The sequence below is a fragment of the Corynebacterium pseudotuberculosis genome (assembly GCF_002155265.1).
Classification (GTDB): Bacteria; Actinomycetota; Actinomycetes; order Mycobacteriales; family Mycobacteriaceae; genus Corynebacterium; species Corynebacterium pseudotuberculosis.
On the sequence record NZ_CP021251.1, the window covers coordinates 1,207,523 to 1,438,208 of the forward strand.

204 protein-coding genes, 1 tRNA gene, 1 other RNA gene and 3 pseudogenes (2 of these 209 cut by a window edge) are annotated in these 230,686 nt (G+C 51.4%); 147 read left to right on the forward strand and 62 right to left on the reverse strand.

All coding sequences use genetic code 11. The features are described 5' to 3' along the window. Positions 1 to 1,531, reverse strand: the 5' portion of a protein-coding gene (gene aceE, locus CpATCC19410_RS05675) for a pyruvate dehydrogenase (acetyl-transferring), homodimeric type (RefSeq protein WP_014300842.1). Its footprint begins 1,205 nt before the window's first position; only the first 1,531 of its 2,736 coding nucleotides appear in the window; it begins with the start codon at positions 1,529 to 1,531; its stop codon lies beyond the left edge, outside the window. A gap of 172 nt (positions 1,532 to 1,703) precedes the next feature. Here aceE and CpATCC19410_RS05680 point away from each other — a divergent pair, with 172 nt between their 5' ends. The 3 genes from CpATCC19410_RS05680 to cbiB all read left to right on the forward strand — a co-directional run bounded on the left by CpATCC19410_RS05680 (position 1,704) and on the right by cbiB (position 3,388). Continuing rightward, positions 1,704 to 2,141 carry a DUF3052 domain-containing protein gene (locus tag CpATCC19410_RS05680; RefSeq protein WP_013242359.1) on the forward strand — a complete coding sequence of 146 codons (438 nt, stop codon included), beginning with the start codon at positions 1,704 to 1,706 and terminating at the stop codon, positions 2,139 to 2,141. A 73-nt stretch (positions 2,142 to 2,214) separates the two neighbouring features. Then, positions 2,215 to 2,287, forward strand: a tRNA-Val gene (locus CpATCC19410_RS05685). Positions 2,288 to 2,407: 120 nt separating this feature from the next. After that, positions 2,408 to 3,388, forward strand: a complete 981-nt coding sequence (gene cbiB, locus CpATCC19410_RS05690; protein ID WP_013242358.1) for an adenosylcobinamide-phosphate synthase CbiB — start codon at positions 2,408 to 2,410, stop codon at positions 3,386 to 3,388. Between the two features lie 15 nt (positions 3,389 to 3,403). Here cbiB and CpATCC19410_RS05695 read toward each other — a convergent pair whose 3' ends face one another. Genes CpATCC19410_RS05695 through CpATCC19410_RS05705 form a run of 3 tightly spaced genes read right to left on the reverse strand, consistent with a single transcriptional unit; the run spans position 3,404 to position 5,489 of the window. Further along, a complete protein-coding gene (locus CpATCC19410_RS05695; protein ID WP_013242357.1) occupies positions 3,404 to 4,348 on the reverse strand; it encodes an SURF1 family cytochrome oxidase biogenesis protein in 945 nt (314 codons plus the stop codon). A 6-nt stretch (positions 4,349 to 4,354) separates the two neighbouring features. Continuing rightward, the gene (locus CpATCC19410_RS05700; protein ID WP_440132327.1) at positions 4,355 to 4,858 is read right to left on the reverse strand and encodes a low molecular weight protein-tyrosine-phosphatase; all 504 of its coding nucleotides are present in this window, start codon (positions 4,856 to 4,858) and stop codon (positions 4,355 to 4,357) included. Then, positions 4,845 to 5,489 (reverse strand): HAD-IA family hydrolase, encoded by a 645-nt coding sequence (locus tag CpATCC19410_RS05705; protein WP_013242355.1) that lies wholly within the window; start codon positions 5,487 to 5,489, stop codon positions 4,845 to 4,847. The genes CpATCC19410_RS05700 and CpATCC19410_RS05705 overlap by 14 nt, the downstream gene beginning before the upstream one ends. Before the next feature lie 30 nt (positions 5,490 to 5,519). Between CpATCC19410_RS05705 and cobC the strand changes: the two genes are divergently transcribed. The 6 genes from cobC (at position 5,520) to CpATCC19410_RS05735 (ending at position 11,821) form a co-directional block, all read left to right on the forward strand. After that, positions 5,520 to 6,662, forward strand: coding sequence for an Rv2231c family histidinol phosphate aminotransferase CobC (gene cobC, locus CpATCC19410_RS05710; protein WP_014401299.1), 1,143 nt, complete (start codon positions 5,520 to 5,522; stop codon positions 6,660 to 6,662). Further along, a complete protein-coding gene (locus CpATCC19410_RS05715; RefSeq protein ID WP_013242353.1) occupies positions 6,659 to 7,816 on the forward strand; it encodes a Nif3-like dinuclear metal center hexameric protein in 1,158 nt (385 codons plus the stop codon). Before cobC ends, CpATCC19410_RS05715 begins: the two co-directional genes overlap by 4 nt. Positions 7,817 to 7,994: 178 nt before the next feature. Further along, positions 7,995 to 8,711, forward strand: a complete 717-nt coding sequence (locus tag CpATCC19410_RS05720; protein WP_013242352.1) for a zinc ribbon domain-containing protein — start codon at positions 7,995 to 7,997, stop codon at positions 8,709 to 8,711. Further along, entirely contained in the window at positions 8,711 to 9,868 is a 1,158-nt protein-coding gene (locus CpATCC19410_RS05725; RefSeq protein WP_013242351.1) for a bifunctional RNase H/acid phosphatase, read from the forward strand. Before CpATCC19410_RS05720 ends, CpATCC19410_RS05725 begins: the two co-directional genes overlap by 1 nt. 65 nt (positions 9,869 to 9,933) lie before the next feature. After that, positions 9,934 to 10,346: RNase P RNA component class A (gene rnpB / locus CpATCC19410_RS05730), an RNA gene on the forward strand. Positions 10,347 to 10,435: 89 nt separating this feature from the next. Beyond that, the gene (locus tag CpATCC19410_RS05735; RefSeq protein WP_013242349.1) at positions 10,436 to 11,821 is read left to right on the forward strand and encodes an RNB domain-containing ribonuclease; all 1,386 of its coding nucleotides are present in this window, start codon (positions 10,436 to 10,438) and stop codon (positions 11,819 to 11,821) included. Here the strand turns inward: CpATCC19410_RS05735 and CpATCC19410_RS05740 are convergent. Then, entirely contained in the window at positions 11,818 to 13,107 is a 1,290-nt protein-coding gene (locus tag CpATCC19410_RS05740; protein ID WP_013242348.1) for a galactokinase family protein, read from the reverse strand. The two genes, CpATCC19410_RS05735 and CpATCC19410_RS05740, sit on opposite strands and share 4 nt — an antisense overlap. Before the next feature lie 224 nt (positions 13,108 to 13,331). Between CpATCC19410_RS05740 and CpATCC19410_RS05745 the strand changes: the two genes are divergently transcribed. After that, entirely contained in the window at positions 13,332 to 13,517 is a 186-nt protein-coding gene (locus CpATCC19410_RS05745) for a hypothetical protein (RefSeq protein ID WP_013242347.1), read from the forward strand. Positions 13,518 to 13,582: 65 nt separating this feature from the next. On the opposite strand, the gene CpATCC19410_RS05750 is transcribed toward CpATCC19410_RS05745, so the two are convergent. Both CpATCC19410_RS05750 and CpATCC19410_RS05755 read right to left on the reverse strand, forming a co-directional pair. Then, positions 13,583 to 15,238, reverse strand: a complete 1,656-nt coding sequence (locus CpATCC19410_RS05750) for a CYTH and CHAD domain-containing protein (protein WP_013242346.1) — start codon at positions 15,236 to 15,238, stop codon at positions 13,583 to 13,585. Positions 15,239 to 15,323: 85 nt separating this feature from the next. Next, positions 15,324 to 16,268 carry a hypothetical protein gene (locus CpATCC19410_RS05755; protein ID WP_013242345.1) on the reverse strand — a complete coding sequence of 315 codons (945 nt, stop codon included), beginning with the start codon at positions 16,266 to 16,268 and terminating at the stop codon, positions 15,324 to 15,326. 167 nt (positions 16,269 to 16,435) lie between these two features. Here CpATCC19410_RS05755 and CpATCC19410_RS05760 point away from each other — a divergent pair, with 167 nt between their 5' ends. From CpATCC19410_RS05760 to CpATCC19410_RS05775, 4 genes are all read left to right on the forward strand, one after another. Next, a complete protein-coding gene (locus CpATCC19410_RS05760) occupies positions 16,436 to 17,776 on the forward strand; it encodes a glutamine synthetase family protein (RefSeq protein WP_014522447.1) in 1,341 nt (446 codons plus the stop codon). Positions 17,777 to 17,859: 83 nt separating this feature from the next. Next, the gene (locus tag CpATCC19410_RS05765) at positions 17,860 to 21,006 is read left to right on the forward strand and encodes a bifunctional [glutamine synthetase] adenylyltransferase/[glutamine synthetase]-adenylyl-L-tyrosine phosphorylase (RefSeq protein WP_014522746.1); all 3,147 of its coding nucleotides are present in this window, start codon (positions 17,860 to 17,862) and stop codon (positions 21,004 to 21,006) included. 150 nt (positions 21,007 to 21,156) lie between these two features. After that, entirely contained in the window at positions 21,157 to 21,795 is a 639-nt protein-coding gene (locus tag CpATCC19410_RS05770) for a biliverdin-producing heme oxygenase (protein WP_013242342.1), read from the forward strand. A gap of 89 nt (positions 21,796 to 21,884) precedes the next feature. Then, positions 21,885 to 22,145, forward strand: a complete 261-nt coding sequence (locus tag CpATCC19410_RS05775; protein WP_014300838.1) for a Cgl2226 family protein — start codon at positions 21,885 to 21,887, stop codon at positions 22,143 to 22,145. A 49-nt stretch (positions 22,146 to 22,194) separates the two neighbouring features. Here CpATCC19410_RS05775 and CpATCC19410_RS05780 read toward each other — a convergent pair whose 3' ends face one another. Continuing rightward, positions 22,195 to 22,995, reverse strand: a complete 801-nt coding sequence (locus tag CpATCC19410_RS05780) for a sortase family protein (RefSeq protein ID WP_013242340.1) — start codon at positions 22,993 to 22,995, stop codon at positions 22,195 to 22,197. Between the two features lie 224 nt (positions 22,996 to 23,219). On the opposite strand from CpATCC19410_RS05780, the gene thrC reads away from it, so the two are divergent. The 6 genes from thrC (at position 23,220) to CpATCC19410_RS05805 (ending at position 29,209) form a co-directional block, all read left to right on the forward strand. Continuing rightward, positions 23,220 to 24,662 (forward strand): threonine synthase, encoded by a 1,443-nt coding sequence (gene thrC, locus CpATCC19410_RS05785; RefSeq protein WP_013242339.1) that lies wholly within the window; start codon positions 23,220 to 23,222, stop codon positions 24,660 to 24,662. Positions 24,663 to 24,776: 114 nt separating this feature from the next. Continuing rightward, on the forward strand, positions 24,777 to 24,917 hold the full coding sequence (locus CpATCC19410_RS10840) for a hypothetical protein (protein WP_013242338.1): 141 nt from the start codon (positions 24,777 to 24,779) through the stop codon (positions 24,915 to 24,917). Positions 24,918 to 24,961: 44 nt separating this feature from the next. Continuing rightward, positions 24,962 to 25,498, forward strand: coding sequence for an NUDIX hydrolase (locus tag CpATCC19410_RS05790; protein WP_013242337.1), 537 nt, complete (start codon positions 24,962 to 24,964; stop codon positions 25,496 to 25,498). Between the two features lie 64 nt (positions 25,499 to 25,562). Beyond that, positions 25,563 to 26,933 carry a Na+/H+ antiporter family protein gene (locus tag CpATCC19410_RS05795; RefSeq protein ID WP_014401295.1) on the forward strand — a complete coding sequence of 457 codons (1,371 nt, stop codon included), beginning with the start codon at positions 25,563 to 25,565 and terminating at the stop codon, positions 26,931 to 26,933. Between the two features lie 361 nt (positions 26,934 to 27,294). Continuing rightward, complete coding sequence (locus CpATCC19410_RS05800) at positions 27,295 to 27,504, forward strand: CsbD family protein (RefSeq protein ID WP_013242335.1); 210 nt, start codon at positions 27,295 to 27,297, stop codon at positions 27,502 to 27,504. Between the two features lie 271 nt (positions 27,505 to 27,775). Beyond that, complete coding sequence (locus tag CpATCC19410_RS05805) at positions 27,776 to 29,209, forward strand: GuaB1 family IMP dehydrogenase-related protein (protein ID WP_014401293.1); 1,434 nt, start codon at positions 27,776 to 27,778, stop codon at positions 29,207 to 29,209. Between the two features lie 74 nt (positions 29,210 to 29,283). Here the strand turns inward: CpATCC19410_RS05805 and CpATCC19410_RS05810 are convergent, their stop codons facing one another. Continuing rightward, entirely contained in the window at positions 29,284 to 30,354 is a 1,071-nt protein-coding gene (locus CpATCC19410_RS05810) for a PTS sugar transporter subunit IIC (protein WP_013242333.1), read from the reverse strand. Positions 30,355 to 30,854: 500 nt separating this feature from the next. Between CpATCC19410_RS05810 and CpATCC19410_RS05815 the strand changes: the two genes are divergently transcribed. From CpATCC19410_RS05815 to CpATCC19410_RS05830, 4 genes are all read left to right on the forward strand, one after another. Next, the gene (locus CpATCC19410_RS05815; protein ID WP_014401292.1) at positions 30,855 to 33,161 is read left to right on the forward strand and encodes an HtaA domain-containing protein; all 2,307 of its coding nucleotides are present in this window, start codon (positions 30,855 to 30,857) and stop codon (positions 33,159 to 33,161) included. Positions 33,162 to 33,357: 196 nt separating this feature from the next. Continuing rightward, positions 33,358 to 34,257, forward strand: a complete 900-nt coding sequence (locus tag CpATCC19410_RS05820) for an HtaA domain-containing protein (protein ID WP_013242331.1) — start codon at positions 33,358 to 33,360, stop codon at positions 34,255 to 34,257. Positions 34,258 to 34,698: 441 nt separating this feature from the next. After that, on the forward strand, positions 34,699 to 36,153 hold the full coding sequence (locus CpATCC19410_RS05825) for an FtsX-like permease family protein (RefSeq protein ID WP_013242329.1): 1,455 nt from the start codon (positions 34,699 to 34,701) through the stop codon (positions 36,151 to 36,153). Continuing rightward, the gene (locus CpATCC19410_RS05830) at positions 36,153 to 36,863 is read left to right on the forward strand and encodes an ABC transporter ATP-binding protein (RefSeq protein ID WP_013242328.1); all 711 of its coding nucleotides are present in this window, start codon (positions 36,153 to 36,155) and stop codon (positions 36,861 to 36,863) included. The genes CpATCC19410_RS05825 and CpATCC19410_RS05830 overlap by 1 nt, the downstream gene beginning before the upstream one ends. 878 nt (positions 36,864 to 37,741) lie before the next feature. On the opposite strand, the gene CpATCC19410_RS10845 is transcribed toward CpATCC19410_RS05830, so the two are convergent. After that, positions 37,742 to 37,915: a hypothetical protein gene (locus tag CpATCC19410_RS10845; RefSeq protein ID WP_014300834.1), complete on the reverse strand. Its 174-nt coding sequence runs from the start codon at positions 37,913 to 37,915 to the stop codon at positions 37,742 to 37,744. Between the two features lie 321 nt (positions 37,916 to 38,236). On the opposite strand from CpATCC19410_RS10845, the gene CpATCC19410_RS05840 reads away from it, so the two are divergent. The 4 genes from CpATCC19410_RS05840 to CpATCC19410_RS05855 all read left to right on the forward strand — a co-directional run bounded on the left by CpATCC19410_RS05840 (position 38,237) and on the right by CpATCC19410_RS05855 (position 39,181). Beyond that, positions 38,237 to 38,425 carry a type I restriction-modification system subunit M N-terminal domain-containing protein gene (locus CpATCC19410_RS05840; protein ID WP_013242326.1) on the forward strand — a complete coding sequence of 63 codons (189 nt, stop codon included), beginning with the start codon at positions 38,237 to 38,239 and terminating at the stop codon, positions 38,423 to 38,425. An 87-nt stretch (positions 38,426 to 38,512) separates the two neighbouring features. Next, on the forward strand, positions 38,513 to 38,713 hold the full coding sequence (locus CpATCC19410_RS05845; RefSeq protein ID WP_013242325.1) for a hypothetical protein: 201 nt from the start codon (positions 38,513 to 38,515) through the stop codon (positions 38,711 to 38,713). A gap of 36 nt (positions 38,714 to 38,749) precedes the next feature. Then, the gene (locus CpATCC19410_RS05850) at positions 38,750 to 38,968 is read left to right on the forward strand and encodes an HsdM family class I SAM-dependent methyltransferase (RefSeq protein WP_013242324.1); all 219 of its coding nucleotides are present in this window, start codon (positions 38,750 to 38,752) and stop codon (positions 38,966 to 38,968) included. Between the two features lie 39 nt (positions 38,969 to 39,007). Next, positions 39,008 to 39,181, forward strand: a complete 174-nt coding sequence (locus CpATCC19410_RS05855; RefSeq protein ID WP_014300833.1) for a hypothetical protein — start codon at positions 39,008 to 39,010, stop codon at positions 39,179 to 39,181. Between the two features lie 432 nt (positions 39,182 to 39,613). On the opposite strand, the gene CpATCC19410_RS05860 is transcribed toward CpATCC19410_RS05855, so the two are convergent. From CpATCC19410_RS05860 to CpATCC19410_RS10990, 3 genes are read right to left on the reverse strand one after another with little or no spacing between them, the layout of a single operon-like run. Next, on the reverse strand, positions 39,614 to 40,507 hold the full coding sequence (locus CpATCC19410_RS05860; RefSeq protein ID WP_014300832.1) for a UvrD-helicase domain-containing protein: 894 nt from the start codon (positions 40,505 to 40,507) through the stop codon (positions 39,614 to 39,616). Further along, positions 40,504 to 42,135, reverse strand: a complete 1,632-nt coding sequence (locus CpATCC19410_RS05865; protein ID WP_013242321.1) for an ATP-dependent nuclease — start codon at positions 42,133 to 42,135, stop codon at positions 40,504 to 40,506. The genes CpATCC19410_RS05860 and CpATCC19410_RS05865 overlap by 4 nt, the downstream gene beginning before the upstream one ends. Continuing rightward, positions 42,132 to 42,749 (reverse strand): restriction endonuclease, encoded by a 618-nt coding sequence (locus CpATCC19410_RS10990; protein ID WP_223201515.1) that lies wholly within the window; start codon positions 42,747 to 42,749, stop codon positions 42,132 to 42,134. The genes CpATCC19410_RS05865 and CpATCC19410_RS10990 overlap by 4 nt, the downstream gene beginning before the upstream one ends. Positions 42,750 to 42,785: 36 nt before the next feature. On the opposite strand from CpATCC19410_RS10990, the gene CpATCC19410_RS10995 reads away from it, so the two are divergent. Continuing rightward, positions 42,786 to 43,172 (forward strand): hypothetical protein, encoded by a 387-nt coding sequence (locus tag CpATCC19410_RS10995; protein WP_223201514.1) that lies wholly within the window; start codon positions 42,786 to 42,788, stop codon positions 43,170 to 43,172. A gap of 17 nt (positions 43,173 to 43,189) precedes the next feature. Here the strand turns inward: CpATCC19410_RS10995 and CpATCC19410_RS11000 are convergent, their stop codons facing one another. Genes CpATCC19410_RS11000 through CpATCC19410_RS05895 form a run of 8 tightly spaced genes read right to left on the reverse strand, consistent with a single transcriptional unit; the run spans position 43,190 to position 50,374 of the window. Then, on the reverse strand, positions 43,190 to 44,548 hold the full coding sequence (locus CpATCC19410_RS11000) for a type III restriction-modification system endonuclease (protein ID WP_230455508.1): 1,359 nt from the start codon (positions 44,546 to 44,548) through the stop codon (positions 43,190 to 43,192). Positions 44,549 to 44,574: 26 nt separating this feature from the next. Beyond that, entirely contained in the window at positions 44,575 to 45,102 is a 528-nt protein-coding gene (locus tag CpATCC19410_RS11005) for a DEAD/DEAH box helicase family protein (RefSeq protein WP_013242318.1), read from the reverse strand. A 4-nt stretch (positions 45,103 to 45,106) separates the two neighbouring features. Then, positions 45,107 to 47,077: a site-specific DNA-methyltransferase gene (locus CpATCC19410_RS05875; RefSeq protein WP_014401289.1), complete on the reverse strand. Its 1,971-nt coding sequence runs from the start codon at positions 47,075 to 47,077 to the stop codon at positions 45,107 to 45,109. Beyond that, positions 47,074 to 47,286 carry a helix-turn-helix domain-containing protein gene (locus CpATCC19410_RS05880; protein ID WP_014401288.1) on the reverse strand — a complete coding sequence of 71 codons (213 nt, stop codon included), beginning with the start codon at positions 47,284 to 47,286 and terminating at the stop codon, positions 47,074 to 47,076. Before CpATCC19410_RS05880 ends, CpATCC19410_RS05875 begins: the two co-directional genes overlap by 4 nt. After that, positions 47,283 to 48,371, reverse strand: coding sequence for a DUF2326 domain-containing protein (locus CpATCC19410_RS11010; RefSeq protein ID WP_014300831.1), 1,089 nt, complete (start codon positions 48,369 to 48,371; stop codon positions 47,283 to 47,285). The genes CpATCC19410_RS05880 and CpATCC19410_RS11010 overlap by 4 nt, the downstream gene beginning before the upstream one ends. After that, positions 48,368 to 48,973 carry a hypothetical protein gene (locus CpATCC19410_RS11015; protein ID WP_014300830.1) on the reverse strand — a complete coding sequence of 202 codons (606 nt, stop codon included), beginning with the start codon at positions 48,971 to 48,973 and terminating at the stop codon, positions 48,368 to 48,370. The genes CpATCC19410_RS11010 and CpATCC19410_RS11015 overlap by 4 nt, the downstream gene beginning before the upstream one ends. Before the next feature lie 43 nt (positions 48,974 to 49,016). After that, entirely contained in the window at positions 49,017 to 49,244 is a 228-nt protein-coding gene (locus CpATCC19410_RS05890; RefSeq protein ID WP_013242313.1) for an ABC-three component system middle component 7, read from the reverse strand. Continuing rightward, on the reverse strand, positions 49,241 to 50,374 hold the full coding sequence (locus CpATCC19410_RS05895) for an ABC-three component system protein (RefSeq protein WP_014522443.1): 1,134 nt from the start codon (positions 50,372 to 50,374) through the stop codon (positions 49,241 to 49,243). The genes CpATCC19410_RS05890 and CpATCC19410_RS05895 overlap by 4 nt, the downstream gene beginning before the upstream one ends. Before the next feature lie 873 nt (positions 50,375 to 51,247). Here CpATCC19410_RS05895 and CpATCC19410_RS11020 point away from each other — a divergent pair. The 8 genes from CpATCC19410_RS11020 to CpATCC19410_RS10860 all read left to right on the forward strand — a co-directional run bounded on the left by CpATCC19410_RS11020 (position 51,248) and on the right by CpATCC19410_RS10860 (position 54,568). Then, complete coding sequence (locus CpATCC19410_RS11020) at positions 51,248 to 51,373, forward strand: winged helix-turn-helix transcriptional regulator (RefSeq protein ID WP_230455526.1); 126 nt, start codon at positions 51,248 to 51,250, stop codon at positions 51,371 to 51,373. Positions 51,374 to 51,445: 72 nt separating this feature from the next. Next, a complete protein-coding gene (locus tag CpATCC19410_RS05905; RefSeq protein WP_223201509.1) occupies positions 51,446 to 51,709 on the forward strand; it encodes a hypothetical protein in 264 nt (87 codons plus the stop codon). Continuing rightward, entirely contained in the window at positions 51,706 to 52,128 is a 423-nt protein-coding gene (locus CpATCC19410_RS05910; protein ID WP_013242309.1) for a hypothetical protein, read from the forward strand. The genes CpATCC19410_RS05905 and CpATCC19410_RS05910 overlap by 4 nt, the downstream gene beginning before the upstream one ends. Beyond that, positions 52,121 to 53,134, forward strand: a complete 1,014-nt coding sequence (locus CpATCC19410_RS05915; RefSeq protein ID WP_014522442.1) for a DUF2800 domain-containing protein — start codon at positions 52,121 to 52,123, stop codon at positions 53,132 to 53,134. The genes CpATCC19410_RS05910 and CpATCC19410_RS05915 overlap by 8 nt, the downstream gene beginning before the upstream one ends. A gap of 64 nt (positions 53,135 to 53,198) precedes the next feature. After that, positions 53,199 to 53,591, forward strand: a complete 393-nt coding sequence (locus CpATCC19410_RS05920; RefSeq protein ID WP_013242306.1) for an ssDNA-binding protein — start codon at positions 53,199 to 53,201, stop codon at positions 53,589 to 53,591. A 17-nt stretch (positions 53,592 to 53,608) separates the two neighbouring features. After that, a complete protein-coding gene (locus CpATCC19410_RS05925) occupies positions 53,609 to 53,818 on the forward strand; it encodes a LapA family protein (protein ID WP_013242305.1) in 210 nt (69 codons plus the stop codon). Between the two features lie 123 nt (positions 53,819 to 53,941). After that, positions 53,942 to 54,295, forward strand: coding sequence for a DUF7768 domain-containing protein (locus CpATCC19410_RS10875; RefSeq protein ID WP_013242304.1), 354 nt, complete (start codon positions 53,942 to 53,944; stop codon positions 54,293 to 54,295). 42 nt (positions 54,296 to 54,337) lie between these two features. Next, entirely contained in the window at positions 54,338 to 54,568 is a 231-nt protein-coding gene (locus CpATCC19410_RS10860; RefSeq protein ID WP_041477852.1) for a hypothetical protein, read from the forward strand. Positions 54,569 to 54,751: 183 nt separating this feature from the next. Here CpATCC19410_RS10860 and glnA read toward each other — a convergent pair whose 3' ends face one another. Beyond that, positions 54,752 to 56,188, reverse strand: a complete 1,437-nt coding sequence (gene glnA / locus CpATCC19410_RS05940) for a type I glutamate--ammonia ligase (protein ID WP_013242302.1) — start codon at positions 56,186 to 56,188, stop codon at positions 54,752 to 54,754. Between the two features lie 204 nt (positions 56,189 to 56,392). Between glnA and CpATCC19410_RS05945 the strand changes: the two genes are divergently transcribed. Then, positions 56,393 to 56,866 carry an RDD family protein gene (locus tag CpATCC19410_RS05945; RefSeq protein WP_013242301.1) on the forward strand — a complete coding sequence of 158 codons (474 nt, stop codon included), beginning with the start codon at positions 56,393 to 56,395 and terminating at the stop codon, positions 56,864 to 56,866. Between the two features lie 70 nt (positions 56,867 to 56,936). On the opposite strand, the gene CpATCC19410_RS05950 is transcribed toward CpATCC19410_RS05945, so the two are convergent. From CpATCC19410_RS05950 to lipB, 3 genes are all read right to left on the reverse strand, one after another. Continuing rightward, positions 56,937 to 57,707: a DUF4191 domain-containing protein gene (locus CpATCC19410_RS05950; protein ID WP_014300824.1), complete on the reverse strand. Its 771-nt coding sequence runs from the start codon at positions 57,705 to 57,707 to the stop codon at positions 56,937 to 56,939. 303 nt (positions 57,708 to 58,010) lie between these two features. Next, the gene (gene lipA, locus CpATCC19410_RS05955) at positions 58,011 to 59,057 is read right to left on the reverse strand and encodes a lipoyl synthase (RefSeq protein WP_014401283.1); all 1,047 of its coding nucleotides are present in this window, start codon (positions 59,055 to 59,057) and stop codon (positions 58,011 to 58,013) included. Positions 59,058 to 59,169: 112 nt separating this feature from the next. Further along, positions 59,170 to 59,925: a lipoyl(octanoyl) transferase LipB gene (lipB, locus tag CpATCC19410_RS05960; protein ID WP_013242298.1), complete on the reverse strand. Its 756-nt coding sequence runs from the start codon at positions 59,923 to 59,925 to the stop codon at positions 59,170 to 59,172. A gap of 95 nt (positions 59,926 to 60,020) precedes the next feature. Here lipB and CpATCC19410_RS05965 point away from each other — a divergent pair, with 95 nt between their 5' ends. Next, positions 60,021 to 60,482 carry a VOC family protein gene (locus CpATCC19410_RS05965; protein ID WP_014522847.1) on the forward strand — a complete coding sequence of 154 codons (462 nt, stop codon included), beginning with the start codon at positions 60,021 to 60,023 and terminating at the stop codon, positions 60,480 to 60,482. An 85-nt stretch (positions 60,483 to 60,567) separates the two neighbouring features. Here CpATCC19410_RS05965 and gcvH read toward each other — a convergent pair whose 3' ends face one another. The 4 genes from gcvH to sucB all read right to left on the reverse strand — a co-directional run bounded on the left by gcvH (position 60,568) and on the right by sucB (position 66,747). Continuing rightward, on the reverse strand, positions 60,568 to 60,954 hold the full coding sequence (gene gcvH / locus CpATCC19410_RS05970) for a glycine cleavage system protein GcvH (protein WP_013242296.1): 387 nt from the start codon (positions 60,952 to 60,954) through the stop codon (positions 60,568 to 60,570). 64 nt (positions 60,955 to 61,018) lie between these two features. Continuing rightward, complete coding sequence (gcvT, locus tag CpATCC19410_RS05975) at positions 61,019 to 62,152, reverse strand: glycine cleavage system aminomethyltransferase GcvT (protein ID WP_013242295.1); 1,134 nt, start codon at positions 62,150 to 62,152, stop codon at positions 61,019 to 61,021. Between the two features lie 105 nt (positions 62,153 to 62,257). Continuing rightward, positions 62,258 to 65,113: an aminomethyl-transferring glycine dehydrogenase gene (gene gcvP, locus CpATCC19410_RS05980; protein WP_014401282.1), complete on the reverse strand. Its 2,856-nt coding sequence runs from the start codon at positions 65,111 to 65,113 to the stop codon at positions 62,258 to 62,260. A 320-nt stretch (positions 65,114 to 65,433) separates the two neighbouring features. Then, a complete protein-coding gene (sucB, locus tag CpATCC19410_RS05985) occupies positions 65,434 to 66,747 on the reverse strand; it encodes a 2-oxoglutarate dehydrogenase, E2 component, dihydrolipoamide succinyltransferase (protein WP_054250997.1) in 1,314 nt (437 codons plus the stop codon). A 127-nt stretch (positions 66,748 to 66,874) separates the two neighbouring features. Between sucB and CpATCC19410_RS05990 the strand changes: the two genes are divergently transcribed. Beyond that, positions 66,875 to 67,270, forward strand: coding sequence for a hypothetical protein (locus CpATCC19410_RS05990; protein ID WP_013242292.1), 396 nt, complete (start codon positions 66,875 to 66,877; stop codon positions 67,268 to 67,270). Positions 67,271 to 67,380: 110 nt separating this feature from the next. Here the strand turns inward: CpATCC19410_RS05990 and CpATCC19410_RS05995 are convergent, their stop codons facing one another. Further along, on the reverse strand, positions 67,381 to 68,898 hold the full coding sequence (locus CpATCC19410_RS05995) for a leucyl aminopeptidase (RefSeq protein ID WP_013242291.1): 1,518 nt from the start codon (positions 68,896 to 68,898) through the stop codon (positions 67,381 to 67,383). A gap of 107 nt (positions 68,899 to 69,005) precedes the next feature. Between CpATCC19410_RS05995 and CpATCC19410_RS06000 the strand changes: the two genes are divergently transcribed. Continuing rightward, positions 69,006 to 70,106, forward strand: coding sequence for a branched-chain amino acid aminotransferase (locus CpATCC19410_RS06000; RefSeq protein ID WP_013242290.1), 1,101 nt, complete (start codon positions 69,006 to 69,008; stop codon positions 70,104 to 70,106). A 114-nt stretch (positions 70,107 to 70,220) separates the two neighbouring features. Here CpATCC19410_RS06000 and CpATCC19410_RS06005 read toward each other — a convergent pair whose 3' ends face one another. The 4 genes from CpATCC19410_RS06005 to CpATCC19410_RS06020 all read right to left on the reverse strand — a co-directional run bounded on the left by CpATCC19410_RS06005 (position 70,221) and on the right by CpATCC19410_RS06020 (position 73,536). Next, entirely contained in the window at positions 70,221 to 71,042 is an 822-nt protein-coding gene (locus tag CpATCC19410_RS06005) for an adenosylcobinamide-GDP ribazoletransferase (RefSeq protein WP_013242289.1), read from the reverse strand. Between the two features lie 91 nt (positions 71,043 to 71,133). Continuing rightward, complete coding sequence (gene cobT / locus CpATCC19410_RS06010; RefSeq protein ID WP_013242288.1) at positions 71,134 to 72,198, reverse strand: nicotinate-nucleotide--dimethylbenzimidazole phosphoribosyltransferase; 1,065 nt, start codon at positions 72,196 to 72,198, stop codon at positions 71,134 to 71,136. A gap of 47 nt (positions 72,199 to 72,245) precedes the next feature. Continuing rightward, positions 72,246 to 72,800 carry a bifunctional adenosylcobinamide kinase/adenosylcobinamide-phosphate guanylyltransferase gene (locus CpATCC19410_RS06015; protein WP_014300820.1) on the reverse strand — a complete coding sequence of 185 codons (555 nt, stop codon included), beginning with the start codon at positions 72,798 to 72,800 and terminating at the stop codon, positions 72,246 to 72,248. 4 nt (positions 72,801 to 72,804) lie between these two features. Beyond that, entirely contained in the window at positions 72,805 to 73,536 is a 732-nt protein-coding gene (locus tag CpATCC19410_RS06020) for a DUF3043 domain-containing protein (protein WP_014300819.1), read from the reverse strand. Between the two features lie 462 nt (positions 73,537 to 73,998). Between CpATCC19410_RS06020 and CpATCC19410_RS06025 the strand changes: the two genes are divergently transcribed. After that, a complete protein-coding gene (locus CpATCC19410_RS06025) occupies positions 73,999 to 74,346 on the forward strand; it encodes a HesB/IscA family protein (RefSeq protein ID WP_013242285.1) in 348 nt (115 codons plus the stop codon). Between the two features lie 233 nt (positions 74,347 to 74,579). Here the strand turns inward: CpATCC19410_RS06025 and asnB are convergent, their stop codons facing one another. Further along, complete coding sequence (asnB, locus tag CpATCC19410_RS06030) at positions 74,580 to 76,502, reverse strand: asparagine synthase (glutamine-hydrolyzing) (protein ID WP_013242284.1); 1,923 nt, start codon at positions 76,500 to 76,502, stop codon at positions 74,580 to 74,582. Positions 76,503 to 77,015: 513 nt separating this feature from the next. On the opposite strand from asnB, the gene ctaC reads away from it, so the two are divergent. From ctaC to CpATCC19410_RS06100, 14 genes are all read left to right on the forward strand, one after another. Continuing rightward, on the forward strand, positions 77,016 to 78,101 hold the full coding sequence (gene ctaC, locus CpATCC19410_RS06035) for an aa3-type cytochrome oxidase subunit II (RefSeq protein ID WP_013242283.1): 1,086 nt from the start codon (positions 77,016 to 77,018) through the stop codon (positions 78,099 to 78,101). A 21-nt stretch (positions 78,102 to 78,122) separates the two neighbouring features. After that, the gene (ctaF, locus tag CpATCC19410_RS06040) at positions 78,123 to 78,554 is read left to right on the forward strand and encodes an aa3-type cytochrome oxidase subunit IV (protein WP_013242282.1); all 432 of its coding nucleotides are present in this window, start codon (positions 78,123 to 78,125) and stop codon (positions 78,552 to 78,554) included. 552 nt (positions 78,555 to 79,106) lie between these two features. Next, the gene (gene ctaE / locus CpATCC19410_RS06045; protein WP_086591956.1) at positions 79,107 to 79,724 is read left to right on the forward strand and encodes an aa3-type cytochrome oxidase subunit III; all 618 of its coding nucleotides are present in this window, start codon (positions 79,107 to 79,109) and stop codon (positions 79,722 to 79,724) included. A gap of 88 nt (positions 79,725 to 79,812) precedes the next feature. After that, positions 79,813 to 80,709, forward strand: a complete 897-nt coding sequence (gene qcrC, locus CpATCC19410_RS06050; RefSeq protein WP_013242280.1) for a cytochrome bc1 complex diheme cytochrome c subunit — start codon at positions 79,813 to 79,815, stop codon at positions 80,707 to 80,709. Then, entirely contained in the window at positions 80,706 to 81,926 is a 1,221-nt protein-coding gene (gene qcrA / locus CpATCC19410_RS06055) for a cytochrome bc1 complex Rieske iron-sulfur subunit (protein WP_014300818.1), read from the forward strand. The genes qcrC and qcrA overlap by 4 nt, the downstream gene beginning before the upstream one ends. Then, entirely contained in the window at positions 81,923 to 83,545 is a 1,623-nt protein-coding gene (gene qcrB, locus CpATCC19410_RS06060) for a cytochrome bc1 complex cytochrome b subunit (protein ID WP_014401280.1), read from the forward strand. Before qcrA ends, qcrB begins: the two co-directional genes overlap by 4 nt. A 769-nt stretch (positions 83,546 to 84,314) precedes the next feature. Next, positions 84,315 to 84,944: a C40 family peptidase gene (locus CpATCC19410_RS06065; RefSeq protein ID WP_013242277.1), complete on the forward strand. Its 630-nt coding sequence runs from the start codon at positions 84,315 to 84,317 to the stop codon at positions 84,942 to 84,944. A gap of 171 nt (positions 84,945 to 85,115) precedes the next feature. Continuing rightward, positions 85,116 to 86,120, forward strand: a complete 1,005-nt coding sequence (locus CpATCC19410_RS06070; protein WP_014401277.1) for a C40 family peptidase — start codon at positions 85,116 to 85,118, stop codon at positions 86,118 to 86,120. 60 nt (positions 86,121 to 86,180) lie between these two features. Further along, entirely contained in the window at positions 86,181 to 87,311 is a 1,131-nt protein-coding gene (locus CpATCC19410_RS06075) for a glycosyltransferase family 4 protein (protein ID WP_013242275.1), read from the forward strand. A 124-nt stretch (positions 87,312 to 87,435) separates the two neighbouring features. Next, the gene (locus tag CpATCC19410_RS06080; RefSeq protein WP_014401276.1) at positions 87,436 to 88,389 is read left to right on the forward strand and encodes an ROK family protein; all 954 of its coding nucleotides are present in this window, start codon (positions 87,436 to 87,438) and stop codon (positions 88,387 to 88,389) included. Positions 88,390 to 88,423: 34 nt separating this feature from the next. Then, the gene (locus CpATCC19410_RS06085; RefSeq protein ID WP_013242273.1) at positions 88,424 to 89,152 is read left to right on the forward strand and encodes a lysophospholipid acyltransferase family protein; all 729 of its coding nucleotides are present in this window, start codon (positions 88,424 to 88,426) and stop codon (positions 89,150 to 89,152) included. Between the two features lie 207 nt (positions 89,153 to 89,359). Next, on the forward strand, positions 89,360 to 90,670 hold the full coding sequence (locus CpATCC19410_RS06090; RefSeq protein ID WP_014300815.1) for an acyltransferase family protein: 1,311 nt from the start codon (positions 89,360 to 89,362) through the stop codon (positions 90,668 to 90,670). 127 nt (positions 90,671 to 90,797) lie between these two features. Further along, positions 90,798 to 91,301, forward strand: a complete 504-nt coding sequence (locus tag CpATCC19410_RS06095) for a polyadenylate-specific 3'-exoribonuclease AS (RefSeq protein ID WP_014401275.1) — start codon at positions 90,798 to 90,800, stop codon at positions 91,299 to 91,301. Positions 91,302 to 91,426: 125 nt separating this feature from the next. Further along, positions 91,427 to 92,815, forward strand: coding sequence for a class II 3-deoxy-7-phosphoheptulonate synthase (locus CpATCC19410_RS06100; protein WP_014401274.1), 1,389 nt, complete (start codon positions 91,427 to 91,429; stop codon positions 92,813 to 92,815). A 98-nt stretch (positions 92,816 to 92,913) separates the two neighbouring features. On the opposite strand, the pseudogene pknB reads toward CpATCC19410_RS06100, so the two are convergent. Beyond that, positions 92,914 to 95,180: pseudogene (gene pknB, locus CpATCC19410_RS06105) on the reverse strand (Stk1 family PASTA domain-containing Ser/Thr kinase). Positions 95,181 to 95,270: 90 nt separating this feature from the next. Here pknB and CpATCC19410_RS06110 point away from each other — a divergent pair. After that, positions 95,271 to 95,639 carry an Rv2175c family DNA-binding protein gene (locus tag CpATCC19410_RS06110; protein WP_014522439.1) on the forward strand — a complete coding sequence of 123 codons (369 nt, stop codon included), beginning with the start codon at positions 95,271 to 95,273 and terminating at the stop codon, positions 95,637 to 95,639. Here CpATCC19410_RS06110 and CpATCC19410_RS06115 read toward each other — a convergent pair. Both CpATCC19410_RS06115 and CpATCC19410_RS06120 read right to left on the reverse strand, forming a co-directional pair. Continuing rightward, on the reverse strand, positions 95,636 to 97,108 hold the full coding sequence (locus CpATCC19410_RS06115; protein ID WP_014300813.1) for an alpha-(1->6)-mannopyranosyltransferase A: 1,473 nt from the start codon (positions 97,106 to 97,108) through the stop codon (positions 95,636 to 95,638). The two genes, CpATCC19410_RS06110 and CpATCC19410_RS06115, sit on opposite strands and share 4 nt — an antisense overlap. A 15-nt stretch (positions 97,109 to 97,123) precedes the next feature. Then, the gene (locus CpATCC19410_RS06120) at positions 97,124 to 98,305 is read right to left on the reverse strand and encodes a polyprenyl synthetase family protein (RefSeq protein WP_013242266.1); all 1,182 of its coding nucleotides are present in this window, start codon (positions 98,303 to 98,305) and stop codon (positions 97,124 to 97,126) included. A gap of 171 nt (positions 98,306 to 98,476) precedes the next feature. Here CpATCC19410_RS06120 and CpATCC19410_RS06125 point away from each other — a divergent pair, with 171 nt between their 5' ends. Further along, positions 98,477 to 99,460: a methylenetetrahydrofolate reductase gene (locus CpATCC19410_RS06125; protein WP_014300811.1), complete on the forward strand. Its 984-nt coding sequence runs from the start codon at positions 98,477 to 98,479 to the stop codon at positions 99,458 to 99,460. Here CpATCC19410_RS06125 and CpATCC19410_RS06130 read toward each other — a convergent pair. Continuing rightward, complete coding sequence (locus tag CpATCC19410_RS06130; RefSeq protein ID WP_014522438.1) at positions 99,457 to 100,065, reverse strand: GNAT family N-acetyltransferase; 609 nt, start codon at positions 100,063 to 100,065, stop codon at positions 99,457 to 99,459. The genes CpATCC19410_RS06125 and CpATCC19410_RS06130 overlap by 4 nt on opposite strands. A 189-nt stretch (positions 100,066 to 100,254) precedes the next feature. Here CpATCC19410_RS06130 and CpATCC19410_RS06135 point away from each other — a divergent pair, with 189 nt between their 5' ends. The 22 genes from CpATCC19410_RS06135 (at position 100,255) to CpATCC19410_RS06250 (ending at position 127,079) form a co-directional block, all read left to right on the forward strand. Then, positions 100,255 to 100,677 carry an SAV_6107 family HEPN domain-containing protein gene (locus CpATCC19410_RS06135; RefSeq protein ID WP_013242263.1) on the forward strand — a complete coding sequence of 141 codons (423 nt, stop codon included), beginning with the start codon at positions 100,255 to 100,257 and terminating at the stop codon, positions 100,675 to 100,677. A gap of 136 nt (positions 100,678 to 100,813) precedes the next feature. After that, positions 100,814 to 101,209 (forward strand): DUF3040 domain-containing protein, encoded by a 396-nt coding sequence (locus CpATCC19410_RS06140; protein ID WP_013242262.1) that lies wholly within the window; start codon positions 100,814 to 100,816, stop codon positions 101,207 to 101,209. Positions 101,210 to 101,713: 504 nt separating this feature from the next. Continuing rightward, a complete protein-coding gene (gene mraZ / locus CpATCC19410_RS06150) occupies positions 101,714 to 102,145 on the forward strand; it encodes a division/cell wall cluster transcriptional repressor MraZ (protein WP_013242261.1) in 432 nt (143 codons plus the stop codon). Positions 102,146 to 102,329: 184 nt separating this feature from the next. Further along, on the forward strand, positions 102,330 to 103,385 hold the full coding sequence (gene rsmH, locus CpATCC19410_RS06155; protein WP_013242260.1) for a 16S rRNA (cytosine(1402)-N(4))-methyltransferase RsmH: 1,056 nt from the start codon (positions 102,330 to 102,332) through the stop codon (positions 103,383 to 103,385). Further along, complete coding sequence (ftsL, locus tag CpATCC19410_RS06160; protein ID WP_013242259.1) at positions 103,386 to 104,093, forward strand: cell division protein FtsL; 708 nt, start codon at positions 103,386 to 103,388, stop codon at positions 104,091 to 104,093. A gap of 177 nt (positions 104,094 to 104,270) precedes the next feature. Then, positions 104,271 to 106,154, forward strand: coding sequence for a peptidoglycan D,D-transpeptidase FtsI family protein (locus tag CpATCC19410_RS06165; RefSeq protein ID WP_014401269.1), 1,884 nt, complete (start codon positions 104,271 to 104,273; stop codon positions 106,152 to 106,154). A gap of 89 nt (positions 106,155 to 106,243) precedes the next feature. Further along, positions 106,244 to 107,755, forward strand: a complete 1,512-nt coding sequence (locus tag CpATCC19410_RS06170) for a UDP-N-acetylmuramoyl-L-alanyl-D-glutamate--2,6-diaminopimelate ligase (protein WP_013242257.1) — start codon at positions 106,244 to 106,246, stop codon at positions 107,753 to 107,755. Between the two features lie 85 nt (positions 107,756 to 107,840). After that, entirely contained in the window at positions 107,841 to 109,391 is a 1,551-nt protein-coding gene (locus tag CpATCC19410_RS06175; protein ID WP_013242256.1) for a UDP-N-acetylmuramoyl-tripeptide--D-alanyl-D-alanine ligase, read from the forward strand. Positions 109,392 to 109,394: 3 nt separating this feature from the next. Next, positions 109,395 to 110,495 (forward strand): phospho-N-acetylmuramoyl-pentapeptide-transferase, encoded by a 1,101-nt coding sequence (gene mraY, locus CpATCC19410_RS06180; protein WP_014401268.1) that lies wholly within the window; start codon positions 109,395 to 109,397, stop codon positions 110,493 to 110,495. Between the two features lie 3 nt (positions 110,496 to 110,498). Beyond that, positions 110,499 to 111,884 (forward strand): UDP-N-acetylmuramoyl-L-alanine--D-glutamate ligase, encoded by a 1,386-nt coding sequence (gene murD, locus CpATCC19410_RS06185; RefSeq protein WP_013242254.1) that lies wholly within the window; start codon positions 110,499 to 110,501, stop codon positions 111,882 to 111,884. Positions 111,885 to 111,936: 52 nt separating this feature from the next. Then, positions 111,937 to 113,571: an FtsW/RodA/SpoVE family cell cycle protein gene (locus CpATCC19410_RS06190; RefSeq protein ID WP_013242253.1), complete on the forward strand. Its 1,635-nt coding sequence runs from the start codon at positions 111,937 to 111,939 to the stop codon at positions 113,569 to 113,571. Then, positions 113,571 to 114,656, forward strand: a complete 1,086-nt coding sequence (gene murG, locus CpATCC19410_RS06195) for an undecaprenyldiphospho-muramoylpentapeptide beta-N-acetylglucosaminyltransferase (RefSeq protein WP_013242252.1) — start codon at positions 113,571 to 113,573, stop codon at positions 114,654 to 114,656. The genes CpATCC19410_RS06190 and murG overlap by 1 nt, the downstream gene beginning before the upstream one ends. Positions 114,657 to 114,783: 127 nt before the next feature. Next, entirely contained in the window at positions 114,784 to 116,241 is a 1,458-nt protein-coding gene (gene murC, locus CpATCC19410_RS06200) for a UDP-N-acetylmuramate--L-alanine ligase (RefSeq protein ID WP_014401267.1), read from the forward strand. A 15-nt stretch (positions 116,242 to 116,256) separates the two neighbouring features. Beyond that, entirely contained in the window at positions 116,257 to 116,913 is a 657-nt protein-coding gene (locus tag CpATCC19410_RS06205; protein WP_014401266.1) for a cell division protein FtsQ/DivIB, read from the forward strand. Between the two features lie 316 nt (positions 116,914 to 117,229). Continuing rightward, the gene (gene ftsZ / locus CpATCC19410_RS06210) at positions 117,230 to 118,459 is read left to right on the forward strand and encodes a cell division protein FtsZ (protein WP_014522437.1); all 1,230 of its coding nucleotides are present in this window, start codon (positions 117,230 to 117,232) and stop codon (positions 118,457 to 118,459) included. 2 nt (positions 118,460 to 118,461) lie between these two features. After that, positions 118,462 to 119,181, forward strand: a complete 720-nt coding sequence (gene pgeF / locus CpATCC19410_RS06215; protein ID WP_013242248.1) for a peptidoglycan editing factor PgeF — start codon at positions 118,462 to 118,464, stop codon at positions 119,179 to 119,181. A gap of 177 nt (positions 119,182 to 119,358) precedes the next feature. After that, positions 119,359 to 119,808, forward strand: a complete 450-nt coding sequence (locus CpATCC19410_RS06225; protein WP_013242247.1) for a cell division protein SepF — start codon at positions 119,359 to 119,361, stop codon at positions 119,806 to 119,808. Between the two features lie 257 nt (positions 119,809 to 120,065). Further along, positions 120,066 to 120,362 carry a YggT family protein gene (locus CpATCC19410_RS06230; RefSeq protein ID WP_014367315.1) on the forward strand — a complete coding sequence of 99 codons (297 nt, stop codon included), beginning with the start codon at positions 120,066 to 120,068 and terminating at the stop codon, positions 120,360 to 120,362. Between the two features lie 308 nt (positions 120,363 to 120,670). Continuing rightward, a complete protein-coding gene (locus CpATCC19410_RS06235) occupies positions 120,671 to 121,687 on the forward strand; it encodes a DivIVA domain-containing protein (protein ID WP_013242245.1) in 1,017 nt (338 codons plus the stop codon). A gap of 98 nt (positions 121,688 to 121,785) precedes the next feature. Beyond that, positions 121,786 to 121,974, forward strand: coding sequence for a hypothetical protein (locus CpATCC19410_RS06240; RefSeq protein WP_014300799.1), 189 nt, complete (start codon positions 121,786 to 121,788; stop codon positions 121,972 to 121,974). A gap of 415 nt (positions 121,975 to 122,389) precedes the next feature. Then, positions 122,390 to 125,548, forward strand: a complete 3,159-nt coding sequence (gene ileS, locus CpATCC19410_RS06245; protein WP_014401264.1) for an isoleucine--tRNA ligase — start codon at positions 122,390 to 122,392, stop codon at positions 125,546 to 125,548. 136 nt (positions 125,549 to 125,684) lie between these two features. Further along, on the forward strand, positions 125,685 to 127,079 hold the full coding sequence (locus CpATCC19410_RS06250; RefSeq protein WP_014522436.1) for a DNA polymerase IV: 1,395 nt from the start codon (positions 125,685 to 125,687) through the stop codon (positions 127,077 to 127,079). Here CpATCC19410_RS06250 and CpATCC19410_RS06255 read toward each other — a convergent pair. Further along, complete coding sequence (locus CpATCC19410_RS06255) at positions 127,026 to 128,018, reverse strand: asparaginase (RefSeq protein WP_042437326.1); 993 nt, start codon at positions 128,016 to 128,018, stop codon at positions 127,026 to 127,028. The genes CpATCC19410_RS06250 and CpATCC19410_RS06255 overlap by 54 nt on opposite strands. Positions 128,019 to 128,401: 383 nt before the next feature. Here CpATCC19410_RS06255 and CpATCC19410_RS06260 point away from each other — a divergent pair, with 383 nt between their 5' ends. Then, a complete protein-coding gene (locus tag CpATCC19410_RS06260; protein ID WP_014522435.1) occupies positions 128,402 to 128,995 on the forward strand; it encodes a WKL family lipoprotein in 594 nt (197 codons plus the stop codon). 90 nt (positions 128,996 to 129,085) lie between these two features. Here the strand turns inward: CpATCC19410_RS06260 and CpATCC19410_RS06265 are convergent, their stop codons facing one another. Continuing rightward, positions 129,086 to 130,084, reverse strand: a complete 999-nt coding sequence (locus tag CpATCC19410_RS06265) for a hypothetical protein (RefSeq protein WP_013242239.1) — start codon at positions 130,082 to 130,084, stop codon at positions 129,086 to 129,088. Between the two features lie 137 nt (positions 130,085 to 130,221). Between CpATCC19410_RS06265 and lspA the strand changes: the two genes are divergently transcribed. The 3 genes from lspA to CpATCC19410_RS06280 all read left to right on the forward strand — a co-directional run bounded on the left by lspA (position 130,222) and on the right by CpATCC19410_RS06280 (position 132,239). Beyond that, positions 130,222 to 130,713: a signal peptidase II gene (gene lspA, locus CpATCC19410_RS06270; RefSeq protein ID WP_014300797.1), complete on the forward strand. Its 492-nt coding sequence runs from the start codon at positions 130,222 to 130,224 to the stop codon at positions 130,711 to 130,713. Next, positions 130,706 to 131,629 carry an RluA family pseudouridine synthase gene (locus CpATCC19410_RS06275; RefSeq protein ID WP_014401263.1) on the forward strand — a complete coding sequence of 308 codons (924 nt, stop codon included), beginning with the start codon at positions 130,706 to 130,708 and terminating at the stop codon, positions 131,627 to 131,629. Before lspA ends, CpATCC19410_RS06275 begins: the two co-directional genes overlap by 8 nt. Before the next feature lie 70 nt (positions 131,630 to 131,699). Further along, positions 131,700 to 132,239 carry a hypothetical protein gene (locus tag CpATCC19410_RS06280; protein WP_013242236.1) on the forward strand — a complete coding sequence of 180 codons (540 nt, stop codon included), beginning with the start codon at positions 131,700 to 131,702 and terminating at the stop codon, positions 132,237 to 132,239. On the opposite strand, the gene rarD is transcribed toward CpATCC19410_RS06280, so the two are convergent. Beyond that, positions 132,236 to 133,120, reverse strand: coding sequence for an EamA family transporter RarD (gene rarD / locus CpATCC19410_RS06285; RefSeq protein ID WP_013242235.1), 885 nt, complete (start codon positions 133,118 to 133,120; stop codon positions 132,236 to 132,238). The genes CpATCC19410_RS06280 and rarD overlap by 4 nt on opposite strands. A 193-nt stretch (positions 133,121 to 133,313) precedes the next feature. On the opposite strand from rarD, the gene dnaE reads away from it, so the two are divergent. The 5 genes from dnaE to CpATCC19410_RS06310 all read left to right on the forward strand — a co-directional run bounded on the left by dnaE (position 133,314) and on the right by CpATCC19410_RS06310 (position 139,662). Next, positions 133,314 to 136,874 carry a DNA polymerase III subunit alpha gene (gene dnaE / locus CpATCC19410_RS06290; RefSeq protein ID WP_013242234.1) on the forward strand — a complete coding sequence of 1,187 codons (3,561 nt, stop codon included), beginning with the start codon at positions 133,314 to 133,316 and terminating at the stop codon, positions 136,872 to 136,874. A 102-nt stretch (positions 136,875 to 136,976) separates the two neighbouring features. Continuing rightward, on the forward strand, positions 136,977 to 138,281 hold the full coding sequence (ilvA, locus tag CpATCC19410_RS06295) for a threonine ammonia-lyase IlvA (protein ID WP_013242233.1): 1,305 nt from the start codon (positions 136,977 to 136,979) through the stop codon (positions 138,279 to 138,281). A 61-nt stretch (positions 138,282 to 138,342) separates the two neighbouring features. Beyond that, positions 138,343 to 138,978 (forward strand): YigZ family protein, encoded by a 636-nt coding sequence (locus tag CpATCC19410_RS06300; protein ID WP_013242232.1) that lies wholly within the window; start codon positions 138,343 to 138,345, stop codon positions 138,976 to 138,978. Positions 138,979 to 139,015: 37 nt separating this feature from the next. Then, entirely contained in the window at positions 139,016 to 139,249 is a 234-nt protein-coding gene (locus CpATCC19410_RS06305; protein WP_013242231.1) for a hypothetical protein, read from the forward strand. Between the two features lie 38 nt (positions 139,250 to 139,287). Next, the gene (locus CpATCC19410_RS06310) at positions 139,288 to 139,662 is read left to right on the forward strand and encodes an RNA-binding S4 domain-containing protein (RefSeq protein ID WP_013242230.1); all 375 of its coding nucleotides are present in this window, start codon (positions 139,288 to 139,290) and stop codon (positions 139,660 to 139,662) included. Positions 139,663 to 139,722: 60 nt separating this feature from the next. Here CpATCC19410_RS06310 and CpATCC19410_RS11030 read toward each other — a convergent pair whose 3' ends face one another. The 6 genes from CpATCC19410_RS11030 to CpATCC19410_RS06335 form a co-directional block, all read right to left on the reverse strand. After that, positions 139,723 to 139,848, reverse strand: a complete 126-nt coding sequence (locus CpATCC19410_RS11030; protein WP_013242229.1) for a hypothetical protein — start codon at positions 139,846 to 139,848, stop codon at positions 139,723 to 139,725. A gap of 113 nt (positions 139,849 to 139,961) precedes the next feature. Further along, a complete protein-coding gene (locus CpATCC19410_RS06315) occupies positions 139,962 to 140,978 on the reverse strand; it encodes a GTP pyrophosphokinase (protein WP_013242228.1) in 1,017 nt (338 codons plus the stop codon). 145 nt (positions 140,979 to 141,123) lie between these two features. Then, a complete protein-coding gene (locus CpATCC19410_RS06320; RefSeq protein ID WP_014300795.1) occupies positions 141,124 to 141,747 on the reverse strand; it encodes a hypothetical protein in 624 nt (207 codons plus the stop codon). A 163-nt stretch (positions 141,748 to 141,910) separates the two neighbouring features. Next, entirely contained in the window at positions 141,911 to 143,272 is a 1,362-nt protein-coding gene (locus tag CpATCC19410_RS06325; RefSeq protein ID WP_013242226.1) for a 3'-5' exonuclease, read from the reverse strand. Between the two features lie 265 nt (positions 143,273 to 143,537). Further along, positions 143,538 to 145,775 carry a glycogen debranching protein GlgX gene (gene glgX, locus CpATCC19410_RS06330; protein WP_013242225.1) on the reverse strand — a complete coding sequence of 746 codons (2,238 nt, stop codon included), beginning with the start codon at positions 145,773 to 145,775 and terminating at the stop codon, positions 143,538 to 143,540. A gap of 10 nt (positions 145,776 to 145,785) precedes the next feature. Further along, positions 145,786 to 146,403 (reverse strand): TetR/AcrR family transcriptional regulator, encoded by a 618-nt coding sequence (locus CpATCC19410_RS06335; RefSeq protein ID WP_014300794.1) that lies wholly within the window; start codon positions 146,401 to 146,403, stop codon positions 145,786 to 145,788. A gap of 380 nt (positions 146,404 to 146,783) precedes the next feature. On the opposite strand from CpATCC19410_RS06335, the gene CpATCC19410_RS06340 reads away from it, so the two are divergent. Both CpATCC19410_RS06340 and CpATCC19410_RS06345 read left to right on the forward strand, forming a co-directional pair. Then, complete coding sequence (locus CpATCC19410_RS06340) at positions 146,784 to 147,443, forward strand: Rv0361 family membrane protein (protein ID WP_013242223.1); 660 nt, start codon at positions 146,784 to 146,786, stop codon at positions 147,441 to 147,443. A 111-nt stretch (positions 147,444 to 147,554) separates the two neighbouring features. Next, positions 147,555 to 148,232, forward strand: coding sequence for a hypothetical protein (locus CpATCC19410_RS06345; RefSeq protein ID WP_013242222.1), 678 nt, complete (start codon positions 147,555 to 147,557; stop codon positions 148,230 to 148,232). Positions 148,233 to 148,244: 12 nt separating this feature from the next. Here CpATCC19410_RS06345 and CpATCC19410_RS06350 read toward each other — a convergent pair whose 3' ends face one another. Then, positions 148,245 to 149,450, reverse strand: a complete 1,206-nt coding sequence (locus CpATCC19410_RS06350) for a YbjN domain-containing protein (RefSeq protein WP_013242221.1) — start codon at positions 149,448 to 149,450, stop codon at positions 148,245 to 148,247. 196 nt (positions 149,451 to 149,646) lie between these two features. On the opposite strand from CpATCC19410_RS06350, the gene hisD reads away from it, so the two are divergent. From hisD to pyk, 14 genes are all read left to right on the forward strand, one after another. After that, positions 149,647 to 150,972 carry a histidinol dehydrogenase gene (gene hisD / locus CpATCC19410_RS06355; protein ID WP_013242220.1) on the forward strand — a complete coding sequence of 442 codons (1,326 nt, stop codon included), beginning with the start codon at positions 149,647 to 149,649 and terminating at the stop codon, positions 150,970 to 150,972. Positions 150,973 to 151,045: 73 nt separating this feature from the next. Further along, positions 151,046 to 152,161, forward strand: a complete 1,116-nt coding sequence (locus tag CpATCC19410_RS06360; RefSeq protein ID WP_013242219.1) for a histidinol-phosphate transaminase — start codon at positions 151,046 to 151,048, stop codon at positions 152,159 to 152,161. Positions 152,162 to 152,276: 115 nt separating this feature from the next. Beyond that, positions 152,277 to 152,885 (forward strand): imidazoleglycerol-phosphate dehydratase HisB, encoded by a 609-nt coding sequence (gene hisB / locus CpATCC19410_RS06365; RefSeq protein WP_013242218.1) that lies wholly within the window; start codon positions 152,277 to 152,279, stop codon positions 152,883 to 152,885. A gap of 2 nt (positions 152,886 to 152,887) precedes the next feature. Next, positions 152,888 to 153,091: a CG2302 family histidine operon protein gene (locus CpATCC19410_RS06370; protein ID WP_013242217.1), complete on the forward strand. Its 204-nt coding sequence runs from the start codon at positions 152,888 to 152,890 to the stop codon at positions 153,089 to 153,091. 252 nt (positions 153,092 to 153,343) lie between these two features. Next, positions 153,344 to 154,675: an MFS transporter gene (locus CpATCC19410_RS06375; protein ID WP_496350285.1), complete on the forward strand. Its 1,332-nt coding sequence runs from the start codon at positions 153,344 to 153,346 to the stop codon at positions 154,673 to 154,675. A gap of 33 nt (positions 154,676 to 154,708) precedes the next feature. After that, positions 154,709 to 155,341: an imidazole glycerol phosphate synthase subunit HisH gene (hisH, locus tag CpATCC19410_RS06380; RefSeq protein ID WP_014300792.1), complete on the forward strand. Its 633-nt coding sequence runs from the start codon at positions 154,709 to 154,711 to the stop codon at positions 155,339 to 155,341. 72 nt (positions 155,342 to 155,413) lie between these two features. Continuing rightward, a complete protein-coding gene (gene priA / locus CpATCC19410_RS06385) occupies positions 155,414 to 156,142 on the forward strand; it encodes a bifunctional 1-(5-phosphoribosyl)-5-((5-phosphoribosylamino)methylideneamino)imidazole-4-carboxamide isomerase/phosphoribosylanthranilate isomerase PriA (protein WP_014300791.1) in 729 nt (242 codons plus the stop codon). After that, positions 156,139 to 156,921, forward strand: coding sequence for an inositol monophosphatase family protein (locus CpATCC19410_RS06390; protein WP_013242213.1), 783 nt, complete (start codon positions 156,139 to 156,141; stop codon positions 156,919 to 156,921). The genes priA and CpATCC19410_RS06390 overlap by 4 nt, the downstream gene beginning before the upstream one ends. Positions 156,922 to 157,062: 141 nt before the next feature. Next, the gene (gene hisF, locus CpATCC19410_RS06395; protein WP_014401262.1) at positions 157,063 to 157,857 is read left to right on the forward strand and encodes an imidazole glycerol phosphate synthase subunit HisF; all 795 of its coding nucleotides are present in this window, start codon (positions 157,063 to 157,065) and stop codon (positions 157,855 to 157,857) included. Positions 157,858 to 157,935: 78 nt separating this feature from the next. Continuing rightward, the gene (gene hisI, locus CpATCC19410_RS06400; protein WP_013242211.1) at positions 157,936 to 158,292 is read left to right on the forward strand and encodes a phosphoribosyl-AMP cyclohydrolase; all 357 of its coding nucleotides are present in this window, start codon (positions 157,936 to 157,938) and stop codon (positions 158,290 to 158,292) included. A 61-nt stretch (positions 158,293 to 158,353) separates the two neighbouring features. Next, a complete protein-coding gene (locus tag CpATCC19410_RS06405) occupies positions 158,354 to 158,995 on the forward strand; it encodes a TIGR02234 family membrane protein (protein WP_013242210.1) in 642 nt (213 codons plus the stop codon). Between the two features lie 123 nt (positions 158,996 to 159,118). Continuing rightward, positions 159,119 to 159,928: an indole-3-glycerol phosphate synthase TrpC gene (gene trpC / locus CpATCC19410_RS06410; RefSeq protein ID WP_013242209.1), complete on the forward strand. Its 810-nt coding sequence runs from the start codon at positions 159,119 to 159,121 to the stop codon at positions 159,926 to 159,928. A gap of 155 nt (positions 159,929 to 160,083) precedes the next feature. After that, a complete protein-coding gene (lgt, locus tag CpATCC19410_RS06415; protein ID WP_013242208.1) occupies positions 160,084 to 160,935 on the forward strand; it encodes a prolipoprotein diacylglyceryl transferase in 852 nt (283 codons plus the stop codon). A 246-nt stretch (positions 160,936 to 161,181) separates the two neighbouring features. Next, the gene (gene pyk / locus CpATCC19410_RS06420; protein ID WP_013242207.1) at positions 161,182 to 162,600 is read left to right on the forward strand and encodes a pyruvate kinase; all 1,419 of its coding nucleotides are present in this window, start codon (positions 161,182 to 161,184) and stop codon (positions 162,598 to 162,600) included. A gap of 64 nt (positions 162,601 to 162,664) precedes the next feature. Here pyk and CpATCC19410_RS06425 read toward each other — a convergent pair whose 3' ends face one another. Then, a complete protein-coding gene (locus CpATCC19410_RS06425; RefSeq protein WP_013242206.1) occupies positions 162,665 to 163,240 on the reverse strand; it encodes a DM13 domain-containing protein in 576 nt (191 codons plus the stop codon). A 443-nt stretch (positions 163,241 to 163,683) separates the two neighbouring features. Continuing rightward, positions 163,684 to 166,092: a glycogen/starch/alpha-glucan phosphorylase gene (locus CpATCC19410_RS06430; protein WP_014522432.1), complete on the reverse strand. Its 2,409-nt coding sequence runs from the start codon at positions 166,090 to 166,092 to the stop codon at positions 163,684 to 163,686. A gap of 252 nt (positions 166,093 to 166,344) precedes the next feature. On the opposite strand from CpATCC19410_RS06430, the gene CpATCC19410_RS11115 reads away from it, so the two are divergent. Next, positions 166,345 to 166,704 carry a DCC1-like thiol-disulfide oxidoreductase family protein gene (locus CpATCC19410_RS11115; protein ID WP_157262034.1) on the forward strand — a complete coding sequence of 120 codons (360 nt, stop codon included), beginning with the start codon at positions 166,345 to 166,347 and terminating at the stop codon, positions 166,702 to 166,704. On the opposite strand, the gene CpATCC19410_RS06440 is transcribed toward CpATCC19410_RS11115, so the two are convergent. Both CpATCC19410_RS06440 and CpATCC19410_RS06445 read right to left on the reverse strand, forming a co-directional pair. Continuing rightward, positions 166,698 to 167,960 (reverse strand): amidohydrolase, encoded by a 1,263-nt coding sequence (locus tag CpATCC19410_RS06440; protein ID WP_013242204.1) that lies wholly within the window; start codon positions 167,958 to 167,960, stop codon positions 166,698 to 166,700. The two genes, CpATCC19410_RS11115 and CpATCC19410_RS06440, sit on opposite strands and share 7 nt — an antisense overlap. 108 nt (positions 167,961 to 168,068) lie before the next feature. Then, complete coding sequence (locus tag CpATCC19410_RS06445; protein ID WP_013242203.1) at positions 168,069 to 169,412, reverse strand: DUF4921 family protein; 1,344 nt, start codon at positions 169,410 to 169,412, stop codon at positions 168,069 to 168,071. A gap of 31 nt (positions 169,413 to 169,443) precedes the next feature. Between CpATCC19410_RS06445 and CpATCC19410_RS06450 the strand changes: the two genes are divergently transcribed. Beyond that, the gene (locus CpATCC19410_RS06450; RefSeq protein WP_013242202.1) at positions 169,444 to 169,875 is read left to right on the forward strand and encodes a hypothetical protein; all 432 of its coding nucleotides are present in this window, start codon (positions 169,444 to 169,446) and stop codon (positions 169,873 to 169,875) included. On the opposite strand, the gene CpATCC19410_RS06455 is transcribed toward CpATCC19410_RS06450, so the two are convergent. Beyond that, positions 169,845 to 171,035 carry a glycerate kinase gene (locus CpATCC19410_RS06455; RefSeq protein ID WP_014401256.1) on the reverse strand — a complete coding sequence of 397 codons (1,191 nt, stop codon included), beginning with the start codon at positions 171,033 to 171,035 and terminating at the stop codon, positions 169,845 to 169,847. The genes CpATCC19410_RS06450 and CpATCC19410_RS06455 overlap by 31 nt on opposite strands. 482 nt (positions 171,036 to 171,517) lie before the next feature. Here CpATCC19410_RS06455 and gdhA point away from each other — a divergent pair, with 482 nt between their 5' ends. Further along, entirely contained in the window at positions 171,518 to 172,864 is a 1,347-nt protein-coding gene (gdhA, locus tag CpATCC19410_RS06460; RefSeq protein ID WP_013242200.1) for an NADP-specific glutamate dehydrogenase, read from the forward strand. 221 nt (positions 172,865 to 173,085) lie between these two features. Continuing rightward, a complete protein-coding gene (gene ald, locus CpATCC19410_RS06465; RefSeq protein WP_013242199.1) occupies positions 173,086 to 174,195 on the forward strand; it encodes an alanine dehydrogenase in 1,110 nt (369 codons plus the stop codon). Between the two features lie 59 nt (positions 174,196 to 174,254). Here the strand turns inward: ald and CpATCC19410_RS11035 are convergent, their stop codons facing one another. Beyond that, the gene (locus CpATCC19410_RS11035) at positions 174,255 to 174,578 is read right to left on the reverse strand and encodes a dihydrofolate reductase family protein (RefSeq protein WP_013242198.1); all 324 of its coding nucleotides are present in this window, start codon (positions 174,576 to 174,578) and stop codon (positions 174,255 to 174,257) included. Positions 174,579 to 175,226: 648 nt separating this feature from the next. Between CpATCC19410_RS11035 and CpATCC19410_RS06475 the strand changes: the two genes are divergently transcribed. The 13 genes and pseudogenes from CpATCC19410_RS06475 to rpsP all read left to right on the forward strand — a co-directional run bounded on the left by CpATCC19410_RS06475 (position 175,227) and on the right by rpsP (position 194,964). After that, positions 175,227 to 175,961: a DivIVA domain-containing protein gene (locus CpATCC19410_RS06475; RefSeq protein WP_013242197.1), complete on the forward strand. Its 735-nt coding sequence runs from the start codon at positions 175,227 to 175,229 to the stop codon at positions 175,959 to 175,961. A gap of 56 nt (positions 175,962 to 176,017) precedes the next feature. Then, positions 176,018 to 176,548, forward strand: coding sequence for a YceD family protein (locus CpATCC19410_RS06480; protein ID WP_014401255.1), 531 nt, complete (start codon positions 176,018 to 176,020; stop codon positions 176,546 to 176,548). Next, complete coding sequence (gene rnc, locus CpATCC19410_RS06485; protein WP_013242195.1) at positions 176,545 to 177,294, forward strand: ribonuclease III; 750 nt, start codon at positions 176,545 to 176,547, stop codon at positions 177,292 to 177,294. Before CpATCC19410_RS06480 ends, rnc begins: the two co-directional genes overlap by 4 nt. A 22-nt stretch (positions 177,295 to 177,316) precedes the next feature. Then, positions 177,317 to 178,174: a bifunctional DNA-formamidopyrimidine glycosylase/DNA-(apurinic or apyrimidinic site) lyase gene (gene mutM / locus CpATCC19410_RS06490; protein ID WP_013242194.1), complete on the forward strand. Its 858-nt coding sequence runs from the start codon at positions 177,317 to 177,319 to the stop codon at positions 178,172 to 178,174. Between the two features lie 303 nt (positions 178,175 to 178,477). Then, positions 178,478 to 179,944 (forward strand): alanine/glycine:cation symporter family protein, encoded by a 1,467-nt coding sequence (locus tag CpATCC19410_RS06495; protein WP_013242193.1) that lies wholly within the window; start codon positions 178,478 to 178,480, stop codon positions 179,942 to 179,944. Between the two features lie 165 nt (positions 179,945 to 180,109). After that, entirely contained in the window at positions 180,110 to 180,427 is a 318-nt protein-coding gene (locus tag CpATCC19410_RS06500) for an acylphosphatase (RefSeq protein ID WP_013242192.1), read from the forward strand. Positions 180,428 to 180,489: 62 nt separating this feature from the next. Next, positions 180,490 to 183,972, forward strand: a pseudogene (gene smc / locus CpATCC19410_RS06505) (chromosome segregation protein SMC). Positions 183,973 to 184,166: 194 nt separating this feature from the next. Beyond that, complete coding sequence (locus CpATCC19410_RS06510; protein ID WP_014522431.1) at positions 184,167 to 187,772, forward strand: hypothetical protein; 3,606 nt, start codon at positions 184,167 to 184,169, stop codon at positions 187,770 to 187,772. A gap of 163 nt (positions 187,773 to 187,935) precedes the next feature. Next, entirely contained in the window at positions 187,936 to 189,582 is a 1,647-nt protein-coding gene (gene ftsY, locus CpATCC19410_RS06515) for a signal recognition particle-docking protein FtsY (protein WP_013242188.1), read from the forward strand. A gap of 320 nt (positions 189,583 to 189,902) precedes the next feature. Continuing rightward, on the forward strand, positions 189,903 to 190,241 hold the full coding sequence (locus CpATCC19410_RS06520) for a P-II family nitrogen regulator (RefSeq protein ID WP_013242187.1): 339 nt from the start codon (positions 189,903 to 189,905) through the stop codon (positions 190,239 to 190,241). Between the two features lie 85 nt (positions 190,242 to 190,326). Then, positions 190,327 to 192,564, forward strand: coding sequence for a [protein-PII] uridylyltransferase (locus tag CpATCC19410_RS06525; protein WP_013242186.1), 2,238 nt, complete (start codon positions 190,327 to 190,329; stop codon positions 192,562 to 192,564). Between the two features lie 92 nt (positions 192,565 to 192,656). Then, positions 192,657 to 194,264: a signal recognition particle protein gene (gene ffh, locus CpATCC19410_RS06530; RefSeq protein ID WP_013242185.1), complete on the forward strand. Its 1,608-nt coding sequence runs from the start codon at positions 192,657 to 192,659 to the stop codon at positions 194,262 to 194,264. Positions 194,265 to 194,499: 235 nt separating this feature from the next. Then, on the forward strand, positions 194,500 to 194,964 hold the full coding sequence (gene rpsP, locus CpATCC19410_RS06535; protein WP_013242184.1) for a 30S ribosomal protein S16: 465 nt from the start codon (positions 194,500 to 194,502) through the stop codon (positions 194,962 to 194,964). An 81-nt stretch (positions 194,965 to 195,045) separates the two neighbouring features. On the opposite strand, the gene CpATCC19410_RS06540 is transcribed toward rpsP, so the two are convergent. Beyond that, positions 195,046 to 195,444 carry a cupin domain-containing protein gene (locus CpATCC19410_RS06540; protein ID WP_014300786.1) on the reverse strand — a complete coding sequence of 133 codons (399 nt, stop codon included), beginning with the start codon at positions 195,442 to 195,444 and terminating at the stop codon, positions 195,046 to 195,048. 181 nt (positions 195,445 to 195,625) lie between these two features. Between CpATCC19410_RS06540 and rimM the strand changes: the two genes are divergently transcribed. The 12 genes from rimM to CpATCC19410_RS06600 all read left to right on the forward strand — a co-directional run bounded on the left by rimM (position 195,626) and on the right by CpATCC19410_RS06600 (position 209,313). After that, positions 195,626 to 196,129 (forward strand): ribosome maturation factor RimM, encoded by a 504-nt coding sequence (rimM, locus tag CpATCC19410_RS06545; RefSeq protein ID WP_013242182.1) that lies wholly within the window; start codon positions 195,626 to 195,628, stop codon positions 196,127 to 196,129. Next, positions 196,129 to 196,998 carry a tRNA (guanosine(37)-N1)-methyltransferase TrmD gene (gene trmD, locus CpATCC19410_RS06550; protein WP_013242181.1) on the forward strand — a complete coding sequence of 290 codons (870 nt, stop codon included), beginning with the start codon at positions 196,129 to 196,131 and terminating at the stop codon, positions 196,996 to 196,998. The genes rimM and trmD overlap by 1 nt, the downstream gene beginning before the upstream one ends. 66 nt (positions 196,999 to 197,064) lie before the next feature. Next, a complete protein-coding gene (locus tag CpATCC19410_RS06555; RefSeq protein WP_014401251.1) occupies positions 197,065 to 197,442 on the forward strand; it encodes a hypothetical protein in 378 nt (125 codons plus the stop codon). A 79-nt stretch (positions 197,443 to 197,521) separates the two neighbouring features. Continuing rightward, a complete protein-coding gene (locus CpATCC19410_RS06560) occupies positions 197,522 to 199,555 on the forward strand; it encodes a fructose-specific PTS transporter subunit EIIC (protein WP_014300784.1) in 2,034 nt (677 codons plus the stop codon). A gap of 61 nt (positions 199,556 to 199,616) precedes the next feature. Beyond that, positions 199,617 to 201,920 (forward strand): Tex family protein, encoded by a 2,304-nt coding sequence (locus CpATCC19410_RS06565; RefSeq protein WP_014401250.1) that lies wholly within the window; start codon positions 199,617 to 199,619, stop codon positions 201,918 to 201,920. Between the two features lie 210 nt (positions 201,921 to 202,130). Further along, positions 202,131 to 202,472 (forward strand): 50S ribosomal protein L19, encoded by a 342-nt coding sequence (gene rplS / locus CpATCC19410_RS06570; RefSeq protein WP_013242177.1) that lies wholly within the window; start codon positions 202,131 to 202,133, stop codon positions 202,470 to 202,472. Positions 202,473 to 202,743: 271 nt separating this feature from the next. Next, the gene (gene lepB / locus CpATCC19410_RS06575; RefSeq protein WP_013242176.1) at positions 202,744 to 203,505 is read left to right on the forward strand and encodes a signal peptidase I; all 762 of its coding nucleotides are present in this window, start codon (positions 202,744 to 202,746) and stop codon (positions 203,503 to 203,505) included. A 34-nt stretch (positions 203,506 to 203,539) separates the two neighbouring features. Continuing rightward, positions 203,540 to 204,229, forward strand: coding sequence for a ribonuclease HII (locus tag CpATCC19410_RS06580; RefSeq protein ID WP_038616480.1), 690 nt, complete (start codon positions 203,540 to 203,542; stop codon positions 204,227 to 204,229). Positions 204,230 to 204,233: 4 nt separating this feature from the next. Continuing rightward, a complete protein-coding gene (locus CpATCC19410_RS06585) occupies positions 204,234 to 204,539 on the forward strand; it encodes a DUF2469 domain-containing protein (RefSeq protein WP_013242174.1) in 306 nt (101 codons plus the stop codon). A gap of 474 nt (positions 204,540 to 205,013) precedes the next feature. Then, positions 205,014 to 206,951, forward strand: a complete 1,938-nt coding sequence (locus CpATCC19410_RS06590) for a YifB family Mg chelatase-like AAA ATPase (protein ID WP_014401248.1) — start codon at positions 205,014 to 205,016, stop codon at positions 206,949 to 206,951. Continuing rightward, positions 206,948 to 208,123, forward strand: a complete 1,176-nt coding sequence (locus tag CpATCC19410_RS06595; protein ID WP_013242172.1) for a DNA-processing protein DprA — start codon at positions 206,948 to 206,950, stop codon at positions 208,121 to 208,123. The genes CpATCC19410_RS06590 and CpATCC19410_RS06595 overlap by 4 nt, the downstream gene beginning before the upstream one ends. Before the next feature lie 308 nt (positions 208,124 to 208,431). Further along, complete coding sequence (locus CpATCC19410_RS06600) at positions 208,432 to 209,313, forward strand: tyrosine recombinase XerC (RefSeq protein ID WP_013242171.1); 882 nt, start codon at positions 208,432 to 208,434, stop codon at positions 209,311 to 209,313. Here CpATCC19410_RS06600 and CpATCC19410_RS06605 read toward each other — a convergent pair. Beyond that, positions 209,288 to 209,851 carry a M23 family metallopeptidase gene (locus tag CpATCC19410_RS06605; protein WP_014300781.1) on the reverse strand — a complete coding sequence of 188 codons (564 nt, stop codon included), beginning with the start codon at positions 209,849 to 209,851 and terminating at the stop codon, positions 209,288 to 209,290. The genes CpATCC19410_RS06600 and CpATCC19410_RS06605 overlap by 26 nt on opposite strands. Before the next feature lie 367 nt (positions 209,852 to 210,218). Between CpATCC19410_RS06605 and rpsB the strand changes: the two genes are divergently transcribed. From rpsB to CpATCC19410_RS06630, 5 genes are all read left to right on the forward strand, one after another. Then, complete coding sequence (rpsB, locus tag CpATCC19410_RS06610; protein WP_013242169.1) at positions 210,219 to 211,049, forward strand: 30S ribosomal protein S2; 831 nt, start codon at positions 210,219 to 210,221, stop codon at positions 211,047 to 211,049. A gap of 219 nt (positions 211,050 to 211,268) precedes the next feature. Further along, positions 211,269 to 212,096 (forward strand): translation elongation factor Ts, encoded by an 828-nt coding sequence (gene tsf / locus CpATCC19410_RS06615; protein ID WP_013242168.1) that lies wholly within the window; start codon positions 211,269 to 211,271, stop codon positions 212,094 to 212,096. A gap of 401 nt (positions 212,097 to 212,497) precedes the next feature. Further along, complete coding sequence (gene pyrH, locus CpATCC19410_RS06620) at positions 212,498 to 213,229, forward strand: UMP kinase (RefSeq protein ID WP_013242167.1); 732 nt, start codon at positions 212,498 to 212,500, stop codon at positions 213,227 to 213,229. Between the two features lie 129 nt (positions 213,230 to 213,358). Further along, positions 213,359 to 213,916, forward strand: a complete 558-nt coding sequence (frr, locus tag CpATCC19410_RS06625) for a ribosome recycling factor (RefSeq protein WP_013242166.1) — start codon at positions 213,359 to 213,361, stop codon at positions 213,914 to 213,916. Between the two features lie 187 nt (positions 213,917 to 214,103). Further along, on the forward strand, positions 214,104 to 214,982 hold the full coding sequence (locus CpATCC19410_RS06630) for a phosphatidate cytidylyltransferase (protein ID WP_013242165.1): 879 nt from the start codon (positions 214,104 to 214,106) through the stop codon (positions 214,980 to 214,982). Positions 214,983 to 215,040: 58 nt separating this feature from the next. Here the strand turns inward: CpATCC19410_RS06630 and CpATCC19410_RS06635 are convergent, their stop codons facing one another. Beyond that, a complete protein-coding gene (locus CpATCC19410_RS06635) occupies positions 215,041 to 215,466 on the reverse strand; it encodes a LapA family protein (protein ID WP_014300779.1) in 426 nt (141 codons plus the stop codon). Between the two features lie 292 nt (positions 215,467 to 215,758). Between CpATCC19410_RS06635 and rlmN the strand changes: the two are divergent. Beyond that, positions 215,759 to 216,812 (forward strand): annotated as a pseudogene (gene rlmN, locus CpATCC19410_RS06640) (dual-specificity RNA methyltransferase RlmN). 109 nt (positions 216,813 to 216,921) lie between these two features. Here rlmN and CpATCC19410_RS06645 read toward each other — a convergent pair. Next, the gene (locus tag CpATCC19410_RS06645) at positions 216,922 to 217,347 is read right to left on the reverse strand and encodes a DUF2631 domain-containing protein (protein ID WP_013242161.1); all 426 of its coding nucleotides are present in this window, start codon (positions 217,345 to 217,347) and stop codon (positions 216,922 to 216,924) included. Between the two features lie 551 nt (positions 217,348 to 217,898). Between CpATCC19410_RS06645 and dxr the strand changes: the two genes are divergently transcribed. The 6 genes from dxr to CpATCC19410_RS06680 all read left to right on the forward strand — a co-directional run bounded on the left by dxr (position 217,899) and on the right by CpATCC19410_RS06680 (position 226,169). After that, positions 217,899 to 219,065: a 1-deoxy-D-xylulose-5-phosphate reductoisomerase gene (dxr, locus tag CpATCC19410_RS06655; RefSeq protein WP_013242160.1), complete on the forward strand. Its 1,167-nt coding sequence runs from the start codon at positions 217,899 to 217,901 to the stop codon at positions 219,063 to 219,065. 54 nt (positions 219,066 to 219,119) lie between these two features. Further along, positions 219,120 to 220,334 carry a M50 family metallopeptidase gene (locus tag CpATCC19410_RS06660; RefSeq protein ID WP_013242159.1) on the forward strand — a complete coding sequence of 405 codons (1,215 nt, stop codon included), beginning with the start codon at positions 219,120 to 219,122 and terminating at the stop codon, positions 220,332 to 220,334. A gap of 158 nt (positions 220,335 to 220,492) precedes the next feature. Continuing rightward, positions 220,493 to 221,668 carry a flavodoxin-dependent (E)-4-hydroxy-3-methylbut-2-enyl-diphosphate synthase gene (gene ispG, locus CpATCC19410_RS06665; RefSeq protein ID WP_013242158.1) on the forward strand — a complete coding sequence of 392 codons (1,176 nt, stop codon included), beginning with the start codon at positions 220,493 to 220,495 and terminating at the stop codon, positions 221,666 to 221,668. A 155-nt stretch (positions 221,669 to 221,823) separates the two neighbouring features. Next, positions 221,824 to 223,665, forward strand: a complete 1,842-nt coding sequence (locus CpATCC19410_RS06670; protein ID WP_013242157.1) for a penicillin-binding transpeptidase domain-containing protein — start codon at positions 221,824 to 221,826, stop codon at positions 223,663 to 223,665. Between the two features lie 69 nt (positions 223,666 to 223,734). Beyond that, complete coding sequence (gene map / locus CpATCC19410_RS06675) at positions 223,735 to 224,628, forward strand: type I methionyl aminopeptidase (protein WP_013242156.1); 894 nt, start codon at positions 223,735 to 223,737, stop codon at positions 224,626 to 224,628. A 95-nt stretch (positions 224,629 to 224,723) separates the two neighbouring features. Then, the gene (locus CpATCC19410_RS06680) at positions 224,724 to 226,169 is read left to right on the forward strand and encodes a cobyric acid synthase (protein WP_013242155.1); all 1,446 of its coding nucleotides are present in this window, start codon (positions 224,724 to 224,726) and stop codon (positions 226,167 to 226,169) included. A gap of 46 nt (positions 226,170 to 226,215) precedes the next feature. Here the strand turns inward: CpATCC19410_RS06680 and CpATCC19410_RS06685 are convergent, their stop codons facing one another. The 3 genes from CpATCC19410_RS06685 to CpATCC19410_RS06695 form a co-directional block, all read right to left on the reverse strand. Further along, the gene (locus CpATCC19410_RS06685; RefSeq protein WP_013242154.1) at positions 226,216 to 227,151 is read right to left on the reverse strand and encodes a hypothetical protein; all 936 of its coding nucleotides are present in this window, start codon (positions 227,149 to 227,151) and stop codon (positions 226,216 to 226,218) included. A 288-nt stretch (positions 227,152 to 227,439) separates the two neighbouring features. Beyond that, entirely contained in the window at positions 227,440 to 228,831 is a 1,392-nt protein-coding gene (gene mtr, locus CpATCC19410_RS06690) for a mycothione reductase (protein ID WP_013242153.1), read from the reverse strand. A 298-nt stretch (positions 228,832 to 229,129) separates the two neighbouring features. Further along, positions 229,130 to 230,128, reverse strand: a complete 999-nt coding sequence (locus tag CpATCC19410_RS06695; protein ID WP_014522430.1) for an alpha/beta hydrolase — start codon at positions 230,126 to 230,128, stop codon at positions 229,130 to 229,132. Positions 230,129 to 230,637: 509 nt separating this feature from the next. Here CpATCC19410_RS06695 and mqo point away from each other — a divergent pair. Next, positions 230,638 to 230,686, forward strand: partial view of a malate dehydrogenase (quinone) gene (gene mqo, locus CpATCC19410_RS06700; RefSeq protein ID WP_014401245.1) — the 5' end (the start) only. 1,451 nt of this gene lie beyond the right edge of the window; only the first 49 of its 1,500 coding nucleotides appear in the window; its start codon is at positions 230,638 to 230,640; its stop codon lies off the right edge, out of view.

Below are 230,686 nucleotides of genomic sequence, written 5' to 3' on the forward strand. Positions count from 1 at the left end.
TACGCAAGCTGCGAAGCTTGTCTAGTGGTGGGACCTCCACAGGGGTGTAGGACTCACGACGCTCAGGAACAAAGCCCCCAAGCTTCTTGCGCTGCTCGAGCATGTACTTGATTTCCGGAGCATCCTCACCGGGGTGGTAGTACGGCGGGAGGTATGGATCCTTTTCCAACTGCTCGTCGGTGATAGGAACGCCTTGCTTATCGCGGAACTTCTTCAAGTCGTCGAGGGTGAGCTTCTTCATCTGGTGGGTCGCGTTGCGGCCCTCGAAGTTGTGTCCAAGACCATAGCCCTTAATCGTGTGGGCGAGGATCACCGTAGGACGATCCTTGGTCTCCATTGCTCGCTTATAAGCGGCATAAATCTTGCGGTAATCGTGGCCGCCGCGGCGGAGATTCCAGATTTCCTCGTCTGTCCAGTCTTCAACAAGCTTGGCAGTACGTGGGTCACGGTTGAAGAAGTGCTCGCGGACGTATGCGCCGTCGTTAGCCTTGAAGGTCTGGAAATCGCCGTCGGAGGTAGTGTTCATCAGATCGACGAGGGCACCCTCTTTGTCAGCCTCGAAAAGCTGATCCCATTCGCGACCCCAGACAACCTTGATCACTGACCAGCCAGCGCCGCGGAAGAAGGACTCAAGCTCCTGGATGATCTTGGTGTTACCACGGACGGGGCCGTCGAGACGCTGCAGGTTGCAGTTGATAACAAAGGTGAGGTTATCCAGGTTGTTCAGCGCGGCCATCTGGATGAGGCCACGAGACTCTGGCTCGTCCATCTCACCGTCGCCGAGGAAGGCCCAGACGTGTTGTTCAGAAGTGTCCTTGATGCCACGGTTATGCAAGTAGCGGTTGAAGCGCGCTTGATAGATGGCATCCATGGGGCCGAGGCCCATCGACACGGTGGGGAACTCCCAGAAGTCTTTCATCCCGTGTGGGTGGGGGTAGGAAGGCAGTCCCCCCTGTGGGCGAGAGACTTCCTGGCGGAAGCCGTCAAGATCGTCTTCTGTGAGGCGACCTTCCATGAATGCGCGGGCGTAGACACCCGGTGACGCATGGCCCTGGAAGAAAATATGGTCTCCTCCGCCGGGGTGATCCTTGCCACGGAAGAAGTGGTTCATACCGACTTCATAGAGCGGTGCAGCGCCTGCATAGGTGGAAATATGTCCGCCTACGCCGATCCCTGGACGCTGTGCGCGGTGCACCATGATCGCAGCGTTCCATCGGATCCAACGACGGTAGCGTTTCTCGATTTCCTCATCGCCTGGGAATTCTGGTTCCATGGTGGTGGGAATCGTATTGACGTAATCCGTCGAGGTCATTGGGGGTAAAGGAACGCGGCGAGCAGATGCTCGCTCAAGTAAACGGAGCATTAGGAAGCGGGCACGCTCGAGGCTGGATCCTTCCAGCATCCCATCGAGGGATTCGAGCCACTCGCGGGTTTCCTCGGGATCCGAGTCGTTGAGATAAGAAGCCACGCCATCGCGAATCAACGCGAAGTTAGTGTCCTCAGGACGCTTCCCAATGGTTGGGTCAGGCATTCGCCACCTCCAAGTAGAGAGAAATCTGTCGACGCGTGGGTCATGCATCGACACACGGTTCGATCTACAGGATACGTGTTAGGGGGGTATTACTGCGCACTGATCAAGTTTTTCCTGAAAACCAGCATGAAAAGAAGAGAAAATGAACGTATGGCTGTAGAGTTTATTGTCGATGAACGCTCAAGATTTCAAGGAGAAGAATTCTGAGGCCGTAGGCGTAAACCACGCTCTCCGCCTTGGTGTCACCGCCGGCATGACAGTGCAAGAAGTCGGCTGGGACGAAGACTGCGATAGCTCCATAAGTGAAGCACTAGAAGATATTATCGGCGAGGAGCTTCTCGACGAAGACACGGACGAAGCATGCGACGTTGTCTTGTTGTGGTGGCGCGAAGACGACGGAGACTTGGTCGATGGACTAGTCGATGCCGTGCGACCTCTCGCTGAAAACGGCCGAATTTGGTTGCTTAGCCCGGGGGCCGGTAAAACCGGTGCGCTTGATCCGGGTGAGATTTCCGAGTCTGCTCAGCTGGCAGGTCTCGTGCAAACAAAAGCCGAAAGACTTGGTTCCTGGCAAGGCTCTTGCTTGGTACAAAGGGGCAATAAGCAGTGACTTTGCATTACTAGTACTTCTTTGTGTTAATATTCTTTCCGATGCCTCAGCAGGTCTGATGTATCGGAAGTATGCGCCTTTAGCTCAGCTGGAAGAGCAGCTGGTTTACACCCAGCAGGTCGGCGGTTCGATCCCGTCAGGGCGCACAAAGATAAGCGGCGGCTCCTTAAAAATAGGAGTCGCCGCTTATGTATTTATGGTCATCGTTGAAGCGCCATTTGGCAGTTTCACCCCTTTTCGATTGAAAAAAGGGAGAGAGCACTAACATGCCCGATCTAGTCCCATATCCCAAGCAGTATCCCCAAAAATCACTTGCGTGGGGAGTAATCGCCGGAGTTGCCCTCGACAGGCTGCTGGGGGACCCCGGCGGCAGGTGGCACCCCGTGGCGATTTTTGGCCGTTATGCTCAGTACACAGAAAAACGGTTGTATCGCCCCAACAAGAAGTCTGGCGCTGTTTTTGTTGCCGTTACCGTCCTTCCTCCAGTCATCCTTAGCTCTTGGGTGGCGCGACGCGCGCCCCGGCTTATGCTTGCCGCTTCTCTTTTTGGAGCATTGGGGGGAACTACCTTGGAGAAAACCGGCATGCGGATGGCTCGAGCACTGGCTCAAGGTGATATCTCCACGGCCCGTTCCCTCGTACCATGGCTGTGTTCTCGAGACCCGGATCAGCTTGATAAACAAGGGATTGCGCGTGCAACAGTGGAATCGCTGGCGGAAAACACCTCGGATGCCACCATTGCACCTTTGTTCTGGTCTATTTTTGGTGCTCCGGCAGTAGTGGGGCATCGGTGTGTGAACACTCTGGATGCGATGGTTGGGTATAAAAACGAGCGTTATAGCGAGTTCGGCTGGGCTGCAGCGAAGCTTGACGACGCCCTCGCGTATGTTCCTGCACGAGTTACCGCCGTGGCGCATGTGGTTGCCGCAGCGATGAGGGGGCGTGGACGTGATGCATTGCGAGCTTGGCGTGAGGATGCTCCCCAGCACCCTAGCCCGAATGCGGGGCCTGTAGAAGCAACGGCGGCAGCCGCTATGGGGGTACAACTCGGAGGCGCTACCCAGTACCCTCACGGCATAGAAATGCGCCCGGTGTTAGGCACTGGTCCAGCTCCTAGCGTAGAGACGATTACAACCGCTGTATCACTGTCGCGGTGGACTCAGATACTGGTGGCCTTGGCCGTGGTAGCCCTCCAACAAGTGGCATCACGAGCGCGGGTACAACGAGGCCGTTATTTAAATGATTAAACGCGAAAAATGATTCTAGAAGTTATCTCGACGGTGATCGCGTTTCCGTGGGGCAGTAGTCCGGGTGCTGCCATACCTACTGCGCATAGTCGCAGCGACGCGATCTGTCTTTGTCTCAGACTCTTGGATAACGCTAGTGGTAGCACCTACGTTGTCTTCCTTAGCAGCGTCTGAAGCAGAGCCTTGCATTTGAGCCTCTTCTTCCTTGGCTCGGCGGCGCTCTTTGATCTCAGCCCAAATAAAGTAGATCAATGCTAGCGGGGCCATGATGCCAAAAGCGATCCACTGGAATCCGTAGGACAAGTGATTGCCGCGATCGAGCTTAGGGATTGGCATGGCGTGGACTTCACCGGGTTGGTCGCTTGCTAGTTGGAGATAATCAACCCCTAAGGTGGCGTGGATAAGCGTACTGATTTGCTCTGTGCTTATTCCGTTCACCTGCGTGTAGCCATCTGCTGTGAGCGGTGGCGTCGCGGGGATTCCCTCGTTATGGCGCGCATGGCCCACGATGGTCACCTTCCCGGAGGGGGCCTTGTCTAAGCGTGGAGGTTTTCCGGCCTCAAGCGGAATAAAGCCTCTGTTAACCAGTAGCGTTTGGCCGTTTTCGGATTGAAAAGGAACAAGCGACTGATAAGCGGGTGCGCCATCAACAGGGCGCAATCGTAATAGGACTTCTTTATCCGGGAGATAGTGTCCCGTTAATGTGGCGCGCATCCACTCGTTATCGCCCTTGATATTGCCCGAGCCATCAAAAAGATCAGTGATGGGGGAAGGATCGTTTTCAAAGGCCTGCTCAATATGGTTATTGCGGGCAACGATGTCATGATCTTTGTTTAATTGCCAAGGGGAGAGCACAGTGATGGCAAAGTAAGAAAACGCAATTGCTAAGACTGCGGTGATCACCCAGCCAGGTTTGAGAAAAATCCGCCACCCAGATGCTCGCCTTGTAGACCTAAACACGGTTGATCACCTTTTCTCCTGGAGTTTGTGTTTGATCCACTCTAGGAGCTGCGGCATCGCAGACTCAATCTGTACGCGGGCAGTCTCAAAATCTTGGGCATCGCCGTAGTAAGGATCCTCTACATCAAAAGTGTGCGCCGCGGGATCGAAGGTACGTAGCAGTCGGATTTTATCGGGATCGAATCCATAGCGAAGCAGCGCATTGCGGTGCCCGGTATCGAGCGCAATAAATAAGTCTGCATCTTCGTGTTTTTCCCCGAGCTGTGCCGCCCTGTGGCTTTCGCCATCGTAACCAGCACGGCGGAGTTCTGTCAGTGCGCGTTTGTCTGCTTTTTGCCCGATATGCCACCCTCCCGTGCCACATGAGCTTACTGTGACGTATGGTGCCAATCCTTCGTCTTCTATGACACTGCGCAAGATCACGTCTCCCATCGGTGAGCGGCAGATATTACCGGTGCACACAAACACAATGTGAAGGGAACTATGGGGGTGGAGGTCAGAAGAAGTCACGGACAATTCCTTTCAAATCCGCCATATCAGAGGCATAAAAGTGTGCGGTTTCCCATTCGCTCGGGTTGCCATGACCCCAGCCGACCAGAGCCGTTGGTATCCCGTACTCGCGGGCTCCCTCGACGTCATGGAAGCGGTCTCCGATCATGAGGATATCTGAATGCGTATTTTCTATGTTCATGGATCGCAGAGCATGGGCAATAACTTGTGCTTTTGTCTTTCTCCCCTGTGCAGCATCCGCACCAGCGATGACGTCAAAGTACTGAGCCGCCCCTAGCTCTGATAAAACTTTATGCGCTAGGCTTTCAGACTTGCTTGTTGCCGTGCAGATGCGGAGACCTTGTGACTTCCATTCGGGTAGAGCTTCGGCCCAACCGGCAAAGAGCTCGCAATCACGCCAGCCACCGCCATCGTAGTGGTGTCGGAAAGCTTTGAGGGCTGCAGATGTTGTGTCCGGGGGCAGCCCTAAGGACCACATGGTCTCATCCATAGGCGGTCCGGGGATACGGTGAAGCCAATCTTCGTCAGGAACAGGATGCCCAATATGGTTCATCGACTCAATGAAGCTTGTTCGAATACCGGGATAGGAGCGAACGATAGTGCCATCAAGGTCAATCAGAAGAGTGCTCATACTTTGTAGTTTCCCACTAAACTCGGATCAGTGTTACCCCGTTCTCCCCATGCCTTAGCTACGCCTGCCGCTCAGCAGGAATCAAGCGCTCACGCTGTCCCACCATTATCGCGGCTTCATGGTGATATTGATGCACGTGGTGCGCGGCTGGATTTTGCCGTTAACGTTGCAGAACCAACTCCACCGGAATGGCTTGTGGCGGATCTGACCGCTGAGCTTTCTCATCTTGCCGGATATCCCCATGCTGAGCAGGATGCGGCTGCGCGACAGAAGATAGCTCAATATCATGGAATTTCCCCTGATCACGTTCTTATTCTGTGTGGCGCTTCTGAAGGCTTTTCCATGCTGCCTAAGCTCAACCCCGCTAAGGCAGCACTCATCCACCCGAGCTTCAGCGAACCAGACCTTGTGCTTTTTCATGCCGGGGTGGAAATCCAGCGCATCGTTCTTCCCGAGCCCTTCACTTTGGACAATGTCTTTTCCTCAGAAACGACGGGGACTACAGAACCAGACATGGTGGTAATAGGCAACCCCACCAATCCCACGGGAGTGCTCCATAGTTGTGAACAGCTCGGTGAGCTTAGATCTCACGGGCGATATCTGGTTGTGGATGAGGCATTCATGGACATCGTGGGAGAAACGGAGTCGATGATAGGAGCAGGAAAAGCGGGGGATCCTCATTCTGGTTTTGATGACGTAATAGTACTAAGGAGTCTTACCAAGACATGGTCAATCGCTGGATTGCGGGTGGGCTATCTGGTGGCAAGCCCCGCGGTGATTCACAAGCTCACTCAAGGAAGAGCCCATTGGCCGGTGGGAAGTCTGGCTTTTCGGGCTATTCAGTCCATCATGACTACAGGGGCTGAGCAGCTTGAGGCATTGAGAACCGCTGTAACCCGGCATAGAGAAGACATGGTTGAGCAGCTGGAACAAGCGGGTTTTCGCTTGGTAGTTCCGTCGGCAGCCCCTTTTATTCTTGTCCAACCACCAGAAGAGATGCGGGGGGATGCTGAACATATGCGTAGGCAGCTGTTGAGCCACGGTATCGCGGTGAGGCGTTGCGACACTTTCCCTGGCCTAGATTCAAGCTATTGGCGCTTAGCAGTGCGATCCCGCGAGTACGTTAGTGAGTTGGTAACAAAGCTACAGCAGATTGGAGTAGACCCGAAGTGACGCAGAATATCCAGACCACAGTTGCAGGTGTGCGTTCTGTCATGGATAAGGCGTACCCGCCGTATCTTGCAGAAAAATGGGATGCAGTAGGTCTTATTTGTGGCGATCCTCAGCAAAAGGTACACAAAATCGTCTTAGCACTTGACTGCACACAAGAAGTCGCGGAGGCTGCAGTTCAAGCAGAAGCCGACATGCTCATAGTCCATCACCCGCTGCTGCTACGTGGCGTGACTTCCGTGGCCGCTGATACCCCTAAGGGAAAAGTACTACACACCTTGATCCGTGGAGGAGTGGCACTTTTCGCAGCTCACACTAATGCGGATTCTGCGCGACCTGGCGTAAATGACAAACTCGCTGAGCTTGTTGGCATCGTTCCGGGCCGCCCCGTGCAACCCAAACCACAGGGAATGGACAAATGGGGAGTACAGGTGCCCGCGGAGGCCGTAGAAGCCGTCAAGAGTTCGATTTTCCATGCAGGCGCGGGGAATATCGGGAAATACTCGGAATGTAGTTTTGATATCACAGGAACAGGTCAATTCCTTCCTCAACATGACGCCACTCCTTACAGCGGAGTCCCCGGAGATCTCCACAAGGGACCTGAGACAAGAGTGGAATTTGTTGCACCGCGCGCTGTGCGTAGTGCGATTATGACGGCACTGCGTGATTCTCATCCCTATGAGGAACCGGCTTTTGACGTTATAAGTATGGAAGACACACAGGATCTCTCTCAAGCGCAGGGACTCGGCAGGATAGGCACACTGCCAGAACCCATATCTTTTGCCGATTTTGTTCAACAAGTAGCTGATGCGCTGCCAGAAACAAGCTGGGGAGTGCGTGCCGCAGGAGACCCCGAAGCACTGGTACAGACGATCGCTGTGTCATCTGGTGCAGGGGACTCCTTCCTTGACGACGTAGCGCGGTTAGGCGTCGACGTGTACGTAACCTCTGATTTACGCCATCACCCCGCCGATGAGTCGCGCCGTGCTGGGGGCCCATTTCTTGTAGACACAGCACATTGGGCTAGCGAATATCCGTGGACAACGCAGGCATCAGAGATTCTCAAGCGCGAGTTGCCGGGCGTTGAGGTGGATATTTTGCCCATCAGAACCGATCCGTGGACGCTGTCGGCGCACCCGCAGCCAGTGCTTCCGTAATCGGTCGAGGAAAAGGCATTATAAGGTGGGCGTCGAGAAGCTTAAAGCGATGTCGTGGTCGTTTCTTCCTTTGTTCGGAAAAGGTTAAGATCAAAAGCTTGCTTGAGCTCGTTGCTGTCGGGCGCGCAGATCGTGATAACTGGACAAAGACTACATAAACCTGAAGGTAAGGACTCTGATGAAGCTTGATCGTAAATTACAACCTCTGCTGCTGGAGCTGTCCACTATCACTCGTGCGGCATCCACGAATGTGGCGCCAAAAGTAAGTGAAGAGCAAGAAGAACTCGATCGTTTGATCAGCGAGCAGTCTGGTAACCGTGAAGCCGCTGCTGCCGCCCAGATGGCTGTCGACGACATGGAGTTGGAGATTCGCCGTATTCAGGAAGACGAGCGCAAACTACGTCGCCGTGAACAAGACGGTAAACGACAGCTCACCGCAGAGATCGACATCGAGCGGCGGCGCGATATTCAGCACGACATATATTCCGCCAAGTCTCGCATCGCCGACCTTATGGGCGAGCTGCAAGAGGCTCATAATGAGATCCATGCGCTGCGCAATAACCTTGAAGTGAACCAGGCGCGAGTCGTGGACACCGATACCAAGATTGAGGCGGCGCGCAGAGCCTTGGATGCTCTTCCCGTAGATGCCACCGCTGCAACTCAAGCAGAAAGAATCACTCAGCTGAGAGACCTACTGCCGGAAGAAATTATTGTGGAGTTTGATTCGCAGCGTGAGATTAATGACGTAGGAGTGGCTGCTTTTAACGGACGCAGCTGCGGCGGATGCTTTATTATCCTTCCACCAGCGGACATCTCCATGATCCGTAATGCTCCTATGAACGTCCTTCCTCAGTGCCCCGATTGCGGAAGCTACCTTGTGAGGCAGGCCAGCTGATGAAGGTCATTATTGAAGCAGACGGAGGCTCTCGCGGAAACCCAGGTGTTGCGGGGTCTGGGACCGTGCTTTTTGACGCAACCCATACCGAAATTCTGCGTCGATTGGCTTATGTCGTGGGCACTGCGACCAACAATGTTGCGGAATATCATGCCCTCCTGAACGGGCTGACTGCTGCTCGGGAGCTTGGAGCCACAGAAGTGGATGTTCTCATGGACTCTAAACTTGTGGTGGAACAGATGTCGGGACGCTGGAAAATCAAACACCCCGACATGAAACAGCTCGCTCTTTCTTGTCAACACATAGCTTCAGGATTTGCGTCTATTACGTACACGTGGATTCCCCGTAATCAGAATGCGCGGGCAGATGAGCTGGCCAACAAGGCTATGGATGCTTTGGCCAAGGGGGCGCAACCGGGATTTTTGGAGCTAGGAGACCAGCCTCAATCCGCAGCAACTAGCACCGATCCTGCAGAAGAAAAAGATAAGTGTGCTGGAGACCGGCACGCTACTGCACCAAAAACGTGGAACGGGGCTACTACAGAAGCCACCCGATTCCTTTTGTTACGCCATGGACAAACCCCGATGTCTGCGGCTCGCCAATACAGCGGACTCAGCAACCCAAGCCTCTCTGACTTAGGGCGATATCAAGCAGAGTGCGCTGCCCAATACTTCGCTTCCCGTGGGGGAATTGACGTGATTGTGGCATCTCCGCTCAAGCGTTGCCAGGAAACGGCGGCGGCAGTTGCACGATCTCTCAGGATGAGTGATATCCGGACGGTGGATGAGCTGAGAGAAATGGATTTTGGGCAATGGGATGGTCTGACTTTTAGCCAAGCCCATGAGTCCGACCCGGAGCTGCATCAGCAATGGCTTGCGGACCCCAAGATTGCTCCCCCCGGCGGAGAATCACTTGTGCAGGCTCATCGGAGGATCAAAAAGGCCAGGGAAGAGCTACAGCGTGAATATGGGGAGTCGACCGTCCTCGTGGTCAGCCATGTAACCCCAATTAAGTCCATCGTGCGTCAGGCTCTTGATGCTCCAGCTGGGATGTTCCATCGTATGCACCTTGATTTAGCGTCTTTGTCCATCGCGGAGTTTTACTCAGACGGCCCCACGTGTGTTCGCCTGGTCAATGACACGTCTTATCTACGCTAAATTCAGGTACTAATCCTGCAGAATTAGCAGCTTGGGGAGCATAGTAGTAGAGTCACAACAGCGAATGAGCCGACTGGGCGATCGCGACTCCAGGTACCGCCGCATTCCTAGCGTGTTGGCCTGAGGTCGAGGAAAGTCCGGACTCCACAGAGCACGGTGATTGTTAACAACAACCCAGGGTGACCTGCGGGCAAGTGCAACAGAAAGTAGACCGCCTAGATTTTTCTGGGTAAGGGTGAAACGGTGCGGTAAGAGCGCACCAGCAGACTAGGTGACTAGCCTGGCTGGGTAAACCCCACTGGGAGCAAGGCATTAGGGCGTATTCTTTGAGTATGCCTGCACGGATGTTTGAGAGCTGCTCGCTTGAGTCCGTGGGTAGCTGCTTGAGGCGGCCAGCGATGGTACGTCCAGATGGATGATCGCCATCCTTTTTTTTAAAAAGGGGATACAGAATCCGGCTTATAGGTTGGCTCATTCGCCACATATTCTTTTTCTCAAGAGGTCTGTTGAGGTCTGTTTAGGAGTTGAACAGGCGGAGTCTCCAAGAGTATGCCATGATCAGAAAGTATGAAGCTCTACGCTGCATTTCTTGATTTCGGTGCGATCGCGGATGAATTTGGAGTGACCACGCGTTTTCCTAAAGAAGTGGAAGACCAGGCGCTGCAGCTTGTCGACGCCCTCCCGGACCGCCGAATAGATCGGCGCGATATTGAGTTAGTAACGGTTGACCCGCCTGGGTCGCAGGACCTCGATCAAGCAGTATGCATTGAGAAGACACCTGAGGGGTTTCGTGTCTTTTACGCAATCGCCGACGTCGCCGCCTTTCTTAACTATGGGGAGCACAATCTCGTAGCGCAGGAGTCTTTGCGCAGAGGGCAAACAATTTATCTCCCGGATGAGCCGGCGCGATTGCACCCGGCCGTCCTGTCTGAGGGGGCCGCTAGTTTATTGCCCAAAGCGGAACGGCCAGCTGTGCTGTGGACCATTGACATCGACCCAGCAGGAGAAGTCATTGATTTTAGGATCGATAGGGCGTTAATTTGTAGCCGCGCTCGATTTGACTATAAACAAGTCCAACAAGATCATGCGGATGGCTCATTACACCCTTCACTTCTTTATCTATTTGAGGTCGGGCGGTTACGCCGAGGCAGTAAGCTGCGGTCCACCGCAATTAATTTGCGTATACCGAGCCAAAGCGTAGAAAAAGAACCGGACGGGGAGATGCACCTCGTGATTGAGCCTCGATATGAGTCTATGGATGCTAATTCAGAGATTTCTTTACTGGCCGGGATGTGTGCCGGAAACTTGATGGCTCAGCATGGCGTAGGCGTATTACGCGCTCTTGCACCCGCCAAGAAAAGTGCTCTAGAGGCTTTTGCACAAGAAGCAACAGTGCTGGGTTTCCCCGCAGACATAGACCTTGACAGTATTTCTCTGGAGGAACCGCGGTCGATGGTGCTTATGAGAGCCGCGCAGAAGTTATTGAGAGGCGCCGAATACCGGGTCCTGGGAGAAGACACCGCCGAAGTCCACGCAGGAGTGGGCGGTTATTATTCTCATGTCACCGCGCCGCTGAGGCGTCTCATAGACCGATACGCCACAGAAATATGCTTGTCTTTGTACCACGACCAGCCGATTCCTGCTTGGGTGACGGAAACGCTCCCCGAGGCAGTAGCTGCGATGAAGCACAGTAGCGCCACGGCTAGTGCAGTGGATAAGGCATGCCTTGACCTCACAGAAGCCACAGTGCTTTCTCCTTGGGTCGGACATAATTTCAAAGCTGTGGTTCTAAGCAATAATGAGGCGGGCGCGAGCTCTAGGATCTTTGTAGAAGATCCGCCCGTTATCGCAGAATGCTTGGGTCTGCCAGCTGTTGGGGAGCAAACAACTGTAACGCTGATCAGCACCGATGTGGAGAAACGCGAGATACGTTTCGCTTGGCCTGCGGACTAAGACACTGAGGTTGCCGGGTGGCCGTTGAGAAGCTCCACAACAATAAGGCCGTCCGCAGCGGCATCAGCAGCAAAGTTTTCTACGTGAGAACGCTCAACTAGTGCAATGACCGCATCTGATAAACCGGCTGCGGCGCTGCGGGCGCTAAGAGCACCCCGGACCATACACAGTTGGGCTAGCGCAGAGTCCGCTCCCGTGATGCTATAGAGCTTTTCTGTGTTCGTTTGCGAGGCACCCAGTAATGGGAACATGTCGGTGTGCCTTCGGGAACGAACTGCCTGTGTCAGCTCTAGCGCTGCTGCGGTTTCCGTAGTCAAAAACTCTAGCCACTGGGTTGCCTCAGACAGAGAAGGGACGTTGTCAGGTCCCTTAATCTCATGCACAGCGCGCAGCCAGTCGATCACCCGGCTTTCCGAGTCCGGGAGCATTCTCAAACTCTCCGCTGCGAAAGCTTTGGTTGCCTCAGCGATAAACCGCTCTCGACGCAACACTTCTTGGGTGCGGTCTGCATGATTGGGAGGAACTACAACCAATGCGACAGTGTCAGTGGGGTCGCCTACTGGATGCGCGGCTTGCGTGATCGAACCATCGGCATAATCGATGATGTTGAGTTGCCCGGCGGCCCCTCGCAAAGCAGTGGTAAAGCGCGCCCGTAATACCGGGCGGTCACCCATGGCTATAGCAGCTTGGAAGCAGACCTCGGCAAACTTTGCGCGCACAGGAGCAGAATCAATATCTTCATAGTTGCCGGCTAGAGACAGTGCAGCAGCCACCAGCATTGCCTCATTCTCGCCCAAGCCCGCACAAGGTGGAATCTGACTGATCACCGTGACATCAAAGCCGCGTGAATCCCGGCTGAGCATTTGGCGATGCACCATGGTGTAAACCAGAACCGCAAGCCGCGAAGCCTCCGTATTTTCCGGTGCCTCCGCAAAAACCTGTGCGTCAGGGTCATCCGTGGAACTAAGAGAAGACTGCCAATGCGCCACCGCATCGAGTGAGACCGTGGTGGGAGGTAATTCCGATAGCTCGCCGGCGTGTGTGAGTTGGTAGGAGGTCACGTTTACGTGATCATCCCCCCGTGGGGAAATTGAAACGGCAGTGCGCAAGTCCGACAAACTTGTTAAGACCACACCTCCAGCATGATCTGTGTGATCGCCTATCAAGGACCATGTTGCCGGCGCTGATGCTGCAGAAATCAGGCCAGATTCGCATCCGACACGGCTAGAATGCAGCTGCATTGCATGGTCGACAACGTTGACCTCTGGATGGGGCCACACTGGCATACGGAGCTCCTCTACGTGAAAACGATCGACGGCGCGGTGATGTGCGCGACGCTTCATTTACTTTAGTGGTTTTACAAAAGTTAGGAGGCTACCGTGGCTCATCCCTGCACAAGCACGTTGCAGATCTTTAATACCGTGGACACCACCACTGTGTTAGTGGCATTCTGGCAGCATAGCCTTGCTCTAGAAAGAGTGGTTCAAAACCTGATAAAAGGAGTTTTAGTATGCACCATGAAGATGAAAAGTGGTTCTACAACCAAGCCACTGGGCAAGTGGAGCAGGGGAAAACCTCAAGTTTTGAGAACCGGATGGGGCCCTATGCCACGAAGGAAGAAGCAGAGCACGCTCTGGATAAAGTAAAAGAGCGCAATGAGGCCGCGGATGCCGCCGATGAGAAGTGGGAGGATTAATCCTTTGTGACAGGAAAGAGGCGGTCTGTATAAGGGCCGCCTCTGAGTGTTATAAACCGAAGTGCCTAGTTGCGCTTCCGTGATTTTTTCGCTGCTTTCTTTTGCGCCTTTTTGTGGAACTTTTCTACGTTTTTAGAGAACTTTCGGTAGGCCTTGGTCACCTTGTAAAAGGCCTCTGAGTAGTCGTCGAGGGCACTCAAAGCATTCTGATGTTCTTGTTGGTGCAAGACACCATATCCAAAGGTTGGGTTTCCCTTGCGCTCTGCACGCAGTGCTTTTTCATATAAGCGATCTCGGGAAGTAACTGCATCTTGAAAATCGCCGAGCACCGTCTGGAGATGTTTACATGCAGCATACAATTTATCGGTGTTTAAGGAAGTAGAGTCGCCAACAGCCTCGGCGGAGTAACGGAGTTTTTTAGCTGCTTTGCGGACATTGTGAAAATTGGCTTCTCGACGCTCCAACGAAATCGCGGGATCGTGCTGTTCTTGGCGCGCTTTCCGGTCCTGTGCATATAAACGTTGCATAGTTTTTTCTAGATGATGGAAAAGAATGGCCTCAGAATGGGACTCGTCCGGGGTTTCTTGTCCAAAGGTTGTGTCCTCTCTGAGAACCGGAGGCTCAGCTAAGAGAGAATCTAGAGAATCTAGAAAGTCAAGATAGCGTTGGTGGTTAAGCGTAGAAACAACTCTGCGGTGAGCTAGTAAATAATCGCGTTGGATATCTTTTAGCAAGAATTCTGAGGTTGTGGAGTCCACTAGACGATCACTGTTGAGGCTAAGAAGCTTTTCAAACCTAGCTGCTATCACCTCGGCGTCCCGGGCTGAGCCAAGGATGCGCCCAAAAATCTTGAGGTCTTTTTCCATCTGTTTGTATTCTTTTCCCCCAAGCAGGCCATCAAATGTCTTCATATGGCTACGTAATTCGCGTGTAGCCACACGCATTTGATGAATAGAATCGGGCGCATCTTGTCTGACCAATGGATCTAAAGCTACGAGTCTGTCGCGGTTACGTTTTAATGCAGCTACTAGTGCATATTCAGGAGACTTTGGGTCGAGCTCTGCCATCTGCGGGGGAGATGGAACGTTATTGACGGAATCACCTAGAGCTTGTGCAATCTTGGAAGAAGATCGCGCCGTATGTGCTCCTTGTTCAACCAGCACAGTTTCTGCAGAATCGATGAGCTCTGTCCCTAGGCCTTGGTCTTGGGCATAAGCAGTTATCTCTATTTCCCACTCCCGCCACCGTGACTCTGATCCGCCAGGCAAATATGACCAGGCGTGCACATGATCGTCACAAAATTCTGCAAGATATTCCCCCTTGTCGTCTGTTAACAGCGACTCGTGCCGTTCATTGTCAATTCTGGCGATGGGAGCGAGGGGTTGGCTTCGAGTGATGGAACGGACAAAAGCGAGTAGATCTTCAGGAATACAAGGGGCTTCTACTGAATCGTCGCCAAGCGGGACATGCGTTTCTACTCGTCCCTCAGGGGTGGAGATTTTAAGATGCCATCCAGCGTCTTTTCCTCCTGTTCTACGCCTTAACGCGATTTTTGCGCGGGACAGCCTGAGGTCAGGGGTATCAAAATACAGTGCGGACAATGAGTGAACTGTTGTCTCAGCAACGTGAGATACATAAGCGATGTCTACGAGCTGCGGTACAGGTTGGTCGTCTGCTACTGAAAATTTTCTTTCTACCTCAAGCTGTTGCGTTATTCCCATGCTTTGAGTTCTACCAGTTCTGTTCAAGAGTGTCAGGATATTTTGAGACAAAGTACATCGCGGTATGTGATCTGAGGAGAAGCACTCACTCGTCTTGTAGTCCGGTGGTGCACGCTAGACAGTCACACCAGATGAGGGCGTCGGCAAGGCATACAATCTCTGCCGCCATGCGTCCGTCTTTGTTTCCTACTGAATCACGTGTGATGGATTTATGAGGAAGGGCGAACGCGTAAAAGTCTTCTAGGGCTCTGGAAAAAACGGGATCATGGCTAATCCAATTCCAGATGGATAGTCGGCAACGTAATTGATCAGGAGCCAAGGGGAGAGAAATTCTCTGATGGATTCCTAAAGCAAAGGCAGTATAAAAACTTTGGACGTAGGCCTGATTGCTAGTGGGTGGTTCAAACCGACGTAACAACCGGCGACCTTTGTCACAGAGCACGGTGAATGCCTCGATTGTGCGAAAGACCTGTGATGCTGTTCCGAAGACGGAAACTATTCCTTGCGGGTGTATAAGGGCACAACAACAGCCATAACTGAGCGTAAGTACCTGCAGTAACGTAAAACTATCCGATGTATGTGGGCGGGGGAGGTGGATACGACGTATGGCAAGAGCGTCTTCTTGGGAAATCCCCGAATATGCATCAGATGTGCGGCGAAAAAAGATAGGTAGTGCGGGGCTTTTACCTGAGTATTCATATCGTTGATTACTAGTGCATTGCAGTAGTGATAAATCTGCTGCGTAAGGGAGGACATCTAAAAAATTGCGGATGTGATGCAGCGTATGCGGAAGAACTTCGGTTGGGGTTAGGTCGTTTGTGAGGCTATATCCTAACCATGCCCTGTAAACCGGAGGTGGCGCTGAGGCAACAATGGTGTGCAACCGGGCTTTGTACAGGGAAATATAGGGGCGCAGTTGTGTGAAGCTCGGGCAAAGAAACTCCATATTTTCCGGTGTATACCCTTTAATCGCTGCGTCCGTCATGATTGCAGTAACGTCTCGATCTAAAACAAAACTCTTCCGTGGCATGATCAGTCCTCTTTTGAATCGAATGTATTGGCGATTTTTATTGGATCATAGGGATATGACACTCCTACCCCTGTTTTCTCCCCCAAGGATTGATACAGGTCTAGTTCGGTGTTCCAGGGGGAGGACTTTTTCCCCCGATGTTGAATGCAGAAAGTATCGTGAGAGCTATGAACTCACAGCAAGAATTTGTCCTACGCACAATTGAAGAGCGAGAGATTAAATTTGTGCGTCTTTGGTTTACGGATATTTTGGGATATCTGAAATCAGTTGCAGTGGCGCCTGCAGAACTCGAAGGTGCTTTTGAAGAAGGTATTGGCTTTGATGGTTCTGCGATTGAAGGATTTTCTCGGGTTTCAGAAGCAGATACGATTGCTATGCCGGATCCCTCTACCTTTCAACTACTACCTTTTGATAGCGATGATACGGATTCGTGTACCGCCCGGATGTTCTGCGATATTTTAAGTCCTGATGGGAAGCCTTCTTATTCAGATCCTCGACAGGTGCTAAGAAAGCAGCTTCAGCGTGCATCTGATGAAGGCTTTACATGCATGGTGTCGCCCGAAATCGAGTTTTATCTAGTACAGAGCCTTCGGACTGATGGGCTTCCTCCTATACCTACAGACAACGGCAGCTACTTTGATCAAGCTAGTCAAAACGATGCTCCCTTGTTTAGGCGCCAGGCCATGGTGGCTTTGGAAGCTATGGGCATACCTGTGGAATTTTCGCATCATGAGACCGGGCCGGGGCAACAAGAAATAGACCTACGCCATGCTGATGCCCTCACCATGGCAGATTCCATTATGACGTTCAGGTATGTGATGAAGCGCGTCGCGATACACAACGATATTGGCGCGACCTTTATGCCTAAACCTTTTAGGGATCACGCGGGGTCTGCGATGCATACCCACATGTCACTTTTTGAGGGCGATATCAATGCCTTCCACGATCCGGATGATGAATACGGATTGTCTCGTACGGCTAAACAATTTATCGCGGGTATTTTGCGCCACGCTAATGAGATTTCCGCCATTACAAATCAGTGGACTAACTCTTATAAACGGATCCTTTTTGGCAATGAGGCACCGACTGCGGCGACGTGGGGAGCTTCTAATCGCTCAGCATTGGTAAGGGTTCCTACGTACCGGTTAGCCAAAGCCGATTCGCGCAGAGTAGAGGTGCGTTCTCCAGATTCCGCATGCAACCCGTACTTAGCATTAGCAGTCTTGATCGGTGCAGGGTTGAAAGGAATCACAGAGGGCTACGAGATACCCGATGCTGCGGAGGAAGATATCGCGCGTTTGACGCGTCGGGAGCGCTTAGCCATGGGATACGTGGACTTGCCGACGAGCCTGGATCAAGCTTTAAGGGAGATGGAGCATTCGGAGCTGGTGGCGGACATATTGGGTGAGCATGTCTTTGAATATTTCTTACGTAATAAATGGCGTGAATGGCATGACTATCAGCAACAAATTACGGCATGGGAACTGCGTACCAATCTAGAAAACTAATCACTGCGGGGATCCTTCCGTAGCTTTAAGACATAGCTACGGGAAAGTGATTGTGCTGCATATCAAGGAAGAAGAATGGGGCAATGACTACTCCTGCTGCAAGAAATTTGGTGCCATCGCTTAGTTCTTTGGGACTTAACGGAAGAAACGCCAAATCTGATCTTGAATCCTTAGGCTGGCTGCAGCCGGATTCCGTTGATGTGTTGTGGTCATTGGCGGGAGCGGCAGACCCGGACTTAGCCTTAAATACTCTGATGCGGATAGCGGACTCTTTAGAAGAATCTGCACGGGCCGATTTTTTGCTTGAATTGCGTCAAAATTTGGTTTTTAGGGTTCGGCTTTTTTCCTTGATAGGGGCATCCACAGCTCTCGGCGACCATCTCGTGGCCTGTAAAGATCAATGGCGCGCATTGCAATGGGGTTTCCCCACACGTCAAGAAATGATGCGGGGCATGTTGTCTGCTGTTGCAGCGCAACCAGCGGTGTTTAGTTCGGAATCGAAAGATACTGAGGGATCCAGCGATGATCCTGATCGTGAATTTTCTTTTGGCACAGACTTTTCAGAACCTGACACCGCGGAAGAATCGTTAGAGACTCCCGGTACTTACATTGCCGGAATTTCTGGGCCGGAGGCAGAGAAAGAACTGAAGAAGGCTTATCGAACTTTTCTCCTTAGAATTGCTGCGAGCGATCTGGCTGGTAGCTATCCCAAAGATTCTCGGCGTCTAGGGCAACCTGAAGTTCCGTTTGAAGTTGTCACACAAGCCCTAGCGGATTTGGCCGATGCTGGTCTTAGCGCAGCCCTTGCCGTGGCAGCCCGCAATGTGTACGGAGAAGATTTAATAGACACCCATCTCGCCGTCATAGTGATGGGGAAGTGCGGTGCTCAGGAACTGAATTACATCTCGGATGTTGACGTTATTTTTGTGGCAGAACCAGTAACGCCGCGAGCACAACGACTAGCGGGGGAATTCATTCGGATCGGATCTTCTACCTTTTTTGAGGTAGACGCGGCACTGCGGCCCGAGGGGAAGCACGGGGCATTGGTTCGGACTCTTGATTCACATGTCACGTATTACAAGCGTTGGGCGCACACCTGGGAATTCCAGGCGTTACTCAAACATCGGCCAATGACTGGGTACATTCCTCTAGCCACTCGCTATAGTCGAATGTTGTCTCCGATGATTTGGGCTGCTAGTCAGCGAGAATCTTTTGTCACTGATGTGCAAAGTATGCGTCGGCGGGTACTGGAGAACGTTCCGGAAAAGCTCAAAAATCGTGAGTTAAAGCTCGGACCTGGTGGTCTGAGGGACGTGGAATTTGCTGTCCAATTGCTACAGCTTGTTCACGGTAGGTCAGATGAGTCTTTACGCGTCTTATCCACTATTCAGGCCCTAGAAGCTCTCGTTGAGGGAGGGTATGTTGGGCGGGATGATGGTGCGGAACTTATCGAGTCTTATGAATTTTTGCGGTTGTTAGAACACCGGTTGCAACTACAAAAACTCAAAAGAACCCACACTATGCCGGACCCTCATAAGGAGAAGGTGCTGCGTTGGTTAGCGCGCTCATCAGGGTTTAGAAGCTCCTATGATGCGGATGAAACCCAGATTATGATGCAGCAATTAAAAAAAGTTCGCCTACAGATTTCTAGTTTGCATCGGAAATTATTTTATCGGCCGCTTCTCAATTCTGTGGTCAATATCTCTGTTGGTGCGCTTAAACTCACGCCAGAAGCCGCTAAGCTTCAGCTAGCCGCTTTGGGATATAAATTCCCAGATAGAGCGTTTGATCATTTGCACGCGCTTGCTGCTAAGGCAGGAAGGAAAGCAAAGATTCAAGCGATGCTGCTTCCCACGCATATGGAGTGGTTAGCGCAGACTGCTGATCCTGATGCGGGGCTTCTGAATTATCGGAAGTTATCAGATGCTGCTAACGATCGCTCCTGGTTTTTGAGAATGCTGCGTGATGAGGGGATCGTAGGACAGCGGTTGATGAAGATCTTGGGTAATTCTCCGTATACTGCCGACCTCATCATCTCTTCACCCGATCTGGTTAAACAATTGGCGGATGGAGCAGGCGGACCCAAATTATTAGATACAACTACAGATCGTCTAGCACGTTCTCTGGTAGCGGCATCGGTGCGACAAGAAAACCCAGGGAAGGCGATCGCAGTAGCTCGGTCGCTGCGACGTGCCGAGCTTGCACGCATTGCTAGCGCTGATTTATTGGGGATGATGGATGTCAAAGAGGTCTGTCAGAGTTTATCGTCGGTGTGGGATGCCGTTTTAGAAGCCGCGCTTTGTTCTGAGATAGCAGCCACTATGGCTGAGGCAGAGAACAAGATGCCGCCGGCAACAATTGCCGTTATCGGTATGGGGCGTCTTGGCGGGGCAGAGCTAGGCTATGGCTCAGACGCTGATGTGCTGTTTGTCTGCGACCCCGCTGAGGGCGTGGACGAAAATGAAGCCGTGCGATGGGCGATCACGGTGTGTGATCGGATGCGTACACGATTAGCTAAACCCAGCGGGGACCCACCGCTGGAAGTGGACTTGGGACTGCGGCCTGAGGGGCGTTCCGGAGCCGTTGTGCGCACTTTGGATTCTTATGCGCGGTATTACGCACAGTGGGGAGAAGTTTGGGAGACACAGGCTTTGCTGCGTGCCGAGTGGGTTGCTGGTGATGAAGAACTTGGAAAGCGGTTCCTTACTATGATCGAGGGGATTCGATATCCTCAGGCGGGGGTCTCAGACAAAGCGATCAGAGAGGTTCGCCGGATGAAAGCTCGGGTGGATGAGGAGCGTTTGCCACGGGGAGCTGATCGAAATACCCATACCAAACTGGGTCGTGGTGCACTTACAGATATTGAATGGACTGTGCAGCTGTTAACGCTGATGCATGCACATCAGTATCAGGACCTGCATACTCCTTCAACCTTGCATGCTTTAGATGCTTTACAGAAACACTCGATAATCTCTCCTGAGAAAGTAGAGATCTTGCGTACTGCGTGGTTGATAGCAACTCAGGCGCGGAATGCGATTGTGCTTGTGAAGGGTAAGCGTGCCGATCAATTGCCTCAGCCTGGTCCTCAGTTGGCGGCAATCGCAGGTGCTGCCGGATGGGATCCTAATGACAACCAGGAGTTCCTTGATAACTATCTCAAAGTAACTCGTCGTGCTCGCGCTGTGGTTGATGAGGTTTTTTGGGGAGAAATCAGCCCTGGATATAACTGAAATTGTCGGCTTATGCTTGCATGCGGGGGCAGTGTCGGTCGGCTACGAAAGTGAGTAGAGAATCAACCAGACGGTTGATGTAAGGCGACCCTTTCCTAAATAACCTGGTTCTAGTTATCACAAGAGAGCACTAGAGAAGGGCTATTTATAATGACAACCGCAACTAAAGGACTGGCTGCTGAGCTTAAGGAATCGACTGCTAAGGCGCACTCCGATGCGGAGCATTCCTCTTTTATGAGTGACCTAATCGAGGGGCGTCTGGATGCTGAGGCTTTTATCCGACTACAGGAACAAGCATGGCTTATTTATAACGCTCTTGAGGAAGCCGCTGACGTGGTACGAGCGGAAGGGTTTGCCACCGATATCCTAGATCCGCAGCTCAATCGCTCAGAGATCCTGGCCCAGGATATTAATAATTTCCATGGGGACGATCAGTGGCAGAATGACCTCATTGCGTCGCCAGCTGTTCGTGATTACGTCACTCGGCTTAATCAGATCCGCGATGAGGCTAACGGTCCTGCTCTTGTCGCGCATCACTATGTGCGCTACCTAGGCGATCTCTCCGGTGGCCAGATTATCGCTCGGATGATGGGACGCCATTACGGAGTGGAAGAGGAATCGCTACAGTTCTATTCCTTCAAGGGGATCGACAAGCTCAAGGTTTATAAAGACAACTACCGCAAGAATCTGGATGACCTCCTGTTGTCTGCTGATGAAGTCGACCAGATGCTTGAAGAGGCCAGCGCTGCTTTCACCTACAACCAACGCGTTTTTGCGGAGCTTGCTTAGAAAGATCGGGGTTTTCCCCGATGCGTGAGGCGCTCGTGGCTGGATAGGGTGGGATGCAACCATAAGACGATGAAGTAAGGAGCGTCGCCATGTCTATTGTTTTGAGCCTCGATCTTGATGGTGCCACGGTTGGAGACCTGCAAACTTTTGTCCGCGCAATCGAATCCACGGGGGCTAAAAGTCGCACGGCGGTTTCCCTTGAAGGCACCGTACTTAAAGTTCATGCAGATACTCAGGCCGGGCCTTTAAATCCCACCAGGGAAGCGCCGTACGCAGACGCGAAGCAGTTTGGGGACCAAGCGTTGAATTCGCTTATCGACGCCCTCATCTCGCGTCGCGGTAACCACTAGAAGCGTTGCAAAGCTCTACGGGTGCGGGATGCGCATACGCAGAACGTCGTCAAGCTAGATGCCCAGTTGCGATGACGTTGTAATTGAGGTCAGTGTTTCCATCAACAGAACACGCAATGAGCACGATGCGTCCGGGAATGGAGGTGTCGACAAGCTCGGCATCATCAATGGCGTCGTATTTATCCACCAGGTAGGCGTTGTCTATCACCCAGCGTCGAGAATTCCCCTCGGCATCGGCCATCGTGACCACGTCTCCATTAAGAACATCCGTTTGATACCGCGTGACCATGCTGCCAGATTCGCCGCGAACGGTGGTGGGGCGGTTGAAGTCTACGTGATGAGTGACAATCTCAGAGATGGGGTTAAACACAAGCCGTTGTTGGCCCCACGCATGGCCTAACACATAGGTTGTCCCGTGCTCTGCTGTAGCGGGGGACTGGCCCCAGCCATCGACCCAGCGCACCATGGTCGCTTGGGGTCCTGCCGGGTTAAGCGGCAGTTCATAGGGCATAGAATCGTAGGTTGCGCCGGTGATGTTGGCGGTACCAGTCATGGTGAAAGATCCGAGACTTGTGGGAGGAGGGCCAGCATTGACGTTTGCCTCGGGCCTTAAAGCATGGGATGTTGAGTTTTCGTTTTTCTCCGGATCCTCGTCTTCTACGCCTTCTGATTGACTTGATGCGGCTTCTGGTTGATTCGTTGTAGATTCTGGGCTGGATGCATTCTGCGAGGAGTCTGAGTCTCTTAAGCTCGTCCCCAACATCCATACTGCCAATATGGCCACCAGAACCACCGCCATGCACACAGAGAAGACAATGAGGAAGCGTTTTTTCAAGTCTTTAGGTTCCACGGAAGCCCTATCAGGTGTGTCTTTTTACGTCAGTGAATTTTATTATTCACCACGATCAGGATAATCGATCTGCATGGGATCCCGCGCCACTACGAAAAGAGGCGCACGCATCTAACGGACCCCAGACTATGCAGCATAAGGTTTGATGCAATTGGTGGGGGTAGCGGTAGAAAATATCCTCTGTTTTCTTCAGCGCTGAAGCTGTCGAGGCTAGTGTAGTATCCGTGCACTACATTTCGACAAGAGACACTTCCCAGACCCCTGTAGCGTTTACTGACATCCTCTTGGGAGGTCTCGCTCCAGATGGTGGTTTGTATCTTCCTGAGTATTACCCGCGTCTCGACGCTGCCACCCTAGACACCTGGCGCGGCATTCTTGCCCAGCAAGGCTATGCGGCGCTAGCAGCAGAAGTGCTTAAGCTCTTTGTCGACGACATCCCGGCTGAGGATCTAGAAGCTATTACTGCGCGCGCTTATACAACGCCTAAGTTTTCCGATGAGGAAATCGTTCCGGTGACCAAGCTTGAGGATGGCATCTATATAGGTCACCTCTCTGAGGGGCCCACTGCTGCATTTAAAGATATGGCCATGCAGCTCCTTGGCGAGCTCTTTGAGTATGAGTTGCTACGACGCAAGGAAACTTTAAACATCCTGGGTGCTACCTCTGGCGACACAGGTTCTTCTGCGGAATACGCTATGCGCGGACGCGCCGGTATCCGAGTGTTCATGCTTACCCCTAAAGATCGTATGACGCCGTTTCAGCAGGCCCAGATGTTTGGTCTAGACGATCCGAATATCTTCAATATTGCCTTAGAGGGTGTTTTTGATGACTGCCAAGACGTGGTCAAAGCGGTATCTTCAGACGCAGAATTTAAAGCAGACAACCATATCGGCGCGGTGAACTCAATTAACTGGGCTCGCTTGATGGCTCAAGTGGTGTACTACATTTCTTTGTGGCTCAAAGTAACTGAGAAAAGCAATCAAAAAGTTAGTTTCTGTGTTCCCACCGGCAATTTTGGTGATATCTGCGCAGGGCATATAGCTAAACAAATGGGATTGCCCATTGACAGGCTCATCGTTGCTACCAATGAAAACGATGTCCTGGATGAGTTTTTCAGAACTGGTGAATATCGTGTGCGTTCTGCGGCTGAGACCCTTGAGACCTCCTCGCCCTCGATGGATATTTCTCGGGCATCCAACTTTGAGCGTTTTATTTTTGACCTATTAGGAAGAGACTCCGAGCGCTGCGCAGAACTATTCGGGGAGCAAGTAAAGGCCGGCGGTTTCTCTCTCGCAGAGGACGATTCATTTGAACAAGCTGCCACCCATTATGGTTTTGCGTCGGGCAGCTCTACTCACGCAGACCGCATAGCCACCATTGCCGATTGTTATACGCGCCGGGGCCTGATGTTGGACCCTCATACCGCTGATGGTGTGAAAGTTGCGCGCGAGTGGGCCACTCAGATTGAAAGCCCTATTGTCTGCTTGGAAACCGCCCTGCCAGTTAAATTTACGGATACTATCGTTGAGGCCGTGGGGCGTGGTCCTGAGATACCAGAGCGTTTTACTGGGATTCTCGAGGCACAACGCCATGTCACCGATCTGCCTAATGACGTTGTTGCGGTGAAGAACTTTATTCTGGAAAGCATTGCTCGGGACTCTGCGTAACCCTAAATAACTTGTTCAAAACCGCCGGTTGTAAATATCGTCGGTTTTCACCTAAACATGCCGGGCACTAGGCTTTTATTAAAAGATCGCTACGTATTCTGAAGAGAGAGCACTATGGCACAAGAACAGTTTGCGGGCCCTGAATATTTTACCGAGTTTGATCCCAAGGCTTTCGCGGAAAAACTTAAAAAAGAAGCTGCTGAAAAAGCTGCGCGTGAAGCCTCCCAAGATAAGCAAGAAGCATCTGGGGATTAACTCACAGCGGAGAGAACCTTCGCTTTAGATAAAGGACTTTTACCATGCCAACGCCCAATTTTATCCTTAAGATCAGAGACAAGATTGGTCATGAGCCCTTGTTTCTTCCTGGGGTGACAGCCATCGTGATTAAGGACGTTCCAAAAGACGCTCCGATCACGGCAGTGCCGGAGGTGCTGCTGGTTAAAAGAAGCGATAATGGGGAATGGACGCCTGTTACAGGAATCGTGGAACCCGGTGAGCAACCACATGTAGCTGCGGCTCGGGAAGTGAAAGAAGAAACCTGCGTTGACGTAACAGTGGAGGCTCTGCTTGGGGTGGGGGCCGTGGGGCCTGTAGAACACGCAAACGGTGATGTTAGTTACTACATGGACACCGCAATGCGCTGTAGCGTCGTGGGAGACTGTGTTCCACGTGTAGGGGACGATGAGAGCACGGAGGTGCGTTGGTTCTCTGTCATGCAGATGCCACCAATGAAGCCGCGCTTCCGGTTGTTAGTGGGAGACGCAGTCGCACAGCTTAAGCGCCCAGAGGGCTTCCGCCCTCGGATGGGATATGAAAAGCGCGATCGCACAAGATAAGTGTTCGTTTTCTGGGGGGGGGTAGTATTACTAATAATTTGAACTCTGGCGTAATTTATTCCACATGAATGCTGTCTTGATCGCTGTTGTTGTGATGCTTGCGTTGGCCGTCGCACGAGTTCACGTGGTTTTAGCGCTTTTCATCGGCGCTTTAGTGGGCGGACTGGTGAGCGGCATCGGGCTTGACTCCACAATGGTTGCGTTCCAAGAAGGCCTGGCTGGTGGGGCAAAAATCGCGCTGAGCTACGCGATGCTGGGGGCCTTTGCCATGGCGGTGGCCAGCTCGGGACTTCCTAAGCTGCTAGCAGATGCGATCATGAAGCGTATCGACGCAGACTCCGAAGGCGCAGGCTCCAACGCCGTTGCCGTGACTAAGTGGTTGATGCTGGCAGGTATCTTGGCGATGGCAATTATGAGCCAGAATCTTATACCCGTGCACATTGCATTTATTCCGCTTATTGTTCCGCCACTGCTCGGGGTAATGAATAAGCTGAACCTTGACCGTCGATTGGTAGCGTGCGTGATCACTTTTGGTCTAGTGACCACGTATATGTGGATACCTCTCGGCTTTGGTTCGATCTTTCTTAATGAGATTCTCTTGGGCAACATCCAAGCAGCGGGCATGGATACGTCGGGGATCAACATCATAAAGGTGATGGGAATCCCTGCGCTCGGCATGCTCGTGGGGCTATTGATTGCTGTGTTTATTAGCTATCGACGCCCGCGTATTTACGCCTCTGTTGTTGTTGCGGAACAAGCTGGAAGTAATGGCGCTCAGCCAGAACGCGGGGCAGTTTCCCGCTATAAGGTCGCGGTTTCCATCGTGGCCATTGTGGTTACTTTTGTGGTTCAGATTGTTATGCAATCTGTGGACACCGAGGCAGATCCACTTCTTATAGGCACATTGGCTGGATTGGCTATTTTCATGCTCACTGGAGCCGTGAACTGGCGTGAAGCCGATGACGTCTTCAGCCAAGGTATGAAGATGATGGCGATGATTGGGTTCATCATGATCACGGCCCAGGGCTTTGCGTCGGTGATGAAGAAGACGGGAGAAGTCGAAGCGCTTGTTCATACTTCTGCTGAGTTATTTGGTGATAACAAAGCAATAGGCGCGCTGGTGATGCTGCTTGTCGGACTTGTGGTGACTATGGGAATCGGTTCTTCCTTTTCTACACTTCCGATCATCGCGACTATTTATGTTCCGCTTTGTACTGCTATGGGCTTTTCTCCCGCTGCCACTGTGGCAATTATCGGAGCTGCCGGCGCGTTGGGAGACGCTGGATCGCCTGCCTCAGATTCCACCCTTGGCCCGACTTCTGGTTTAAATGCGGATGGCCAGCATGACCATATTCGAGATTCGGTCATTCCTACCTTCCTTCACTACAACCTCCCGCTTATTGCATCGGGATGGGTTGCCGCGATGGTTCTTTAATGTAAAGCGGTACGGGAAGGCTAGAGGGCCGCTTCTAGCGGGATTTCTTGTAGCGCTACAAGCTAGCGCTACAAACTGCTATGTGAGGCGGTTTCTACCGTTTGGGGGTGTTATGCGGATTTGTTTGTGCTATTGGAGACGAAAATTTTTTCCACGAAACAAGTCGGTTTTAAAACTTTAAAAAACGCGCATAAACCCTTGTTGAGGGGTGGTCTTTAGGTTGTTTTTCCGGAATTTAACTGTGTTGCAAAACGGTCACGAGCGGCGCACATGAGGATAACGATTTTGTTTAAGGATGCGCGCGACCCCCTAGGTGTGTTTACAGTGGAGTCACACTGAAATCAACAGAAAGGTTGTATGGATGGGTGACATGGAAAACAAACTGGATCAGCTTGGTGGCAAAGCCAAAGAAGCTTTTGGAGAGGCTACGGAAAACGATAGCCTTGCCGATGAAGGCCGCGCAGATCAAACTAAGGCTGATGCCAAGGAAGCAGTCTCCAATGCCGGTGAAAAGGTAAAGGATGCTGCAAACAAAGTCTTGGGTTCTTTCCAAAAGGGAGAAGACAAGTAGTTATATAGCGCAAGCTAGATAAAACGTCAGAGTAGCACTGATTGCGATCTATTTAATATTATTTTCTTTATTGAAAATAAAACCACGGGCCTTGAGGGGTTCGGACCTGTGGAAATCAGGGATGTGTTGCTGGATGTTGGGTGAGGGATACAGCATTCAGCAACACATTTTTCAAAGTCTTTATTGGGAGCGTTTCACCTGAAGCGTTGTTGGAAAAGAAGAGGTTAAGAGGCCTTTATATAGAATCATAAAACCTGTAGGGTGAATGCACGTGCGATTTCTTAATGGTCAAATACCGCCGTACGAGCTGACATATCACGACGTTTTCATGGTGCCTTCAGTGTCTTCTGTAGGGTCACGAATGTCTGTGGATCTTGCTACGAGCGATGAAACAGGAACTACTATTCCACTTGTTATTGCAAACATGACCGCTGTCGCAGGCCGACGCATGGCGGAAACTGTTGCACGGCGCGGTGGTGTTGTCATACTTCCTCAAGACGTGCCAGCGGAGATCGCTGCGGAGACCATTGCACGGGTAAAAAATGCACACCCAGTATTTGAGTCGCCCATCACGGTCAAGCCTCACCATACTGTGGGGTACACGCGTAATTTGTTGCACAAGCGTGCGCATGGCGCGGCCATTGTGGTCGAAGGGGACCGCCCCGTGGGCGTGGTCACCGAAAAAGATATTGCAAAGGTAGATAACTTTGCCCAGGTGGGGACGCTCATGTCGGCTAATGTGATGACATTACCCAGCAGTATTACTCCCCAAGAGTCTTTCCGCATACTCAATGAGCACGGGCGCAGGTTGGCACCTGTGGTCGCGAGCGATGGCACTCTCGTGGGTATTGTGACCAAGCAGTCCGCTTTGCGCGCTACGTTGTACAAACCAGCCCTCGACGCCGACGGAAAACTCCGTGTGGGCGCCGCAATTGGAATCAACGGCGACGTTGCGGGACGTGCACAAAAGCTTATCGACGCAGGCGCAGACGTCCTTGTCGTGGATACTGCGCATGGACATCAGACGCACACCATGGAAGCCCTGAAGAAAGTTCGCGCGCTCAATCCGCCAGTGCCGGTTGCCGCGGGCAACGTGGTGACTGCCGACGGCGTACATGATCTGGTGGCAGCTGGAGCAGACATTATTAAAGTCGGAGTGGGGCCTGGTGCTATGTGCACGACTCGCATGCAGACTGGGGTGGGGCGGCCACAGTTCAGCGCTGTTCTGGAGTGTGCCGCGGAGGCTAAGAAACTTGGTGCACATGTGTGGGCTGACGGTGGTGTGCGTGATCCTCGCGACGTTGCCTTGGCGCTCGCCGCCGGTGCATCGAACGTGATTATTGGCTCATGGTTTGCCGGTACCTTCGAATCTCCTGGAGACATGCACTATGACCTCGATGGTCGTATGTACAAGGAATCCTTTGGTATGGCCTCGCGCCGTGCGGTAGTAAACCGCAACTCGGATACTGAGGCGTTTGAAAAAGCCCGCCGCGAGATGTTTGAAGAGGGAATTTCCTCCGCAAAGATCTACCTTGAAGAGGGGAAAGGCGGGGTGGAAGATCTTATAGACCACATCATTTCTGGCGTGCGTTCCTCCTTTACCTATGCCGGCTCAGATAGCATAGCTACCTTCCAAGATCGGGCCGTGGTCGGAGTTCAGTCGGCTGCGGGTTTTGCCGAAGGCATGGCACGGCCGACTCGTTAAACACCCACAAAGTTCAATCCCCGTGGGGAGACGCTTGCCGCGTCTCCCCACGGGGATTTTATGTATAAGAGCAATTATTCAAAGTTCAGCTTGTAATTCTCAGGCGCAACCAAACCGGCTTTTTCGCACGCCCAAAACGATGCGAATGCCAGAATGATAGGTGCAACAACAAAGATCGCAAGGATGATGAGGACGTTGGATACAGACCAACCCCATCCTTCGGCATTTAATGCCGCCAAGGGCCCCACTAGCCCGGATATGCCAAAGCCTGCGGAAATCGGGGTACCGGAGATCCCCAGCGCTCCGCCTGCAGCACCCAGAACTGCAGCGCTGAGTGCTAACGGTAAGAAGTTGATGGGACGCCCCCAGATATTTGCCATGTGGACTTTTGGAGACCCCAGAATCGGTAGGAGGGAAGTAGCCACCCCGTTGGCTTTCCATCCGGCGATCGCCAGGCCGAAACCGGCAGCCACCACGCCTAAGTTGGCGGTTCCGGAAGCTACTCCGGACATATAGATTGCTGTGGCAATGCCAACTGTAGAGATAGGGGAGACAATTCCGAGCGCAAAGGCGACGGCCAAGATCGCTCCCATAACTATCGGTTGAAGGCCCGTGGCTCCATTGATTACGTCGCCAAGCCAAACGCTAAAAGCATCCACCGCAGGGTAAGTAACTACCCAACCGATGCCGCCTGCAACGACGATGACGATTGTAGATAGCAATAAAATTGTGTAATTTCCCAGCTTAGGGCCGATGAACAGCACTAGTCCCACCGCAAGGGCCGCAGTGAGCCCTGTGTTAATAACGAGTCCTGTGCCCTGGAGATGGAAACCGCCATTGGGGTCTACGGCGGCAACGCCCGAGCCCAGCACTGCCGCAATTCCTACGCTCGCTGTCTGGATCGGGGTCAGTTTGAACTGCATGGCTACCAAAACGCCAATGAGGATGGGCAGCATGGAAGAAGATAACGTCACCAGCATGAGTAGCGTTTTCAGGGCAGGCCAGTGTGGGACAAGCGCCTTGAGCAGCTCGCCGAGGAGCGCCTGAGGGACCAGCGCCACCACAACGGCGATAGAGATTCCGTTGAGAACATTCATGGTGAAGGAACCGAGTGAGCCTCGGGATGATTCTGTGTTTCTAGACATAGAGGCCCTTCGCGATAGCTGATAAATAAAAAGAGTTCGCGTGCCCGCTCAGGCTCGCTTACAACGTCCACAGTTGCCAACACTGCTCGACGCGGCATGTTGGGCAATGATATCCACAAAATAGAAAAATTAATAATATTCCGTCTGAAATGCTGAATATTCTGCATAGTATTTTGTAGGGTGGTGGACACTCTCTTATGGAGAGGGGGTAGGGGGCGGGGTGGCGGTGCAAAATGATGAAGCTAAAACGTCATGCTCGTCAAGTTCAGCAAGCGTTAAGACTTGTGCTCTATGTGGTCTTTTTTGGGGTGAAAGTACCCCTGAATTGCGAAAGTTGCGGGACTTGTAAGCCCTGTTTGGTACATTGGCTACCCCGATAAGTGGGGATACTTAAAAAGTAGCGGGGTCATCCAATCTCATTAAGGTTAGATTAACCTAACTAAAGAGGATTATGATGTGTCATCGTTCCCTCATTGGTTCATTTGAAATGGAGTTGTTCGTTGAAGAATCAACGTTTCCGGCACATACTTACAACAACGGTGGCATGTGCAACACTTATATCCCTCACAGTTCCCAATGCTATTGCTGAACCTGAATCCAAAGTTGTGCAGGATCCCAGCGCGATTGCAACCTCTGATAGCACCCCTGAACTGCCAGCATCCGAGGAAACGACTGTTGACGCTGAAGACGATAAAGGCGTTGATCCCAATGCGATTTCTGCGGCGCTGAAAGACCTTGATAAAGAGATTAAGGGCGCAGGCGATAAGGCCGTTTCTGTAGCCGACGGAATTTTGGGAGACAAAGGCGCTGCGGAGGAAAAGAAGCCTGCTGCCGCCGCTGCCGTGGATCGAAAAGATAAAGGGAGCACGTTAACTTGGGGCGTGCGTTCCTCGTTTAACAACTACACCGGTGGCCCTACCGCAATGCTTGACGACGCGACTCAGAATGACAAAAAGAATCAATTTACCTTTAATCTAGAGTCGGTTTCCTATGAAAGTGACACCGAAAAGCTGGAAGCAAAGTTTAAGGGGGGTGTTCACTATCAAAAATACTGTGACGATAACACCAATCATACTGGTTGCAAGCTGGACCTAAAGATTGAGAACCCTCGGATCGTGATGAGCAAGGATGGCTCACATGTCTTTGCTAAGGTTTCTTCAAAAAAATATAACTCCAATGAGACTTACACTAACAGCGGCACGGATGATGCGAAGCCGATAGCACAGCTCTACACCGCTAATGCCGTTTTTGAAGAAAAAGATGGCAAGGTTACCTGGTCTGAAATTCCTACGTTGCTCACTCAAGATGGCAGCGAGATGTTCTCGAATTTCTACCCCGTTAATAGCTCCCTTGATCCACTGACGTTTAGCTTTGATGAGTCCAAGCTCGAGGGGGATAAGGACTCCTATAAGCGTTTGTCCACCGACAACGCTAAATATGTTGTGTCCTCACAAAAATTTGATAACCAAGTAAACTATGAGCTGCATCGTGAGCTGTTCAAGTTTAAAGATCACATTATTGTTGCCACATCGGATCATCGCTTCACCCCGAATGACAAGGCTGGGTTTGCTCTGCTCAATCGCGATTTAGCGGAGAAGTCCTTTAAGGGCGTGAAGATCAATGGCTATGGCGCCGTTGCCTTTGATGAGGCTAAGGGCGATCTCTACTATGTTGCCAAAAAGACTGACACGAAGCCTTTTGATGACGATACAAAGTCCCTGTATAAGATCCACGTGGATGTGGAAACGGGATTCGGTGAACCACAACTTGCTCACACGTTTGCTGAGGAGATCACCGCTGTAGGCTACAACCCGGCAAGTAAAGATGTTGTTGCCGTTACTCAAAAGCAAACGGCTATTGTTAACCAAAGCACAATCACGCCGGTTGTATTGCCTGAACAGAGTGAGCTTGTGAAGGAGTCCGGTTTTACTGAGCCTAAAAACCTTTATGGCTCTATTGTGAGCTACTCGCCAGCGGTTAATGAGCTTCTACCTGTAGAAGATGGCTCTTTTGTTCTGAACGGTGACTCCGCTAGCGCCAAGAAAGATGGCAAGCAATACTATGGCCTGATGGTTTCCATTAACCCTAAGAATGCAAAGCCTGCAAAGCTTCTCGGGGAATCGGCAACGGAAAATATCGGTATCCAGTCCAGCGCTGCTCGGATTAACCGCGAAACTATTGTTCGATACAACAAGAACGCTTCTGAATCTCACGCTGTTGCTCAGTCGTTCCGACTAAAAGACGGCAACCTGGTCAAAGAAAGCGCCGATGCCATCACGGGCACGGATGCTGACGTTAAAAACTGGGGTAATGCCTTTGTTATGGACGATGGCACCATTATGGCGCTGGACAGCAAAGACGGCATGATCAAGCACGTTGATGCGAAGAACTTTAAGAATGTTCAAAACGAGAAAACGGATGAGCATGGACGGAAGTTTGAGTCAATAGCGCTTCCTAAAGGTGCAAAGACTGCTGAGCATCAGCATGGTTCCATCTTGCAGCTTGATAAGGGAACCTTCTACGTTCCTTCCTTTGACGATGTGAAAGGCGAGTCTGAGGAAACATATGCGCTGAGGAAAGTTTATGATCCAAAGTTTACGCCTGAGGCTCAGAAGCAGGGGCAGGAGTTTCCTAAGGTAGAGGAGCAGAAAGATACTCCCCGAGAAAGCAAGAGCTTCCTGAGTAAAACATGGAAGGTTGTTCTTGGCGTTCTCGGTGCTCTTGGCGGAATTCTGGGAATTCTTGGTGCGGCTAACCATTTCTTTGGTGAGCAGATTCGTAGTTTCTTAGACCGGTTCCATAACTAGGGTAGAAGGTTTAATCACCCCTCTGGCAATTCGACACTGGCTTTTATCTGATTGCCGGAGGGGGGGTGCTGTGGGCGCCTTTGCGCTGGGGGTAGATCAAAGGTGCGATGAGGCGTGGGATGTGTAGCCGCCACGTCTACGAAGAGAGCAAGGCTTGCCTTGCCTTATTGAAAGTTATTAAGAGTTAGGAAATAGTGTGTTAAAAAAGTTCGCTGTGCCCATGGTGGCCGTGATTGGCGCTGCTGGTATGTGCGTACCGCAGGCTATTGCTGATGAGGCTGTTGCTGCTAAAGAATGCTCCGTTCAGGTTGTAAGCGGTTCTGTTAAGTGGGGCATTAAGCATTCCTGGAGAAACTACATCCAAGGAAATATTGCCCACGGCAAATGGGAAACTTCTGGTGCAGTCACCGAGGGGACTAGTGATAAGAAGAACAAAGATTTCCAGTTTAAGTTTGAGGTGGATCCCGCTCACACCAAGATTGCTGTTGAAAACGGAAAAATTACCACTTCTGAGATTAGGACTAAGGACTCTTCCATTACCTTCACAGGGCACCATGATGCGCTCTATAGCCAAGTGAAATCTCCCATTATAAAAACATCCGGGGACACTGTGAGCGCTGGTAGCGGATACCTGGGGTACTACGTTCCTGGTAAGAAGATGGCAGAATACACAAAGGACGACCGGACTGACGCGAACAAAAAGCAGGGGGAGGGGATTTTTTCTAAAGGCAAAGTAGAGACGGCGTCCCTCAGCGGAGATACGCTCACCTTGAAAGGCAGCAACCTCCGGTACACCCCTCAACCGGGTACAAAGGATGGAAAGATTGAGGGCGTTGACGTCCTCTTCATGGGAATTTATAACGGAAACTATTTGCCTGAAGTCGATGATGTTGATGTTGAGCTGAAGGTGAAGAACAACTGCGGCAATATCAGCGGTACGGCCAACCCTGCTGCTGACCATGGAACTCCTGGTTCTCTTTCAAAGCCTTGGGCTATCGTCCTAGGAATTCTTGGTGGGTTTGCTGCGTTAGCTGGTTTGTTCCATGTTTTTATGAATTCCGGCCTTCTGCAGAATCTTCCTTTTTTCAATCGCTAAACGCGGCTAGATAGGTTATGGGTCTATTGCTTGAATGGGCAGTATTGCAGACCCGGCGATGCCTGGCGCTTGGTTGTTGTAAGGCTTCTTTAAAAAACAAGCTGGTCAGGCGCAAACCGATCAAACTGTAGGGATATCCCTGATCGTAGAACCGCTCCCCGCTAGTTGGTGTCTGTTTCTCAGACCAACTAGTGGGGAGCGGTTTTAGCGTAGCTATCGTTCTACTGCTTGAACTGGGAGCGATGAAGCAAGTGCGCATCTCGGATGCATCTTGGAATCCGCGTTAGAAGTAGAAAGCTGCCCCATCACAATCGCGAAAGACTGGGGAGGGGACTGGGAATTCTAGTATCGAGGGATACATTGTTCATTCAAGCGGGGGGGGCAAAAGTCGTTTCAGGGTAACTTTTTATTGATAAGATTTATCATTGCAATAGCCATATTATGCAGTTTTATTGCTGTGAGAATCTTTTAGTTGGCTGTACATATTCTGATAGAGAAGGCCTTGTGATCGCAAAAATTGCAGTGAAATCAGTCCTCAAGGGGGCGGCATCGTGGATTGCCTTATTGGTTACTTCAGTTGCACTTTCTATTGTGCTTACTCTCAATATTGCGCTCATCGTTGCAGGTATAGCCGTTAGTGGAGAAGCCCAGCAAGCCTATATCGGTATGGGAGGGGTTGCTTTAGGGTTCACTATTCTTACTGGGCTCGCTTCATTCAGTTTGGTAGTAAGCACTTGTGTGCGTCTGCAACGGCGCGATGTTGCGCTCTGGCAGATCGTGGGAATTCTGCCTCATACCGCTTTTATCATTCTCCTATTAGAAGTATTGCTTGTTAGTTTTGTATCGGCAGTCGTTGGGGCGTTTGCGACGCTAGCAGTTTGGCCGGCGTATGCGCGATTCGTTGAAGGCAGTGGCTTGCCCCACAGCGAGGTTCTTCAGCAAAGTATTCCAATTTCTGCGCTCATTATTGGCGTGATGGTGACTGTTACTGTTAGCGTTCTTACAGGAATTCGCGCTGCCCAGAGGATAGTGCATGCCGACCTCGTAGAAGGCGCTCAGTCTTCTTCTGCCTTTTGGGATAAATCTCCATCGACTTTTATTCGCCTATGTAAAGCGATAGTTGGCATAGGTCTGCTCTTAGGTGTTATTGCGATTTACTGGGCAATCGGAAAATTAGAACATATAACTGAACCACAAAAAGTTGGCGACTTCCTTACAACTTATCCTGGTATGGGGATCCTGCTTTGCATCACATTTGTGTTCATGGGGACACCTCTAATTCACATATTTATAAAGCTGATTGCCCACCTTCCTGGGAGAATTCCACATTTTTTAGCGTCCAGGGAAGCTACCGCTCGTCCATCTTTAACTAGAGCTCTTGTTGTCCCCATCAGTCTGGCCGCGGCAGCGGTTGGAATAATGACCTCTTGGGTTTCCAAAATAAAAGACGTCCTTCAGATCACCAGCGGGTCTTCAAGCTCTGTTTCCGCTCCTCCTGAGCAAATGGCCCTTCTTCTTGCAGGCCCCATCGTCGCAGCATGCGTTGCTGCCTCATCAATCATTTTTGCGACGGCTACAAGTAGGTGGGAAGACAATGCTCTTCTTGTAGTTTCTGGTTCGACTCCAGGTGCAGCTTATGTGAAAGCAATAGCTGAAGCGCTGATCTACGCCAGCGTCTCACTCGCCTGTGCTTATATCCTCATTATTGTTAATGAGTTTGCTATGGTGGCTGCTCTCTCTGCTGGACCTATTCCTTCCGCGCCTCTATCCATTCCAGGTTTGTCAGCTGCCGGAGTCGTTGTATTCGGTACGGTGCTCATACTTTTTATGCTGCTCGTTGTGACGCTTACAGGTTTTAGAAAACAATCAATTGCTGTCGTTTTAGGAAATAAATAATGCCTATGCTCATAACCGCCACCGGCGTAAAAAAGACCTTTGGAAAAGGAGAACAAAAAGTTGATGTTTTAAAGGGCATTGACCTTGAGGTGTCTTCAGGAGAGTTTGTTGCAATCGTAGGTAAGTCTGGTTCGGGCAAATCAACGTTGCTGTATTGCTTAAGTGGATTACTTTCCCCTGATTCAGGTTCTGTTCACCTAGCAGGCCAGTGCATTACTTCTGCATCACCACGCAAAGTTGCTGCGATTCGCAGAGAAAGTGCGAGTTTTATCTTTCAAGACCTCAACCTGATTAGCTCACTCACGGTTGCTGACAATATACGGTTGCCTGCAAAACTATCTGGGCACAACCCAAATAGACGAGCAATCAAGGAAGTACTTCACGATGTGGGGCTGACGGGATGCGAAAATAAATACCCAAACCAGCTGTCTGGAGGCCAACAGCAGCGGGTTGCCATAGCACGGTCTCTTGTTCGCGCTCCCCAAATACTCTTTGCTGATGAGCCTACGGGAGCTCTAGATGTGGACACGAGCTCAACGGTTCTGAAATTGCTGCACAAAACTATTACTCAGGAGACATCTCTAGTCATGGTTACCCATGATTTAGACATAGCTGCAACGGCGGATAGGGTTGTTGTACTTCAGGAAGGTCTCACAGGAAAAATACTTCACCGTCCAACAGCCGCTGAAGTATTTGAAGCCTTGCACTAGTTTGGAATGCAGGGGCGTTCGTTTCACTGATATTGAATTTTGTGCTTAGCCTAAACAGAATCTCCCTTCACCGAAGGGATCAGCGAACGCTGCCTGTTAAGTTGAGCTCATGGTCGAACGCGACGGGGGAGCCCACAGCATTGGTGGCATTATCTGTGGACTGTGTGAGCGTGAACGACCACTCTAAGAAACGCCTGCGCTACATCAGCTAAAGACGGTGCTTCAATGGTTTATGTCGTGGCCTTCAATGAAAGCCACGATTCAGCTGAGAGAAGGATGACTAGGTTTGTTATGTGTGATGCTCTCAGTCAGTTCGACGCCAAAGCACGCGGCAATTATCAGCGTGGCTATATTCAGGATCAAGTTACGCAAACGACGGGCCCCTTAGTCTCCCGGTACTCAAGCAATTGAAGGAGTCCTCAGTCCTTTTACAAGAGCTTCTTTGAAGCTGTTTTTCTGCTGGGCCCTTCCTATGTAAGGCCATTTCAATCACTCCTGGCTCTCGATTTCTGTTTAAAGCTGTAGGTAGTGGACTGGTTGAATGCTATGTAGCAGCGTGAAAGCTATCAGTAGATAACCAGAAATGACACTTCCCCGAGCTCATGAGAGAGCCTGGGGAAGTGTGTGCAATGATTCTACGTATAGCCACTGGTCATATGCGTAAACCCCACTAGAGGGGGATTTGGAAAACTTCACTCGCCCGCCGTGGCCTGCGCAAACACACATTCCCTCACTTTCCCCTAAAACTCCCGTGACCAGTGTAAATATATTCCCCCATCTAGGGCGGAGTAAATCGCCCACAATGTGCCTAAATAGTAAGGAATAGACAAACTCCCCACCGAAGCAGAAACGGTGGGGAGTCTCCTGTGTTCTAGCGCCTACATCTTGGGGCGCATATCGGAGACGTTCGGAGCTACACCATCTTTCATCATCTTCTTGATGGTGTCCTTGATAGCGTCACCGAAGTTATCAAGCCCTGTGCCCTTATAGGCGGTGTTGAACTCGCACACAATCGCATTCACCTTTTGGTCAAGAGTCTTGTTGGACTCCACAATCTTCTGAATGTTCTTGTTGGCGGTGTTCGCCTTGTGGGTGGGAACCTTGCCAAAGTTCTTGTTGAACTTGAAATCTACACTGTTAAATCACCTCAATCCGGTGCTGAACAGCATAGGCCCTTGCACCGACATTAGGCGGGGAGTGGTAGAACAACTGTACTAATTCGCTCGCATTGTTGAATTCTTGGGCGTGTCTGATGGCTCAGTGTCTGAGGCAAGTGAGGTGATAGAGACCTTGCAAACTTCTTGCGCGGAATTTTGTGTTTTCAATATCATAAGAAGTATGCATAAGTCAATTAAGCTTGATAGGTAAATGCAATGGTGATTGCACAAGCAAAGCTAGAATCCAAGCTCTGGGAAGCTGCAAACTCATTGCGCGGTGCAATGGATGCAGCAGATTACAAGAACTACGTCTTTCCGGTGTTTTTCTGGAAATGGATTAGCGACAACTGGGAACTAGGGCACACAAAATTCCTTGCAGACGTAGAGAGGGCAAGACCTCGATGAAACAACCCTTGCGGAAGTGGAAGCTGACTATCACATCTTCACCGTGCCTGACGGCACCCGCTGGTCACAGATCTTTCGCAATGAGGGGTGCTGGAAGACATTGCAAAAGATAAGAACAGCAAGCTCAATCCATCTACTTACCTTGATATCTGCGTTAAGCACGCCATGGACTTGATTGCGCAATCCAATTCAGACCGCCTTGCAAACATCTTTGGCGATGTTCACTACGCCGACCAAGAACGCCTACCAGCATCAGCACTCATTGGACTGTTGAAGCCATTTGATTAAGCCTCCCTTGATCATGAGAACGCGCCGGGCGACCTCATGGGCGCTGCGTACGAATACCTTTTGAAGCGCTTTGTAGATGACGCAGGGCAAAAGGTGGGAGAATTCTTCACCCCGCGTTCAGTTGTTCACCTGATTACCCGCTTGCTCAAGCCACAAGAGAATGAAACCGTTTATGATCCTACTTGTAGCACAGGTGGCATGTTGTTTGAGCCTGTGGCAGCGGTAGACGCAAACGGTGGAGACACACGAACTTGACCTGTACGGTCAAGAGACCCAGTTAATCGGTGTATGAATATGTACATTCATAACCTGCCAGACCACAACATCATGCGTGGTGACACTTTGTGTGAACCAAAGTTCACAGAGGGTTATAGCGCACTCAAGAAGTTTGATGTGGTCATCGCCAAACGTTGGTTAGGGATATTGATACCAGATAACGGTGTGTCCGGCTGGGCGCTAGAGGCATAGAAATTGCGCCTTTACCAGTGGAAACGGCAGGACTGAGGCGAATTCTGCGTAGATCGGTGATCTTCTAATACTGGTTCTGAGGTGCTGCCTCGGGGGGGGCAGCTCGGAGGAATGGCTTCGCTCAGTCCCGTGGGATGCACCCAGCGCAGTGGCCACCGCGTGAGCCGTCAAAACGTATGCGGTGGCGTCAAAAGGCTAAGAATTCTTGCTGGCGAGTCCATACTGGTAGGCCCTGCGGTGCTGACGCGATGAGATTCTTTCGGCTTTGGTTGACGGCGATCGCTACCGAGTACTGTGCCCGGGTAACCGCTACGTAGAATGCGCAAGCGCTCTTCTCTTTAAGCTCTATACCTTTGAGGCAGAAGTTTTGGATTGGTCCCGTCGCCAGGATGATCACTCGCTGGTAGGTACGCCCTTTTGAATTGCCGTAGGTTATCGGATTGTGCGATGTTTGATCTCTCCATGATCTGCTTGAATGCCGCAGAACAGTTGGGTTGAACTCCGCAACGTAGTGACCAAGATCTTCTTTTGCAAGCAAAAAACTCCATCGTGGGAAGACTCATCGTTCATCCTTGACACTGTCGACGAGAATCCGAATCTTTTTGGGAAAATAGTGTCTGAGAAGTCTGCGATAGCCTGGTTGAACCGGTAGGTTTCAACTTTCTCATCGATTCTCAGACGTCCCGATTTCGCAAATTCCCGATACCACTCCATGAGGTTCTGCCGGTCGGCTTTTCGGTTCTTCCGGGAGGCCAAACTGCTGTCAAGGAGGGACTGTCGACTATCGCCCACAAGCAGGCATCGAACCGAGTCCTGACGCAGGAGACGTGCTATGACGTCTAAACCGCTACGGCTGATATCCTGCGCCTCGTCGATGAGGATTTCATCGTAAATGAGGCGGAGACGGTTTTCTACTAGTCCGCCAGCTTTATCGATCAGCCCGGTAGCGAGCTCTTCGAGATTGTCCTTGTAGATCATCCCAGTTTCACTGAAGTAGCGTTGAGGGTCTGTCTTTTTCTTATATCGCAATCTCTTTCGTGCATCACCGGGATCAAACATGAATCCGGTGACTCGTTGCTCAGGAAAGAGCAGTGGAAGATACGGGCGGACGATGTGGTTTGTCAGGAACGTATACCAGCCTGTTACTTCTGGCGCGGGTGCCGAGGGGTCGATGTTTTTCTGGAGGCGTCCTTCGAGTTCATCCTGTCCGGTCAGCGTCAGTGTGATGATTAGTCGCCGGACGTTGGGTTGGCTCTGGCTGCAGTGGTCTATAATGTACTGGGTCTTTCCCGAGCCTGCGCAGGCGTGGACGAATTGGTGCGTCATGACGCTGAGCCGATTCTTTTCCCGAGGACATCCAATACGTCCTGGATGTATGTCGGTGGATTCAGGGTGTGCTCTGATGTGGCGATGGCTAGGGCCGCATCCGTCTTGTTTTTCTGCATCCATGCAGCAAACGGAGGTTCTTTTGCTTTGGGGAACACGAGTTGCAGAGACTCGTTCGTGTTTGCTCTTTCAATCTGGGGCTCTAACGTGTTCCCGAGGTTCGGATCGCCAATGGACAGGATCCTCTGTCCTTCCTGCAGGTAGGATCCTACTTTTTCCTGCCAGTGCTCTGGGGCATGGCCGTCATTGTCGCGGATAGCGAAAAGGGAACGGCCCAGCAGAGTTGCCAGTTCAAAGCATCGTCCGAATGACACACCATTGATGGACATCACGTCTACGCCGCAGTCCAACGGTTCGCGGCCAAACCTGTCGGTGAAAAACCTGGTGAAGACAATCTCATCAGAGGGACCCTCCACGACCACGATCGTGTCAGCCAGGATGAGTCGGAGGGTGTCGAAACCGGAGAGCTTCTGGAAGTAGCGGATCGTGTCTTTGTTCAGCGTGTTGAACCGCGCGGGCGTCCCTTCGCTGAGCAAGGTCACTTGACCAAGTCCGAGTCGGTTGAGGATATAAGAACTATGCGTTGTGATGAACACTTGCCGGTTTTGAGCAGAGCGTTCAATGTAAGAAATGAGCTGCCGCATTCGGGTATGGCTGAGGTGGTTCTCTGGTTCCTCGATGAAAACGAGGCTGCTTGTGTCTGCATTTCGCCCCATAGCGAGGATGGTTTTGGCCACCGCCTGATTTCCCTGCCCAGCCATCGACAACGGAACGTCATCGACATCGGGGATGAGAGTGGCTTCCCACGAGGCCGAGCGAGACTGATCGATCTGCAACCCCACCACTGCTCCTGGAATCGACTGATTCTCTTCGGCGAGTTCCTCGTTGAGGTCGCGCAGAACCTCGCGGCCGAGGGTTGCGCGGAGCTTGCGGTGATCAACAGAGACTCGGCTGCGGTCTTTCGGGTCGAGACGGGTTTCCAAGATTTGTCGCGTGTAGTAGTCAACGCCACGCTCGGAGCGGATTGTTCGACTATCGATCAATGAGATGCCGAGTTCCTTGGGGCGTCGCTGCACCGGGTGTCCACCAAAGCTCAGCCATTCAACCATGTAATACTCGACTGGGAGAACTTCAGGGCAGTCTTCTTGCTGGAAGTAATCATCTAGCTCCTGCGTGTACTCCGGATCAGGATGTGCCCAGATGGACAGACCAACCGAGTCTGCGTTCTCCATATTATTGACGCCTCGGAGTTTTTCCAGCTCACCGCTTTCGACATCCAGGTAGACGTCAATGCGAAACGTTGGTGCATCGCGGTGACTGCGTTCGTTGGGCGGTTTCTCGAAGAAGTCGTGAACCATGGTGTGGTTAAACCAATAAGGGTTCAGGTACTCTTTCGCGCGAACGCCGTTGACTCGCCCTGCTAAGGCTAGCGTGATTGCTTCCAAGAGCGTTGATTTACCCGCCTCATTTCCGCCGACGATAATGTTGGTTCCCGCCTCAGGTTCAAACGTAAAATCCTGGAACCTTCTATATCCTCGAATCTGCACTCTCGTGATTACTGGCGTCATTGCGCCACCACCTGTTTGATCATGGTGACGATGTCGTCGCGTTTGAGTTGCGGGGCGAAGTGGACGGAGATGCTCTCGTCACTAATCGACTCGAAGAAATTCCGAGCGGCCTTGATCCGTAGCTGCTCGGTCTCGCGCAGGTCTGCCTTAGAGTCGACGTCCTTTGTCTCGACGATGAAGTTCAGCGACATTTTTCCATCAGCGGTCTTGAGCACATACATGAAGTCTGGGCTGGTCGTTCCACCGAAATAGACGGGCACCTGGATCGATTTACGCGGGATTTTGCCGTAGACAACGACCTCGTCGAGAACAGAGTCACGGATCGTGGTCTGTTCCTTCGGGGAGTCGTAGACGAACGCGTCGTAGAGGAATTTTTCTGGCACCTCGGAGGTGGTGTCGCGGTAGACACCGACGTTTCCTTGCGCAATAGTCTTCAGCGGTTGACCGTCAGGGTCGGTCAGCGCGGTGGCTCCCAGTGGCCCGTCGATCCGGGTGTAGGAGAACCGTTTGACATATTCGCGCTGCATCCAGCCATGGAACTGTGCAACAAACTCACCCAGTGTGGCCTTGTTGAAGAAATCGCTGGGAAGCTTCTTCTTCGCGTTGCTTCGCACCAAGCCAGCGTGAATCTCGCTGATGGGTAGATAGGTTTGGGTGTAGGCCAGTCTCAGCCACTGTCCATAGGGTATCGACCCGTCAACGGCGTAGGTTTCCTTCGTCGACGAGATGGTCGTCAGCACCCCGTCCTCGCTGGTCGTGAGCAGGTCTTGGGTGAACCTACCGGTTTGTGCCTTGTAGATGCCTTCGTCCAGGATCTCGTCGATGCAGGTACTGATTTCGGCAGGTGTGAGGTCATCGAGTCTGAGGTAGTACTTGGCGTTGACCGCTTCCCACAGTTGCTTGAGTTCGGAGTAGCGATTCTTGCGGATTCCGACTCGGGCTTTCTTTTTGTCGGTGACAACTTTTCCGGGCTTGAGCTTGCCTTCTGCGAATTGCGGATAAAGCTCAAAGAGCGCCTCGGCCTTGCCGTCGATTAGGTTCTTGTCGCTATCGACTAGGCCTTTTGGAGTAGTTCAATGAACAGCTCGGTCTCGTCCTTGCCCAGTTTGGCTGCCACACGCGGCAGCAGTTCCTTAACCGAGGGGGCCTGGCCACCGGTGTCTGCGTTGATTTCGCTCACGAGGCTATTGGCGAATGATTCCTCGGTGTAATCAATGAGGTAGGTCAGCCGGAAGTCCTCATCAGCTAGTCGACTGCCGCTGACATCAACGGGAAGGCGCAGCCCGCGCCCGACCTCTTGGAGTTTCGAGATTTCCGATCCCGACGAGCGTAGTTTCACGATCTGGAAGACGTTGGGGTTATCCCAGCCCTCACGCAGCGTCCACTTCGAGAACACGAATCGCATTGTGTTCGGCGACCCATCCGCCTTCGTGAATGACAGCATCGATTGCTTATCGCGCAGAATCAGGTCCACCTCGGCCTGGATTGCCTCATCGGTGGACGCATTATCAGCAGAAAAGTAACCACCGTTCGTTGCCGACACATCGGCCAGCGAAGCCTTCAAGTATGCGACGTAGTCTTTGGCTATCTGTGAGGTCTTGTCCTCGTGTTCGGCGATGACCTCCTTGAGCTTGGCAGCCAGCTGTTCCTCGAACCGGACGCGTAAGTGGCCTGGACCGTCCTCACCACGGTAGGAGTCGATCGAGTCAATGAAAAACAGTGTCAAGGTTTTCACGCGGGTAGCGCGCCGGAAGTTTTCCCACTCCGTCTCGAAGTGATTATCCAGCGCGCGGGCAATCATTAGTTCTTGATAGGTCTGGGAATACACTCCCGCAACCACGGTGTCGCCCTTACCCAGGATCTGACCATTAGACAGAGTCACCCCAGACTTGATCGTCGGGTTCTCTGTCTTGCCCACAGCCTCGATCGTGATGCCAGCGAACGCTCCATCCGCCTCAGCCAACGAGCCACCCGACCCTACTGTCAAGGTCTTGGAGGTATCGAGGTTGGTAAACGTGGCCTGTTTCGGCTTGCGAGCCGACAAGCTTGTCAACTTCAACCTCGTGGAGTCTTGCCCATCGTCCTCCGGGTACTGCACAGCCACGCCCTTGACGAGCTGTTCGTTGAACGCCTCGCCCGCGCCAAGATTGAACACCAAATTGTTGTAATCGATCTGGCCGGTCTTGTCGTTCTTCGGGAAAGTCGCACCGAACCTGACTACAGCTTGGGGTTGGATCTGGTCAATGATCGTTTGGTAAGCCTTGTTCTCACGGCGGAACCGATGCGGCTCATCAATAATCACCACCGGCCGAGTTGCCGCCAATGCCTCATACGGTTGGCTCGACATACCCAACACTGTTTGGTCATAGATAGCACCCATCGTCGCTGCCGAACGTAACATGCCATCAGTCATCAACAACGCATGCACACGGCCCTTGGTTAGCCGGGGGATGCCGACACGAAATTCGCGACCGCGCTAGGGAAAAACTTCCGTCCCTTTGACCGCTTCTGTGGATCAAGAACATCCAGCTCCAGCTTGATGCTGCCACCATAAGTATCGTCGAAATAGTTACGCGCATACTCGGACGTGATGAATGACCTGGTGCCCAGTTTGATCGCTGTCGACGGCACCACAACGATGAACTTGGTAAACCCATAGAGCCTGTTGAGTTCGTACATCATCTGCGTGTAGACCAGCGTCTTACCCGTGCCGGTCTCCATCTTCACATCAATACCGAGCACGCCATCATCCACCCGGCCCCGCCAGGCACGCGGGATAGCGGATACACCGGCAACCGCGCCGTTCTGCAATTCAGAAATGTTATGAGCCAACTGCGAATCAGCAAGATCGAAGGTCGGATTGGCCTCCATCAACCCGCCTGAATCGAAATCCACGCCATGAAAAACACGGGTAATCGCCGTCAGCGCCCGTTGTTGGTGCTCAAGGGTCTGTAGCCTAATCTGCATCGCCCTACAGCCTCTCAATCACAGACACGGTACGACCAGATTTCAGCACCGAGAGGTTCTTCTTCAACTCGTGCATTACACCAAACGTGACCGAGTACCCAAACACCACAACACGAGAAACCGCAAGATCCCCGTTCTCTAGCTGACGAACAAGCTCCACCACGTCATCACTCGTCAAACCCGGCGGGATGATATAAGCAGAATCTCCGCACACATCCAGCTCGTAGCCAGCCAAGGTAACCTGCTGCGCGCCAGTGACCAGACCGTGTCCGTCTTCAACAAGCCACGTCGCCAACACCGTGTCATGCCCAGGAGTACCGTTCAGGTCGAACTTTGAGACATAATCCCCAGCTAGCAAGGTACCGTCCTGTTTCGGATCAAACGTCAGCAGATCATCAAGAACCTGTCCAGACGGCTCGTTCAGCCTGTAAAGCTTGAAGCCGTAATCGATATCCGCGCCAGTCTCTTCCTTGATCTTTGCAGATGCACGCCTGATTCGTTCACGACCGATTTCATCGATGGTACGGTAACCGGCTTTGTAGGCCGCCTTGGCGGTCTTGGAACCGGATTCACCATCGATCACTTCTGGCAGCTGCACCATGATGAACTGTCGATCGAGGCCGGTTTCAGCACTTAAACGCCAGGATGCTTCGGCTGTAGTGCCAGAGCCTGAAAAGAAGTCAACAATGAGACCACCTTGCGGGGTTCCAAGCTGAAGTACTTCCTTCAGAAGAGGGGTCGGCTTCGGATAGCTTGCCGATTCAGAGGAGAGCAGTTCTTTTACTTCCTGAGTGCCGACCTGCTGATTAAATTCTCTACTTTCCCAAATGGTAAATGCCTTTTTGGTGCGTTCGGCCAGGCCGTCCTTCTTTAAGTAGTCCTTGACGGCAATGTCATATTCACTGCGCCGTTTAACAAAGGTTGGAACAAGCCGGTCAAGTTCCTCGCGGCATCTATTGATTCCCCACATCCAGCGTCCATCACGCCCATCAGACTTACGAGGGAGCACTTCCGCCCAGTTTGTCACAGGGGCAAGTGATACAGTCTCATTTTCTGGGTCGACGTAGATTGGAAAGTACATATCTGGGCGGTCTTCCCGTAATGATTCCACTCCACGCTGCCTAAGCCCTAAAAGACGATACTTACCCCGATCATCTTCATATTTGTAGTCTGCTCGGTCTTTCTCGGTTAATCCCCGCCCACCAATGCCTGCCGCAGCAGCTGAAATCGAGTACACCAAAAGATAGTCATGGACCGGCGCAATTGAAGTATTCGACTGTCTCCCGCGAGGATTATTCCTTACCGTTATAGAAGCGACGAACCCTTGTTCACCGAAAACCTCATCACACAGCATGCGAAGGTTTGCTTGCTCGTTGTCATCGATGCTAATGAAGATGACGCCGTCATCGGCTAGCAGCTCCTTCGCGAGTTGCAGGCGGGGGTACATGAAGGTGAGCCAGGCAGAGTGTGACGACTTGCCACGTAAGTCAAGGACTCGCTCGGCTTCATCTTCAGTAAGTCCGACCTTTTCAACGAGTTGGGGGATAGTGAAGCCGAAGTCGTCGTTGTAGACGAATCCGTCAGAGCCCGTGTTGTAGGGCGGGTCGATGTAGATGCACTTGACTTTGCCTGCATAGGAGCCGAGCAGATGTTTGAGGGCGTCGAGGTTGTCGCCGACTATGTAGATGTTCTCGGAATCCTTGTTTTCCGGTTGGCTGTTGTGGTCGAGGTCTGGCACAACCACTGTTTCGGTTTTCGTGGACGTGAGGTACTTCGCGTAGGACTTGCCGAGGAATTTCAGCTCGTATCCCTCGCGGGTGAGATCGACGTCTCCGTCTTGGAGTGCCTGTTGGAGTCGGTCAATCATGAAGTTGCCGTCGCCGTCGAAATACTCGGGCAGGGCGGCGCGGAGCCGTTCTATTTCGAAGTCGTTGGGCTTAACGGCTTCGTTGTGCTCGCTGATGTTTCTGATCATTTCTTTGGCTCCTTGGTGGCTTCGCAGATGTCATTGATGTCTGCCGTTAATGCCGTACATATTCGGGCAAGAACCTCTGTGGTGACGTTGCCGTCTTTACCCATCTTGGCGATGGTCGCAGCTGATAAGCCGGTTGCGATGCGTAGGTCTTCTTTGGTCATTTCTCGGTCGATAAGGAGTTTCCACAGAGGTTTGAACGTGATGGTCACTTTGCTTCTGCTCCTTCGCTGGGCTGTGGGTCGTGGTGGTCGGTGGTTTCGGTGTTCCAGGTGAAGCCGTAGAGGGCCTCGGCGCCTTCGCCGAGATGGATGACTTGGGCTGGGGCGACGCGTTTTTCGGCCTTGGTGCCGTAGGCCTTGGTGGCGTCGAAGGAGAAGAACACTTGCTTCGGCTCGCCCGCTCTGCTGGTGACGTTTGCGGTGTTGGCGTAGACGGCAAGGAGTTCCGCGACGGGAGCGAACGCAATCAGTTTGATGATAGCTGAGTCGTGGATGAGGAACGGCAATGGTGTGGAGCGCAAGACGGCGATGTCGAGAGCGACGAGGTGATTGAATTTCGCGCCGGAGCCGGTGTCGCCGTTGTGGTCGAAGGTGTAGGAGACGCCTTTGGTGACGGCTTTGAAGGTGAAGATCTGGGCCTTCCGCGGTTCGCTCGGATACAAGGCGTCCATCACGTCTCGCATCTCGGCGTTGATCTGCGTGGTGAGTTCACCGAGCGTAGCGGGAATGCTTTCCTCGATCTCCTTCTTGAGGGCTTTGCGTTCTTCTTTGATCTTCTGGTTGTGGTCGAAGGTGCGGATCTGCTCGTCAAGCTGGGTGATCTTCGTGTGCAGTTCGAGGAAGCGTTGGTAGGTTTCGTCATCGAGCTGCGCGGATTCGCCGAGCGAGACGATCCTTGCTTGCTGTGCCCGGATTTCCTGCTTCAGGGCCTCGACCTGGGTGGTGTAAAGGCGGCGTTGTTCGGTGAGCTGTTCTTCAAGAATGCCGGTGAGAGCATGGTGGTAGTACTCGACGGTTTCCAGGTGCTCGCGGTTTGCATGGGGGAAGTAGGTGTAGAACTCTTCGAGGTCATCGGTGGTGATGCGAGTGTGACCGGCGAGGGTGGCTTCCACGATCGCCAGTTTCCCTGTCAACTGGTCGAGTTGCTCAGTCAGGGGTCGCAGCTGGCTTCGAAGGAGCTGTTGTTCTTGGCGGGCCTTGCGGTCGGCATCGAACAGGTCAAGATCGGCCTGTCGATGGACACGCGTTGCCTCAGCCTTCGCTTGCTTCAGCGAGCTCACGCTCTGCCCGGTCACGGTCGGTCTTTTTGGTGAGTTTGATGTAGTTCGATCGAGTACTGGCCCTTCGCCATCGCATCTAGCGCATCGACCTCGCTGCGCACTTTCGCGTAGCGGTCCTGGATTTCCTCGATCTCCGCATACGCACCAAACAACCGTAGTAGCGCGGCCGCGCCGCTGGTGTCGCTCTCGCGTGGGGCTGCGGCGAGGGGCTTGTCGAGCATCGCAATCCCGGATTCATCCACGCGGGAGAATCGGCCCACCAGGTCACGCCACGATGTGCCCGCCTCGTCGAGTCCGTAGGAGGTGAGCAGGAAACCCATGTACTCATCGATCGACATCTCGTCGCCGGGGATGGTCCAGCAGGGGTCTTGGTAGGTGGCGACGAATCCAGGACGTGAGGTGTCGCGGGAGAAGTGGCGGTCAGTGCCGTGGATGCGCAGCGTGAAATAGATGACGTGGTGTCGTGCCGCCGTGGCCATCGTGACCGCATCCGAGCTCAAGAAATCACGGCCACAGTAGACGAAGTCGATGATCTGCAGAACGGTGGACTTGCCGATCGAGTTTTGCGCCCCGTCGGCGCCTTCGATGATGTTCAGCCCGGCATGGAACTCAATCACCGGCCGTTTCTCACCGTGGTGTTTGAAAGCTGGGGACCAGAGTCTAGTGAGCACGAGCAATCACCCCTTGGTCGGTATCGAGGCCGAAGGTGCCGAGCGTGAGCAGCAGCGTGAGGGCGTCGATCATGTCCTCGGTCGCCAACTGCCCCTCGAGGCGGTCGTGAAGATCGGCGACGCTCATGGGCGCAGTATCGAGGCTGCGCATGATGGTGACGAAGTCAGCGAGGACGGTTTCGTTGAAGCGGTAGAGCTTGTTCGGGAGCCGGGTCATGCGCTCACCGCCACGGTCCTTGGTGTGAACAGGTCACCGATCTGGATCATGAACGCCACGACAACCCCGGACGCGTACCGGTCAACCTCGGTGTGCTCGTGGATCCATGCGGTCAGGCGCTGCCAGATGTCGTACTGGCTCATGCCGCTGTCATCCAAGACGTCCCACGCAGATTGAATCTGGCGGCGCATCTTAGAAAACTTGAAGTCCCCTTGAGCTTCAAGAGCCATGGCGGAGTTGCGGACGACGGGCTCGTAGGTGGCCATCGCGTCGAAACACAGGCGCAGGAGCGCCATGTCGTCGATCTTCTCTTTCAGCTTCACGACGCTGTAGTTGGTGTCGCGGACTACCTCTTCGAAGGGCAGCTGGTTGATGACAGCGAGCAGTTGGCTGATCTTGCGGTCCAGCCCGAGCGGAGCAAGGCCTTCGTCAACGTTCTCTGCTGCGGTGAGTGCTCGGTTATGGGCTCTCAGCTGAGCGAGATCGGCCTCAATGTGGGCAAGGTTGAAACGCTCCGCACACGGCTTGCACAGGACTGCGAAGTCGTCCGGGCCGAACGGCTCGGTGGCGTCGTCGAGAAAGACGATGTCGTAGGAGGCCTGTGAGGAATCGTGAGACCGGGTCCGAAGAGGCGTGTCACAGGTGGCGCAGCCACGTGAGCGCGTCAGAAGCAAGTCACGATTCTTGGTGAGCGCCGCATGGGTTTGCGTACGCCTAAGCACTGCGGCGGTCTTGTCGGGCAGTCCGGCTTTCTCGTGGAGGATGCCGACGAGCAGCTCGGCGACGTCGTACGCGAAGTTCTCCAGATCCACGTGCTCGCCGTGGGCGGCGATGTTCTGGGCGATGAGTTCCTGGGAGGCTAGATCCAACCCGTGAAGGCGCTCAACGAAGGCGTCGATGTCGAGGCGAGAACAGATCGCATTGGCGAGCTTCTTGGTGAAACCCGAAGGCCTGGATGCCATCGATTCGAGGACTGAGTCTGATGCCAGTGTCGATGGGTCTCGGTTGGTGCCCCACTCGTCTTCGGTGACAGTGGTGAACACAAAGATCAGCTCACGCATTCGCTCAGCACGCGCGAGGCCACCGGGCAGGGCTGGGGCGAGGCATGCAGCCAGCTCGTGGAACTTCACTCGCCCTCCTCGTCTCTGCGGATCTCACGGTTCCTCACGGATTCGCCTCACGCTTTCTCACGGCCTGGCGAACCCCGATTTCTAGGGTTTTAACCAGATACCACGACCAGTCGCGGCCACCACGAACGTGAAGACGTTCTTCACATCTTACCGTGAGCCGCCGACAAGTTGCGGCTCAACACGAGCGTGTAGAGCACACGACTGGCCAGGTGTCTCGATCGGGAAGCGTACGGCCTGGTCGTCAACAGAAAACAGGTTCATACGGAGACTCGCTAAGCGCTTGGCGGATACCTGCGACTACCCCTGGCAACCGGGGTTGGTCGCAGGGTCCGCCTTTCTGTGCTTAGCAACTCGTCTTCGAACTTGACGCGCACACGCGGGTCTCCCTTCTCACGAAGGGAAAACCCTGATGGCTACCGAGCCGAGAACTATCAAGATCCAGCTCAAGCATGAGCACACCGAGGGGATCAGCGAACGCTATCCCACCACCAGCGTCACCTATCTCATAACGGCCAGCGAAGCGCAGATCATGGTTGAATGCGACCTACACCTGCGCCGCCAGGAAGTGGCAGATCCAGAACAGGCAGAGCGTCGCAGCCTTCACGAGATCTGTGACGAGCTGGGTAAGCACGATTACAACAACGCGAAGCAGCACCTTCGTAACACCACCTATCGGTCCGTGTCGGCAAAGGATGATGATGACGAGATACCCGTCATTGACGCTGTTGCCTCTAGTGCGGAGGATCCGCGATCCCGGGGGTATGGACGGGACGGCGAGGCGAGTATGCGCAGCTTAGACCAGATGAGGCATGGGTCACTCAGCTTGAGGTGCGTGAGGCCTTGGCGAGTCTCGATCCGAAGGATCGCCTGGTGGTGGTTGGCATCCATATGCACGGCTATACCCAATCCCAGATCGCTCGCGTTTTGGGCATATCTCAACCAGCGGTGGCGAAGAGGCTGAAGAAGGACGAAGCACGCCTGCGCGAGCTTCTGTCCTAGATTGGTTATAAATCCGCTCTGCCCGAAGCCCTTCCTATGCAAGGCCACCCCAGCCAGTTCCGGTTCCTGGTCTTGCATAGGAAGGGAGGTCCGCTGATGCGGCACCAATTGAATCTCGACCTGGCGGCCCGTGAAAAGGTCGTGGGTCTGCGCCGGGTCACCCTGCGTGAACGCCTTGTCCGACTTATTCTCGGTGAGCCTAAGGAGTTCACTGTGGTCGTCCCCGGCGACAGCGTCGACCAGGTCACCATCACTCGGCACGGTGATGAAGAAGCCGATCTCATGGCGCTGGCCGCTGCCGTCGGTGCCACCCGGAATGGTGGTGATGCCGCGTGAACGTCACCGAAGCTAACCGCTACATCCAGGCGCTGAACCGGATCGCGGAGGGGGTCACGATGCTGGCCTCTGCGATCGAAGAGGCCGCGTGGGAATCGTTCGAGGATCACCCCGGTATGTCGGAGGCTCGCCCAATCGCCGCAGCCCAGCTCGCCCAGCCTGTGCTGGAAGCTGCAGCTGAGGAGTACGAAGCCGCCCACCAGCCGCCAGCCCCGGCACCGACACCGGCTCCTGCTCCGGAGGTTGTGCGGGTGTCGTTGGAGCAGGTCCGCACGGTTCTGGCGCGCCTGTCGCAGGCAGGCCATACCGCGCAGGTACGTGAGCTGATCCAGGCCGCTGGCGCGAACAAGCTCTCCGAGGTTGATCCGGCCAAGTTCGGGCGTCTGCTGGAGCAAGCGGAGGCGATTGCTGATGCCTGACCAGCACGCACTGCTGAGCGCCTCGGGCGCGCACCGGTGGTTGGCCTACCCGCCATCAGCAACGCTGGAGGCTGGGCTGCCGGAGTCCTCCTCGTCCGCTGCCGAACAAGGAACCGCTGCTCACGAGTTCGCAGAGTGGAAGCTACGCCGCGCCCTACATGATGCTCCGACCGCGAAGCCGGTCTCTAGCTGGCATGACGCGGAGACGGAGGCCCTGACCGATGACTACGTGGCGTTTGTTCAGGAGCTGTTGCGTGATGTGCGGCAGGTGTGTGCTGATCCGCAGGTGCTCATCGAGCAGCGCTTGGACTTCTCGCATGTGGTGCCGGGTGGGTTCGGGACTGGGGACTGCGTCATCATCGCTGAACCCCTCCTGCACATCATCGACCTGAAATACGGCCAGAGTGTCATGGTCGAAGCTGAGCAGAATCCGCAGCTCATGTTGTATGCCCTGAGTGCGCTGAACGCGTTCGGGTCGTTGCATGACATCGACCAGGTGGCGGTCACGATCTTCCAACCCAGTCGCTCGAACATCTCCACTTGTACCATATCGGTCACCGACTTGGAGGCGTGGGCGGAAAAGGTGGTGAAACCTCGTGCCGAAGCGAACCTCGTGCTTGCCAAGCATGAATTCGCGCCGCCCGCCGAACTCGGCGATGCCGAGATCGCACAGGTGCTGTACCGGCTACCGAGTCTCAGTGCATGGGCGACTGATGCGGAAGCACACGCGCTGTCGCTGGCGGTGAACCAGGGTAAAACCTGGCCTGGGTTCAAGCTCGTCGAAGGTCGTTCGATCCGCAAATACGCCGACGAGTCCGCTGTTGCCGAGATGGCCGGAACTGGCGGTATCACTGACATCTACGACTACGACCACAAGCTCAAGACGATCACCACGCTGGAGAAGCAAGCAGGTAAGAAGCGCTTCACCGAACTCCTCGGGGATCTCGTGGTCGAACCTGCTGGTAACTCACGCTCGCCTCCGACTACGACAAGAGGCCCGTATTGAAGATTCAGTCGACCGCTAACGAATTCACTGCAATCAAGTAACTAAGAAGAAAGGTAAGACACGTATGTCTACATCGAATCCGACCCATGTGGTCACCGGCGAAGTTCGCCTGTTCTACGCCAACATTTTCGAGGCTAACTCCATCCAAGGAAGCAAGCCCAAGTACTCGGTTAGCTTGATCATCCCCAAGGGTGACACCGAGATGCTGGCCAAGATCGAGCGCGCGATTGATGCGACGATCGAGGTTGGGATTGGGAAGTTCGGTGGCAATCGTCCCAACAAGGCTGCCCTGAAGCTGCCCCTGCGCGACGACGAAGCCTACGCAGGCGCAATGTTCGTTAACGCCGACAGTAAGACCCCGCCACAGGTGGTGGATGCGGCCATGCAGGCGATCGTGGATCCGACCGGGGGCGACTTCGGAGGCTTCACCACTACGTCGGACGACTTCCTGAACTAGAAGAACGGAGAATCATTATGAACGAGTGTTATACAGCGGCACTGTCTGCAAACACCATCACAGTCGTGACCATGTTCGTGGGCGCTGTCGCCGGTTTGGTCCTTATGGAGGTCGCCTCTTTGATTTCCGAGCGGTGGAAGATCCGTCGCAATCGCAAGCGCATCGACAAGCTCATGGCTGACACCGAGGCCGAGCTCGAGAAGTATCGCGCTGACCGAGAGCACTAACCCCTCACCCGTGCTGGGAGGAAACCATGCCCGCTTCTGGGTTGTGGCATCCTCCCAGCACCCTTGTTCTTAGGAGCTATAGCGCATGCGTGAACTCTTCATTGGAATCGAGACTTTTTATCGGTGACCCTAGCCAAGGCTGGGATCTATCCCTACGCCGACCACGGCGACTTCGAACTTCTCCTGTTCGGTTACTTGATCGATGCTAGCCCGGTTGAAGTCATCGATCTTGTCTCCGGTGAGCAGCTACCCAGCGAGGTGCTGGTCTCGCTGGTTGGCCCTGCTGACGAGTTTGCAGCGCACCGAATACGGCTACCGCCCTTGGTCTATATCTGCTCCCCATACTCCGGGGACGTGGAGATAAACGTGCAGTTAGCCCATGACTTCTGTGCGCGTGCGGTGATCAGGGGGGGCAAAAATCCGCTTGCTCCGCATTTGCACTACCCGCAATTCATGGACGACATCTGCTCCAGATGATCGTGAGCTAGCGATGTTCTTCAACCGCATCCTGCTGCCCAAATGAGAAGCGATCTGGGTCTACACGGCCGCGTGTCGTCGGGGATACACGTCAAGATTGGCGATCAGCAGAATAACGCCCATTACTCGAACCAACACGACGTGGCCACTGCGGCGGATCTTGAAGCTGTCGCTAGGCTCGACCGTGGGGAGATTGCACAAGAACACTTTGAGACTGCGCTTGAACAGCGTCACCAGTCCCACAGCGTAAAGGAGCATAAGGTCGCTACCTAATGGGTAGCAACCTGCACGTACACTGGGCACCAAAATTGCGCCACTTGTGGACTAAAGCATCATCTAGAAGTACTCCGAAACACGACAACCCCTGCTTACACCGTGACGGTGAAACAAGGGTTGCGCTGCTAACTAGGGTTTTGTAAACGGAAGCTGGCTAGTTCCGCAAAACTCCATTAAAAATCAGCAGTCAAAGTACATCTCAAACTCCTGCGGCGTCGGGCGCAGGCGAGTAGGAGTGATTTCTTCGTCGTACTTGAGCTTGATGTATGTGTCGATGAGATCCTCGGTGAACACATCGCAGTCGGTCAGGAACTCGTTGTCCTCTTCCAGAGCCTTGAGCGACTCCACCAGTGAGGTGGGAGCCTGTGGGATGCTTGTTGCTTCCTCTGGGGGTAGCTCGTAGAGGTCCTTATCCACCGGCGCGTGCGGTTCGATGCGGTTCTTGATGCCATCAAGGCCGGCGAGCATCATTGCAGCAAAGCCAAAGTAGGGGTTGCCTGAAGGGTCTGGTGCGCGGAACTCAATGCGCTTGGCCTTGGGGTTGGAGCCCGTAATAGGAATACGGATTGCCGCAGAGCGGTTGCGCTGCGAGTAAACCAGGTTGATGGGGGCCTCGAATCCCGGAACCAGTCGGTGGTAGGAGTTGAGCGTGGGGTTGGTAAACGCCAAGACCGCGCCAGCGTGGTGCAGGATGCCGCCGATGTAGTAGCGGGCCATGTCGGAAAGCCCGGCGTAGCCGGATTCATCGTGGAAGAGAGGCTTGCCGTCTTTCCAGAGAGACTGATGGGCATGCATGCCGGACCCGTTATCGCCTGCGATGGGCTTGGGCATAAAGGTGGCAGCGCGGCCATTTTGGGCGGCAGTGTTCTTGATGATGTATTTGAAGGTCTGTAGATCGTCGGCAGCATGCAGCAGCGTGTTAAAGCGATAGTTGATCTCTTGCTGCCCACCGGTGCCTACCTCGTGGTGAAAACGCTCGATATGGAAGCCGGCGTTGATGAGGTTACGCGTCATCTCGTCGCGAATGTCTACGGTTTGATCGTGGGGAGCGACGGGGAAGTATCCGCCTTTGACCCGGTTCTTGCCGCCAAGGTTGCGGGTGCCGTCGAGGTTGTATTCTTTGCCTCGGTTCCACCAGCCCTCGTCGGAGTCGACTTCATAGAAACCAGCGTTGATGTCTGTGGAGTAGCGGACGGAATCGAAGAGGTAGAACTCGGCTTCTGCGCCAAAATTACAGGTGTCGGCGATGCCCGTGGAGGTGAGATACTCTTCTGCCTTGCGTGCCACGTTGCGCGGATCTCGGGAGAATGCCTCGCGGGTAAAAGGATCGTGGACAAAGAACTTAATGTTTAAGGTCTTTGCTTTGCGGAACGGGTCCAAGGTTGCGGTTGCAAGGTCCGGTAGCAGATTCATGTCGGACTCATCGATGGTGGTAAAACCGCGGATTGAAGAGCCATCAAAAGCTAGGCCCTCTTCGATAGCATCCTCATCCAACATTCCTGCAGGAATGGAGAAGTGCTGTTCGATGCCCGGGACGTCGGTGAAGCGAACATCGACGAACTCAACATTTTCGTCTTTGATAAACTTGATAACGTCTTCGGATGTACTGAAGGCCACGTTGACTCCTTGGAGAACATTGTTGTGTTTTCTTTGCACTGTTAGCCTTAATGTCGGAGCTAAACAGTGCAAGTTGTGGGGTACGGCACTATAAAAAGTCGGTTTCTCTAGGATAGCAGGAGAGAAGCTAATTACCTATCGCTTGACCGATATCTATTGTCCGTGGTTTCCCACTCAAGCTGTATAAGAACTACAGTAGTCCACATGGCAAAACCGAAGCGTAGTTGGCTCGACGGGCCGGAGATTCCCTCACAAATTGACTGCGATACCCCCGCCCGCTGGCCAGGTGAACACCTTGGGCTTCCACAAAAAGGACCAGGAGCTTTAGGCAGTGTTCTGCGGCGTTCGTGCGGGGTCCTCATAGACTGGGGTATCTGCTTGGCCAGCGCAGCGGTGATTCACATGTTTACCCCAGCACTCGGGGGCGTTTCCACCGCCACTCTCATCCTGTTTTTTATCCTCGGCGTAGTTAGTGTTTGGCTTTTCGCACGGACTCCTGGGCAAGCAATACTCGGAATGGGGGTAGCTCGCGTTGACGTTCGAACTGAAAAAGTGGGATTTGTGCGTGCCTTGGTGCGCACAGCCCTTACTTGTTTTATCTTCCCCGCAGTGCTTGTAGACGCCGATGGCCGCGGCATGCATGATCGTGCCACGGGAACCGCGGTAGTTTTTGGATAATTAAAAAACTACGAGAAAAGGCTTGATCACTACAAACAGTGATCAAGCCTTTATTTGTGTAAAAGATCGTCTATTTATGGCGATCCGCAGAACGACGAGCGCGACGGTTCATACCCGAGATCTTGCCGCCCTTAGGGATAGGGCCTTTGGGGAGTCCCACGTTGGTTTGGACATTGTCCATGGACTCGATGCGGCTAGCGATTTCATACACATCGTTCTTCTTGTACTGGCGATCGAGCTTGAGCAAGCTGGACTGCAGTTTTTTCAGCGGTACCTCGCCCTCACCGCTGCCCACAAACATTTCATGAATCGGCACACCAGGTGCTAGACGTGAAAGTCGCTGGCGCTGCTGATTGATCAGCGGGCGCAGATGATTTTTATTGCCCTCGCCTACAAGAACAATGCCGCAGACGCCAATAACGCGGTGAAGCACATCCATTTGCTTAGTCACAGCAACACCAGTCTTGGTGCGCCATACAATGCCCACACCTGAGCGTAGATTCTCTAGTGCCCAGCCTGCGGCACCGGCCTGTCCCTCAGCCTTTTCGTAGACGCTATTTTGGAGCCTACGGGTGAAAATGAACATAGCAAGGAGCACACCCAGCAACAGGCCAGTGGGCAGCATAAACCACTGACCGTTCCACAACATTCCGATGAGGAAGAAAAGCAGGCCGAGGCCAAGGATTGATCCCACCATGATCGGCACTAGGGCCTTGTCCTGCTTGCGCTGGATGTTAAACGCCTGCCAGAGCTGAGACCAGTTCTGGCGGCGCTGGGCGCGCTTCGCCGCGCGCTGCTCCTTCTTCGCGGCCTTATCGGCCTGCTTCTTCGCGTCTGCCATGCATACCAGCTTAGCGGGCCATCCTATGCTATCTGCAATTAGACTCCGAGGCTCCTTGCAATGCAGATAGATCTTTGGCGGAAATCGGCCCTGACGGGCCAAGCTACCACGTTGTGGGGTCATGCTTTAGAGCATGGAAAGATAACGCAACGTCGATCCGCGAGCCCCCTGAGTGCCAGGGGCACAGTACCTCATAAGCTTGGCGTGCGGGTTAATCGAGGACAGAACCCGCGGCATGATGCCAAGAAAAAAAGAAGACCTATCGGGGGATAAGTCTTCTTTCTAAAATACTGAGGGAAAATATTACCGGGAAGAAACAACCGGGGTTTCTTTTGAGGGGCCGTATTTGCTCAGAAGCGTAGATGCCTCCTGGGCTGTGGTTCCCGCAGAAGTCTCAGCCAGATGTGCAAGATTATCCGGAAGCGTTTCCCCACGTGCCGCGAGAGCTTCAGAGTAAAGCTTGCCCGCTCGGTAGGAGGACCGCACGAGTGGGCCGGACATGACTGCCCCGAAACCTAACTCGCGGGCAAAATCAGCGTGTTCGATGAACTCTTCTGGTTTTACCCAGCGCTCGATGGGATGGTACATGGGGCCAGGGCGCAGGTACTGAGTGATAGTGATGATGTCACAGCCAGCAGAGTGCAGATCCGTGAGGGCCTCCCTGATTTCTTCGACCGTTTCGCCCATGCCAAGGATGAGGTTGGATTTGGTCACTAGGCCAAAATCGCGGGCCTGGCGGATTACGTCTAGGGAACGCTCATACCGGAATGCAGGACGGATACGCTTGAAGATGCGGGGGACAGTCTCCAAGTTATGCGCAAAGACTTCCGGTCGTGCTTCAAAGACTTCCTGCAAAAGGTCAGGCTTGCCCGAGAAATCCGGGGTGAGATTCTCTACACCCGTATGTGGGTTGAGCTCATGGATCTTGCGAACGACCTCGGCGTAGAGCCAAGCGCCCTCATCCTCTAAATCGTCGCGGGTTACTCCAGTGATAGTGGAGTAATTCAACTTCATTTCACGCACAGATTCAGCAACTCGACGCGGTTCATCGCGGTCGAGGGGTTCTGGCTTTGCAGAGTTAATCTGGCAGAAATCACAGCGTCGTGAGCAGTTGGCACCACCGATGAGGAAGGTTGCTTCACGGGATTCCCAGCATTCATGAATATTGGGACAACCGGCTTCCTGACACACGGTGTGCAGGCTGGCTCCCGATACCTTTTTCTTCATGTCCTGGTATTCAGGGCCAGTTTTTACCGCAGTGCGGATCCAGCGTGGTTTGCTCTCGATGGGGGTCTGCGAGTTGCGGGCCTCAACTCGGAGCATTCTGCGTCCTTCGGGTGCTGTAGTCACCCTATGCACACTACTCGTGCTACAGGTGCACGTCGAAAAGCCCTCACTCGATGGGGGTTAACCAGGGAAAAGAGTGAGGGGGTGAGGCGGCGCCTTTTGTACATGTGTTGTTTTACACAGTTCTGGGAAGCCCTTTGGTGGGATCTGGTGCAGAAGCAAACGTATGGTCTGCGACGATGAGTTTTCCAGAGAACGCATCCAGCAGAGCCTGGATAAGCGGTTGGGTTATGGACTCGACTGTGACCTCTTCCCCGAGCTCTTGGGAGAGCGTAGTAACTCCGGCGTCGGAGATTCCACAGGGAATGATGTGCTGATAATACTCGAGGGTGTTAGAGCAGTTAAGCGCCAAGCCATGCATAGTCACGCCACGCGTGATCCGGATACCTAATGCGGCTATTTTACGGTGATCGGCATCGCAGGCACCGGGAACCCAGACCCCGGAGCGGCCGTCGATACGCCCGGCATGACTAATGCCGCGCTGGCGCACAACCTGAATCAACGCCTCCTCAACGCGGCGCACGTAATCCACTACATCGATGGGGTCGGCGAGTTTGAGGATTGGATATATCACCAGCTGACCAGGGCCATGCCACGTAATACGGCCGCCTCGATCAACATCAATAACAGGCAAGCCATTTGTGGGGCGATCCTCCGGCTGAGTTCGCTTTCCTGCGGTATACACGCTTGGGTGCTCAAGAACTAAAAGTACGTCGCCAACCTCATCTGCCGCGCGTTGTTTGGCCAAGGCAGCTTGGTAGTCCCAAGCCTCTTGATAATCCATCACGCCGAGGTTACGGATCTCCACGGGGTTTGCAGAGGCACGGATGGATTTGTCAGCAGGGAAAAAGGGATCACGAGGCGCAGTCATGGCACTGAGGATACGTCTGACTCTCTGTCACTGAAAATACATGGAGTCTTAGCGTATTTGCATTGACGTTAGGGCAATCGTTCAGCGTAAAGACCATGAGTATTACACCAGATCGGGAAATTTATCCGATGCCAATGTTTGTCACACTGACCGTTAAAGATTTCCAGCGCAGCGAGAAATTTTTCCACGCTGCCGGTTTTATTACCTTAGCTACCGTTCCAGACCCACAAGGCAATCCGGCGGTTCTTCATCTGCGCAGGTTAAGAAACCAAGATGTACTGTTGGTTCAGCAAGAAAACACGGAGTCGAAGACGCACAGCACAGCGCCCGCAAGCGTTCAAGTGTCCTTTTCTACGCACCAAGAGGATCTTGACCAGCTAGCTCTTTGCTTAGAAAGCGCGGTAAGTGGGTGCGCTGAAATAGAAAAACCTCAAGACACCTTGTGGTTTACCAGAGATCTTGTGGTTACAGATCCAGACGGTCATCGAATTATTTTTACCCAACAGAGAAGAGATGATGCAGCAGACGCTACACGCTGGGCAGAAACGTTCTCATAACGCCTAAACAAAACAACAACGCCACCATGCTTTGTTCTAAAAGACATGGTGGCGTTGTTCGGCTAGGGCAGAGCGCTAAAAATTCTTAAACTCCGTTAGCCTCTGCGTATTCGTCGGCGGTGAGAAGCTTTCCGACGGACTCAACTTCCACCTCAAAGAGCCAGCCATCGCCGAAAGGATCGTTGTTGATAATGGAGTAGTCGTCGTGAACTGCGTCGTTCACAGCGGTTACCGTGCCTGTAACAGGGGAATACAGGTCGGAGACGCTCTTAGTGGACTCGACCTCGCCACAGGTCTCGCCGGCCTCTACGGAGTCGCCAACCTGGGGAAGCTCAGCAAAGACAACTTCCCCCAAGCGGTCAGTGGCCACCGAGGTGATGCCAACTTTGACAGTCGCCCCGGCAGCGGAATCAGCGATTGCGTCGATCCATTCGTGGTCTTCGGAGTAGGAGAAGCTTTCAGGAAGAGACATAGGTTTGGGTCTACCTTTCTAGAATGCGAAACGACTCATATAGATCATTTTGGAGTCTATCGGTTTAGTTTTTCTCGCGGGAGTAAAACGGCAAAGAAACTACCGTGAAGGGATATTTTTTCCCTCTAATATCTGCGGTGAGTTCTGTACCCACTTCACTGAGTTCTTTTTCCACGTAGGCCAAGGCAATAGGGTGCCCCAGCGTCGGCGAGGGCTGCCCCGAGGTGACGGTTCCCACAACGTTTCCATCGCCGTCGAGGATCTCTGCGCCGTGTCGTGCTGCACGACGTTCTGAGGATGCCAGCCCAACGAGCACCCTTGTATGAGTACTAGGAGCGCTCAGAGCCTCTTTACCCACAAAGTCGCCTTCTTTTTTCTTACTCACCAGCATGCCCAATCCCGCGTCTCTGGGGCTAAGGTCTCGGGAGAGCTCGTTCCCATAGAGGGGCATTCCGGCTTCAAGGCGCAGTGAGTCTCTAGAAGCAAGCCCACAGGGGAGCAGCGAGTAACGCTCATCTTGGCCGGCCTGATAAATAGCATCCCATAGTGCAGGAGCTTTATCGTTGGATATATAGAGCTCAAATCCATCTTCTCCGGTATATCCAGTCCGAGCTAGGAGCACAGAAAAGCCTGCTATAACGGCGTTGCCGCATGAATAGTAGCGCATGTTGGATATCAGATCGGCCGTATCTGGATCCGCGGAGGCGTCGATAAGCGAAAGAAGCAGCGCCTGAGAACGGGGTCCCTGAACTGCGATGAGTGCAGTATCTGTAGACTCATCAGCGACAGTGACTTGGTATCCTGCGGCTCGTGAGCGAAGTTCCTCAGCAACCACCGCCGCATTTCCAGCGTTAGGGACAACCAGAAATTCATCGTCAGCTAAGCGATACGTAATCAAGTCATCAATGATGCCACCGTCCTCGGAGACGATCATCGAGTATTTTGCTTTGTTAACGGGAAGCACAGAGAGCTGAGAGATCAGCGCATAATCAAGGAAGTCCCCGGCCTGTGGTCCGCTAACCCGAATCTCTCCCATATGAGAAAGATCAAATAACCCACATGTTTTACGCACTGCATGGTGTTCTTCAAGCTCGGAACCGTACTTCAGCGGCATATCCCAATCTCCAAAGGGCGTAAAAGCAGCCCCTAGATCCTGGTGCCGGCTGTGCAAAGGCGAGGTACGAAGTGTGGAAGCCATATGCTTTAGATCCTTTCATCGAAAAATATATGAGCGAGCTGCTGACCTCTGCGGCGTGAATACGGAAGAACGTAGGACCACACCGCAGAGATGCGTGAAGCGAGGCTAGCCCTCGACGTTAAAAGCCTCAGGCGGTGGGCAGGAGCATACAAAATTCCTGTCGCCATAAGCCTCATCGAGGCGACGAACGGATGGGAAATACTTGTTAGCCTGAAGCGATGCCACCGGATAGGCGGCCTGAGCACGGCTAAACAAGTGATCCCAGTTATCTCTAGCGATGGAATAAGCAGTAAAAGGTGCGTGGTGCAGGACAGATTCTTCATATTCAATGGCACCATCAGCGATCTGCTGGATCTCTGCGCGAATAGCAAGTAATGCCTCGATAAAGCGGTCTAGCTCGCCCTTATCTTCAGATTCCGTGGGCTCCACCATCAATGTGCCAGCGACAGGGAAGGACAGCGTGGGAGCATGGAATCCATAATCCATCAAACGTTTGGCCACATCCGCAGCCGTGACGCCTGTCTGATCAGTAATCGGACGCAGATCAAGGATGCACTCATGCGCTACCAAATCATTTTCACCGGTATAGAGAATAGGGAAGGCATCTTTTAATGAGCGTGCCAGGTAATTCGCCCCAAGAATTGCCGAAGCGGTGGCCTCGCGTAGACCCTTGCCACCCATCATCGCAATATAAGACCAAGAAATCGGAAGGACACCCGCCGAACCAAACCGTGCAGATACCATGGGGACTCCCGTAGATAATGGGCACGGAATCGCAGCATCTGAGTCCAATGGGTTAGTGGGTAAGAAAGGCACGAGATGCTCTGCTACAGCCACAGGACCTACACCAGGACCGCCTCCCCCGTGGGGAATTGTGAAGGTTTTGTGCAGGTTGAGATGGCTGACGTCACCCCCAAACTTTCCTGGTCGTGCTACTCCAGCGAGTGCATTGAGGTTTGCTCCGTCGATATAGACCTGGCCGCCTGCTGCGTGTACCTTCTCGCACACGTCAGTTACGGTATCTTCAAAAACACCGTGCGTGGACGGATACGTAATCATGATGCCGGCCACGTGTCCCTCATGCTTGGCCAGTTTTGCGTCAAGATCATCAACATCGATGGAACCATCCGCTGCTGTGGCAACCACAACTACTCGAAGATTAGCCAAGGTCGCAGACGCTGCGTTTGTTCCATGAGCAGATTGCGGAATCAGAATGATATCGCGTTGATTGTCACCACGAGACTGGTGGTAACGGCTAATAGCCAGCAAGCCAGCCAACTCACCTTGAGATCCAGCATTGGGCTGAACAGACACTCGGGCATAGCCGGTGATATCAGCAAGCCAGCCCTCGAGCTCCTCGATCAGTGCCCTCCAGCCTCGGGTCTGAGAATCTGGAGCAAAGGGGTGAATGTTTGCAAACTCCGGCCAAGTGATGGGCTCCATACCCGTGGTCGGATTCAGCTTCATGGTGCATGAGCCCAAAGGGATCATCGAGCGATCGAGGGCAAGATCTTTGTCTGACAAAGCCCGAAGATAACGCAGCATCTGGGTCTCTGAATACACAGAGCTAAAGACCGGGTGGGTAATAGGCTCGTTGCTGCGTACTGCCCATTCTGGGAAGTCTTTAGAAGTCTCCTCCAAGACACTCGCTCCAAAAGCCTCGGCTAACGTAACCACATCTTTCGCAGTGGCCGACTCCCCAAAAGCAACACTAACCAGATCTGTGCCGATAGGACGCACTAAATAGCCAGATTCCGCCAGAGCATCGGTAATTTCTTGAGCCCTTCCGGGGACTCGAACCGTGACAGTATCAAAAAAGTCTTTATGTACCAGCTCTAACGTAGACTCGTTTTCTACTGCCGCAGCAAACGTGGAGGCGAGTTCATGCACATGGCGTGCGATGGCTTTGAGCCCTTCAGGGCCATGCCAGATCGCATACATTGAGGCACATACTGCTAGCAGGGCCTGAGCAGTACAAATGTTGCTGGTCGCGCGCTCTCGGCGGATATGTTGTTCTCTGGTTTGCAGGGCCAATCTATAAGCAGGGTGGCCCTCAGCATCTACGGAGACACCGACGATTCGGCCCGGTAGCTGGCGCTTGAACTTATCAGATACCGCCATAAAGGCGGCATGTGGGCCACCAAAGAACAAGGGGACACCAAAACGCTGGGAAGAACCCACAGCAATATCTGCATCCATCGCGCCGGGAGATTCCAATAGAGTGAGCGCGAGGAGATCCGTGGACACTGCGGCTAGTCCGCCGCGTGCATGAATATCAGCGATAATGGGGCGAATATCGGAGATATCACCTTCAGTGCCTGGATAGGCTATAACCACGCCCACCAAGCTATCTCCGACTAGCCCTGAAGTAACATCAGCGATTTCCACCTCTACGTCGATGGCGCGCGCACGCTCGGCCGCGACAGAGAGAACTTGGGGGTGCAGGCGGGCGTCGAGAAGCACTCTGTGACCCTTTTTATTGGTGCGCGCCATTAACCCGACGGCTTCAGCGACCGCGGTGGCTTCATCGAGCAAAGAGGCATTGGCTACGGGGAGTCCGGTGAGCTCACTAACCAAGGTCTGGAAGTTAAGCAGCGCCTCCAGGCGTCCCTGCGAAATCTCGGGTTGATAAGGGGTGTAGGCGGTGTACCATGCAGGGTTTTCTACAACATTTCGCCGAATCACTGGAGGAGTAAGGGTGTCATAAAAACCCTGTCCGAAGAATGATTTGAGAACCACATTCTGGTCTGCATACTCGCGTAGCTTGGTTAGCGCCTCTTCCTCCGACAGCGGATGCGCGGGTTCAGGAAGATCTTGGGACTTAATCCCGGAGGGAACTGCGGCATCTAACAGCTCTTCGAGGGAGGCGTATCCGACGCGTTTGAGCATCGCCACCCTCTCAGTTTCGTTGGGTCCGATGTGCCGGCTCACATAGCGTGCAGAGGGCGAGGATATCGTCATAGTCTTCAACTTCTCCTTGGGTGGAGGATGGCTAGTGATGCTCGCCATTATATGGATGAAACAGTGGTTTTGGATACATATTGAGGAAGAGGGTGCATAAAAACTCTGTGAAATTAATCGGACGATGGCTAGCTTGTCGTTTTTGAGGGAGCTAGGGCTTAAGAGGCTAGAAAACCGAAGATTGGTATTTCTAGCGTTCTCACAAACCACACCTTTATCTGTAAGAATCGAAGAAAAAGGCGGCAGCCGACTCCTCTTGAAAGAGAAGTCGGCTGCCGCCTGATTACCAGTGGAACGCTATCCGCGGAACCGCAGGTGGATTAGAGGTTGAGGTCGTCCTGGAACTTAGCCTTTTCCAGGCGATCCTTGATCGTCGCGGTGAAGCGACCGGCATCAGCGCCGTCTACGATCTGGTGATCATAAGAGAACGGGATGTAGCACATTTGACGGATTGCGATGGCGTCCGAGCCATTCTCAGTGATTACCACTGGGCGCTTCTGGATCGCAGCGGTGCCCAAGATACCAACCTGCGGTGGAACCAAGATTGGGGTATCTGCCAAGGCACCCTCGGAACCGATATTGGTCACAGTGAAGGTTGCGCCGGATAGGTCGTTTGGCTTCAGCTTATTGTTACGGGCGCGATCGGCCAGATCAACAATAGCCTGAGCGATCTCCGGCAACGTAAGCTCCTGGGCCTTGTGGATCACAGGGGTGAGCAGACCGCGCTCGGTATCCACTGCAATCGCAATATTGACGTCGGAGTGGTAAGTGATCTCCTTGGTGGCAGCGTTGTAAGACGCATTCACGTTCGGGTGCAGGACTAGAGCCTCAACCACGGCCTTAACAAAGAACGGCAGGTAGGTCAGGTTAACGCCATACTTTTCGATGAATGCCGGCTTGTTGTCCTTGCGCAGCGTGGCAACGTTGGTCATATCCACCTCTTGAAGATGCGTGAGCTGTGCAGAAATCTGCAATGCCTCGACCATCTTCTTAGCCGTGATCTCGCGGATGCGGTTGACCTTCTGGGTGGTACCAATAAGCTCTGCCTTTGCAGGATCAACGCTCTTGGTGGACCAGTTAGCGCGAGGATCCTTAACAGCAGCAGGGGCTTCTTTTTGAGCCGGCTCAGATCCTTGCCCGGCTGCGGCGAGAACGTCTTGCTTACGGATACGGCCGCCAACGCCGGTACCTTCGACCTTATTGAGGTCAACGCCGTACTTATTAGCAAGCTTGCGTACCAATGGGGTCACATAAGGAACGTTTTGGTTATCGACTGGCTTTGCAGCCTCTTTAGCCGGTTCTTCCTTAGGTGCTTCCTTGGTGGGTTCTGCCTTGGGTGCTTCCTGCTTCGGCTCTTCCTTCTTCTCATCAGAATCGCTTGCGGCAGGAGCCTCACCTTCCTCACCGATGATGGCGATAACATCGCCGACATCAACGGTGTCGTCTTCGTTGAAGCGAACCTCCAACAGAACGCCCGCAACGGGGGAAGGAACCTCGGTGTCAACCTTGTCAGTGGAAACCTCGAGCAACGGCTCGTCGACGTCGACGGTGTCGCCGACAGACTTGAGCCACTGGGTAATTGTTCCCTCAGTGACGGATTCGCCGAGTTCAGGCATTTCAACGGAGTGCGCCATAGTGTTTAGACTCCTCGAAAGTCGTGTAGATCAAAAAGCTAATACCTAATGAGCGTACCGTCTAACCCAAACAGATGTGATGTTAAGGGGGAATTCTCTGTAGATTTTGCCCCTACAATTAACTTCTGTGTTCAATTTTTTCGGACGAAAGACCCCCAGATCTAACATCAAACCGCCCCGAGGCCCGGGCGATACTGTTCGCGAAAAAGATCTGCTTTACCTCAAACAATGGAGCGAGTCGCGTGCAGTAGTTGAGGGTTTTGTTGAGCCTGAGACCGTTGTCAACGAGATGTCGATAGTGCTTGTGGATATCACGGGAGATTTCACGCGACGCAGGATTGGCGGGCCTAAAGGTATCGACGTCGTAGCAAAAGAACTAGGAATTCCCGTGTATGACGTGGAAGAGACTGGATATCCGCAGAGAATGCGGGAAAAAATCGAGCGCGACAGGATTTTACGTAAACGTGAGGAACAACGCCTCAGGCGCGCAAAGTTTGAAAAAGATAACGATGCTAAGGATTAGCCGTATATAGCGTGCCGACGCCTCTCCGTAACCCAAAACAGGGCAATGCTCATAGAAGAAAAATCCGCTGATGGTCTTACCCTTGGCCGACCATCAGCGGAGTGAAGAAGTTACTTTTCCTCAGAAATCTCTGCAAGAGCAGCTAGGAAGGTGCGTACCGGCACACCTGTTGCGCGCTTCGGCGTATAGCCGTACACCCCTGCGTTATTGTATGACGGTCCAGCGATATCTACGTGGACCCAATCGATACCTTCGGCAACAAAATGGCTAAGATACCATCCGGCGGCCAGCATTCCGCCAGAACGTGATTTGGTGATGTTACGAATATCCGCCACTGGGGATTTGATCGCTTCGCCGAGTTCTTCCGGAAGCGGCATAGCCCAGGCCTGCTCGCCTACGGAACGGCCGATTTCCGCGATGCGATCGCGGAAGGCGTCGGATCCCATGACACCGGAAGTGCGGTCTCCAAGGGCCACAAGCTGCGCACCGGTCAGCGTTGCAGTCTCGATCAGGTAATCCGGCTTATCTTCGCATGCACGCGCGATAGCGTCAGAAAGCACAAGACGGCCTTCTGCATCGGTATTGAGTATCTCTGAAGTAATTCCGCCGTAATGAGTGATAACGTCGCCTGGACGATAAGCATCCCCGCTAGGCATATTTTCTGCGAGTGGGATTGTCGCAGTGATTTTTACTTTCAGGTCTAGGCGAGCTGCACCAATGACGGTGGCTACGACTGCAGCAGAGCCGCCCATGTCGGAGATCATGTCGTCCATCCCGGCGCCAGGCTTGAGCGAAATTCCACCGGTGTCAAAGGTAATGCCTTTTCCAACCAAAGCAACGCTCTTTTTCGCCTTCTTAGGGGCCCAAGTGAGTCGTACAAGGCGTGGCTTACGCGCAGAGCCGTTGCCAACAGCGAGAATGCCTCCGAACCCTAATTTTTCGAGTTTCTTCTCATCAAGAATCTCCACGTCGATGCCGTGGTCTTCTGCTTCCTTCTTGATGATCTCCGCATAGGACTCAGGGTAGAGATGAGAGGAAGGAGCGTTGACTAAATCGCGGGCGAACATGACGGATTCCGCCGTGATCTGTGCAGCCTGGAATTCGGGCTTGGCGGTTTTCTTATCTCCCAGTGACAAGAAGGTGACCGTGCCCACTGGCTTCTTGGCAGCAATAGCCTCGGCAGACTCAGAACGGATCCCCTTGTAGTCATAGGCTCCCAGTGCAAAACCTTCTACGGCGGCGCGCAGGCCGAAAGCACCGAGAGTAGTGGCTACGGAGTCCACACCTGCTAAGGAGCGTGCTGCGACGCCAGCGGCGCGCCTGAGAGCCTCATCGTCGAGTTTGTCATTGTTACCAAGTCCGACGCCGACAATGAAGTCCACCTCGATTCCTTCGATAGAAGGAACCCTGTGGATTTCTCCTGCCTTTCCGGTTGCGCCAACCGCGCTAAAGAGCTCCCAGATTGCTACTTCTAAGTCATCATCAAAAAGTCCGGTCGCAGCAAACTCCAGACCGTCTTCTCCTGCAAAGAGGGCAACCGCAAGAGCCGTCGTATCGTCTGGAAGCTTCTTGGCCAACGCGAGTTCTGTCGCAGAGCCACGGGACGCAAGTGAAAACTGAGTGCTCAAAGTTTAGTACCTCCAAAAGTTGGTAACGAGGTCCTCAGACCCCGTGGAAAACGTTATTTATCAGACTATCTAATTGAGCAGGCCAATGTGCGGTGTACGTTTAAATTATGGTGTCTCTTAAGTTCAGCATCCACAAAACAGAATCTCAGACTTCCGCTGAAGAACTTGCGGATATCCTTGCTCACCCAGGCTTTGGCAAGCGTTTTACTGATCACATGGTAACCATCGATTGGAACGCGGAACAGGGGTGGCATGACGCAAAGGTTGTTCCTTACGCTCCTCTTGTCCTTGATCCTGCCGCTAGCGTTTTGCACTATGGTCAGGCAATTTTTGAGGGAATTAAAGCCTACCGGCATTCCGATGGCACGATTAAGACCTTCAGGCCTAAAGCCAATGCTGTTCGATTCCAACGTTCCGCAGCGCGCATGGCTATGCCGGAACTCCCCACGGAGATTTTTGTTGAGTCTTTGCGGCAACTTGTAGATATCGATCGTGACTGGGTTCCCGCAGCTGGGGGCGAGGAAGCGTTGTATCTGCGTCCGTTTATGATTGCTACTGAGGCGACGCTAGGTGTGCATCCCTCGAACTCGTATCGCTACGTGCTGATCGCTTCCCCCGCCGGCGCTTATTTCTCAGGCGGTATTAAGCCTGTATCGGTGTGGCTATCTGAGGATTATGTTCGTGCTTGTCCTGGAGGCACGGGTGCTGCAAAGTTTGCTGGTAATTATGCGGCATCTCTGGTTGCTCAAGCCCAGGCGACAGAAAAAGGTTGCGATCAAGTGGTGTGGCTGGATGCCCACGAGCATCGTTATATCGAAGAGATGGGAGGGATGAACCTCTTCTTTGTTATGGGTGAGGAGTCTGCGCCGCACATTGTTACCCCTCAGCTCTCGGGTTCTCTCTTACCCGGAGTCACCCGTGATTCTCTTCTTCAGATTGCTCGTGACCTGGGGTATACCACGGAAGAGCGGCGCATCTCTACAGAAGAATGGCAGGAAACGGCTACCAATGGCTCTATGCTAGAGGCCTTTGCCTGTGGCACTGCCGCGGTGATCACCCCTGTGGGGTTTGTTAAGTCAAACCATGGTGACTTTGAGATCAATCATAATATCGCCGGCGACATCACTATGAAGCTGCGCGAGATACTCACAGGTATTCAGCGTGGCACAGTGGAAGATCCGCACCAATGGATGCACACTTTGGTCTAGAACAACTAGTGTGAGAATTTTTTAAAGCCATAAGCCGCTGTAGAGAAACAAATCGGCTTATGGCTTTTTACTTCGACTTATCCCGATGCGGAACGCTAAGGGATACAAGAATACTTAGAGCACACAGACTCCAACAGCTAAGAAAACCGCTGAGGCTGCCGTGCACGAGTGCATGATAAAGCCGATAGTGTCCCCGTTCATTCCCTCAAAGCGTCGATTGCAATGCCTGATCCCTAGCACAGCGATACCGATACTGAGTAGGAGGGAGGTGATAACGATGATAGCTACGGTGGAGGCTCCGATGAGCAGCGGGATGCCCACGGAGGCTGTAGAAACAATGCTGAGCCATATCGCTATCGTGGTAGTGGGGACTGTGCCAATCATCATGGCTCCGAATCCAGTCGGACGCATCGGTTTTAAAGTGGAATGCGCGCTAAAGATTGAGCACAGCCTGCCGATCACCGGTGCAAAGAAAATCATCCACCAGTACCCACGGCTGATGAGAGCGTCAAAGCTTGCGATCTGAAGCGTTAGAGAGATAAAGACGGAGCCCATACCAATAAGCCCGGTCGTTGGGTCTGCAATAATTTCCCTAGCCCGCTCAGGGGGAGCGTAACTGCCTAGGGCATCGGCTACATCTGCGAGCCCGTCAAGGTGCATGAACCGTGTGAAAAGCTCCCAGAAACACACAATCACCACTGCGGTTAAAAGCGGCGTGATCTGGAAGAGAAACCCTAGACCGGCCAAACCAGCCCCGAGCACACCTAACAGAATGCCGATGAGAGGAACTGACGCTAGCACTCGTCCACCAGTGATGCGGTCAAAGGCTGTGGCCCCCTGAACCGGAAGAATGGTGAGCCAACTCAAAGCCGTAAGCGGTCCTTCGATAATTGCGGGGCGATGTTCGCCTTCCACAAAACCGACTTTGCCTGACATCGTGAAAACCCAACTTTCTATGGGAGGGAGGTACGCACTGAATACTTAGCTGGCACGAGCCCCGTTGCAGCAACAACACCTGATCTGTGTGTTAACCCATACGATTGACAGGAACTGCATCCGCCCCGGAGACTCCAGCGCTATCAAAATTAGCCATGTCAGTCATAATGTCTGCGCTGATGCGGAGCAGCGGGAAGGCAGCGGCGGCTCCAGACCCTTCTCCTAGTCGCAACCCTAAGGTCAGGAGTGGCTCAAGACCTAGGTAATTAAGGGCAAAGCGATGAGCAGGTTCCGCTGAAAGGTGTCCTGCCTGCATCCACTTTCTGGCACCGGGGGCAAGCTGTTCCGCAAGCATGGCCGCGGCTGTGACTACCACGCCGTCGAGAAGCACGGGGGTGCGGCGCACAGCAGCCTGTGCGATAAATGCCCCCATAGCGACGAGCTCAGGAGAAGTGACCTTTTGCATCATAAGCAGCGGCGTATAGCGCAAATCGCGGGCACGGAACATTGCGTCGCGTACCGCAGAGACTTTTCTCTTCCAGCCTTCATCATCCACGCCTGAGCCGCGGCCCGTAACCACCACAGGCTCTTGGTTAGTCAACAATCCGATGATCACAGCGGAAGGAGTGGTATTGCCAATGCCGAGGTCTCCTGCCATCAGGACGTCTGCGCCGGAATCTACCTCCTGGTCCGCGATGCGTTTTCCTATTTCAATGGCGCGAACCAGCTGGTCTTGCGTCATCGCATCTTCTCGGTCAATAGATCCGCACGAACGAGAGACCCTTTCCTCGCCCCACACATCGTGGTTTAAAGAAATATCGGCAACGCGTATGCCGATACCTGAAGAATTTGCTACTGCGTTGATTCCTGCGCCACCATTGCGGATGTTCTCCGCCATTTGGATTGATACCTCGATGGGGTAGGGAGAGACGTTGCTCGTAGCGATGCCATGGTCACCGGCAAAAACCACTAAGCGAGGGCGTACGATTTTTTTAGGAGGAACCTGCCCCTGACAGGCGCTGAGCCATACCCCAAGATCTTCCAGGCGCGAAAGCGAACCCGTTGGCTTAGTCAGCGTGAGCTGAAAGGCCCGTGCCTGTTCCGCTATCTCGGAATTAGGGGCATCGATCTTGGGAAAGAAATCGGATGGCTGCATGTTGTTGCACTCCCATGTGTTTGGCTATCGCGATGTGTTGCATAACGTCAAAGAACGCTTTTTAACTGTAATGGTTGTCCGGCTATAACGAGGAACACTTGATCACATACATCCGCAATCATGTGATTAAGTGTTCCTATCTCATCTCGGAATAACCTGCCTGAATGTTGCGCGGGGATAATGCCCATTCCTACCTCAGGAGTGACAAGAACCACGTCCCGATTGGTGGGGAAACCCCGGAGCAAATTTGTGAGCTGTTCTGCTTCTAGGTTGGTGCTGCCGGTAGGAGAATCCCATGCATTTTTGATATCAATCAGATGAGTAAGCCAGGTGCCGAGGTCGTCGACAAGCAAAGAATGTTCTGTGTACTGCCGCAGATACTCGGGGGAGAACACTTCGCAGAGATCTGCGCGATCTTCTGTCGCCCAGTGCGAGGGGCGGCGTTGCACGTGCTGTGAAATCCGGCGTTGAAAATCTGCGTCAAAGTCACCATCGCCATAAGGACGGGCGGTGGCTATATAACGGCAAGAGCCCGCCCCCACAAGTGCTTCTGCAAAAGCAGACTTGCCGGAACGGGCTCCTCCCAAAACCAAAGTACGCACAGGATTACGCTACCGTGTCACCGATGTTGACTTGTGGCTTTGGTGTGCGCCAGCGCCGTGGTTGGGTCACCCGGCCGTATGCATAGGCACCGATGCCAAAGCCTGTCTCAGAGGTGTTGGGGAAGCGCTCACGTACTGCGCGTGCTGTTTTCCTGCCAAGAACGATGGCCTCGATAGCAAAGGCGGCGATGAAGATCAATGCTACAAGGGACATTGCGTTAGCAAATGTTGGTACCCAGCGCCCGATAAGGAGAATGACAAGAAGCACCAGTGCAAGCGGCATAACAAAGTTTCCAATGTAGCGCTTGGAGTCTACGAGATCGCGGACGTAACGGCGCTCCTCACCGCGATCGCGCTGTAGAAGGTAGCGTTCATCGCCACGATCCATCGCAGCTTGAGCTTCTCGACGCCGCTGCTTGCCCTCTTCCGCGCGCTCCCGCTTATAAGCCTTCCATTCCTCCTTGGACATAGAAGCCTTGAGCTCTTTGCGCTTCTTACGTGAATCGCCATAACCTCCACGGGCACCAAAGCGCGACTCGAAAGTGCCTGGATGCGCCTGAGCCTGCTTACGAGAAGGAGTAGCGTGGCCTTTTTTAGGGGTATAAGCCTTGGAACGATTCGCGGCGTCGCTGAGGCCTGAAGTCTGGGAAGCCGAAGGCGTCTCCGTAGCCGCGAGTGAGGAAGTATCAGTGCTGGCAGGATCTTGAGAGGAGTCTTTGTTCCAAGGTAATTTCACGGTTACTAGGCTACAAGGTATCGCTATAAAAGTGGAACGCAGGAATAACCCCCGTGAGTAGGGCTCCTGCAGAGGATAAAAAAGGGCAGATAAGAGGGCGTATTCTAGGCTGGCTCACTCAAATATTGTGTGCGTGAACCTTCGTTCTTGTGGGGGATGATTGAGGCTTTGGAATAAAACGTGATGGACTTTAGTTCTCTTATAGGAGCCAGTTGGGCCGTGGGAGATAAACTCTATGTGGGGCTTCCCAGACTCAATCGCCGAAAAAGAGAGGGTATAGTTGTCGGTTATAGCTTCTTGTAGAAGACGACAACCGTACTTGTTATAAGTAAGGGAACCTGTTGTGGGTTCTGTCAGGGTGTGGCTCCTGCCACGTAGCGTGGACACTGCACACATCTACACGAGCACGTAAAGAATGAAACCGAGTAACCGCAGTGGCGGAAAACTCGAAAAGGAGACATGATGACTGCACCTACAACCTCCAACACTGGCGTTATCCTCAGCGCAGCTGCAGCAGCTAAAGCCAAAGCGCTGCTTGAGCAGGAGGGGCGTACCGATTTGTCTCTGCGTATTGCAGTACAACCCGGTGGCTGTTCAGGATTGCGCTATCAGCTGTACTTCGACGATCGGGACCTGGACGGCGATAAAGCCGATGTAGTAGATGGAGTCCGTCTTGTCGTGGACAAGATGTCGGTTCCATATCTCACCGGGGCAACCATCGATTTTGCAGACACTATTGAGTCGCAAGGTTTTACCATTGATAACCCTAACGCAGGTAGCTCCTGTGCATGTGGAGACTCATTCAACTGATTTTTGGCATAATACCCCTTTTGGTGGGAGACGTTGTCGATTATAAAAATTCCTCCGCATCATGATCTATCCATGATGCGGAGGAATTTTGCTCTTTCTCGGCGCCTTTTGTGATGCTTCAAAATCCTAGAAAAGGAAGAAAAGTCCAGGTAGGAAGAAAAAATAGGCGGTGGGATTAGATGAACTACCGTCTAATCCCACCACAGCGCGAGGGGCGCCTTAATATTCTACCGCTAGAGATAAACCGGATAGTCCTTTTTCTCGATTCCAGGATCGATTCGGTTTTCTATAAAGATCCCATGCCACACCATAAAGGCAAGAACAGTCCATAGCCTACGAGAATGGTCACTGACTCCTGCTCTGTGTTCATTGAGCATGTCCAAGACAGCTTTCTTATCAAAGATATGGTCTGTGAGTGACTCCGTAATGGTGTCTTGAGCCCAGCCGAATAGCTCGTCTCCAGCTAGCCAATGGCGCATGGGGACAGGGAAACCGAGTTTCTTACGGTGCAGGACATGCGGTGGAACGATCTGTTCCATTGCCTTACGCAGCGCATACTTGGTGGTTCCCTGTGTGACCTTCAGACTATGGGGGATAGTCTCGGCGACCGCAAACACTTCTTTATCCAAGAAGGGAACTCGGAGTTCAAGGGAATGTGCCATGTTGATCTTATCGGCTTTAACCAAAATATCGCCTCGCATCCACGTAAAAAGATCAAGGTGCTGCATGCGCGCCACCGGATCCATATGCGTGGACTGAGCGTAGATTGGGGCTGTGACCTCGCGGTGATCCCATTCCTTCTTAGCCCATGGCAAAACGCGCTGCATCTGCTCAAAGTTAAATGAGCGAGCATTGCCGTAATAGCGTTCTTCCATGGTCATGGAACCGCGCTCTAACAAGGACTTGCCGCGCATGCCTTCGGGGAAAACCTTGGCAAGTTGCCCTAGGCCTCGACGTAGGGGGGACGGGATTTTTTCAAAGGGGGCGAGAGACAACGGCTCTTTATAAATGGTGTAGCCGCCGAAAAGTTCGTCCGCGCCTTCGCCGGAGAGGACAACCTTGACATGCTTCCTAGCTTCTTGGGCCACAAAGAAGAGGGGGACAAGTGAGGGATCTGCTACGGGGTCATCCAGGTACCACATAATCTGGGGGATGGCGTTGGCGTATTCCTCTGGTGACACAACCTTAACGATGTGTTCTACGCCGATCGCTGCAGCAGACTCTGCGGCAACATCAACCTCTGAGTAACCTTCTCTCTCAAAACCTGTGGTGAAGGTCAACAAATTAGGGTTGTGGCGCTTGGCCAACGTAGCTATCGCAGTGGAATCGATGCCACCGGAGAGGAAGGACCCCACGGTGACGTCGGCACGCATATGCTTTTCGACGCTATCCTCTAACGCGCGGGCGATTCGATCAAAAAGATCCTGTTCCTTGCTCTTGGGAACTTCCTGCGCTGGAAATTGGGGACGGAAATAACGAGTCTGTTTGACCTTGCCGCCGGGGACAATTTCCCCGTAACAGCCTGATTCTAACCGGCGAATATTTGCGTGAAGACTTTCCGGTTCTGGTACGTATTGCAGATCAACGTAATGCTCAATAGCTCGTTGATCAAGGCTGAGGTCTAGACCAATATCCTCGGCAGCTTCCAAAATGCATTTCTTCTCCGAGGAAAAAATGGTGCCGGCGTCTGTGGTTGCGTAATACAGCGGCTTGATACCAAACTGATCGCGGGCGAGGAAGAGCTTTTCCTCCTGAGAATCCCAAATAGCAAAGCCAAACATGCCCCGCAGGTGTTGGACAACCTCGGCGCCCCAGTGGTGATATCCAACAACGATGGTCTCGCCATCGCCTGAGGTATTAAAGGTGTAACCGAGTTCCTGTAGTTCTGCCCTGAGCTCTACATAGTTATAGATTTCGCCATTAAACGTCATTGCGTAGCGATCAGTTTGGCCTTGCGGCCCCCATTTTAGTGGCTGATGGGAATGTTCTAGATCGATGATAGAAAGGCGATTGAACCCAAAGACGGCTTGCTGGTCATGCCACGTTCCAGCCTCATCTGGGCCCCTGTGACGCATACACGGTAGCGATTTTTCGATGGCCGAGACATACCTTTGGGCGTCCCTTGTGCTCGTAAGCATGCCAAGAAGTCCGCACATAGTTCGCCGCTCCTTCTTATATATGAACAAAGTACTTAGCTGTCTAAGGGTACCCCGTTGGGGTTGTAGAAGGTATTACGAGGATCGGCTTTGGGGAATGTGAGCGAAAACGCTCTTAATTCTCGGGGGAGGGGTGTGGGAGCGTCCTAGATTGCTCTTATTTTTTATACGCTGTCGCGCTAAAGAATTCGCTTTTTGAGGCACTAACGTGCTGTTTTCTGGGGGAGGGTATACATAAGGTTGATTGTCAGTTTAGTTCCTGTGATTTAAGGCACTATATTCTGGCGTGATCTGCGCTACTGGGGTGGATTTCCCTAGGAAATCCGAAGGTTCCTGGAGAAACCATAGTGGGAAGAAGGGGGAGAGCGTGCCGTGACATTCAGGAAAACAAAGAGGGGTGGACTATCCTGCACTAATAGGCGTGGGTTTTGGGCTGTCCCAATCAGGAACTGATGTGTTTGCGGATGGTCTAAGGCTCTAAAGGAAATAAGTGCGACAGGAAGGCAAACGCGCGTGGAACAGCAGCAAAAGCGTGGCATTGGGCGCAAAGCATTGCTTGGTGGTGCCATCGGTTTTGGTGGCCTTACCCTTGCGGGATGTGACGTAGATGCACCAGGCGGTGTTTTGGGTAAAGCTCTAGCCTTTGGTTGGCCGGAAGGTATTACGCCCGAAGCTACGTCGATGTATAACTTCTGGGTCTGGGTCTGGGTAGCTGCCTGGATCATTGGCTTTATTATGTGGGGCCTCTTTATCTATGGAATGTTTGCGTGGAGCGCTAAGCGCGCAAAGAAAGCCGGTAAAGATGAGTTCCCGCGTCAGACTCAGTACAACATTCCATTAGAGCTGGTGCTCACGATCATCCCGATCGTGATTGTTATGGGTCTCTTCTTCTTCACTGTTCAGACACAGGACAAAGTCACCGCAATGGATAAAGATCCTAAGGTTACTGTAGATGTGACTGCTTATCAGTGGAACTGGAAGTTTGGATACTCGGATATCGCTGCCGATCTTTCCCCTACCGGTGCTGAATATAAGGGTGTCGATGATGCTCGCCAAGCTGCTGCTGAGGCAAGCAAGGTGGATCCTAGCGGCAAGAACCCAATCAACGGAATGTCTAAGACCGATACGTCTTACTTGCACTTTAACAAGATTGAGACTTTGGGTACCTCTGAAGAGATTCCAGTCTTAGTTCTTCCAAGCGACACCGCAATTCAGTTTGATTTGGCTTCTGCTGACGTTTCTCACGCATTCTGGGTTCCGGAGTTCCTGTTCAAGCGTGACGTGTACAACCACCCTGAACAGAACAAGCAGCAGCGTCGCTTCCAGATTGAAAAGATCGAAAAGACTGGCGCTTTTGTGGGACGTTGTGCCGAAATGTGCGGTACCTACCACGCAATGATGAACTTTGAGATTCGCGTAGTAACTCCCGAGAAGTTCAAGCAGTACATCTCTTTCCGGAATAGCAACCCGCAGGCTACAAACTCCGATGCCCTAAAGAGCATTGGGGAGGAGCCCTACGCAACCACCACGCACCCGTTCAACTCCGAGCGCGCTACGCGTGATGGCAATAACTTTGATAAGACCAGCCCCGCTGCGTAGGAACAAGGAGAAGTAGAGAACATGAAAGCTACATCCAAGATCATGTATTCGATGGCAACATTCCTTGCTGTCATGTCGGTGATCTACGTTTTTGCCACAATGTATGTGAGGGATTCTGGTAGCCACCCCGGTTTTGAATGGGCTGGTGGAGTTTCGCTGATTCTGGCTACGCTGCTCACCTTGATGCTGGGCGGGTACTTGCACTTTACTGAAAATCGTATTGATATCCTTCCTGAGGACTGGGAAGAGGCTGAGGTTGCTGATGCCGCTGGCACCCTCGGATTCTTTAGCCCTAGTTCCATCTGGCCCGCAGCTATGAGTGGCTCTGTTGCCGTTCTTGGCTTTGGCGTTATTTTCCTTCATTACTGGCTCATTGCGGTTGGTGCGGCATTGCTTATTTACACCACAACCATGTTGAACCTTCAGTACGGAATGCCAAAAGAAAAGCACTAGTTACATCACTAGCCTTCCGCTTTTGTTGCTGGAAACGCACTTTCCTTAGAAAATAAATCCGATCCCCACCTCTCATTATGGCGGTGGGGATCGGATTTTTATCTGTTTTAAAAACAGTGCTGCTGATGTCTGGGAAAAGTTCCCGCGGGGTTAAAAATAATTTTTAAGGGGCAAAAAACGTCAGCCTAACCGGTTTTGAGTATAAAAGCGCAGGTAGTTGGGGGTCATACTAAAGTTGCAGCATTGAGGGGAGAGCTCTTTCTGGGGTGTGAAATATCTCTCAAGAAAAATGAAGGGGGAAATAAAACTGGAAAGAAATGTAGGAGGGGTGATGTAGGGGGACTAAGGGGGAGTCTGGGTGATTTTCGGTCTCCTACTGTGATGACCTGCGGAAACCTGTCGTCGTATAAAGAGGGCTTTTAGTTCTCGTTGTCTTTAAGAAAAACTGTGGGCTGTGGAACACAAAAATATCGCTTTTTGTAAGAAATGAGGACCTAAAAAGGGCGGGGGCAAGATGTGACTTGATCGGAAGAAACGGCCATACTAATTAACGTGACGAGCGCAATAGGAAACAAAGATATGGCAGCACCGCAGCGTGTTGCGGCACTGAACCGGCCAAATATGGTCAGTGTCGGCACGATTGTGTTCCTGTCTCAGGAATTAATGTTCTTTGCCGGTTTGTTTGCGATGTACTTCACATCGCGTGCAAATGGGATTGGTAATGGCTCTTGGAAAGAAGAGGCCGGACACCTCAATGTGCCTTATGCATTGGTAATCACCGTTATTTTGGTGTCTTCCTCTGTAACAGCTCAGTTTGGTGTGTTTGCAGCAGAGCGTGGAGACGTTTTTGGTCTTCGTCGTTGGTTCTCGCTGACCATTTTGTTGGGTGCGATCTTCCTACTCGGTCAGAGTTATGAGTACTACCACTTGATCGAGCACGGTATGACGATTCCGAGCAGTGTATATGCGTCTGCGTTCTACATCACCACGGGCTTCCACGCAGCTCACGTGCTTGCGGGTGTCTTGGCTTTTGTGGTTGTGCTACTTCGTATTTCTAAATCGAAGTTCACACCAGCACAGGCGACTGCTGCGATGGTGGTGTCCTATTACTGGCACTTCGTTGACGTGGTCTGGATCGGCCTGTTCATCACGATCTACTTCATTCAATAGGCGGTCTTGGCTCATGTGACCGCTGACTCCGGTTGTATGAACTGAACTAGCCCCTCACTTTCCGTATTCGAGAACATTAAGGGAAATGATGGATACCACCCAGAACAAGACTGAAGCGGTAGAAATACCCTCAGCTTCAGTCTCCAAGGCCAAGAAAGTTCGAGCTCGCCGCAAGGTGCGCCGGACTGCCGCTGGTGCTTTAGCTCTAGCTGTTGGCCTTACCGGTACCGGACTGTTGGTTAACGCAGTGACACCTGATGCCCAGGTAGCTACCGCGCGCCAAGACGAGCAAGCAATGATTCAGGAAGGTAAGGATCTTTATGACGTTGCTTGTATCACCTGCCACGGTGCAAACCTCCAAGGTGTGAAAGACCGAGGTCCTTCACTGATCGGTGTTGGCTCCGGTGCAACGTACTTCCAGGTTCATTCTGGTCGTATGCCAATGCTGCGCAATGAGGCACAGGCTATGCGCAAAGCCCCGCGCTACTCTGAGGCACAGACCCTAGCGCTGGCCGCATATGTTGAGGCTAACGGTGGCGGCCCCGGCATCGTATATAACGAGGACGGCTCTGTCGCGCTAGATACTCTTCGTGGTGCTAACTACAACGGAAAGATCGATCCAGCCGATGTCGCTCGCGGCTCGGATCTCTTCCGTTTGAATTGCGCTTCTTGCCACAATTTCACGGGACGCGGTGGTGCGCTGTCTAGTGGTAAATATGCACCTGTTCTAGATCCTGCAAACGAGCAGGAGATCTACCAGGCAATGCTTACTGGTCCTCAGAACATGCCTAAGTTCTCGGATCGTCAGCTCTCCGCTGATGAGAAGAAAGACATTATTGCTTACATCAAATCAGCTAAAGAGACGCCTAGCCCAGGCGGCTGGAACTTGGGTGGACTAGGCCCAGTCTCTGAAGGCATGTTGATGTGGCTCGTTGGAATCGTGGTCTTGGTGGCCGCTGCTCTGTGGATTGGATCTCGCTCATGAGCAATAGCAATGGAAAGAAATACACAACGCAAGAATTAGAAGCGATGTCTAATGACGAGCTAGCCCGTTTGGGTACAGAGCTCGACGGAGTGACTGTTGCTTATCGCAAAGAGCGTTTTCCGGTCGAAGGCGATCCTGCTTCCAAGCGTGCTTCTATAAAAGTTGGCGTTTGGTTTGGTATTGGCATCGTTGCAGCCCTGGCTTACTTGGCTATCTACCTGTTCTGGCCGTGGCACTATAAAGGTCTCGGCGACTCTGGTCTGTGGACCTATACCCTGTACACGCCACTGCTTGGTTTGACCGCAGGTCTTGCCATTTTGTCACTAGGCTTTGGCGTAATCATTTACATCAAGAACATCATTCCAGCAGAGATTTCGGTGCAACGCCGTCACGATGGTCCTTCGGAAGAAACCGATCGTCGTACAATCACCGCGCTCCTGAATGATTCTTGGGAAACCTCCACCCTGGGACGTCGTAAAGTCCTGAAGTCGATGCTTGGTGTCGGTGGTCTCCTTGCCGGCTTGGTTATTATTGCCCCGCTCGGTGGTATGGTGAAGAACCCTTGGAAGAAGGGCGAGCTAGGTATTCAGGGTGATGGAACCCTATGGACTTCCGGTTGGACTTTGCATGAGAAAGGCGTGAAGCTTTACTTAGGGCGCGATACCGGAACCACGGCAGAAAAGCACAGCACTTCTGTTGGCACGCATTACACGACTCACGGCGTTAGCCGCCTTGTTCGCATGCGTCCGGAAGATCTTTCTGCTGCTGCGATGGAAACCGTTTTCCCGCTTCCAGAAGAGCTGGTTAACGACGGCGATAAGTACAGCGCAAATGCGGACGTATACACGGAGCAGATGCACTCGATCCACGGTCCGCGAAACGCAGTCATGCTGATTCGTCTCCGCGCTTCTGATGCTCAAAAAGTTGTTGAGCGCGAGGGGCAGGAAGAGTTCCACTACGGCGATTACTACGCCTACTCCAAGATCTGCACGCACATTGGTTGCCCAACGTCTCTCTACGAGGCTCAGACAAACCGCATCCTTTGCCCGTGCCACCAGTCGCAGTTTGATGCATTGCATTACGGCAAGCCAGTTTTCGGTCCGGCTGCCCGTGCTTTGCCGCAGCTGCCGATCACCGTTGATGAAGAGGGTTACCTCATTGCCGCAGGAAACTTTGTTGAACCTGTCGGCCCGGCATTCTGGGAGCGTCGTTCATGAGCAACAAACTAGCTGACATTGGCAATAATATTGACTCGCGCTACACAGCTGCTGCTGGTATTCGCCGTCAAATTAATAAGGTATTCCCGACGCATTGGTCTTTCATGCTCGGCGAGATCGCTCTCTACAGCTTCGTTATTTTGTTGCTGACCGGCGTATACCTGACACTTTTCTTTGATCCCTCCATCACCAAGGTTATTTATGAAGGCGCTTACTTGCCTTTGAACGGTGTGGAGATGTCTCGTGCGTATGAGACTGCACTGAACCTTTCCTTCGAAGTTCGTGGTGGTCTGTTTATTCGCCAGATGCACCACTGGGCTGCGCTGACCTTCATGGTCTCCATGACGGTGCATATGCTCCGCATCTTCTTCACTGGCGCTTTCCGCCGCCCGCGTGAAGCCAACTGGATTATCGGTTGTGTGCTTTTGTTCTTGGGCATGGCTGAAGGCTTCATGGGATACTCCCTCCCCGATGATCTGCTCTCAGGCGTTGGTCTGCGCATCATGTCTGCCATTATTTTGGCTCTCCCGATCATCGGCACCTGGTTGCACTGGTTGATCTTTGGTGGAGATTTCCCCTCTGATCTGATGCTTGACCGCTTCTATATTGCACACGTGCTCATCATCCCAGGCATCATCCTCGGTTTGATCGCGGCTCACCTTGCTCTGGTGTGGTACCAAAAGCACACGCAGTTCCCAGGTGCTGGACGTACAGAGAATAACGTTGTTGGCGTTCGTATCCTGCCTGTCTTCATCCTAGAGACCACATCCTTCGGATTGGTTACCTTCGGCTTCTTGGCACTCCTGGCTGGTTTGACCTCTATCAACGCTATCTGGAACCTGGGTCCTTATAACCCGTCACAGGTGTCAGCCGGGTCGCAACCTGATATTTACATGCTGTGGACTGACGGTGCTGCGCGTGTGATGCCTGCTTGGGAACTCTACTTTGGTAACTACACCATCCCCGGTGCTTTCTGGGTCGCCCTTCTTTGTGGCGTTCTTGTTGCACTACTCGTGGCTTACCCGTTCATTGAGAAGAAGATCACTGGCGATGATGCGCACCACAACCTCTTGCAGCGTCCTCGGGATGTCCCGGTACGTACATCGCTTGGCGTGATGGCGATTGTCTTCTACTTCTTGCTTACTCTCTCTGGTGGTAACGATCTGTTTGCGTACCACTTCCAGGTCTCCCTCAACGCTATGACATGGGTTGGACGTATCGGTCTGATTGTTCTGCCTCCACTGGCTTACTTTATTACTTACCGGATTTGCCTTGGTCTGCAGCGCTCTGACCGTGAGGTTTTGGAACACGGTATTGAGACGGGCGTTATCAAGATCATGCCTAATGGCGCCTTTGTAGAGGTACACCAGCCGCTTGGTCCTGTAGATGAGCATGGACACCCAATTCCGCTTCCATACGCTGGCGCTGCTGTTCCTAAGCAGCTCAACCAGCTCGGCTTTGGTGGACACCCTGGTCGTGGTTCCTTCTTCACTCCTGATTCGGAGGATATCGCGGCTAAATACGATGAAATAGAGCATGAGAATCATCGCGAAGAAGTCGAAATGTATGAGAATCTGCAGAAGCAGAATCGCATCAAAGATGGGGTAGAAAAAGACTAGCCCTAAAAAACGTTCTCGAATACGAAAAGCAGCCTTTCTGATAAGCAGGAAGGCTGCTTTTCGGTTTTCTTGGATTACCCCTTATATATAAGGAACAAACTCAGAGGGGATAACTGTGGGGTGGAGGTGGGAAAATCCTAGCCAGGGGACACATGCATGACCGCGAAGGATGAGTTTTAGACTCATTATTATTACGTGTCCCGTTTAGTCATCGATGCAAAATAAGTGTTTCGCATGACTCCTGACGCCCTACAGATGCTGTTACTTTTGAGGCTTTAGTTACACAAGGGACGGTTTTTTAGATGGGAAATAGTCATAATGCTGCACTTTTTTGGCACGAAAAAGGTCAGTCGAGGCTTCTATTATGGAGAAAATCACAAAATGTGATCGGGATCATATGTATTTATATTTCAACGATTGTGGTGAAAGTGTGATGGACTTTGGGGGATTTTTTGCCCTTGAAAGTATTTCTTATTAATGCAGCTTGGTGGGGAAATTTTTACCATTTAATACTGCAGGGTTCGGTTAGTGGGGGTGGTCTTATTTAAAATTAAGGAAAGGTGGGATCTGTTAAGTAACGGTTTTATAACGCGCGGATTTTTGTTGATGGGTGGACATAAAGCGTTGCCGTTTCGTAACCTAATCGAGACATTTGAGTTGGTCCCGTGTGATGGGGCTGCACGTACTTGAAGATAGGGTCGCTTGCTTCCTTCTAAAAAGGGAAAGCAGTCACTATGTGGCAGACCGATAAGGATTTGGAGTTTCTTTCGTGGCTAAGCACCGTCGCAGCAATCAGAACACCGCACGTAATGCAGCAGCAGCTTCCGCTGTCGTGGTGGGTGCCACCGCAACTCTTACCGGGCAAGCACATGCCGCTGAGGTTGTAGTTCCTAACACTGGAATCAAGTTTGAGGTTCAGGGGATTGAAAATGTACCCGGCATTGCAAACGTTCCGGGTAGTGATCAGTGGATTCCTTCTCTGCAGGGGCAGGGCGGAAATGCTGATTACTCCGCATTGGTAAACGTTCCTACCATCAGTTCTTCTCCGGCCGCTTCTTCTGGCCAGGCTGTTGTTGATGCGGCACGATCTAAGATCGGTTCACCGTATGTGTGGGGAGCTGCAGGTCCTAGCGCTTTCGACTGCTCTGGTTTGACCTCGTGGGCATATGCACAGATTGGTAAGTCCATCCCGCGTACTTCCTACGCTCAGGCTGCGGGTGGAACAAAGGTTGCTCGACAGGATCTTCAGCCTGGAGACATTATCGCCTTCTACTCCGGTGCATCCCATGTTGGAATTTATACGGGCAATGGCACTGTTATCCATGCACTCACTGAAGGTACCCCGCTTTCTGAGTCACCTATTGATTACATGCCTTATTACAACGCAGTTCGGTATTAATTAGACCTGTGGTTAATAGTGAAAGTTCGGCATAACGGTGCCGAACCTTCACTATTTTCACTTTGCTTAGGGGCGTCCAGGGCAATGCTTGTTTTTTGCTGTGTGAGCTATATAGTTGTTGTGTTCATCTAGCTAGACATTTTGGGGAAAACAGTGAAAAAAACGCGCCAAATGCTTTTCGTTGCACCTTTGCTGGTCATGATTTCTGCAGGGGGAGCTTTGTCCCCGGCTGTTTTTGCTGATGATGTTGAATCCCTTATTAGCTCAATGGACGCCATTTCCCAAGATGCTAACGCTAAGAATGAGGCTGTGAAACAGCTGGAACTTGATTTGGCTGCGGGAAAAGAGGCTTTACAGAATCTTCAAGCCGACGTTGATCGCGCTACTCAAGAAGCTGACGAGGCAAAGTCTAAAGAAGACGTCTATCGCAGTGAAATCAATCGTCTAGCGGCTTCAAAATATCGTGGGGCGGTTATCGATCCCTTAACTAATGCTGTTTCGGCAGAAAATCCCCAGAATGCTATTGATCGTGCCGCATACATGTCGGTTCTCACTAGAAATGCGCAGGCTGCTCTAGGCGAGCTATCTAAAGCAACGGAAAACTCTGCTATTAAGAGAGGATCTGTTACTCGCGCGATCGCTGAAGCAAAGTTTAAGCAAGCCGAGCTTGAAAGACAGCACGGAGTTTTGCTCAAAGAGCAGGAAGCCCTCAAGACCAAGACTGAAGACCTACGTAAACAGGTAGAAAGTCTCAGCCGCGAAGACCGGCTGCGATGGGAAGCGAAGAATGGTCCTGTGGAATATTCGCTCGACGGGGTCGTAGGTTCTAATCCCGAGGGGATGGGAGCGTTGCAGGCTGCTATGACTAAGCTCGGTTCGCCTTATGGGTGGGGAGCAGTAGGACCGTCGCAATTTGATTGTTCTGGATTGGTGTATTGGTCTTATCAGCAACAGGGTAAATCTCTTCCGCGGACGTCTCAGGCACAGATGGCTGGTGGAACTCCCGTTTCTCGTAGTGAGCTGCAGCCAGGAGACGTCGTCGGGTACTATCCGGGGGCTACCCATGTAGGAATTTATGCCGGCAACGGAATGCTCGTACATGCGTCGGATTATGGTATCCCGGTCCAGGTGGTACCCGTAGACTCGATGCCTTTTTATGGAGCTCGCCGTTACTAATCATTTGCATTGCATTCCCGACGATCGTCGGGTTCTCACTATTCAGGGGAGAATCAGAGTATGGCCCGGGTGCTCTTAGTTACCAATGATTTTCCGCCGACGCTTGGCGGCATCCAGTCGTATGTTCGTGACTACCTTGCTGAGTTGCCACCACAGGACGTAGTGGTATTTGCGTCTACTCAAGATAGCGTTGCGGCGGAATCCTATGATGCAGCCCTTCCATATAAGGTTTATCGTTGGCCTCGCAAAATTATGCTTCCTACTTCTGCTACGGCGCGTCGAATGGCAGAAATTATAGAGAAAGAGCACATAGATACGGTATGGTTCGGTGCGGCTGCTCCGCTGGGACTTCTTGGCAAAAAAGCTAAGAAAGCTGGTGCACGCCGAGTTATTGCTTCTACTCATGGGCATGAGGTGGGGTGGGCAATGATCCCGATAGCACGCCAACTCTTGCGGCTCATTGGTCAATACAGTGACGTGGTCACTTATATTTCCGAATTCACGCTTGAGCGTATTCGTGGAGCCTTTGGCCCTAGCGCTAGGTTTGCGCACCTTCCTTCTGGCGTGGACATAGAGCGTTTTCACCCAGTAGAAAATGGCGTGAGGGAGCGTATCCGCAAGGACTTGGGGTGGGATGAGAACGAGTTTATTATCGCGTGTATTTCTCGTCTGGTACCCAGAAAAGGACAAGACCGGCTCATTCAGGCTCTTCCTGAGATACTTCGAGAGGAGCAGTCGAGTCGGTTGGTGCTTGTAGGGGGAGGACCATACGAAAACACGCTAGTGGAGCTAGCGGAAAAACATGGAGTAGCAGATCACGTAGCTTTCATGGGTCGGGTCTCTGAAGAATGCATGGTGGAGATTCTTCAAGCTTGTGATCTTTTTGCTATGCCGTGTCGAACTAGGGGACGAGGACTTGATGTTGAGGGGCTAGGGATTGTCTTTCTGGAGGCTCAGGCGTGTGGCGTTCCGGTCATTGCTGGGAACTCAGGCGGCGCCCCGGAGACGATTGCATCTGGAAGCGGTGTAGTCGTGGACGGGAATAATGCTGAGGCGGTGGCGCTTGCCGTGAACTCTCTTGCAGCGATGGGAGGGGAGCGTCGGCAAGCTATGTCGGACAAGGGGAGAAAACACGTGAGAGAGCAATGGAGTTGGGAGATTATGGGGCGGAGATTGCGCGCGTTGCTATAAGCGTGAATGTGATATTGGGGTAGCGGCTCGCTATACTTTGCTAGTTATGCGTTAAGCGGTTCCGTAGTGCGCGGCCGCATATAGCGCGCGTTTTCTAAGAAGTCGAGGACAGTTGAGGCGAGATATGTCTGAAAGATCCGACGCAGTCACCGTGGGCTTTGATATTGGTGGCACTAACATGCGGGCGGCGGCGGTGACTTCGGATGGTCAGATTATTGACTCTATGTCGGTTCCTACGCCATCAACTCCTGAATTACTTGAATCGGGCATCATCGGGTTGGTGGATAACCTGAAGCAAAAACACGAGGTTTCCGCAGTAGGCCTCGCCGTAGCTGGCTTCTTGGATCCTGATTGTGAGGTCGTTCGTTTTGCTCCACACCTTCCGTGGAGAGACCGGCATGTCCGTGCAGAACTTTCAGATGCTTTAGGGCTACCTGTCCGGCTTGAGCACGATGCAAATTCTGCTGCATGGGGAGAATATCGGTTTGGTGCCGCTCAGGGGGCAGATAACTGGGTTCTTTTTGCCGTGGGAACGGGAATTGGTGCAACCCTTATGCATCAAGGAGAAATTTACCGTGGGGCTTTTGGCACAGCGCCGGAATTCGGGCACCTCACTGTGGTACCAGGGGGACGAACATGTTCCTGCGGTAAACGAGGGTGCCTTGAACGCTACTGTTCGGGAACTGCCCTGGAAACTACTGCCCGCGAGATGATCGCGGCGGGCAAAGCAACAGAGTCCGTGCTTATCGACTATCTAGCTGATGGTTCCCTGAGCGGTAAGCGCATTATGGCCGCAGCTAGCGACGGTGATCAGCTGGCTTGCGCTGTAGTTGAAGATTTTGCGCAATGGATGGGGCGAGCCCTATCCGTGGTTGCCGATGTCCTTGATCCCGGTCTTATTGTGATTGGTGGGGGCGTATCCACTGCAAGCGCGCTTTATATTGATACTGCTGTGGAGACAATGGCTGCATCGATGGTGGGGGCAGGATACCGCCCCCTTCCCACAGTTTCGTGTGCGAAGCTAGGCGGAGATGCGGGTATGATCGGGGTATCTGATTTGGCTCGCCAATTGGTTTGATAGCCCTCGCTCTCTGACATTCAAGGATTTCCTGATGCACAACAAGTGGTACTGGACCTTCAAGCACGTCCTGCTGGGTCCTATTCTGCGCCTATACAATCGACCCGAGATTGAAGGGGTAGATAAAATCCCATCGTCGGGAGCAGTGATTCTCGCATCGAACCATCAGTCGGTTATGGATTCTTTCTATTTTCCCTTGGTTTATCGTCGCCAGATCACTTTTCCGGCAAAGAGCGAGTATTTTACTTCCTCGGGGTGCGTCGGTCGGTTACAAAAGTGGTTTTTTACTTCCGTAGGGCAGGTTCCTATCGATAGAAACTCTCCGACTGCTGCTGCGGAATTGATTAGCACTGCTCGCGAGATTCTGGGGCGGGGAGACGTATTCGGGATTTACCCTGAAGGTACGCGTTCGCCCGATGGGAGGGTCTATAAAGGGCGAACAGGGATGGCCCGGATTGCGTTTACCACCAATGATCCAGTGGTGCCCGTCGCTATGATCGGAAGCCGAGAGGCCAATCCGATCGGGTCGTGGATACCACGTCCTTACAAGGTCCGAATGAAGATAGGCGATCCGATCATTCCTTCTGAATTTGCCGAGGAGCGGGGACTAAATCCGGAGTCGCATGAGGCATATCGTGCCCTTACCGATTACGTGATGCATGAGCTTTCACGATTAAGCGGGCAACCCTATGTGGATATGTATGCAACGGAAGTGAAAAAATCTCTTGAAGAGGGCAAAGGCTACCCCGAGGGTGCTCAGTAAATTTGGATGCCCTTAGTTTTGGCTGTTCTGCTGATCAACTAAGATTATGATGCATTTTTCAGGGCTACCTCACGCTAGTTGAGTCCCGGGTTGGTTAATGAGCAAAGCGTAGGACAGCTAATTCTAAAAAGCGTAGCCGGTCGTGGCCAGCGCTTTGCTTTTTGTAGAGCAAAAACGAGTAAGGCGACAGCCTGTAGAGGGAGCGTAATGGATCGGCGACTAGTAAAGCCGCGTGTTTTTCGCTTCCCTTCTAGCATGAAAACCCCGAGAAAAAAGAAGATGTGGGCGGAAAAGAGCAAGAGCTTTACCCATAGAATGAGGGTTTTTCGGCATGAGCGTCTTTTGCCTGGGGCTAACGATGCTGCGACTTTGGAAGAAAAAGCACGCAAAGCGACCAGGCCGCCTCTTGCTATGGACACTGGAGCGCAGACTTCTTTGGCAATAGCCGTATCAGCGCCTCAGAAGAAACCACGTATGGCGTGGCCTGATTTGGCCAAGGGGCTATCGATCATCGGAGTGGTGCTTCTCCATATCTGTTTGGCTGTCCCTGATGGCACGTATACGACAGTGGCGCAGGTAAATGAGCTCATCGCACCACTCCGAATGCCATTATTTTTTCTAGTAAGCGGCTTCTTTTCCATTAAGGTATTTCGTTTTAGCTTTGCGGAGCTATTTGTCCACCGCCTGTGGTTTCTTTTAGTTCCCTACGTGTTATGGACCCCACTGGAACTATTTGCCAAGCGGATAGAATTTTTTGTGTTTTGGCAGGAGCCTCTCCCGGATCAGGATTTTTATGTGGAGGCTCTGTGGACTTCCGAAAACATGTATTGGTTCCTGCACTCCCTGTTCTTCTTTACCATCGCATTGTGGAGCACAAAATTCCTGCATCCTTGGTTGCGTTGGTTTATTCCCCTCGCCATTGTGGTGTGCGCGCCTATAGCCCCAGAAACTCCTATAACGGAAAAAGTTATTACTTATCTTCCGTGTTTCTTGATAGGCGCTTATGCGCGTCCTTGGATCGAGCGTTATGCAGAAAATGCCCTTAAACCCATAGAGCTTGCAGTGGCGTGTGGGACGCTGCTCTTGAGCCGCGAGATATCGCATTTACCTGTCTCAGAAGTCTGGGGTCTCTCCCTTCTTACGCTTACGCATTTATTGCATTTGCCTGCTGCCATATCATTTGCGGTCTTACTCTCTAAAATCTCGCTATTGAGCGAGGGGTTGCAGTGGATCGGTCGACATACTTTGGTGATCTACCTGAGTCATCCTATTGTTTTGACGCTGCTCTTTGGATATTTCTTTCGTTATCGTGAAGAAGGAATTGAGCTGTATAGCGATACCATCCTAGGGGCTTCTTGGGCGTGGGTTTTTCTGTGTATCGGTTTTACGATCGTTGGAGCTGCAGCGATGGAACTCTTGTCACGAATGCCTCTCATTGGGCGTTCAATCGCTCCACGCGGACTAGTTGCGCGTCGGGAGAGCACGGTAAAGCAGACACCCATAACGGCTAACGCCTAAAGTCAGGGGCGATGCACGGCTGGTGCATAGTGGTTTATTACTGTGGTGGTGAGTTGACAGACAATGCGCGTTGAGGCTTTTCCTCTTTGATGCGTATTACAAAACTATCGCAGTGAGGCAAGGTCGGATGAGGTATTTTTATGACACCGAGTTCATCGAAGACGGCCGTAGTATCGAACTTGTCTCGATTGGCATCGTTGCAGAGGATGGGCGAGAGTACTACGCGGTGTCCACCGATGCTGATCATTCCAAGGCAGGGAAATGGGTTCGAGAGAACGTTTTAGACAAACTGCCAAACCCGTCGAGTAAACTATGGAAAACTAACGCTCAGATTCGTGATGAGATCATAGATTTTCTTTCGGCCGAAGATTCGCAACCTGAATTATGGGCGTGGGTAGGTGGCTATGATCATGTGGTACTCGCTCAGCTATGGGGCGATATGACGGGGCTACCACGAAAGATCCCCCGTTTTACGCATGAATTGAAACAATATTGGGAATTTGCTGGGCGGCCTGCGTTGCCTAAAGCTCCCAGCGGCAATCATGATGCTCTTGTTGATGCACGGCATAACCTGCAGAAATTCAAGGTGTGTGCAATACGTTTACCGATTGATAAAAAGAATCGAGTATAAAACGCTTCATTTTGGACTTGTTTGAAGCTTTGATGGGGTAGAATTTCTGCATAAAATTCTCAAAGATAGAATTTTATGTTTTGCCGACGCGCTGATTTTAGCGGTGACGTGCTAAACATAAGAGTGTGAGTTGGACAGTAGACATTCCCAAAGACGTTTTGCCAGATCTTCCGCCGTTGCCGGATGGATTACAGCAGCGATTTGAAGACGTCATTGCCCGTGACGCAAAACAGCAGCCAATTTGGGACACAAAAACCGCCGAGAACGTCCGCAAAATCCTTGAATCGGTGCCTCCTATTGTGGTTGCTCCAGAGGTCCGTGAGCTGAAGAAGCTGCTTGCCGACGTTGCCAACGGTAAGGCCTTCCTGCTCCAAGGTGGGGACTGCGCCGAAACCTTTGAGTCCAATACGGAACCGCATATTCGCGCCAACATTAAGACACTTCTGCAGATGGCGGTTGTGCTTACCTATGGTGCTTCCACGCCTGTTATCAAGATGGCTCGTATTGCGGGACAGTATGCTAAACCGCGTTCCTCTAATCTCGATGAAAATGGTTTGCCCAACTATCGTGGGGACATTGTGAACGGGGTGGAAGCGACGGAAGAAGCTCGTAAACATGATCCGGCGCGTATGATTCGTGCGTACGCTAATTCCTCTGCCGCCATGAACTTGGTTCGTGCTTTAACCTCATCGGGCACTGCTGATCTGCATCGATTGACGGGCTGGAATAGACAATTCGTTGCTAGCTCTCCTGCCGGAGCACGCTATGAGGCGCTGGCGCAGGAGATTGAGCGCGGCCTGCGCTTTATGAATGCCTGCGGTGTTACTGATAAAACGCTGCATTCCGCAGATATTTTTTGTTCTCATGAGGCACTCGTCGTGGATTATGAGCGGGCCTTGCTGCGCTTGGCAGAAAACGAAGAGGGAGAAACAGAACTTTATGATCTTTCCGCCCACCAACTATGGATAGGTGAGCGTACACGCGGCATTGAAGACTTCCATGTTAATTTTGCAGCGATGATTGCCAACCCTATTGGTATCAAGATCGGTCCTACCTGTACTCCTGAAGAAGCCGTGGCTTATGCCGACAAGTTAGACCCAAATTTTGAAGCGGGCCGTCTCACCATGGTTGCGCGTATGGGACACGATAAAGTTCGTTCCGTCTTACCAGGTATTATCCGTGCTGTTGAAGACTCTGGGCACAAAGTGATATGGCAGTCGGACCCAATGCACGGGAATACTTTTACCTCTTCCAACGGCTATAAGACCCGCCACTTTGACAAGGTAATTGATGAGGTCCAAGGATTTTTTGAGGTTCATCGGGCGTTAGGCACGCATCCTGGAGGCATCCACATTGAGCTTACTGGTGAAAACGTTACTGAGTGCCTCGGTGGCGCAGAAGGTATCACGGATGTGGATCTCCCCGGACGCTATGAGTCGGCCTGCGATCCGCGTCTTAACACCCAGCAATCACTGGAACTATCTTTCCTAGTCGCGGAGATGCTGCGGAACTAAAACGTGTGCGTACTGAACGCACAGGCACAGCTGTTATGACATAGAAAACGTCTCGCTTCCTTGAAAAGCTTTTCAAGGAAGCGAGACGTTTTTCCCCACTAAAAACCTATTGTGCGTAGCTTGATTTCCGTTCCAGGAACCTCTCGGCCTCCCGTAGGAGATTGCCAGTAGACGCGAGATGAAGGTTTCTTGGCTCCGGTGCCTTTGACCGTAAATCCGGCTTCTTCCAGGATTTTTTGGCCTCGGAGTATTTCTTTCCAACGACGGAAGGAACATTAACCTCACCGGCGAGAACAAGATCCACACTCGTGAGGGCAGAATCAATGAGGCTGCCGGAAGGCGGCGTAATGGAAGTAACTTCATCTGCAGAGCTGCCGGTTTCAGAATCAGACCGAGTAACGCTGTTTACTCTGATTCCTGCAGCAGCTAGTTCGCTGATGGCTTCTTGCTTAGATTTGCCGCGCACATCAGGTATTTCCACGGCAGTGGAAACTCTGAGGGTGACAGTAGTACCACGCGGTAGGGTGGTGCCGGCCTCTGGCAGCGTACCAATGGCGTCTCCGCCGCGTATTTCTGGATTAAATTCCTCGGTGATGTTTACTTTGAGGCCAAGTTTTTCCAACTGCTCGCGCGCTGATTGTTCAGACATTTCTGCGACATGAGGAACATTGACTGGGGCAGGACCTCGGGATAACGCAACGGCTACTTCTGAGCCGACACGAACTGTTGTCCCTGGTTCTGGCTTTAAAGAAACGACTTTTCCTTCCGGAACATCATCAGAATATTCTGATGGAGCTTCTGCGTAGGACAAGGAACGATCCTCTAACAGCGCACGGACTTCCGCAGTATCATGACTGCTGGGGATAGATGGCACAGTAGGTTTTCCCTGCGATACCAAGAGCGTAATCTCGTCGCCTCTTACCGCTCTATGGCCAACCTCTGGAATAGCTCCCGCGATTAAATCAGCTGGAATGTCATCGCTATAAATGGGGGAGGTGGTTGTGCTAAAACCAGCATCCTGCGCTAACGCAGTTGCCTCTATCTGACTCATTCCGAGCACTTGGGGAACTTCTCCATATCGTCCCGACCCAAACCACCAAGCACCGACAGCCACAGATGCCGTTACTACCAGAACAAGAACAATCCAAATGATAAAACTTGTCCTTGACCTGTTGGTTATTGGGGGCTCCGCTGGCAGCTCTTCTGCTGTCTCCGGTGGAATAGTCTCAGGAAGCGCAGGGGAGGATGTGGCATAAGGATCCGGTGTAATACTAGGCGCGGGATGGGCAGTATCGGCTAAAGCTTCGTGGGGAAAGATCTGCGTTTCTGAAGCCGGAAAGACAGATGTTTCATGCGTAACCGGATATTGCGAGTCAGGGGATAGCCCTTGGTCCGGGGAAGACGGGATAAGTTCGGTTGCGTCCCTGGGGATGTCTGTGGTGAGTAGATCGGTAGCGCTAAGTGCTTGATTGATGTTTTCGGAGGCACGGTGGGCCGCTGCATTAGCGGGAACAGGTACTTTGAACGTCGGAAGCTGGAGCTCGTTAGTAACGTCGTCTAATGCAGTGAGAAACTCGTTAGCATCGGTAAAACGATCGTGCGGGCTGAGGGTTGTTGCTGAGGCCACGAGGGCGTCGAAAAGCGGAGGAATGCCGTCAATGGCATCGCTTGGCGCGGGAACAGTGCGATCGAGACGCGAGTAGGCATGGGCGATTTGTGTGTCGCCGCTAAAAGGCGTTGTGCCAGTGAGCAATTCATAGAGCAGAATACCGGCTGAATATACGTCGCTGGCGGGTCCGATATCATCACCAGAAACTTGTTCAGGGGATAAATAGGAGACCGTGCCGATGATGTTTGCAGAGGTTGCTTGGCTTGCCGACGCCGCACGGACAAGCCCAAAATCTGCAAGTTTTACCTGATGATCGCCATTGATAAGAACATTGTCTGGTTTGATATCCCGATGCACCATCCCTGCATTGTGAGCAACCGATAAACCGGTAAGTACAGAATGCATGACGGCCGCAGCCGCGTGGGGAGGCATGGGGCCGCGTTCTGCGAGCAACTCGCGTAGAGTACCCCCCGTTATTAGCTCCATGATCAAAAAGACTTGATCTCCATCGGAGGAAAAGTCGTATACCCCGACTAAGCATGGGTGAGAAAGCTGCGCCATAGAGCGTGCTTCACGCTGGAAGCGTTGGCGGAACACAGGATCGTCGATATATCGAGCATCCATCACTTTTGCAGCGACATGGCGCTCTAAACGCAGGTCTAAACAGCGATAAACTGTGGACATGCCGCCGCGCGCAATGGGGGCTTCAATGCGGTATCGGTTCTCCAGAACATCGCCTACTATCAACTCTGCCATGTTAAACAGTATGGACGACTTGTGCCTGCCTTTGCTAACTCGCCGCACTATTTATCGCGCAGTTCTAGCAGACAAGCTAGATTAACAAGGGTGAGTAACAACAACGTGTCACGTAGCGCATTGCCGGAAAACGAGTCCCTTCTTACCGTCCCTGATTATGCGGAGCGTGTGGGGCTTCCCGTAACTAGAGTTTTTGACCTTCTCGGTGAGCACAAGCTCATCTGTGTTCATGACAATGGCGTACGCAAGATTCCCGAGGCTTTTCTATCTGTAAAAGGAACCACCAATAAGTTTGTCCCTGGAGTCATCGCGTTGCTTTCCGACGGCGGTTTTACCGATGAGGAAATCTTCCACTACCTCTTTACAGAGGATGAAAGTTTGCCAGGACGGCCTGTCGACGCCCTCCACGGACACCTTGCCCGCGAGGTTATGCGCCGAGCACAGGCAGCAGCATTTTAAGAACTTTCAGGGCTAAGCGTGCCCTCAGCGGAGGCTTCAAAAATTGAGCGAGTCATCCACCAGCCTGCGATTACCGTGGCTACCATCCACACGGGATTGTAAAGCTGGTGGTTTCCGCTTCCTGTGAATGCCATTGCCACGACGATAGAACCTCCCACTGTTATCTTCTTTAACCACAGCGGCGGCGTGAAAGTACCGATGAGGGAAATCACACTTGCGTAGTACCAGGGGAGGGTTACGGCGTTGAAAAAGAATGTAACGGCGTAGGCAGCGGCTGTGCCTCGGATGGCGTCGCGGTGATTCTTCCGGAATACCCACCAACAAATAACAAGTCCCAGAGCCATGAGCACCATGGACAGTATGCGTAACACACCCACCACGGTATTGAAGGGGAATGGTTCAATCCAGAGGCTTCCCACACTAGAAATCACAGTGGCTACGAGGGAGGGGAAAGCGAGTGGGTTAATAACCTTAGTGTTGCCGCTAAGCGCCGCGATCCAGCCCCAGGAGGCTCCTGATGCCCAGGTTATTGCGGCTAAGACAGCGAGAGTCTCTATCGCTCCTACAATTCCGGCTGCGAGGAAAACGCGCGTTTTCTTTTTCCATGATCCGGGAACATGTGCAACTGCTATCCATACGACGAAGGGAAGTGCAAGCGCGGCAGTAGCCTTTAAAGACATGGCGATTGCGATGATAGCGATGGCGCAGAAATAATTGAATACGGATTTACGCAATGCCAGCACTAGGCCTATGCTCACCAAGCCCACCATGACGGACTCATTGTGCATGCCGCCGATGAGATGAAAAACCATAACGGGGTTAGCCACACCTAGCCATTGGGCTATTGCAGGATTACTGCCCAGTGAGAGAGCTATCTTGGGGATGGCCCACATGATTCCTATAAAGCCCAAGATGGACAGAGCCTTAAAACAAAAAATCCCATAAGTGATGTGATTTCCGCATAGTCGTACTATGCCTTCACTGATCCATAAATGGAGCGGGCCATAAGGAGTCGTGGTGTTTCTCCAATCATGGGAGACCTCGTAAAGAAGAGGGCTGGGATTGGCGGAAGCACCTTGGGTATAGGCGTCGAAGCCGTCGCGAAGCAGCGTCCCTTGCATGAGATAGGAATAGATATCGCGAGACATGATAGGAGCTGCAAAAATAAGGGGAATAATCCACAAAGCGAGTGTTCGGGTTACCTCGTGAACTGCCGCATGTCCCGAGACGACGCGCCGTCCAAGTAAAAACCATGCCACTACAAATAACGCAGAGCCAATCCAGAGCGTGATGTTAGAAAAACCAGCGCCATGGCCGTAGGACAGAAATTCCAAGTTGAGGATGTCCAACAGCCCACCGCGATTCCGGATGGCGCCACCGCCAAAAGAACCTATGGTGATAAGGATCGCGGCTATTAGGCCTGTGCGCATTGGGGAGAAAGAATAGAGTTTTGTTAACACAAGAGTCATTGCTGTTACTCAGAATTACATTGAGCGGGCTGTGGCTTTATGGGCCAAAGAGACGAGTACGCTGCGTGCATCTTCACTAATATCTGCGGTGTTGAGGTGAGAAATTCCTCGTTCTGCAAGCTCATCAATGCGCTTTTCTACGCCAGCTTCTGCACCAGTTTTACGAATAGTATCGGCCAAACACGCAATATCATGAGGGTCGGTAACCCTTCCCACGCCTTTTCTGATGGACTCCACGGCGTCTGCGTTGTCTGCAGCGTGGGCAAGCTCAAGGGCTTTGGCCACGAGAACAGTGCGTTTGCCTTCTCGTAGATCATCTCCTGCTGGTTTCCCCGTTACCGCGGGATCTCCGAATACACCGAGTAGATCGTCGCGAAGCTGGTAGGCCACTCCAATGTCTCTTCCATAATCCCGAAGTGCATGCACAATACGCTCATCTGCGCCCGCGATAGCTGCACCAATATGCAACGGACGCTCAATTGTGTACGCCGCAGTTTTAAAGCGATTGACGTTTTCTGCGAGTTCTATACTTTCACTTCCCGCAGATTCTAGGAAGACATCAAGGAGCTGCCCTCCAATAACTTCTGTGCGCATACCACGCCAAGCATTAGATGTTCGGGCGATGGCTGCATCGCTGAGCCCAGAAGTCCTAAACATATCGTCAGCCCAAGCAAATGCAAGATCGCCGAGCAAGATCGCAATCGACTCACCAAAGTGTGCTGAGTCGCCATTCCACGAGTTATCTCGATGACAGGCCTCTGCGGATCGGTGAACAGTCGGTTGTCCACGACGAGAATCAGAAGCGTCGATGATGTCATCGTGAATTAAAGCACAAGCTTGGATGAGTTCAAGAGAGCTTATAGACGCCAACACGGCTTCAGGATCTTCTGTACCCTCCAGGCCATTGCCTGCTAAAAAACCAGCCCATGCATAGCTCGGTCGAATGCGCTTGCCACCGCCTAATACGAAATCTTCCAGATAGGTCACTACACGCGATACAGGTTCACCAATAACGGAGATTTTACGGGCGCGACCTTGGAAAAAAGCGCGCAGTTTGTGTTCCACAGCTGGTTCGATTTCGGAGAAAGTTAAGGAACGTGCATCGAATTGAGTGGGTGTAGCGGAACGAGACACTGTAGCGGAATCCTTTTCTCTTGCAGGAGATGCGGTGTGTGCGTCTGGGAACGGATGGTGCATATCGCTCAAGCCTATATCTAAGTGGAACGTCTGCTAGCGAGCCACTGGAAAAGTCCAGAACAGGGGATATCCGAGTGTACCCCTCACCTTTTACACAAAGATTGAATAAAACAGATGGATGTACCCTCGAAACGCGAAGATTTTGTTTCTAACCCTTTAAGATACCGAGTCATGTCTGCTTCGCATATCCCCGCTGCCTATCAGCGTTCTATCACTGAGGTACTGAAGATGCCTAGCCCTGGCCGGATTCCATTTTCTGTGGAATTTATGCCGCCTCGTGATGCTGCAGCGGAACAAAGATTGTGGAAAGCAGCTGAGGCGTTTCATGATCTGGGAACGGCTTTTGTCTCCGTGACCTATGGAGCCGGGGGTTCGAGCAGAGAACGCACGATGCGCGTAGCTCATAAGCTATCCAAGCTTCCGCTTACAACGCTCGTTCATTTAACTCTGGTGGAGCACACAGAGGCTGAATTGGTAGAGATCCTGAACGATTATGCTGCCCATGGGCTGTCTAATCTTCTTGCTCTTAGGGGTGATCCTCCCGGAAACGACCCCATGGCGGAATGGTTGGCCACTCCTGGCGGATTGGAGTATGCCTGTGAACTTGTCGAATTAACTAAGAAAAATCCGGAAACGGCACATTTCCAAGTGGGCATCGCGAGTTTTCCGGAAGGCCATTATCGAGCACCGACACTGGAAGCTGATACGGAATTCACATTGGAGAAATTGCGCGCTGGGGCTGAATTCTCTATTACACAGATGTTCTTTGACATTGAGCATTTCCTTCGGCTTCGTGATCGCCTAGCCAAAGCAGATTCTGAGCATGGTAATAAGCCTATTATTCCTGGCCTTATGCCGATAACGAGTATTCGTTCCGTGCAGCGTCAGATGGAACTAGCTGGGGCTTCTCTGCCGAGGGAATTAGAAAGACAGCTTTTCGACGCCGCCAAAGGGGATGAAGAAGCTCATAAACAAGATATCCGTAAAGTCGGGATCGAACTGACAACTCAGATGGCGGAGAAACTTATTGCTGAGGGGGTGCCTGACATCCACTTCATGACCATGAATTATGTGCGAGCTACGCAGGAAGTCCTACATAATTTAGGTATGGCCCCTGCGTGGGGAACCGAGCACGGGCATGATGCAGTGCGCTAATTAGCGTTGATCGCTTTGTTTTCTTTGTCGAGCTCCGCACGAAGAATAGCAAAGGCTCTGGAATCACCTTGAAAATAAAAATCACGTAGTAAGTCGTAGAAACCGTGGCGTCGATAAAGCGCAAAAGCGGCGTTTGACTCGTTAGGTACTTCTGGCGTGGAGAGTAAAACCGTTGGGGAGTCTATTTTTTGGAGCAGTGCGGAGAGCAATCTATAGCCGATACCCTGAGCTTGAGCCAGGGGAGAAACATGAATCTCTGCGAGCTCAAAATAGTGATCGGGCATGGATGTCTTTATGTCTGATGAGGTCACTTTGGCGTTTCTAAGTCCTCGACGGATCTGCCGATTCCACCAATGTTCGCGTCTTCCAAGAAAACCGTAAGCGATTCCGACTATGCCGTCGCCATAAACATAGGGATAACGTTTATCTGATTCGATGGCGCATACGGCAGCAAAGCCAGATTCCATTACTGCTCGTCGCCATACAGAGACCCGGGAGCGCCGCAGAGACGGGCTATATCCCATTGCATCAATGTAGAGATTGACAAAGTCAGGGCAGTGGAATGCAAAAGCTGTACTTGAAAGACTCTGAATGGAAATGGACACAATGTTATGGAATCACTTTTTTGCCATGAAAGTGGGGAGTTTTGTAAAAGTGGCAGAAGTTTCCAACCTTAAGTCGAACACTAGTTCTATAATGGGGAGGTGGGTGTTAGATAAGGGGGATAACATCCTCTTAACTTAAAAATAAAAGGGTTATGTCCTGTGGATAGCGGCAAGAAAGGGGAAGGTAGCATGTCTAATGTGGTGTCGGCTACTACACGTTTTGCACGGCGTGTAGAGGGAGCACAACGGCTGCTTGAGGGGGCTCACATTCATCTTGCGCAGGCTGATAGGCTGTTTTTCCAGGGGGATATGTGTTCTGCATTGGAATATGCATACCGTGCAGCTTTGAGGGCGGCGGGGGCGCGGGTTGCGATGTCTTCAATAGCGGCTCGTAAACGTAAGCCAACTAGTGCAATTGAACAATTGCGATTGGTGGGAGCGTCAGAAAGCTTGTGGGCAGACAGGATAGCTGGTTATTCGCGTTTGCGCTTGCGGGTCTCTACTGGTGTGGAGGTAAAAGTTGCGGCACAATCCGTCCAGGATCTCATGACTATTGTTTCGAATTTTCTGCACGATATTGAGGGTGCTCAGGATGGTTCTATTGCGGCTTGACCTGCTGTTTTTTGATGTCTTTTTGTGTACTTCTAAATTAGCTGGGAAAAACCTAATTTGGAGGGAACTTTCCTACTAGGGTTGGCGTTAACATAGGTAGCTAGTTAAAAAGCAAAACGTCCCTTGGGAGGTCGAAGTGTCACTTTCAGAGCAGGAGCAGCGTGCGCTGCGAGAGATTGAACGCTCTTTATTGGCGGAAGATCCCAAGTTTGGCGCTTCTGTAAGGGATGCGGGCTTGGTACCTTCCGGAGGAATGGTCACCCTTCGTGGGATTGCGATCATAGTTATCGGGTTGGTGATGCTCGTTGGGGGCGTTGCGCTGAGTCAGCAAACATTATTGTTTGTAATCCTCGCTATCGCTGGTTTTATTGTCATGCTTGGTGGCGCAATATGGATGCTCCGAGCTCCTTCGTATGGAAAAGCCTCGGCTTTTGGTGCGGCGCGTTCCTCGGGGAAGGCGAATCGCAATTCGCGCTCTGATGGAATTGGTAATCGTATGGAGGAAAATTTCCGCCGTCGGTTTGAGCAGTAGTTATTTTTAAGATCGGCCACCTTTGGGTGGCCGATTTTTTATGTATGGGGTGGCTGGCGCATATGCTTGCCCAGTTTCCCCACTTTCCCCCACGGATAGGTAAATGCTGGGAATGATTCGCGGAGGATGTAGGGGAGGGGGCCGGTGTTCATCTTGTCTAATTTTGATGTTCTGGTGGGAAATTTTGTTATTTTGCCTCGTTGTGGTGATTGTTTGCTGAATCTTGTGGCGCGGGGCTTTATCTTTTGTGCGGGTCTGTGACGTGTGAAAAGTGGGGCAACCGGTGTGATTATTGGGTGTTTTGTGAAAAATTCTCTACTTCTATAATTCCTGGTAGTTGCTAATATTTTCACATTTTCCGAGGTGAAAATATAGTGACGCCTGTTGTTGGTGGGGGAAAGTGGGGTAAGGTGGTTTGCAGTGACGGGATAGTGGTTATTCTGCTACCCCGGAACTAGCAAAGACGTTGAGGCTTGCGTTATCGGGAAGGCAGGTGCCGAGCTAATGTTTCTTGGCACCTATACGCCGAAACTTGATGACAAAGGCCGTCTGACGCTTCCTGCGAAATTTCGTGATGAGCTTGCCGGTGGCCTGATGGTGACCAAGGGGCAGGATCATTCGCTGTCGGTCTATCCGCGTGAAGAGTTTGCAGCTCGTGCGCGTAAGGCTGCCGCTATCTCTAGGACCAATCCTGAGGCGCGGGCGTTTATTCGAAATTTAGCTGCGAGTGCTGATGAGCAACGTCCGGATGGGCAAGGTCGTATTACTCTCTCTGCAGCACATAGGGAGTATGCAGGGCTTACAAAGCAATGCGTAGTAATCGGCTCCGTAGATTTCTTGGAAATTTGGGATGCCGAGGCTTGGGAGGCATACCAATCAGAGACCGAAGCTGCATTCTCCTCTGCAGAGGGGGACTTCTTAGGTGGTCTGTTATAAAGCCCGATAATTGCATATCGAATGACGTGCGGAGTGTACGTATGAACTCTGCTCGAAGCGAAACTCTGGTGTACTTCCCCGATATCAGAGTGGGTTCTTCGTGCAGGGCTCTGTGTACACCCCGCTTTTAATTAACGTGCCGAGGATGAACGACGCATAGTTCTGCTGAAAGGGGGACTTCATAGTGACCAGTGGTAGAGATTCTGCGTGGAACTACGATATTCGTGATAATCACGGGCACGTCCCCGTGCTCAGGGAGCGCATGGCTGAATTGATCTCCGCCCCGGTGATAAAGATGGGGACATCCGCGGTTATCTTGGATGGCACCCTCGGTGCTGGTGGGCATTCTGCTTTCTTTCTGGAAAGTTTCCCGGAAGCGTGTGTAATTGGGCTGGACCGTGATCTTCATTCGCTGAATAACGCCCGTGAAAGACTATCGATCTATGGCGATCGTTTTCTGGGCATACATACTCGCTTTGACCATTTCCTTCCCAAACTGCAACAGCATGCAGAGGCCGGAGATGAGATTGCGCTGAAAGCATTGCGTCACGGTATCAGTGGGGCATTGTTTGATCTTGGGGTTTCCTCAATGCAACTCGATCAGGCAGAGCGTGGGTTCGCATACCGGGTGGATGCTCCGCTTGATATGCGAATGGATGATTCTAAAGGGATCACAGCTGCGGATATCCTCAACACATACTCACATGGTGATTTAGCCAGAATCTTGAAAGTATACGGTGAGGAGCGCTTTGCAGGAAAGATAGCTAGCGCTGTGGTAAAAGAGCGCGAAAAAGCCCCTTTTACTCATTCTGCTCGGCTAGTAGAACTGCTTTACGCTACGATCCCTGCTGCTACGCGGAGAACCGGTGGGCATCCAGCTAAAAGAACCTTCCAGGCTTTGCGTATTGAGGTAAACAAAGAGCTGGAATCAATAGAAAACGTTCTTCCTGTGGTAACAGGATGCTTGGCTAAGGGTGGCCGAGCAGTGTTTATGTCCTACCAGTCTTTGGAGGACAAAATTGTTAAACGCTATTTCGTGGATATTAGTACTTCTAAGTCTCCGCCAGGGCTTCCTATGGATCTCCCCGGGATGGAGGCGGGGTTCAAAGTGGTCACACGAGGCGCAGAAAAGGCAAATGAACAAGAAATCGCTGAGAACCCTCGAGCCGCATCGGTGAGAGTTCGAGCGATTGAGTCACTTAAAGAATCAACCACAGCCGATGAGCACCTGGAGCAATAGATGACGATGACGGAAGGCACACGCCGAGAGTCAAGCTACCGGTCCCGCGACTTAAGCTCCGGAACCGCTACTGCGTTGCTAGATTCTCCAAGAAGGACCGCACGCCCTAGCTATCATGCGCCGTCAAAGACTCGGCGCCGGTTTCAGCATGTCCCGGGATCTCAACAGGTTATTTCCTATCGGGGACGTCGCGTCGAGCGTCCCAAAGTTGATAAAGGACGAGTGCGTTTTGTCGCCGGTATTTTGTTGCTGATGATTGCAGGAGTCGCTGCGACGCTAGTCTTATCAGGCCTGTCTACTAAGCAGACCTTTGCTATTCAGCAGCTACAGAACCAAGAAACCACTCTGAAAAATCAGATTGAGACCCTAAACCGAGACGTAGAAAACGCATCTTCTTCTGCAGAAATTGCGCGTAAAGCTAGCGCCATGGGCTTGGTAGTTCCTGATGCTGCGGGTGTTCTCACACGTGATGATCACGGAAACTCAGTGGTGCAGAGGGAAGCTAATGATGCAACGCATCCTCTCGTAGATATCAATGGCGATAAGATTTCTCCTTCTGCCTCAAGCGATCCTGCCAAAACGAATGAAGTAGCAGGTAGCCTTAACGCTGTTCCACAGTCCGGGCCTGCAGTCAGCGCTAACACAGGTACAAACACTGGTGCCAATGGGTCTACAGTTGCGCCTTATGCAGCAACTGCAGGTCGGTAGCAGAAGCTTCACCAGGGTAGGTGACAAGAGCGAGTGAATCGATCTAATCCAGGTAATTTCCCGAGGAGACAGGAATGGGCTCCTCGGGATGCTTCGCGGCGTCGTAGTGATAGTTTTAGGCATCGTCGGGAGCAGGACCTTGGCCTTAAAAGGACTGTTAACACAGGCGCCGTCACGGTGGACAGAGATAAGCAGTTGCTTTTCCGTCTTCGCGGAGTGATGGCGCTTGCCATTATTATGATTATTCTCTTGGTCGCGCGCTTAGCATGGGTACAGCTTGTGTGGGGGCCAGAGCTTTCCCATCGGGCAGAAGCGCAGCGCTCGCGTACCTATATAGATAGTGCGCGGCGCGGTGAGATTCTGGATCGTTCAGGTAATCGGATTGCTTATACGATGCAGGCCCGTTCCTTGACTGCATCTCCTAAGCTTTTACGAAAAGAATTGCGTTATACAGCGCAGCTTAAGCTCCAAAATAGCGGGGAGTATTCCAGACTCGACAGTAATGCCAGGGAAAAGCGTATCGATGAAGTCGTGGAGGATATTCTGAATGACTATGCCGATCAAATTCCTACCATCATCAGTGATGCAAGTGCTACGACGTCCGAAGTAAAATCAGAACAGATCCTGAAAAAGCTAAAGGCTGATACTAATTACGAGGTTCTCGTACGCAACGTGGACCCAGATATCGCCGAGGAAATCTCCCAGAATTTTCATGGTATTGCTGCAGACATGCAACAGATTAGGCAATACCCTAATGGTGCCGTTGCGGAAAATATCGTGGGCAAGATCAGCCAAGATGGTCAAGGCCAATTTGGGTTTGAAGCTGCTAATGATTCTTTACTTTCTGGCATTGATGGGCAAAAAACTCTTGACGTTTCTGCTAATGGCCAGATTATCCCTGGTACAACTCGCGATGAGGTTCCTGCCACGGACGGGGCTTCAGTGACTTTGACTCTGGACTTGAATTTGCAGTCCTATGTACAGCAACAATTGGAGCAAGCTGTAGCTAACTCGGGTGCTAAATCTGCTTCTGCTGTGGTACTGGATTCTGAAACCGGAAAGATCATGTCGATGGCTAATTCCGGAACAATAAATCCAAATGGAAATATTGAAAAACAACTCAAAAACGGAAAAGTCTTTGATAATACTGCGGTATCGGCGCCCTTTGAACCGGGGTCGGTTGCAAAGATCATTACGGCAGCAGGCGTGATAGAGGACGGCAAAACCACGCCGGATGAGGTCCTCCAAGTTCCTGGCAGCATCAAAATGTCTGGAGTGACAGTAAAAGACGCATGGGAACACGGCACTGTCGGATATACCACCACAGGCGTATTCGGAAAATCATCCAACGTGGGCACCCTGATGTTGGCACAGCGTCTTGGCGAAGAACGATTTAATGATCTCCTCCATAAATTTGGCGTGGGGCACACTACAGGCGTGGAACTTCCTTCAGAATCTGCTGGACTTTTGCCAGACATTTCGCAATGGTCAGGTGGCACTTTTGCTAACCTTCCCATCGGTCAAGGCATGTCTTTGACGCTGCTGCAGATGGCAGGGATCTATCAGGCTATGGCAAACAAAGGGGAACGTATTGAGCCCCGAATTGTGGAAAAAGTTGTTGACTCAAGCGGAGCGGAAGTAGCTCAACCTGAGCCGAACAAGACGCGAGTAGTATCCGCTGACACTGCACGAACGGTAGTGGATATGTTTAGAGCTGTTATCCAGAAAGACCCCACGGGTGTCCAATCTGGTACCGGTGCTGGCGCAGGCGTGGAGGGGTATCAGATCTCTGGTAAGACCGGTACCGCGCAGCAAGTTGATCCCAATACTGGCTCATACTCAAACTCCAATTATTGGATTACGTTTGCAGGCATAGCTCCGGCGGATAATCCTCGTTATGTGATCGCATTGATGCTGGATAAACCATTGCGTGGTGTTCATGGTGAGGGTGGGCAGTCGGCAGCTCCCTTGTTCCACGATATTGCGTCGTGGTTGCTTGATCGCGACAACGTCCCTCTGTCACGACCAATGGAAGGCCAATTGGTTTTGCAAGCTCGTTAGTTTGTGAATATTCGGCTAAAGCGGGGATTCGTGAAAGACTTATCGTTTGTCGTTAAATGCGTTAGTGATCTTGGTAGGAAAGGAAGCGTATGAGTGGGAAAGAGCATGCCTCAGTAACGCTGGGTTTTCTGGCAGCGTTGACAGGTGGAGAACTCCACGGTGACAAGGATATTGTCATTGAGGAAATCAGTCTTGACTCCCAGGAGCTTCCCCAAGGAGGACTCTTTGCCGCGCTTCCGGGCACTCGCAGTCATGGCGCTAAGTATGCTCAAGAGACACAAGCAGCCGCGATTTTGACGGATGCTGCTGGAGCAGAGATTTTACGCGAGAGCGGCGATACCCGTCCGCGACTAGTGGTTGAGAACGTTCGAGGAATTCTAGGGACTGTTAGTGCTGAGATCTATGGACGTCCTTCAGACTCCTTGCAGATCATCGGTATTACTGGCACCAGCGGCAAAACTACAACGAGCTATATGCTTGAGGCCGGTTTGATCAATGCCGGAAAATCAGTTGGACTCATCGGAACTACAGGGACGCGGATCAATGGAGTAAAGATCCCCACTAAACTCACTACCCCTGAAGCTCCGACGCTACAAAAGCTATTCGCCCAGATGCTTACTCAGGGAGTAACTCATGTGGTGATGGAAGTTTCCAGCCACGCTTTGTCTCTAGGACGGGTGTCAGCTACGCATTTTGCTGCAGCTGGTTTTACTAATCTCTCCCAAGACCATCTGGATTTCCATCCGACGATGGAAGAATACTTTGAGGCAAAGGCCTTGCTCTTTGACCCTGCTTCCTCCGTGCACACAAAGAAGACAGTCATCTGCATAGACGAGCCGTGGGGGCTGCAGATGCTAGAGCGAAGCGGCGCGGAAGCCCTATCGGTTTCTATGGCTTCTGATACCCAAGCAGATTTTGTGGTCTCAAATCTTACCGTGGATGCTGCTGGCGGTCAGCGTTTTGTAGTGACACATGAAGATGATGAAATTGCCGTGGATCTGCCTATTCCCGGTGCTTTTAACGTGGCTAATGCAGCGCTTGCAATAGGTTTGGCTAGCAGCGTAGGCATCGATCTTGATCGTTTTGTTGCCGGTCTCACTGCAGTAAGCGTCCCTGGACGTATGGAGCGGGTAAACCGTGGCCAGGATTTTTTGGCCATCGTGGATTATGCGCATAAACCTGCGGCGGTGGCTGCGGTATTGGAGGCGGTTCGTCGTCAAGCAGCTGGACGCGTAGCAATAGTCGTGGGTGCTGGTGGTGATCGAGATAGAAGCAAGCGTGCAATTATGGGTAAAGAGTCTGCACTCAGAGCCGATTTAGTGATTGTTACTGACGATAATCCCCGCTCGGAAGACCCTGCACTTATCAGGGAAGCCATCCTAACTGGAGCCCAAAAAGCCGCAACAACTGCAGAAATCCGTGAGGTCGGAGATCGTCGAGAAGCGATAAAGCAAGCTGTGGCGTGGGCGCAACCCACTGATGCCGTCATTATTGCAGGCAAAGGGCACGAGGTAGGGCAGCTTATTCAAGGGATAAATCATCACTTTGATGACAAAGAAGAGCTGGCCATTGCACTCGAAGAGATAAGAGATAATAGCTAGCGTGCGAACCTATACGGCTAGTGATGGTCTAATCTGCTGCATGCGTTGACCAGAGAATGAAATACATGGGATTGAAGGGAAAACAATGATTGAGTTGTCTTTGGGGACAATCGCCGAAATAGTCGGCGGGAGTCTTACCTCGGGCACCGATCCGACGGCGTTAGTGACGGGATCTGTTGAGTTTGATTCCCGTAAGGTTACTGCTGGTGGGCTATTTGTCGCGCTTAATGGTGCGCGCGTGGACGGTCATGATTATGCTGCGAAAGCAGTAGCAGATGGCGCCGTAGGTTGTCTTTTGTCCCGCCCCGTGATGGACGGTATGCGTCCCGTACCAGGTGTTGTGGTCCCTCCCATTCCAGAAAATGAACGTAAGCGTGACAGCTATGCCACAGAAAATGATGTCGATGGGGCAGTAGCAGCGGTATTGCGTGCGCTGGGCCTGATAGCTCGTCACGTTATAGATATCCTTACTCAGAAAGGCTTAGTAGTAGTAGGGGTAACGGGTTCCGCTGGAAAAACTTCCACCAAAGACATGATGGCCACGATCTTCTCTGCAGCAGGGAACACAGTTGCTCCTCCTGGGTCGTTTAACAACGAGATCGGCCATCCTTATACGGCCTTGAAATGCACCGCAGAAACTCAATTTCTTATTTCAGAAATGTCTGCGCGGGGGATAGGTCATATTGCGCATTTAGCCGCAATTGCTCCGCCCAAGATTGGTGTAGAACTCAACGTAGGAACTGCACACGTTGGGGAATTTGGGTCCCAAACCGCTATTGCTCAGGCTAAAGGCGAACTGGTAGAGGCATTGCCAGAAAACGGCGAGGCTGTGCTCAATGCGGATGACCCATTGGTTGCACAAATGGCGTCGCGGACTAGAGCGCGCGTGACTTCTTATTCTGCGGTGAGTACAGCAGCCGCCGTGTACGCAACGGATATCACCTTTGACCACAACGCATGCGCGCGCTTTAGGCTTCACATTGAAGACGAAAACGTACATCAGATTACGTTGTTAGTGGCGGGAGAGCATCAGGTATCTAATGCTCTTGCTGCCGCTGCAGCAGCACACGCCGCGGGAATAGATTCTGAAACGATTGCGCATTCCTTGAACCGACACGTGGGAGCCTCCGCACATAGAATGTCGCTCGTTTCTTGCCCTCGTAATATCACGGTGATTGATGATGCCTACAACGCTAACAACGAGTCCATGCGCGCCGGGCTATCTGCACTGGTGCATACTGCTCGGTCTCGAGGGAGCAGCGCTTGGGCAGTATTGGGACCGATGGGTGAACTAGGCCGAGAATCACAAACAGTCCATGCAGCAATCGGTGCTGAGCTTAAAAACATAGGTGTACACGGACTTATCGCAGTAGGCGAGAACTCCGACAGCCGCGCCTTAGCCACGGCCGCGGAAAAGACGGGTATAACTACTCTGGTTGCTCGCACTAACCTGGAAGCCGCGCATAAGCTTGCACCTTTGCTGCATGCGGATGACGTGGTGCTGGTCAAAGCATCTAATGCGTTTGCCCTTTGGGAAGTAGCAGATGAGCTGGTAACTGCGATATCCGATCAAGAGCTAAGAATGAAAACCCACGTGAACGATCAACATGAAGAACGAAATGCAGCAGGTGAATAACAAGTGACTCAAATCCTTATCTCCGGAGCCATTGGACTGCTGGTCTCCATATTTGTCACACCCATGTTGATTCGTCGTTTTAGCGCAGAGGGTTTGGGCCAAGAGATTCGCGAGGACGGCCCCAAGTCTCACTTGCGTAAACGGGGCACGCCGACGATGGGTGGCATTGCTATCTTGGTAGGGATCACGGTTGCTTACCTAGCGACTGCGATTTACGGGGAAATCAGCGGACAAGGTGGTTTCACTGTTTCCGGAGTTTTGGTGCTTGGTTTGACTCTGTCGCTTGGCGGACTCGGATTCGCAGATGACTTTATCAAGCTATACAAAGGTCGAAACCTAGGTTTGAACAAGAAGGCTAAGCTCGTGGGACAGCTAGCGATAGCTCTGATCTTTGGCGGTTTGGTCCTTGGGTTCCCCGATGAAAATGGTCTCACTCCTGGTTCCACGCACTTAAGCTTTTTGCGTGATCTAGACACCGTGGACCTAGCCGTGGGGCCCGCCATCGTGGGAATCGGGATCTTCTTGGTCTTTATCTACATTCTGATTTCCGCATGGTCCAATGCGGTGAACCTTACCGATGGGCTAGACGGGTTAGCAGCTGGCTCGACGGCGATAGTGATGGGAACATACACCCTGATCACTTTTTGGCAGTTCCGTAATGCATGCACAGCTGGTGCAGAACCCGGATGCTACGACGTACGCGACCCTCTGGATTTGGCGATTTTGGCGGCTGCAGGTTTAGGCGCGTGTTTGGGTTTCCTCTGGTGGAATGCGGCGCCGGCAAAAATCTTTATGGGAGATACCGGATCTTTAGCTCTCGGTGGCCTTGTTGCTGGGCTGTCAGTTGCCTCGCGTACCGAGCTCCTCATGGTGATCGTTGGTGCTCTATTCGTGCTTGAGGCCGCATCGGTTGTTATCCAGGTTATTGGTTTCCGGACTAAAGGGATCAGAATTTTCCGTATGGCTCCGTTCCATCATCACTTTGAAAACGGCGGGTGGGCAGAGACCACTGTTGTGATTCGTTTTTGGCTCATTGCCGCTCTCGCCGCCTTAATTGGGGCATCGGCGTTCTACGGTGAGTGGCTCTCATTGGCGGGAGTTTAAGCTATGAAGAGACTTCCCCAGGAACTCCACGGACGTGTTCTTGTCACGGGCGCCGGGGTATCCGGGTTAGGAATCACAGCTCTTTTAAAGAGCCTAGATGTAGACGTGGTTGTCGTTGACTCCGGTCCAGATGCCTTAGAAAAAATCCAAGTTAAGACCGGGGCTGAGGTCTGCTTGGATGTGGATATTCAACTCCAAGATTTTTCATGCGTGATCACGTCACCTGGCTGGAGCCCCGACACACCGTTGTTGGTGCAGGCTAAGGACTTGGGGATTGAAGTCTTAGGTGACGTAGAACTAGCGTATCGCCTTGATCGCGCAGAAGTATGCGGGAAACCTCGCCAATGGCTGGTAGTAACCGGGACAAATGGGAAAACTACTACCACTGCGATGCTAGAAGCAATGATCAAACGCGCGGGCTTCAAGGCCCAGGCAGTGGGTAATATCGGGGTTCCAGTGGCAGAAGCGCTGAATGCTCCTGAGCGTATCGACGTCTTTGTGGCTGAACTTTCCAGCTTTCAGCTGCATTGGTCAGAGCAGCTTGTCCCCGATGTAGGTATCTTGTTAAATCTCGCAGATGACCATATTGATTGGCATGGGAGTTTTGATAGCTATGCTGCCGCCAAAGCGAAGGTTTTGCAAGCCCCTATCGCTATTGCCGGTGTAGACAACGAACATGTCGCGCAGATTCTAAGCACTACGAAGACACAGAAGCTCGTTGAATTTACTGCTGCTGAACCACGCGCGGGTCAACTAGGAATCCGCAATAAGATGATTGTGGATTGTGCCTTCGCAGACTCGCTGGAAATCGTATCGGCTGAGGGGATTGAACCAGCTGGTCCAGCAGGGGTTTATGATGCTCTTGCGGCGGCGGCAGCGGCTCGGGCTATGGGAGTTTGTGCAGACACGATCGCAGCGGCACTAGCGGACTTTCACGTAGCGGGGCATCGTGGTCAGATTGTGGGCAACGCACGCGGCATTGTGGCCATTGATAACTCAAAGGCCACAAACCCCCATGCTGCAGGCACTGCGCTGGCCAGCCATGAGTCGATTGTATGGGTTGCCGGGGGCCAGCTCAAAGGATCAGAGATCCGAGACCTTGTTCTTGAACATTCTCCTCGATTAAAAGCAGTAGCTTTACTCGGAGTTGATGCCCCGATTATCGCAGAAACAGTGCGGGAACTTGCTCCACATGCCGCTATTATGGTGACAGAGAACCGGAAACCTCGCGAGGCGATGGATGAAGTTGTCTCCTGGTCTGTGGCACATGCTGCGCCGGGGGATGCGATCATTCTGGCTCCTGCGGCGGCAAGCCTAGATATGTACAGCGGCATGGGACAACGCGGAGATATGTTTGCCGAGGCCATAGCGCGAGAACTTCACGATTAATGGCTAAGGTGAGTTCCATAACCATCAAAATAACCAGCGGCTAGGGGCAGTAATGACAAGCACCACAGCACCACAACGAAACACCGGATCTCCACTTCGGATGATCGGTGATCGAATTAGCGCGCTGTTCCAGCGTCCGCTTGCTAACTACTACATCATTTTATCGATAGTCGGATTGCTTGTTCTTTCCGGAATTTTGATGGTAGTGGCCAGTTCAATGACGTGGTCCTTAGTGGAAGGCAGTGGCGTTTGGGGGTCTGCCGTCAAACAAATGGTCATGGTAGTAATTGGCCTGACCAGCATGTGGGTGATGTTGTGGTTGCCTCCAGGAGTGGTGCGAAGATTTTCTTATGCAGCCATGCTCTTTACAATTTTGCTTTTGGTCTTGGTTCTTATACCGGGGATCGGCACTGGCCGTGAAGAAGTAGGTTCGCAATCGTGGATCGTTGTGGGACCATTAAGGCTGCAGCCTTCAGAGGTTGCTCGTGTAATGATTGCGGTGTGGGGAGCGCACTTTTTTTCTCGTCCCAATGCTAAGCCGACCGGCCCATGGAATGATTACATCGTTTATTCGGTGTACTCAGGAGTGATCGCTTGTCTCATTGCGCTCGAAGGCGATTTGGGCATGACGGTTACCTTTTCTTCTGTGGTTATTGCGATGCTCTTTTTCGCGGGAGTGAAGAAGACTTATATGTTTACTGCGGCAGCCACCATCGTTATCGGAGCGTTGGGGATGGTAATCGGAACCAGTTTCCGAAACGACCGCTTCACCGTTTATTTTGATGCGTTGCTAGGGCATTTTGAAGACACTGCGGACAAAGCATATCAGTCCTATCAAGGCTTTCTTTCGCTTTCCGACGGTTCCCTCACCGGTGTAGGAATCGGGCAGTCACGTGCTAAATGGTTCTATCTACCAGAGGCTCGTAATGACTTTGTCTTTGCAGTTCTCGGAGAAGAATGGGGCTTTGTGGGCGGAGCGATTATCATCGTGCTGTTTGCTTGCTTACTTTTCTTTGGTATGCGCACAGCTGCAAAGAACTCCAATCGATTCTTAGCTCTTGCCGCTGCAACTTTGGCAACAGGCGTATCTGCACAAGCTTTTGTCAATATTGGGTACGTCATTGGTTTGCTCCCTGTGACTGGCATCCAGTTACCGATGATCTCAGCCGGTGGTACTTCAGCGATTATCACCTTGGCTTCTATGGGCCTGCTAGCCAATTGCGCGCGCCATGAGCCGGAGGCGATCTCAGCTATGCAGTCTTATGGGCGTCCTCCTATAGATCGTCTTCTTGGTTTGAAGGAACCAAGTTTGGAGGGACTTTCCCCCAAAGCTCCCATTTTTGGAAATCCCGCTGATAAAAGTCGTTTTGGGGAGCGCCGCATGCCGCCGCCGCCACCGAAGCCGCAGAAATCTTCCTCGACTGCTACTCGTGGCTCCAAGAGAGAGTCATTCCACCGTAGCTCTTACGTAGTGGGGGACCAACGTAATACGCGAGGCAATCAAGGTCTTGAGTGGCGGGAAAATAGGGCAAGAAACACTGATCCGCGTTATTTTTCTGGAACCGCAGAATTTGGAAATAGGTGGGCGTCGGAAAGCAATAAGTATGGCGCTGGTAGCGTCGGAGACCGTAAGCGGGACAGATGGTCTTCGCAGAACAGTAAAGACGATAGGCGTAGGAGACGGTAATGCAATCCCCACACGTAGTAGTAGCAGGTGGCGGAACCGCGGGACACATCGAGCCGGCAATGGCGGTCGCAGAGGAATTACGAAGTCGCGGTGCTAATGTGATCGCGTTGGGGACGTCTAGGGGGCTGGAACAGACGATTGTTCCAGCACGAGGGTTCGACCTGAAGCTTATTGACCCTGTGCCTGTACCCCGTAGGCTTAATACAGATCTATTCAAACTTCCGTTTAGATTAATACGCACCGTAAAGCAAACTCGCGACGTACTCAAAGCGCATGATGCTTCCGTGCTTATTGGGTTTGGCGGGTATGTCTCTGCTCCCGGGTATCTTGCTGCCAAGACGCTGGGGATCCCTTATATTGTTCATGAGGCTAATGCTCGTTCGGGGATGGCCAATAAACTGGGCGTACGGATGGGCGGCTTGGGACTTAACGCGGTAGCCGGTTCCGGTATGCCTGGACGAGTCGTAGGAATCCCTATCCGTAACACGCTAAAAGTTAGCGCTGAGGCTCGGGAGCGCGGGCTAAAACTGTGGGGATTAGACCCTAATCGAAAGACTGTTTTGGTCACAGGCGGTTCGCAGGGAGCGGTCTCTATTAACCGAGCCGTGGCCGAGGGGATTGATACTTTACTTTCCCAGGGATATCAGGTTTTGCATTCTTATGGGGCTAAAAATGTCCCCCCTAGCGCGCAAGAGCATTATGTGCCGGTGCCGTATATCGATGATATGGCGGCAGCCTATTCGATCTCAGACCTCATCGTTTGTCGCGCCGGGGCAATGACTGTTGCGGAAAACACCGCTGCTGGTATTCCCGCAATATATGTTCCGTTACCTCACGGCAACGGTGAGCAAGGACTAAACGCAGCAGAAATAGTTGCGGCAGGTGGCGCTATTCTTATCGACGACCAGAGCTTTGACGGTGATGCGTTTGCTACCAGCGCGGGAAAAATTTTGGGTAACCCTGAGATATATCGCACGATGAAAGACGCCGTGACGCAGTCGCATGCTGGCAGCGCGGCTGCAGTTATTGCCGATATCGTTTATCACATTGTCAAAGACCACGATGCAGAGCATCTGCCTTCGTAGTTTTCGTATGCGTTGGGCTCCTTAATCAGGCGAGCTTTCAGTGCTGCCATTGTCCACTTTTATGATTATTCTTTTTGAATAAAAACGCTGGAAAACATCAGCTTTTGTAATTCCCCACGGAGGATAAATGACCACTTCGGATTCTGCCATTGACCTTAGCCGAGTTCATCTCATCGGTATTGGTGGCGCTGGGATGTCCGGTGTTGCACGAATTTTGTTATCACGAGGCGCAACAGTCTCGGGATCTGACGTGAAAGATTCACGAGCCGTTCTGGCACTCCGTTCCATGGGAGCACACGTTGCGGTTGGGCATGCTGCAGAAAACCTCAGCATCGCAGGGGAAAAACCTACGGTAGTAGTGACTTCATTTGCGGCGATTCCGCAGGATAACCCAGAATTAGTCGCAGCGCGTGAGCTAGGCATTCCTGTTATTCGCCGCTCCGATCTCCTAGGAGAGCTGATGGAGGGCAGCACCCAAGTTTTGATAGCGGGTACGCATGGGAAGACATCTACTACGTCTATGGCAGTAGTAGCCATGCAAGCAGCAGGCATGGATCCGAGCTTTGCTATCGGTGGCCAGCTGAATAAGGCTGGAACGAATGCTCACCAAGGTACCGGAGATGCCTTTGTGGCTGAGGCCGATGAATCGGACGCGTCCTTGTTGCGTTATAAGCCAAACATAGCGGTAATCACCAACATTGAGCCAGATCACCTTGACTTTTTTAAGTCGGAGGAAGCTTATTTTGAGGTGTTTGAGAAATTCGCTGATCGTCTGGTGCCTGGTGTCTCTTTAGTCGTGTGCCTGGACGATCCCCATACCGCCATGCTGGGGCAAAAAATCCACGAGAAGCATAAGGATATTAAAGTCGTCGGGTATGGCACGGTAGCTGCGTCGGCAGAGTATCCTGATATTGCAAAAACAGTGGTGGAGTCCTTCGAAATTACTCATTCCGGCACGGTGGCAACCATCGTTGTTGGGGGACAAGAAACAGAAGTCGTGCTGAGGACACCTGGCCGCCATATGGTTCTTAACGCCGCGGCGGCATTAACCGCAGGCGTGATTGCTGGCGGTGATCTGTTCAAATTAGCTGCTGGGATCAGTGATTTTAGTGGTGTACGCCGGCGCTTTGAATACCATGGTGTAGTCGCAGAAGGGGACTTTGCGGGCATTGAGCTTTACGACGATTACGCGCATCATCCTACCGAGGTGAGCGCTGTTTTAACTGCCGCTCGTGCCAAGCTGCAAGCTCGCGGGCAAGGGAGGCTCCTCGTAATTTTCCAGCCCCATTTGTATTCTCGAACAATAAATTTTGTGGACGAGTTTGCTGCCGCTCTATCGTTGGCAGACGAGGCGATTGTTCTGGATATCTATGGGGCGCGGGAGAAGCCAGTTGAAGGCGTGGATTCTAGAATCATCACAGACAAAATGACTATCCCCGCGCATTTTGAACCTGATTTCTCGCATGTTCCGGAGGCTGTTGCAGACCTTGCAGCACCCGGCGATCTTGTGATTACGATGGGAGCGGGAAGCGTTACAATCCTTGCGCCGGAAATCCTAACGCGCTTGCGGTCAGAAACAACATAGGAATTTCGTGGAGTTATGAAAAAGAAAACGGTCTTGGGAAGCATAGGAGTGCTTGTTGCTGTAGCTCTCGTGACAGCTGTCCTTTTTGTTGTTCCTGTGATCAAAGTTTCAGGGTTTGACGTAGAAGGCAATATTCATACTCCACAAGAAGAAATTACTGCTGCCACCGGAATTACGGTGGGGAGTAACCTGCTTAGGATTGATGCCACTAAATCGGCTACTGGCGTTTCTCGGTTGCCGTGGGTGGCTTCTGCCTCAGTTGATCGAGCTTTCCCGCAATCTGTAAAGATAAAGGTAACTGAGCATCAGGCCGTACTTTTTGCTGAGCGCTCTGATGGAGATCATCTTTTTGATGGAAAAGGGCGGGTATTTGTTATAGATACACACCCCCACGAGGCTATCCGTGTGACGGGCCAAGATGACGATACTTCTCCAGCTTATGCGGCAGTAGGCGCCATGATAGAGGGTCTTTCCTCTGAGGTCCGTGCCCAGATTGAATCCGTCAGTGCGCCGAGCGCTTATGAGCTAAAGATACAGCTTAAAGACGGGCGGAGCGTTTACTGGGGGTCACAGGAGAATCTAAAAGATAAGGCAGTTGCGTTGAAAAACGCGCTCACACGTCCAGAGCAGAGCCTGGATGTGAGTGGCGCGCCGCTTATTGCCGTGAAATAAAATTTTTTGACGCAGAGTGGCCTTTTTATTGGAAAAAGTCTCATTTTAGACGGCTTTATCAATAGGCGGAAGACTGGTGTTTTTCTATTCTGAGCAGGCAAGTGAAAACCTTGAAGAATACGCTTGAAGCCGCCCGTTTCCGCATGTCAAACCCTAAAGTTAAGGTTGAGACTGGAGACACGCCGCCGCAAATGTCCGACAAAATTCCCTGAAAGTAGTTGATGATGTATTGCAGTGCAACGTCGCGATTTGGTCGTTTCCCTTGCGGCGTTGAATGAATGAAGTAAAAATACTCAATGTGAAAGGCGAGTCGCTCATGACTTCCCCAGATAATTACCTCGCCGTAATCAAGGTTGTTGGCGTCGGCGGTGGTGGTGTAAACGCTGTTAACCGCATGATCGAGGAAGGTCTTAAGGGCGTCGAATTTATTGCCGTCAATACCGATTCTCAAGCACTGATGTTCTCCGATGCGGACGTCAAGCTCGACATTGGGCGTGAGGCTACCCGTGGCCTTGGTGCTGGAGCGAATCCAGAAGTTGGACGCACCTCTGCGGAAGACCATAAAAATGAGATCGAAGAGACTCTCAAAGGCGCAGACATGGTGTTTGTGACAGCGGGAGAGGGCGGTGGAACCGGCACTGGTGCGGCCCCTGTTGTTGCAAGCATCGCTAAAAAGATGGGCGCCCTGACCGTGGGCGTGGTTACCCGTCCTTTTAAATTTGAGGGGCCGCGCCGTACCCGCCAGGCAGTCGAGGGAATCGATGCACTGCGGGAAGTCTGTGACACTCTTATCGTGATCCCGAATGATCGCTTGCTGCAGCTAGGCGACACGAGTCTTACCATGATGGAAGCTTTCCGTGCGGCAGACCAGGTGCTACATAACGGCGTCGAAGGCATTACCAACCTCATTACCATCCCCGGCATGATCAACGTCGACTTTGCTGACGTTCGCTCGGTTATGGCCGATGCCGGATCCGCACTTATGGGTGTGGGATCCGCTCGTGGGGATAATCGGGTGCTTACGGCGGCTGAAGAAGCTATTAATTCACCATTGCTTGAGTCGACGATGGAAGGCGCTAAGGGAGTTCTGCTCTCTATCGCAGGCGGATCGGACCTTGGCCTCCAAGAAGTTAACGATGCAGCTTCAATGGTGCAGGAGAAGGCTGACGAGGACGTTAACCTGATCTTTGGAACGATTTTCGACGACAACCTAGGCGACGAGGTTAGAGTCACTGTTATTGCCACAGGCTTTGACGGTGCAAAAAATGCGGTTGAAGCACCCGCGCCTAAAGCGGAAGCTGCACCAGAAACTGCTGCAACACCGACCCCTGCCCCTGAGCGTGCTTCCACGTCGATTTTTGGGGAGGAGTCCAATGCGCCGGCTCGTCACCTGCGGACAGAAGAGCCATCGCACCGTAGCAATGCTGCTGGTAGTGACGGACTGTTCACTTCGAGCGAGGAACGCCGGACGGACTATCGTAACGATTATCGGGACCGGCGTGATGAGCGCGGCGGAGATCTCGATGTTCCCGATTTCCTCCGCTAAACATGAGTAATGGAAACGACCGCCCCGTCCGCAAGGTGTTTACCACCAGAGCGGGCGGGGTCTCCCTTCCCCCATATGACTCTTTTAATTTAGGAGATCACGTAGGGGACAAATTAGCTGATGTGACTTCTAACAGAAACCGTTTGGCACGCGTTATCGGGTTAGAACCGCACAATATTGTCTGGATGGAGCAAATTCATTCCATCAACGTCACAGTGATTACTGAGCCACAAGAGAATCCGGTGGAAGCTAGTGATGCACTCGTGAGTACTACACGTGGGCTTGCTTTAGCAGTTTTGGCAGCTGATTGTGTTCCTGTGCTGCTATCAGACACGGAAACCGGGGTAATAGCGGCAGTCCACGCGGGTCGAATGGGTGCCAGGAACGGGATTGTTCGTCGAATCGTTGAAACGATGCTTGAGCTAGGTGCTACACCACGCAATATTCATGCGCTGTTGGGGCCAGCTGCCTCCGGACGGCACTACGAGGTTCCCTCAGCGATGGCTGCGGATGTGGAACGCTATCTGCCGGGGGCTCGAGTGAAAACGCGTAAAGGAACGTCGGGATTAGACCTTCGTAGAGGACTGGCGCGACAATTGTTGGAGCTAGGGGTAAAAGCTATTGATATTGACCCGCGCTGCACAATAGAGGATAAACAGCTTTTTTCTTATCGTCGTGAAGGCACAACAGGACGACATGCAGGACTTGTATGGCTTCCTTAATGTGGCCAATGAATCAGGCAATCTTCTCCACAAAATTCATATCGGCTCAGGAAAATGCTGTGTCGCAGCAGCATTGAGCCATGATAAGCAAGTAGCTTTAGGTGCTAACACCAGCTTTTGGACATCGCAAAAGCGGAGTATTGCACATCACACCGCATACGATGAAAGGGACACTTTATGTCGATAATGAAGAAGACCAAAGATTTCTTCGGGCTTTCTGGAGTAGAAGGCGATCCGTACCTTGCGGATGAGGCTTACTATGAGGAGCCACGTTACGAGGGAAGCGCAGCATATCAGCCACAACGCTACCGTGAGCCTGCATATCAGGATGTACACGCCTATGACCGTGTTTCTCGTCGTGCTTCATCGAATATTGTTCCCGTAACCATCAATAGCTACTCAGATGCGGCAACCAAAATTGGTGAGCCTTTCCGCGACGGTGATTCTGTTGTCTTTGACATCAACCGTCTGGGACTGGATGAAGGCAAGAGGATCGTTGACTTTGCGGCAGGACTATGCTTTGCCCTCCGCGGCCAAATGAAAAAGATCAGCCACATGGTTTTTGCTATTGTTCCCGAAAATGCAGACGTGACCACTGCGGATTTGGAGCGAGCTGCCCGTATATAGATCTTTCTGCCAAAGTCAGAGAGAAACTTTTCTTAGTCCCTTGCCTTATAGGATGGATATGTCCCAACCATCCTATAAGGCAAGGGGTTTTCTATTCTCTGGTGTGAACCACACATAGGGGGTTGATGAGGGATAACGCTACCCAAACTTTTGTGCTCGTTGTCCTCATTAACTTGTCTTAGGGCACAGCGTTATGAATAAATACTAGGAGGCTAGATGAAGCTAAATAAATTTTTTCAAAATGGAAGGGCACGTCATTGCACACTCTGTTAAGCATTCTGATTTTGATTGTCCAGATTTATACATGGATCTTAATCGGGCGGATCTTGGTGGAAATGATCGTGAGCTTCTCTCGTAATTTTCAGGCTCCGCGGTTCATGGTTATTGTTTTTGAATTTTTGTTCAAACTAACTGATCCACCGGTGCGGTTTTTGCGTCGTTGGATCCCTCCGCTGAAGCTCGGCAACGTGGCGCTTGATGTATCTATTTTGGTACTTTTTTTCGCGCTTTCGTTTGTCAGAATTCTGCTAAGCATCGCTCTTTATTCCGTATAGGCTATAAAATAATTTAAAGTTCGGGTGCCCCTAAACGAGGGCGGATTTGCTCAGTTTTTTGTTTAATCGCCCGATTTTTTTAGTTTTTGTTGAAAAAATGCCAAAAAAGTAGGAAAACGAGAGCTGTTTTGGCCTGTACTAGGCTGCGTGAGTGCTTGTACGCGTTATCATAGGAGAGGTATTGCGTATAAACGTTTGATCATCTTCTTGACGTTTGAGTGTGCAAGTAAGTTAATGTCAATAGTTAACCCCCGCGCACAAGGAATTAGGTTCTTGGGTGCAGAAGAAATCTCGAAGGGAAGAGCTCCATGCCGCTGACTCCAGCCGATGTGCACAACGTCGCTTTCAGTAAGCCTCCAATCGGCAAGCGAGGCTACAACGAGGACGAGGTCGATCAGTTCTTGGATCTGGTAGAAGACACCCTCGCTGAGATTCAGGAAGAAAACGAGGATCTGCGTCAGCAGATAGAGGAACTAAAGGCGGAAGCTAAGCAAGGCGGACTGTCCAAGCCCGCTATGGCCTCTGCCTCTTTTGCTAAGCCCTCTGTTGATGAGGCTGCGATTCGTCGGGAGATCGAATCTAAGCTCAAAGCTGAGTACGATGCCAAGCTAGCTGACGCGCGGAAGTATTCCGATAAGTCTTCGACCGATATAGCTGCTTTGCGTTCTGAGCTTGAGGCCGCCAAGGCTGATGCCAAGAAGGCTAAGGAAGAAGCCGCCAAAGCTAAGGCTGCTGCAGCGAGCCCCAAGATGGATGTTTCAAAGTCAGCTTTTGCTGCCGCAGGTGCTGGCGCTGGAATCGCTACTGCGGAAACACACATGCAGGCGGCTAAGGTTCTTGGCCTAGCCCAGGAGATGGCAGACCGCCTTACGTCTGAGGCTCAGAATGACTCTAAGTCTATGCTGGATGAAGCTCGTAGCGCTTCTGAACGCCAGATCCAAGATGCAGATGTACGGGCTCGGGCAACGCTTGCCGACGCTCGCGCTAGGGCCGACAAGCAGCTTGCAGACGCTGACTCCCGTTCCCGTGCTTTGGTAGAGGAAGCTCAGAAGAAGTCCGAGCAAACCCTCAGCGAGGCCAACTCCCGTGCCGAGGCGCAGGTACGTCAAGCTGAAGACAAAGCAAACGCACTTCAGGCGGATGCAGAGCGCAAGCACACAGAGATTATGGCGACTGTTCAACAACAGCAGTCTGCCCTTGAGAAGCGTATCTCTGAGCTTCGCACATTCGAGCGTGAGTACCGTACTCGTCTTAAGACCCTCCTGCAGAGCCAGCTGGAGGAACTTGAAAGCCGTGGTACAACTGCGCCAGACGAGAAGCGCTAAGGCTTTTCAGAATAGACGCATATGTTCACGTGGCCCCCTAGCTGAATGAGCTGGAGGGCCACGATTTCTTTATCAGTACATCCCAAGGAGCCTTGAATATGTTGATCGCTGCCATTGTGCTTTCGATCGCAGGGTTTGTCTTCCTCGTTTTATCTCTTAGTAGTACTGGCGAGATTTGGGAGTGGCTCTTGTTTGTAACTGTGGTTTTGGGCATGATGCTGTTGTTTATAGACATAGTTAAAAAACGAGGTAAACGAGGCTCCGGTGGCAAGCATTCCGCGAAATAACTAGAAAGCCTGAACAAAATCAGAGCTCTTAACGTGGACGATGCTGCAAAGATGCTACTCAATGCTTGAAGCGTAATGAACGTTCATTGGAGTGTTGCGGACGTTGTAAGGGGGCAGCAAGTTCGCCGTGCATGTTTTATACGGTATAGTGATCCGCTACAAGGCGCTGATCCGGCAATCACCGGGGAGTCTCCGGAAGAAAAGCGATACGCAGATAGAACATAGAGGGCTGCCAGTTCTGGTAGTTTTCCTCGTTTCACAGTGTTTTTACGATTGCGGAAGCTGAGTAGAACCGGACGGGTTGGACCGTCACCTCCTTCACAATGAAGCGGGAGCACTGCGTGCTCCAAGCAGGGTGGTACCGCGCTACAGATAGCGTCCCTGCGGTAGCGAATGTGATAGTGAAGGAGATTTTATGACCAACCAGGTAGGCGGCGTATATCCCAAGGTGGACATGTCTGGTGGCTCGCAGCGTTTTCCAGATATGGAGCAAGAAGTTCTAAATTTTTGGTCCGCTGATAACACCTTCCAGGCTTCTCTAGAAGGACGCGCCGACTCCCCAGAGTACGTATTTTATGACGGCCCCCCCTTTGCTAATGGTCTTCCACACTATGGGCACTTGTTGACCGGATACGTTAAAGATATCGTTCCGCGTTATCAAACCATGAAAGGCAAACTCGTTGGGCGCGTTTTTGGTTGGGATTGCCATGGGCTTCCCGCTGAGCTTGAGGCGGAAAAGCAGCTAGGTATCAAAGACAAGGGCGAAATCGAGTCGATGGGCTTGGAGGCCTTTAACGACTACTGCGCGAAGTCTGTTTTGGAATATACCCAAGAATGGAAAGACTATGTCACCCGCCAGGCACGCTGGGTCGACTTTGATAATGGCTACAAAACCATGGATCTGGACTTCATGGAGTCGGTCATGTGGGCATTCAAGGAGCTCTATGACAAAGGCCTGATCTATCAGGGATTCCGGGTCTTGCCTTATTCGTGGGCCGAGCATACGCCGCTGTCTAATCAGGAAACGCGTTTGGATGATTCCTACAAGATGCGGCAGGATCCAACTCTAACGGTTACTTTCCCTGTCACTGGGGTAACTGAGGGGGCGTCGGCAGATACTTCCCTTGTGGGCGCCTATGCGTTGGCATGGACCACCACTCCTTGGACTCTGCCGTCAAACTTAGCTCTGGCTGTCAATCCTGGTGTGAATTATGCTGAGGTTAAGGTAGGCGAGGACGGCGCCGAGGCTATCCGCGGTCAACGTGTTCTTTTGGCGGAGGCTCTCGTGGGCGCATACGCGAAGGAACTCGGAGAGCAACACGAGGTCCTATCGGTTCACCCAGGGGTAGACCTGGTTGGTTTGAAGTACCAGCCGATCTTTGACTACTTTGCGGATACGGAAAACGCTTTCCAAGTTCTTGCTGCAGACTATGTGACCACCGAGGACGGTACCGGTATTGTCCATCAGGCGCCTGCATTCGGTGAAGACGATATGAACACCTGCAAGTCCAATGGTATCCCCACCGTGATCCCGGTAGATATGGACGGCAAATTTACGTCGCTGGTGCCGGAGTATGAGGGTCTCTTGGTCTTTGACGCTAACAAGAACATCATCGCTGACCTTAAGGCTGCGGCTAGGGTTGTGCGGCACCAGACAATCGAGCACTCTTACCCGCACTCTTGGCGTTCGGGAGAGCCGCTTATCTACATGGCGTTGCCTTCATGGTTTGTAGAGGTGACAAAGATCCGCGATCGTATGGTCGAGCTGAACAAGGACATCGAGTGGATGCCTGCGCACATTCGAGACGGTCAGTTTGGCAAGTGGCTTGAAGGCGCTCGCGATTGGAACATCTCTCGTAACCGTTACTGGGGTTCTCCTATCCCGGTGTGGGTCTCTGATGATGAAAACTATCCGCGTATGGATGTTTATGGTTCTTTGGACGAGCTGGAGCGTGATTTTGGCGTGCGTCCGACTTCATTGCACCGCCCGTTTATCGACGAGCTGACCCGTCCTAACCCGGATGATCCCACAGGGAAATCGATGATGCGTCGCGTTCCTGAGGTTTTGGACTGCTGGTTTGAGTCAGGCTCCATGCCTTTTGCTCAGAAGCACTACCCGTTTGAGAACAAGGAGTGGTTTGACAGCCATTCTCCGGCAGATTTCATCGTGGAGTACTCGGGACAGACTCGCGGTTGGTTCTACACACTGCATGTATTGGCTACTGCTCTCTTTGATCGCCCTGCCTTTAAAAAGGTCGTGGCGCATGGCATCGTCCTTGGTGATGACGGCACAAAGATGTCCAAATCTCGTCAGAACTACCCCAACGTGAATGAAGTCTTTAACCGTGATGGCTCTGATGCCATGCGTTGGTTCCTTATGAGCTCGCCGATCCTGCGTGGCGGTAATTTGATCGTTACTGAGCAAGGCATCCGCGAGGGAGTTCGCCAGGCGCTTTTGCCGATGTGGAATGCTTATTCCTTCCTGCAGCTGTATTCGTCGAAACCAGCCGAGTGGTCTGTCGATTCAATAGATGTCTTAGATAAGTACATCTTGGCAAAGCTTCACGACGTCGTCCGCGGGGTCGGTGAAGCCCTGGATAACACCGATATCGCTCAGGCTTGTGATGAAGTCCGTTGGTTCTGCGACGCTCTGACCAACTGGTATGTGCGTCGTTCGCGTGAGCGCTTCTGGGCAGGGGATGATCAACATCCAGAGGCCTTCAACACTTTGTTTACTGTTCTGGAGACCCTGACCCGTGTCACAGCTCCGCTATTGCCAATGGTATCTGAAGTGATTTGGCGTGGGCTTACTGGCGAGCGTTCAGTACACATGGCGGATTTCCCCAATGCAGAAGATTTCCCCGCAGATGCTGATCTTGTCCGTGCGATGGATGAGATCCGTGGCGTATGTTCTGCTACTAGCTCGGTGCGTAAAGCACACAAGCTGCGTAACCGACTTCCGCTGCCTCAGGTAACGGTTGCATTACCGGATTCACAGCGCCTTGAGCCGTTCACATCGATCATCCGCGATGAGGTCAACGTGAAAAATGTTGTGCTGACCTCAGACGTGGATGCCGTCGGACGTTTTGACGTAGTTGTTAACGCTAAAGTTGCAGGACCTCGCTTGGGCAAGGACGTGCAGCGAGCAATCAAAGCAGTGAAATCCGGTAATTATGAACGCTCGGGGGACGTCGTTGTTGCGGATGGCATCGAGCTGAAGCCCGATGAGTTCACTGAGCGTCTAGTTGCCGCAGATCCTGATTCAACGGCTCAGATAGATGGGGTCGATGGCCTAGTAGTACTAGATATGACTGTGGACGAGTCTTTGGAGGCAGAAGGGTGGGCCGCGGACGTAATCCGTGGTTTGCAGGATGCCCGCAAGGCTTCCAACTTTGAAGTTTCCGACCGCATCGTTGCGGAGCTGTTTGTCCCTGAAGGGAAGAAAGCGTGGGCTGATCGGCATTCGACGCTTATCGCCGGCGAGGTCCTGGCCACTACTTTCACTGTAACCGTGGGCGGAGAAGGTGCTCATAAGGTTATAGAAGGCGTGACTGCCGATGTGACCAAGGCTTAGTAAAAGCCGATCGCAGAAAATATCCCGAGCACAACACTCCTTGTGCTCGGGATATTTTCTGCGGCAGTTGCTGTGATATTTACTTGCAATTTTATAGATTCGACACATAGCCTCTATCGAACTAATGTTTGTATTTATGAGGCGTTGGGTACTGCATATAGACATGGATGCATTTTTTGCATCATGTGAGCAGCTGACGCGACCAACGCTGCGCGGTAGGCCGGTTCTTGTCGGAGGGGTTTCAGGTAGGGGAGTCGTCGCGGGGGCTTCTTATGAAGCACGGGCGTTGGGGGCGCATTCCGCAATGCCGATGTACCAAGCAAAAAGGCTCGTTGGCTTTCGGGGAGTCATTGTTGCTCCTCGTTTTGAGGTATATAGGACTGCTTCTCACAAGGTTTTTGAGATTCTTCGTTCTGTGGGAGGGACGGTAGAGCAGGTTTCTGTGGATGAAGGGTTTTTGGAGCCCGAAGAACTTCAGGGGGCAACGGACAAAGAAGTCAAAGAATGGGCTCATGAGTTGCGCCGGATAATAAGGCAAGAAGTTGGGCTTCCAGCCTCAGTGGGGGCTGGCTGTGGAAAACAATTTGCCAAGATCGGTTCGGATCAGGCTAAACCAGATGGTGTTTTTGTTGTTCCTCCGGAAAAACATGAAGAGATGATTCTTCCATTGCCAGTGGGGGAACTATGGGGCGTAGGCCCGGTAACTCGTGCAAAGCTCAAACAACTAGGTGTGGAAACAATCGGAGACCTAGCTGCAATGACACAACGAGAAGTCGATATTAGCTTGGGGGCAACGGTCGGGCGAGCGTTGTGGATGATGGCCCGGGGCGTAGACGATCGTCCGGTAGCACCGCGAGCCGAAGCTAAACAGGTATCGGCAGAGCACACATATCCGAAAGACCTCATCAATGTTCCTCAAGTAGATGAGGCGCTGCGACGCGCTACGGATGATGCTCATAGGAGGTTGCTGAATGACGGACGGGGAGCGCGGACAGTAACCGTTAAACTCCGTATGGCAGATTTTCACATAGAATCACGATCTACTACCTTGCCCTATGCCACAGATGATCTGGATACATTTTTAGCAACGGCAATGAAGTTGGTGCGTTATCCCGATGAGCTGGGGCCGATACGTCTTGTAGGGGTTAGCTTTTCTGGGCTTGAGGCGGCGCGTCAAGATGTTCTGTTCCCTGAGATCGACAGGGAGATTGTTCAGCGTGATTCTGACTTTGAAGTAGGAGTATCTGGGGCTATCTCCAAGGAAAGCGCTGAGTATGCGATGACTAACACAAAAGATACTCAGCAAATCGACCTTTCAGAAACGTCCCCACGATGGCGGGCAACCCAAGACGTCCACCACCCTGAGTTCGGACACGGATGGATCCAAGGGATCGGGCACGGGAAAATGACTATAAGGTTTGAAACACGTACTACGGGGATCGGCAAAGTGAAAACCTTTGATATCAGTGATTCCGAGTTACAGCCTGCTGATCCCGTAGCTAGTCTTGATTGGGATATAACAGGTCTTTAAAAAAAGAGTCGCAGGGTGCACACCTGTGGCCACAGCGATGGCGAGTAGTACTCGCGCTTGGCCAGCTCGGAAATACGTGGAGCTGATTGCACCTTTGGCAGCAAGGGTTGCTCCACCACCGGCCCCACCGTAGGCCCCGAAGACCTCACCGCGCGGCACACGGGTTGTCATAACCACGGGTATTCCGGCGTCGAGAGCAGCTCCGAGTGCTACTCCCATTTCTGTGCCTACATTTCCTGCTCCCATTGCCTCAACCACTAATCCTTGGCTTCCTGCGTTAATAGCGGCATCAACAAGCGTGGACGGCGCGCCGGGGAAGGCTGGGATGATATCGATGCGGACGTCGGAAAGCTTCGCTGGGCTGACCGGATCTGCTCGCAATGGTTCCTCCGGGCCATTGGTGGCAAAAGCAAGGGGATCAGAGGTGTGCCATTTCATACAACCGCGGGCCGGAAGCACCGCGTGACCAAAGACAACTAGAACTCCAATGTCTCGAGCGGAAGTATCACAAGCCACCATGATTGCTTCAAAGAGGTTGTTTTGCCCGTCGGACTCTGGGTGATCGAAAGGGAGCTGGGCGCCAGTTAGCACGATGGGGCTCGGGCTGGTGTGGAAAGTATCCAATGCTATGGCTGTTTCCTCCATAGAGTCTGTGCCGTGGGTGACCACTACACCAATAACATTGGGTTCTGCCAGGGCTTTATGAGCTTCAGAGACTATGACGTCTATGTCGGTGAAAGTCATAGACGAGGAATCGAGGCGATGCAGCTCGCGCACTTCTATGTCCACTTTTCCGCTGAAGCGGGGCGCGATATCTTCGATCAATTCCTCACCAGAAACCGTGGGGATAAGTGCCCCATTAGGATCCATAGTGCAGGAGAGCGTTCCTCCTGTGGTGAGAACAACAACTTTTCCAAGTTCTTCATGCGCTGAGGTCATGTGCTCAAGCCTGCCATATTGCGGAAGCCGGCTGTGAGTACGTGAGCATGTTGACGTGAGATTTTTTTCAATGAGCGCTAGCATTCATGAGATACAACCCTTGTTTGCCATGTGGCGGGGGAACTAGGAGGGCATTCTTTGAGCCGCCGGTTTATATAAACAGCCGTGCGTCTTCGCTCATACTGACCTTCTGGCGACTTTGCGCAGGCCTCTGCATACAGTGGGCTGGTGATGGGCAGTAGCTTCTGCTTCTCAGTACCAATTCCGCTATAGTGCAGGGTTCATGCCCGAGTAGACATAATCGGAAGTTCTGTAAGCTCAGAATGCAAACGATTGTGGCTTGGCGTGCGTGCCTAAACGGCGAACCGAACCTAGGAGTATTTGTGAAGCTAAAGAAGATCGCGGCAATTACCCTCGCAGCAAGCGCGGGACTCGCCCTTTCCGCTTGTTCCAGCGACGACAAGGGCTCGTCGAGTAGCTCGTCTGCATCTAAGAGCACCTCATCTGCGGCCTCGGAAGCCGCGCCGGCAGAACTTCCTTCTGCTGAGGACCTCAACGCTATTCTGGCCGTGGCAACAGACCCCAATGCGCCAGTAGAAGAAAAAGTGAAGACCGTTCAGGGCGGAGAGACTGCGCCTGAGCTGTTCCAAACCATGACAGCATCCAAGCAGGAATCCGGAGCTGACTTCCTTGTGGTTCCCCCGATTCTCCCCGGCTACACTCCTAACTCGGTGTTGGCTACGGTGAATTTCACGTTGCCTGGTAAGGAAGCCCAGCCGGCAGAAAATGTGGAATTCATCTATGACAACGGCATGTGGAAGCTTTCTCAATCATGGGCTTGTACCTTGATCACCAACACAGTGGCCCCAGAGCAGGTACCGCCTATGTGCCATGATGCGGCAGCGCAACCACCTGCGCCAGATGCACCTGCAGCTCCTGCACCAGACGCACCCGCCGCTCCTGCGCCAGCACAGTAAAACTGCGCAGCGTTAAGTACAAGAAAACAATGTCGCCGTTATCCACCAAGGAAGCGGCGACATTGCTTTTGTTTTTATATCGTCTTTATATCAGGGAGCGGGGGAGAATTCTAGAGCGCTTGTGGAATCTTGGATTATGCGAAGATCTGAATTCTGCTGTCCGTAGACAACCCGAGTAGTCAGAGCTAAGGTCCCGATGGGGAGCGGATTTTTCAAGTCGACGGTGAGTCGGCCTGTGCTGGTTGTATGAGCACTGAGCACTTCTAACGTAGTGCCGTTTTGTTCGAGTGCGCCTAACACTGGTCGCTGTTGGACGTCTACGTCGAGTACAACGGAATCTCCGTGGGCCTGTACCAGGGTAAAACGCATCGTTTGTAAAAGCGCAGATTCTCCTTTCACCCGCGAATCAACTGTCCACACCGCGCCCTCGCCAATTTCTTCCGTGGGGAAAACAACAGGTAGAGATGCGAGCTTGAACAAAAAGGGTTCTGCGATTGCGCGCCCGGTATCGGTTGCATCAACAGGTGCGGCGATATTGATGGAGGATATTTGACCAGATTTTTTAGCAAACCAGCCAAGGCGGAAGCCTTTTGTAGTGTTTATGTCTTTTGCTGCCTCGAGATCGTCGTATTGAGGGTCCGCAAACGTAACCGAAACTGAGCGAGTGTCGTTTTCATTGTCCACTACGGCTTGCACCGGGGAGCTTAAGTAGTGGACTTCTCCTCCGGAAGGCGCTGTGGGGTTAAAAGTCCCTTGCTTGCGGGCTTCTTGATGGAAACCGTCGGAGATTTTTACTGCAATTTTTTGGGAGGCATCGTGAGCGGACTCTAGATCTTGGTACTCATAGATCCTTTTGTCTGATTTTCCAGAATTAAGCACAGTAATCTTTGGAGCGTCTACTTCCAAGCCGATCGCACGCTCAACAGGAGGAGTATCAGAAGATTTCTCGTTGCCGCACGCGATAAGCGTGCTACCTGCTAAGAAACAGGTGAGTAAAACGGCTAATGGGCGCTTGATCGGGTGCCGGGTTTTCGGCGGGTTGGAGGAAGATACACGGACAACGGGGAGAGTCTTTTGGTGATCAAACACATGTCTACTTTACAGATCGTGGGTGTTCAGTTGGAACTTTTACCGATGGGTTTGCCAAGATAGAAGGCGTGACTCGAACAGACAGGAGACAGCGGGGCCCGATAGGTACCGACGATCAACGCATATTTATCTTTACGATGGCTGCCATCATCCTCAGTGTTGCGACGGTGGACCAGGCCTCTAAAGCAGCGGTATTGCATTTTCTCGGCGATGGGCAGCCGTTGAAGATCATTGGGGATTGGTTCCGTTTTCGCCTCCTGTTTAACCCAGGTGCTGCGTTTTCCTTCGGCGAAAATGCGACGTGGCTTTTTACCTCTATTCAGCTTATTTTTGTTGTCGGTATCGCCTGGTATGCGCCAAAAGTACGCGATGGGTGGACTGCCGTGGCTCTGGCAATGATTGCCGGAGGTGCGTTGGGCAACCTTATCGATCGGTTATTCCGCGAACCAGCTTTTTTTGTTGGTCATGTTGTAGATTTCATTTCCATAGGGAACTTCGCGGTTTTCAACGTGGCCGATAGCGCTATAACCTGCGGCGTAGCTATCTTTTTCGTAGCGATCTTGTTGGAGAGTAGACGAGACGCCCAACAGCACCAACGCAGCGAGGAGGAGGTGATTGACAATGCGTGAACATCGTTCGCTCCCCGTTCCTGAAGGACTAGCAGGTATGCGTGTTGACGCTGCACTGTCCAAACTCCTTGGTATTTCGCGCACGGTTGCCGCGGATTTAGCTACCGCTGGTGATGTGCTTGTCGACGCACTCCCCGTGGGGAAATCGGACCGTATTGCCGAAGGGCAGTGGTTGGATGTGACGTTACCGGAGACAAAGGATCTCACTCCCCGTGAAGAACTCGTCGAGGGCATGGACATCCTTTATTCTGACGATGATCTGATCGCCGTCAACAAGCCTGTGGGAGTAGCAGCTCATCCTACGCTCGGGTGGGAAGGACCTACAGTTATCGGTGGGTTGGCAGCCGCTGGCTTTAGGATTTCTACTTCAGGTCCTCCTGAGCGTAAGGGGATAGTTCAACGCCTTGACGTCGGCACGTCTGGTGTCATGGTGATTGCTGCTTCTGAGCGTGGCTATTCAGTCCTTAAACGAGCGTTCAAAGAGCGCACGGTGTCCAAGACCTATCATGCGTTAGTTCAGGGGCACACGGATCCTTTCACCGGCACCATTGATGCTCCGATTGGTAGGCATCCGTCGGCAGGCTGGCGTTTTGCTGTGACCAGTGACGGAAAACATGCGGTGACGCATTATGAGACTCTGGAGGCTTTTGCAGAAGCCTCACTGCTCAAAATTCATTTGGAGACTGGACGTACACACCAAATTCGTGTGCACATGTCTGCTTTACACCACCCATGTTGTGGTGATCCCATGTATGGAAGTGATCCTAAGCTTTCAGAGAGATTGGGACTTACCAGGCAATGGCTGCACGCAGTTTCGCTTGGCTTTAACCATCCTGCCGATGGGCGATGGATGGAAATCACCTCGCCATATTCCGATGATCTACAGCATGCACTCGATATATTGCGGGAAGATTAACAGCCGCTTATTGCGGTGACTCGCTTCTCTGCGGGCGTCGCGATGTTCGTACGCGCATTAAAATTATTCTATGGACCAAGTGGACAAAGGGCGCATGGTTATTGCGCTCGTGAGCATTGCTTTGCTTATGGCTGCTATCGCGATTCTGGGTCAGTCTGATAAGACCAGCAAGCCGATGAACATTAATGGTGATCAGCTAGGCAGAGAAAACTCTGAGACTCTTGATCACTATGTTTCTCGGGCGCGAGGCTCGTTGTCTGATTTTGAGGGGCAAGTATTTGCTTTAGCCACTTTTAATGGGCGTTTCAGCGCGGAGGAGATAGGGGCTGTGTTGGAAAAAGCGGGCGTTTCACGGGTCAACGCAGTAGTGCCTGGCGGTACCACAGTCATTGAGCTTCCCGAACCAGCCCGAGGCGCCAGTCGCGCCTCGGTGCTCACACAGCAGATTCGCATTCGGGGCAAGGACGAGGGCGATATCCGTTCGGTCGTCGTGTACGACGACGTGGAGGCATTGCGAAATTTGCAAAAGGATTCGAAGATTCTGGCTGTGGAGGCTTTGCCTCCTGATGCCGCTTGGGGACGCATTGGGATTCGTCCTGTGAATCTCTAGTCCTGAGAGGAATGCGGTGCTGAGATCTTTTTAGCTTTCTTGCGCCACAATGCGAGGTCTGTGAGGTAAATTCCTACAGAAATCCAAATGATTACAAAACCCACCCACCGGATAGTATCTAGCTGCTCGTTGACTACAAAGACCGCCCATAGCATTTGGAATGTGGGAGTCATGTATTGCAGCATCCCAATGGTAGAAAGCGGAATGAGTTTTGCTGCAATACCAAAAAGCAGCAACGGAATTGCAGTGACTAGTCCGGCGCTGATGAGTAGTGCCGAGTGCGCTGAGCCGTGGGAGAAAAACGTTCCTACACCTGTGGACTCGAGATAGACCACGTACACCAGTGCTACTGGCATAAGAATGAGAGTTTCTGCGGCTAGCGAGGCTGAAGGCGATAAGGGTAATCCCTTTTTTACTAGCCCATAAAATCCAAAGGACGCGGCAAGAAGCAAGGAAATAACGGGAACATGGCCTCCCACAATGCTAAGAAGAAGGACCGCGATGGTAGCAACTATCACGCTGAGGGTTTGAAGCTTTCTTAAGCGTTCTGCTAGGAAGACTACGCCTAGGAGGACACTCACCAATGGGTTAATAAAATACCCGAGGGCCGCGTCAGCCACGTGTTGGGAATTGACAGCAATAACGTAGATTAACCAGTTGGCGGCTATGAGTATTGCAGCAATCGCAATGCGTAACCATGTGGCCAAACTTGCGTCGCGTAACTCGCGCCATTTTTTGGTGGCTGTGATGGCAAGTGCCATGACTACTCCGGTCCATATGATCCGGTGGGCGATGATTTCTAAGGGCGCCGCAGGCAGGAGTAGCGGGAAGTACGCGGGGAAGAGACCCCATAAGAGATACGCCAAGAAGCCATAGAGCATGGAGGAATCCTAACCTCTCTTGTCGACTGAACGCACCCGATGCTGTTAATAAGGGGACCGGTTGGGGGCGGAAACCTAACGCAAGCACATTATTATTGAAATTGAAATTCAATAATAATGTGCGGTAGCTCTAAAAATGCCTTGTGACCTGGCGTGAGGCGATTTAAATAACAAGACGCTACACTGACTGGCTATGGCCAAGAAATCCTCTTTCGTACATCTGCATAATCACACTGAGTATTCGATGCTCGACGGCATGGCGAAAGTGGATATGCTTGCAGAAGAAGTCCTTAGGCAGGGAATGCCAGCTGTGGGAATGACAGATCACGGCAATATGTTTGGATCGGATGCTTTTTACCGGACCATGAAGAAAGCCGGAGTAAAACCGATTATTGGCATCGAGGCTTATATGGCCCCGGATTCCCGATTCAATAAAACTAGGGTTCGGTGGGGTGAACCACACCAGAAATCTGATGATGTTTCAGCTTCCGGTGCATATTTGCACCAAACTATGTTGGCGGAAAACGCTGAGGGTCTGCGTAACCTCTTCTACCTGTCTTCGATGGCGTCGTATGAAGGCCAACTGGGTAAGTGGCCGCGAATGGATGCGGACCTGATCGCCGAACATGCCTCAGGGATTATCGCGACCACGGGGTGCCCCTCTGGGGACGTCCAGACGCGCTTGCGGCTAGGCCAATTTGATCAGGCGTTGGAAGCGGCTGCCATGTGGCAGGATATTTATGGCAAAGAAAATTATTTCTTGGAGCTCATGGATCATGGCCTGGAGATCGAGAATCGGGTTCGCTCGGAGTTGCTAGAGATTGGGCGGAAGCTTGATCTCCCACCATTAGTTACCAATGACTGCCACTATGTTTTGGAATCTCAAGCGCCGGCCCACGAGGCCATGTTGTGCGTGCAGACAGGAAAAACTTTGAGCGATCCTGATCGCTTTAAGTTTGACGGTTCCGGTTATTACATCAAGACCGCGGAGCAGATGCGAGAGATGTGGGATTCTCTTGTGCCAGAAGCCTGCGATAATACTCTGTGGATTGCGGAACGAGTCCAGGATTACGGTGAAATCTGGGAGGAACACACTCACGACCGTATGCCTATCGCAGACGTGCCGGAGGGGCATACACCAACCTCTTGGTTGCGTCATGAGGTCTTGGAAGGCTTGCGCGTTCGATTCAATGGCGGGGAAGTCCCGCAGTCTTATATCGATCGTGCTGAATACGAGATCTCAGTGATTGATATGAAGGGCTATCCTTCTTACTTCCTCATCGTTGCTGAGCTGATTAAACATGCCCGATCAATTGGCATTAGAGTAGGGCCTGGTCGTGGTTCTGCCGCAGGCGCCTTGGTGGCATATGCGTTGACCATTACCAATATTGATCCGATGGAACATGATCTTCTCTTTGAGAGGTTCTTGAACCCGGAGCGGCCTTCCGCACCTGATATCGATATCGACTTTGACGATCGTCGCCGTGGCGAGATGATTCGTTACGCCGCAGATCGCTGGGGAGAGGACAAGATCGCCCAGGTGATCACCTTTGGAACGGTGAAAACTAAGCAGGCCATCAAAGATTCAGCTCGTGTGCAGTATGGTCAGCCTGGTTACCAGATCGCCGATCGTATTACTAAAGAACTTCCCCCAGCAATTATGGCGAAGGACATCCCGCTGTCCGGGATTATGGACCCCGAGCATCCTCGGTATGGGGAAGCCGGAGAAGTCCGAAACCTTATTGAGACAGATCCAGATGTTAAAAAAATCTATGACACTGCTCGTGGATTAGAGGGAGTGGTGCGCCAAGCAGGCGTTCATGCTTGCGCCGTGATTATGGCCAGCGTGCCGTTGCTGGAACATATACCTATGTGGAAGCGCGCGGCAGACGGCGCGTTAATCACCGGATGGCCATATCCTGCCTGTGAGGCTATTGGCCTGCTTAAGATGGACTTCCTGGGGTTGCGTAACCTCACGGTTATCGGCGACTGCATTGAAAACATCAAGATCAACAGGAAAGAGACGGTTGATCTTGAAGAGCTCACCACGGACGACCCTAAAGTGTATGAGCTGCTGTCCAGTGGTGATACTCTCGGCGTTTTCCAGCTCGACTCGGGCGGTATGCAAGAGCTACTCAAACGAATGCAGCCCACGGGCTTCCATGACATTGTGGCGTCTTTGGCTTTGTATCGTCCTGGCCCCATGGGCGTGAATGCACACTGGGATTATGCGGATCGCAAGAATGGCCGTAAGCCCATTGAGCCGATCCACCCTGAACTCGACGAGCCGCTGCGCGAGATTCTTGATGAGACCTATGGCCTCATCGTTTATCAAGAGCAGATCATGCGTATTTCCCAGAAGGTAGCTAATTACACAGCTGGTGAAGCCGACGGGTTCCGCAAGGCGATGGGTAAGAAGCAGCCGGAAGTGCTGGCTAAGCAATATGACAAATTCCTAGAAGGAATGTTGTCCAACGGGTACTCCAAGGGAGCCGTGGATGCGTTGTGGGGCACCATCGAGCCCTTTGCCTCTTACGCGTTCAACAAATCTCACGCCGCAGGATATGGTCTCGTTTCTTACTGGACTGCGTATCTGAAAGCCAACTACACAGCTGAATATATGGCGGCACTGCTCACATCTGTTGCGGATAAAAAGGACAAGTCTGCCATTTATCTGTCTAACTGCCGACACCTGGGTATATCGGTGCTCTCACCAGACGTCAACGAGTCTCGTTTAAACTTCCTCCCCGTAGGAAACGATATTCGCTTTGGTTTAGGAGCCGTGCGTAACGTTGGCGAGGACGTGGTTAACTCCATTGTTAAAGCGCGTCAGGAAAAGGGCGGGTTCTCAGATTTCTCGGATTATCTGGATAAAATCGATACGGTTGCTTGTAACAAACGCGTGACGGAGTCTTTGATTAAAGCCGGAGCGTTTGATTCCTTGGGACACCCGAGGAAAGGCTTGTTGCTAATCCACGAGGACGCAGTTGATTCCGTGATTAGCACTAAAAAAGCTGCAGACAAAGGGCAATTTGACCTTTTCGCCGGATTTGGCGGTGATGATGCCTCGATGGGCAATGCTTTTGCCGTGCAAATTCCAGAAGCCCAATGGGATAGAAAGCACCAGCTGGCTCTGGAACGGGAGATGCTTGGACTGTATGTTTCCGGGCATCCGCTCGATGGTTACGAGGAAGCACTTGATGCTCAGACAGATACGCAGCTGACAACGATCCTTGCCGGTGAGTTGCGCAATGGCGCAGAGGTACAAATTGGCGGCATTATTTCGAGCGTGGATCGTCGTTACTCTAAGAAAGACGGCTCTCCGTGGGCGATCGTAACCATTGAGGACCACCATGGTGCTCAGGTAGATCTGTTGGTGTTTAACAAGATCTATGCGATAGTTGGCCCCCAGATCGTAGAAGACAACATCATTTTGGCTAAGGCACATGTCTCGATCCGAGATGATCGTATGTCCCTCTTCTGCGATGACCTCAAGGTTCCTGACTTGGGACCCGGTAACGGGGCAGGACTGCCTCTTCGTCTGACCATGCGCACGGAACAGTGCACTATGGCAAATATTGCACGGTTGAAAGACGTGTTGGCTAATAACAAGGGTGACTCTGACGTGTATCTCAACATCGTGCATGGCGACGAGGCCACAGTGATGATTCTTGGGGAACATTTACGGGTGAACCGCACCGCAAGCCTAATGGGTGATCTGAAGGCCACGATGGGGCCGGGAATCCTCGGCTAGAAGGGTAATAAGTGGGGCGAGAGCCAGGAAAAATGATGTGCACTCGCCCCAATTGCTAGCTCAATTAAAGTCGCTTGAGATAACCGTCTAAACTGTGTCTTCATGACTACATCGGACAAGAAGCAAATCGCCACTAGTGCTAATCATGAGGTTCATGCAGCCGATATCCAGATGGCACAAGCGCGAATTTCTGCTTCTATTGCTCCGACACCTTTGCAGTATTGCCCACGCCTATCTCAAGCCACTGGCGCGGAGGTATACCTTAAACGCGAGGATCTTCAGGACGTTCGTTCATACAAAATTCGAGGGGCAGTGAACGCAATTTCGCAGCTTTCCGACGCCCAACGCGCGGCAGGGATTGTGGCAGCGTCGGCAGGCAACCATGCCCAAGGAGTGGCCTTTGCTTGTCGAACGATGGGGATCAAGGGACGCATCTATGTTCCCGCTGCAACTCCTAAGCAAAAACGCGATCGTATCCTGGTCCATGGTGGGGATTCCGTGGAACTTGTAGTTACCGGAGCAAACTTTGATGAGGCCGCCGCGGCCGCTCGCGCTTATTCCAGCGAGACTGGGGCGACGATGGTGGAGCCCTTTGATAATCGAGACACCGTGATAGGCCAAGGAACTGTTGCGGCGGAAGTCCTTGCACAGCTCACAAGCCTAGGAAAATCGCTTGACTCCATAGTTGTCCCCGTCGGAGGGGGCGGGCTCCTTTCTGGGATTCTGAGCTATGTTGCTGATATGGCGCCTCGTACCGCGGTTGTCGGGGTGGAACCAGAGCACGCGGCTTCAATGGCCGCCGCGCTGGAAAATGAGGGGCCAGTGTCCTTGGACACCGTAGATCCCTTTGTCGACGGCGCTGCAGTGAAACGTATCGGTGATCTTAATTATCAGATTATCGAGGCTAACCTTGGTCGGCTGCACCCCATGCACGTAAGTGAAGGTGCCGTGTGTACTGAGATGCTGGATCTGTATCAAAACGAGGGGATCATCGCAGAGCCAGCCGGAGCGTTATCCGTAACGGCCTTAAAGCACCTAAGCTTTCCCAAAGGCCAGGTAGTAGTATGCGTGATTTCTGGAGGAAATAACGATGTCCTGCGCTATAGCGAGATCATGGAACGCTCTTTGGTGCATCGTGGATTAAAACATTATTTTCTGGTGAATTTCCCGCAGGAACCTGGCCAATTGAGGGCGTTCCTCAGCGATATTCTCGGCCCAGACGATGACATCACGCTGTTTGAATATCTCAAGCGGAATAATCGTGAGACTGGTACGGCATTGGTCGGTTTGCAATTAGGGCGTGCGAGCGACCTTAAAGGTCTTTTGGAGAGAATGAGTTCTTCCAGAATTGGGTGTCGTCGCCTTGAACCAGGCACCGCGGAATACGGATATTTGGTGAGTTTGTAAACGTCTTCTAGCTTTGGGGCAGCGTATCGTAATCGATAGCAAGAGTTGAGAGGCAGCTTTCATGTACGTCCGGCCGGTGGACCATCAAGAATTTTCCACTGAGATCGACATTAAGCGGTCTCGATTTATCACGTTTATCCGACGAGTTACTTTTGAAGAAGAAGCACGGGATTTTATCGCTGATGTAAAAAAGCGGTTCCCTGATGCGCGGCATCATTGCAGTGCCTATATTTATCACGTCGAGGGATCGAACCCGGTAGAGCGTTCGAGTGATGACGGTGAACCATCAGGTACCGCTGGAACTCCTATGCTCGATGTGCTGCGGGGGAGTGGGATTCTTGATATCGCTGCGGTGGTTGTTCGATATTTCGGTGGCACAAAATTAGGAGCTGGAGGCCTGGTTCACGCTTATTCTGGTGCGGTGTCTGATTGCTTAACACAGGTGGCCACTGTGCAACGCCATAAGCAAGAACTATATTCTGTGGACTTTAACCACGCAGATGCCGGACGCCTTGAGTCCGAGCTGCGCGCTCGACAAGTAGCGATTGTAGATACTCAATATTCCCACCGCGTTACATTAACCTTGGCTGTGGAGCCTGGCCAGCGAGAATTCCTTGAGAATCTGCTGGCCTCATTGACTCAGGGCGGAGCCCGGCTTTGCGACGCCGGCATCGCATGGATTGAACAGCCGAATTAGTGGGCTATTTTGCTCAACCTTTGTAGAATCTTAAAACATGACTATGCAACCTCGTCCTTATAATTCGATTGAGCAACGGAAACAAGACGTACGTAAGTACTCCCGTAATGCAGCAGTAAGCGTTGTCGGTGGTGTTGCTGGCGGTCTCGCGTTTTTTGTGCTTGCATCCTCTACGTTTCTTTTGATCGTGGGACTCATCGTCGCTGTAGTTGGCGGCTGGGTTAACTGGTCTCGTGTACAAAAGATTGTGAACCATAAGGATAATTACTAAACAACCTGTGTTGGCGGCCCAGTAGGAGCAGAAAACGCATGAGTGATAGTCAATCAGTGCGTATCGACGCATGGGTGTGGGCAGTAAGACTGATAAAGACTCGGTCTCTTGCTTCTGAGGCTTGTAAAGCTGGTCACATTAAGCTCAACGGATCTGCGGTTAAACCATCACAGTCGGTGGTACCAGGGGATCGCGTTCGAGTATGGGTAGACCACCGTGAATACCATGTTGAGGTCAAAGAGCTGATTCGTAAACGGGTGGGGGCGGCTATCGCCCGCAACTGCTACGTGGATCATTCTCCGCCGCCTCCGCCCAAAGAAATTCTTATGTCGATGCCCCGACGAGATCGAGGAGCTGGCCGTCCTACTAAGAAAGAGCGGCGTGAAATTGATCGTTTGCAGGGACGCGTATAGTTTGCTCGCAATAGGCTAAAGGGGACAGAAACTTAAGTTTCTGTCCCCTTTAATCCCTGATTAGAACCCCCAGTTAGGAAGCGGGAAATCGATCCCCAATGGGCGGAAGAAATCGGCGATCGATAGCGCCCAAACGGAAATAAAATCTGCGAAAAGCGGAAAATGGGTAATGATCGATGTTCCCATGAGGAAAACTCCTAAGGTTCCATTGTTGCGGCTGTCTGTAAAGCAGCATTGTACACAAGCCAGCCTACGTGCCTGAGCACTCATGTCAACTGGGGAAGGTAATCCCAGTCTTGTTATGAGGCTCCCGTTTTATCCAGGATATTTGCTGCCCGCATTGCCTGGAGACGTTTGCGTAAGCGAGGCCCGCGCTGGCGCGGATATTTCCCGCTTTTTCCAGTCGCGTTAATGTGCTCATCATGATACCTGCGGAGCAGTAAATCGTCGATGATTCTTACCTGTCCAGGCTGGAATTGATAATTCAACGCGCGTCTCACGGCGTCTATGTCGTTGTCGTTGAGAAGATCTCGTAATTTTGTGGCAGTAGTAATATCGTGGGCAAAGAGCAATTCTTCCAGCCAGCGGTAGTCTTCGATGCGCGATTGCGGGAAGCGATTTCCCACCAACATAGCGATAACGCCGGGTAGCGTCTTAGCGCTTAGCTCAACATCAAGATCGGTGCTGTGTTGGTGACCTGGGGCTTGGATGGCTGCGATCTGATCGAATTGCTGGTCGGCAAGCTCGATAAGCCCAGCAGCAAGGGTGAACGCCCTATCTACCTGGGGATCTAAAACGCCGGAACGCTTATAACGAATATCATGCTCGAATTCAGCCCAAGCGTGCTGCAACACTGTTCGGATTTGTACTTCAAAAACAAAGCCTTGATAGCCGGCAAGGTCTTCGACTCTATGATCAACCTCCAAAATGAGATGGTGGGAACCATAGCCAAAGCTGCCAGATATTCTTGTTTGTGCGGCTTTATCTACAGAGCGACGCACGATAAAGACGTCTGCAAGGGCTTCAATAATTTGAGGTATTTCGGTTGAATGAAGCGTGGTGATCCGGACACCGATTACATCGTGGATATCTAACCAAGGCTCTGGGTAGATAAGCTGACCATCAGTCTTTTTCTTGCGTGCTTTAGTCCGCAAGGATTGCCATTCTTTAAGGCGCACGCTCACGCGATCATAGGTGAGGCCGGCATCTGCAAGCACCTCTTCAAAAGCTTCCCGAAAATCCTTTTCCGCACGGGGATGCTGGTCGGTGAATTCTCGGTATCGCACACTGAGCTTTGAGATGAACTTGTTAGGCATGGCGTTACGAGTTCCTTTCTCGGTCTCATAAGAGGCGATGATGAGCAGACAACCATATGCACTAGCAAAACGGCCGGCGATCTACTTTATCAGGCAGCCACATCCCTTAGTCTTATAACACCACAGTCTGCTTCAAAAGTTGTGGTTACTCTGCAAAATGGTTGACATGCACAGGGAAACCTGAAGAACATATGACCCCGCCTTGCTCTAGAGGACGTTCAAAACTGGTAAGCCATGTTGCAAGTTTTGGGCACTTCTTACTACGGGGAACTGCAATCAGGATTCTAGGAGAGGGACAGAAGAATACTGGTTCTTCTCTGAATTTCATATTGATGTGGTGATTGAGAAGGCCGAAGGTGCGCGGATGTGCCAACCAGCTAGTCACCGGCCCTGTTCCTGCGGCTATATGGAGTCCTATGGTCGGCTGCTGTACGAGTCGAGAGAGCTCTCGTGTATGAATAGCTATGCCGTAGGGAGTGCGTGCTGTCTCGATGAGATTTGTAGCGGCCTCGTTCCATAGTTGTCGGATTGTTTTATCCAGTGAACACAAAGACCCCTGACGGAGTAGCTGGCCGTTGTGCCTTAAGCTCGCAGATAATCCAGAGGACAACGCGATCATTGCAGGGGCTCGATCGAAGTACGGGCTAAACATCTCATACGATAACGTCTCTGAGTTGTCACGGCTACGAGTGAGATGCAATGAAACAGCGCCAAAAGATGCTTCTAACGGGTGAAGCAGAAGAGAAGGCGTCTGCAGCTCCGAAAGCATACTCGTTGTCATATGGCCCCCTGACACACAAAATTTATGCCGTGGACATAACCCGACGGCGTAGTAGCACGGTTTTAAAGCTTTGTGTGGTTCGACGTAATAGACGGCGGGGGTGGTTCCCTGTTATACGTAATTCCCCTAGACCGAGGGCGCCTACATGGACTTAGAACGGGGGTTGTTCGTCTGCAGGGTCGAGTCCGAGCTGAGCAAAAAGGTCCTCAGCTGTCCAGATCTGAATATTTTGGCCTTTGTCTATTAGCTCTTCAGCGCGCTTTTGTTTGGAGGTCTTAGAGGCCCAAGGACCGCAGACAAGGATTGTCGTCTTTTTGGTTACATTTTTGCCGATCGTCCCGCCCTGTTCAGCGATGGAGTCCCAAAGCTTTCCCTTATCAAAAGGCTCAAAATCGCCAGTAAGCGTGACATTTTGTTGGAAGAGCCTACCGTGTGGATCGGCGTCCAGATTAGCCTCCGGTACAGTCTCCGGTGCCGCAGCCTTTGCCCATGGTGCGGTCTTGGCTTTTTGCTTCCGAGGTACGGCGGTTTTTACCTCAGTCTGCGTTTGATCCAGTGGAGGTTGTGTCGCGATGCGTGCGGAGGATTCTACGAGAGAAGTCGAAGACTTTTTCTTCAGCACCGGATATACGCGTTGGGCAGAAAGCTGGCCTTGAGTAAAACCAAGTAACGCACAGACGTCGGCAAAGCTGCCTTTAACAGCAGCTTTTTGCGCGAGTTTTATGATAATTTCTGCACAAGCAGCTGCGTCTGCAGTGGCATTATGATGGTTGGTCAAATCCACATTGAGGTGCTTAGCTACGGTAGGAAGCTTGTGGTTGGGGGTTCCTAGGTTTGCTGCACGCGACAGTGCAAGTGAGCATCCAAAAGCGACAGTAGGCAAAACCAGGTTTTCAGCCTGCGCAGCACGGAAAAATGCTGTCATGTCAAACTGCGCATTATGCGCTGCTAGCGGGAGCTTCCCGACGAAACTAAGCATCTCAGCAAAACACTCAGAAAAAGGCTGGGCTGTTTTTACATCGTTGGGGCGGATACCGTGAATGGCAATGTTAGCCGGCGCAAAATGATTGATTGCGGCAGGCGGTTGACAGAGCCACTCACACTTATCCGTGATTACTCCATCCTTTACCTTAACCACTCCAATCTGGCAGATGGATCCCCAATCATCATTGGCTGTTTCTACATCGACAGCAGCAAAATCCAAACCGGGGACTGCTCGGTGCGCTGGAGCTTGACCATTAAGCGCGGCGGTAGCGGCAGCTATGAAGGCTTGTTGTTCGTCTGACTGGTTGGGACTGAACTCAAGCTGTGTTGTAACGGATGCACAGCTGATATTTACTATCCCGCAATCGTATCCGTCGGACGGCCTCTTCATTGATACAGAATCAACGCTGTTGAAGGGAATAACAGTAGGCTCTGTGGCTAATGCGGTGTGCAGCAACGATGGTGTGATCGTGATCTGGTCTATATCGATGAGGACAGTAGCACCGTGCGCATGAATCGCATCTGCCATGGTGATAAAACTCCTTTTAATACGAGTGCTTCACAACCTCAGTTGCACTACACCCCTGCATCCGCTGCCAGTAACATCGCCTGCTAAGCACGTGAGGGGCTTTCTCTGGAAGCTTAGCGGGTGAGGGAAACTTTGGGCCAACGTGCTGTAAGGACGCGGTAGGCAATGCATAAACGCCAAGGACTGTGCCTCGTCTGCTCGTGTGACGATAAGCAGAGGACACAGCCCTGGGAGTGATATTTTTTTAAAAATTGTTAATTGCTAATTACGGCCTGGAGTAGTCATCGGCATGCGGACTAGGCACCTTGCTTTCTCCATATGAGTTGGCTTGAGCATCCTCGTGCGGTGGTAAAGCTTCGAGTTGTCGGAAAAGCATGGTGGACCTAGCCGGAACGACTACGGTATCGCCAACACAAGCGATTTTCTCCGAGTGCGGGTAACCAGTGTCCTCTGTGGTGTCGACAATGAGTTTCCAACTATGCCCGAACTGTTCCGTGGGAATAGTAAATTCTATGTCCTCATGATGCGCATTGAACATGAGTAGGAACGAGTCGTCTTCAATCTTTTGTCCGCGGTCGTCTGGCTCTTTAATTGCCATGCCATTGAGATAGACCATCAGGGATTTTCCAAAAGCAAAGTCCCAGTTTTCTTGGCCCATGAGTTGTCCGGTGGGAACCAGCCATGCGATATCGCGATCATGAACGTCCGCACCGAGAGGGCCTCCTGCGAGGAACCTACGACGACGGAACACCGGATGGTTGTTTCTGATGCGGATTAATCGTCGCGTGAATTCCAGGAGTTCTTTATTCTTATCGGCAAAATCCCAGTTCATCCAAGCCAATTCGTTGTCTTGGCAGTAAACATTATTATTGCCCTTTTGTGTGCGCCCCATCTCATCGCCATGCGCGATCATGGGAGTACCCTGGCTTAGCAGCAGGGTAGTGAGAAAGTTTCGGCGTTGGCGAGCGCGCAGGCTCAGGACCTCAGAGTCATCCGTGTCCCCTTCAACGCCGCAGTTCCACGAGCGGTTATGGCTTTCTCCGTCGCGTCCATCTTCGCCGTTGGCGTCGTTATGCTTCTCGTTGTAGCTCACGAGGTCATTGAGCGTGAACCCATCATGAGCTGTGACAAAGTTGATAGATGCAGTAGGACGCCGACCGTTGTTGGCATAAAGGTCGGAAGAACCGGTCAAACGTGACGCAAACTCGCCAAGCGTCGAGGGCTCGCCTCTCCAGAAATCACGGACAGTGTCGCGGTATTTTCCATTCCATTCGGTCCATAATGGTGGGAAATTGCCCACTTGGTAGCCGCCTTCGCCTACATCCCATGGCTCAGCGATAAGCTTGACCTGAGATACTACGGGGTCTTGTTGCACAAGATCGAAGAAGGTAGCAAGGCGGTCGACGTCGTGAAGCTCACGCGCGAGTGTTGAGGCGAGATCGAACCTGAAACCATCGACGTGCATTTCTGTTACCCAATAACGCAACGAATCCATAATCATCTGCAGCGGGTGCGGATCGCGTACGTTCAGGGAGTTTCCGGTGCCCGTATAGTCCATATAGTGGGCTTTGTCGCCATCGACGAGCCGATAATAGGCCTCGTTATCAATACCGCGGAAAGCAATAGTTGGCCCCATGTGGTTGCCTTCAGCAGTGTGGTTATAAACCACATCCAAAATGACTTCGATCCCAGCCTCGTGGAAGGCACGCACCATACCTTTAAACTCGGAAACGGCGCCACCTGGTTCTTGCGCTGCAGCATAGTCTTGCTGAGGAGCAAAGAATCCAAAGGTGTTGTAGCCCCAATAATTGCGCAGGCCGAGGTCGCGGAGCCTATCGTCTTGTAAAAACTGGTGGACAGGCATGAGCTCGATAGCAGTAATACCGAGATCTTTGAGATAACCGATAATCGCAGGGTGCGCGAGTCCTGCGTAGGTTCCACGAAGCGCCTCCGGAACATCAGGATGCCGCATAGTCATGCCTTTGACATGAGTCTCATAAATCACGGTCTCGTTATAAGGCGTCCGAGGCGCCCGGTCTGCGCCCCAGTCAAAGAACGGATTGACCACCACGGATTTCATTGTGTGATCGAGGCTGTCCTCGGTGTTACGTCCGAGTGGGTCATCAGGGTTGGTTACGTCATAGCTAAACAACGATGGGTGACCATCAAATTCACCATCAAAAGCGCATGCATAAGGATCGACAAGCAATTTGCTGGGATCGCAGCGTTTGCCATCGGCTGGATCATAAGGGCCGTGAACGCGGTACCCATAACGCTGACCAGGCTTAATTCCAGGGAGATAGCAGTGCCAGATGTGAGCGTCGACTTCATCGAGGGGAACGCGTTCTTCGTGGCCATCTGCGTGGATAAGACAAAGCTCTACTTTTTCTGCAACATCCGAAAAAATAGCAAAATTTGTGCCTGCGCCATCGTATTTCGAGCCGAGAGGATAATTCTGGCCCGGCCAGATCTCCCGCTGGGTCGAAGGAAGAGAGTCAGTCATGTCACTGACTTTAGCTGGTAAATTGTTTTAGACCCGCCATAATGAGCCGCAATCCTTCAGTGAATTGTGCAGCATAAGCATGTCGTTGTTGTTCTAGATCGCATTGAGCCTCAGGTGTGTGACTACATAAGCTTTGCGGTTTTTCCTGTTCAGAGGCGGAAATATCCGGGGTTACTTCAGTGCCGTAGTGTAAAACGGCTCTTTGTAAAGCGGCTTGTTCAATAACCGTTGACCCTAAAATAAAGTGCAGCAACGTTGTGGCGACTAGTTGTGAGTACGCATGTTCACCGAATGCCTGTCTAATACGTTGCTCTACTTCCTTGCGCAGAACATCGTCTGTAAGCGCAGCGCTGAGAAGTTCCGCACCGTCGCGATGCTCAAGCATGATTGCACGAACCTTGTGTGCAACGGTGGCAGGCGGTGAATTTGGATCTAAAAGGAAAAGGGGAGCGAGTAATCGCCGTGCGGTGGCGTCGATAAGCGTTTGCTTGTTCTTAAAATGCCAATAGAGCGCGCCGGGCGCTACCCCGAGTTTTTTAGCTAATCGACGCATCGTCATGTCCGCAAGCCCGTAGGTATCAAGTATCTCAAGGCTAGCGGTGATGATGAGGTCCTTACTCAATTGCACACCCCTAGAGTAGCGGTCGTGGGAGCTAATAGGTACCTGACGCGATATGACAATGGGTAACGCATTTATAATTTTGGTCGATTACGCTTAAAAGAAAGTTCTTGTTCGGCAAAGCTAAGAATTTCAAAAATAGCGATGCTTTTTTGGGTAGCTTCGTCGATAGTGAACTTACGCAAGGACGCCGTTTGCCGGTATCGGGTTATGCGTGACCTATGTGTTGCAAGCCCTTACTTATAAAACTGGTTGCTAGCCTTGCTAAGGTCATACTAAGTTCTTTATGTTCTGAACCTGTCGCAGGCAGCCCGTCTGCGATTGCTTTCACAGGGCGCCGCTGAGTCTTCAAGTGGTGGCGTTTATCGCTTTATAGGAGATCTAAAACTGTGTTTAACCGAATTCACGTCAACCGCGCTAAAAAGATTGCGATCGCCGTGGCGGCATCGAGCGCGCTCGTTTTGACGGCGTGCGGTGACGAGGGTGACTCCCAGGAAAAAGAGACCACCTCAGCTATGACTTCTACCTCAGTTGCTACCACAGCTTCTGAGACATCTGAAGCGGCCGCAGCGCCTTCTACAGAAGAGCCTGCGCCAGCATCTCCTGAACCTGTTCATCAGGGAAATAATGTGCCTCCTGTAGCAGTCAATGAGGCAATGCCAGAGCTAACCTACAACAATGTTCCGCCGATTGACGGTGGTGCTCCAGCGACCGACGCGGATCGCCAAGCCATTGAGAACCTAGTGCGCGGAATCAATGGGGCAAAGACCATCCGCGATTACATTGGTTATGTGCCAGCACACACCTGTCAGCGCGTGATCAACGAGCAGGGCGGCCCCGCTGCGTTTGACCTTTCGCAGTTCCCAGACGTTCCTCTCGATGATTTTGAAGAGTACCGCAAGGCAAAGCCATCCATTGATAACGTTGATTCTGTTCAGGTGAACGGCAATATTGCCTCTGCAAGCGTGACGGCTACTGCAGGCGGCGATACCAACACTGCTACCCAGCGCTTTGAACGAGAAAACGGCGAGTGGAAGTTCTGCCGCTAGTAATCGAGTAATTCCACAGAATTAGCCTTAACAAGTGGCTCCGAACAATATAGTTGGCGCTGTTGGAATGGGATATTGGGCTACCGCTCGTTTGGGCGGTAGCCTTTTGCTATGCCTAAGCAAGATTCTGGATCTTTTATCTCTGCATCAGATGAGCACGCACATGATGCAAGTGACGCTGTAACCAGGACAGGAAATGATCTGGAAAGTAAGGACGCTCGGGGCTCTTTGCCTGAAAAACGAGCAAAACTTAAGTGGAAGGTTTCAGAGAAGACTGGAAACTTTTCAGCTCTAGTGGTTGCTATTGTTTGCATTTATGCAGGTTTAGGCGCATTGTGGCCGGTGATTCGGCCCCGATATGATGCGATCCTGGCAGAAGGTGGCGGGCTACAACTAATGCCGGGGGAAAACGTTGAGTTTATTTCCTTTGCACAGTTCGTAGGGATCACCAGTTTGGTGGCCGTGGTGTTGGCTATTTCTCTCCTAAAACTCAGTCCGCATAGGCGCGGTGTGGCGCTGTTGTTATGGTTTGGAACGTGGATTTTTATTGGTGAGGGAGTGTTTTTGTTTGTGGGAGATCTTGTCTCAGGGCTGGTCTCAGGAGTAGGAAGGGCAAAAGAACTTCACATAGGAGAAAGTATCTCCTTTATTCCTCCACTGTCTCCTGGCATTGCTGCGCGCTTAGCACCGGTTTTTGTTGGAATGGCTGTGTATTGGTGCCGCATGTACCTCAACATTGATGAGGCCGATGTTGAGGACTTTGACAAATCGGCGGTATCACAAGACTAAGCAGCTTGCTGCTTAAAGATACTCTGGTCCGGGTGGGACGTCGTAAAGCCCGAAACCAGGGCTTTTAAGTGTTCGAACGCACACGAAGATGGCGGAGAAAGCTTGCTCTAGGTGGGCGGCGAGTTGTACGTCGTTGAGGCCTCCACCAACGTCTACTGTCGATTCCACTCGAATGCTCAATGAATTGTGGGCGGTGGTGGAAACAAAAGCTTTAGAATCAACGCTTTCTTCGTTCCACCTGTTACATAGCATGAATACTCGGCTGAATTCGCGTTCAGCGCTGAGTCCAGAGTCCCATACTCCCCAACAGAGAATCGTAGGACCAGACTCTAGAGAACAACCAAACTCGATATCGGCATGCCACTCGCCTGTGGGCAAGAGTGCACGCTCATTCCATGCATTAGACACCTCGGACATGATGGAGGTGATTCTTTCCATGGTTACAGCAGAGGGGACGTCAAAAAGTGCGGCGGTATCCGGACTTACCTCAATATCGTCAAAGGGGGATTGAGGGGGAGTGGTTGAGGCCGTTAACTCAGGGAGTTTTTCCAAGAACCAGTTGACAGCTAAGAGCGTTGCATCGCAGGCGAGCTCTAAAAATTCTGCGAGTTGTAGGTCTGTGGCCCCGATGGCTGCGGAATTGGCTGACCGAAATGCCAGTTGTAGATGGGAATCGGGGGAGTAACTAATACGCGCAATAGGACTGACTCTCTCGCCATTCCATAACGTAACGGCAGCAGCTACCTCGCTAAAACAATGCAAGGGGAGCACACCGGAAGTCTTGGCATCAACGATGATGAGGGGGTCGGAGCCGCCGCGTAAGCTCACAAAAACACTATGTTCAGGCCACGGAATTTCCAGAATATCGCCATTGATAGCTGGAATGGTATGCAGATTGTAACCGAGCTCGTTGAGTATTTGAGACACACGCGACGTTGTGACGGAGCGGATACGTTTTTTATTAAAGTCTGGATCCTTGGAAGGGCGCGAGCCCTCTGAAGGTCGGTGATTCTTCACGCGAGGGCTCCTTTCTTCCTGTTTATATTGTGAAAATCTGATGCCGTAGATCTCAGCAGCAGGAGGCACAACATTATGTACGAGTACCGATACTTGGAAAAGAGTAGTCCGCGCATTGGTCATAAGTAAAAGCTGCGAGGGCTTCTGCGTTAGAGTCATTGATTCAGAGGGCCGGCTTAGGAGGGGGAGCATTAGCTCCATTTTCGGGGGAAGAGTCTATGCGAAGCTACCTACTCATGCTTGAATGTCTCTAAGACGGTAGACGGAAGATAATTCCGTTTCCCGCATATAATGTGAGAATGTGTGAGGGTGATGTTTCCACGCGAAATTACGGTGGAAGCGTTGTCTTTTTAAACGCATACGGAAGAAGACGTTCCCCACGGAAGTGTGAGCAACAATGCTGAGCCTGATCGATCTACGCGGACATGCCCCTACTACTAGTGAACTCCGTCGTGCCCTCCCACGCGGAGGCACTGACGTTAACTCCGTAACACATATTGTTGAGCCAGTTCTGCATAAGATCCAAGAACACGGAGCCCAGGCAGCCCTTGATTTTGGTGAAAAATTTGATCGCGTTAGGCCAGCAAGCGTGAGGGTTCCTCAAGACGTGATTGATGCTGCTCTGGAGTCTTTGTCTCCTGAGGTAAAGCAGGCGCTCGAAGAAGCGATTGCTCGAGTGCGCAAAGTGCACGCTGATCAAAAGCCGCAGGAACATGCGACAAAGCTTGATACGGGGGCCATTGTTACAGAAGTATTTCTTCCTGTTGAACGCGTAGGGCTATACGTCCCGGGTGGTAATGCGGTGTATCCCTCAAGCGTTGTTATGAACGTAGTTCCCGCGCAGGAGGCTGGCGTTACGTCTTTAGTTGTGGCCTCGCCACCTCAAGCTGACTTTGGTGGTTGGCCTCATCCGACGATTCTCGCCGCTGCGAAATTGCTGGGGGTTGCTGAAGTATGGGCGGTTGGGGGCGCACAGGCGGTAGGACTGCTAGCCTATGGCGATGATTCCGAGGGGTTGGAGCCTGTGGATATGATTACTGGCCCCGGTAACATTTTTGTTACTGCGGCCAAACGCCTGGTCAATGGTGTAGTTGGTATTGATTCAGAAGCTGGGCCAACTGAAATTGCCATCGTAGCTGATGAGAGCGCTAACCCAGTATGGATAGCATACGATCTTATTAGCCAGGCGGAGCATGATGTTTTAGCCGCCTCGGTGTTGATCACGGATTCTGAGATCCTCGCAGAACGCGTGAATGCTGAAGTGAAGTCTCGATTTGAAATTACGCGTAATTCAGACCGGGTTGTACAGGCCCTCCAAGGAAAACAATCGGGCATTGTGCTTGTCGACGATATGGCGACCGCACTTACTGTCGCCGATGCCTATGCGGCAGAGCACTTGGAGATTCATACAGCGAATGCCCAAGAGGACGCTCGTAAGATACGCAACGCAGGCGCTATCTTTGTCGGAGGCTTTTCACCGGTTCCGCTTGGAGATTATGCGGCAGGTTCTAATCACGTTCTTCCGACGTCGGGGAGCGCACGTTACAGCTCAGGGCTTTCCACACATACGTTCCTTCGCGCGGTGAATCTCATTGAATATGATGAGACCGCCTTAAAGGGTATTTCGGATACTATCGTTGCGCTTGCCAACGCAGAGGCGCTTCCTGCACATGGAGAAGCTATTCGTTCCAGATTTGAAAACCTCATTGCAGAGCAAATTTGAGTCCTCGCCTAAGGCGTTGAGACCCAGCAAAGCACTTATTCCCCCTAATATATGAGAGAAATACCTGAAGCATATGTCAGAGATTAGTTTGGATGATCTTCCGCTCCGCCCGGAATTACGTGGAAAATCAGCGTACGGAGCTCCGCAATTGGAGGTAGAGGTTCGGCTTAACACCAACGAAAACCCCTACCCTCCTTCTGATGCCTTGATCGAAGAACTGGCGCATGCAATTGCTGAACAAACGCGGTCACTTAATAGATATCCTGAGCGTGATTCTCTGGATCTTAGGGCTGCGCTGGCTCAGTACGTTACTGACCGCACAGGAACCGAGCTCTCTTACAGAAATGTGTGGGCAGCGAATGGTTCAAATGAAGTATTGCAGCAGCTTCTGCAGGCTTTCGGAGGACCAGGGCGCACAGCATTAGGTTTCCAACCGAGCTATTCTATGCACCCCCTCCTGGCAGAGGGGACGCATACTGCTTTTGTTTCATGCCCTCGTGGAGCGGATTTTCGCATTGATATGGATGCCGCGCTTCGGGCTATCGAGGAGCACTCGCCTGAAATCATTTTTATAACTACGCCCAATAACCCTACGGGTGACGTCACCTCACTTGAGGATATTCGCAGCATCGCAGATGCAGCGCCCGGGATTGTCATCGTGGACGAGGCATATGCAGAATTCTCGGATGCTCCTAGCGCTACCACTTTGATTGCGGAATACCCGGATACCATCGTGGTTTCTCGAACGATGAGTAAGGCTTTTGATTTTGCGGGTGGAAGACTCGGTTATTTTGTCGCTTCACCTGCGTTCATAGAAGCTGTTATGTTGGTGTGCTTGCCTTATCACTTGTCGTCTCTTTCCCAGGCCGCGGCATTAGTGGCATTAAGACACAGTAAAGACACTCTTGCAACGGTGGACATATTGGTGCGAGAACGGGAGCGCGTACAAGATGCTTTGACCGCTTGTGGCTTTAACGTGGTACCGAGTCAAGCTAATTTTCTGTTCTTTGGCTCTTTTAAAGACCAGCACGCCGCGTGGCAGGAATTCTTAGACCATAATGTTCTCATTCGAGATGTGGGCGTACCTGGCTATCTTCGCGTTACCATCGGGCTTCCCTCGGAAAACGATTCTTTCATCCAAGCGGCGCGCCAAGTCGCTCATACCAACGGAATTATTCCCAAGGAGTAGCCAACAGGAAAACGTTTGGCTCAGTATATTCCCAATACAATAGGTATAAGACTAAAAGATTTAGTGCACATAGGGATGATTTTCCTTGCATTGATAACGGATAAAGGATATTGAGATGGCTGCAGCCTCCAGAATTGGAACGGTGACTCGTACCACTAGTGAATCAAACATCACAGTCACCATTGACCTTGACGGTAGCGGGCACGTTGATGTGAATACCGGGGTGCCTTTTTTGGACCATATGCTTACAGCATTCGGTGTACATGGTGCCTTTGACTTAACTGTTTCCGCTACAGGAGACACTCACATAGATGCTCATCACACAGTCGAAGACACTGCGATCGTATTGGGGCAAGCCCTACGTGCAGCTGTGGGCGATAAACGAGGGATTCGTCGTTTTGGATCTTTCCAACTTCCTATGGACGAGACTCTGTGCGAGGCAGTAGTAGATTTCTCGGGGCGCCCTTATTTTGTCATGAATGGCGAGCCTGATTATATGGCGCACTTTGTTGTTGGCGGTCACTATCCCACTGTTATCAACCGGCACTTTTTTGAGTCTCTAGCACTTAATGCCGCCATTACTCTGCACGTGAATTGCCGATATGGCCGTGATCCTCATCATATAACGGAGGCTGAGTTTAAGGCCGTGGCCAGGGCAATCCGCCATGCTACTGAGCCAGATCCCCGGTTACAGGGTATTCCATCTACTAAAGGGGCGTTGTAGCAGTGAAGCATCCAGAAACGTATCTTGCTGCGGCCACTACAGGAGACTATCTGGTGTCCTACGTACTGTTTTTGGTTGCTGGATTATTGGTCGGTGGTGTGTGGTCTGCTTTTAAAGCGAAAAACACTCTTTTAGCTGTGGCCTTGGGGGCTTGTGCGTTGGCCGCGATAGCCGGCGGAATCGCGTGGGCTGTGAGCTTGTATTGACTCAACTAAGCACAAAGAGCGTACATAGAAGAGGGACAGAGCTCTAGGTAGCGGTCGGGTTCTTCACTGTCTACTCGTTTGCATTAAAACTAAGAAATACGAAGTGTTTCCATACGAGAAACAACTACGTATCGATCAGTTTAATAGGAGGGATCAAGAATAGTAGGAGATAAAAAAGCGCAAATAAGTGATGGGGGAAATGCCGTAACGGTACAACAACTACCGACACTAGATCGTGAAGTTGACCAGCCGATCCTTAAAATCACAGGTTTCCTACCCACAATTATCGCTGTGGCCGCAGCTTTTGCTGCCTTTTCGCTCATGCTTCCGGTGATCCCATTGGCGGTTATCGCAGGTGGGGGATCGGATGCGTTAGCAGGTGCCACCACAGCTGTATTTATGGCGGTTACCGTGTTAACTCAACTGTGTACAAACGCAGCATTAATGCGTTTCGGGTATCGCAAAGTGATGGTGGTTGCTGCGTTGCTTTTGGGTATCCCCGCCCTTTGGTACGTCGTAGCAATGGATCCTGTCTCAGTACTTGTGGTTGCTGGCATACGCGGCGTGGGGTTTGGGGCTTTATGCGTTGCAGAATATGCATTGGTGGGCCAACTAGTGCCGCCGGGAAAACTTGGTAAAGCTTCTGGAATTCTCGGGTTGTTTGTTGGCGGTGCCCAGATGGTATGTCTTCCGTTGGGGCTATTGCTTGTCGACGCCGGCATCGGCTTCAACACAGTATTCATTGTAGGCGGATTCGCTGCCCTTATTGCGGGCGTGATGGCCTTTGCTATCCCCAATGTAGACCCTGGACAACCTGCTGAAACCGAAGTGTGGACTGAAGAGGATGATGCCCGAGAGCTGGTCAAAAACCGTCGCAACAAAGTGATAAGCGTGGCTCGGGAACAAGCGATCAAAGTGGCCAAGCATACAGTGCCTGCGCGGGCCCGCCGGCAGATTCGTCAGCGCATTCATCGCAGACCGCGAACCAAAGGCTTAATAGTCACTGTGGTGCCTGCGGTGGCATTGGCTAGTGTTTCTATGGGCTACGGAGCAGTATCTAGCTTTCTTCCAGCATCGGTGAGAGAAACGGATCCAGTTCTTGGCGCAACCATCGCAGGAGTCATGCTATCTGTTGTCGGTGGTGCACAGATGATTTTTCGTTATATATCAGGGGCGCTTGCCGATAAGCTACAGCGTCCTGGTACCACGATGATTCCTGGTCTGTTTTTATCTTCTATGGGATTAATCGGCATCGTAATAGTACTTATACAGGGCTGGTCTGCGTTATGGCTGATTTTTACCGCCTTATTGTTTGGCGCGGGTTTTGGGCTGGTGCAAAATGAGGCGCTTTTGGAAATGTTTCTCCGGGTTCCTCGCGGAAAATTAGCTCAAGCTTCAACCGTCTGGAATGCCTCGTTTGATACTGGCACTGGTATCGGGGCAATCATCTTGGGGATCGTGGCCACAACACATGGTTACAGTGCGGCCTTTGCTGGTGGTTCTGTTTTGGTGAGCATCGGGTTGGCCACTGAGATAGGGGATCGAATCCTCCGAAAGAGGGGTAAGCGTCGAGCACTTGCATAGATGGCTGCTTAGGTCACATTAGTATGGTGAACCATGAAGAAAGTGGCGCTGCTTGACTATGGTTCAGGGAATCTTCGCTCAGCTCAACGGGCGCTTGAACGCGTAGGTGCGGAAGTAACCGTAACTAGTGATCCAGAGATAGTCCTTAATGCTGATGGGCTTTTAGTACCAGGAGTAGGGGCCTTTGCCGCTTGTATGAAAGGTCTGCGAGAAATCCAGGGAGACCGGATGATCGGACAACGGCTAGCCGGTGGGCGTCCAGTCATGGGAATCTGCGTGGGAATGCAGATCATGTTTGAGCAAGGTATTGAGCATGGCATACAGGCGCAAGGCTGCGGGGAGTGGCCAGGGACTGTGGAAAAACTTCAGGCGAAAGTACTGCCGCATATGGGATGGAATACCGTAGATATGGAAAAAGAAAGCGAACTTTTTTCCGGGTTGGACAACTCAACGCGTTTTTATTTTGTGCATTCCTATGGAGTGAGAAACTGGGAGTTTGAGGGGGATGGCTTAACACAGGCGCCACTAGTTACGTGGGCGAGTCATGACGCAGACCGCTTTGTAGCAGCCGTAGAAAATGGCCCGCTATGGGCCACGCAGTTTCACCCGGAGAAGTCTGGCGATGCCGGTGCTCATTTGTTAGAGAACTGGTTGAGAACTCTCTGATTTCTTCGGGGGCAATCATGTTTTGAATTGACGTTGGTGGGAATCGTATTTTCATGGCTAAACTTGGCGTTTATGACTTTCACACTTCTTCCTGCAGTCGACGTTGTAAACGGGCAAGCTGTCCGCTTGGATCAAGGTGAGGCAGGAACAGAAAAGTCATATGGCTCGCCTGTTCAATCAGCCCTCAAATGGCAAGAGCAAGGTGCACAATGGCTTCATTTTGTGGACCTTGATGCGGCATTCAACCGGGGAACAAATCATGACTTGATGGCTGAAGTGGTGGGAACACTAGATATCAAGGTGGAGCTGACTGGTGGAATCCGTGATGATGACTCATTAAAAAGAGCACTAAATACTGGCGCTGCTCGGGTGAACATTGGAACAGCTGCCCTGGAAAATCCAGAATGGATCGGAAAAGTCCTCGGGGAATACGGTGACAGAATCGCCGTCGATATCGCAGTGCGTAACATCGATGGAGAATGGCGGACGCGCGGCAACGGCTGGGTATCGGACGGCGGAGATTTGTGGGAAGTGCTTGAGCGCCTTGATGCACAAGGTTGCTCGCGGTTTGTAGTAACAGACGTTTTCAAAGACGGAACTCTAGCTGGCCCTAATATTGAATTGTTGCGTGATGTTTCCGCAGCTACAGAGGGGAAAATCGTTGCTTCTGGCGGAATCTCTACTATCGCAGATCTTCTGGATCTTGCACAGTACGAGGACGAAGGAATTGACTCAGCGATTATTGGAAAAGCTCTCTATGAGGGGCGTTTTACTCTGAGCGAGGCACTGGCTGCTGTATGAGCGATGTGCGCGAGCTGTATCACATTGCCGAGGCAATTCTTGATGATGCAGAAAGAATGTTTATCCATGGCCTAGGTGCGGACCCTGCTTTAATAAAAGAGCGAGGGGACTTTGCCACTGAATATGACATTCGAATTGAACAGCATCTACGCCGGACACTAACCCAAATGACCGGAATCCAGGTTTATGGAGAAGAATGTGGTGGCAACCAGGGGACACCCATGTGGGTTGTCGATCCCATTGATGGCACCGCTAATTATGCTGCAGGAAATCCGATGTGTTCGATTCTTATTAGCCTCGTCGTGGACTTCCAGCCTGTCCTTGGACTGACTAGCGTTCCCGCAACCGGACAACGCTTTGGCGCGTTTGAAGGCTCACCTTTGTACATGAATGGTCGGCCGCAACGCCCTCTAGAAGATGCACCACGCGTAGCTGCGCATCTGGGTTTTTCTTCTATATCTTCGCCTGTGCAATCGAGTTTCCCCACGGAGGTGCGCCAGGGATTGCTAGGAGTGCTGGCCGAAACATATTTACGCCCGCGTATTACCGGCTCTGTAGGTATCGACCTAGCTTATTCCGCTGCAGGGATTTTCGATGCTTCCTTGTCCCTTAGCCCCAACATATGGGATAACGCGGCTGGCGTAATGCTGGTTCGTGCAGCCGGAGGGAAAGTAACGGATCTTGATGGTGGGGAGTGGACTCCAGCCTCACAAGGGGTAGTCGCAGGCTCTGCTCGCTCCCATGCTTTGTTGCTACGAGCCATTGATCAGTTTCGTTAAAAAGTTGGCTCAGTAGTCTGCTTAGCCTAGATCGCACGCCAGATGGGGGATGCGAGCAGTCGGTTATAGAAAAAGTGGGAGAGAAGTGCGATAGTCTCCATGAAATACACACGTGGTCTACATCCGCAAAAGGAGTCACTAATGCCGGTAGCAGTGCGAGTTATCCCTTGTTTAGACGTTGACAATGGGCGTGTGGTCAAGGGCGTGAATTTTGCCGGATTGAAAGACGCAGGAGACCCAGTCGAGCTTGCTGCGCGGTATGATGCAGAAGGCGCTGATGAGCTCACCTTCCTGGATGTTTCGGCGTCCAAAGATGGACGAGGAACCATGCTTGACGTGGTCAGAAAAACTGCGGATCAAGTTTTTATCCCGCTTACAGTGGGCGGAGGTGTCCGAAGCGCGGAGGACGTGGATCAACTCTTAAGGGCAGGGGCGGACAAAGTAAGCATCAACACATCTGCCATTGCACGTCTCGAACTGATTCGTGAGCTCTCCCAGCGATTCGGTGCACAATGCATTGTGCTTAGCGTAGATGCACGCCGTATTCCTAAAGGCGGAACCCCACAGCCCTCTGGTTTTGAGGTGACAACCCATGGTGGCAGTAAATCCGCTGGTATTGATGCTGTGCAGTGGGCTCGTCAAGGACAAGAGTTGGGCGCGGGAGAAATACTTTTAAATTCGATGGATGGCGATGGCACAAAACAAGGCTTTGATATTGAGCTTTTGACTCTTGTTCGCTCCACGGTGAGTATTCCCGTGATCGCTTCTGGTGGCGCTGGGGCAGCCGAACATTTTCCACCGGCTGTCGCTGCAGGGGCAGACGCAGTATTGGCGGCCTCTATTTTTCATTTCGGTGAAGTGACAATCCCTGAAGTAAAAGCAGCGATTGCTAGGGATGGTTTTCAAGTTCGCGAATGCTCTATCCCGAACAAATAGCGACATTATTCCTTATTTTGTGGTTGAAAAATTTTTCAACATTAAAACGCAAAAGACTGACAATGAGGGCTACCTAAGATGAATACCGCAGATCCAAGTACTTTTGAGCTTGAAGCGTCCATACTTCAACGCGTGAAATTTAATGATGCCGGGCTCATACCGGCAGTTGTCCAGGCGACAACTGGCGAGGTTTTAATGATGGCGTGGATGGATTCACATGCGCTGGCATATACGCTTGCCACACGTCGAGGAACATATTTTTCCAGGTCCCGTCAAGAGTATTGGATCAAGGGACTTACCTCAGGTAACACCCAGAAAGTAAAAGAGCTTAGGCTTGATTGTGATGGAGACACTATTCTCATGACGGTAGAACAACATGGTGGTGCGTGTCATACAGGAGACCGAACCTGTTTTGATGCAGACAAGCTGCTATAGGTTTATGCGCGCTATAACTTGCTAAGACGACATCCCACTTTCAAAGAGAGGTTGAACCACCATGGCGATTAAGCCCATGCAATCGAGTGCCCTTATTGGGATTGGAGCACTAGCGGTCTGGGGTGCGTCACGCATGGCATGGTTGGGCGTAGAAGCATACGACGATAAATCCGGCAGCAAATCCCTCAATATTAATGGTGCTATGTGGAGTACCGAGGCAACCGCCGTAGCTCTTGTCCTCTTGGCTGCATGTGTAGCAAGCTTTGCTTTGCGACGCTCTGGGCGCCGCTTAGTAGGGATAATCTCAGGGCTTGCAGCGGCTGGAGGAGCGTGGTCCCCGATTCAGCTTATGACAACGGATCCAGATCGGGAACGAGTGTTGAAACTATTGACCTCAGAATCGGCATCGGGACATCAAAAAGATGGGGCTGCGCTTACCGGATGGTCAGAGATTATGCAGGTTACAACGCATGCTCCTGCTGCTGCTTTAGCAATCATTGGGTGCGCAATCGCATTGTTTGGGGGATTGGTGCTTGCTATGAATCCGGGAAAGGACTCTGCGAGAAAAAATCGGTACGAGCGAAAACAAGAGCGCTCACAGAAGATACATAAAGATCTAAAGGACGCTCCTGATTCGGGCAGAGTCTTATGGGATGCTATTGACGCTGATATAGATCCCACCGTGGATAGAGGTCGTGGATAGGATTATTTGGTTCTAGGGAAATATGCTCAATGGTTAATAGCTCCAAGAAACAGGCAATTTTCACAAGTGGAGGTTGTTCCAGTAGCCTAAAAAACGATCATTCTAAAGATAATGGGACGGGTTATGCCATCAGTCTTCGAAGAGATTATTGCGGGCGTCATTGAAGATGTAGCTGCGCGAGAATCAGTGGTGTCGTTTAAAGAGATCAAAGCCCGTTCGCGTGCTTGCGAGCCGCCTCGGGATGCAATAGCGGCGCTTCTTAATAGTGGTTGTGGCGTGATCGCTGAGATTAAACGTGCTGCCCCAGATAAAGGCGTTTTAGCAGAGATCAATTCTCCTGTTGGCTTAGCAAAAGAACTTGTCGCCGGGGGCGCTAGTTTGATTGCGTGTCAGACGGAACGGCGAAGGTTCCACGGTTCATTATCTGAGATGGCTGAGATTCGTAATGTGATATCGGTGCCAATAATGTGCCGAGACTTCATCGTGGATCCCTATCAAATTCATGAGGCGCGCTGTTATGGAGCGGACATGGTGCCCTTGCGCGTAGCTGCTTTAGACCAAGCCAGGATGATTGCGCTTATAGATAGAATCGAGTCCCTGGGAATGGCAGCGCTGGTAGAAGTCCGGGATACTGAGGAAGCATCGCGTGCGGTGGCAGCGGGTGCGAAGATCATAGGGGTAAACGCCCGGGATTTCTCAACGATGACGCTCAACCGCCTGGCCTTCGCAGAAATTGCTCCTGGACTTCCCACAGATGTTATTAGAGTTGCATTGTCCGGTGTGCGCAATGCTCGTGAACTCCTGGATTACGCTGCCTCTGGTGCGGACGCGGTGGTTGTGGGAGAAAAAATTGTTACTGCTGCGGATCCGTGCGAAGCGACGCGTTCGTTGGTGGCAGCAGGCCAACATCCATCGTGTCCATCGCGAGGATAAGAATGACGCAAACGGCTACATTTGCCTTACATAGTTGGGTTATAGAGCGGAATACGGCAGACTAAGGAAGTTCCGTTAATAATGACGACTGGAGTTTATTCAAGGTGACAGTGAGTAATTTGGCGTACCTGCCATCCCCGCCTCAGGGCGTATGGATGCTAGCCGGGATACCTATTCGTGCGTATGCACTGTGCATCATTACTGGGTTCATTATTGCTGTGTGGATAGGCTCCAAGAGATACGTTAAACGCGGGGGCAACTCAGACGTGGTGGTTGATGCCGCGATCGTAGCGATGATCTCTGGTGTGATCGGTGGACGCCTCTACCATGTGATAACGGATCACCAGAAGTATTTTTGTGATGATTGCAATCCGATTGATGTATTCAAGATTACTAACGGTGGTCTCGGTATTTGGGGCGCGGTCTTCCTAGGGACAGTCTGTGTCTATTTTTATCTAAGAGCAAAGCATGTTTCTTTTGCGCCTTTTGCTGACGCGATGGCTCCCGGCATTGTTTTAGCACAGGGGATCGGCAGACTGGGCAACTGGTTTAATCAAGAGCTGTATGGGGCGGAAACATCTGTGCCATGGGCACTAGAAATTTATTATCGAGTGGACGCCGACGGAAAATTTGCTCCTCTTACCGGACACTCGAACGGCGAAGTTATCGCAACTGTTCATCCGACATTTCTTTATGAATTGATATGGAATGTTCTGGTCTTCTTGTTCTTGCTATGGGCAGATAAGAAGTTCTCCCTCAACCGTGGTCGGATATTTGCCTTGTATGTTGCAGGCTATACCTTAGGCCGATTCTTCATTGAAACCATGCGTGTGGATGAAGCAACGCATCTTTTCGGCCTACGCATCAATATCATTGTTTCTGCTGTGGTCTTTGCTCTCTCAGTTATCGTTTTTATTGTGTTGTCGCGGAAAGAACGAAGCACAGGGGAAGAAAACGCCAAAGTAGCTGTTGAATCGCAGGATTCTAGTAAATTACAAAGTTCCTAACCGAGTAGTTTTTTCGAGGAGCAGCCGACGTATCCGGCTGCTCTTTTTATGTTTGCTGCTTGTTAGTTCTCTTTGTGATGGAAATCGCGAAAAATTTTCAGCTTGACCTAAACTGCCCGAATAAGCCCGATAATGTCTGTTTTCTATGTTTTTAGTGGAGAAGAGACCAGGTGCGATGAAAAAATTGTGGGGTACGGAGACAGAAGCCGCTAGCAGGATGCACTATTCGGGATTAGGGTTTAAGTTATGGAACGTCGCACAAAAATTGTTTGTACTCTTGGCCCAGCAGTGGCCAGTGAAGATGGAATCCTGCGCTTAGTTCAGGATGGCATGAACGTCGCCCGAATGAACATGTCACATGGTGATCATTCGGACCACGAGAAAAACTATAAGTGGGTACGGGAAGCAACCGATAAAACAGGTAAAGCAGTCGGTATTCTCGCTGACCTTCAGGGGCCGAAGATTCGCCTCGGGCGGTTTGTCGAGGGTGCAACTGTGTGGGCAAATGGAGAGATTGTTCGCATTACGGTTGAAGACGTTGAAGGAACCCATGATCGTGTTTCTACGACGTATAAGAATCTAGCCAAAGACGCTAAGCCCGGCGATCGTTTGCTTGTCGACGATGGCAAGGTAGCACTGCGCTGCGTAGGCGTTGAAGGCAACGATGTTGTTTGCGAAGTTATTGAAGGCGGCCCTGTCTCCAATAACAAGGGAGTTTCTCTTCCCGGAATGGATATTTCGGTTCCGGCGCTATCGGAGAAAGATATTGATGATCTGCGCTTTGCCATCAACCTTGGCGTTGACATCATCGCTTTGTCTTTTGTTCGCTCGCCAGCGGATGTTGAGCTCGTCCATGCGATTATGGATGAAGAGGGACGTCGATGCCCCGTTATCGCCAAGTTGGAAAAGCCTGAGGCGATGGATGCCCTGGAATCGATCGTCTTGGCATTTGACGGCATTATGATTGCGCGTGGCGATCTTGGTGTGGAGTGTCCGCTTGAGCAGGTACCGCTCTTCCAAAAGCGTGCAATTCAGATTGCTCGCGAGAATGCAAAGCCAGTCATCGTGGCTACGCAGATGCTTGATTCCATGATCGAAAATATGCGTCCGACTCGCGCCGAGGCTTCAGACGTGGCTAATGCCGTCCTTGACGGAGCCGATGCCGTGATGCTCTCCGGTGAAACCTCTGTGGGAATCGATCCTCATAATGTTGTTCGTACGATGTCTCGTATCGTTTCTTATGCTGAAACTGATGGAAAAGTGCCTGATTTAGCGCATATCCCTCGTACTAAGCGTGGAGTGATGTCTTATTCCGCACGAGACATTGCTGAGCGTCTTAATGCTAAGGCTCTGGTTGCTTTCACCTCCTCGGGAGACACCGCTAAGCGTGTTGCTCGTTTGCACTCGCGGCTTCCGTTACTGGTCTTTACACCAAACCAGGCAGTTCGTTCGCAGTTGGCTTTGACCTGGGGAGTAGAGACATTTTTGACCCCCGAGGTTAAAGATACTGATGACATGATGAAGCAGATTGATGACCAGCTCTTGGGTATGGAGGCTTATCATCGTGATGACATGATTGTGCTTGTCGCCGGTACCCCTCCGGGAATTTCCGGTAATACCAACATGATTCATGTGCACTTGTTGGGCGAGAAAACGCATGTATAAGCATTAACGCGTGCAAAAAGGGAAGGGATCCGTAAAAGATCCCTTCCCTTTTTTAAATGGTTACCTAGGAGAGCTCAGCAGCGCCGAAGGAAACATTGAAAGCTTCGCACCATAGGGTTACGGACTTCCAATCAGAGAAGTTGATGTTGTCCGGGAGGTTGTATACCTGGTTACCCTGGTTACCCTTGATAGGAGCAACGTCAAAGTGCTCGTGGTCCTTGGCTACAAACCAGCCGTCCTGGCCCTCAATAACAGGGCCCTTGCTCAGCCATACGTGAACATCTGGACCGTTGGAGGTGGAGAGGTTGCTAAGTACGAGCTTCTTTTTACCATCGGAGTCTACGATCAGATCAACCTTGCCGCTTGTCTTGTGCTCGTGGGAGATGAAAGTACCCTGGCGGTGCTGCGCGGCGTTTTCTGCCATCATCTTATCCGTACGCTCCATGGCATCACCAGAAGATGGAGTGGTCTGGGTAGAGCTCTGGGAAGAGATCGCAGTAGGAAGCTGGTCTTCGACCTTCTTGTCAATGAAGAGCAACCACGGTTTGAAAACAAAAAGTGCTACAGCGATGATCACAACGAGCACTGCGGCGATGATAGAAATCTTTTTCCGGCTCATCTGGAATCGTTTTGCGGTCATGAATCAATCTTTCTCTGCGAGGTCGTGGCTGTCGCTCTGAAGTGGTTGACAGCGGGTCTTTATTCGGTATTACGGAATGTTAAGCCTCCACGGATTGGAGTGTGATGCAAAACATAAAATTTCCGTTCGTGAATGTCAGTTCCTGAGAAAGATGGTGCGCTTTTCTGATAAGAAACTGAATGGCTCACGAGATTTAAAAACTATCGTGACTCATGCAGAAAATCAAATCAACCTATAAATCCACGTAAAATGCCAGGAGCTGACCATGGAACGCCGTCAATTCTCACTCACATTCCTCATTCGTCCGCAAGAATTCTAAGAGATGCTAGAGAAACTAAAAATTTAGACCAACCCTAAAAGATAGAACCTTTTGACCTGCAAAAACACAAAACCCCAGCATGTAAGAGCTGGGGATCGTGGCTGTTTAGAAAAACAAATAATGGCTATGCGATAGCGGTTGGCTCGATGGTCCACACTTCTTTTGCGTAATCAGAAATGGTTCGGTCAGAGGAGAAACGCCCTGATTCGCAGATATTTATCCAGCATTTGCGCGCCCAGGCTAACTGATCAATGACATAATCCGCTGCCATGGCGTCACGAGTCTCGCGATACGCAGAGAAATCGCCTAGGACGTAGTAGATGTCGGGGGTTTCCCAGCCGTTGCCGTCGAGAAGCGATCCCCTGAGATCGTGGAACCAACCGGAATTATCGTCGTTGAGAGTGCCGTCGATAAGCGCATCCAGGGCGCGTTTTAGTCCCGGGACCATTTCATAGGTTCCCATAGGGTTATAGCGAGTTTTAAGCTCGGGGAGTTCCTCGTTCTTAGCGCCAAAGATGTAGGCGTTTTCCGCACCAACAGAGTCAAGGATTTCAACATTGGCGCCGTCAAGGGTACCGAGGGTAAGCGCACCATTCATCATGAATTTCATGTTTGATGTGCCCGAAGCCTCTTTACCTGCCATGGAGATTTGTTCCGATATGTCAGAAGCGGGGATGATGTGCTCGGCGGGGGAAACGTTGTAATTTTCCACAAAAACGACCTTGATGATTTTGGAGACTTCGGGGTCGTTGTTTACTAGGTCCGCAATGGTATTAATGAGCTTGATGATGGCTTTAGCCCGGATGTACCCTGGTGCGGCTTTTGCGCCAAAGATGAAGGTGCGCGGAGGAACATTGACCTCGCCGTCTTCTTTAATACGGAAGTAAAGGTCGATGATGTAAAGAGCATTGAGGAGCTGACGCTTGTACTCATGGAGTCGCTTGATTTGGGTGTCAAAGATGGATTCTGGGTCGATCTCGATGCCTTCGCGATCTTTGACCCATGCGGCGAAATCTTTTTTGTTCTCGGCCTTGATTTCCAAGAGCTCCTTCATAATTTCTTCATCATCGATATGAGCCCGGAGTTTTTTCAGCTCGGAAAGGTCGGTGACCCATGCGTCTGAACCAGATAGACGTGTAAGAAGCTCGGAAAGGCGTGGATTACACATCTTTAGCCAGCGGCGGGGAGTAACGCCATTGGTTTTATTATTGAATTTTTCTGGCCAAAGATCATGCCATTCTTTGAGAGTGTCTGCCTTGATTATCTCGGTGTGCAGCGCAGCCACGCCATTGATAGAAAACGCTGCGTAGCAGGCGATCCATGCCATGTGGACATTGCCGTCATGCACAGGGGAAAGGTAGTTGATTTGGGCTTGATCAAGCCCACGCTGCTGCATATCCTCGCGGAATCGACGGTCGATCTCCGCAGTGATTTCCCAGACGCGGTAGAACAGCTGCTGGAAGATGGAAACATTCCACTGCTCGAGAGCCTCTGCGAGAACCGTATGGTTAGTGTAAGCAAAAGTGCCTTGGACTACCTTCCATGCATCGTCCCACGAGAGGCCGTGTTCGTCGAGAAGCAAACGCATCAGCTCAGGAATGGCCAACACGGGGTGGGTATCGTTGAGCTGGATACTGTTGTACTTATGGAACTCGCGGACGTCATCACCATGATGCTGGATATAGTTATCAAGCATTTGCTGTAAGGACGCAGACACAAAGAAATACTGCTGACGCACGCGCAGAACTTTTCCGGCGTATGTTGTGTCATTGGGGTAAAGAACGCGGCAGATATCCATGACGCGCTCGCGCTCGACGATGGCATCAGTGAAGTGCTGGGAATTGAAAGCGTCATAGTCGAACTCTTCGAGAGGCTCAGATTTCCACAGCCGTAGAGTTCCCACATTGTCTGTTCCATAGCCCGTGATAGGCATGTCATAAGGAGTGGCCCGCACAACCATGTCGTCGAAAGTGACGATGCGTTGTTGGTCATCACGGCGAATTGTAAAAGGATATCCGTCTTCTCGCCACGCATCAGGGTGTTCAGTCTGGAACCCATTGTCAAAGGTCTGACGGAAAAGACCATAACGGTAGAGCAATCCGTAACCGGTAACCGGAAGATTCTGTGTGGCGCAGGAATCAAGGAAACAAGCAGCGAGGCGGCCTAGCCCACCGTTGCCCAGAGCCGCATCGTTTTCGGCTTCCAGCACATCAGATAGCTCGTGTCCCTGTAGCCGTACAGCTTCCTTTGTGTCTTCTTCAAGACCCAGGTTAGTGAGGTTGTTGAGCAAGGCTCGTCCCATGAGGAACTCTGCAGAAAAATAATGCTGTTGACGTGTAGCAGAATATGTTTCTACGGTTTTTGCCCAGTTATCGGCAAGCTGCTCCATAACGGAGTTAGACAGTCCGAACCAGAACTTCCTATCGGTTGCTGCCTGAGGAGAAGAGCCGGAAGCACTACGGACGTGTCCACCGATGTTGTCAGCAAAAGCTGAAATATTTTCAGTCTGCTCGAGTGGGTGGTGTTTGTTCATTAAAGAACTCCTGACCTTTTAAAAAAGATTGCTGCACATTTTCTTTGCGCGATTCACCCTCCATATCCTATATGTGGATAACAGAAGACGTAGCTATACGACGCCCTGAATAGACAGACGGTTCTAGAGAGCTGTTTCTTAGATCGCCCGGATACACGATGGGGATGGATGAGCACTACGCCAATGAGGTTTTATTAGCAGGTAGGACTCAACGCCTTACACCAGACAAGAAGAATTAAGAGGTATGAAGCAGTGAAGCTGGAATTTTATTTTGATCGCGACTGTGGATTTTGTCAGGTAAGCGCAGGTGTTTTGAGCCGACTCTGTCCAGGCACGCATATAGTTCCGGCTACGCCTGGTGCCTCTTATGTTGGGAAAAACATTAGCCATTCAGCAGTGGCTCGGATTAACAATTCTTGGTATCAGGGGGCAAACGCTATAGCGAGCATTCTGGAAAGCGGTGGGCGCAATAGTGGGTTGAGATTTTTGGGAAGAGCATTGAAAAACCCCGTGCTAGCCCCCTTTGCTGGAATCATTTATAGGGTAATAGCACTAAACAGACACAGACTTGGCCCGCTTGTTGGGGCCAAGTCCTGTCGGTTGGATCACTGACGTCCTAGATACGTAAGGACAGCCGTGACTGTGGCATTAGTCGCGGAGGTAACAGTGGGAACATAATCGGGGAGGAAAGAACCCATGTGATTGACCGGGATATCCGATTCGATGGTTCCTAGCTTCTCTGCTTCTTCCCATTGCTTGCGAGGTGTGGCGCCTACTGTCCAGAAGAGATATGGGGAGTTAAATGCCATCGGAATGTTGGAAAAATCTTCCGATGCCGTCCACTGGCTTGCGGTGCGAGAGTCTGTTCCAAATACTTGATCAAAATTAGCTCGTACGCGTGCGAATACATGGGGATCGTTTTCTGTAAGCGGACCATGAGCGAAATAGCGGAAAGTAGGAGGGACAGTTCCTCCAGATGCCGCGCATTCCGCATGCACTACACGTTCGATAGCAGCATAAAGCTTTTGTCGGACCTCGTTGCTATACATGCGACAATTCAACACAATCCGGGCATTCCTAGGGATCGTATTGTTAGAGTGGCCTGACTCCAAAGTTCCTACAGAGACAATCGCAAAGTCTTGGGGAGCGATCTCGCGGCCCACGATGCCTTGAAGGCGAATAACAATCATGGCTGCGATATATGTGGGATCAATCGCGTTATGGGGCATTGACCCGTGAGCGCTCTTTCCCTCTATCCGTATTTCTATAGAATCGCATGCTGCGAGAACTGCGCCTGGTTTGGACATAACTACTCCAGCAGGGCCTGGCACGATATGCTGGGCAAAGCACACGTCGGGACGGGGGATTTTTGTTACTAGCCCGTCTGCAACCATCGCCTCAGCACCAGCTCCATTTTCTTCGGAGGGTTGAAAGAGGGCAATAAACGTGCCTGACCAGTGCGAGCGGTGGGCGTCGATAAGCGCACAAGCCCCCAGTAATGCGGTGGTATGCATGTCATGCCCACAGGCATGCATGACCGGAACCGGTGATTCCCCGGAAGTATCTATGCGACGAGAAGCAAAGCTTACGCCTGTGGTCTCTTCCACCGGAAGCGCGTCAAAGTCGGCACGAGCAAGAACGCACGGGCCTTCGCCGTTACTAAAGATCGCTACAACCCCGTGTCCACCGATCGATGAGATAATGTCGCAGTCAAATTCAGTAAGTTTTTCTTGAATTTTTGCAGAGGTCTCCCGTTCCCACCCAGAGAGTTCGGGATGGGAATGCATCCACTGGTAAAAATCCTTTTGCCAGCTGAGGTCGGTTGTAGAGGAAGCTAAAAATTCAGCGATATCCATGTCTTCCACCATAAAGAAAGCCGTGCGGACAATAGCAAATATCCCCCCGATTCTTGCAAATTGATGAGATAAAAACGCTGGATATCTATCCGAGAGGTAGGGGGGATCTTGAGAGTCTATTTAATGCAGCGCGACATTGTACTTCAAGCTATTACGCTGAACTGCACATTCCGTAGCAATTCGGATGTTAGGGGAGATGCGACCTTGATCGCGGAGACTGTAGAGCTCATGGACAATTCTGTCTCTCACGTCCCATGGAGAGAGCGTATTAAGATAGATTTTTGTCCCGCCCTCAAAACCCGCGAGCGTGGATACCCGCCACTTGATCATGATTCGCCACGGCATGGGGATATCTACGTCAACTGGTTTATGGTGCCATTCTTCATTGCAGGGGACTTGTGGTCCTGCTCCGGCATGGCACGCGTGCACGAGGTCACTCATGTCTCGAATTTCTTCTGATGATTGTAGCCATGGTTCAGAGACGGCCGATTTTGAGAACACCTCAAGGGTTGGGAAGCGATGGCCAAATCCCGCAAAACATATGGCGTGGTCATTTTCTGCAATCACGAGATTGTGCATGGCGGCGAAATCTACAGCCCATTCGTTGTACATATTTGGGTTTTGGCGTAACTTCTGCACTTCCATCTCAGAGTGCACGCCGCGTTCGTCGACAGCGACCAATTGCTTATGCAAGTGGTCAAAAGAAGCACCGGCGGGCTTGAGCCAGTTCTGGAAAACTGCAACGTAGGGTGCGTATCGGTTGCGAGAGTAGAGGTCGCGAAGCGAATCTATAGTGAAACGTATAAAAGCCTCGTGCTCCTCATACGTGAGAGTGCCAGCAGATGCTGGCTGATCACTGTGCGTAGCATCGTCGGTGTAGTGGCGCCGGGCTATGATCACGTCATGTCCACCGCCGAAGAAAGCGGACGCGTCTTTTAAGAGTTCGTTTTCGGGATAATCCGTAGATACGGCGTTGCCGGCGGCTTTACGTTTGGTTTTTATAATCTCTAGCACATGTTTCCTGCCCAAGTCTGATGCTATGTAGCGTTCCATGCGGGCTTGGGTTTCGGAGTCTAAAGAATAGTCGTAGTTATCGTGCCAGTAGTCATAGGAGACAATCTCAAATAAATTGGGCACTCGTCGAAATGCTGCCGTTGTGGCGTATAGGTCCTCAGCGCCCACGCCCCGCAGGATTTCCCAGTCAGAATTTTTCTTGACAGAACTTTGGACCATTCGTGCTTTTTCCGGAGGCGTTTCTATTTGACGATCTGAGCAAAAGGCACAGGTAGAAACATGATCTTGATAAGTAAGTTTGTGAATATCCGCTGGCAGATGTGTCAAGGGGCGGTTGGCTCGCCCCGGTACCGTCCAGACTTGGGTGCCGGAGAAGGGATTCACCTGTTTGATTGTTCCGTCTGCCATAGTCACGATCGGGGTTGGCCGTGAATACATCTGCGCGTTCATAGCTCTTTAGAATATTAGCTACTCTTGCAATATGCCTACGATTCAGTTTGATTGTCTGATAGACAGTGAAAATGCAGCGTATATGACCAAGCGGGTGCGCAGGCTCAACGAGCTTCTTATCCGCGATGGCAAGATTATTTCGGCGGATGTTACGCACGATCCACATCCCCATGTTGATCCGTTATTGGAAGATCAGCTACGGCAAATATTGCGGGAGCAGAGAGACTGTGAATCGGAACAGGGTGAGGGAGAATCAACAGAAACATCGGAAGATGATGTTAACGTTCAGCGATTCTCCATTGACGTAAGCGGAGTAAGCGGTTCGCTCAATGAGCTAGCGATGACGTATTCACATGTTTTTACCCCGCTTGCGGATCTTCCTCGCGATGTCCTTGCTCTGCAGGATGAACAGGCTTTTGAACAGACCACTCCTTACCCGTGGTCGCTTGAAATCCTGAGGTAGGACCTGACCACGGAACGACCGGCGCGGGTGAGTTGATCCTGAGTAGAAGCGACCTCGTTGATAGGAGCGAGTTGGATAGGGAGCGTTCCTTGAGGTGCATCGTCAGAGAACTTACCTGCGATGATGACGGGTAGAGTATTTTTCCCGCTGAGGTCTAGGACCGCTCCTACCACTTTTCCTTTGGTCGATTGGGCATCGAAAGCTCCCTCGCCGGTGATAAGGATATCTGCGTGCTCTGCTAGGGAATCAAGGCCTAGTGACTGCGCGACAATGCGTGCTCCTGGCAGGATGCGTACATGATCAGTGTTTCCGTGAACTATGCCTGATAGCCATGTGATACCCACTGCCAAGGCACCTGCGGCCCCCATGCTCACGGTATCGGGGTCGACACCTGAGACCTTGCAGAGCTGGGCGATCCCGGCATCAAGTTGTGCGATGTCTTCCTCGGAAGCGCCTTTTTGAGGGCCGAATTGGGAAGCCGCGCCTTGAGGTCCGATAGCAGGTGCAGTGACGTCGCTTAATAGCACCCAATCCATCGCAGCGGCCGGGATATTGAGTTGGGCTGTGTCTAAGAAATCCAGATCAATGAGGGCTGCGCCTCCCTGCTTGAGTGCTAGACCATTCTTATCCATGGGCGTGGCCCCTAAGGCGACTAGGATTCCGGTGCCACCGTCAGTGGTTGCTGTCCCTCCTAGTCCTAGGACGATGCGTGTTGCCCCGCGTGTTTGAGCGTCGGCTATGAGCACGCCTGTTCCGTAAGTATCGGCAAAAGTAGGGTTGAGTTGGTCTGTCACCGCCGAAAGCCCGCTTGCTGCAGCAACGTCGATATACGCAGTATTTGTTGTGGTATCGAATGTGTACGTTGCCTGGGTGAGCCGGCCGATAGCGTCAGTGGTGGGCAACGTGATCTCTTCACCACTGAACACAGAGGATGTGCCTTCTCCGCCGTCTGCCATGGGAGCAAGCGTGATAGTCACTGATTCCGGTGGGACATTGAGCTGCTGGAGCTCTAGGTTAATTCCGTCGCTGATGTATTGAGCTGCTTCTACGGCGGTTGCGGTTCCTTTGAAAGAATCGGGGGCAATCACAATATTGAGGGGGCGATGCGAACCTTGTTGTAGATCCGCAAGGTTCAATGGCGGCACATCTTCCACAGTCACGTTCGCGCATCCTTTCTCCGGCGGGCGTGCATCTTTGTTTGCGCTGTTTCGGTCGCACGTGGTGCGTGCGAGTGATCGTTTCCTTAGCCTACAGGGCGGCGTAGGGTGGGCGGCTCTGGAAGAGGTAGATCAGCGCTAAATGTTATGAGCTTTTCGACGTTATATAGCGCGAAAACTTATCTATTTCTAATGAATAATAGGCGAGGGGAAGCGTTTTTCTATTTTGCAATAGATATTTTTCTGTACGGAATTTGTCTTACGTTCTTGCAGTTGGGGGCGTATATTTCATTTCTTTGTGCCATTTCCATCTGCTGTGATTTCTTCATTTTCGATAGTTCGATAGGTGAATTTATGGAATTCCGTGTAAAGTCACAATCGCCGGCTTGAGAGTTGGCCCGCATTCAACTGCGCCGGATTGCTTCCGTGCTTGTGTAGGCGTGGTGTGGGGTTTTTAGAAGTAAGTTCCTAGGAGGTAGGAAAACATGTCAACGATTGATGAGCGTGTGCAGGGTTACTATGACGCGCTACTAAAGCGCAATCCTGCAGAGCCCGAGTTTCACCAGGCTGTGGCAGAAGTTCTTGACTCCCTGAAAACCGTTCTGGAGAAGGACCCTCACTACGCTGATTATGGCCTTATTCAACGACTATGCGAGCCGGAGCGTCAGCTGATGTTCCGTGTTCCATGGGTAGATGACCAGGGCGTGGTGCAGGTGAATCGGGGTTTCCGAGTTCAGTTCAACTCTGCAATCGGCCCATATAAGGGTGGTCTGCGTTTCCATCCGTCAGTCAACCTGGGCATTATTAAGTTCTTGGGTTTTGAGCAGGTTTTTAAAAACTCTCTGACCGGGTTGCCCATCGGCGGTGGCAAAGGCGGCTCGGACTTTGACCCTAAAGGTAGGTCTGATGCTGAAATCATGCGTTTCTGTCAGTCTTTTATGACTGAACTGCACCGTCATATCGGAGAATATCGTGACGTTCCTGCAGGTGACATTGGAGTCGGCGGGCGCGAGATCGGTTTCCTCTTTGGGCAGTACCGCCGCCTTGCTAATCAGCATGAGTCAGGTGTTCTTACCGGAAAGGGGCTTACCTGGGGTGGCTCATTGGTGCGTACCGAGGCCACAGGATACGGGCTTGTTTATTTTACAAGCGAGATGCTGGCGCATCATGGTGATTCCTTTGTCGGCAAAAAAGTCATCGTTTCCGGATCTGGCAACGTAGCAATCTATGCCATTGAAAAGGTTCAGGAGCTTGGCGGAACTGTTATTGCCTTCTCTGATTCTTCGGGCTGGGTAGAGACTCCTAATGGTGTGGACGTTAAAAAGCTAAAGGAGATTAAGGAAGTCCGCCGTGAGCGCGCCACTGCGTATGTTGATGAAGTAGAGGGGGCGATTTATCACGAAGACGGGTCGATATGGGACCTTACCTGTGATGTGGCTTTGCCTTGTGCAACCCAAAATGAACTCGATGGGCGCGACGCTAAGAAGCTTGCAGAAAACGGCTGTAAATATGTTGCAGAAGGCGCCAACATGCCGTCGACCGCTGAGGCTATTGAAGTTTACCGTGAAAAAGGTATCCACTTTGGCCCGGGTAAGGCTGCTAATGCGGGCGGTGTGGCTACGTCGGCCCTAGAAATGCAACAGAATGCTTCCCGTGATTCTTGGAGCTTTGAGTATACGGATGAGCGTTTGAGGGAGATCATGCGCGGAATTTTCCAGAATTGTGAACGTACTGCTCGCGAATATGGCCACGAGGGTGACTACGTGATTGGCGCTAACATCGCCGGCTTTAAAAAGGTTGCCGACGCAATGCTGGCTCAGGGCGTGATCTAAGCCTCGTTATCGGGATTTAACGTGAAATTGTTGCTTATGCAGCGATTTCACGTTTTTCTTTTGCTAAAAAGCTGATTTTAATGCGGGTGTTAGAAACTATTGCAATTCAATATCTTTAAAAGTAGTGACGCCTACCACAAATGAACCTACACTAGGGGGTACATGGCCCTCGCAGCGGCCTTCGATTGGTCTCACAATGACCTCAGAGAAAGGAATGCATCATGCTTATCGGCTGCCCGACAGAGATTAAAAACAATGAATCTCGTGTTGCTTTGACCCCCGCTGGCGTGGTTGAACTCGTAAAGCGTGGGCATGATGTGCTGGTTCAGGCTGGTGCAGGAAATGCTTCCGGCATTGAAGACTCTGTATACATAGAAGCCGGAGCCCAGATTGTAAATGATGCGGCAGAAGCATGGTCTGCGGATACCGTAATTAAGGTAAAGGAGCCGCTAGCTGAGGAATATGGCTATTTTAAGCGGGGACAAATTCTGTTTACTTATCTGCATCTAGCTGCAGTGCCCCAAGCCGCTACTGCGCTTTTAGAGGCGGGGGTTACCTCCATTGCTTATGAGACGGTCACCGGCAATCGGGGGCTACCACTACTGGCACCGATGAGTGAGGTAGCAGGACGTCTTGCAGCGCAAGTAGGGGCATATCATCTTATGCGACCGCAAGGCGGAGCGGGTGTTTTGTTGTCGGGCGTTCCGGGGACCGCGCCGGGCAAAGTGGCGGTCATCGGTGGCGGAGTTGTAGGGGAATCTGCTGCCCGAATCGCTGTAGGGCTAGGTGCTCAGGTGACGCTTCTCGACGTCAACCTGAATCGACTGCGCGATCTCTCAGCACAGTACGGCTCCCGTCTTATCACTATGGCGAGTAACTCTTATAACATCGCACAAGCGGTCGCGGATGCTGACTTGGTAATCGGTTCTGTGTTGATCCCTGGTGCTGCCGCGCCAAAGCTAGTTACTCATGATCATGTGCTGTCTATGCGAGATGGAGCGGTCCTTGTTGATGTAGCCATCGATCAAGGGGGCTGCTTTGCAGATTCTCGTCCAACGACTCACGACGAGCCCACGTTTATGGTTGACGGAAAAGTCTTCTATTGCGTTACCAACATGCCTGGTGCAGTGCCTGTGACTTCTACGGCTGCATTGACCAACGCTACACTGCCTTTCCTGCTCTCTCTTGCGGATAAAGGTTGGCGTAAGGCGATGGCCGATGATCCGCACTTTGCGGCAGGCCTTAATACCGTGGAAGGGAAACTGACCAACACTGCGGTAGGGGAAGCCCTAGGGCTGGAGTCTGTAACCCCAGCCTCTTTTATCTCCTAACAACGGGAGCGCGCTCGTACAGCTTTGTATGAGCCCCCTGACGGGAAGTCGTGATACTACTACTTTGGTTCTGAACGAGGGCCGTACGTAATTATAACGTTTCCTTTTGACGTCGTAGAAGCTGAGATGAGCTGCAGGCGCGTAAGGGGAATTCCCTCGCAGAGCGTTGAACCGGCGCCCACGATCACCGGGTGCAATATGAGCGTGATCTCGTCTAGAATGCCTGCTTCTACACATTGACGGACTACAGAGAGTGAGCCTTGGATCGCAATATCGCGGCCAGGTTGTTCTTTGAGGTTTTGGATGTAGCTTATGAGGTCATCGTGAACAAGTTTGGTATTAGACCACGTAATATCTTGAGGCTGTAATGACGTGCTGGCCACGTGCTTTGGGGTGGAATTAATAAAATCGGCGAATCCCGCATCGGGCCCTCAGTAACAGCAGGCCAATAGGACGACCATTCGTTGTAGCTGTTGCGCCCAAGAACAACGTCATCGATACGTCCGATGCTTTCAGTCATAAGTTGGGCTAGTTCTTGGTCGAAGGCATCAAACTGAAATGTGTCAGGGCGGTTAGCACGCCCATCGACAGAATAGAAAAGTGTTGTTACGAGTTTACGGTTCATGGGGGTCCTTAAGATATATAGAGCTTTGTACGTGGTGGTGCGGGAGACGTTCTATTTCGGTCTTGTTGGTCGCGCAACCCGTTGTCGGGGCTTATTACTATTGAGCGTTTAATGCTGTTGGTCGGAAAACTATTTCTAAAGGGCTAATCACGCAGAAAATTGTTACCGGCAGAACCCTAAAAATACATGGTAGATACAAAATCTGCACAATAAATACAGGATGCATCTTGGCAACCGGGCGTTGCTAGTGTTTTTAAAACATAGCTATATAGGTAGTTGCTTTTACCGTGGTGCAAAACAACATTTTTAAAAATGAGCGTTAGTAAAGATCTAGTCCTAGCACAGTAAACAAAATAATTTCGTGTTAAAAATGGAAAGGCTGTGTGCTGGGAAGTACCCTTAAAGTATGTATCGCGTATTCGAATGCCTTGATGAACTTGTCCAGACTGTAGAGCAGGCATACGGCGTTCCAATGACGTCTAACTGCATGGTTCCGCGTAATGAGATGCTGGCGCTTCTCGACGACCTGCGCAATGCGTTGCCAGTAGAAGTCGATGATGCTCAGGACGTCCTCGATCAGCGTGATGAAATCATTCGTGGTGCGGAGGAGCGCGCGAACGAAACGGTTTCTTCTGCAGACCGTGAGGCTACAAGCATCATGGAGCGTGCTCGTCAGGAGTCGGAGACGATGCTTACAGATGCAGAAAACCGTGCCCACGCCACAGTTGCCAAAGCTCAGGATGATGCTGAGCACATGGTTAACAGCGCACGCAGAGAAGCAGATGACACCATCAACCGGGCGCAAAATGAGGCCGAGCGGATTGTTGCAAGTGGTAATGAACAGTATCAACGTAGCGTGGATGAGGGGCTAGCAGAGCAACATAGGTTGGTTAGTGAGGCTGAAGTGGTGCGCCGAGCTAACGAAGAAGCCCACAGAGTTGTCGATGCAGCTCACGCTGACTCTAACCGATTGCGTCAGGAATGCGATGCATTTGTAGAGAATAAATTGTCTGAGTTTGAAGATTCTCTCTCAGCAACGCTGCGTACTATCTCACGCGATCGTGCGGCTTTGCGCAGGGGAGCAGGAGCCTCTGCCGGCGCAACCTCCATGCAATCAACGCGTGGCGGATACGAGAACTAGAACCTCTCAAGATGCAAGTACTCGCTGGCACTACTAGCGAGTACACTTAAGGGACGATGATGAACGATTCTTCTCCTTTTATTTTTAACGTGTCCTCGTTGTTGCGAGGCTCCGCTATGCCCGAAACTTTTACGCAGACTGGGCCTAGCCCCGTGCGTATTGGTCCCGCAATGATCGGGATTCCAGAAGGCGGACCAGTCCAGGTTGATGCGACTCTCATTCCTCTTGGGGATGCTGTTATGGCAGAAGCTACTATTCGGGCCGAACTTGAGGGTGAATGCGCACGCTGTTTGAAGCTGCTGACCCCAGATGCAGAATTTCATGTAAAAGAAGTTTTTGCGGCTACGGATGATTTCATCCAAGGGGAGGATAACGAGGAAGACGACGACGTATCAAAGATTGTTGGCGACTCGATCGACCTGCTCCAAATTGTTATTGATGAGGCGGGTATGAACTTACCGTTTAATCCAGTGTGCGAATCGGGCTGTGATGATTCTGAATCTGATGTGCCTGCACCTGACGGAGTATCGGGGGAAAAACAGGATCGAACTGATCCTCGCTGGGCTGGATTGGAGAAATTTCTGTGAGCAGAAAAAAGCAACGAGCAACTGGATTTGACGCTCTGCAGGAGGCTTTCGACCGTATTAATTATGCGTCTTTGATTGACTCTTTAGGCATTGATATTCCTAGGGATTTGTTGATGTTGGCGTTGACGCACCGTTCCTTTGCCAATGAAAACGGCAGTCTTCCTAATAACGAGCGTTTAGAATTCCTTGGCGATGCTGTCTTGGGCTTATCCGTTGCCAGTAAGTTGTATGAGCAATATCCATCACGGGCGGAAAGCGATATTTCCAAGATGCGCGCGAGTATCGTGAGCCGTTATGGACTAGCTGATATTGCTCGTGAGATTAAGTTGGGTAGCTTCATTTTGCTGGGCAAAGGGGAGCTTATGACTAACGGCAGGGATAAGGAATCGATTCTTGCTGATACCACCGAGGCACTCTTGGGGGCAATCTATTTGGCGCATGGCTTTGAGGTCGCTCGAAACACAGTTTTACGGCTCTTCCAGCGGAAGATTGACACTGCTAGTGCCGTTGGTATGCATCAAGACTGGAAAACTACGCTTCAGGAGCGAGCTGCTGAGCGTAAGCTTCCCATACCGGTATATACGGCTTCTTCCACAGGGCCAGAGCACAGTCAAATTTTTACTGCGGTAGTTACCGTGGGTACTACAGTTTTGGGCGAAGGAACAGGCCCCAACAAAAAACTTGCGGAACAGGCAGCGGCGCATAAAGCAGTTACTTTCCTTCAAGAAAACCCAACGTTTTCTTAATCCTTAAAAGAAGGATTGCATCGTGCCTGAGTTGCCAGAGGTAGAGGTTGTTCGCCGGGGACTTGAACGCCATGCCGTTGGGAGGGCGTTAACTTCTGTGGCAGTCTCACATTCTCGTGCTGCACGCTATGTAGTAGGCGGCCCTCAGGAGCTTGAGGCGCGGCTACGCGGACGAGTGCTTTCCTCGGTGCATCGGCGCGGAAAGTTTTTGTGGTTTGTTTTGGATGACTCTTGTGCACTTATGGTGCATCTGGGTATGAGTGGGCAGATGCTTATTAAGCAAGCTGATGCCTCATTGCATCCTCATACCCGGATTCGCTGTTCTCTTAGTTCTGGAAGCGAACAGAGCGAATTATGGTTTGTGGATCAGCGTACGTTTGGCTATTGGAGAATCGCCGAATTGGTCTATTCCCATAATCGATTAGTTCCTAAGCCAATGGCCCACATAGCAGCCGATCTATTGGAACCCGCGCAAGATCTTATGGCGACAGCGCGACTGATTAAAACTAAACATTTAGAGATTAAAAGACTGCTTCTTAATCAAGAGATTGTTGCGGGAATCGGTAATATATACGCAGATGAGATGCTGTGGTCTGCGCAAATACACCCTAGGCAGAAGGCGCACAGGCTTTCATTACGTGCGATTCACTCGCTCTTAAACGAAGGACAAAGAGTGATGCATAATGCTCTGCTGCAAGGAGGAACAAGTTTTGATTCGCTGTATGTCAATGTGAATGGCGAATCTGGCTATTTTGATGTTTCTTTGCAGGCTTATGGCCAAGAAGGAATGCCTTGCACGCGATGCGGTACAGCGTTGGTGCGGGAAAAGTTTTCCAATCGTTCAAGTCACTTTTGTCCACGATGCCAGCGGCTGCAATAGAACCTTCATAGGGGGCCAGGGAACCGAAGCCTAACGATCCTCCGAAAAGAAATATTTTTGGTTGGTTAGCCGAAAATATGAAGTTTATTTGATAGTGAAAAAGTGAATTCTAGAGGTCTCAGTCCATTCTTATTAAATGTGGAAATATCTCTGTTATGGCTGGAATAAATGACTTTTTCAAGGATAGGGCAATGACTTTCTCTTACCTGATTATTAATTTTTAAATGTGGTAGGGGCTAATGATGTTGTGCCTCACATGGCAGGATTACGTGAGATTACGTCACTGCCGGTACGATTCGCCACATGGAAAGTGTGCAGACGTTTGTCACTGACGTCATCAATGACAACTATTGGAAGATCATCCCGTTCCTTCTCATCGCTGCAGGAATCTACTTTGCTGTTCGTACATTGGTCGTTCAAATTCGAATGATTCCAGATATGTTCCGAGCAGTTGCGGAGAAACAAGGCACACCTGAGTCCCGCACAGATGAACAAGGTATTTCTGCTTTTAAGGCTTTCACTATCTCTGCTGCTTCGCGTGTAGGGACCGGCAACGTTGCTGGAGTTGCTGTAGCAATCACCCTAGGCGGCCCTGGTGCTGTTTTTTGGATGTGGATGATTGCACTCTTGGGGGGCGCAACCGCTTTTGTGGAATCAACCCTGGCGCAGCTTTGGAAAACCAAAACTGCGGATGGCACCTATCGTGGGGGTCCGGCTTATTACATGACTCGAGGCATGAACGCACGATGGTTAGCCGTTATTTTTGGCATAGCCATCACGATTACTTATGGCTTTGTCTATAACTCGATCCAGGCAAACTCTATTGTCGAAGCAACTGGTGCTTCTTTTGACTCGTCGACGATGACTTTTAAAATCATCGTTGGGCTGATCCTGGCGGTTGTGACTGGTGTAATCATCTTTGGTGGCGTTCATAGAATCGCAAACTTTACCCAGATAATCGTTCCTGTTATGGCGTTGGCTTATCTGTCTATCGGTGTTCTTGTTCTGTTGCTCAATATAGAAAAAATTCCCGGAATGTTCGCCAGCATTCTGGAGCATGCTTTGGGATTCAAAGAGATCGCAGGAGCAACAGTGGGAGCGGCGTTTATGAACGGTATGCGTCGGGGATTGTTTTCTAACGAGGCCGGCCAAGGTTCTGCCCCGAACGCCGCTGGAACAGCCAACGTCTCTCATCCCGTGAAACAAGGTTTGGTGCAGACTCTGGGCGTGTATTTTGACACAATCTTGGTGTGCTCGATTACCGCCTTCATTATTCTGTTGGGAAACCCGACTTTCGGCGATAATGTTCAGGGGGCTACTTTGACGCAGTCGGCTCTTTCCGGTGAAGTTGGTGCATGGGGAACTCACTTTGTCACCGTCATCTTGTTCTTCCTGGCGTTTTCCTCGGTGATCGGTAACACTTTCTTAGCTCAATCCAACATTGAGTACTTCACAGACTCTAAAGCCGTAATGACTACTTTCCGCATTATCGTGATGGCGTGTGTCTTTGGTGGGGCCATCGGTCCGCTGCCGTTAGTCTGGGCTTTGGGCGATACATTTGCAGCGACAATGGTAGTAATCAACTTGATTGCCATTATTCCGCTGGGTGGAGTTGCCGTGAAGCTCTTAAAAAATTACAACCAGCAAAAAGCAAAGGGTTTCGATCCTGTCTTCCATCGTGACATGCTCCCTGAACTCAAAAATGTAGAGTGCTGGGATGGTACTGACCCGGTTACCCGGCGCGATCATAAGGTCGTGCGTGAAGTGTAATATGGAAGGCTAGAGAAAAGCCCTGTCTCCTTGTAGATCCTGTCAAAGAAAACAACAAGGAAGCAGGGCTCTTGTCGTTTTAAGTGTGCATGACGTTGAAGAGAGGCGTCGCCACGCTTTATAAAGGATCTTGAGCGTGGTGGAGAAAACCTATGAAAGGTCGATATGGAAAATCGTGAATCTAGGGAAGCCGCTAGACAGCCTGAGCAGGTTCGTCTTACGGCTTGGGTCCACGGTCATGTACAAGGAGTGGGATTTAGATGGTGGACATATACTCAAGCAATGGAACGAGGGCTAGCTGGTTCGGCTACTAATCTTGTAGACGGCCGGGTATGCGTTGTTGCAGAAGGGGACGTTGAAGCATGCGAGAGCTTGCTGCGTGCTCTTAAGCATCCTGACATAGAAGGTAGGCCTGGAACAGTATCTACAGTGGTGGAACGCTGGTCTGAAGCCAAAGCTGTGCGGGGTTTTGTTACTCGTTAAAACAGTATTAGGTACTGGCTTGTCGCGATTCCTCTACCCAAAGGTTTGCTAGACTGCCTTGGGTGTATTTGAAGTCGCTCACGCTTAGAGGATTTAAGTCTTTCGCCTCTGCGACGACCCTAAAATTTGAGCCAGGAATTTGCGCAGTGGTAGGTCCTAACGGATCTGGAAAATCCAATGTTGTGGATGCCCTTGCTTGGGTTATGGGGGAGCAAGGTGCAAAGAACCTGCGTGGTGGCAAGATGGAAGATGTTATCTTTGCCGGGGCGGGGGAGCGCAAACCACTTGGTCGAGCGGAAGTCACACTCACCATTGATAATAGTGATGGTGCTTTGCCTATTGAATATCGTGAAGTTTCTGTTACGCGTCGTATGTTCCGTGACGGGGCCAGTGAATACGAGATTAACGGTAGCCGAGCTCGACTCATGGATATTCAGGAGCTGCTCTCAGATTCCAGCATCGGCCGGGAAATGCACGTTATTGTTGGGCAAGGACGACTTGCGCAAATACTCGAATCACGTCCTGAGGATCGGCGGGCTTTCATAGAAGAGGCCGCAGGAGTATTAAAACATCGGCGTCGAAAAGAAAAAGCGCAACGCAAGCTCGTTGGCATGCAAGCAAATCTAGATCGTCTTAATGACCTCACGGCAGAGCTGCGTCGGCAGCTTAAACCGTTGGCACGTCAAGCAGAAGCCGCTCAACGTGCCGCTACTGTTCAAGCAGATGTAAGAGACGCTAGGTTACGGCTTGCAGGACACCGCGTAGTGGAGTTACAAAAAGAACTTAATTCTGCAGAATCCCAGGCCCGGGTGTTATTGGAAAAAGTTGAGATAGTCACCGAGCAACTTGAAGAAGCGATTGCGCAGCAAGCTGAGGTAGATGATTTATTGGCGGAGGCAACGCCGCACGCAGAAAGCGCACAGCAGTTGTGGTTCGAGCTCTCTGCATTGGCGGAGCGAGTAGCAGCGACGCAAAGAATTGCTTCTGACCGAGCTTCTTCTATACAAGAAGTTCCATATTCTGGCCCAGACCCAGATTTGTTAGAAAACAAAGCTGAGCGGGCAGACAGGGAATATCAAGAACTGGCGGAGTCCGCAGAGATAGCGAGGGAGCGGTTAGAGGCTATTTTAGAAGAGGTGCTGCAGCTTGAAGAGGTCTCTTCTGCAGCAGAGCAAGAACACCTGGCACAGGTTCGAGCTATTGCTGATAAACGCGAGGGAGTAGTCAGGTTACTTGCTTTGGAGGAATCCCAACGAAAGCAAGTTGAGTTAGCACAATCGGAAGTCTCTCGCTTAAATGAAACATCTCAGGATTCTTCTCGGCGTTTACGTGAGTTGGTAAACGAGAAAACTACTGTAGACGAGTCAGTCTCTCAATTACACGCAGAAATGTCTCCGCTCAACGAGCTATACAGGCAGACAACTACCGAGTCTGAGACTTCCGAAAAGCGGCTTGAACAGCTCCGAGTGCAACGTAGCTCTATAGATAAATTAGTCTCTCGGTTGGAATCGCGTATTGAGACGCTAACAGCAACCATGCAGGTACCGACTAAGGAGAATGCGCTAGCTGGACTAGATGAATGTGTTCCGATCGGGTCGAAAATCCGTCCACACCCGGGGGCAGAGAAGGCAGTTTCTGCTGCTTTGGGACGTTTCACTGAGGCGTTAGCTGCAGTAGCTTTTCCTACAGAGGTTCTGAATAACATCGACACCAATTCAGTTGCACGAACCATTGTGGTTACTAGCGCAGGATCCGATGATTGGCGCATGGATGCCGATCTACCTTCTGGTGCGTCATGGTTACTGGATCATATAGATATGGACAGAGATATCCACGGTGCTATCACACGAGTGCTTGCGGACGTGGTGTGGGTGCCAAATATCGGAACCGGACAAACGCTGATAGACCAAGACCCACGGCTGCGTGTAGTCACGTCTGAGGGCACCATGCTGGGACAAGGCTGGGCCGAGTTAGGCTCTGGTGGCTATAGTTCAGTGGAGGCCGCGTCTCATATAAGTGCTGCTGAATCTGAGCTTGCTGTAGCCCGCGCCCAGTTAGAAGAGCTATCTGGTGCCTTGGAAGGCGCTCAACATGCTGCTGCGGAAGCCCGCGTTGCGGCTGCACGCGCCACGGCGGCTTTAAAGGATCACCAACATCGAATTTCTGAGGCTGAAAAGGATAGCTTCAGATTGCAACAGCAGCAAGATGTCCTTGAACAGCAACATCGGCAAGCTACTGAGCAATGCACAAAAGCCGAATCTCGAATGAACCGGCTCCAGGAAGAATGGGAGGAGATAAAGGATCGGCTGGATAGAGCATCGGACGATGACGTTCCAGAAGAACCTTCCAGCGTGGCGCGGGATCAAGCTGCTTCGGCTTTGGCGCACACCAAGTCGATGGAGATGGAAGCACGACTGAACCTTAGGGTAGCCGAGGAACGCGCGGAGAACGCTCAGGGCAAAGGAGAGGGGTTGCGTCGACAAGCTACCTACGAGCGTCAAGCAAAAATCCGCCATGAACAGGCCATGGAACTTCGGCTACAAAAGTCGCGTTTGGCAGCTACTGTTGCAGAGGGCGCGGATACACTTGCTCAGCGAGTATCCAGAGCATTGGATAAGGCAGCTACGGAAAAGAGCCTAGCTATTGCGGAACGCACGCGTTTGGCAGCACAGTCCGCTAATGCAAAAGATACGGTTAACGCTCTGCAAAACCAGCTGAACCGACTTAGCGATACTGCCCATGCCTCGGAAATTGCTCAAAGCCAGTCACAAGTACGTTTAGAAGAAGCACAAGAAAAACTAGTAGAGCAACTTGGTGTTCCCATAAAAGATTTGTTGCGTGATTACACGCCGGAATCTGATTTTGATGTGAATGCAGAACGTGCGCGTTTGAAGCAGGCGGAAAAAGACCTCAGTGCACTCGGCAAGGTAAATCCTTTAGCCCTGGAGGAATTCAAGGCATTAGAAGAACGGTATGATTTTCTGTCTAACCAGCTTGCTGATGTAGAATAGGCGAGGCAAGACCTCGGGGGTGTGATCGAGGACGTAGATGCGAAAATACTGCAGCTTTTTACTGATGCATGGCGTGACGTAGAAGCTGAGTTTCCAAAGGTTTTTACAACTTTGTTCCCCGGTGGGGAAGGACGTCTTATTTTGACTGAGCCTGAGGACATGCTGGCTACGGGGATTGAAGTGGAAGCTCGTCCCCCGGGAAAGAAAGTAAAACGGTTGTCCCTGCTCTCTGGTGGAGAGAAATCGCTGACTGCGCTGGCAATGTTGGTTGCTATTTTCCGTGCTCGACCCAGTCCGTTTTATGTGATGGATGAAGTAGAAGCAGCACTCGATGACGTTAACCTTCGGCGTTTGATCGCCCTGTTCGAAGAGCTGCGGAAGGATTCTCAGCTCATCGTTATTACGCATCAGAAACCAACAATGGACGTAGCTAACGTGCTTTATGGCGTGACAATGCGTGGCGACGGTATAACGCGTGTGATTTCTCAGCGTATGAGCCCAGATGCGCTAGCAGTTGTACAAGGGGAGTCTTAGAAACAAAGCATGGGAAAACCTCCCTCTAAAGTTAAGGTGGGCTGCGCGTATTCCTTGACAGCGCTCCTTGGATTAGTGTGCTGCAATTTGTGAGTATTCAGGGTGCCGTGACGGTTAGGCATTAAGCCTTTGTGCAGGGTATCCTCGATCCTTTGCATCTAATTTGTATCTAAAACCTTGAAGAAAGAGGACACATGAGCGAGTCAGTTCATCCGATCGCAGATCTTACGGATTCACTGCTAGGTTGGGCCTCGCAAACAGAATTAGAACTCGCTCAGCGGCTTCAATCTGAGACGCTTGTGATCAACGTTGATTTACGTGACGATGAACTTGAAAGAATCGAACGGCTGTACGGTATATTTCTTACCCGCCAGCTTGTTGCTGGAGCAGATCTGAATGCACTATTGGGGGTTAGTCCGGCTCTAACCGTTACCACCCTGGTTGGATGGGCACGTCGCGTTGTCAACACTGATAACTTTATTGCTGAATATTTTGGTGGCTTGGGGCTGTCACCAGAGTCGCAAGAGGTGGTCGGGGGAGTTGATGTTGCGCAGGTACTTTTTCAGGTAGTGCCGGCAGCTTTCTCGTCTCTTGGCGTTTATGCGGTGCCAGTCGGAGATTTTACTGAACTCGTTAAGCTATTGTGCGTCCATGCCGGCATCGTAAATAACGAGGTTCCCGAGCTTCTTGAGCTTTTTGATGCTCACGAGGTAACCACTGCAAAAGAAGTTACAGAAATAATCGTTGGCTCCGCAGCGCCACGGCTGTTTGCCCACGCGCTTGAGATTGCTCCTGCAGAAGCTACCAGGATTTTGACGGGTATTACCGCACTGCGAGACTTTGCTATCGAGCACACAAATTCTTGGTTTGATCGCTCCTACGCGTGTTGCGAACCGCAGCTTCCATCTCCTATCGCAGCAGCTGTGCGCGCGGAACTTCGTGAACGTCCAGTGGGAACTTTGGACCGTGAAGGTGCAGTGGGCGTGGCAAACCGTGAGCTACGTCCGCGAATTTTGCTTGATGTTTCCCGCAAGAAAGTTTGTTTGCGTCTTCCGGAACAACGCGTGCCAATGCTGGAAGACGGAAGTTTTGGGGAGGTCAACTGGCGAGTTAGTATCGACGGAACCACAAAGGTCTACCGCACAGGGTGCGCATGGGGGGAAGTCTCCGGCCTGTCGCAACAACTGGATGTCACTATCTCCCATCCTGTCCGTGAAATCACCGTCCAAGACGTAACCAATGGAATTACGTGGAACGTGCCGGTCGTGGATAATGACGATCCAGCCGTGATCTTTACATCACGCGGTACTAACGTTACGGATAAAGTTTCGCTGCATCGCCATAATCTTCTTGTCTTAGCCCCCGCCGATGTCACTTTGATGGACGTGGTTAGTGATCATGAGATCTATGAATCTGACTCTTTCACCGTAGAAGGCTGGGAGGGGTGGTTGTGCCACGATCTAGACGTAAACACCGTGGCTTCCATTGCTACCGTGGCCCCTGGTGCCAACCCCAGTATGGATCGGGTGCGTAGCGTTGATCCTCGCCAACGTGTGATTTTCAGATCGCCTGATCACGCAATTGATTATTTGACTAGCTCCGGTGGGCTTCCTATTTATGCCGAGTCGCTTGTTGCAGATTTTCCTCCCACTCCATCTGGGCAAACAGAAACTTGGTACCTGACTATCTCCTCATTTGGTGGCGTCGGTTCTGCGGGTGAAGAGGTCGCACCGCCGGAGCCCCTGGAAGTCCCCGCTGAGGGCGGTGCTTTTGCCGTTTTCGACCCTGAGCTATATGACGCACCATGGGTTGGTGAATATCTTGTGCGTTTGCGCGGTCCTCGAAATGAAAGCTTTAGGCACGAATACGCAATCGTTGAGGGAGCGCACGCAAATATCAACGTCATCGGCGCGTGCCGTTCTTTCCGCATTCCTTCTGGCGGCGGTTTATCAGAAACAGTACTTACCCTGCGCCCAGGTGATAAGGAATTTATCGTTGAACCATCTGATGTTGTGGTGCGGGCACTGGAACCAGCAGCCAACGTGGTCGTATCCACGGAGGAGGGGGACCAGCTTCCGCTTCGCTTCAGCCCGCCGAGTCTCGCTTTTGAGTTTCCGCTGCTTACGGAACCTCCGATGTGGAGAGCAAGCCGCTTAACCCTTCGCCCGCGCGATATCGATATACGCGGTACCTTGCGCATCCGCGGTCGGGGTGAGCTTGGCGATCCCAAGATTACTGTGCGCAATCACCATGGCGCTCCAGTGAAAACCGCGCGTTTACGTAGTAATGATAGCGGTCTCACTTACGTCACCCCCATGGCAACTATTGTTAGCTCTACCAGTATGTTGTCATCCGGGCGTGTGGATTTTGAATGGACAGATCCTGTAAGTGATCGGCGTGTTTCTGTTGCACTGGCAGATATTCATTCTTCCGATGCAGAAGAATTAAGCCTGGTTGATGAGACCATTGTGGTTTCTGGTGGCGGGGATCGTCCTTTGGGGGTCTGGGTATGGCCTGCTACGGCGCCTTGGGCCCCGGCACGGGCTCTTCCTGTTACCGAGGGATCCGTGAAGCTGCCAAGTTCACTTGTAAACGCCGGCAATCTTATTGCTCAGGTACATACGGTGGATCGTTTTATGACCCTCATCGCGCCGGTGTCTCCTGGAGAAAATGCGGTTGTTCTTGAGCAACCTGGTCACTTTGAGGGGAGTGATCCCGCGTTAGGGGCTTTGTCAGCGTTTTTGGCCGGGGAAACTGAGGAAGTGTCGGCGTCGGAAAGCATCATGCCAGTGCTCTGGGATATGGTGACCACGGGTGTAGCCTCGGGAGAATCCGCTAAGTCTGTGCGCAAAGTGTTTAGTAGCAATCCGAGTGCTGCTCTGACGGGTCTTTCGGAATCGCTTGTTCCCGCTGGTAAGCAACCAGGACGCGTGGTAGAAAGCGGATTGGTGCGCGCTAGGTTTGAAGCAGGAGTAGGAACTCATCACCGGGCACCGTGGATCGGTGTGTTAGAGCTGTTGGGATCCTTGGACGCAATGACAGGAGCAGACGGAAAACCGCTAGAGTTGCCCACTCAGGACTCTAACGAGACGTCTGCGACGGATGAAGACTTAGCAGCTGCTGTACTAGTCGGAGAAGCCCAGCCAAAGACTCATACAGGTCGAAAGAAAATCAGTGACGGTATAGCTGCAAAGCGAGAAATTCTTGCCAACATCAAAGATATTGCTGGTGATAACGTTGTCAGCATTCTGAAGACTGGACGAGACACTACGCTGGATACAGCGTGCATTGATAAATCGACAGTAGCGATTGCAAGTATGGCTAAAGCACAGCAAGCAGCGCTCCTGGAAATGTTCTTTTCACGCTCACAAATCGTTCCCGGATCCCTTATGGATGACGGAACACGTTTGCTTGCGGTCTTTGAAACTTTTAATAAACGCACCGAATTACGTGAGCTATTAAGCAACGAGGGGTTAATTAAGTCGGCGGTAACGTTGCTTCGTACTCTGCGTAGCACTAACAAGACTCTCTATTCAATGGCGAGAATCCGCTTTGACAAGCTCGATGGTGTAGACACCGATGCGCATGAGAACTTGTGGGCGCTGACGCCGGTGGTTTCCCTAGTCTTGGCTTTGGCCGCTCGAATGCACGCTCATGGTCTGGTGTCTTCTAATAAAACACTTGATGCAGCCACGCCTGGTTGGGCAAAGCTTGCCGACGTCGTGCCGGATCTTGTCACCGGAGACCTGATAGCTGCAGACGCTATCATCCTGGCGTTGGCTAAACCTGGGATCGCTTAATCCTGAGCTAATCGGGCAGCGTGTTAGAACTCCGTAAGGCGTGGCAGGAACCTACGTCCTACGGAGTTTTATATTGCTGATTAAGTGGCTGTGAGAGGATATAGAGACCACAGAGGTGTAAAACCCACAAGAATTTGCAACTATTAGAGGTATGTCAACTCCTGTGCTAATCGGCATCCTTATTGTCATCCTTGTTCTCATCGCGGTTATTGCTATTGGCATTAGCCGGAAGCGATCTAAGACCATTAGTTTTGATCGCAGTGATCAGGACGAAACAAAACAACTCACACAGCAAGAACGCTCTGGAAACTATCAAGCTCAAGGCGGTTTCAACTTTTCCGCTGGCCAGGCGGCTTCCTCAGCTCCCGGAGAAAAACTTCCTGTGACTCCGCCGGCTTCTGTACCTGCTGAAGCGCCTTCGGAGAACACCTTCTCAGAGGAAGCAGTAGCAGCATCAGGAACAGAAAAAACTGATGTGCATCTCAATGAATCGGAGCTACTCGATCCAGTGTCTGATTCAGAAATGCCGGTAGCTCATCACGCAGAATCCGAGTCGGATGCAGATTCTGCTACTAAAAGTGCTGCTGAGGAACAAGAGAGATTTGAACGGCAGCAAGAAGCAGAAAAACAGGCGAAGCATATTGAAGAAAACTTTAAGGAGCTTGAAGAATTCCACGAGGCGCCAGTAGCCGACTCGATAAAAGAGTCTGTCGCGCACGTTGAAGACCAAGATCAAGAGATCAAGCTAGAAGAAGATGCACATGAAGCAGCTGCTGCAGCCAGTGCTGCCGCAGCTGGTGCGGAGCAGGCATTACAAGAGATCACCGAGAAGTCCGAGGAAAGTGCTGATAGGGCAGAAGACGCTAAAGCGCAACCCCAAGAGGACATAGCTCCGGCAGCTGGACGCATTGGACGGCTCCGCGGCCGACTGTCGCGATCCCAGAATGTTTTTGGGAAGTCCGTTTTGGGCATGCTTTCTGCAGGTGAACTTGATGAAGACGCTTGGGAGGACATTGAAGCACAATTGATCCAAGCTGATCTGGGAGTGGCTATCACGACAAAAGTGGTAGATGACTTGCGCGAAATGATCGCGGAGCGGGGCGTGGCTAGTGAAGCCGAAGCACGTGCGATGCTCAAAGAATGTTTAATCCGTGCATGCAAACCCGAGCTTGACCGTTCTATTAAGGCGATACCTTATGAGGGCAAACCTGCTGTGGTCTTGGTAGTGGGAGTAAATGGTACTGGTAAAACTACAACGACAGGCAAGCTTGCGCGTGTGCTAGTAGCTATGGGGCACTCAGTGGTCTTAGGTGCTGCAGATACTTTCCGCGCCGCGGCGGCTGATCAGCTTGAAACGTGGGGACGTCGAGTCGGCGCACGTACAATTCGAGGTGCTGAAGGAGCTGACCCTGCCTCGGTTGCTTTTGATGCGGTTGCAGAGGGAGTTAAAATCGGTGCTGATGTGGTTCTTGTAGATACCGCAGGTCGCCTTCACAACTCAAGTAACTTGATGGATCAGTTGGGGAAGGTCAAGCGGGTAGTGGAAAAGAAGGCTGTGGTTGATGAGGTTCTTCTCGTTCTTGATGCAACCACAGGCCAGAACGGACTTACCCAGGCACGAACTTTCCGTGAGGTTGTGAACATTACGGGTGTAGTTTTGACCAAATTAGACGGCACTGCCAAGGGCGGTATTGTCTTCCAGGTTCAAGAAGACCTTGGGGTTCCCGTCAAATTGGTCGGACTGGGAGAAGGTGCCGATGACCTGGCGCCCTTTGAAGTAGAGGGATTTGTTGACGCGTTGCTTGGTTAAAAAAACAAGCTAAAACCCCTTGTGTGTGAGTGTAAGAGAATGCTCATCCACAAGGGGTTTTGTGTGCCTCCTGGTTATACGTTGTCGGAGGCGATCTCTAACATTTATTCAGTACAGGGGGAGATAACACAATGAGGTGATAATACAGAGTGGATAGCAGCACTTAATCAGTGCAAGCAGCATTGATTGCTCCAGACTGGCTAGACTAGAAAATCGGAAGATTAATATCACTGAGGTTAAGGACGAGTCAGTGTAGAACAATGCGGAACCGTCGTTATCCTTTAGTTGCAGTTGTATGAATAAAATGAGGAGATCTCTCAATGAAGCTCGTTACTGCCATTGTTAAGCCTTTTACGCTGACAGACATTAAGGATGCTCTGGGGCAAGTGGGGGTGCACGGCATGACAGTTACAGAGACCCAAGGTTTTGGCCAACAAAAAGGGCATACAGAGGTTTATCGTGGCGCTGAGTATGCCGTGGACTTTATACCAAAGGTCAAGATTGAAATCGTTATTGATGATGAACTTCTAGATGACGTAGTGCGCGCAGTTGTTGATTCGGCACACACGGGAAAAATCGGCGACGGTAAAGTGTGGGTCACCCCTGTCGACGATCTGATTCGTGTTCGTACAGGTGAGCGCGGTTCTGATGCAGTCTAAGTGCAGTTATTCAGCGCAATAGTCGAGGGGTTTTCAGTTGCTGGGGTTTCTTGAACTGAAGATAGAGTTCCGCTAAGGATAGATTGTGACGCATTCGGCGACTGAGGCATGCGATAAAACTACGTGCGCAACAGCTGTGACTCATGCGCCTAAGAATGGTGGGTCGCAACGAGCACTAGAGATTCGAGAATCTGCCTATCGAAGTTCGCAGGCGTTGGTGGAGGAGCTTAGCATCCCCGAGGGAGCCGCGCTGGCCGCAACAGGTTCCTTTGCTCGGAGGGAGATGACCTCCAAATCGGACTTGGATTTAATTCTGCTCCACCAACCGGGATTAAATCTCTCTGGTATTGCAGATTTGTGGTATCCGATTTGGGACGCAAAAATGCGTCTTGACTATGCGGTACGTACTCCACAGGAATGCGCCAACATGGTCTCAGACGATTCAACGGCTGCGTTGGCGTTGCTTGATGTGCGGCACGTTAGTGGCGATCCCACGCTGACAGAGCAGACTAGACAGCTGACCCTAGAAACCTGGCGTAGGGAGCTGAACAAAAACTTTAATGCGGTTTCCGATACCGCTATTGCCCGTTGGCGTCGCTCTGGCTCCGTCGTTGCAATGACTCACCCTGATCTCAAGCACGGTCGCGGCGGACTCAGGGGCATTGAGCTAATACGGGCACTTGCGTTAGGGCACCTCTGCCATGCGCCACCGCTTGATTCTCAACGCAGGCTGCTTCTCGACGTTCGCACCTTACTACATCAACACGCTGGGCGAGCTCGAGATGTTTTGGATCCGGAATTTGCCGCAGATATTGCACTCGATTTGGGGTTTGATGATAGATACGAGCTTTCCCGTGTCATAGCTCAAGCAGCCAGGACTATTAATGACGCCACTAATCACGCACTCAGTACTGCCCGGCATGCCCTTCCCCGGCGTAGTCAGGTAAGGCGAGCGGTACGCCGCCCCATAGACGTGGATGTAGTGGCTGTTGACGAGGAAATTTCCTTGTCTCGTAATCCTAATCTAAAGGACCCTGCTTTAGTCCTTCGCGTAGCGGCTGCAAGCGCGCGCACGGGAATGCCTATCAGCGACTCCGTATGGCCTCGTCTGGAGAACCTTCCTGACTTACCAGTTCCATGGCCGGTAGGCGCGGCCGGCGATTTTTTTGAGCTTTTGAGCTCGTCGGCTCATAGCTCGCGAGTTATTCAACAACTTGATGATCATGGATTTTGGGAGAAAATGATCCCCCAATGGGGACATATCAGGGGCAGGATGCCACGAGAAGCAGTCCACATTCACACAATTGATCAGCATAGTCTCGTAGTCACAGCGAATTGTGCAGCAAGAAGCGTTAGCGTTGCTCGTCCTGATCTTTTGTTTCTTTCTGCACTATTCCATGACGTTGGTAAGGGATACGACAGACCCCATGAGATTGTGGGTGCAGAATTTGTTGTGGAAATGGGACGAAAGCTCCGGTTGAATGAACAAGACGTGAATGTGGTGGAGACCCTAGTCGTAGAACACACAAAGATTTCACAGATTGTCGGCCGTTATGATCCAACCAGCGACAAAGCCGTAAACATGCTTTTAGACGCTGTCAATTATGATCTTCTAACCCTCAACCTGTTGGAATCCCTGGTAGAAGCGGATGCTGAAGGCACAGCGCCAGGGGTGTGGAGTGCGGTGCTGAAACTCGGTACCCGAGCATTATGTAGCCGTGCCCGCGCTCGACTTACCTCGTTGACCCCTGAGCCGCCAGAGTTCGACATTCCGCTGGATATCGGCTTGGTTCCTAAAAAATGCAGCCCACTTGTTCAAGATGATCTGCAAACCGGAGCAACCGCGAGCCCCTGTAGAGAAAGTGGCAACGCCACTGTGTATTGGAAAGGCCGGTATATGCGAGAAAGTGTCAGGGTCTTGGCATTGATCGCAGCCAAAGGTTGGAACATTGAGTCTGCGCGCTTCAAAATGAGCGGCTCTGATGAAGCCCAACATGCGATTGCAGAACTTCAAGTGCATAACACGGTGGGAACTGGTTTTGATGCATGTGAATTCGTACAGGCCTATAAATCAGGGGTGCATTCATCTCTACCAGATATCAGAAAGAGTGCTTCTGCGACGTTTTGGGTGGGCAATATTCTGGAGGTAAGAACGGCTGACCGCAGAGGAGGGTTAGGAGCGGTGATGGGTGTTTTGCCTGATGTTTTATGGCTGACTATGAGCAACCCCGGAGCGACAATGATTATGCAGTGCGAGCTTGCCGAGGGATTTGATCGAGCCAAAGTTGAGCGTGACGTGACCAAGGTGCTCACTAACGGTTAACATAGGGACGTTAATCTTCAAGTCCACGCGAGATTTCCCAGCAATATAGTTAAAGGTGCGCAGGGAAGATCCATAAAGGGAGTGTGCGTTTCGTGTTTGAATCTCTGTCTGACCGGCTAGGCAATGCCCTGTCAGGCCTACGGTCAAAGGGCAAAGTCACCGAGGCTGACATCAATGCTGTCGCGCGTGAAATCCGGTTGGCGCTGTTGGAAGCTGATGTTTCCTTACCCGTGGTCCGCGGATTTATAGCACGAATTAAAGATCGTGCTCTAGGGGTTGAAGTATCTAAAGCTCTTAATCCTGCTGAGCAAGTTATCAAGATTGTCAACGAGGAATTGACCACGATTCTTGGCGGGGAAACTCGTCGACTGAATTTGGCTAAAAATCCTCCTACAGTGATTATGCTGGCGGGTCTTCAAGGCGCTGGTAAGACCACCCTTGCAGGAAAGCTGGCTAAACACCTTCAATCTCAAGGCCATACACCGATGTTGGTGGCATGTGATCTGCAGCGCCCGGGCGCTGTCCAACAGCTGCAAATTGTTGGTGAGCGGGCAGGTGTTCCTACTTTTGCGCCGGATCCCGGCACATCCATTGATTCTAATGATCATGAAATGGGAACCTCTCACGGAGACCCAGTGGGAGTAGCTCGTCAGGGCATCGAGGAAGCAAAGCGTGCTCAGCATGACGTAGTTATCGTAGATACTGCTGGTCGTTTGGGTATTGATGAGACCTTGATGACTCAGGCTCGGAATATCCGTGACGCTATTAGACCTGATGAAGTCCTTTTTGTCATCGACTCTATGATTGGTCAGGATGCTGTAAATACAGCTGAAGCCTTCCGCGATGGCGTTGATTTCACAGGTGTTGTGCTTACCAAGTTAGATGGCGATGCCCGTGGTGGTGCAGCGCTTTCTATCCGCGAGGTAACCGGTAAGCCCATCATGTTCGCCTCTACCGGTGAAAAACTGGAAGATTTTGATGTCTTCCATCCCGAGCGCATGTCCAGCAGGATTCTTGGTATGGGTGACGTGCTTACTCTCATTGAGCAAGCAGAGAAGAACCTTGACCAAGAGCAAGCCATGGAAACCGCCCAGAAACTAGGTTCAGGCGAGCTCACTTTAGAGGACTTCCTGAACCAGATGCTGATGGTGCGCAGAATGGGGCCGCTTGGCAATATCTTGAAGATGCTGCCTGGCGGTAAACAGATGTCGCAGATGGCGGATATGGTTGATGAGAAGCAATTGGACCGAATTCAGGCCATTATCCGTGGTATGACTCCGGCAGAGCGTGAAGATCCTAAGATCTTGAACGCCTCACGACGCAAACGCATTGCACGTGGTTCCGGTGTTGCTGTCTCAGACGTGAATCAGCTAGTAGAGCGCTTCTTTGAAGCGAAAAAGATGATGAGCAAGATGGCTGGTCAGCTGGGTATGGGGGGCGTCGGACGTAGCGCAACCAAGAAGAAGCCTAAGGGGCGTAAAGGGAAAAATGGTAAGCGTAAACCGGTGAAAAACCGGAGTGGGGCTATGCATGGTGGTATGCCAGGGATGCCAAGTATGGCCGAACTGCAAAAGATGCAAGAACAGATGGGCGGTGCTGGTGGTTTAGGCGGTATGCCGAATTTTCCGGGGATGCCAAAGCTACCCAAAGGCATGGAAAATATTGATCTCAACAACCTCGACTTTGGTGGCAAGAAGTAATTAGATACCTTCTCTGGGCTAGTTCACTCTAGAAAATTGGAACGCCGGGGATAGTACTGTATCGTATTTAAAGTTGTCTCAATTTTGAGGGAACATAATAAGACATTCCTGCGTCATACCGTCACCGTCTACGGTCGGCCGGTTTGAGTCACCGCAGGTAAATCAAGGGATGAACCGGCTTAATGCGTAAGCAGAGAGCGTCTGTACTTCCCAGTGACCCAAGAAGGAGCCTGTCATGGCTGTTAAAATCAAGCTGCAGCGTATGGGTAAGATCCGTACACCGCACTACCGCGTTGTTATCGCAGACGCTCGTACTCGTCGCGACGGCAAAGTTATCGAGAACATCGGTACTTACGAGCCAAAGCAGAACCCATCCGTGATCAAGATCGATTCGGAGCGTGCACAGTACTGGTTGGGCGTTGGCGCACAGCCAACTGAGCCTGTTCTTGCTCTGCTTAAAGTGACTGGTGACTGGCAGAAATACAAAGGACTTGAGGGTGCTGAGGGCACCTTGCAGGTTGCAGAGCCTAAGCCTTCTAAGCTGGAGCTGTTCAACCAGGCGCTTGCAGAAGCTAACGAGGGCCCTACCGCTGAAGCTATCACTGAGAAGAAGCGTAAGGCTAAGGAAGACGCAGCTGCTAAGGCTGCCGCTGAGGCTGAGAAAGCTGAAGAGGCTACCGAAGAAGCTGCTGCAGAGTAAATCTTTTTAGCTTTTTAAACACATAAACCGCTTAGGTGAGCAGTGCTCATCTTAAGCGGTTTTGTTTATGCGCTTGGACGTTTAATTTTGTCCTGTCATCATTGTTAACAATAAAATTGCTTCGGAAGAAGCCTCGGAGGGGGAACTCACCTTATGGATCACTCGTTGCGGGAGATGAAGAACTTTTCCCGGAGTGAGTCGTACGGTTTGATCCGGGCATTCTACGTCAAGCGATCCTTTGAGGCATTGGATAGTTACGGGATGAGCCGCTTTGTGATCATTGAGGATTTGTCCCGGGGTAAAAGTAAAAACAATGATATTTGCCCCTTCGGCCTGGAGGAGTCTGGATACCGTTGGAATTTTACGATCCGGATCGGTTTTGGGAGCCTCACGTAAAACATCGAGAATAGTTGCTTTTCTTTCGTCAGAATCGTAATGAGCGTCCCCAAAAGTATGAGGGGTGTTGGTTGGGACATCCATAGGTTTCCTCCTGCACGGCTTAAAGATAGTTTTTAAACAAGGATAACTCTGCTTTTGTGTCCTCTGAGTTAAACTGCGACGTAAGGCTAAGAAGTGATGGGGTGGAACTGTTAAATGCTCGGGAAAGCTACGCGAGCGGAAGCGAAAAGAGCAGTGAAGAGGAACTGTTAAAGTATTCTCCATGGAATTAATGATTGGTCGAGTAGTTAAATCTCACGGGATCAAGGGGGAAGTTGCCGTTGAGGTAACCACCGACGATCCAGATATTCGTTTTGCGGTGGGAGAAGTTCTCAACGGTAAGCAAGGGAAAAAAGAGCATCGCTTAACTATTTCTACCGGCCGGGTTCATCAGGGACGGCTGCTCATTAAATTTGAAGAAATTCCTGATCGTACAGCAGCAGATAGCCTGCGGGGGACTCAGTTCTTTGCTGCACCACTAAAAAATGATGATGGAGATGAAGGATTCTACGATCATGAGCTTGAGGGGTTAGGGGTAATTCAAGAAGGGGAAAAGATCGGAGAGGTAACAGGAGTGATGCATGGCCCCGCCGGAGAAATTCTGGAAGTCAAGCTCACCGAGGGCAAACAAGTGCTTATTCCCTTTGTCCACGCTATCGTTCCAGAGGTAAATCTTGAAGAGGGAACGTGTACGATTACTCCTCCTGATGGACTCTTGGAGCTTTAATGGATTCTGGAAAACTTCGACTCGACGTCATCACGATCTTCCCGGAATACTTGGATCCACTTCGTCATGCTTTGCTTGGTAAAGCTATCGAGAAGGATATTCTGAGCGTAGGAATACATGATCTACGACAATGGGCAACCGACGCCCACAAGTCCGTCGACGATTCTCCGTTTGGCGGGGGACCCGGTATGGTCATGAAACCAACGGTGTGGGGTCCTGCACTTGATGATGTAGCGCAAGGAACCGGTAGCGCTTTAGCGGCAAAATCCTTGAAATCTGCGCTTCCGCACCTGGATAAACCCCGACACGATGAGATTGAAGGCGTAGAGCAGACCGGGTACCAGCGTAGGGAGGAAGACTCCTCGCTGCCATTGCTTATTGTTCCCACACCCGCAGGTAAGCCCTTCACACAAAAAGATGCGCAAGAATGGTCAAATGAAGCACACATCGTTTTTGCTTGCGGAAGATACGAAGGAATCGACCAACGCGTTATCGACGATGCGTCTCACCGTTATCGCGTACGAGAAGTCTCGATTGGAGACTACGTGCTTATCGGCGGAGAAGTGGCAGTACTCGTTATCGCGGAAGCGATTGTTCGGTTGATCCCTGGAGTTTTAGGAAACAAAAGGAGTCATGAGGAAGATTCTTTTTCCGATGGTTTGTTGGAAGGACCCAGCTACACCAAGCCGCGTGTGTGGCGTGATCTAGAGGTACCCGATGTTCTTTTCTCTGGTAACCACGCAAAAGTAGACCGTTGGCGTCGGGAAAAAGCTCTGGAGCGCACTCACAAGGTTCGACCTGAATTACTAGCATCGTGTGATCTAGATAAAAAGGATCGCGACTTTTTAGCGCAGTTGTCACAGGAATGAAAACACAAGAGGGAAAAGAAGGTATACGGCTGGGAATGATTGCTTCTGTGCGCTGTTGATAAAGATATGAAAAGAGAAATATCCACTGACATTAATGTCTTGATTATTCCTAGTCAGCGTGAGACCGTATTGGCGGCGCTACGCGATGAATTAGGACCACAGGGCTATGAGGCCAATGGCATCGTGATTGATCCGATCGACCTCACCTGCGAACCGGATAATATGCTGGTAACCCATTATGCACAGGTTGAAGGGCATCTTCCTAGCGCCGAACAGCTTTACCGCATCGTGATCACAGGTTATTCCATGCTTGACTTAAGATCTGCCACAAAGGTCGTAGTAGGGCTGCTGCCACAGGATGCATATTGGTATGGAACCTCAGTGGAGGGCCACGTAGAAGCCATGGCTACCGCGGCGTGTGCATGGCAGGCGAACGTAGACTAAGCGCTCGTACCAAGTGAATCTTTAGGAGGCATTGCCAACCGCATAATGAATATTCCACCGCTGAGTCGGTTTCGCTCTTATGATCGGAAATATGAGTGAAACAGTACATCAGGTTCCGTTTGTGCTTGCAATCACTGCATGCCCGACCGGAATCGCGCATACGTACATGGCAGCGGAACGCCTCAGCGAAGCCGCTCTTGCCGAGGGAATAGAACTCAAGATAGAAACGCATGGCTCTATTGGTGTCGAGGGAACTTTTAGCGAACAAGATATTAAGCGTGCAGACGCAATTCTTATCGCGGCCGACACAACAATCGATACAGCGCGTTTCTCACAGAAACCCCTGATAAACGTGTCAGTTGCGCAAGCCATCCATGAACCAAATTCGTTATTGCATCGGGTACTTGATACCGCGAAAACCCAGGATAAACCTAGCTTCTCTGCAGCACACGACGCACCATCTCTATCCGCGCTACCTCAGCAGGGGCTAAGTACAGGCGCTAGGAGCTCGGTGGGAAGAACCGTATACGCCGCGTTGATGAACGGCGTTTCTCACATGATTCCTTTCGTGGTAACCGGTGGTCTTCTACTTGCTATTGCGTTGTCCATAGGCGGGGAACCGACAGCAGAAGGACTCAAGATTCCCGAAGGATCTTTCTGGGATACCGTACAACAACTGGGAGTATTGGCTTTTAGCCTGATGGTTCCGGTCTTATCTGCATACATTGCTCAGGCAATAGCTGATCGTCCAGGTCTGGCACCAGGATTTATCACAGGGCTGGTAGCCACTACGGGGTCGCTGTATAACTCAGAGGCAGGGGCTGGATTCATTGGTGGTATCGCTACCGGGTTTCTTTCCGGTTACGTGGCGTTGGGGATCCGTAAGATCCCTGTGCACAAATATGTAGCGCCTATTTGGCCGATTATCGTGATTCCGATTCTTACCACGGCGATTGTTGGTCTTCTGTTTATTTACGTTCTAGGGCATCCGATCGCGGCACTTTTTGAGGCCCTCACAGGATACCTTGCCTCGATGCAAGGGGAATCTGTTGTGATTCTAGGTGCACTTCTTGGCGCAATGATAGCCTTTGACATGGGCGGCCCCTTTAATAAGACTGCGTTTCTTTTCTCTGGTGGTCTTATTGCGGCTGGCAATGCTTTACCTATGGGGATGATTGCCACGGCAATTGCGGTTCCACCGTTGGGAGTAGGCCTGGCCACATTGGTGCGGCGCAGTCTATTTTCTAAGCCTGAAAGAGATGCTGGTATTGCGGCTGTCTTTATGGGATTTTTTGGCATCACAGAAGGTGCTATTCCGTTAGCTGCGGCACGGCCACTGCAGATTATCCCTGCGAATGTGATCGGAGGAGCGGCTGCTGCTGCGTTGGCAGGATCGTTGGGAGTTAAAGACCACGTGATGCATGGTGGTCCTATCGTCGCAGTACTTGGTGCAGTAGATAACGTGAGCGGTTACTTTTTAGCCTTAGCGGTTGGCGTGATCATCACGTGTGTTTTGTCTTTGATCTTTGCGGGTTTCAGCGGAAGAAAAGCAAACATGGCGTCGCCAAGTTCTGCTCAGTCTCTGGTATCCGCTGATGCGCAAGAAGCAGCTGCATCAGAGACTGAGGTAGCAGTAGCGAAGACGTGGGAACCGATTATTACAGATGAATTGGTGTATTCAGGTTCCATAAATGACCGTGAAGAAGCTATTTGTTGCCTTGTAAACAAAGGGGCTGATGCAGGACGGATCTCGGATACGCGGGTTGTAGTAGAGGCGTCGATGAATAGGGATAGATTAGGCTCGACAAACGTAGGGTACGGAGTTGCTATACCGCATTCGCGCAGCGCAGGAACTAAAACTGCAATGGTAGGTCTTGCCCGTTTGGATACTCCAATCGAATGGACTGATGGGGAAGAAACCGATTTAGTATTCCTTATTTGTGTTCCGGCTAATGCAGGAAAGCAACACCTAAAGATTCTTTCTCGCCTCGCGCGTGCGATCATGAAAGAAGATTTCAGAGAGCAACTGAGACAAGCACCTGAAACAGAGCTTGCCGATTTGGTGAGGAGAGTCGCAGAACCTGCAGAATTCACCGCCGCAGGTGCCTCTTAAAGGAGAAACTCCGTTTACCCGCTTCTGGGTACAGTAAAGGCAACTCGCTACAATGATGTGAATGATTTCCGCGAAGATCGCTCAGGAGCTAGGAGTTAAGGAAAGCAATGTCGCTTCCGCTCTCGCACTCCTCGCAGAAGGTAATACAGTTCCCTTTATAGCTCGGTACCGTAAGGAAGCCACAGGCGGCCTCGATGACTCGCAGCTGCGCGCCATCGAGGAACGGGCTACTTATCTTAGAGAACTGGAGGACCGAAAACAGACGATTCTCGCTGCTATTGAAGAGCAAGGAAAACTCGATCAAAAGCTCAAAACTTTGATCTTGGAATGCGATACAAAAGCCCGTTTGGAAGATCTATATCTTCCTTATAAGAAGCGACGAAAGACTAAAGCGGATATAGCACGGGAAGCAGGGCTGGAGCAGCTTCTGGATAAGCTTATCGACGCACCCCATGAGAACCCGGATCAGCTTGCTAGTGACTTTGTCACGGAGGGATTTGAGGACGTCAAGAAAGCCCTCGAAGGCGCACGAGAAATCCTTATTGATCGTTTCGCTCTGAATGCGGACCTAGTGGGAGAAGTCCGAGAGCGGATGTTTGCTGCCGGGTCTATTATCGCCAGTCCTGTGGAAGGCAAAGAAGCAGAAGGCGCAAAGTTTAAAGATTATTTTGAGTTTTCAGAGCCTTTTACGTCTTTGCCTAGCCACCGGATCCTGGCGCTTTTCCGCGGAGAAAAAGAGGGGGTGTTGCATTTAAACCTTGATCCTGGAGACGAGTCGATTTATGAGGGCATGATCGCAGACCATTTTGGTCTTGATACTTCTTCCCCTTGGTTTGCGTCTGCTGTTCGCTGGGGCTGGAAGACCAAATTAGTTGTCTCCTCAGGCCTCGATGTTCGCATGCGTCTAAAAGAGCGAGCAGAAGAAGGCGCGCTTGATGTGTTTGCTCGGAACCTTAAGGATGTTCTTCTTGCTGCCCCAGCAGGTCAGCGTGCGACCCTTGGCCTTGACCCCGGTTACCGCAACGGAGTGAAATGTGCCGTTGTAGATCACACAGGGAAAGTATTAGATACGCTCATCGTCTATCCACATCAGCCACAAAATAAGTGGTCAGAATCTGTGCAACAGTTAGCGTCGGCATGCGCAACGCATGGCGTAGACCTTATGGCTGTGGGGAATGGTACGGCATCCCGCGAGACAGAGAAACTTGCGGGAGAAGTTGCAGACTTAATTAAAAAAGCTGGTGGGAATCGCCCCACCCCTGTCGTTGTATCGGAATCAGGTGCATCAGTGTATTCGGCATCGGAGCTGGCAGCGAAAGAATTTCCCACTATGGATGTTTCTTTGCGTGGCGCAGTTTCTATTGCGCGCCGGTTGCAGGATCCCCTCGCGGAGCTGGTCAAGATAGACCCTAAAGCGATTGGGGTCGGCCAATATCAACATGATGTAAACCAAGCTGCTTTGGCCAAAACCCTTGATGCAGTGGTGGAAGATGCTGTGAATGCTGTGGGTGTTGACCTCAATACGGCTTCAGTTCCTCTGCTTTCTAGAGTAGCTGGAATCAGCCCGACCATTGCAGAAAACATCGTGCAGTACCGGGATGAACACGGTAGCTTTGTCTCCCGGGCTTCTCTAAAGAAAGTTCCGCGTTTAGGTCCTAAAGCTTTTGAGCAGTGCGCTGGCTTTTTAAGGATCAGCGGTGCGCGCGATCCCTTGGACTCCTCTGCTGTACATCCTGAGGCTTACCCAGTAGTGCGGCGGATCGCCGAGGAAACGGGGCTGAGTGTAGATGGGCTTATCGGAAATACAGCGGTGCTTAAAACGCTGAGACCACGAGACTTTGCAGATGACCATTTTGGTGTCCCTACTGTGACAGACATCCTTGCAGAGTTGGATAAGCCGGGACGTGACCCCCGGCCAGAATTTGCCACGGCTACCTTTAAAGAAGGGGTAGAGAAAATCTCTGATTTGATTCCGGGAATGATCTTAGAAGGAACGGTGACCAACGTGGCGGCCTTTGGTGCCTTCGTGGATGTAGGGGTTCACCAAGATGGACTAGTGCATGTTTCTGCGCTAGCAGAAACCTTTGTCTCAGATCCTCACTATGTTGTGCGATCTGGACAAGTGGTCAAAGTGAAAGTAATGGACGTTGACCCAGAGCGTAAGCGTATTAGCCTTTCTATGAAGCTTTCCGATGGGCCCGGCGCTGGTGCTGCTAAATCGGCTTCTCGTAACGCAAAAACCTCGAAAGATGGGCGTTCTTCGCTAGGAAACAGCAAACGCAATACGTCGCAAAGGCGGGGTCCCTCGCAGCACTCAGCAGGTGGTGCAATGGCAGAAGCTTTGCGACGCGCTGGACTCAAATAGCAGATGTGAATCGAAAAGCGGAGAACTAACAATGTGCTGTGGGAGAAAAGTTGTTCTCGGTGTGTGGTTATGGCATAATCTCCATCGTTGTCTGTCTCTTGTGTAGGGGCAGCTGCTTTTCATGTCTTGGGCACGAACCAGTCGAGCGCCCCGATCGTAGGGGGAGACGCCGCTAGGTTCCTCTGTCTTTTAAACGTAAGGATTGGTTTTATGAACCTTCTTGACAAAGTCGATGCAGCATCATTGCGCAACGACATCCCTGCTTTCCGTCCCGGCGATACCCTTGACGTTCACGTTAAGGTCATCGAGGGTAACAAGACCCGTACCCAGCTGTTCAAGGGTGTTGTTATTCGTCGTCAGGGCTCTGGCGTTCGTGAGACCTTCACCGTCCGTAAGGTTTCCTTCGGTATCGGCGTTGAGCGTACTTTCCCGGTGCACACTCCAAACATCGAGAAGATCGAGGTTGTAACTCGCGGCGCTGTTCGTCGTGCGAAGCTTTACTACCTGCGTGATCTACGCGGCAAAGCAGCTAAAATCAAGGAAAAGCGCTAATATTCGGCGTTTCGGGCCTCTGACCTGCATGGTTTTCATGCGGTTGGAGGCTTTTCTTTTTGTTTAAGGCTGAAGGTGAACAGGACTTTTTATGGTGGTCTATGTCAAATAGAAGCATATAAAAGCAAAAGTGCAGCCTGGGTATGTGATTTAAATGTGAGGTATTAAAACATCCATCTACGCGAGGTTTACCTTAACGCTGCTAACATCATTCGTTGTGACTGATCAGAGTAATGGGTTCAACACGGCGGACCGTGATTTCAAGCCGCAGATGCGCACTGACGCGATGGATCGAGATGCAAAGGCTGATTCTGCTGAAGATAAGAAGCCGTTGCCCTGGTTCGTAGAGATACCACTTGTTGTCGTAGTGACGTTGTTAGTTATTACAATGCTGCAAACCTTCGTGGGGCGCGTTTATATGATTCCTAGCCAGTCAATGGAACCAACGCTGCACGGATGTGCTGGTTGTACAGGGGATCGCATTTTTGTGGATAAAGTGAGTTATCACTTCAGCGATCCAAAACCTGGAGACGTTATTGTCTTTGAAGGGACGGATTCCTGGAACTCTTCTTTTGTCTCACAAAGATCCCAGAATTCTCTAGTGCGCGGACTGCAAAATGTAGGTGCATTTGTTGGACTCGTCGCTCCAGATGAGAATGATTTGGTGAAACGAATCATTGCAACCGGGGGGCAGACCGTGCAGTGTTTGGAAGGCGATGAGGGGATTAAAGTAAACGGAAAAGTGGTTGACTCTTCCTACATTCAGAATCCTCCGGCTTATCCCGTGGACCCAGCGACTGGTTCCGATGCGTGTGGTGGGTTCTATTTTGGACCCGTTACTGTTCCCGCAGACAGTTATTTCATGATGGGAGATAACCGAACAAACTCGATGGATTCTCGTTATCACATTGGCGATCAGTTCCAAGGAACTATTCCGCGCGATCACATCAAAGGCAAGGTTCAGTTTAAGATCTTCCCGTTCGATCGAATCGGCAGTGTAGAGGATTACGATATTCAAGGACAAGGAAACTAGATTGATTCCTAAGAGGCAAGAGGCTGATAAAAACATTCTTTTGCCTGAACCTCAAAGGGTTAAAATCCGTAAGCTCAAACACCTCCGGACATTTGAAGGAACGCTAGAAAAATGGGGTTTGGGCCCGGTCGCCGGGATAGATGAAGCTGGACGTGGTTCTTGTTGTGGTCCAATTACGATTGCCGCATGCATTTTGCCTTCCCGGCCGATCGCAGCGCTAGCTACTTTGACAGACTCTAAGAAGCTCTCTTCCCGAATGCGGGAGGAGCTCTACCCTCTTATTAAAAAATATGCTGTGGCCTGGTCGATACTGCATATCTCGGCTTCGGAAATTGATAGATATGGCATCCAGCATGCCAATATTTCAGGTATGAGAAGGGCTATTGCTTTGTTATCGAAGCAACCCGGATATGTGCTTATCGACGCCATGCGTGTTCCGGGTCTTACCTGCCCATCTCTGCCCATTATCGGTGGTGATACTGCTGCGCGTTGTATCGCTGCTGCCAGTGTTTTGGCCAAACAATCTCGTGATGAGCTGATGATTGATTTGGATAGGGAGTATCCGGGATATGGTTTGGGGGATCACAAAGGATATGGGACTAAGTCTCATATAGATGCGGTGCGCCGCCACGGGGGAACACCGGAGCACCGTTATAGTTATGCCAATGTGAAGGCTGCGCATGAGGAATGGGCTGCCAAGAATAAAGCAGTAATCGGGAGGTAAAGCGATGGGTGCAGAAGAACTCGACAACTACGAGGCTGAGGTAGAGCTGTCACTGTATCGTGAGTACCGAGATGTGGTTAGTCAGTTTTCCTATGTAGTGGAAACAGAACGGCGATTTTACCTTGCCAATGCAGTTGAGCTAATTCCTCATACGCAAGGCTCTGATGTTTACTATGAGGTCAGAATGTCTGATGCCTGGGTATGGGATATGTACCGTTCCGCAAGATTCGTGCGTTATGTCAGAGTCATTACTTATAAAGACGTAAACATTGAAGAACTCGACAAGCCTGATTTTGTCATGCCGGATTAATCTCTAGTATCGAGATTGATGTTCTACTAGAGTGCCTAGACCCTCAGCTGAGCCTGGTAACTAATGATTAATACTATGCGTATGAGTTACCGTTGGGGCGTTGGATAATCCTGCGAAGAGTTTTAAGCCTCAGTTGCACAGCCAGATGTAGCGTTCTTGTGGTTTTCTTCTGCCCGCTCAACTGCATGTAGAAGTGGAGGCCGAAAAACAATGGTTTTAAAAGCTTTCATATTTCTTCCGACAATAATTTTTGCGTGGATTATCTAACACACAAGTGGAAAGATGACAAGCGAACGCGGCTGTTGTGATGGATATGTGGACAGCTTGCGCCACTAACTGATAATTCTCCACAAACGATGGCTTTTTATTGCCTACCTGCTGAAAAAATGCAGGTTTTATCGCATTATCAACTACACCAATGAGGCAACACCTAGCCTTGCTCGATAGTGCAATCTAAAAAATAGGACAATAAAGATGACAGCCACTTCTAACCATGTGCCTATGCATATACAGCGCCGAAAGCATTTCTCAATAGGGAAAGAAGGCGAAAGAATTGCCGCACAGTGGTACCAAGCCAGGGGATATGAAGTAGTGGATTGTAATGCACAATTCACAGTAGGAGAACTTGACTTGGTGCTTGAGTCCCCAGACGGATGTCTTGTTTTTGTTGAAGTAAAAACTCGCTCTACACCTTTTTATGGTCTAGGGGAAGCTATTACGGCTAAAAACTCCGAAAAATGCGTAAAGCGGCATACCTGTGGTTACAAGATAAAAGGTGGTTCGATATTCGTTTTGATGCGATTGTTATCTGTATCTCCAGGGATTCTTCTGCGCAAATTACCTGTTATGAGGGGATTGATCGCGGTGCTTGTTAGAACTTTTTCCGCAGCTATCTCGGGAGTAACTGGTTATGTTGTTGCCGTAGAAGTAAATATAGGTCCAGGGCTTCCAGGCACTTATGTAGTAGGGCTCGCGGATGCTGCGATTGCAGAATCCCGAGATCGTATGAAAACAGCTGCGCAGAATTCAGGGTTAGCATGGCCGAAAACAAAAGTGATTGTTAGTTTATCTCCGGCTTCGTTGAAGAAATCTGGCTCTCAGATCGATTTAGCTATGTGCATGGGGATCTTATGTGCAGCGGATAAAGACATATTGGCATCGCAGAGACTCCAGTCCACGATGCTGCTCGGGGAAGTCGCGTTAGATGGTGAAATCAGGCCTGTCTCTGGCGTGTTGCCAGCACTGATCGCTGCGCGTGATCAAGGGATTAAGACAGCTGTTATACCGGTTGGGAATGCTGAAGAAACGAAAGCCATAACAAGTATTTCAGATATTAAAGTGATGGTTGCTCCCAATATCTCCGCAGTCCTTGAATGGCTAAGAGGCGCAGATAATCTGCAAAAGGTGGGAGAAATCAGCACTCGTATAGAGGGGGATACGCGTTCGATTGTTAATGAAAAAGATTTGTCGGATGTAGTGGGGCAGCCTGAGGCTAAACGCGCTGCAGAAATAGCGGCGGCGGGCGGACATAATCTGTTCATGATTGGCCCACCTGGGAGCGGAAAATCGATGATCGCTGAACGGATTCCCACCATTCTTCCGCAACTAAATGCTGAAGAATTGCTAGAGGCGATGGCTGTGCATTCAGTGGTCGGAAAACCGTTTCGGGCCCTTGTCGCGCAGGCGCCTTTTGTTGCTCCACATCATTCTGTAAGCCGGGCTGCTCTTTTAGGTGGAGGCGTAGGAAACATGCGACCTGGAGCAGTAAGCCTTGCTCACACAGGTGTTCTTTTCCTAGATGAGGTAAGCGAGATTCCAGCTCGAATACTGGATTGTCTTCGCACTCCCATGGAAGAAGGATGCGTTCGACTTATTCGAGCGCACCAAGAAATACGATTTCCGGCAAGGTTTCAGCTCGTACTAGCAGCTAATCCATGCCGCTGTGCAGCCGATGATCCCGCCCAGTGTAGATGCACCTCTACTGTACGAAGAAATTATCTTAATAACTTATCGGGCCCATTGCGGGACCGGATCGATATCATTGTTCGCACGCGATCAAAAGGACCGTTGTTGTCTGACGGATGTGAGGAGCCTAGTTCCGCAGTTGCTCAGCGGGTGTTAGCTGCCCGAGAACGAGCGAGATTTCGTTGGCAAAAAGCGGGTTATAGTGCTCAAACGAATGCGGACATGAATCCACACGTGTTGCGTCGAGAATTTCCAGCAGATTCCGCAGGTATGGCGCTTTTAGCGGCATATCTTAGCGACGGAACTATAAGTCATCGAGGTGCAGATAGAGCATTAAAGATGGCGTGGACGCTTAGCGACTTAGAAGGCACAGCTATCCCTGATCTGGGGCATGTAGCGCAAGCACTGGAATTACGCGATGTTAAAACAATAGAGGCATTGGCATGAATGACCGTTTGAAAGCATGGGCGTATTTATCGCGAGTATGTGAAGGGCCTAACCGGGAACTTCAACGATTGCTACGGCAAGGAGTAGATGCAGAGCGAATAGCCTATGCAATAAAGAAACGTGAAACTTGGCTTGGATCGGCGCTTTTACGAGCCACACAAGCGCGATATGAATGCGATAGTGCACAAGAGGACCTAAAGCGGATTGTAGATCTTGGTGGCCGACTTATTACCGCAGAAGACGATGAATGGCCCCGACATCTTTTTAATAGTGCGTTTGGCTTTGCAGAATCTGGAAAGAGCGACCACAACCGTTCGTATCAAGAGGATGCGGTGATGCCACATGCCTTATGGGTTGTGGGAAGGAACCTATCAGAGTGTATTCAGCAATCAGTTTCTGTGGTGGGAACACGTGCAGTAAGTAGGTATGGAAGAGATGCGACGAAGCTTCTGGTGTCAGGGTTGGTAGATCATCAGTATTCGATTATCTCCGGTGGCGCCTTGGGGGTAGATACACAAGCCCATACAGAAACGCTTAATCGATCCGGGACTACGGTCGTGGTGGCAGCTAGAGGACTGGACAAAGCGTATCCATCGAGCAACGCAGGGCTGTTTCGTGCAGTCATGCAAAGAGGCTGCATAGTGAGCGAATATGCGCCAGGTTTGTCTCCCCACCGACATCGCTTTCTTACCCGTAATAGGTTGGTGGCGGCTTTATCTTTGGGAACAGTTGTCGTAGAGGCAGCGTGGCGTTCCGGGGCGCTAAATACACTGAGCTGGGCGAGTGCCTTAGGCCGCGTAGCTATGGCTGTGCCGGGGCCGATTACTACAGTTGGCTCCCTCGGGTGCCATGAAAGAATACGTAACCATGAGGCTGAATTAGTTTGCAGCGCAGACGAGGTTCGTGCCTTAATCTCTAAAATCGGAGAGATCGACGTTAACGAGCAATATGAGATATCGTTCGCTCCTAACGCAGTTCAGAAATTGAGCAGGAACGAGCTACGGATTTATGATTCCTTAGGGGCAGAGCCCGAGGTAACAGAAGTTATAGCTAGGCGCTCTGGCGTCTCTATTGGTTTAGCCGTCCATTTATTACTTGAGCTATCAAATAAGGGAATGGTGCAAAGGGAAGGCGCCGGCTGGCAACGTAAGGTGCTTTTTAATGGCAAGTAGCCAAGCCAAAGGGGGAAGAGATACATCGTTGTGAATGAGTATCAAACTTTTTATTGCGAAGGGGTTGCATATTTCGTATCTACGCCTTAAAGTTAGTCAGGCAAGCCTAATTTAATCTCCGATCGGGTTCGGGCTGGTTCTTGATCGGGGATGCCGATTCTGAAGGTACGTTAGTGATCGTGACACGATCTTTTAACGCCAGACGTCTTCGCGCTATGGTTATGCACTATGGGTGAGTCAGATTCAAGGGCGGAGCTACCGGTAACGGTAGTTTCCGCCCTTGTCTATTGGGGGAGGGGTTAAGTGCAATGGCACAGATGTCAGCACTGATAGACGATTTTATTGAGCATTTGGAACTCGTATCAGGTAGGTCTCCCGCTACGCTTAAAGGTTACCGCAGTGACCTGAATACTTTTGCCATGCGAAAACCGGAGCTGAAGGACTTTACTCTGGATAACTTGCGAGACTGGCTGGGGGAAGCCGTAGCAGAAGGAAAAACGCGTGCGACACTTGCGCGCCGGGTGGCGGCGGCTAGATCGATGAGTTCATGGCTGCTTAAACAGGGATATATTGAAACTGACATGGCCGCTAGACTGGTTGCTCCGAAAGTCGGTAGGCATCTTCCTAAGGTACTGGCGGCAGGTCAGGCGGAGTCGGTGGTTGAGCATCCGGCGTCAAAAACGGAAGCGGAGTTTGCGCGAGATCGGGCTGTTCTTGAGCTGTTGTATGCAACCGGGATTCGGGTGTCAGAGCTGTGTGGTATCAATCTTGAAGATATTGATTGGCGTCGAAAAACTCTTAAAGTGCTAGGTAAGGGCGATAAGCAGCGGGTCGTTCCCTTTGGTCAGGCGGCGTGTGATGCATTGACCCATTGGATAGAAACTGGACGGCCTGCCATGTGTAAAGATCAATCTGAGGCAGCATTGTTCTTGGGGGTTCGGGGCGGGCGATTAGATCCGCGCCAAGTTCGTAGGCTTGTCGACGCGGCTGGTAAGGAAGCCGGAATCTCGGGATTGGGGCCTCACTCGGTGCGTCATACTGCTGCCACCCATATGCTTGACGGTGGCGCTGACCTTCGAATTGTGCAAGAGTTGCTTGGCCATTCCTCGTTGAATACTACGCAAATTTACACACACGTGAGTTCCCAGCGACTTAAAGAGGCATTTAAGAGATCGCATCCGCGGGCATGAGATTAGGTAAGCCCGCGAGGGGTTTGAGTCGGATTGTGGGGGCGTCGAGAAGCGATAAAGGATTTATGTATTCATAGTTTCCTGTAAAAGCGCCCCAATGGAGTCCGGCATTGCCGTCGGTGCTGGGTGCTAATTGCCCAATAACGTCTCCGATACGTACTGAGTCGCCTTTTCTTAGGGACGTAAACACTGGTTGATAAGTTGTCCGTATCCCATCGGGGTGGTCGATAGATATTGTTGGAGTTCTGGCTACTGTGCCAGAAAATGCAACTATCCCTGACTCGGCGGCAAGTACGTTTGCTCCTACGCTTAATTCGAGATCTACGCCGCGGTGGCCCGGAAGCCAGTTATATTCGGGTTTTTTAAAACCTTTGAGGACCCTTTGCGCTGATCTGTTTCCAGAGGCTGGATCTATATAACCATATGCTACGGGAGGGGTGGAGGCGATCGCGGTAAAAGTAATGACAAGAACGGCTAGTTTGACAGAAAATTTTTTTCCTTTTGCTGTGTTGGGGAGGCGTAAATGAAAAAGCGTCATGGCTCTAATGTTTCCGGTAGTGCTTTTGTAGAAAAATAGGACGGGACAACATCTGTGGAAACTGGGGTGGATGAAGCTCTTGTTACTCGTGGGGTTAGATGATTTGATGCGAGTGTGGATAGATGAAACGTGCATTTTGTTTCTGGGAAAGAGGCAGTCTAGACTAGCTCGCTAGCAGTGTGTCCTAATTTTGGCGTGCTGACTACGCGCAGTTCTGACGTCACTTTGCGGTGACAGCGAAACAACGTGGTCCCGTACTTCTTGCTTTAAAGAGCTATGGGTGTTGGTTTTCGTTCTAGTTCTGCTAGGACACGGGGAGAGCCCGTGAAAAATATGACAACCACATTTTTAGAGAAAGGAAGCACTCATGGCAGTTGTAACCATGCGAGAGCTTCTCGATGCTGGCGTCCACTTTGGGCACCAGACCCGCCGTTGGAATCCAAAGATGCGTCGTTTCATCTTCACCGACCGTAACGGCATCTACATCATCGACTTGCAGCAGACTCTGACCTTTATCAACGAGGCTTATGAGTTTGTTAAAGAGACTGTTGCTCACGGTGGCACCATCCTTTACGTTGGCACCAAGAAGCAGGCTCAGGAGTCTGTCAAGAACGAAGCTGAGCGCGTTGGTATGCCTTACGTTAACCACCGCTGGCTTGGTGGTATGTTGACTAACTTCCAGACTGTTTCCAAGCGTCTGCACCGTATGAAGGAATTGCAGGCTATGGATGCGGCTGAGAACGGCTATGATGGCCGTACCAAGAAGGAAGTTCTCATGCTTACTCGTGAGCGCACCAAACTTGAGCGCGTTCTTGGCGGTATTGCAGACATGAACAAGATTCCTTCTGCAATGTGGGTCATCGACACCAACAAGGAGCACATTGCTGTTTCTGAGGCTCACAAGTTGAACATTCCTGTTGTTGCGATCCTTGACACCAACTGTGACCCGGATGTTGTTAACTTCCCGGTTCCAGGTAACGATGACGCTATCCGCTCCATCGACGTCCTTACCCGTGTTATCTCCAGCGCTGTTATTGAAGGTAAGAAGGCTCGTGAAGAGCGCGCTCTTGCTGCAGCGAAGGAAGCCGCCGGTGACGCAAACAAGACTGAGGTTGCCGCCAAAGTAGAAGCAACTGAAGAAGTTGCAGCAAAGGTTGAGGCACCTGCAGAGGTCGCAGCTGAGGCTGAGGCTAAGTAAAACTTCTTTTGCCCTCGTTGTTCTGCAGCGGGCGGCATAAGCTGCGAGCCCCCAGCTCCAGAGTGAGAAGCCAAAATAATTGAAGTTGGCTTTATGCTCGGGGTGGGGGCTCCTTGTGGTGAATAGCGTGATGTCTTTCTGCATAAAGTGCGAGAGTCGGATACGCTAAACATCGAAAATCTTCAGAATTTTTCCTACATGAGGAGGATCGCCCCGATAATGGCGAACTACACTGCTGCAGACGTAAAGAAGCTCCGCGAGATCACCGGTTCCGGCATGCTTGACTGCAAGAAGGCTTTGGAAGAAACCAACGGCGATTTTGATAAGGCTGTTGAGGTCCTTCGTATTAAAGGCGCTAAGGACGTCGGAAAGCGTGCTGAGCGTAACGCTACCGAGGGTCTGATTGCGGTTTCTGGTAATACAATGGTCGAGATCAACTCTGAGACTGACTTTGTTGCTAAGAACGCTGAGTTTAAAGAGTTCGCACAGAAGGTTGCAGACGCTGCAGCCGCTGTTAAGGCCAACTCTGCTGAAGAGCTTGCTGCTGCTGACGTTGATGGGAAGTCTGCTGCTGACGCTATCCAGGAACTCTCCGCAAAGATCGGTGAGAAGCTAGAGCTTCGTCGCGCCGCAACCTTGGAAGCTGAGAACCTTTCTGTTTACTTGCACCAGCGTTCTGCTGACCTTCCCCCTGCCGTGGGCGTTATGGTTGCATATACCGGCGAAGGTGATGCTGCTAAGCAGGCAGCACATGCTGCAGCTATGCAGGTTGCTGCTCTTAAGGCCGCATACCTGACCCGTGAGGATGTACCTGCTGAGGTCGTGGAGAAGGAGCGTTCCATCGCTGAGCAGATCACTCGCGAGGAAGGGAAGCCTGAGCAGGCTATCCCGAAAATTGTTGAGGGTCGCCTCAATGGATTCTACAAGGATGTTTGCCTTGTAGAGCAGGCTTCCGTTGCAGATAGCAAGAAGACTGTTAAGCAGGTCATGGATGAGGCTGGCGTTACTCTGACCGGTTTTGTTCGTTACGAGGTAGGCCAGCACTAATAAATTACTAGGTGCTACCGTAGTTTTTAGGAGACTCCCCTAAGCGGGCCATTTTTGAAGTTGAACTGAGAGATCAGGATCGACTCGGAAATAAGGACGCAGGGGAGTCTTTTTGCTTTTAATCATCCCTATGCGTGTGTGTTGCAGATATAAGTTCTAATCGGGGTGTGATGCGTTGCTAGAAGATATATACGGGTACAATCTTCTTCGATTCGTATTGTGTTGCTTTGAATCTTTTTAATAAGCAGAGCAACACAACATGGACTTTTGCATAGATCTGGGTGAGGTACTTTGCCCAGCAGGCTATGCAAGTGTCTTGGGATACGGACGATCGTGCCAGAAGAGAGCAAAATATGGCTCGGGTTACGTTAAGTGCCTGAGAATCGGAGAGGTTGACTGCAATGGCTGAAGGTGCCACCAACTCGCGGACCGGATATAAACGAGTGATGCTGAAGCTTGGCGGTGAAATGTTCGGCGGTGGTTCCGTTGGCATCGATCCGGATGTTGTACAAAATGTCGCTCGTCAAATCGCCAGCGTTGCTCGAAATGGCGCAGAAGTAGCTGTTGTTATTGGAGGCGGAAATTTCTTCCGTGGCGCACAGCTCCAACAACGTGGCTTAGACCGCAACCGTTCCGATTACATGGGAATGCTTGGGACTGTAATGAACTGCCTGGCTTTACAGGACTTCCTTGAACAAGAAGGCATCGATTGTCGTGTGCAGACTGCCATCAACATGGCACAGGTAGCAGAACCGTATTTGCCCCTTCGTGCTAAGCGTCATCTGGAAAAAGGTCGTGTGGTTATCTTCGGAGCCGGAATGGGTATGCCATATTTCTCTACAGATACGACTGCAGCTCAAAGAGCACTAGAAATCGATTGTGAAGTGCTTCTCATGGCTAAGGCCGTAGATGGTGTATACAGTGATGACCCTCGTACTAATCCCGAAGCAGAACTATTTAACGACATTACTCCTCGCGAAGTGATTGAAAAAGGTCTGAAGGTCGCAGATGCCACTGCCTTTAGCTTGTGCATGGACAATGATATGCCGATTTTGGTGTTCAACCTTCTTACAGAAGGCAATATCGCGCGTGCGGTGGCAGGGGATCAAATCGGAACCTTGGTCAAGTCCTGATAGATTAAGTACCTATTAAACTATCGAGTTTTCCGAAATAGAAATACTCGTGGAAAAGGGCGTCTGTTCTAGTTTTTATAATTCATGTGGCGCTCCATTACACGTGGTCTTTAAACAAGAGGGATTTTTATGATCGACGATATTTTGCTCGAATCTGAAGAGCACATGGGCACGACAGTCGAAAGGACGAGGGACGACCTAGTTAATATTCGTACTGGCCGTGCGAATCCAGCAATGTTCAATGGGGTCATCGCTGATTATTACGGCGTTCCTACACCGATCACGCAAATGGCAACAATTTCTGTTCCAGAGGCTCGTATGCTTTTGATTAAGCCTTATGAGATGTCCATGATGGGGGAAATCGAAAACGCTATTCGGAATTCGGATCTCGGCGTAAACCCTACAAATGACGGACAAGTTTTGCGTGTTACCGTTCCTCAGCTCACTGAGGAGCGTCGTAAAGAAATGGTGAAAGTTGCCAAGTCTAAGGGCGAAGACGGAAAAATTGCGATCCGTAACGTCCGCCGCAAAGGCATGGATCAGCTGAAAAAGATCCAGAAAGATGGCGATGCCGGGGAAGACGAGGTTCAAGCAGCCGAAAAGGAACTAGACAAGATCACTGCCAAGTACGTGGCTCAGGTCGATGAGGTTGTTTCTAAAAAAGAAGCAGAGTTAATGGAGGTCTAGGACTTCTTAATCCACGGCGTGATGCAGATGTTAATGTTGTTGCGACGGGGAAAACTTACGCAGAGGGTATTCGCTATAGGCGTGTGCCCTCCGCGTCTTATTGACTTTAAGGATTAAAACCTTACATTGAGCGATAAGCACAAGGCGCTTATGCATTACCAACTCACTCCCTCGGAGGACCTGCCACATGAATGATGCCGTTAAAGGGTTTGAGCATCTTCCAAAGCCTAAAAATTCTGCTGGGCGAGATCTCAAAGCCGCCATTAGCATTGGTGTGGGACTGGGGGTATTGGTTTTATTAGCTATCTTTGTAATTCCGCATGCTTGGTATCCGTTAGTTGCAATTGCCATAGCGCTTGCTACTGCTGAGGTACATGCACGGCTTAGCGAAGCGGGTTACTTAGTGCAGCGATGGGTGCTTATTATTGGCGGTCAAGTCATGCTGTGGCTCAGCTTATTCTTTGGCACACGAGGTCTTGTAGCTGGTTTTGTGGCGGCTGTTTTGGTCACCATGTTCAGCAGGCTTTTTCATCATGGTCCTCACATGCCACCGAAAAATTATTTACGCGATACTGCGATGGCGATTCTTGTGCTGACGTGGGTTCCGCTTTTTGGAAGCTTTGCAGCTATGCTCTCTCAGTTTCAAAATGACGTAGCTCCTGGGGCATATTTTGTTGTAACCTTCATGCTTTGCGTGGTTGCTTCTGACGTTGGTGGCTATGTCGCTGGTGTGATGTTTGGATCCCACCCGATGGCTCCTGCAGTGAGTCCAAAGAAATCGTGGGAAGGTTTCGCGGGTTCAGTTATTTTTGGAATGACTGTCGGCGTATTGAGTGTGCATTTTCTTCTGGATTACACCTGGTGGTGGGGCTTAATTCTAGGGTTTGGATTGGTGATTTGCGCTACCTTAGGCGATTTAGTGGAGTCACAGTTCAAGCGAGAACTAGGTATTAAGGACATGTCCGCTATGCTTCCCGGCCACGGTGGTCTTATGGATAGGCTCGACGGAATGTTGCCTTCTGCCATGGTTACGTGGTTGGTTTTGAGCTTTATCTCTTCTGTTTAAAGTTAGCCTGACTGAGGGGACGATCATCATGATAAGTCACGTCCCCTCTTTGTCATTGTTAATGTTTAGTAATCTGGCGCCGTAACTGGAACATTCGTACTCCACCGACCAAGGCCATAATCAATGCTCCTGTAATGGATGCAAGAAGGAAGCCAACTCCCACTGGTACGGAGAATTCCCACGCAAACATGTGAAGGACTACTTTTTCCTGATTCTGCAAAATGAAGATAAGCAGAAGGATCAACAAGAGAGCACCGATGATGAGGGCAACCCAGGTGCCGCCAGCAAATGTCTTTTTAACTGTTTGTTTGTTGGCAGATGAGGAAGAGCTCTCGACGGAATCACTCGTCGGAACACTTAGTTCTGTGGGGGAGTGGAGGGAACCATCAGATTTATTGCTTGAATCTGAGCCCGCAGCAGGAAACGACACATCGGAGCTGGGCTCAGATAAAGAAGGATCACGGAAAGCATCTTTGTTACGCATGCTTTCCATTCAACGTGATGGACTGGCCAATATCCAATGACTAGCGATAACAATGCGGATACAATTTGCCTGATAGTGGGTTACAGAGACGCCGAGAAACAATCATAGACATCATTTGTCTCATAAGGTTCTATGTTTTAAGGCGTAACGTGACATGATAGTACTGATGACTACCCTTAATGATTCCACTCAGTCTGTTAAAACTACTGGAGATGCACCAGCAGTAAAAACCTCGGGCACCCGGCGCGCTGCGACCCCGGTAAAACTAAATTTTTCCCAGCCGCGTCGGAGCATGCCCCCGAAGCACTTTGCTGATTATACGGTGGAAGAACGCATTAGCGCGTTGAAAGAATTGGGGCTGCCCAAATTTCGGGCAAACCAGATTGCTCGCCATTATTATGGTCGCCTTGAAGCGGATCCTCGTACAATGACGGATTTGCCTGCTGGTGTACGTGAAAAGGTACAAGAAAAGCTATTCCCGGTCTTGATGAATCCGATTCGTGCTATTGAAACGGATGCTGGGGAAACCCAGAAGACGCTATGGCAATTACATGACGGCACCTTACTTGAATCAGTCCTGATGCGTTACCCAAATCGTGCGACGTTGTGTATTTCTTCTCAGGCAGGATGCGGTATGGCATGTCCATTTTGCGCTACTGGGCAAGGTGGGCTGGATCGTAACCTATCCACTGCAGAGATCGTGGACCAAGTGCGTGCTGCATCGGCAACGATGAATGCTGAGGGGGGTAGATTATCCAATATCGTTTTCATGGGGATGGGGGGAGCCATTGGCTAACTATAAGCGTGTAGTTTCTGCAGTCCGCCAGATTACTTCTCCGGTTCCGGAAGGCTTTGGAATCTCGCAGCGTAATGTGACAGTTTCTACGGTGGGGTTGGCGCCAGCGATAAGAAAACTTGCCGAGGAAGATCTGTCAGTTACTCTTGCGGTTTCTCTGCACACTCCAGACGATGAGCTACGGAATACTTTGGTTCCTACTAACAACCGTTGGGAAGTTGCAGAGGTATTGGACGCCGCACGATATTATGCTGATCGCTCTGGACGGCGTGTATCTATTGAATACGCTCTGATTCGAGACGTGAATGATCAGCCGTGGCGAGCAGATATGTTAGGGAAAAAACTGCATAAAGCTTTAGGATCGCTTGTTCACGTCAACCTCATACCGTTGAATCCCACTCCTGGATCTGAATGGGACGCATCGCCGAAGGACCGTCAACATGAGTTCGTTCGGCGAGTCATTGCTCAGGGGGTGCCGTGTACTGTTCGAGATACCCGTGGACAGGAGATTGCAGCGGCGTGCGGCCAATTGGCAGCAGAAGAACGCTGATTTTGCGTTAAAGTCCGGGGTGGGGGGCGTGGATAAGCCCTTCCTTCCCAAAAACATAAAAAAGCGATCCTACCTTGCAGATATTAGGTAGGATCGCTTTTTTAATATTTTAGGCCTCTGGGATAGAGCGTAGATGACGAACACGCTCAGGCTCGATGTTAAGGGCGCGTAGCTGGGAATCGCTGAGTTTGGCGTACTCACCAGTGCATGTTGCCTGCTCGTAGGTCCAGTCACGCTCCTTGTAGCCGAGGGGCTGGTTGTGGGCTGTCAGGGTTCTTACCTGTGTGCCTTGGGGCTTAACCAGCAAGTAGATGAGACCTGCGGCAATCAAGATTGCAAATGTAAACAAGAAGATGGTTTCTACGTGCCCCTTGTGGTTACCAAAGTTGTAGCCGAGAAGGAAGAGCACTGAAATCCAACCCGAAATTTGAACTGCTCGCATTCCGATGCTGTGCCAACCCCAAGCAGCAGAAGGCTCGTCCAAAGTGGACACACCATGATGAATCTCAGGGGCGATTTCGTGGGAACCAGCCACGTTGTTCTCCTTGTCTCAAAACACTGCGTTATCTCGACAAGCTCTATTGAGCTTAAGTGGGCGTTGCAGAGTGGATACACGTAAAGATTTACCGCTTATTTTTGCACATTCCACTGGCTAAAGCGATTTTTTGCTAGACGGCTTTCGTCGCCCCAAAACAGCGCGTATTGCTTGTGGTGAGACATGACCGGGGCAGTAGGTATCGTAGGGGCCTTATTTTAGACGATCCCTCGTTCAAAAGTTGGTGCCCATTAGGGGGTGGTGTGACGAAAAATCGACGTCTACAATTTCCGGATTCTTTGACGCGTGTACCACTGATTTTGTTGAAAGCAGCCTTGGTCCGGTCAGTGATTTCGTTGGATTTAATGTCTGCAATAAAGATGAAACGGATTACAGTGCGGAACTTTGGTGTCGCTGAGTGCCCGGGAAGGATTCAGGATGATCTGCTTCTGCGTAAGCAAAATAGGGAAGGACTGTAAAGGACTGTAAAAGAAGCCGTAAATAACCAGTGGAGATAAACGCAGATTGTAAAATGCTGCGATAATGGCGGAGTGAGCAAGCGAATTTTAATTCTAGGCAGCACGGGTTCTATCGGTACTCAGGCCCTTGAAGTTATTGAGGCAAATCCGGAGCGGTTTCAGGTCGTTGGAATTGCGGCGGGCGGACGCGATCCGCGCGCCGTAATAGAGCAGGCAAGAATATTGGGCCTTCCGGCTCATGCTGTTGCCGTTGCTGATCCTCAAGCGGCGCATGCTGTTTCTGCAGCACTCGGGAATCAGATTTTGAGTGGGGAAGATGCTGCTACCAGGCTTGTTCAGAGCATAGAAGCTGACACTGTTTTGAATGGTTTAGTAGGGTCGCTGGGACTCTCAGCAACATTGGCCACCATTGAGAGCGGGGAGAATCTTGCGTTGGCTAATAAAGAGTCCTTGGTAGCTGGCGGGAGATTTGTTACTAGCAAAGCGCGTCCGGGGCAGATTATCCCCGTGGATTCTGAGCACTCGGCGATGGCTCAGTGTTTGCGCTCTGGGGCTCGTTCCGAGGTTGCGCGGTTTGTGCTAACCGCTTCAGGTGGACCGTTTAGGGGGTGGACTAGGCAACAGATGTGGGATGTGACTCCTCAGCAAGCTGCGGCGCACCCCACGTGGTCGATGGGACAAATGAATACACTAAACTCGGCGACTTTGGTAAATAAAGGACTGGAATTAATAGAAGCAACATTGCTTTTCGACGTCCCCGCAGATCACATTGACGTCACGGTGCATCCACAGTCGATAGTGCATTCCATGATTACTTTTTCGGATGGTGCGACTATCGCTCAGGCGTCTCCTCCTTCTATGAAACTGCCGATTTCTCATGCCTTGGATTGGCCAGCACGCGTTCCAGACGCACAGCCTAGCCTTGATTTTTCTTCTGCAAGTTCTTGGGATTTTATGCCTGTGGATAATCAAGCTTTCCCTGCCATTCGGCTTGCCCGTGAAGTTGCACTGGCAGGGGGAACCTATCCGGCGGTATATAACGCGGCTAATGAAGAAGCCGCCGCTGCTTTTCTTGCCGGCAGGATTCGGTTCCCTCATATCGTGGATACTGTTGAAGAAATCGTCCAGAATGCTTCTGATTTTGCGGGAGAGCCACATTCCGTAGACGAGATTTTGGCGCACGAGAAAGAAGCCCGACGTCGAGCAAATCTATTTGTGGATAAACTAGCTCAGAAATAGTTGAGATTAATCGTTGCTATACTCAGCTTTTCTTCAAATAAGGAGTTTTAGTTAGTGCTGTCTTATTTTATTGGTGTTGCCGCATTCGCTGTCGGTATAGCTGTCACCATCGCATTGCATGAGTGGGGACACTATACTGCGGCACGAGCATGTGGAATGCGGGTTCGCCGTTATTTTATTGGTTTTGGTCCCACAGTTTTTTCCTTTAAGCGGGGCCACACAGAGTATGGCTTTAAAGCTGTGCCCTTGGGTGGATTCTGCGATATCGCGGGAATGACAAACCAAGATCAGGTGACACCAGAGGAAGCACCGCACTCAATGATGCATAAACCCTGGTGGCAGCGCATTATAGTGCTGTTGGGTGGCATCATAATGAACATTCTGGTGGCTTTGATTGTTCTCTATGGGGTGGCGGTGACCACGGGATTGCCCAACAACCATGTGGATACCACTGCTACAGTCGGAGAAACTTCTTGCGTAGCTCCTAAACAGATTGATGCTACGACGTTGGCCCCGTGTAATGGCGTAGGTCCTGCAGCTGAAGCCGGTTTGAGGCAAGGCGATAGGATTGTTGCCATCGACGGACAAGCTATGCGCTCATTTGTCACGGTCAGGGATTATGTTCGGGATAAAGCGGGAAAGACCGTAGCTGTTACTGTGGACCGAGATGGGGCACAGTTAACGTTTAATGTTCCGGTGGCAAACGCTTTGCGGTTAAATACCAAAGGGGAAGAAGTATCGGTTGGAGCTATCGGCGTATCCAGCGCGCCGTTGAAGAATGTCATTCTCCACTACGACGCGGTTTCAGCAGTGGGCGGAACGCTGAGTTATGCCGGTGACATGCTTGGCGCCACTCTTAAAGGACTTGCAGCGTTTCCCGCAAAAATACCAGGCGTTGCGGCCTCGATCCTTGGGGGACAGCGTGATCAAGAAAGCCCTGTGAGTGTTGTTGGTGCTTCACGTATCGGTGGTGAATTAGCTCAGAAATCCCTGTGGAGTATGTTCTTCTTGATGCTTGCCAGCCTGAATTTTTTCCTTGCGCTGTTTAACCTCATCCCGCTTCCGCCGCTGGATGGTGGCCACATTGCGGTGGTGATCTATGAGAAGCTTCGTGATCTTCTCCGCAAAGCCCGTGGTCTAGAGCCCGCAGGACCAGCCGATTACACCAAGCTCATGCCGCTAACTGTTGGAGTCGCCGCACTTCTTATGGGCGTGGGAGCGTTGGTTATCATCGCCGATGTGGTCAACCCAATCAAGCTATTTGGCTGATAACAGCCAGGCCAGCCCTCTCACAAACCTCTTTGAATTCGGGCTGGCCTGGGAGTGCTTATACATTGTGATGAGTAAGCACGGTGCTAGAATTTGGATTCATCTGATTTATCCCATTGTGATGGGTGTAGCCCATTTTTGTACAAGGAGCATGCTTAGTGTCAATCACCACTGGACAACCTATTGGGCTTGGCCTTCCAGATGCGCCGCCACCAGTATTGGCTCCACGGCGTAAGACACGCCAGATCATGGTTGGAAACGTAGGGGTCGGTTCTGACTACCCGGTGTCTGTTCAATCGATGACAACGACTAAAACGCATGATGTCAATGCGACGCTTCAGCAAATTGCTCAGTTGACCGCTAGCGGCTGCGATATTATTCGCGTGGCATGTCCTAAAACTGTGGACGCTGAGGCACTACCGATTATCGCCAAAAAATCTCCCATTCCTGTGATTGCGGATATTCACTTTCAGCCGAAGTACATCTTTGCCGCTATCGACGCTGGATGCGCTGCAGTGCGTGTGAATCCGGGAAATATCAAAGAATTTGATGGACGGGTAAAAGAAGTAGCTAAAGCGGCCGGTGACGCAGGAATTCCCATCCGCATCGGTGTTAACGCCGGGTCCTTGGATAAACGCCTCTTGGAAAAATACGGAAAAGCCACTCCTGAGGCCCTCGTAGAATCCGCGCTGTGGGAAGCCGGGCTGTTTGAAGATTGCGGATTTGGCGATATCGCCATTTCCGTAAAACACAATGATCCAGTGGTGATGGTTGAGGCCTACCGCCAGTTGGCCGCTCAGAGCGATTACCCATTGCATCTCGGTGTAACAGAAGCCGGACCTGCTTTCCAAGGCACGATTAAATCTTCTGTGGCTTTTGGTGCCCTTTTGTCGGAGGGAATCGGCGACACTATCAGAGTTTCGCTGTCTGCAGACCCTGTGGAAGAAATTAAGGTGGGCGACCAGATTCTACAGTCGCTCAACTTGCGAGAGCGTGGTTTGGAAATAGTGTCATGCCCTTCCTGCGGGCGTGCGCAAGTTGATGTGTACACCTTGGCAGAAGAAGTCACGGCAGCATTAGACGGAATGGATATTCCGCTGCGTGTTGCAGTAATGGGGTGCGTAGTTAACGGGCCAGGTGAAGCCCGTGATGCGGACTTGGGTGTTGCCTCCGGAAATGGCAAAGGTCAGATCTTTGTGCGTGGAGAGGTAATCAAGACCGTTCCAGAATCGCAGATCGTTGAGACTTTGATTGAAGAAGCAATGCGTTTGGCGGAATCTGAAGGGCTAGAAATCAAAGAAGGTGCTGGCCCCCAGGTAAAAGTAACCCGCTAAAAACGGAAAACTCCCTATAGTTTTATGCCTGACACGGTGGATATAAAACTATAGGGATTTTTCTTTTTAGGCTTCAGATGACATCGTAGTTTTCCCACTACAAACATGGTTGTGTCGCAGATAAAGTTTGCTCACTAAATGTTAGCCTTACGCCCATGAGCATGCCCACTAATTCAATTCTGAAAACTATGGTCTCTTTGGGCCTTTCGATGTGCTTGTTTTCTGGAACCTTGGTGGCATGCACGCCTAAGCCCGCGTCAGCGGACCCTACGGCGAAAGCCTTTCTGGCTGATCTTAAAGACGCCAACTTTAGTGCTGCAGGGGCTCACACCGATAGCGCGGATAAAGTAAGTTCGGTGTTGGAATCCTCGTGGAAAGGACTCCAAGCGGAAAGATTGCGTGCTGAGATCACATCGGTGGACACAAAAGATACAATTGCGACCGCTCGATATACTATGACCTGGGATTTACCTCGTGATAGGACTTTTAGCTATGAAACATCTATGACGCTGAATCGGATAAATGGGGAATGGAAAATCCGTTGGCAGCCATCAGCTTTGCATCCTCGGCTAGGTGCGAATCAGCACCTCGAATTGCGGGCGATTAACGCAGAACGCGCTAGCGTGGTTTCCTCCGACGGCGCCGCAATTTTGGTGCCTGGTATTAAATATCGCCTGCTTATCGACGCTCCCAGCGTAACAGACAAGGATACGGTCGCGCGTACGGTTGCGGCCCACTTACATTCTGCTCGAAGTTATGATGAAACGATCCCTGATATTAAAGCCAATGAGCTCGCAGACGATCTAAAAGCAGCAAAGGGGCGTTACTCGGTTACGCTACTGAGCCAGCAAACGGGTGAGGCCTTGCAAGGGCAGCTTATTGGCATCAACGGAGTGACGTTGAATAAAGAAGCAGCATTGGTAAATAAAGACCCACGTTTTGCTCCGGACATTATTAAACGAGTGTCAAAAATCGTTGATAGTCAGTTAGAGGGCGACAATGGGTGGACCGTGTCTTCGGTTACGGCTGATGGCGCTGCACTGGAAAATATTGAATATCATGCCCCAAAGGTAGCTCCCGCTGTCCGGATCAGCATTGATCAAAAGGTGCAGCAGGCTGCGGAATCTGCAGTGAATTTAAGAAAAGACATGAAGACAATGATCGTTGCGATCCGTCCTTCTAACGGGGAGATTCTAGCTGTCGCGCAGACTCCCAAAGCAGATGAAGAGGGCGATCTTGCTCTTAACGGTCAATTTCCTCCGGGATCAACGTTTAAGGTAGTCACTGCTTCTGCCGGTATACAAGACGAAGGGTTAAACGCTGGCAGTATCGTGCCATGCCCGGGCACGATGAATATCTATGGAAGAACAGTAACTAACTACAATGCTTTTTCGCTGGGTAATGTCCCTTTACAAAAGGCCTTTGCGCGATCGTGTAACACCACCTTTGCCAATATTTCTGAGAAGCTAGGTCAGGGACAACTTAAACAAATCGGAAGTCAATTTGGCATCGGCGTGGATTATGACATCCCTGGCTTGAATACCCTCACCGGGTCAATTCCGGAAGGAGAGACTCCGCTTGATCGCACCGAGGCGGGATATGGTCAGGGAAAGGTTCTAGTGTCTCCCTTTGGGATGGCATTGATGTCTGCGACCGCTGCCGCAGGGAAAACGCCAACTCCGACACTGATCTCCGGACGAGAAACAAAAATGGATAAGCATCCTGAAGCGCTCAAGCCAGAAACCATTGATCAGCTTCGTTCTTTAATGGGGGCGGTTACCAAACCCGGTGGAACTGCCGCCGGTATGAGTGCTGGCGGAGAGATCTTTGGAAAGACTGGCGAAGCAGAAATTAACGGTGGTTCCCATGCTTGGTTTACGGGGTATCGAGGAGACTTGGCCTTTGCTACTCTCATCGTTTTGGGCGGTGGCTCTGAAGCATCTGTGGCAATAACCGACAATTTTCTGAGAAACCTCGACGAGCTTAATGCTCATTGATCAAGCCGGAAGCGTCAAGATGTGAGGTAACGGGAGGCGTCGACAAGCTTAATCGCTTAAAGGGATAGCATGGGAGGCATGTCTTATAACCGTAAATCCCTTGTACCTGGAAAACAGAGCGCTACTCGTGAGGTTCCAGCGCATATCGAGCGTCCGGAATATGTTTGGAAAGATACTGTGCAAGAAGCTATCGGTGAGCCTTTTGTGCAGACCCCCGAGACAATCGAAGCAATGCGCGAAGCATCCAAGATTGCTGCCAATGCCTTGCACGTAGCAGGGGCCGCCGTAGCACCCGGGGTGACTACCGATGAACTTGACCGCATCGCACATGAATATATGTGCGATCACGGAGCCTATCCATCCTGCTTGGGGTATCGTCATTTCCCTAAATCGGTGTGCGTGAGTCTTAATGAGATCGTATGTCATGGGATCCCGGATTCCACAGTTATTCAAGACGGTGACATTGTGAACATTGATGTCACCGCATACAAAAACGGAGTGCATGGTGACACCAATGCAACATTCCTCGCTGGAAATGTATCAGAGGAACACCGGTTGCTTGTTGAAAGAACCAAAGAAGCAACCCTCCGCGGAATTCGTGCTGCAAAACCGGGCCGTGAGATTAACGTAATCGGTAGAGTAATTGAGTCTTATGCCAAGCGATTTGGCTATAACGTAGTTACTGATTTCACCGGACACGGGATCGGAACCACATTCCATAATGGGCTTGTGGTTTTGCACTATGACTCTGATGCCTATCAGGACGTACTAGAGCCAGGTATGACGCTAACTGTGGAACCCATGCTTAATCTAGGAGGTCTGGATTATCGTATCTGGGATGATGATTGGACCGTGCAAAACACAGATTTTAAATTCAGTGCGCAGTTTGAGCACACTTTAGTTATTACTGAAGACGGCAACGAGATTCTTACTATTCCGGATGCGGACCTTGAAGTTAAGTAGTTCTCTCTGGCAGCTATTATTCTGATGTAATCAGACTGCGGTTTTAGCGTCACTGCGTTGTCTTGCTCTATCGGTTGTCGCCTTTTGGGGTTTATATGAAGTCATTTCTAGTTGCTGGATGCACATCGGATGCCGGAAAATCTGTGGTAGTGGCTGGCTTGTGCCGTGCATTTGCGAGACGTGGCATAAAAGTTGCCCCGTTTAAAGCCCAAAATATGTCGAATAACTCGGCGGTGACACCCGATGGCGGCGAGATAGGACGAGCGCAAGCACTACAAGCTTGTGCCTGTGGGCTCGCTCCCAGCACGGCTTTTAATCCGATTTTGTTAAAACCGGGGTCAGACCGGACCTCACAGCTTGTGGTGAATGGTAAAGCTGCCGGCAACGTGAGCGCCCGCAACTATATCGAGTATCGCGCTCAGCTAAGGACCGTAGCTGCAGAGGCTCTTAACGCATTACGCTCGGAATATGAAGTTGTGATTTGCGAGGGAGCAGGGTCGCCTGCAGAGATAAACCTCAGGGAAACGGACGTTGCAAATTTTGGGTTAGCTGAAGCTTGTGATCTTCCGGTCTATTTGGTGGGGGATATAGATCGGGGCGGAGTTTTAGCTCATTTTTTTGGTACTCATCAGATTGTTTCCGAGCAAGATCGAGCACGAATCACAGGGTTTATTGTTAATAAATTCCGGGGGGATCAATCGATCCTTGAACCAGGGCTAGATGATCTAGAAAAACGGCTTGGAGTGCCCACTGTCGCTGTTTTGCCCTTTATCAAAGGACTATGGATAGATGCGGAAGATTCTCTCCAAACACATATAGGGTCCACTGTTGGTCCCGCTTCTCCGGCTCTTGGCGCGCAGCGTTTGCGGGTGGCGGCGGTGAGGCTTCCGCGAGTATCCAATGCCACTGATGTAGAAGCTTTGGCATGTGAACCGGGGGTGACGGTTTCTTGGACTGTGGATCCTGACCAAGTTCATGAGGCAGATGTGGTGATACTACCTGGTTCAAAAGCGACCGTAAGTGATTTGAACTGGTCAAGACGCACGGGGATCGCAGAGGCCATCATAGAAAGAGCTCGCCAAGAAGCCCCAGTTTTAGGCATCTGCGGTGGTTTTCAGATGATGTGTGCGAGCATTCATGATCCCGTGGAATCTGGGACTCACAAGCCCGTACAAGGCCTAGGAATCTTTGACATTGATATAGCTTTCCATCCGGAAAAAACCTTAATAAGACACGATCATGGCGGTTATGAGGTCCACCACGGCCGAGTTATGCGTTCTACCGAAACCCCGTGGATAGGGGAGGAGGGGGCGGTTAAGGGCGCATGTTTTGGCACACACCGGCATGGGTATCTCGAATCGGATCCAGCGCGTAGAGAATTTTTGCGACGCATCGTTGCGTTGACGGGACGAACGGGCTTTGTGCTTGATCCCAAAACGTCTTTTCAGGGTGAGCGAGACAAACAACTCGATCTACTAGCAGATAGTATTGAGAAGCATTGGGATATTGATGCTTTAATCCGTGATCTTTCTAGTGCGTAGTCTAATTAGCTGCTAGCCCACGTGATAAAAGCACAGCAAGGCCGCGTTATGCAGCTCGAATTTCTTGGTGGGAGTCTGTGGCCGCTGCTGCGGTAACGCCGTGTGATGCCGAAGACTTCCTAACTGGAAGGTGCGCGGCGGCATTGTTTTTAATTCGTACACGATAGCTTGGCAGCAGCATGGCCGACATGATGCTAAGCAAGCAACAACCGGCATAAGTTAGCGTTATTAGGTTTGCGTTGAGTGGTGCGCCCGCGATGATGTGCATGCAGAAAATAAACTGCACCGTCGCCAAAATAGCTGCAGCAGTGAGCAGCAACAGGACTGAGAGATTACGCAAAGCTATGCGTAGAAGCCAGACTATGGAGGCGATAAGGGCTGTTAGAGCAATCAGCACTGGTGCTAGAGATAGGAACACCGAGTATTCAGCGATAGCGGAAAACTTCCCAGAAATAGAAAGCCATGCATTTAAGAGCGGTAAGAGCACCAGGACTGTTGAGATCCAGCGTAATCGCTGTGGGAAAAAGAATAGACTTCCTATAAAAATTGCTATTCCTGCAGAGGGCATCGCAATGGTGACAAGGATAATATTCAGAGGCGCATACAAAGCACTAGGAAAAAAGCGGTCGAAAGCACTCAACATACCTGTGGCTAAAACTACAAAACTAGGTACAGCGACAAGAAAAGAAGAGAGAAGGTGACGTGACTTTCTAGAAAGCGAATGTCGGATCGCATAAGGTAACCCCAGCGTACTAACAAGCGTGGCCAGAGCAGCTGCAGCCCCCATTGCCATCCTCATAGCCAATGCAATCGCTGTGACATGGTTGTCTCGCATCGTCGAGGAAGCGAGCGTGGCCAGAGCAATACCAATTGCAGTGGACATGCTTATCACAGCACAACGAAGCCTACGGACCTGAGCAGTAGACCATTGCGATGGAGTTTGACTGTGCAGAATAGCGGCCTTTCGGTCGTATAAGCTCATATACCCTCGTGATCCATTGGTATTTCGGCATGGCGTTTTCCCTTGTAAAGACAAAGTGAACGTCGTGCTTTTCATGGGGGCCACAGAAAATTTAAAGACAACCTCGAAGGGTGAAGACGTCGAAAAGCTTTCTGTGGAGTGCGTCTCATAGGTTACGCTTTTGCTCTGAAACGTGGGGGAGCGCACGCCGATGAAAAACAGAATATAGGAGGAAACAATAAAAGCCGCAAGCGACCAAAACGGTAGCACTTGCAGCTTTTAGATTTAGATTAAGCCTCTGTGTGAAAGCTAAGAGAAATCAAGACCCAAGAGGGCATTTTCTGTTAACTCTGGCAGTGCCGGGTGGATCCAGTACTGCTTAGTGGCAACATCACGAACATCAAGTTTAAAGGCCATAACGGTAATGAGTTGCTGCACTAGCGTGGAAGCCTGGGGACCGATAAAATGAGCGCCCAGCAGCAGCCCGGTATCTTTGTCTGCGATGAGTTTGACAAAATGTTCGGTGTCTTCCATTGCCCAACCATAGGCAACATCGCCATAATTCTGAATCTTAACGGTGATGTTGTATCCGGCGGCTCTAGCCTCATCTTCGGTTAAACCAACTGTTCCGATTTGTGGGTGGGTAAAAACCGCAGCCGGGACATTCTCGTGAGGCATGGACTGAAGATCTTCTGGGTGCAAAAGGTTATGTTTTACTGCCCGCATTTCAGCATTAGCTACGTGTTTGAGCAAATACGGTGAGGATACATCGCCCAAAGCCCAAACATCAGGAGCCGTGGTACGTCCGTATTGGTCAACCTTAATCCGGCGACCATCCATTTCTACGCCAGCGTTATCTAGGTCCATGAGGTCGCCATTGGGGATACGGCCGGTGGCTACGAGGAAGACTTCTCCTTCTGCTGTGGATCCATCATCCAAAGTAAGCGTAACCGTTCCGTCGTTTTCTGTGATGGATTGGATAGTGCGGCCTAGCCTGCAATCTAGTTTTTCTTTAGTGATCTCAGTGAATCGATCAGAAATATCGGAATCAAGCTGTCGCAGGAGCTTCTGAGAACGGTTTACTACGGTAACTTTCACCCCGAGAGCATCAAAGACATGAGCAAATTCCATGGCAATGTATCCGCCGCCCATCACCACCATAGACGTGGGTAAGGATTCTAAACGCATGATGGTCTCGTTGGTGTAATAATGCACGCCTGAGTCGATGACTTTTTGGTCGATGAATGGACGAGAACCAGTAGCTATGACAATACGATCACCAGAGATAATAGCTTCTTTGTCTCCTTGACCTGTGCGTATGGTCTTCGGCGCTACAAAAGATGCGTGCTGGTCGTAGACGTCAATATTGGGAGTCTTTGGGCCGCGTCTGTATTCTTCACCAGAAGCGGAAATGGGATCGATACGGTCACGGAAAACCCGATTGACAATAGACGGCCAATCCACGGCGGAAACCTCGGCTGAAATGCCGTAGCGTTCAGACTCTCGTACTGCTAAAGCGATTTCAGAGGCGTACACAAACATTTTTGTTGGGATGCAACCAACGTTGAGGCATGTCCCGCCGAAGGCTCCCTTTTCTACTATTGCAATGGACTTATCGTGAAACTCAGGGCCCGGAATAGAATTTCCGGATCCTGTGCCAATAATGATCAAATCGTAGTGTTTGTGGGCCTGCTCGCTCAAGGATTACTCGCTTTCTTCAAAAATAACGCATGGAAGATGCATTAATGACTGCTACCTACTAATAGAAGTAGCGTAATTGGCAAACGCAAAAGGTAAAAGCGCTATTTTTGCCTTAGTCTGGTGCGTGCGTCTTAAAGTCCAACGCAAAATAACGTACGCGCATTCCATTGCAAATAAGAAATAATAATAAAAAACTTTAACCTTCCATATGGTCTTCTAGATCAAAGCCTTGTAAAAATGCGCCAGGCTCTGCATAGCACAGATAAAAGTTATGAGACTTTGGCATTCTTTAACGCTTCTACCGTTTAGGTTTCTCAGCATCTAGCCATCGGTCACAGGTTTGGAATACTTGGGCAAGAGGGGCGCGGCTAGATAAGAATACGTCGTGTTTTGCCCCCGGTATGGGCTGAATTGAGACGTGTTCAGAGAGGTGAGGTCCCCATTGACTGATATGTTCTACGTTGATCACTGCATCTGCATGGGCTGCGAGAGGTAACGCCGATGCAGAAGCATCTGAACTTAAACACAGTAATGGGATACCGCAATTGATGCGGCCCTGATGGATAAGCCGTTGTGCCTTATCCACGGCTGCCACCCAACCAACAAATTTTTTGTGGCCCTCAAAAGGTTTCCACTGAAGGTTGTAATCCCATTCGCCGTCACCGTGAATATGCAAACTTTTTCCGTAGACAGAAGACGATCTTGTCTTCAGTGCGACGCGAGGTCTGATTTTAGCGGTCATGGTAATCAATGGGCGCGCAATCCGGACTGTAGGGGCAGGAGCCATCATGCTCAACCAGGGGCTATTTAAAATTGCACCGGGAAACCTGGCAAGGGTGAGGGGATTTGAGATCCGTAGATAATTAAGCCAATGGCACACGATTAGTCCGCCTGTTGAGTGGGCAATGGGGACGATTGTGGGATGCGTTTGCAACAGGGTCTGCGCGGCAATATCAAGTTCTTGAAAATAGATACTGAGGTGAGATGCGTAGTGCCATGTTTGACCTTTGCGATGCGACCTACCGCATTTTCTTAGGTCTAAGGCGTATACGGCAAAGCCTTGAGCGTAAAAGTGTTCTGCAACATGGCGGTGAAAGAAATAATCCGTCATGCCATGTACAAAAAGCAAAGCAGGCCGTCTGTTGTATTGCTCTGTGTTTTCCCCGTGGGGAAGATGGCGGACCAGGCTGCCAAAGATCTCACCTTCATTGCCTTCAGGCACGGGATCGCTACCGAGGCTGAAAGAGGCGCATTGGTAATCACGTCCGAGTATGTCGGTGTCCCAGTGAAGATTCATGTTTATGAGATTAGATCGGATGAAGCCCTAGGCGGGAGCGCAAAGAGTGAAATATTACAAAGCCGGACTCAGTGTGGAAGGCATTACCTCAATCTAGGAATTAACTTCTTTTTTGCGGTGTAGATATGGAACAAATGTAGGCATGGCTGAAGGCGGGGTATGCGATGATAATGGGATTTGCGATGACGAAAGTGCAACAGGGTTTGCATGAGGGGTACTGACTATATTGTTAAAGGGAAGTTGTTTGAGAGTGCGTCTGCCTATTTATATTGTGTGGGTATGATGGCGACCCTATTTACCGTGCTTGGTGTTTGATATAGGGGGTGATCGGGGGTAAAGAAATACTGTTTTGTAGCTGTATTTCATTGATACGTGCTCTCTTTTTCTTACCCCCAATGGATCAGGCGTAAGCTGTTTTCTAGTGAACTGAAGAAATTCAGCGTGGCTGTGTTTTTAGTTTGTGAACAATCCGGGAAATGCGGAAACGTAAAACTCAAGGAAGATTGAATATGGCAGATTCCACCAACGCGCAACGCGTCACGGACGAAGTAGACGTTG

Coding starts and splice junctions, on each gene's coding strand:
- CpATCC19410_RS05680 (WP_013242359.1), top strand. CDS start 1,704: ATGAACGCTCAAGATTTCAAGGAGAAGAATTCTGAGGCCGTAGGCGTA.
- cbiB (WP_013242358.1), top strand. CDS start 2,408: ATGCCCGATCTAGTCCCATATCCCAAGCAGTATCCCCAAAAATCACTT.
- CpATCC19410_RS05705 (WP_013242355.1), bottom strand. CDS start 5,489: ATGAGCACTCTTCTGATTGACCTTGATGGCACTATCGTTCGCTCCTAT.
- CpATCC19410_RS05720 (WP_013242352.1), top strand. CDS start 7,995: ATGAAGCTTGATCGTAAATTACAACCTCTGCTGCTGGAGCTGTCCACT.
- CpATCC19410_RS05725 (WP_013242351.1), top strand. CDS start 8,711: ATGAAGGTCATTATTGAAGCAGACGGAGGCTCTCGCGGAAACCCAGGT.
- CpATCC19410_RS05735 (WP_013242349.1), top strand. CDS start 10,436: ATGAAGCTCTACGCTGCATTTCTTGATTTCGGTGCGATCGCGGATGAA.
- CpATCC19410_RS05740 (WP_013242348.1), bottom strand. CDS start 13,107: ATGCCAGTGTGGCCCCATCCAGAGGTCAACGTTGTCGACCATGCAATG.
- CpATCC19410_RS05745 (WP_013242347.1), top strand. CDS start 13,332: ATGCACCATGAAGATGAAAAGTGGTTCTACAACCAAGCCACTGGGCAA.
- CpATCC19410_RS05750 (WP_013242346.1), bottom strand. CDS start 15,238: ATGGGAATAACGCAACAGCTTGAGGTAGAAAGAAAATTTTCAGTAGCA.
- CpATCC19410_RS05755 (WP_013242345.1), bottom strand. CDS start 16,268: ATGCCACGGAAGAGTTTTGTTTTAGATCGAGACGTTACTGCAATCATG.
- CpATCC19410_RS05760 (WP_014522447.1), top strand. CDS start 16,436: ATGAACTCACAGCAAGAATTTGTCCTACGCACAATTGAAGAGCGAGAG.
- CpATCC19410_RS05765 (WP_014522746.1), top strand. CDS start 17,860: ATGACTACTCCTGCTGCAAGAAATTTGGTGCCATCGCTTAGTTCTTTG.
- CpATCC19410_RS05770 (WP_013242342.1), top strand. CDS start 21,157: ATGACAACCGCAACTAAAGGACTGGCTGCTGAGCTTAAGGAATCGACT.
- CpATCC19410_RS05775 (WP_014300838.1), top strand. CDS start 21,885: ATGTCTATTGTTTTGAGCCTCGATCTTGATGGTGCCACGGTTGGAGAC.
- CpATCC19410_RS10840 (WP_013242338.1), top strand. CDS start 24,777: ATGGCACAAGAACAGTTTGCGGGCCCTGAATATTTTACCGAGTTTGAT.
- CpATCC19410_RS05790 (WP_013242337.1), top strand. CDS start 24,962: ATGCCAACGCCCAATTTTATCCTTAAGATCAGAGACAAGATTGGTCAT.
- CpATCC19410_RS05795 (WP_014401295.1), top strand. CDS start 25,563: ATGAATGCTGTCTTGATCGCTGTTGTTGTGATGCTTGCGTTGGCCGTC.
- CpATCC19410_RS05800 (WP_013242335.1), top strand. CDS start 27,295: ATGGGTGACATGGAAAACAAACTGGATCAGCTTGGTGGCAAAGCCAAA.
- CpATCC19410_RS05810 (WP_013242333.1), bottom strand. CDS start 30,354: ATGTCTAGAAACACAGAATCATCCCGAGGCTCACTCGGTTCCTTCACC.
- CpATCC19410_RS05825 (WP_013242329.1), top strand. CDS start 34,699: ATGCAGTTTTATTGCTGTGAGAATCTTTTAGTTGGCTGTACATATTCT.
- CpATCC19410_RS05830 (WP_013242328.1), top strand. CDS start 36,153: ATGCCTATGCTCATAACCGCCACCGGCGTAAAAAAGACCTTTGGAAAA.
- CpATCC19410_RS05840 (WP_013242326.1), top strand. CDS start 38,237: ATGGTGATTGCACAAGCAAAGCTAGAATCCAAGCTCTGGGAAGCTGCA.
- CpATCC19410_RS05850 (WP_013242324.1), top strand. CDS start 38,750: ATGGGCGCTGCGTACGAATACCTTTTGAAGCGCTTTGTAGATGACGCA.
- CpATCC19410_RS05855 (WP_014300833.1), top strand. CDS start 39,008: ATGTACATTCATAACCTGCCAGACCACAACATCATGCGTGGTGACACT.
- CpATCC19410_RS05860 (WP_014300832.1), bottom strand. CDS start 40,507: ATGACGCACCAATTCGTCCACGCCTGCGCAGGCTCGGGAAAGACCCAG.
- CpATCC19410_RS05865 (WP_013242321.1), bottom strand. CDS start 42,135: ATGACGCCAGTAATCACGAGAGTGCAGATTCGAGGATATAGAAGGTTC.
- CpATCC19410_RS11000 (WP_230455508.1), bottom strand. CDS start 44,548: ATGACTGATGGCATGTTACGTTCGGCAGCGACGATGGGTGCTATCTAT.
- CpATCC19410_RS11005 (WP_013242318.1), bottom strand. CDS start 45,102: ATGCAGATTAGGCTACAGACCCTTGAGCACCAACAACGGGCGCTGACG.
- CpATCC19410_RS05875 (WP_014401289.1), bottom strand. CDS start 47,077: ATGATCAGAAACATCAGCGAGCACAACGAAGCCGTTAAGCCCAACGAC.
- CpATCC19410_RS05890 (WP_013242313.1), bottom strand. CDS start 49,244: ATGACCCGGCTCCCGAACAAGCTCTACCGCTTCAACGAAACCGTCCTC.
- CpATCC19410_RS05915 (WP_014522442.1), top strand. CDS start 52,121: ATGCCTGACCAGCACGCACTGCTGAGCGCCTCGGGCGCGCACCGGTGG.
- CpATCC19410_RS05920 (WP_013242306.1), top strand. CDS start 53,199: ATGTCTACATCGAATCCGACCCATGTGGTCACCGGCGAAGTTCGCCTG.
- CpATCC19410_RS05925 (WP_013242305.1), top strand. CDS start 53,609: ATGAACGAGTGTTATACAGCGGCACTGTCTGCAAACACCATCACAGTC.
- CpATCC19410_RS10860 (WP_041477852.1), top strand. CDS start 54,338: ATGAGAAGCGATCTGGGTCTACACGGCCGCGTGTCGTCGGGGATACAC.
- CpATCC19410_RS05945 (WP_013242301.1), top strand. CDS start 56,393: ATGGCAAAACCGAAGCGTAGTTGGCTCGACGGGCCGGAGATTCCCTCA.
- CpATCC19410_RS05950 (WP_014300824.1), bottom strand. CDS start 57,707: ATGGCAGACGCGAAGAAGCAGGCCGATAAGGCCGCGAAGAAGGAGCAG.
- lipB (WP_013242298.1), bottom strand. CDS start 59,925: ATGACTGCGCCTCGTGATCCCTTTTTCCCTGCTGACAAATCCATCCGT.
- CpATCC19410_RS05965 (WP_014522847.1), top strand. CDS start 60,021: ATGAGTATTACACCAGATCGGGAAATTTATCCGATGCCAATGTTTGTC.
- gcvH (WP_013242296.1), bottom strand. CDS start 60,954: ATGTCTCTTCCTGAAAGCTTCTCCTACTCCGAAGACCACGAATGGATC.
- gcvT (WP_013242295.1), bottom strand. CDS start 62,152: ATGGCTTCCACACTTCGTACCTCGCCTTTGCACAGCCGGCACCAGGAT.
- gcvP (WP_014401282.1), bottom strand. CDS start 65,113: ATGACGATATCCTCGCCCTCTGCACGCTATGTGAGCCGGCACATCGGA.
- sucB (WP_054250997.1), bottom strand. CDS start 66,747: ATGGCGCACTCCGTTGAAATGCCTGAACTCGGCGAATCCGTCACTGAG.
- CpATCC19410_RS06000 (WP_013242290.1), top strand. CDS start 69,006: ATGGTGTCTCTTAAGTTCAGCATCCACAAAACAGAATCTCAGACTTCC.
- CpATCC19410_RS06005 (WP_013242289.1), bottom strand. CDS start 71,042: ATGTCAGGCAAAGTCGGTTTTGTGGAAGGCGAACATCGCCCCGCAATT.
- cobT (WP_013242288.1), bottom strand. CDS start 72,198: ATGCAGCCATCCGATTTCTTTCCCAAGATCGATGCCCCTAATTCCGAG.
- CpATCC19410_RS06025 (WP_013242285.1), top strand. CDS start 73,999: ATGACTGCACCTACAACCTCCAACACTGGCGTTATCCTCAGCGCAGCT.
- asnB (WP_013242284.1), bottom strand. CDS start 76,502: ATGTGCGGACTTCTTGGCATGCTTACGAGCACAAGGGACGCCCAAAGG.
- ctaF (WP_013242282.1), top strand. CDS start 78,123: ATGAAAGCTACATCCAAGATCATGTATTCGATGGCAACATTCCTTGCT.
- qcrC (WP_013242280.1), top strand. CDS start 79,813: ATGGATACCACCCAGAACAAGACTGAAGCGGTAGAAATACCCTCAGCT.
- qcrA (WP_014300818.1), top strand. CDS start 80,706: ATGAGCAATAGCAATGGAAAGAAATACACAACGCAAGAATTAGAAGCG.
- qcrB (WP_014401280.1), top strand. CDS start 81,923: ATGAGCAACAAACTAGCTGACATTGGCAATAATATTGACTCGCGCTAC.
- CpATCC19410_RS06070 (WP_014401277.1), top strand. CDS start 85,116: ATGCTTTTCGTTGCACCTTTGCTGGTCATGATTTCTGCAGGGGGAGCT.
- CpATCC19410_RS06075 (WP_013242275.1), top strand. CDS start 86,181: ATGGCCCGGGTGCTCTTAGTTACCAATGATTTTCCGCCGACGCTTGGC.
- CpATCC19410_RS06080 (WP_014401276.1), top strand. CDS start 87,436: ATGTCTGAAAGATCCGACGCAGTCACCGTGGGCTTTGATATTGGTGGC.
- CpATCC19410_RS06085 (WP_013242273.1), top strand. CDS start 88,424: ATGCACAACAAGTGGTACTGGACCTTCAAGCACGTCCTGCTGGGTCCT.
- CpATCC19410_RS06090 (WP_014300815.1), top strand. CDS start 89,360: ATGGATCGGCGACTAGTAAAGCCGCGTGTTTTTCGCTTCCCTTCTAGC.
- CpATCC19410_RS06095 (WP_014401275.1), top strand. CDS start 90,798: ATGAGGTATTTTTATGACACCGAGTTCATCGAAGACGGCCGTAGTATC.
- CpATCC19410_RS06115 (WP_014300813.1), bottom strand. CDS start 97,108: ATGACTCTTGTGTTAACAAAACTCTATTCTTTCTCCCCAATGCGCACA.
- CpATCC19410_RS06120 (WP_013242266.1), bottom strand. CDS start 98,305: ATGCACCATCCGTTCCCAGACGCACACACCGCATCTCCTGCAAGAGAA.
- CpATCC19410_RS06125 (WP_014300811.1), top strand. CDS start 98,477: ATGTCTGCTTCGCATATCCCCGCTGCCTATCAGCGTTCTATCACTGAG.
- CpATCC19410_RS06135 (WP_013242263.1), top strand. CDS start 100,255: ATGTCTAATGTGGTGTCGGCTACTACACGTTTTGCACGGCGTGTAGAG.
- mraZ (WP_013242261.1), top strand. CDS start 101,714: ATGTTTCTTGGCACCTATACGCCGAAACTTGATGACAAAGGCCGTCTG.
- ftsL (WP_013242259.1), top strand. CDS start 103,386: ATGACGATGACGGAAGGCACACGCCGAGAGTCAAGCTACCGGTCCCGC.
- CpATCC19410_RS06170 (WP_013242257.1), top strand. CDS start 106,244: ATGAGTGGGAAAGAGCATGCCTCAGTAACGCTGGGTTTTCTGGCAGCG.
- CpATCC19410_RS06175 (WP_013242256.1), top strand. CDS start 107,841: ATGATTGAGTTGTCTTTGGGGACAATCGCCGAAATAGTCGGCGGGAGT.
- murD (WP_013242254.1), top strand. CDS start 110,499: ATGAAGAGACTTCCCCAGGAACTCCACGGACGTGTTCTTGTCACGGGC.
- CpATCC19410_RS06190 (WP_013242253.1), top strand. CDS start 111,937: ATGACAAGCACCACAGCACCACAACGAAACACCGGATCTCCACTTCGG.
- murG (WP_013242252.1), top strand. CDS start 113,571: ATGCAATCCCCACACGTAGTAGTAGCAGGTGGCGGAACCGCGGGACAC.
- murC (WP_014401267.1), top strand. CDS start 114,784: ATGACCACTTCGGATTCTGCCATTGACCTTAGCCGAGTTCATCTCATC.
- CpATCC19410_RS06205 (WP_014401266.1), top strand. CDS start 116,257: ATGAAAAAGAAAACGGTCTTGGGAAGCATAGGAGTGCTTGTTGCTGTA.
- ftsZ (WP_014522437.1), top strand. CDS start 117,230: ATGACTTCCCCAGATAATTACCTCGCCGTAATCAAGGTTGTTGGCGTC.
- pgeF (WP_013242248.1), top strand. CDS start 118,462: ATGAGTAATGGAAACGACCGCCCCGTCCGCAAGGTGTTTACCACCAGA.
- CpATCC19410_RS06225 (WP_013242247.1), top strand. CDS start 119,359: ATGTCGATAATGAAGAAGACCAAAGATTTCTTCGGGCTTTCTGGAGTA.
- CpATCC19410_RS06235 (WP_013242245.1), top strand. CDS start 120,671: ATGCCGCTGACTCCAGCCGATGTGCACAACGTCGCTTTCAGTAAGCCT.
- CpATCC19410_RS06240 (WP_014300799.1), top strand. CDS start 121,786: ATGTTGATCGCTGCCATTGTGCTTTCGATCGCAGGGTTTGTCTTCCTC.
- ileS (WP_014401264.1), top strand. CDS start 122,390: ATGACCAACCAGGTAGGCGGCGTATATCCCAAGGTGGACATGTCTGGT.
- CpATCC19410_RS06250 (WP_014522436.1), top strand. CDS start 125,685: ATGAGGCGTTGGGTACTGCATATAGACATGGATGCATTTTTTGCATCA.
- CpATCC19410_RS06255 (WP_042437326.1), bottom strand. CDS start 128,018: ATGACCTCAGCGCATGAAGAACTTGGAAAAGTTGTTGTTCTCACCACA.
- lspA (WP_014300797.1), top strand. CDS start 130,222: ATGGCTGCCATCATCCTCAGTGTTGCGACGGTGGACCAGGCCTCTAAA.
- CpATCC19410_RS06275 (WP_014401263.1), top strand. CDS start 130,706: ATGCGTGAACATCGTTCGCTCCCCGTTCCTGAAGGACTAGCAGGTATG.
- CpATCC19410_RS06280 (WP_013242236.1), top strand. CDS start 131,700: ATGGACCAAGTGGACAAAGGGCGCATGGTTATTGCGCTCGTGAGCATT.
- rarD (WP_013242235.1), bottom strand. CDS start 133,120: ATGCTCTATGGCTTCTTGGCGTATCTCTTATGGGGTCTCTTCCCCGCG.
- dnaE (WP_013242234.1), top strand. CDS start 133,314: ATGGCCAAGAAATCCTCTTTCGTACATCTGCATAATCACACTGAGTAT.
- ilvA (WP_013242233.1), top strand. CDS start 136,977: ATGACTACATCGGACAAGAAGCAAATCGCCACTAGTGCTAATCATGAG.
- CpATCC19410_RS06300 (WP_013242232.1), top strand. CDS start 138,343: ATGTACGTCCGGCCGGTGGACCATCAAGAATTTTCCACTGAGATCGAC.
- CpATCC19410_RS06305 (WP_013242231.1), top strand. CDS start 139,016: ATGACTATGCAACCTCGTCCTTATAATTCGATTGAGCAACGGAAACAA.
- CpATCC19410_RS06310 (WP_013242230.1), top strand. CDS start 139,288: ATGAGTGATAGTCAATCAGTGCGTATCGACGCATGGGTGTGGGCAGTA.
- CpATCC19410_RS11030 (WP_013242229.1), bottom strand. CDS start 139,848: ATGGGAACATCGATCATTACCCATTTTCCGCTTTTCGCAGATTTTATT.
- CpATCC19410_RS06315 (WP_013242228.1), bottom strand. CDS start 140,978: ATGCCTAACAAGTTCATCTCAAAGCTCAGTGTGCGATACCGAGAATTC.
- CpATCC19410_RS06320 (WP_014300795.1), bottom strand. CDS start 141,747: ATGCTTTCGGAGCTGCAGACGCCTTCTCTTCTGCTTCACCCGTTAGAA.
- CpATCC19410_RS06325 (WP_013242226.1), bottom strand. CDS start 143,272: ATGGCAGATGCGATTCATGCGCACGGTGCTACTGTCCTCATCGATATA.
- glgX (WP_013242225.1), bottom strand. CDS start 145,775: ATGACTGACTCTCTTCCTTCGACCCAGCGGGAGATCTGGCCGGGCCAG.
- CpATCC19410_RS06345 (WP_013242222.1), top strand. CDS start 147,555: ATGCCTAAGCAAGATTCTGGATCTTTTATCTCTGCATCAGATGAGCAC.
- CpATCC19410_RS06350 (WP_013242221.1), bottom strand. CDS start 149,450: ATGGAGCTAATGCTCCCCCTCCTAAGCCGGCCCTCTGAATCAATGACT.
- hisD (WP_013242220.1), top strand. CDS start 149,647: ATGCTGAGCCTGATCGATCTACGCGGACATGCCCCTACTACTAGTGAA.
- CpATCC19410_RS06360 (WP_013242219.1), top strand. CDS start 151,046: ATGTCAGAGATTAGTTTGGATGATCTTCCGCTCCGCCCGGAATTACGT.
- hisB (WP_013242218.1), top strand. CDS start 152,277: ATGGCTGCAGCCTCCAGAATTGGAACGGTGACTCGTACCACTAGTGAA.
- hisH (WP_014300792.1), top strand. CDS start 154,709: ATGAAGAAAGTGGCGCTGCTTGACTATGGTTCAGGGAATCTTCGCTCA.
- priA (WP_014300791.1), top strand. CDS start 155,414: ATGACTTTCACACTTCTTCCTGCAGTCGACGTTGTAAACGGGCAAGCT.
- CpATCC19410_RS06390 (WP_013242213.1), top strand. CDS start 156,139: ATGAGCGATGTGCGCGAGCTGTATCACATTGCCGAGGCAATTCTTGAT.
- hisF (WP_014401262.1), top strand. CDS start 157,063: ATGCCGGTAGCAGTGCGAGTTATCCCTTGTTTAGACGTTGACAATGGG.
- hisI (WP_013242211.1), top strand. CDS start 157,936: ATGAATACCGCAGATCCAAGTACTTTTGAGCTTGAAGCGTCCATACTT.
- CpATCC19410_RS06405 (WP_013242210.1), top strand. CDS start 158,354: ATGGCGATTAAGCCCATGCAATCGAGTGCCCTTATTGGGATTGGAGCA.
- trpC (WP_013242209.1), top strand. CDS start 159,119: ATGCCATCAGTCTTCGAAGAGATTATTGCGGGCGTCATTGAAGATGTA.
- lgt (WP_013242208.1), top strand. CDS start 160,084: ATGCTAGCCGGGATACCTATTCGTGCGTATGCACTGTGCATCATTACT.
- pyk (WP_013242207.1), top strand. CDS start 161,182: ATGGAACGTCGCACAAAAATTGTTTGTACTCTTGGCCCAGCAGTGGCC.
- CpATCC19410_RS06425 (WP_013242206.1), bottom strand. CDS start 163,240: ATGACCGCAAAACGATTCCAGATGAGCCGGAAAAAGATTTCTATCATC.
- CpATCC19410_RS06430 (WP_014522432.1), bottom strand. CDS start 166,092: ATGAACAAACACCACCCACTCGAGCAGACTGAAAATATTTCAGCTTTT.
- CpATCC19410_RS06440 (WP_013242204.1), bottom strand. CDS start 167,960: ATGGTGGAAGACATGGATATCGCTGAATTTTTAGCTTCCTCTACAACC.
- CpATCC19410_RS06445 (WP_013242203.1), bottom strand. CDS start 169,412: ATGAACGCGCAGATGTATTCACGGCCAACCCCGATCGTGACTATGGCA.
- CpATCC19410_RS06450 (WP_013242202.1), top strand. CDS start 169,444: ATGCCTACGATTCAGTTTGATTGTCTGATAGACAGTGAAAATGCAGCG.
- gdhA (WP_013242200.1), top strand. CDS start 171,518: ATGTCAACGATTGATGAGCGTGTGCAGGGTTACTATGACGCGCTACTA.
- ald (WP_013242199.1), top strand. CDS start 173,086: ATGCTTATCGGCTGCCCGACAGAGATTAAAAACAATGAATCTCGTGTT.
- CpATCC19410_RS06475 (WP_013242197.1), top strand. CDS start 175,227: ATGTATCGCGTATTCGAATGCCTTGATGAACTTGTCCAGACTGTAGAG.
- CpATCC19410_RS06480 (WP_014401255.1), top strand. CDS start 176,018: ATGATGAACGATTCTTCTCCTTTTATTTTTAACGTGTCCTCGTTGTTG.
- CpATCC19410_RS06495 (WP_013242193.1), top strand. CDS start 178,478: ATGGAAAGTGTGCAGACGTTTGTCACTGACGTCATCAATGACAACTAT.
- CpATCC19410_RS06500 (WP_013242192.1), top strand. CDS start 180,110: ATGGAAAATCGTGAATCTAGGGAAGCCGCTAGACAGCCTGAGCAGGTT.
- CpATCC19410_RS06510 (WP_014522431.1), top strand. CDS start 184,167: ATGAGCGAGTCAGTTCATCCGATCGCAGATCTTACGGATTCACTGCTA.
- CpATCC19410_RS06520 (WP_013242187.1), top strand. CDS start 189,903: ATGAAGCTCGTTACTGCCATTGTTAAGCCTTTTACGCTGACAGACATT.
- rpsP (WP_013242184.1), top strand. CDS start 194,500: ATGGCTGTTAAAATCAAGCTGCAGCGTATGGGTAAGATCCGTACACCG.
- CpATCC19410_RS06540 (WP_014300786.1), bottom strand. CDS start 195,444: ATGGATGTCCCAACCAACACCCCTCATACTTTTGGGGACGCTCATTAC.
- rimM (WP_013242182.1), top strand. CDS start 195,626: ATGGAATTAATGATTGGTCGAGTAGTTAAATCTCACGGGATCAAGGGG.
- trmD (WP_013242181.1), top strand. CDS start 196,129: ATGGATTCTGGAAAACTTCGACTCGACGTCATCACGATCTTCCCGGAA.
- CpATCC19410_RS06555 (WP_014401251.1), top strand. CDS start 197,065: ATGAAAAGAGAAATATCCACTGACATTAATGTCTTGATTATTCCTAGT.
- CpATCC19410_RS06560 (WP_014300784.1), top strand. CDS start 197,522: ATGATCGGAAATATGAGTGAAACAGTACATCAGGTTCCGTTTGTGCTT.
- CpATCC19410_RS06565 (WP_014401250.1), top strand. CDS start 199,617: ATGATTTCCGCGAAGATCGCTCAGGAGCTAGGAGTTAAGGAAAGCAAT.
- rplS (WP_013242177.1), top strand. CDS start 202,131: ATGAACCTTCTTGACAAAGTCGATGCAGCATCATTGCGCAACGACATC.
- lepB (WP_013242176.1), top strand. CDS start 202,744: ATGCGCACTGACGCGATGGATCGAGATGCAAAGGCTGATTCTGCTGAA.
- CpATCC19410_RS06585 (WP_013242174.1), top strand. CDS start 204,234: ATGGGTGCAGAAGAACTCGACAACTACGAGGCTGAGGTAGAGCTGTCA.
- CpATCC19410_RS06590 (WP_014401248.1), top strand. CDS start 205,014: ATGACAGCCACTTCTAACCATGTGCCTATGCATATACAGCGCCGAAAG.
- CpATCC19410_RS06595 (WP_013242172.1), top strand. CDS start 206,948: ATGAATGACCGTTTGAAAGCATGGGCGTATTTATCGCGAGTATGTGAA.
- CpATCC19410_RS06600 (WP_013242171.1), top strand. CDS start 208,432: ATGGCACAGATGTCAGCACTGATAGACGATTTTATTGAGCATTTGGAA.
- CpATCC19410_RS06605 (WP_014300781.1), bottom strand. CDS start 209,851: ATGACGCTTTTTCATTTACGCCTCCCCAACACAGCAAAAGGAAAAAAA.
- rpsB (WP_013242169.1), top strand. CDS start 210,219: ATGGCAGTTGTAACCATGCGAGAGCTTCTCGATGCTGGCGTCCACTTT.
- tsf (WP_013242168.1), top strand. CDS start 211,269: ATGGCGAACTACACTGCTGCAGACGTAAAGAAGCTCCGCGAGATCACC.
- pyrH (WP_013242167.1), top strand. CDS start 212,498: ATGGCTGAAGGTGCCACCAACTCGCGGACCGGATATAAACGAGTGATG.
- frr (WP_013242166.1), top strand. CDS start 213,359: ATGATCGACGATATTTTGCTCGAATCTGAAGAGCACATGGGCACGACA.
- CpATCC19410_RS06630 (WP_013242165.1), top strand. CDS start 214,104: ATGAATGATGCCGTTAAAGGGTTTGAGCATCTTCCAAAGCCTAAAAAT.
- CpATCC19410_RS06635 (WP_014300779.1), bottom strand. CDS start 215,466: ATGCGTAACAAAGATGCTTTCCGTGATCCTTCTTTATCTGAGCCCAGC.
- CpATCC19410_RS06670 (WP_013242157.1), top strand. CDS start 221,824: ATGAGCATGCCCACTAATTCAATTCTGAAAACTATGGTCTCTTTGGGC.
- map (WP_013242156.1), top strand. CDS start 223,735: ATGGGAGGCATGTCTTATAACCGTAAATCCCTTGTACCTGGAAAACAG.
- CpATCC19410_RS06680 (WP_013242155.1), top strand. CDS start 224,724: ATGAAGTCATTTCTAGTTGCTGGATGCACATCGGATGCCGGAAAATCT.
- CpATCC19410_RS06685 (WP_013242154.1), bottom strand. CDS start 227,151: ATGAGCTTATACGACCGAAAGGCCGCTATTCTGCACAGTCAAACTCCA.
- CpATCC19410_RS06695 (WP_014522430.1), bottom strand. CDS start 230,128: ATGAATCTTCACTGGGACACCGACATACTCGGACGTGATTACCAATGC.